Below are 206,846 nucleotides of genomic sequence, written 5' to 3'. Positions count from 1 at the left end.
AGACTGTCACTCCTTTAAATCTTCCAAATGTGGCATCAGCCATGAAGTGGAAATGTCGAAGAAAATAGGTTGGTGCTGATATTTATCCCCAGTAGGCAATATGAAGAGACAAAAAAATATGGATAAATTTGATTTGTTCACAACTTTATCCACAGCTTGTTGATAATTAAGAGAACAAACAAATCTATTCACATTCAAAAGTAATACCATCATAGCAAAACGCCCCTTGTTTTTCAATGAGCAGGGCTATTTTATCCACAAATTCAAGCACTTGTGTACAATTATTAGGAACACCACTACATATTGTTGATAATTTGTTTACGGTTCGACACTTTACGCCAAAGGTTCGATAATTTTATACACAGGTTGTGCTCAACTGTGAGTAGTCGACTTTATTTTTTGATCACAGGTGGATAACTGTCATATCTTGTGGATTACTTTTTTCCTGGGGAGAGTTGTGGATAAACACCTGAGCTTGAGGGGGAGGAACAAGCCGGTTACTAGGTTGACTTTTGCTCATAAAATATGTTTAAATATATAAAGGTGTTTTCTGTAAGGATATGTCTCGATATATAAAAATGATAATTCCTGTAGATACTGTCCCTACTATAAGGACGGCTTAGTCCGTTTCTGCTTATATGACAGTAATTAAGTTCCTGTAAGGGAGGTGCAATTATGAGACCGACATTTAGACCAAATGTGAGCAAACGTAGTAAGGTTCACGGTTTCCGTAAAAGAATGAGCACGAAAAACGGCCGTAAAGTGCTGGCAGCTCGCCGCTTGAAAGGCAGAAAAGTTTTGAGTGCGTAAGTTAGGCCACTAAGGGACCACTGCGGTGGTCTTTTTTTACTGCTTTTTATTATTATTGCTCTGCAAAAGTCTAGGATCTCGCTTAATGCGCTAGCTACACTTTGCGGGGCTATTTAACGTATATTGAGAAATATTTTGTGAGAAGTTGAAATTATTTTTCCTACTATATATAGAAGCTTAATTTCAGCACAGCAAATGTGGTCGTTTATGGCTGCTTGCAAATGCCTATACTATTAGAAGAAAAAATTCGGAGGGACACTTAAACCGGATTTTTATGAAGGAGATTCCCGTGCACAAAAAGTTACGTTTACGAAACCGTGCCGACTTCAGTCGTGTATACCGCCATGGGAAGTCATTTGCGAATCATCAATTTGTAGTGTATTGGTTTGGCAAAAAAGAGGTAGAGCGATTTAGAGTAGGTGTGTCTGTTAGTAAAAAGGTCGGAAACGCGGTTGTCCGTAACCGTATGAGAAGATTAGTTAAGGAAATCGTCCGTCACCATGAACCTGAGATTGCAGGTGGCTTAGACATGGTGTTTATCGTAAGAAAAGGAGCGCTTTCCATGGAGTATGCAGAGCTCGAAAAAAGTGTGCTGCATGTGCTTCGTAAAGCCAAGCTACTCAAGGCTTCCCGCAAATAAAGGGTGCTTAAGAGGCTTGTTTATTTGTATTCATAATTATGGTATGATTTACGGTGGAATGGAATGTTTAAGAGAGGGGTTTTGAAGTGTCTCTAATGAAGACTAGACGAGGAAAATGGTTTCTCCTCATCACGGTAATGGTGTTGTCGTTAGCTGTTCTGTCGGGATGCGCTCCGTCGACTGCTGTCACGCACACTACGGAGGATTTGAAGAATGGAGGCTTCTGGCAAAGTAATGTAGTGTATTATTTCGCCATTGCCTTGGACAAGTTTGCAGATTGGTTTAACGGAGAATATGGTTTAGCCGTACTTGTGATGGTTATTATTGTCCGCACGTTGATTCTTCCGCTTACTATTAAACAGGTGAAGAGCTCGCGTGCAATGCAAGCCATTCAACCGGAACTCCAAAAGATCCAGAAAAAATATAAAGACACACCTGAAAAGGTGCAGCAAGAAACAATGCGTTTGTTCCAAGAAAATAAGGTTAACCCAATGGCGGGTTGTTTACCGCTGATCGTACAAATGCCTATCTTTATCGCTCTCTACAACTCGATCTACTATAATCCACATCTACGGGAGCATACCTTCTTGTGGCTGGAGCTAGGTAAACCGGATCATCTGTTTATCTTGCCAGTGCTAGCAGCATTAACAACATTTATTCAAACTAGAATGATGACCAAAATGAACCCAGTGCAACAACAAGGGCCAATGCAGTTCATGATGATGATCTATCCAGTTCTGATCTTCGTTATGTCGTACAACTTCCCTGCAGCCTTGCCACTATACTGGGTGTACAGTAACCTTTACACTATTATTCAGAACTACTTCTTATACCGCAACAACGATAAACACAAATTGGCAATCGCAAGTGCTGTAAAAAGTACAGATGACTCCAGTCCTGCTCCGAAGAGCAAAGGCGGCAACAAGTCATCGAAGGGAGCCAAAAAGTCAAAATGAGCAAAGTCGTCGCAACAGGGAAAACCATTGAAGAAGCTGTAGAACGGGGACTAACCCAGCTTGGAGTTCAAAAGGACCGGGTAACGGTCAACGTACTTGAGCAGCCATCAAGAGGATTCCTGGGATTGATCGGTGCGAAAGGTGCCAAGGTTGAACTAACCTTGATAGCCGAAGCCGCACCGGCATCAGCGGCGAGTGCTCCGTCACTGCCTCAACAGTCAGCAAGAGAGAGCAAACAGGAGGCCATCGGCGGTGTGCCACGCCAAGATTCCGGACAACCGGTGGAGGAAGCTTACCAAGAAGCCGTTCATTTCATTGTGGATGTCGCTAAGAGCATGGGGCTCGAAGTGGAGGTAGAAATCGTCCACACCAAGGAATCCACGATTCTGCAAATTTCCGGTCCAGATTTGGGACTGTTAATTGGCAGAAGAGGACAAACTCTCGATGCTCTACAGTATTTGGCTAATATTGTAGCTAACCGTTATTCCGACAGTTTTATACGGCTTGTGTTAGATGCAGAGAACTTCCGTGAGCGCCGTAAAAAAACGCTTGAAGAGCTGGCTGATCGTTTAGCCGGACGTGTAATTCGCACTCGTAAAGAGGTTGTATTGGAGCCAATGTCTCCTCAGGAGCGCAAGATTATCCACTCCAGGTTACAGGATCACCGGCAAGTGAGTACCCTCAGTAAAGGCGAAGAGCCAAATCGCCGCGTCGTTATAACCTTGAAGTAAAGACTATATGGATGCAATGACTCCTTGACCAATGTAAGGGGTCATTGTTTTTTTAAAAATAAAAGAACGTTTCTATTCAAAAAATATAAGTTTTGGGGTGAAAAACAGCATGCTTAGTGACACCATTGCTGCCGTATCGACGGCATTAGGCGAGGGAGGAATTGCTATTATTCGGGTAAGTGGCCCAGAGGCTATTTCCCAAGTGGCACCATTATTTCGTAGCCGAGTTCCATTAACTGAAGCGGAATCGCATACCGTTCATTACGGACATATCGTCAGTCCTGATAACGGAGAGAAGATGGAAGAAGTGTTGGTAACCGTTATGAAAGGACCACGTTCTTTTACGACAGAGGATGTAGTAGAGATCAGTGCTCATGGCGGTGTAATTTCTGTAAGAAGAGTGATGGATTTACTTCTGCAGCAGGAGATAAGGTTAGCCGAGCCGGGGGAGTTCACCAAGCGTGCTTTCTTGGGCGGACGTATCGATTTATCGCAGGCTGAGGCTGTTATTGATTTGATTCGCTCTAAGTCTGACCGGGCTTTTTCTGTAGCTTTAAAACAGGTTAGCGGATCCTTATCGGATCGAATTCATGCTTTACGCCATACACTTATTGAGATGCTGGCTCATATTGAAGTGAATATAGATTATCCAGAACATGATGTAGAATCCATGACAGCTGAATTTATTAAAGATAAAAGCAGTGAGGTTATGGAGGGAATAACAAAGCTGCTTAAGACATCTAATGAAGGAAAAATACTTCGTGAAGGGATTACGACAGCTATTGTCGGACGTCCGAACGTTGGTAAATCATCATTGCTAAACGCATTAGCGCGTGATAACAAAGCGATTGTAACAGATATTCCAGGAACAACACGTGATGTAATAGAAGAATTTATAACGATAAATAATATACCGCTTAAGCTGCTCGATACAGCGGGAATTCGTGAAACGATGGATGTTGTTGAGAAAATTGGGGTGGAGCGCTCCAAAGCGGCAGTTAGTGACGCCGACCTGATTCTACTTGTGCTGAATGCTAATGAAGAGCTGCATGAGGATGAATTGGCATTGATGGAACAAATCCACGGTAGACAGTGCCTAGTAATCATGAATAAAATGGACTTACCGCCCAAACTGGATAAGGATAAGTTGCTCTCATTTTTTGAAGAGTCTAACATTGTACCGATGTCCGTTCTGGAAGAGGAAGGTCTAGACAAACTTGAAGATGCCATTTCGACACTCTTTTTTGGTGGAAAGCTGGAATCGGGTGACTTGACATATGTGAGTAATGTGAGACATATAGCCCTGCTCAAAAAAGCCTATAAATCACTTCAAGACGCATACGATGCTGCAGAACAGTATATACCGATTGATATGATTCAAATCGATGTACGGCTCGCATGGGAACAGCTTGGTGAAATAATTGGCGATACTGCAGCTGACTCTTTGTTAGACCAAATATTCTCACAATTTTGTTTAGGAAAATAAGATTCACGATTTAATATAATTTCAAGGGGGAAACAGGACATGAGTTATGATGGAGGCAACTATGACGTTATCGTCATTGGCGCTGGTCATGCTGGCTGTGAAGCAGCACTGGCTGCAGCCCGGATGGGTTGCAGTACGTTAATGATCACAATTAACCTGGATATGGTTGCATTCATGCCCTGCAATCCGTCCATAGGCGGACCTGCCAAAGGACATGTAGTGCGTGAAATTGATGCGCTTGGCGGAGAAATGGGCCGCAATATAGATAAGACATTCATTCAACTGCGTATGCTGAATACAGGTAAAGGACCAGCAGTACATGCTTTACGTGCACAAGCTGATAAATTCCTTTATCAACATACAATGAAGGAAACTATGGAGAAAACGCCTAATTTGACACTTCGTCAAGGGATGGTTGAGCGTTTAATCGTTGAGGATGGACGTTGTGTAGGTGTAGTTACGAAGACTGGCACTGAGTACCATAGTAAGACTGTTATCCTGACAACAGGTACTTACCTGCGTGGTAAAGTGATTATGGGTGAGCTAACATATGAAAGTGGACCTAACAATCAACAGCCATCCGTGAAGCTTTCTGAGAACTTACGGGAGCTTGGGTTTGAATTGGTTCGTTTTAAAACAGGTACTCCACCACGTGTACATCGTGATACGATCGATTTCTCTAAGACAGAAATTCAACCAGGGGACGATGAACCGAAATTCTTTTCGTTCGAAACGAAATCATCCGATAACGAACAGCTTCCTTGTTGGTTAACGTATACCTCTGAGGTTACTCATCAGATTATTAATGATAACCTTCATCGTGCGCCGATGTTCACAGGTATTATCGAAGGAACTGGCCCACGTTATTGCCCTTCTATAGAAGATAAGGTCGTAAGATTCAGTGATAAATCTAAGCATCAGATCTTTTTAGAGCCAGAGGGAAAAAATACATCGGAATACTATGTACAAGGTCTGTCCACTAGTCTTCCTGAGGATGTACAGCTAGCTATCTTACGTTCCATTCCTGGTATGGAAAAGGTAGAGATGATGCGTAACGGCTATGCTATTGAATATGATGCAATGGTTCCTACACAGCTATGGCCATCTCTTGAAACTAAACGTCTTCCAGGTCTGTTCACTGCTGGACAAATCAATGGCACTTCCGGTTATGAGGAAGCAGCAGGCCAAGGGGTTATGGCTGGAATTAATGCAGCACGCAAAGTGCAAGACAAAGAACCCGTAATCCTAGATCGTTCACAGGGATACATTGGTGTACTCATTGATGATCTCGTGACTAAGGGAACGAATGAACCTTACCGTCTGCTTACTTCACGTGCAGAATATCGTTTGTTGCTTCGCCATGACAATGCAGATCTAAGACTTACACCTATCGGTTATGACATTGGTTTGATCACACAGGAGCGTTTCGATAACTTCACAGATAAGAAAGAACGGGTGGAGCGTGAAATTGTTCGTCTGCAAGAAACAAAGGTTAAACCTGTTGATGTAAACCAAGTACTAGCGCAATATGAATCGGCACCTATTGTAGATGGCAGTAATTTGCTTGTTCTGATGCGGCGCCCAGAGCTTGTATATAGTTTTGTTGATCAAGTATCACCATCACCAGAGATGCTGGATGCAGAAATGAAGGAGCAAGTAGAAATCCAAATTAAATATGCCGGATATATAGAAAAACAACTTCAACATGTGGAGCGCCTGCAAAAGATGGAGAAGAAAAAAATTCCAGATGACATTAATTATAATGAAATCCATGGATTAGCGATGGAAGCGCGGCAGAAGCTGACTAAGATTCACCCGATCTCTATCGGGCAGGCTTCTCGGATTGCGGGAGTTACACCTGCTGATATTTCCATTCTTCTTGTATATCTTGAGCATTACAACCGGGTAACCGCGGCGAAAGGATAAGCTATGGATAATACGGAAGTTCAATTCACACAACTATTACAGGAACGAGGCATATCCCTTACAGCAGAACAGTTAGCACAATTTGATCTGTATTATAATGAACTCGTAACCTGGAATGAAAAAATGAATCTCACGGGTATAACTGAGCGAGAGCAGGTATATACGAAGCATTTCTATGATTCTATTTCATTAGCTTTTTTCCTTGATATTAACGAGATCACCAATCTCGCAGATATCGGTTCAGGAGCTGGGTTTCCAGGAATCCCACTTAAAATATGTTTTCCTCATTTGAAGCTAACGATTGTTGATTCGCTCAATAAACGAATTTCATTTCTGCAGCATGTAAGTACGACATTGGGATTAACTGATGTACAATTGATCCATGGGCGGGCAGAGGATGTTGCGCGCAAGTTCACTCATCGTGATGCCTATGATTTGGTTACAGCACGTGCGGTAGCAAGACTGTCTTTATTGAATGAATTTTGTCTTCCCTTCACACGCAAAGATGGGGTGTTCGCTGCAATGAAGGGCAGCGATCCTTCAGAGGAATTAAGCGAAGCTAAGTACAGCTTAAAAGAGCTTCGTGCTGAACTCAGCAAAGTGGAGTCGTTCAGCTTACCAGTGGAGGAGTCGGATCGACATATTGTTATGATCCGGAAGACAGGAGCAACACCAGCTAAATACCCAAGAAAAGCGGGAATTCCTGCCAAAATGCCATTGATAAAATAATGTTTCACGTGAAACATTGCCGATACTCAAAGTTCCTTTAGGAGCATTCTCTTTGAACAAAGGGAATGCTCTTTTTTTATGAAGATGATGATAACAAAAATCGATAAATATCAAATTAGATAAAAATTAGATTTATAAGCTGATTTGGTTGTTGCACCTGTAAAAATGCAGGAAAAATAGGTCTTTACGGAGAATATGATTATGTGGAGAAAAGTGATAGAATAGCATAGTAGACTTTAATTTTGTATATAACTCCTTCTCTGTACTCTTGTTCGAAAGAAGGAGAGATTATGATGCCTGTTCATTACAGGTAATTCCATAATATCAGAATGTTTTAGATTGCTGTACGATATGCTTTCCGTGAAGAAGGTCAAGAAGATCGTACTATAACGAAATTAGGTGGTTATGAACGGAATGAAAGAACAATTTACCAAGCTATTTGGGTTTAACGAGCGGAGCAGCGGAGAAGAAATCAAACAAATACCAGTTCATGAGGTCGTTAGCAGTCCTTACCAACCACGGACTATATTCGATGATGACAAAATTGATGAGTTATGTCAGACAATTAAAACTCATGGTGTCATTCAGCCTATTGTTGTACGTATGCGAGATTCCATATATGAGATCATCGCAGGTGAACGGCGCTGGCGGGCAGTTAAAAAGCTTGGTTTAGAGACGATCCCTGCTATTGTCCGTGAGTTCAATGATTCTCAGGCAGCATCTATTGCGCTCATAGAAAATCTACAGCGTGAAGGTTTGACCTCCATAGAAGAAGCTGTCGCTTATCAGAAGTTAATTGATCTTCATCAATTAACACAAGAAAGCTTAGCACAACGCTTAGGCAAGAGTCAGTCGACTATTGCGAATAAGATTCGTTTACTCCACTTACCTGAAGAGGTTAAGACAGCGTTGATGGAACGTCAGATTTCCGAAAGACATGCGCGTTCACTCTTATCACTGGATAGTGTGGAAATGCAATTAAAAGTTTTGGCAGAGATTATTGCAAAAGGATTAAATGTTAAACAGACGGAAGCTCGTATTGCTTTCTATAAACAAGTTTCGCAAACTAAAAAGTCAAAACGGGTCTCCTATACCAAGGATGTTCGTCTCGCTCTTAATACAATTCGTCAATCTATTGATATGGTGTCAGGCTCAGGTATGGAAATCAAAACGTCAGAAAATGACCGTGGTGACCATTACGAGATTGTAATCCAGATCCCCAAAAGATAAATTGTTTCAAAAGCTGAAGGCGGCCTTAAAGTGATTGGCCGCCTTTTGTGTGACTTAAACCAGGATGTATTGCTCAGTCCTGCATTTTAGAGTTTTAGCTCATATTAAGTAACATAGTTTGGCCGTTTGTACTTGCGATCTACGAGAAGATTCTTCCTAACTATTCGAGGTGAAATTAGTGTCCAAGATTATTGCCATAGCAAATCAAAAAGGCGGTGTCGGTAAAACAACATCCTCTGTGAACCTAGGTGCCGGTATGGCTACATTAGGAAAAAGAGTGCTTCTAGTTGATATCGATCCTCAAGGTAACACTACCAGCGGCGTTGGCATCAACAAGGCGGACGTAGCGAATTGTATATATGACATTCTCATTAATGAAGTAAATCCTCTAGAAACGATACTTGAAACTCAAAATGAAGGACTGCACATCATCCCGGCGACCATTCAATTAGCGGGGGCGGAGATCGAATTAGTATCAACGATTTCCAGAGAGTTGAAATTGAAAAAAGCCCTAAATGCGGTTAAAAATAATTATGACTACATCATCATTGATTGTCCTCCATCCCTTGGGATTTTGACGATCAATTCCCTTACAGCTGCTGATTCGGTAATCATTCCGATTCAATGTGAATATTATGCGCTCGAAGGGTTGAGTCAGCTTTTAAACACCGTGCGTCTAGTACAAAAAAATCTTAATCCGCATTTAAAAATAGAGGGAGTACTATTAACCATGTTGGATGCCCGTACGAATCTAGGGATCCAAGTCATCGAAGAGGTTAAAAAGTATTTTCAGGAAAAAGTTTACAGAACTATCATTCCTCGGAATGTCCGCTTAAGTGAGGCACCGTCTCATGGACAATCCATTATTACTTATGATCCTCGCTCAAAGGGAGCAGAAGTGTATTTAGAGTTGGCAAAGGAAGTGATTTCTTATGAGTAAACGTTTAGGGAAAGGTCTGGATGCTCTGATTCCTTCTTTATCTATTAATGAAGATGATAAGGTAGTAGAAATCCCATTAGCTCAATTACGGGCTAACCCTTATCAACCACGCAAGGATTTCAATGAAGAAGCAATCCAGGAATTGGCTGAGTCCATCAGACAACATGGCGTGATTCAACCGATCATTGTACGTAGTGTTTTGAAGGGGTATGAAATCATTGCCGGTGAACGCAGATTCCGGGCATCGCAATATTGTGGTAAACCTACGATTCCAGCAGTCGTAAGAAATCTAAGTGATCAACAGGTCATGGAGATCGCCCTGATTGAGAACTTGCAACGTGAAAATTTAAATGCAATGGAAATCGCAGTTGCTTATCAAGGTTTGATGGATCAATTTTCACTCACACAAGAAGAGCTATCACTTAAAGTTGGAAAGTCCAGATCCCACATCGCCAACTTTCTAAGATTGCTTACTTTACCGGAAGATGTAAAAGAATATGTTTCACGTGGAACAATGTCTATGGGACATGCACGAGCTATTGTTGCCTTGAAAGATCCGGAAGTCATTAAACAATTAGCTGAACAATGCGTGGAACAGCAATGGAGCGTAAGAGAGCTTGAAGAAACAGTGAAAAATCTGGATCGAAAGCCAACGAACGGTACGAAGATTAAAGTTGTTAAACGTGATCCCTATATTGATAATGTAGAGGAAGTATTACGTGAACGGTTTAAAACAACGGTTAAGATAAAACAAGGTAAGGAAAAAGGGAAGATTGAACTAAATTACTACAGTGCGCAGGACTTAGAAAGATTGTTAGAATTATTGGGTAACTAAATGGGTATCTATGCCAAGAACATATCCTGAGCTATCCGTAATCGGATGAGTAGGGGTATGTTTTTTCAAAATATAAGGATGTATAAAGTGCAGCTGAATATTATCCTTATATTTTCTACAGATAAGGTTATTATCAATAAAGGGCGACAACGTTGTTTCTTCTTAATGAAAAAGAGTATGAGACGAGGAGCGGGGTTATGGAAGACTTCGTATATTTGGATCATGCGGCTACGTCCTGGCCTAAACCTCCAGAGGTGGCAGCTGCTATGATGAATGCTTTGCAGTCGGGAGCAAATGCTGGCAGAGGAAATTATTCGTTGGCCATGGGAAGCGGACGGGTGTTGGTGAGAGCCCGGAGTTTGCTGGCGGAGTTGTTTGGGGTTTCTAATGCACAAGACATAGCATTTACCCAAAACACTACGATGGCATTAAATATGGCGATTAGAGGTACGCTCAAAGCAGGGGATCATGTAATCTCTACAATGACTGAACACAATTCTGTGCGGAGACCTTTGGAATATTTACGTAAGTCACTAGGGATAAGTGTTGATTATCTGAAGGTGGATCGAGCGGGTCAATTGGATTTGAACGAATTGGGCAAAACGTTTCGACCAAACACTAAAATGGTAATTTGTAATCATAGCTCCAACTTATTAGGTAGTATACTTCCCATTGGTGAAATCGGGGATCTAGCTAAAGCAAAGGGTGCTATATTTCTAGTGGATGCTGCTCAAAGTGCAGGCTCGCTTGATATTGATGTGAAAAAGATGAATATTGACTTATTAGCTTTTCCTGGGCATAAAGGATTGCTTGGACCACAAGGGACTGGTGGGCTCTATATATCACCTGAATTGGATCTCGAGCCCTTAATGCATGGAGGGACAGGCAGTCAATCTGAGAATAGTGAACAACCCTCTGTTCGCCCAGATCGGTATGAAGCGGGAACGCAAAATGCGGTAGGAATTGCTGGTTTACTAGCCGGTGTTCAAAAGGTAAAATCGATAGGGACAAACGTTATCCACGAAAGAGAGTGGAAGCTGACTCAACTGCTGATGGAGGGCTTGTCCCATATTCGAAACATTAAACTGTTAGGCCCCACATTAGGGGCTCCGAGAACTGGAATTGTGTCGTTTGTAGTGGATGGGGAAGAATCGGCGAATATAGCCCACCGTCTAGATCGTGAGTATAAAATAGCCGTCAGAGCGGGTATGCATTGTACCCCACTGGCACATAAGGCTGTTGATACACTAGAAAGTGGTGCTGTTCGGGCGAGTGTAGGCGTAGATACAACAGAGCATAATATAAGCAGAATGCTAGCTGCTATGGATGAGTTATATGGCTGATGCCCGCAGCAGATAAATAAAAAGGATGGTCCATTCATGTCTGAAATGAATCAATTAATTAATGAACAGTTGCAGTGGTTTGTGTTTGGTTTCGTAGTAATTATGCTAGTACTGATAGTGACTGTAATCGCCCAGGGAGCTAAGCTGCGGACTATACGGCGCAAATATGAGGCCATGATGGCAGGAAGCGGTGTGGAGGATCTGGAAGGCCTTCTGGTTGATCTGAAGAACCAAAGCGACATGCTGGAAGAAGAACAACGTGAGCAAAAAGCGTTGATAGAAGCTACCCAAGTCAAAATCCGCGGCATGAAGTCAAATATCGCTCTGAAGCGTTATAATGCCTTCGGTGAACGTGGTAATGATTTGAGCTTCTCGGTGGCTATTCTGGATGACAATAGCAGTGGCATTGTATTAACCAGCCTTCATAATCGTGAGAACTCATATATTTACTCCAAGCCTATGCAAAATGGGGAATCACAATACGCCTTATCGCCTGAAGAAAAAGAAGTTATAACTCTCGCGTTGCAGCAGAAGTAGCATGCAGGTTCCATTGTTTTAAAGCAGAATATAGACTTGTAGCGATAATATCAGATAATCGCATGACTAGACTTAGCCGTGTATTCTGCAATACGAAATACTCCATAAAGCCGCCGACATTAACGATTCCAGTCAAATGGATATCTCCAACCGGCGGCAATTGTTTATTTACGCCAGCTCCTGGTCTGAGGGGGCCTTCAACGACTTGGATGCAGCCAACACTAGTAGAGTGACCTAAGCAGGCATCTATTCCGATGACAAACGGGTTATTATATTTTTCATTAATTAGAGACAAAGTCTCTTCAAGATTGACGGCATGAACCGGTTCTTCAAGGGTACCGTATAAATGAAACAATGGACTATGAAAACGGGATAATGCAGTACCAACAAGAGGACCGAGAGAATCTCCGGTGGAGCGATCAGTGCCTACACAGATGACGATAATTTGAGTCTCTGGACGCGTGCGTGAAAAGTGGAAAAGTAGCCGATGAGTAATTGCGGAATAGATATCGGGATCTGTATGTGATATTTTTAAACAGGATGTTTCTTGCGCTGCTGTAGCCTTGGATGAGGAGTTCATACCATCTTCCTTTCTAAGGGTGATTCTATTTGTTGGTATCTAGTATATGGATAGAAGAGGGGTTTTATACTCCAGCTGCAAGAGATAGGACGATAAACCTATGGAGAGGCTTGACGTATATGCAGGATGAGATGTTAATAGCGTTTGACTCCACCCAGCAGGCGCTTCGTGCTGAAATGCTGCTTGAGTATGCTGAAATAGAAATTGATATATTTCCAACTCCGAAGGAGATCACCGCAGGCTGTGCAATTTCAATTCAGTTTTTTCAAAATGCGCTGGAAGAGGTAAAAAGAATTATAGTTGAGCAGGAAATAGAAATACGCGGCATCTACGGAAAACACAACGAGAACTACATACTGATTTAGGGGTAGGGAGGAGTACATGCGATGAATATGTGGATACTGGAGGCTGATACACCCGGTGCGGATACATTAAAAGATGCCATTCGCTTTAAAGATAAGGTGTGGAATTGGTTTACCGATGCTGATATGTGGGCGGATGTATTATTTGCGGGTCTACGGATTCTTGTTATTTTTCTCTTAACCCGGGTTATTATTAAAATTGTTTCTAATATTATTGATCGTTCGCTTGAGCGTAAAACCGGGGGCAGACTTCTGTCCAACACACGAAGGTTTACTACGGTTGGGGAATTGATGAAAAATGTAGTGACAGTTATCTGTAATTTTGTGATGATCATGCTCGTGCTTTCTGAGTTCCACTTCGATTTGGCACCATTGTTGGCTGGAGCGGGTGTGCTTGGTTTAGCAGTGGGTTTTGGGGCGCAAAGTTTGGTGAAGGATGTTATTACAGGTTTCTTTATTATTTTAGAGGATCAATTTGCAGTGGGTGATGTAATTCAAACGGGGACCTATAAAGGAACGGTAGAATTAATCGGACTGCGAACAACCAGACTGTTAAGCACAACTGGAGAAGTATTTATTATCCCGAATGGATTAATCACGAACGTGACCAATTATTCTCTCTCGAATGCATTGGCTGTAGTTGATGTTCCTGTAAAAATGGAGCGGAGCTTGGAGGCCACGCTAGGTTTGATTGGAGAAGCGCTAAAAGGAATAGAAGAGCGTAACTCTAATGTTCTTGCTTATCCTAATGTGCTCGGTATACAGTCCATGAGTACTTCGGAATATGTAATTCGTATAGCGGCTAGCTGTTTACCTAATGCAAAAGAGGTTGCGGAGAGACAGATTCAGAATGATATTAAGCAGGCACTAGAGAAACTAAGCAGTCTAGAGCAGGCCCAAGCTGCTCAAGCCGAAGAGGAAGCGCGTTTGAAGGCAGAAGAAGAAGAAGCAAAGGCTGAAATTGAACTGGCAAAAGCAGAAAATGAGCAGGAAGTATCGGATACGCCTGACACTGGATCAAGACGCCAAATCGCAGCTACACAAGAGGGGAAAAAGGGGGAAGGGTAGTGGAACGTAAAGTTTTTCAGCTTGGAGATATTGTACAGATGAAGAAACAGCACCCTTGCGGTTCTAATGAGATGGAGATCATTCGTATGGGGATGGATATCCGCATTAAGTGTACAGGATGTCAGCATAGTGTTCTGATTCCCCGGGCGAAATTCGAGAAGAATATGAAGAAGGTACTGCGTTCTGCAGAGGGAAATACAGACAATAATTAAGCTTGCAAATGGCATGTCTGCATGATACAATTATTTTTGCTGCGGAGAGGTACCCAAGAGGCCCAAGGGGGCTGACTCGAAATCAGTTAGGCGTGTCACAGCGTGCGTGGGTTCGAATCCCACCCTCTCCGCCACTTCAGCATAATATAACATTTTAATGAATCCTTCGTTCCTGTAACGGAGGTTTTTTTGTGTCCACTGAGCTGTTTGCAAAAGATCATAACATGCAAAAAGAAGGGCCCTTTCGGGTCCTTCTTCAAGAGGCAGTACATCAATGATGTTGGAATTTCTCTGTATATAGCGACTAAAGTGATTTAGGCGTTGCTGAGGTTACTGCTTTTTAGACAATAACCCACTACTATTCCCAGCTAACAATAGATGCTGAATCAGATATCCTGTGATTGTGTTCGTCTACGACGGCCAACGGAACCACACCTCTCTTTTGTACTGCCTGAGTATAGTATGTGTAATGTCGTTTTTTTTATACACATTTATTTTTATTTAATGTACACGTGCTTTTTCAACCTTTTTCCACTTCCGATTTTTGTTACTGGTCTCGGGGAAGGTGTCCCCTTTTTCCATTTTAATATGCTGTGGATTCTGAATTTCGGTGTGGAAGCTTCGCGCTTCACCTACCTCTGTATACATGCCTGGATTGGGGGCTTTGTCGCCTTTTTCATATTCTGTCTTTTCGCCCATCATTATCGCTCCTTCCTTAAGTGCAGATGAATTCACTGATTATTGTGCGCAGGTAGGCTTTTTTTCATGTAAAAAGAGGGTGGAGGGTTGTCCGGTATTAATATTGCTTGCACTCTGCTGCTCGTTTTGGTATATTAATCAGGTGCGAGTCTATGTTTGTGCTCGTTCCTTGCTCCTGACGTGATTAGGGGCCTCAGACCATAAGGAGGTGAAAATTATGCGCAAATATGAAGTGATGTACATTATTCGTCCTGACATTGAACAAGAAGCTGTTCAAGCAGCAGTCGATAAATTCCAAGGCATCATCTCCAATGGCGGGGAAATTACAAAGCACGAAGTGCAAGGTAAACGCCGTCTTGCGTATGAGATCAAGAAATTCCGTGATGGCGTTTATGTTTTGGTTAACTTCAATGCAGAACCTGCAGTAGTTACTGAATTAGAACGTCTTATGAAGATTTCTGACGAAGTTATTCGTTATCTCATTACGAACGACGTTGCTTAAGATCTTGACAAGCTTTGTAATGAATCGCTCTAAAGGAGGGGACCAGAATTGTTGAACCGTATCATTTTGATCGGACGGTTGACCCGTGACCCGGAACTTCGTTATACTCCCGCTGGTGTTGCCGTAACTCAATTTACGCTTGCCGTAGATCGTAACTTTACGGGCCAGAACGGTGAACGTGAGGCAGACTTCATCCCGGTTGTTACCTGGAGACAGCTAGCAGAAACCTGTGCCAATTATTTGCGCAAAGGTCGTCTGACAGCAGTGGAAGGACGCATCCAAGTGCGGAACTATGAGAATAACGAAGGTAAACGTGTATACGTAACTGAAGTTATTGCTGATAATGTTCGTTTCCTGGAATCTTCACAAAGCCGTGAAGGTGGAAATACTTCAAGTGGTGCAAGTAGTATGCCTGAAGAGCCAGCATATGGTGGCGGTGGTAACGCTGGACGCGGAAATAACAACAATAATTTCTCGCGTAACAACAATACTCAAGATCCTTTTTCGGGCGATGGTAAACCGATTGATATATCGGATGATGATTTGCCATTTTAATTAGGAAGGACTGAAAAGAATATGGCTTTTAAACCAAGAGAAGGCGCTGACAACGACAAAAGACCAGCACGTCGTGGTGGACGCAACAAGCGTAAAAAAGTTTGCTTTTTCACTGTGAACAAGATTACTCACATTGATTATAAAGATACTGAACTTCTTAAGAAGTTCATCAGCGAACGTGGAAAGATTTTGCCACGTCGTGTAACAGGTACAAGTGCAAAATACCAACGCGCTCTTACCATTGCTGTAAAACGCTCGCGTCAAATCGCGTTGCTTCCTTACACAACGGAATAGGACGTTTTATAGAAGCAGTCGGGAAACCGGCTGCTTTTTTGTTGTGAAAAACCAGCGTGTGGATTACGTTGACGTTCCATCTGGAATGTGTTAAATTTACAGCTATCCTATAACAAAAGGGGAAATATTGATGTTGGTGACCGTTCTTAACTAGCAATTTCATAACACTGGATTAGGAAGGCTTTAGCAGGCTCGTCTTTTGGCGTTTACGTGCTCTATTTGAGTTCGTTTCGCGCAGAGGTCTGTTGTTCCTAACGGTGGATGATTTAGTTAAGAACACACGAAGCGTCATATGGCCTCTTTACGGCTATTGTTCTCTTTGTAATTAACCGTGCTCTTAGAGCACGGTTTTTTTGTTTTTCGGCCACCCTGGCTTTTATGGGGACCTTAAAACGCCAGAGAACAATAGCATAAAAAGAAGGGCAAGGACTGCCATAGTGGCATTCTTTGTCCTTTTTGCGTTAGGGAGATTTAGTTCCAAAAAAAGTTAGATCAATAAGGAGGATTTGCTGTGAATTTACAAAGTCTAAACACGTTGGAATACGAAATTATTAAAACCGAGCTTAGCCGTCATGCGGTATCTTATGTAGGAAAGAAAACTGTAGAAGAGCTTATGCCTATGACCTATTTGCCTTCGATTCAAAGAGCGATGGAGGAAACGTCTGAAGCTAAAGAGCTGCTCGAGCGGGGGTCCAGTGTACCGATTCCTTCATTAGAGGGGATTGAGTGGATCATGTCACTAATGGGGACTGGATATTTGTACAGTGAGCAAGACTTCACTGCAGTGGCTACATTTCTAAAGAGCTGTGGTCAATTGCGCAAATATATGGCTTCTAAAGAGCAAAGTGCTCCCCGGATTGCTGCTTATGCTTCCTCGCTGCTGGAATTAAATCATGTGCGGGAAGCAATTGATCGTTGTATCCGCTTTGGGGCGATTGATGATGGAGCTAGTAAGGGGTTAGAGCGGGTTCGTAAACGGATTGTCGTAGCTAAAGAACGTCTTCATAAAAAAATTGACGGGATCATGACGCGCCATCAATCGATTTTGCAAGAGAATATTTATAGCCAGCGTGGTGGACGATATGTTATCCCCGTAAAGCGGGAGTATCATAAGCAAATAAAGGGATCGGTACTTGATCAATCCACAAGTGGACAGACGGTGTTCATCGAACCAGAGGAGATTGCCTCCATGCAGATTGAGCTGGATCTGTTATTAGGAGAAGAGGCGCGTGAAGAAGCTGTGATCCTCAGTATGCTGACCAGCATGGTAGAACAGGAACAAACTGCACTGCGCCTAAATATCGAGGTTACAGGTACCTATGATTTTATTTTTGCCAAAGCAAAATATGCACGAACGCTGGGAGCATCTGAGGTTACTCTAAATGATAGGGGTTTTCTAAGGATGAACGGAGGCAGACATCCCATGCTGCAGGGCATGATTCCAATTAGCCTGGAGATAGGGAAGGGATATAAATCCCTAATCATTACAGGTCCAAATACAGGCGGGAAAACGGTGGTGCTCAAGACCCTCGGGCTGCTTACCCTCATGGCTCAATCCGGGCTGTTGATTCCGGTCGAGGAGGGGAGTGAGTTTACGGTCTTTACGGATGTGATCAGTGTAATCGGAGACGGACAAAGTTTGGCCCAATCACTGAGTACATTTTCGGCACAAATGAAGAGTATTGAGGGAATGCTGAGAGATGCCTCTAAAGGGGTGCTGCTGCTCATTGACGAGCTGGCGGCAGGTACAGACCCTGGTGAAGGAATCGCCCTCTCAATCGCCATTCTGGAAGAGCTGAGCCGTAAAGGGGCCAATATTATCGTCACAACCCATTTTAATGAGCTAAAAGCCTTTGCCGCTGCGACAGCCGGTTTTCAAAATGCACGAATGGAATTCGACAAAGAAACGCTGCAGCCGTTGTATCGTCTGACTATCGGAGAAGCGGGGGAGAGTTACGCTCTGCAAATTGCCAAAAAGCTGGGTATCCAGGATAACGTTATCAAGCGATCGTGGGAGATCGTTGAGGCGCAGCAGCAAAGGCTGCTGAAAGGTGATGGGTCGGCATGGGCAAGTCTTTTTAGCAAAGAGGGAGAGAAAGGGAAGACTGCACCTGTTATAGAGGATTTTGAAAAAGAAGAAAAGTCTGCGGAATCACTGAGCGATAAGGAGAAGCAGACCCAATATGAAATTGGTGATGCTGTTCTTGTAACTTCACTGGGGCGGATAGGCATTGTTTATGAGAAAAGAGATCACTTAGGAATGGTCGGAGTGATGATCCAGAAGCAAAAAATGCGGATTAATCATAAACGTTTAAAACCATATCTATCCAAAGATGAGCTGTATCCTGAGGAATATGACTTTGATATAATTTTTGAGAGCAAGGATACCCGTAAAAAGCGGAAATTGATGCAGCGTAAGCATGTCGAAGGCCTGAGAATTACGCATAAGGATGAAGAATAATGTAATAAAAGGATCTGCCTATGAGGTAGGTCCCTCTTTTTTTATAAATACTATGAAATATGCGTAAATTCAAGCAGGAGTATAGGCCTAAAGCTTAGAAGTTATTGTAACCATTCTAAAACTTTGTTACAGTAAATATTTATTCCATAGCTTATATGTAGATATACGTTCAACTAGAGAAGGGAAGGAACACATGAAGAATAAGAAGATATGCGGGTTCTTGTTAACAATGCTCGTGATGACTACTGTATTGTCAGCATGCAGCAGAGCAGGTACCAGCAGTAATTCATTATCTTTACATCACAATGAGGTGGTCGAAAAGCCACAGACTGGCGGAGTAGTTACTTATGGATACTCATCGCCGTTTATGGGCTTCTTTGAGCCTGCTTTTTATGAAGGTGAAGATGACTTTCATGTGCTGGAGTTTATTACTGAGGCCATGTTTACGATAGATGATGATTTATCAACGGTTCCTAATATCGCCACTTGGCAGGAGTCCGAGGATCATAGAATATTTACCTTTAAAATTAAACCGGGAATCCGTTGGCATAATGGAGATGAACTGACCGTAGAGGACTGGAAATTTGCGATGGAGACTATTGCTAGTCCAGAATACACCGGATCGCGTTATTATAGTGTGGAAATGATTCAAGGTGCAGAAGCCTATCATAAGGGTGAGGCGAAGAATATAACAGGTCTTAAGGTTATAGATCCTTATACTTTGAAAATAACAATGACAGCTGCCCGCGTAAATACGATTGATAATCTATGGCCGTATCCGATGAATAAAAAATATTATACTGGAGTCGCTGTTAAGGATATGCCTGAGAGTGATCAGATGCGAAAAAATCCGATTGGGATTGGCCCCTTTGAGGTGAGCCTTATTGAACCTGGCCAGCGGGTCGAGATGAAGCGCTTTGATCAATACTATAAAGGTAAGGCTTTATTGGATGGTGTGTTGTATAAGGTATTTGATGACAAGGAAATCATCAGCCTGTTTGAACAAGGCGTAATTGATATAGAGAATGCCCCACGAGATACTTATGAAAAGCTGAGCGAACTCGATAATATTAATATTTTACAATCAAATGAGCTTGCTTATGAGTATATAGGGTTTAAATTTGGGTATTGGGATAGTGAAGCTGAAAAAATCGTAATGGATAACCCTAAATTTGCGGATAAAAGATTACGTCAGGCGATGTATTATGCACTTGATCGGGAGGGGATCATTCAATCATTTTCTCATGGGTTAGGCAAGCCTATAGAAACTCCGGTTTCCAGTGCAAGCTGGGCGAAGATCCCTGACAGTCAGATTAATACGTATCCCTATGATCCGGAAAAAGCGAAGCAGCTGCTTGATGAGGCTGGTTTTGTAGATGTTGATGGAGATGGGCTGCGTGAGGATCAAAAAGGAGAAAAGTTAGTTATTCATTATGATTCTATGCTAGGCAGTCATTCAGCGGAGTTACGAACTGCTGCTATTCTGGAGGATTGGCGAAATGTGGGACTCGATGTGCAGCTTAATGGTGGGGCGTTAAAAGAGCTCAACACCTTCTATGAAGCAGTAGAGGCTGATGATCCGTCCATTGAGTTGTTTAACGGGGTATGGGGATTAGCTAATGATCCTGATCCTTCAGGTCTCTGGAGGGAGAATGATTTGTGGAACTACCCACGTTGGTCCTCGGAGCGGAATGAAGAATTGATTCGCGATGGCACAAGTATGAAGGCATATGATAGAGATTATCGACAACAAATCTATTATGAATGGCAGAAGCTAGTGAATGAAGAGGTTCCAATGATCTTTTTTGCGGAAAGAGAAAGCATTACTGCTGTTAATAAACGTCTACAAGGTGTGCGTGTTGATTCTTTGGGCTCCATAATTGAGCCTAATAAATGGTGGATAAAGGACTAAATTAAAAAAAATAAAAAAAATTACGCAAAAAGTGAAATCAAATTGCTGTTTCATTCGTCATATATATTATGGAGGATGACAACGATGAAGAGACGGATATTGATATGGGCTGGTGCAGCTTTGATAGTCGTTGTCTTAATTACGGTGTGGAGGCCTATCGAGCTGGGCTTTAAACCGGATATTGACGCGGGTTCAGCAGTGCTGCTAGATATGGATAGTGGAGACATATGGGTCAATATCAACGGCGATGTGCCTATGCCACCGGCCAGTGTGTCTAAATTAATGACTGAAATGATTGTGCTGGATCACATAACCTCTGGAACCCTTAGGTGGGAGGATAGAGTCCCTATTAGTGCTTACGCCAGTCAAATGGGAGGTATGAGTCTCTCATTAAAACGAGGAGATTTCTATACAGTAAGGGAGCTATTCGAAGGCATCACCATCTATTCTGCTAATGATGCTGCAGTTGCATTGGCAGAATATATGGCAGGATCAGAGGATTCTTTTGTACTTATGATGAATGATAGAGCACGTAGTTTAGGTTTATCTCCTAATACGGTATTTACCAACGCCTCTGGATTGTCGAGCAAGGATCTTGGTATCATTCGTCAGCCTACGCATATCGGTGGCCAGACGATGATGACAGCGAGGGATACAGCCAAATTGGCAGCTGCGCTAATCCATAATCATCCTGATGTACTGAATATTTCCGGTCGTACTCAGATGCAATTAAAGGATAAAGGGTTATATGTTAGTAATAGCAACCTTATGCTTCCAGGTATGGGCGGCGCTTACGCATACGATGGAGCAGATGGGTTGAAGACTGGATATGATAGCCAGACGGGATATTGTATTGCGGGATCAGCCCAGCGAGAGGGGCACCGGCTTATTGCGGTCGTTATGGGGGCAGAGACCTATGGCAGCCGATTTGAGGGTGCTGCTAAATTGTTCGATTATGGGTTTTTCCGCGGTTTACATTATGGAGAACGGGTAAAACATATTATACATGCCCTTGGAATTCGAAGTTAAATTTGGAGCATCATACCAGTAATTATTACTTGGTATGGTGCTTTTTCCCTATTCATGTCGGTATTTGTTGTTTCTTTTTATCCATTTAGTGATTACAATAGAAATATTGTTTTATCCCATATTATTTTAGAAACGCAAAAAAACTTTTTTCTATAATTTAGAATGACCCGAATTTCCTGAAAGGGGGGACAATAAGATAATGGAATAAGGGACAGTAAATTCGCCGCCGAGAGAAATAAAACCATGACTGCCTGAGAACGATCAGGAGGCATTGTAAATATATGGTATGTGTAATTATTCTACAATAAAGAAGGAATCAAAGATGAAAAAAATAAAGAAAAGATACATTGCGCTAATTGTTCTCGTCGTTGTTATAGCGGGAGGCTTTCTCTTTCGGAATTCTTTGGCCGTATTAGCCTTTGATCTCTTTTTGTCCGATCGGGTAGAAAGCAAGCTGAAAGAAGAATCTTACCAGCCACTTAAGGATGAGAATAAGGTTAAGCCAGAGCCGGTTGTATACAAAAGCGATCCATTCTCGCTGATGCTGCTCGGGACTGATCAACGCGACAATGAAACCGCACGTTCAGACACTATGATGTATGCTGTTGTTCGTCCTGAGGATTACAAAATTCTGCTTATTTCTATTCCACGTGATACGTATACCGAGATTATTGGGCATAACGATAATAAAAAAGATAAGATTACCCATGCTTATGCTTTTGGTGGGCAGCAAATGGCTAAGGATACTCTGGAAGCACTGCTGGAGCATGATATTCAGTATTATGCCACCATTAACTTTCAAGGGCTCAAGGATGCCGTTGATGCTATTGGAGGCGTTCCGCTGCCAATCAAGAAGGATATTGTAAACAAGGGTAAGGACCATGAAAAGTTTACGATCGAGGGTGGAAAGTCGAATTATAACGGTCAAGAAGCACTCAACTATACACGCTACCGTGAAGATAGTGACTTTAACCGGACCAAACGCCAACAGGTTTTTATTGATGTCGTAGCTAATAAAATGTTATCGATCAGCCAAATCGGCAATATTCCTAAGCTGCTGGATATTATGGGCGATAATTTCAAGACCGATATTGAGCCTTCAATGATCATTAGTCTGGCCAAGAAATTTATGGGCGGCAAAGATATGGATATCTCAAGCTTTACGGTAATGGGCGAAGGAAAACGTATTGACGGACTTTATTATGATATCGTTGATGAAGAGGACTTGCGCGAAGCTAAGGCGCTGATTGATAATTGGATGAATGCAGGAACACCTGTAGATCAACTGATTGAGCCGGGAAAAGCAAGTAATGCACTCGAGCCCAAAGCAACAGCAGTTACACAGTAATTCTAATTGGAAAGCTAAACTCATATAAATAAATTGCAGCAGCCATAAACATTCTCATGGCTGCTGCTTACTGTCTTCATGTTATAATGAGTTGGAACTATTATTTAGCTGCTACGTATAATCACATTGACATGGCAGTAAAAGGAAGTTAAAGAACCGTAATTCCTTCGGAACTCTTTGAGGAGGATCAAGAGATGAATATTGCATTTTTTTTACTTCCGAAACAGGAGGTGGCCTGCGTAACGCTCGATTCTACGCTGCGCCAAACGCTTGAGAGGATGGAGTTTCACCGCTATACAGCAGTCCCGATTCTTAACCGTAATGGAGAGTATGCTGGCACGGTAACGGAAGGTGATCTGCTCTGGTACATGAAAGAGTCGGAGGGTAAGGTTTCGTTTGAGAACGCTTCAAAATTTTTGCTGAAGGACGTTCCATTACGTATGAATAACAAGCCGGTCTCGATTGATGCGGATATGGAAGATCTAATTAATTTGGCTAAGGTGCAGAACTTTGTACCTGTGGTCGATGATATGAACCGGTTTATTGGAATTGTTCGCCGGAGTCAAGTCATAGAATATTGCGAGAAATTTGTAACAAGACAATCACAGGAATCATTATAGTCCCAGTGTATTCGCGGTTATAGAAGCTATCGGAACAAGGCCTGTATTTCCGGCGATAACGGAATGCGGGTCTTTTTTAAAGAAAGCTCCTCTCCAAAAAGAGGCATAGACAGCATGGATTGAAGCATACTTAAGGGGCGCGGGGCGTCCAGTGTGACACCGAATTTTTTATGCTATAATGGAGAATAAAGCTTTTTGCCGGAGGTAGAGAGACGTGTCCAATGTGCCGAAGGATCTGGATGTAGCCAAGCGCGCCAAGGTAATTGAATGGCTGAAAACCGAAGTGATTGATCAAGTTTCAAGGTTATTTAAAGCGTTATGGGAAGGCAGTACTACCCGTGTCGGTGACAGTCTGGCTAGCTTGATTATGAGCTCTTATATTTTGGGCCGCAGACTAGGGATTCCTTATCGTTCTTTAGATGACTTGCTACTGGAGAAGCTTAGAAAGCACAAGCAGGAAGGGCATCAACTGGAAGATTGGTACCAAGATATATCTGCTTTAGAAGAACATATGCGTAAGAGGTGAATACTGTTGAAATTTCGCTGGTCATCTGTGGCTTGGAGCGTAGCATACTTACTTTTGCTGCTTAGTTTAACGACTCCACTCCTCATCATCACTACCCTTTTTATGATTGTTCCGGCAGTAGTGTTGTTTACTACACTGAACACGAGACAATTTGTACTGCATGTATTGCCGGTGTTGCTGATTGTAGGCTTGATTACACCAATTTATCTGTTGATAGCTGCGTATTTCTTAATACCGGCTCTGGTTATGGGGCGTTGGTATAAAAGACATGCCCCGGCCATGTCTACTGTGATCGCAGGTACGGTTACGATTCTTGCACAGTTCCTGCTGCTTTTGCTGCTGGGTACGGCATTATTTAATTTTGACCTGTCTACCTATGTGAACGATGTATTGCAAATGGTTAATTCACCTCTGTCTGAGCTCGGAACTACTAATCCTCTGCTCACTGATATTGGATTTTCAACTGAGGATGTAAACAAGATAAGTCATATGACGGTCCAAATGATCCCTATGACTCTAATCGTAAGCTCCTTCATGATTGCTGTGATTACGCATTCTATTGCCCGCCCGATTCTGAACAGTATGAATTATGCAGTGCCTAAGATGAAGCCTGCACGTGAATGGAGACTTTCGAGATCGTTTATTTGGTACTATCTGATTGGTGTTGTTCTACAGCTCTTCTTCTCAGGGTCGGAGAACAATTTCATCCTCATGATTTCTGCCAATCTTCTGCCACTGCTGCGAATTGGCTTTATGATTCAGGCCATCGGATTTTTCTTCTTCCTGGCGCATGAACGCAAATGGAACAAGATGTCTGCCGTTTTGTTAGCGATACCGGTTATTTTACTGCCGCCGCTGCGCATTATTGGTATTATTGATCTTGCGTTCCCACTGCGGGAGTATGTGACCAAATCGAAACGATAGGGTGAGAGTTCATGCCTAAATTTCTGCAAAGACGCTGGCACGGCTATCATACCGTATGGGCGTTCATGCTGCTGTTGGTCCTTATTATAATTGTCAGTGTTTATAACTGGGCGCTTGGGGTCGCCGGCCTGTTTCTCTCAGGTACTTTATGCTTCTATATGTTGAAAGCGGAGATCTCGTTCCGCCGTAATCTGGTGGAATATATTAATGGGCTATCTTTCCGCATTAAGCGGGTAGAGGGCGAAGCAGTCAGCATGCTGCCGCTTGGAATCATTCTGTTTAGCGAGGATCGAACGGTGGAATGGAATAACCGCTATGCCGGCGATATTTTCGCACGCAAGTCTTTAGTTGGGGAATCACTGCAAGAATTATTGCCTGATATGCAGTCTTTTTTCACAGGTGCTGCAGCGGGTAAACGGGAGGTCGCCAAAGAGGGTGTGCTCCATGACACCCGCCTTGAGATCACCGTGGATGAACGATTTTATCAAGCTGTCATTATTCCGAGTGAGCGTATTCTTTACTTGTATGATATCACTGAGCTTGTGGTGTTACGTGAGCGGTATGAGGATGAGAAGCTGGCAATCGGCATAGTGATGATGGATAACCTGGATGAATCCGCTCAAGGGATGGATGATCAACAGCGAACCTCGCTGATTGCTAAGGTGACGAGTGAAATCACTGAATGGAGTAAGCAGTTTGAGGTTTATCTGCGGCGGTTGTCCTCGGAACGTTATCTAATGCTGCTTAATCATCGTAGCCTGCAAGCGTTGGAAGAGAGCCGCTTCGTGATTCTAGATGAAGTCAGAGAAATGACTGCTGATCTTAAGGTACCCATGACACTGAGTATTGGTCTGGCCTTTGGCGCAGACTCAGCAAGTGAATTAGGGGCATTGGCCCAATCCAGTCTAGATATGGCGCTTGGCCGAGGTGGTGATCAGGCAGCTGTAAAAGCAGGCCAACGGTTATCCTTCTACGGCGGCAAGAGTAATGCTGCTGAGAAGCGTACCCGAGTGCGGGCGCGGGTCATTGCGCATGCTTTGCGGGATCTGATGCAGGAGAGCGATCGTGTGCTGATCCTCGGTCATCGGACACCGGATATCGACGCTGTGGGTGCTGCAATCGGCCTGTTAAGGGCTGCGCAGATGTATAATGTAGAGGCTAGCATTGTGATGGAGACTCCTAATCCATCGATAACTAACATGATGGAGCAGATTCGTAAGGATGATGAGTTGTATAAGTCATTCATCACAACGGAGCAATCCCTACAGATCATGACAGAGCATACCCTGCTTATTGTTGTGGATACACATAAGGCGTCTATGACGATGGAGCCGCGGCTAGTGCAATATGCCAGCAGAATTGTAGTGGTGGATCATCACCGAAGAGGTGAAGAGTTCATTAACGATGCTGTATTGGTGTATTTGGAGCCTTACGCTTCATCGACTTGTGAGCTGGTGACAGAGCTGCTTCAGTATATTCATGAGAAGGTAAAGATCAGTCCGCTGGATGCTACAATGTTGTTAGCGGGGATCACGGTGGATACGAAGCATTTTGCGCTTCATACGGGGTCGCGTACCTTTGAGGCCGCAGGCTTCCTGCGCCGGAATGGTGCCGATACCGTACTTATTCAGCGCATGCTCAAGGAGGATTTACAGGAGTATATTTCCAAAGCCGAAATTATCAAACATGCGCGGATGGTGTATGACCAAATCGCGCTTGTAGTTACGGCACCAGGCATGAAAATTCCGCAGCTTCTTATTGCTCAGACTGCGGACACGCTGCTTGGGATGACCAACGTAGTTGCTTCATTCGTCATCAGCGAGCGGCCTGACGGCCTGATTGGCATTAGTGCCCGATCACTAGGACGTATGAATGTACAGGTCGTGATGGAGAAATTAGGCGGCGGAGGGCATCTGTCCAATGCCGCGGTACAGCTTGAAGGAACATGTAAAGAAGCAGAAGCCAGATTACTGCAGGTGCTGGCTGAAATCGAATCGAAAGAGGGGTTATTCGAATGAAGGTCATATTCATAAAAGATGTTAAGGGTCAAGGTAAAAAAGGTCAGGTTAAAGAGGTATCCGAAGGTTATGCTTCTAACTTCTTATTGCCACGTGGATTGGTTCGTCCGGCAACGGAAGGTAACGTGAAGACGCTGGAGAATCAAGCGGCTGCTGAACAACGCCGTAAAGATAACGAAAAAGAAGAAGCACAGCAATTGGGTAAGAAGCTTGACGAGCTAACACTGACAATGAAAGCAAAATCAGGTGAAGGCGGACGTTTATTCGGTGCTATTACAAGCAAACAGATTGCTGAGACACTGGCTTCCACCAAAGGAATTACTATTGATAAGCGCAAGATTGAATTAGGTGAGCCAATTCGCCATATAGGAGTATTTCAAGTAAGCGTAAAATTGCATACTGAAGTAAAGGCCACACTTAAGGTTGAGGTAACGGAGGAGTAACATGGGTGGAGATCTCTTTTTCGATCGGGTTCCCCCGCAGAATCTTGAAGCCGAGCAGGCGGTAATTGGTGCGGTTCTGTTGCAGGATGAAGCGCTCATTACTGCAATGGAACGGGTGAATACCGAAGACTTCTACGATAAAGCGCATCAAATGATTTTTGAGGCGATGGTGCAGCTCGGAGAAGAGAGCCAGCCGATTGATCTTGTTACACTTACGTCCAGACTGCAGGACAAAGGAGAGCTTGAAGATATTGGTGGGGTTAGCTACTTAGCTAAGCTGGCGCATGCCGTGCCTACTGCTGCTAACGTAGAATACTACGCCCAGATTATCGAAGAGAAAGCCATGCTGCGCCGTTTGATTCGCACAGCCACGCAAATTGTGAGCGAAGGTTATACTGGCGGTGAAGATGTAGCCGATATGCTGAGTGATGCAGAGCGGCGCATTCTTGAAATCTCCAACCGGCGGAGCGGCAGTGGATTTATTGCGATCCGCGATGTCTTGATGGAAGTGTTCGACAAGGTTGAGTTGCTTCATCAAAATAAGGGGGGTACCTCAGGTATCCCAACCGGATTTGTGGATTTAGATCATATGACTAACGGATTCCAACGTAACGATCTGATCATTGTTGCGGCTCGTCCATCTGTTGGTAAGACTGCATTCGCCCTGAATATTGCACAGAACGTGGCAGTACGCGCTAAAGAAACTGTTGCGATATTCAGTCTGGAAATGTCAGCGCCACAGCTGGTACAGCGGATGATTTGTGCTGAAGCCAACTTAGATGCCAATATTATGCGTACCGGTGACTTCAAGAGTGATGATGATTGGTCCAAGCTGACGATGGGTATTCAGTCTCTATCTGAAGCGGAGATTTACATCGACGATACACCAGGTATCACGGTAACCGATATTCGTGCAAAGTGCCGGAGACTGAAGAAGGAAAAAGGACTTGGCATGATCGTCATCGACTACTTGCAGCTCATTCAGGGCCGCGGTAAAGGCGGAGAGAACCGTCAGCAGGAAGTATCGGATATATCTCGTACACTGAAGCAGATTGCCCGTGAGTTGGATGTGCCGGTTATTGCCCTGTCGCAGTTAAGCCGGGGTGTAGAGCAGCGCCAGGATAAACGTCCAATGATGAGTGACTTGCGTGAATCGGGTTCTATCGAGCAGGATGCCGATATTGTTGCGTTTCTGTATCGTGATGATTATTACAATGCGGATACGGAGAAGAAGAATATTATTGAGATCATTATAGCTAAACAGCGTAATGGTCCCGTAGGCACGGTAGAACTGGTCTTTCTTAAAAATTTCAACAAGTTCGTTAACTACGAGCGAGCACATGCGGAACCATTTGCTGGTTAAACCTGACATGTATAATTCCCGAACGATTGCACATTTCTTTGTGTAATCGTTCGTTTTATTTGACTTTGAAAAAAACCGCTGTTACACTGAGAATTGTCCTTTAGCGGGTTAAATCTGCTTGGCGTCCGGAGGGCCACGTACATAAGAATGACGTATAGGGTCCATATTATGAAAAATAATGGTGCTAAGTAGCACCTACGGAGGAATGAACATGTCAACGGTAGTCGTCGTGGGAACACAATGGGGAGACGAAGGTAAAGGGAAAATCACTGACTTTCTAGCGGAAAGTGCAGATGTGGTCGCCCGTTATCAAGGGGGCAATAATGCCGGTCACACGATTCTGATTGACGGTGAGAAGTTTAAGCTCAGCTTGATCCCTTCGGGTGTATTTTATAAAGAGAAAACTTGTGTAATTGGTAACGGAATGGTTATTAATCCGGCTGCCTTGATCCAAGAAATTAATTATATTCATGAGAACGGTTTTGATACTAAGAACTTAGTGATCAGTGATCGTGCTCATGTCATTATGCCATACCATATGGTGCTGGATGCTCTCGAAGAAGACCGTAAGGGTCCGAACAAGATTGGTACTACACGTAAAGGTATCGGTCCTTGTTATATGGATAAGGCAGCACGCAACGGTATCCGTATTGCTGACTTGATGGACGCTGAGGAATTCGAACTGAGACTCCGCCCCTTGATGCAAGAGAAGAACCAAGTGATTACGCAGGTCTATGGTGCCGAAGCTCTTAACGTAGAAGAGATTCTGACTCAATACCTGGAATATGCAGAAGTGCTGCGTAATTATGTAACAGACACCTCTGTTATTCTTAATGATGCCATTGATGCGGATCGCAAAGTGTTGTTTGAAGGTGCGCAAGGAGTAATGCTTGATATCGATCAAGGCACGTATCCGTTTGTTACTTCATCCAACCCATCTGCCGGTGGGGTGTGCATAGGTTCTGGTGTGGGACCGTCCAAAATCAAACAGGTTATTGGGGTTGCAAAAGCCTATACCACTCGTGTTGGAGATGGCCCGTTCCCTACAGAGCTGAATGATGCAACAGGTGATTATATCCGTGAAACAGGTCATGAATATGGCACAGTTACCGGACGTGCACGCCGTGTAGGCTGGTTCGATAGTGTAGTTGTGAGTCACGCTCGTCGTGTAAGTGGAATCACAGGGCTATCTCTTAACTCGCTGGATGTACTTAGCGGACTTGAGACTGTGAAGATCTGCACAGGCTACAAATACCGTGGTGAGGTAATTACTCATTACCCTGCTAGCCTCAAAATGCTGGCAGAATGTGAAGCGGTATATGAGGAACTTCCAGGCTGGAGCGAAGATATTACTTCTGCAAAAACGTTGGATGATCTTCCAGCAAATACACGCAGATATGTTGAACGTGTATCTGAGCTTACAGGTATTCCGATTGCTATCTTCTCAGTGGGTCGTAACCGTGAGCAGACGAATCAAGTATTGCCAATTTATATCTAAAACCTAGTTATACTAAGGAGCCTCGTTAGAGGCTCTTTTTTTTGTTCTGAGGACTATCTCTCTCTTTTGGGGCCTAGATTTATACCTAGACGTTTCCCAAGGCCGGTTCTAGTCAATACTGGATGTATAGAAGAACATGTACATGATCTACCAGATAGACTTGAACATAGGTGAGAGGAGAAATGAAGATGAAGATCGTGAAGCGTGCACTTAGCGTATGTCTGATTGTGGTACTTGCCAGCACTCTTTCAATTCTAACAACGGGCGTGGTTGTAAATGCTTATATTCAGTCGGTACTGGCTAGCTTCGATATTAAAGTGAATACTCCCGGTCCGGGATTTGGAGGAATGATTCGGAGCATCATTGGCATGGATAACAAATCTGACTCGGATACAGCCAATAAAGAAGTAACCACAGGGAGTACAGTTAGCAAGGAGACCGACAAAAGCACGGATTCGCCAGCTAAAGGCAAGGGCGAGCCCGTAGATGATAATACTCCAACTGATGCCTTACCAGTTATGGGGCAAGTTACAACCGAAAGTTCAACTGATAACGGAAGTGGAAGTGTTGGTGACCAACAATTAGTAATGACACCTGAGGCACTCAGTGACTTCAAAGATAATCTTCCATCGGAAGAGAAGGTAAATATATTCAATATTTTGATGTCCAAACTACCCCAGGATGAGATGGCAAAAATTTCAACAGCGATGGAGGATGGATTAACAGAAGATGAGGTTAAAGAGCTGCAACAGGTAATTGCAAAATATGTTGATGCAGACGAATATGAGAGCATAATGAAAATGCTTACACCAACTACAGAATCTACGCAATAGCTTTTATAATTGTCACTTTATAGACACAAGAAAAAGGTTAAAATTTCATATTTGCGCAAAAAACCCGCGTATTTGGCGGGTTTTTTGTCATGTCTAAAGTTGAAATTTTTCTCTAAGCTATGGTACAGTAAACAAGGACCTCAAGAGGTTAAATTTTTGTAACCTCCTTAACAACCTTTTTATAGGTTCATTAGAAGCAGGAATTAAGCACTAGTATACGCAGAAATTTACATGGACGTAATCTATATAATCGAGGTCGTACAATTAGCTTGGCCGCTTTTGTCGGAAGTAAAAGCGGACTGAAAGGGAGAGTTTCATGAAGGGATTTAAGTTCATGCGTCGGATGAGCAAGCTGCAGGATGGACATCCAGCAGAATCCGAGGCGAATGTTCAACAGAGCCACAATTTCGATCACGACTCCAAACACTTTCAACAAGAGAAAGGTACTCGCAGATTTCGGCGTGCTTGGATTTTGGGATCTGTCGGCCTTGTGCTTCTAGCTACGGTGTTGGTTGGAGCAGAGAAAAAGTATGTAGCCGCTAACACGGTTACCTATTATCAAGTGTTGGTGAAGGGTGAAGAAGTCGGAAGACTTACCGATCAGACGCAGCTTAACCAGCTATACGAGAAGAAACAACGAGAATATCAGGAGAAATATCCGAATTCAACCATGGTGCTGCAAACAGAGGGCATAACAATAGAAGAGCAGAAGGCATACAAGCCAGAAGTTGATAGTGAGGCGACACTTACTAAACTAGATGGAATGCTGAAAGCTTATGCGGTAGGCGTGCAATTGATGGTAGATGGCAAGGCCGTTGGCATAGTTAAGGATCAGGAAACTGCTAATGCTGTGCTCGAAGGGGTAAAAAATCATTATGTCCCACAAGCAGAAGTAGCAACGACGGCTAGTAAGCTATCGAGAACAGCTGCTTCCAGCTCATCTGCTGCAAAATCGAAGGCTCCAGAGCAAGTAGAGTCGGTAGAGATTAGTGAAGATATTTCTATCGTTCCTATCAAAGCAGATCCTAATAAAGTGTTGGATGTGGAGGCAGCGGTCCAGACACTTACTGAAGGTAAAGAGGCGCCTCTTCTTTATACCGTTCAAGAGGGTGATACGATTTCGGGGATTGCCAAACGGTTTGAAATCACCCAAAAAGAGATTTATAGTAACAACCCTAACGTGAAAGAGCTGACGTTGAAGATTGGAGATACACTAAAGCTGAAGGTACCCCAACCAGATGTTACAGTAGTAACTGTGGAAAAAGTGACTGAGCAGATAGTGACTGAGCCGGAAGTGGTTGTGCGTTCGAGCGATCAGCTAGCGGCAGGCAAAAGCAAAGTGGTTCGTCCAGGACAAACTGGACTTAAAGAAATGGAGTATCGGGTAACAAAGGAAAATGGCATGGTTGTTCAAGAAGAATGGTTAGGCCAGACCGTTATAAAAGCCTCGCTGCCAGAAGTTGTTTATCGGGGAACGAAGGTTGTTGGTGAAGGAACAGGCATGTTCAGTTGGCCGGTAAGCGGGGCAACCCTGACAAGTAGCTTCGGTGAGCGTTGGAGCCGTGCCCATAAGGGTATTGATATGGTATCTAGCAATCGGAATATAAAAGCTTCTGATGCCGGGACCGTAATCTTTGCAGGGGTGCAGAATGGATACGGGAATGTAGTTATTGTGGATCATCGCAACGGATACCAGACCTATTATGGTCATTTAAAAAGCATCTCGGTTTCTACAGGCCAACGCTTGGAGCAGGGTGGCAAGATTGGCGTAATGGGCAGCACCGGACGTTCGACGGGTACACATCTGCATTTTGAGATTCGGAAGAATGGCACTGCTGTAAATCCAATGAAGTATTTGCAATAATTCATACTTAATCCTTTAACTGCTCGATTTTAATCGGGCGGTTTTTATTTTTTTAATCTACGAGTGACGGCAAAGCCGTTTCTTTTTGCTGGGCAGGGGGATTGCTTATTTCGTAGGATGTGACGGTTAGACAGGTATGTTAAAATAAAGGAATGATCATTAAGTAAGGATAGGAAGGTGAAGCTGGGACATGCAGATGGGAACGATTCTGGTAGTAGATGATGAACAGCCTATTGCTGATATATTGAAATTTAATTTAGAAAAAGAAGGCTACGAGGTTATTTGTGCTTTTGATGGTAACAGCGCAGTGGAGCTGGCATTGTCCAAAAGGCCCGATCTTATGCTGCTTGATCTTATGCTGCCCGGCAAAGATGGCATGGACGTCTGCCGCGAGGTGCGTTCTGCGCACTTGGACATTCCTATCATTATGCTTACAGCCAAGGACGGAGAGATTGATAAGGTACTTGGCCTGGAGCTTGGTGCTGATGACTATGTGACCAAACCTTTTAGTACACGTGAATTGCTGGCCAGAGTTAAAGCCCAGATGCGGAGACAGCATAAACCGTCACCACAGGGGATGGCGAGTGAACCAGCAGAGAATAAGCAGGGCATTTATCATTTTGATCTGTTTATAGATACAGATATGTATATGGTCTATAAGGGCGGGGAGCCGCTTGACTTGACCCATCGTGAATATGAGCTGCTCTACTATATGATCAAACATGCCGGTAAGGTGATGACTCGGGAGCATTTGCTGCAGGCAGTGTGGGGATTTGAGTATTTCGGTGATGTGCGGACCGTTGATGTGACGATCCGTCGTCTAAGAGAGAAAATTGAGGAGAACCCCAGCAAGCCCGAATATATTTATACTCGGCGTGGACTTGGCTATTTGATGCATAGCCCTAAAAATGGAGGACTGTGATGAAGTGGCGGTCCTTTATCCGGACAATTCAGGCAAAACTTATTATTATTTACGTGTTGCTGATTCTGATAGCTATGCAGTTGATCGGGGTTTATTTTGTGAGCTCGATGAAGAACTCGTTAACAGATAATTTCACCAAGGACCTTAAAGCACGTGCTGAGATGTTGTCTATCCTGACTGCTGATAAATTTGGTAGTGAGGCTGGAACGGCTGATGAGGAAACGGCTGTGGAAAGTCTGCGCGGGATGGTCAATAATCTGTACATTAACGGGGCTGAAATTCAGGTACTGGATGCCAGCGGCAAAATCATCACCACTTCCGTTCCCTCGCAGAATGACTATGTCGGGCAGCGTAACACCCAGACAGTTGTGAATCGGGCCTTGCAGGGCATCAGTGATAACGAGGAATATATTATTGCGGATGATAATGCGCGGAAAAAGGTTGTGGCTAAGCCTGTGCTCTCAGGTGACAAGGTAGTGGGCGCAATCTATATTGCTGCTGACATGAAGGATCTGTACGCCACGATGGGCCGGATCAATAGTGTATTTATCTCAGGTTTGCTGTTAGCTCTAGCGTTAACGGTTGTTTTATGCGTCATTCTGGCGCACACTATCACGCAGCCTATTAAGGAAATGACGAGGCATGCTACGGCGGTCGCTGAAGGCCGATTCAATCGTAAAATGCCCGTATTGGGCAATGATGAAATTGGACAACTCAGTCAGGCGTTCAATTATATGACCGGTAGATTGCGTGAGGCACTCTCGCAGAATGAAGAAGAGAAGGAGAAGCTTACCTCTATTCTGACGAACATGAGTGATGGTGTTGTGGCTACAGATGAGAACGGAGTAGTGATTCTGATGAATCGGCGGGCAGCATTGATGCTCGGAAATGAAGGTCCGTTGCCGGAAGGTGCTCCTCTAGATAAACTGTTGGGCTTAGATTACGAACAAAGCGGATCTCTGGCTAAAGGTAATGCCCAATCTGCAATGCTTCATCTGACCCATATGGGTGGAGAAGATTCTAATATCGTAAGAGTGACGTTTACTCCGATTCATCGTCGAGAGGGTGGCATTGCCGGCACAATTGCTGTGTTGCAGGATGTCACCGAACAGGAGAATCTGGAGGAATCACGCCGGGAGTTCGTGGCGAACGTTTCGCATGAGCTAAGAACACCACTTACCACTATTAAAAGCTATGTTGAAGCACTGGATGATGGAGCACTTGAAGATCCGCAGCTGGCGGTTCGGTTTGTTGGGGTGATTCGCAACGAAACGGAACGGATGATTCGTCTGGTTACGGATTTACTGCATCTTTCCCGTCTGGATTCCAAGGAAGCTCTTCTTCGAATTCAGCAGACAGATATTACCGAGATGCTGGAGGATGTTGCGGATCGTTTTTCTTTTCAAATTCGGCAAAAGCGTATCGATATCAGTACAAGGGTCCGCAAAGATGTTACTACGGCGTGGCTTGATCGTGATCAAATCGACCAGGTCTTGGGGAATTTGGTCTCCAATGCGCTAAAATATACGCCAGAAGGCGGTACAATTGAATTGGAAGCGTTGAAGAATGAGGATGGAATGCTCTCCATTTCTGTACGTGATTCGGGGATAGGGATTCCGAAAAAAGATATCGAGCGGATCTTCGAACGATTTTATCGCGTGGATAAGGCACGTTCGCGGAACATGGGAGGCACTGGACTTGGCCTTTCCATTGCCCGGGAAATTGTGAAGGCACATGGAGGCTCCATTTCCCTGCAATCCGAGCTAAATGAAGGTTCAAAGGTAACCTTTACCCTGCCTTTGAACGAGCAAAGGGGGAGTGAGGCGTGAAGGAACGAATCAAATCATGCATTCTAGCCTTGCTCGTGCTCGGAAGCCTGGTTGAAAGCTATTATTTGATCTACCGCTTGCCTGGTGCTGATTCTGCGGTGCTTTCTGAGAACCTGTATGTGAAGACAGATAATATGGGTCCGGAAGAGAAGGTAGAGAACCTGTTATACCCTGACAAAATGATCATCCATATGGGGGAAGGCAAGCATACGCTTTTTTATCCGGACTCTACGTTCTATAGCTTGATCATGAATCGCTTAAAAGGTCGTGGCTTCGAAAGCTTTCAGCGGCACTCGGTACAGGATTATGATTGGGATAAGATCCGCAATGAGAATCCTGGGATTGAGCTTTCGTTCGGAGCGGGCATTCCGGTAACGTTATTGCAGCGGGTGATGCAGTTATCGCCAGATTCCCTTTTTGAAGGAGAAAGCATCGATCGCATTTGGATCTATAACATTAAGAACGATTCCAAGGCCCATGCTATTTTCTTCAGTACGAGAGGCGACATCATATACGAAGCGGCAAAAGCGGATTTAACGGTTCAGGATGTGCAGCAGCATGTCGATTTCGGTAAGAATTGGACGCCTTACAAGACCGTAAGCGGGGATTATTATGTGCCGGACAGTAAGATTTCTCTGGTTCAGGTAGACATGCCTTCCGGGATGTACACCATAGAGCAAATGCAGAGTAATCTTTTCTTCGATGTTGGAAGCACTAGATATATCCGGGAGAAAAACGGCTCGGAGATTTATACGGACAGCAAACGAAGCCTTCAGGTGGACCAGGGTAAGAACTGGATGAGCTATAGCGACCCTGCGGCTCTTCCAGCTGGAGAAAGTACCCCTGCCAAGGATGCTTTGGAAGCTGTAGAATTTGTGAACCAGCATGGCGGATGGAATGGGACTTACCGTTTGGAGGCTACAGAGGAAGGGAGACAGGAGAGAAAGGTCTCTTTTCAACAATATTATGGCTCCTATCCGTACGGCTCCTATCCGATAATGAGCCATTCATCATTACAGTATGGTGTAATAAATCTGGAACTGCAGCAGGGAACAGTATCCTCTTATGAACGTTCTCTAATCTATATAGATGAAAGTAAGGCCGTAAAAAAGGTAGTGGAGCTATCTGGAGGTGCGGATCTGGAGTATAGGTTGTCTCTGGTCAGTAAAACTTCGGCAGTGAAGGATTTAACGCCTGCCTATGTGCCTGAGGTGAAGGAAGATCATCTGGAGCTGATACCTGTCTGGAAAGTTACACTTAGTGATGGCAGCGTGCTTACTTTGAATTAATGGGCAAGTGGTTCATATAACATTTAGGAGGTTCGGGTATGGATTGGGGAAGAGCTAAAAATGTACTGATTTGCGCCTTTTTAGGTCTGAATCTGCTGCTATGTTACCAGCTGTGGGTCGATTTACGCGATCAGGTTAGTGCTAATCTTGATTTTACTTCCCTGTCTGCTGAGACCCAAGCCGTAATGGAGCAGAAAGGGATTCGTGTATTGTGTCCCATTCCGGCTTCTACCCCGCAGCTTCCTAACATTACTTATCGTTATTCTGCTGAAGAGCAGACTGAACCACCAATTAAATTAGATGTACCTATAGACAGCAAGCTGATCTATTCTTCCTTCTCAGAGCTTAGCAAGGCGCTTGAGGATAAGATTCCTGACATTTCCAATTATCGCTTTGATTCACAGGAAAGTGAGGTTGGGAAGTTCGTTCTTCATCCGCTGGTTCAAAATCAGTGGTCGTTGTTCCGTGTTAGGCTAGAGTTGATTAACAGTGATCAAAAAATCGTAGCTTACCGCTGGCCGAAGATTGAAATAGGGACAAGCAGCAGCGATAAAGAACAGAAGGTGCTTCCAGCATCGCAAGCACTTAGTAGTTTGATAGAGAAGTATTTCCCGGCAGATTCCGTAGTGAAGGAGATTGAGCTGGGATATTACGGTGAGCTGTTCAACTCGGAAAGTCAGGTAGCTTCGCCGATGTGGCGGTTTATGCTGGAGAACGGCAATGCCTATTATGTGGATGCTATTAGTGCGGACATCATCAGTCCTAAGACAACAGAGTAGAAGGAGTAAGGAAAATGGGGATTTCATTTACAGTACTGTCCAGTGGTTCTACCGGCAATGTAACGGTGGTACGAAACGGGGAGACAACACTTATGATTGACGCAGGTTTTAGTGCCAAGCGGATCGATGAGCTGTTGGCCATGCGTGAACTAACGGGTAATGATATAGACGGGATTCTAGTTACACACGAACATTCCGATCATATCAAGGGACTCGGGGCCATGGCCCGTAAATACGATCTTCCGATTTATGCGAACACCAATACCTGGGGAGCTATCGAGAAGGGAATTGGTAAAATACCGGAGTATAACCGTATGATCATGGAGTCTGGCCAGCACAAGGATTTCGGCAGTATGCGAGTAGAATCCTTTGCGATTTCTCATGATGCAGCGGAGCCAGTGGGTTACAATTTTTATGATGGAAAAGAGAAGTTATGTGTAGCTACAGACCTGGGCTATGTTAGTGATAAGGTAAGAGATGCAATTTCAGATGCAGATGTATTGGTGCTGGAGGCGAATCATGATATCGAATTGCTGAGAATGGGACGTTATCCGTGGAATACGAAACGGCGCATCCTAGGCGACATGGGTCACCTTTCCAATGAGGCAGCTGGAGCTGCGCTTAGCGAAATTCTTACAGGGCGGACCAAACGGACCTATTTGGCGCATTTAAGCCGGGATCACAATATGATGGATTTGGCAAAAATGTCAGTACGCGGCGCAATGGAGGATCGGGGCTGTTTTTTCAAAGATAGTGAGTTCAGACTGTGTGATACGTATTATGATCAACCTACGCCATGGGATAAGCTGAGCCAGTCATAAGCTGATCAAGTTCAGCGGTCTTGCGATCTAATTCTTGGCGGGAGATTAGACCTTTTTCAATCATCAATTCGATCATTGCGCTAAAGGCAAGGGTCATGTGGTAGTGTTCATCCTTTAAGTCACCAAGCTTACCGATAAACTCGACTAAATCCATACTTGTTGAAAAAGAACTCATAATTAATCCTCCTTTAATAGTGTGAATATATAGTGTAATTAGAACTGAAAACTGTAAAAAATTCGCAGGTGTTTTAGCTGAGGAAAATCCCGAATTGCAGGTTGCCTGTGATACAATTAAAAGCGTGATGAGCAATGCTAAAATTTTAGGGACACTTCTATTTTATTGTAGTCTTTTAAGTTGCAAAATATTCCTAATAGAGAAGATATATTAAAAGATTATCATAATCTAACGATTGATCGAAACTCTTGTGGGGTTAATGGATAAAGTGAAACTTTTTAGTGATATTTGGAGTCTAATGGTTACAGAGGTTTGGTTCGGACGTGGTTGCTATAGGTTCAGGTCTTACCAACAGTGAACGCTTGGCAATAGAAGGGGGAGATTTTCGGTGGGATTGTTTGATGATGATTTCTATTCAACTAAAGTTTCGCGGTCCAGAGGGGATGAAGCATCAAAGGGATCGTTTGCTAATCGTAGACATTCTGTACGCAGATCGCGTAAGGGTTTATCTACCTGGCAAATATCCGCCGTTTGCTCCTTAGTCAGCGCTGTGGTGGCAGTTTTGTTATTCAGTATGTTTACAGGCCAGATGAGTCATGAGACTGCTCAGAAGCCGGTTGTAGCAACTGGAAATGTTGCCCCAAGCAGTAGTGATCCATTTGACCGGATTATTCAAGCTGCTGCCACGGTTCGCCCTGCAGTAGTAAGTATTATCAATCATAAAGAAGATAATGAAGAATTAAACATTCTGGATGAGTCTGCACTAGGCTCAGGAGTGATCTATAAAAAGACAGGGAATAAAGCATTTATCATTACCAATAATCATGTCATTGAAGACTCCGGTAATCTCGAAGTAGTTACAGTGAACGGAGAGACTCGTAAGGCAACACTCGTTGGAACGGATAAAGTAAGCGACATTGCGGTACTCTCTATTGATGCCAAAGGAATCGATACCATCGCGCAGCTCGGTGATTCCTCTAAGCTTCGTCTAGGTGAAACGGTCATTGCTATCGGTAATCCGCTAGGACTTGGTGATACATTGACCTCGGGGATTGTTAGCTATACTGAACGGATGGTTCCCGTATCCCTTAATCAGGATGGAGTATATGACTGGGAACAAGAAGTGATACAGACCGATGCGGCGATTAATGAAGGAAACAGTGGCGGCGCATTAGTGGATCTGGATGGCAAGGTCATTGGAATTAACACAATGAAGATTTCAGATACGGGTGTAGAGGGTCTGGGTTTTGCAATTCCTGCGAATCATGTGATAGATATCGCTAATGAGCTGGCTGAAAAAGGACATATTGCCCGTTCGTACTTGGGTGTATATTCAGTTGATTTGAACAATCCGTACGTTCCACTAGCAGAAGATCAACGCAATGAATTGAACCTGCCGAACAGTGTTAAGGATGGAGTAGTTGTTCTAGAAGCCGTTGGCCCTGCGAAGGAAGCTGGACTGCAATTCAATGATGTCATTACCAAATTTAATGATCAATCAATCATATCTACCCTTTCTCTTCGCAAGTACTTATATAATCATACGAAGATCGGTGATGATCTGAAAATTACTTATTATCGAAACGGCGAGGCCAAACAGGCAACAGTTAAACTTCTTGAAAAACCACAGGAATAATATGCTGGAAGTCGGTATATAATGATATAGCAGTTACGACAAGTAGAGCGGACTACCCCTTCGATTCCGAGGGGGTACCTTCTTGAAAAAACGGATAAAAGTAACGTTTTTGGAAAAGCTATTTTTCTAAAACCATGATAATTATGCCAGAAAAAGGATCTATTTAGGGAATAAACACTAAGTGGCAGCCCTTACATTGGAAGGTAATACTTATTAGGGCAAAACCGGATATATTCGGATGCTTGCTTGCCTTTGCTAATCAGGTGTGGTAATATGATATCAATCATACATTTAGTCCCTAATTCTCGCATTGAAAAGGGCTGTCATATTTGGTAATACAACCTTTTTCAATGTGTGAATTTTTTCTTTGTTTGAAGATAAAAAGAACATATTAATTTAAATTTGTGGAGGTAACACACATGCAAACAGGTACAGTTAAATGGTTCAACGCAGAAAAAGGATTCGGATTTATCGAAGTTGAAGGCGGAAGCGACGTATTCGTTCACTTCAGCGCAATCACTGGCGACGGCTTCAAAACTTTGGACGAAGGCCAACGCGTTGAATTCAACGTTGTTCAAGGCAACCGTGGACCACAAGCCGAAAACGTTGTAAAACTGTAATAATAGAAGAAACCGTCCCAGCTTGTGAAAGTTGGGACGGTCTTTTTATATCTAGTTACTCACTATTGACTTACAGGATGGGAGGAACGGCAATGAACTACCGGAAGAAACCTTTGGAAGAAATACCGGAAGAAAATACCGCAATTTGGGCATGTACCAATGAGGGATGCAACGGATGGATGAGGGATAATTTCGCATTTGAACATGCGCCTTCTTGCCGTCTATGTGACTCTCCAATGGTTCGCAGCACGAAGATGCTACCCCAATTGCTTAATTCGAATGGCGATCTCAAATCGCTGAAGAAGGGTATTTCCATCTAACCAATACCTAAATGAGTCAAGCATTTAATAGAACGACGAACCACTCAAGACGGGTAAACCGTCTTATTTTTTTTGCTTTCTTTATGCTAAATTGTGATCTTTGTCACAAATCATTTGAATTTCACCGTTAAATGACTATCTTTATGTGACATTTATCACAAAAAGAAGTTTAAATTTTTGACAGAATATAATTAACGAAAAGGGGAGAAGGAAGGGACAAATATGGATACAGTAATGCTGTCGCGTATACAATTTGCGTCGACGACAATATTCCACTATTTCTTTGTACCGGTATCAATCGGACTAGCGCTCTTGATTGCAATCATGGAGACAATGTACGTTAGAAAAGGTAATGAAGAGTACAAAAAAATGGCGCAGTTCTGGGGAAAGCTATTCCTCATCAATTTTGCAGTAGGGGTAGTTACAGGAATCTTGCAGGAATTTCAGTTCGGGATGAACTGGTCCGATTATTCACGTTTTGTGGGTGATGTATTCGGGGCTCCACTTGCAGTTGAGGCATTGGCAGCCTTTTTCCTGGAGTCTACTTTTATTGGGATATGGATATTCGGCTGGGATAAGGTGTCCAAGCGAGTACATTTACTGTCCATCTGGCTGGTAGCGTTCGGTACGATGTTATCTGCATTCTGGATTCTAGCGGCTAACTCTTTTATGCAGCATCCTGTGGGTTTTGAGATAAATAATGGACGTGCAGAAATGAATGATTTCTTCGCGCTTATTACGAACGGACAATTGCTGGTTGAATTCCCACACACCGTACTGGCTGCTTATGCAACAGGTGCTTTTCTTGTAACTGGTATTAGTGCTTATAAAATATTGAAGAAACAAGAGGTTTCTTTCTTTAAGAAGTCTTTTCAGATTGCAGCCATCGTAGGGATTATTTCTTCTATTGGTGTAGCTGTTGCTGGTCACGCCCAAGCGCAATATTTGGTTGAAACTCAACCAATGAAAATGGCAGCTTCCGAAGGACTGTGGGGTAAGAGTGGTGACCCAGCACCTTGGACCGTATGGGCAAACATTGATCCAAAAAATCAAATTAGTAGTGGAGAATTTCAAATTCCTTATATGCTGAGTTTCCTTTCATACAGTAAATTTTCCGGTGAAGTTAAAGGTATGCTTGAGCTGCAAGCGGAGTATGAGCAAACCTATGGCCCCGGTGACTATATTCCACCTGTACGTACGACATTCTGGAGTTTCCGGATCATGGTTCTAGCAGGAACGTTAATGATTGTATTGGGAATGTACGCTATGTACTTAATGTGGCGCAAAAAAATGGACCGTCCGAACACTTGGTTTATGCGGTTTATGTTATGGGGCTTGTTGCTTCCTCCGATTGCGAATACAGCCGGTTGGGTTATGACCGAATTCGGGCGTCAGCCATGGACGGTATTCGGACTGATGACAACGGAAGACAGTGTGTCGCCTAATATTACAAGTGGTCAAGTTCTGTTCTCCGTGATTTCTTTTACAACGATTTATTTAATTCTAGGATTAGTGTTGGTCGGATTGTTTATTAAAGTGATTAAAAAAGGTCCTTATGCAATGGATAACGATCACGGCGATTCGAATGATCCATATAACGAGGAGGGTTCCCATGATATCTCTTAATGAATTGTGGTTTGTGCTGATTGCAGTTCTGTTTATAGGGTTCTTCTTCCTAGAGGGTTTCGATTTCGGCGTAGGGATGGAAACACAAATTCTCGCTAAAAATGATACAGAGCGCCGTGTTCTGATTAACTCGATCGGACCCTTCTGGGATGGGAATGAGGTATGGCTTATCACAGCTGCGGGTGCAATGTTTGCGGCTTTCCCGGAGTGGTATGCAACGCTGTTTAGTGGATTCTATATTCCTTTTGTATTTGCCTTATTAGCTTTGATAGCGCGTGGTGTCGCTTTTGAATTCAGAGGTAAACGTGATTCATTGGCTTGGAAAAGAACTTGGGATGCTTGTATCTTTATCGGCAGCTTCCTTCCACCATTCCTCTTGGCAGTAGTATTTGCAAGCTTTATCAAAGGATTGCCTATTGATGGGGAGATGCAAATGTATGCAGGGTTCACAGATATCGTGAATGTGTACACTGTAGTAGCAGGGCTTACTGTTGTCCTTCTGTGCCTGGTGCATGGTCTCATGTTCACAACACTGCGTACAGTGGGGGATCTACAGGCTCGCGCTCGCAAGTTGGCTCAAAAATTGCTAATCCCGCTCGCAGCTTTATTTACTGCTTTTGTGATTATGACTTATAATATGACGGATATTTTCGAGCAACGTGGAACGATTCTTATGATTATTGTAGCCCTGGGAGTTATCGCCTTTGTACTGTCCGGTTACTTCATGACGAAGAAGAAGGATGGCTACGCTTTTGGAATGACAGGAGCGGTAATGGCGCTTTCGGTAACTTCTATCTTTGTAGGATTGTTCCCGCGTGTTATGATTAGTTCAATTGATCAAGCTTTTAATTTGACGATCACTAATGCGGCTTCCGGCCATTACTCTTTGAAGGTAATGACGATTGTGGCACTGACTATCCTTCCGTTCGTATTGGGATATCAAATTTGGAGTTACTTTGTTTTTCATAAACGGGTTCACGAGAAGGAGCATCTTGAATACTAATGGATAAAAACTTGCTTGGGTATAAAGGAGTTAAGCCAGTCTTTCTGATTGTAGGCTTCCTTACCCTGGCGCAAAGCTTGTCCATACTTCTGCTGGCTAAATCGCTGGCAGAAGTCATCTCTGCGCTATTTGCGGGAGAACCTCTGAAGGAACAATGGGGCACTGCGCTATTGTTCCTTCTTGCATTTCTTGTGCGCCATGCTTGTGCTATGCTGATGAGCCGTGTCTCTTACCGCTTCGCGGAAGCAACGGGCAGCACTATGCGGAGGGAAATGATGGACAAGCTCTTCCAGCTTGGCCCTAGAATGGTGGGCGGGCGTGGAACCGGGGATCTTGTTACACTGGTGCTGGAAGGGGTAACTAAATTCCGCACGTATCTGGAAGCGATCATTCCTAGAATGGTAGGGATGTCTGTTACACCGATCTTGGTGCTTATTTACGTCTTTACGATGGACACTACGAGCGGGATTATTCTTACGGTAACTATGCCGATTATTATTGTTTTTATGATTTTGATTGGGATGACGGCCCGTAAGCAAATGGATCGGCAATTGAAATCGTATCGCACATTATCTAATCATTTTGTAGACTCATTACGTGGGCTAGAAACATTAAAATTTCTAGGACGCAGTCGTAGTCATAGCGACAGCATTGCTACTGTCAGCGATCGTTATCGCTCGGCGACCATGCGTACGCTGCGAGTGGCCTTTTTGTCATCGTTCGCCCTGGATTTCTTCACTATGCTGTCTGTAGCTTCTGTAGCGGTAAGTCTTGGTTTGCGGCTTGTAAATGAACAAATGACATTGGTTACGGGCTTAACGATTCTAATCTTGGCTCCGGAATATTTCCTGCCTGTCAGATTGGTAGGTTCAGATTTCCATGCTACTTTGGATGGGAAAGAAGCTGCTGAAGCAATGAAGAGCATTATAGATCAAGATGAGGTGAAGGCTGAAGTAATCGTCCCTAACGGTGATCTATCTGTCGGTTCTGCAGCGAAAACATCGGAACAAATATTCACTTGGCATGAGGATAGCGTGCTCACATTAAATGACGTTAGCGTGAAGTATGAGGAAGCAGGGCTTTCTTCGCTGGAAGCGCTGAACCTGCAATTTAAAGGAGCTAGCAAAATTGGGATTATCGGAGAGAGCGGGGCCGGTAAATCTACTTTAGTGGATATATTAGGGGGCTTCTTACACCCTACTTCAGGAAGTATCACGGTTAACGGTACTACGGTTAGTGCATTAACGGATGAGGCTTGGCGAAAACAGACCTCGTATATCCCGCAGCGTCCGTATATTTTTAGCGGCACGTTAGCGGATAATATACGTTTTTATTACCCTGAGGCTTCTATGGAAGCTGTTGCCGCGGCAGTGAAAGCTACTGGTTTATCGGGTTTGGTGGATACTCTTCCGCATGGCTTAGATGAGATGATTGGTGGCGGCGGCCGTTCGTTCAGCGGTGGCCAGGAGCAACGGGTGGCATTAGCCCGGGCACTGCTTAGCAGCCGTCCGATTATGCTTCTAGACGAGCCAACGGCGCATCTGGATATTGAAACGGAATATGAGCTGAAGGAGACGATGGTGCCCCTTTTTGAAGGAAAGCTGGTCTTTCTGGCTACCCATCGCCTGCACTGGATGCTCGATATGGACATTATTGTAGTAATGAAGCAAGGCCAAGTGGCAGAAATCGGTACCCATCAGGAGTTACTTGCCCGCAAGGGTGCGTATTATGAGTTGATTGGGTCGCAATTGGAGGGAATCCATTGAAACGTGAAGGATGGTTTGCTCCCTATGTATCGTCGTATTTTTGGCGTTTTGTGTTAATTATTGTGCTTGGGGCGTTGACGATTTTTACTGCCTCTTCATTGATGTATACTTCAGGATTTCTGATCTCAAAAGCGTCTACACCGGTCGAAAATATCCTGATGATCTACGTGCCGATTGTTGGTGTACGTACGTTCGGAACAAGCCGGGCAGTCATTCACTACGTAGAACGGCTGATTGGGCATGACACCATTTTACGGATTCTTTCTAAAATGCGTGTGCGCCTGTACAATATTTTGGAGCCACAGGCCTTGTTCCTGTCGTCGCGTTTCCGTACTGGGGATATTCTCGGGATGTTAGCTGATGACATCGAATATTTGCAAAATGTATATCTGAGAACCGTATTTCCAAGTGTTATTGCTTTATTGATCTACGGGGTTGCGGTGATTGCGTTGGGCACCTTTGATATCGGTTTTGCGTTATTAATGGCTTTGTATATTTTGGTGTTGGTCGTGGTATTGCCGCTTATATCTTTGTTGTTCACCCAGAAACGTCAACGTGAAGTGAAGGTAGAGCGTAATCGCCTCTATCAAAAGCTGACGGACGCCGTTCTCGGTATGGGCGATTGGGTCATTAGTGGACGGCAAAGCCAGTTCGTAGAGACCTACGAAGCAGATGAGAAAAAAGTGGCCAAAACTGATGCAGCGCTGCGCAGCTGGGCGCGTCTACGTGCGTTCATCGGGCAAGCAGTTGTTGGGGTTGGTGTACTTTCGATGTTATATTGGGCCGCCGGGGAGTATGCGGATGGTGCTATTGCAGGTACGTTGATTGCGGCGTTTGTCTTGGTTGTTTTTCCTGTAGCAGATGCTTTTTTGCCAGTATCCGAAGCGGTGGAGAAAATCCCGCAGTACCGTAACTCGCTGGAGCGGTTGTCTGGAGTGGTCGGAGAAGAGCAGAACATAGTTTCCGAACAGGCATTTGTAGTCGATGTTCTACCTCAGGCCATAAAAAGTGCTCATATCAAGCTCGAAAATGTGGGTTACCGCTATGGATCAGAGGATAATTGGTCGGTTCGTGATCTCAGCCTCGACATCCCACAAGGCAAAAAAATTGCCATCATCGGCCGTAGCGGGGCAGGGAAATCGACGTTGTTAAAGGCTATTCAAGGGGTTATCCAACCTTCTGCAGGTTCGGCTATGATTAATGGAATGGCGGCTGCTGCCTATGGCGATAACATTCCGTCTATTATAGCGGTGCTAAATCAAAGCCCACACTTATTTGATACTACGGTAGCGAACAATATTCGTATGGGTGATCCGAAGGCTTCCGAACAAGCGATTAAAGAAGCTGGCGCATTAGCCAAAATGGATACGCTGATCTCCTCGTTACCAGATGGATACAGTACCTTTGTCCGTGAAGCGGGGCAACGTTTCTCCGGTGGAGAGCGTCAGCGGATAGCGTTAGCTCGTATTTTGCTGCAAAATACACCTGTCGTCATTCTTGACGAACCGACCGTAGGGTTGGACCCAAGCACGGAGCGTGATCTTTTGCAGACGATGTTTGAAGCTATGGACGGTAAATCTCTGATCTGGGTAACGCATCATTTGGTTGGTGCGGAGCAGATGGATGAAGTGATTTTTATGGAAAATGGCTCGGTAGAAATGCGTGGAACCCATGCAGAGCTGATGGAAAAAGAACCTCGTTACCGCAGATTGTATGAGCTGGATCGTCCAGTGGAGTTTCTAGGGTAGGATGGAGAGTTTGCAGATAACATTTATAGAAATTAGAGAGATATTAGTGAAGAGATTCCTTTTGCCCGTTTGGGGTGGGAGGAATCTTTTTTTTCGGTAGGGCAAGAATATAGACAATGGATGAACAGATTGCTGGAATGGATAGATAGGAGTTCCATTTTCGTGGGAAGTATGGTAGAACAATAGAAGGAGTATTAGGCCGCAGCGGCACAGAAAGGGATGCTTGGTTGAATGTATGTAGTATGTAAAGAACATGTAGAGTTAGCCATCGACAAATTTGTGGACGAGTATGAGGATGCACCTGATATTGTGGACTTGAAGGAGACCGAGTTCTCGGACTGGGACCCGCCGGCCAAATGTGCGGAATGTGAGAAGAATGCGGAATATTTAGTGGTCTAAAGGACTGTTAAAATTTATTAAAAACACCTTGCAGTCCCGGAAATGGGCCGCAGGGTGTTTTTTTGCATGAAATAATATATGTGTTAGCCGATTAGGTCTTATGCATCTGCTGCATCTACTATGTCGGTCAGCGAGCTGCTTCGGTTGCCTCGGCGGTAGAGAATAGCTGAGATGATGGCGATCAATGCTGCAATAGAGAGTCCCCAGTAGATATTGGAGTAGGCTGCAGAAAGCGGCAGTCCGCGCTGCCATTCCAGAGCGCTTGCGGCCATAGCTACGCTGAAGGCGCCGCTAAAGAATTGCAGCAGCTGGAACAGGCCCATCCCAGAGCCGATTTGCGAAGAAGGCAGAATCCGAGAGATTTCATTGGATACACTACTGGACAGTGTCGTGAAGGCCAGACTCATAATCATATAGATGAACATGACGGCAATCCATGACCGCCCAGCAAAGAAAGCGAATAGGATGGTAGCGGTCAATACGAGCAATGGTGCAAAACGTAAAATCCCCGCATTGCCATAACGGTCAATGATTCGTCCCACGGAGCGGGAGACAAAGATGGCGAGCAGCGAACCCGGAAAGATCACAAGCCCGGCATGGCTTGCGCTGAAGCCGAAACGGTGAGTCAAAATCTGCGGCAGCAGGAATAACGTGGCAAAGCTGCACAGGTAGGAGGCAACTCCGATCAGAGCCAACACGAGATATGAGCGGTTACGGAAAAGCTCCGGCATCACGAATGGATCAGGTGTGCTGCGGATACGGCCAACAAATAAAGCAATTGCGACAATTCCGGCGATCAAGGCAATCCACAGCCCGCTGGTCAGGAACAGCAGCAGCCCGGTCGTGCCGACGCCCAAGAACAGCCCGCCAAGCACATCAAAGGAGCCACGGGTGGGTACTTCTTTGGGCAGCAGAATAAGGAACAGCGGCACTAGAAGCAGAATAGCTGCCGTTACAGAGAATAACCAAATCCAACCGAGATATTCGACGATGGCTCCGCCCGCGACCGGCCCAAGCCCTAGACCCAGCGAGACGGCTGACATAATTGTCGCCATTGCTTTGCCGCGGCGGGCTTGCGGGATATAGCGGGTAAACAGGACAAGAGATAAGGACATTACCGCGCCCGCGCCCGAGGCCTGGAGAATGCGAACGATAAGCAGGAAGATAAAGTTGGTGCTGAAAAAGCCGGCAACAGCCGCGAGGCCCAGCGTCAACAAGCCTATAACCAACAGACGGCGAATCGGCAGAAAATCAGAAAGCCGGCTGTACGTGATTGAGGCAATCGAGAACATAATGGAATACCCGGTGACAATCCAAGAAGCGGACGCAGCCGTAATCCCAAAGGCTTCGGTCACATCAGGCAGCGCCAGATTGAACATAGCCGTATTCATGATGACGAGAACCACAGCGACACTGAACAGCAGGGTCAGCAGGCCTTCTCGTGGAAGAGGCGCTTCCGGAACGGAGGCTTCATGATCCGCATTCGCGGAGAGGTTATTTACAGAAGTCATGTGCGAAGCACTCCTTTTATTATTGTTTAATAGTTCGATTACTTACGAACAATTGAAATATAGCATGCGTTGATATAAAATGCAATTAGGAACACCAATATTTTTTTCGCATTCATCGTACGACAAAAGGGGATAATCATCCGTGAAAATACTATTTCATCCGGACCGCAAGGACATTCAGCTTGCCTCCGTATTGTATGCACTCAGCGATCCGATTCGCTTACATATCGTATCGGATATTCACTTAAATGGAGAACAGGCTTGCAACTGCTTCAACGTCCCGATCGCAAAATCCACCATGTCTCACCATGCCCGTACTTTGCGCGAGTCAGGGGTTGTTTTTACACGAGTTCAAGGGACACAGCGCATGTTGTCCCTGCGGACTGAGGATCTTAATGCACGTTTCCCAGGCTTGCTGGACTCTATATTGAGTGCTTATGAAGCTGGGGAGAAACCGGATTTTGTGATGGAGGAGTAGGGGGAGAGTAAGTAGAAGTAGATTGAACCTGCTGAGGACGGGGAATACATGAAATTCTAGATTCAGGCAATCTAGGAATACGTGGGATCAGATCCAGGGATTGCATGAAAAATAGGACATTTAGGGACTGCGCAAGGTAGGCCGTTTTAATTGTCGTTTCTTTTCCACCAAATATGTGATAGAACAGAAGGTACTTACTAAAACTACAAGGGACGCCCAGTGCGCGTCCTTTTGCTATTTCTATAGAGGATTATGACAGGAGGCACTTATGCTTATTCAAATTATTGGCGTAGGAAAGTTGAAGGAAAAGTACTTGATCGATGGCATCGCGGAGTATGCAAAACGGCTGACACCATACCTGAAGTTTCAGGTCATTGAGGTGGCAGATGAAAAAGCACCCGATTCTCTAAGCGAAGCAGAGGTCGTGCAGGTGAAGGGACGCGAGGGCGAACGCATCCTCGCGCAGATTAAGAGCGAGGCGCATGTCATTGCGCTCGCGATCGACGGCAAGCTGTGGAGCTCGGAAGAGCTTGCCGCAGAAATTGACCGGCTCGGCACCTACGGGACGAGCCATGTCGTGTTCGTCATCGGAGGGAGCCACGGGCTCTCCGACGAGGTCATGCGCCGCGCGCAGCAGCGCATGAGCTTCGGGCGCATGACGCTGCCTCATCAGCTCATGCGCCTGGTGCTGGTGGAGCAGGTGTATCGCGCGGTGAAGATCAATCGGGGGGAACCGTATCATAAATAAGGGCAAGTTTTTTGCTGACTTTTTCGTGCAGAAATTGCAAGGTATTCATTTTTTATTTCCGATAAAATTGCCTTGAAGGGAGGGAATACGATGGATTGGTTGGACAGGATGAATAGTGCCATGGAATATATCGAAACAAATCTAGCGGACACTATTTCATTTGATGAAATAGCACAGAGAGCCTGTTGCTCTACCTATCATTTTCAAAGAATGTTTCCATTTATTACTGGCGTATCGTTATCGGAGTACATTCGACGTCGACGGTTGACATTGGCGGCATTCGAACTGCAGACAACAGACTCAAAGGTTATTGATGTAGCTATGAAAAATGGATATGATTCGCCGGAGGCGTTTGCACGGGCCTTTAAGAATCTTCATGGTATTATGCCGACATCTGCGCGCGATACAGGCGTTTCTCTAAAAGCCTATCCTCGAATGTCCTTTCATATTTCAATAAAAGGGGATGTCGAAATGAATTACCGTATTGAGCAAAGAGGTTCTTTTGAGATGTTTGGAGTATATGGATTTATAAATGCAGACCAGAAAACAGCGTTCTCTGAAGTTCCTCAATTCCGTATAAAATGTGATGATGATGGCAGCGTTGATCTTATGAACGACTTACTGGGACGTTTTGGTGACACCATGTTACACGCCGCCCTTTACGATCACACTAAAGAATCTTTCAAATACATGGTCTGTTATCATTTACCTAAGGGTCTTGAAATTCCGGAGAGATTTACAAAACTTTCTGTCCCAACATTAACGTGGGCGATTTTCCCGGAGCCGCAATGTGATATGCAAAAACTATGGCAACGAATCTATTCTGAGTGGTTTCCGACATCTGAATACGAACAGGTTGAGGGCCCTAGTTTCGAAATGTATTATGGAATGGCACGGCATGGGAATGTTTCAGGAGAAATCTGGATACCGGTGAAGAAAAAATAACGCTCTTATGCGAGCGAAATGTAGGCGTTAACGAAGATGACAACTGAACAAATCTAGATTAATAAAGGGTCATCCCCACAAAGGATGGCCCTATAACTTGCCGTTACAGACAGCGCGGTGAACCGTATCATAAGTAGTGGTAAAGCGGAGAACAGAACTCAATATTAGTTTAAATGACTTGAACTGCACGGCATAACGGTTGAAAGCCAATACAATTGAAATAACAAAAATGTAAAAAGAGCCTCCACTTCGATTTTAGTGGAGGCTCTTTTAAGGCTGCTAATCAATGCGCCAGATGCTCGCTCATACTTATGTAAAATTAAATGTTTGCTACTTGGCAATGCTAGGCACCCATAATTCCTGCTCAATTTTGGCTCCAGGAGCCAAATAATTCTCTATACATGAGGAGTGAAGAGTTTATGGTTACCTCAGCTGAGAGCGATATTCAGGATATTGTAGGTATGCTTCGTGACGCTAATGATGAGAAGATACGCGTGGCGAAAAATGTACTTAAAGAATTATTATGAGATACGTCCCTCAGAGCAAATGAGGTCATTTAAAACAAGCGCACAAGCCATTGGCTTGTGCGTTTTGCTGCAGCTTAAGTATAGTTCTTATTTTATGATTAATGGTAATAGTCTGAAATTTGATTTTCTAATAATCTTATTAATTTAAACGGGAGCGGCCATGTCGTCATTTATCGGATTTATAGTAGTTATTATCGTATTATCCATCTTAACTGGGATGAAGCAGGGGACTAAGAAGAAGAGATGACGCAGTACGGCAAGCGGAAACCTGCTGTTAAGAAAAGCAATAACAAAAGCAATAACAAAAGCGTGAAAACGACCTTTAACCGTTCTTCAATACCATGCAGTCCTGACGATGTACTTTTAAGAACACCTTTGGACAAACTAGCATGCAAAACTTGCCGTTACAGACAAAGCGCTGAACCGTATCACAAGTAACTACAAATTTTATTAATTTTTGGGTCATAAGGAGGAAGAAATGACTGAATTACTAGCTCCAGCAGGAAATATGGAAGCTTTAAAAGCTGCAATTTCTAATGGTTGTGATGCAATATACTTAGGAATGCAAAAATTTGGTGCACGTGCATACTCATCTAATTTTGATTTAGAAACGTTAAAAGAGGCTGTTACGTATGCGCACCTGAGGAACGTTAAAATCTATGTTGCAATGAATACCATCGTTTTTGAAAATGAAGTTGAAGAGATGAAAGAGCAGATACACGAATTAAATGAAATCGGTGTTGATGGCATTATCGTCCAGGATCTGACTGCGTTCGATTATATCGTTAAAAACTTTCTTGATATGGAAGCACATTGTTCAACTCAAATGGGAATAGACGATTTAGACGGAACTTTATTATTAAAAGAACTTGGTGCCAAAAGAGTTGTTCTGTCCCGTGAGGTTGAGATTGAAAAAGTAAAAGAGATCAAAAGAAAAGCTGAGATACCTTTAGAAATTTTCGTTCACGGTGCTTTATGTGTATCTTACTCGGGAAACTGTCTAATGTCAGGATTAATGGGTAATCGAAGCGCAAATCGCGGAAGATGTGTGGGTTCATGCCGTAAGGAGTATGAACTCATGGATAAGACAACAGGTACATCTTTAGGGAAAAACCATATTCTATCTACCAAGGACTTAAACACAATCGACTATATCGAGGATTTAAAAGAAATCGATTCTTTAAAAATAGAAGGCCGAATGAAAGTGCCTACGTATGTTGCTAATGTTGTATCCAAATATCGCATGGCCTTAGATCATAAAATAACCGAAGAAGATAAAGAAAATCTGAAGAAAACATTCAATCGAACATTTACTAAAGGATATTTGTTTCACGAAGATAGGAGAAATATTACAAACATTTTAAGACCTAATCACTTTGGTTATGAAATTGGAACAATCAGCAAGATTGTTAAAGATAGGTATGAAATAACACTTACACGTCCTTTAAATCAGAACGATACCATTCGAATCAGTCACAACAATGAAGATGTTAATTTAACGGTTGCAAAACTGTACGATAAAGAGGGCGAATTAATCAACAAAGCAGATGATGTCTGCTATATCAAAATCAAAGAAAAGATGTCTACGGGAGATTTAGTATATAAAACGAAGGATTATTTCTATAACAAAGAATTAGAATCATCACTGGAAAAAGAATTTAAGCGGTTTAACCTCGATATTAGAGTATATGCACGTCCAGATTCAAAGCTTGTCATAGATGCGGAGGGCTTAGGCTGTCATTATTCATATGAAAGCGAGGAAATACTAGGCGAAGCCATTAATAATCCAACAACAAAAGACCAGGTAATCAAGCAATTTTCAAGATTAAATGATACGATATTCGAACTTAATCATGTGGATTTTGAGGAATGCAATGCTTTTATTCCAGCTAAACTGTTAAATGCAGCAAGAAGAGATATTGTACTGGGCTTATATGACTTAAAGCTTAACAGCCAGAAGAAAAGAACCAAGGCTTTGGAAGCAAAAGAAAAAATAAGCTTTGCCCCTGAAAAACCATACTTTACGGCCTCTGTAACGACTAAGGAGCAGTATGATGCTTGCGTGAGCTGTGGAATTAAGGAAATCTATTATGAAAATGTTGTTAGAAGAAATCAGAATCGTTATAAGGAAAAAGAAGGGCAGCTACTAATCGGAGGATATGGCGGAATTTATCACTACAGAGAAACGAATCCGTTTGTTACGGACTATTCTCTAAATGTTGTTAATGCTACTAGTTGCTATGAATTATATAAATTAGGTGCAAAACGAGTCACTTTATCTTATGAATTGAATAAGAGCCAAATTGAAGATTTAAGGAATGCCTATTATGAAGAAAATGACGGCTATCCTGCACTGGAAATGATTGTATATGGCAAGGTTCCTTTGATGTTTACAAAATATTGCCCGATGAAAAAAATGAATCAATGCAGAATTTGCAAAACGAAGAGCTATGAGTTAAAAGATGAGCACGGAACGTTCCCTATCATTTCCCATAATGATTGTACAACGACTCTCCTTAATGGGAAGACGCTTAATCTTTTAGATGAGCTACAAATCATCAAAGGAATCGAGGCGCTCAGATTAAACTTCACAGTTGAATCAAAAGAGCAGGTTGTGAAAGTCATTAATATGGCGTCAGGCAAATTAAATGGCTCTATGAATAATGCTGTCTTTAATCAGGAAACAGACACAAGAGGACATTTTAATAAAGAGATTGTGTAGTCGTGGAATTCATTAAATGTTCTAAAATCTTGGGGAATACTATAAGTAAATCCGAGACAGGTGCAATTCAATCCAATCATAAGGATGAACTTCAGATGAAAATATTATTAGTTGAAGATGATAAGACGATCGCGTCGGGACTGGAATATTCGCTGCAGCAAGAGGGTTATTGGACTGTTCTCTGCGATAATGCCGCTTCAGCCCGAAAGGTGCTCGCCGAAGACATCGATCAGTTCACTATTACGAGCTAGAGAAGCTGTCCATCTATTTACGGGAGATTAGCAGCGGCCAGGCCTCCCTTGACCCTCGCGATAATCAAGAAGGTGAGCTTAGCATCTTAAAGAATGATATTTACAAGGTGACACGCATGCTCTCCGAGCATCGTTCTCTATTGCAGCAGGATAAGCTTCAACTGACCGATGCCATCTCCGATATTTCACATCAACTCAAAACACCGATCACCTCTATGACAGTCATGGCAGATCTGTTAAGCGCCCCTGATCTGCCTCCACTCAAAAGAACGGAGTTCACCCATCATATTCGCATTCAACTTGAACGGATCGATTGGCTTGTTTCATCTTTATTAAAGCTAGCGAAAATGGATGGGGGACTATCCCGTTCAAAAAAGATCGAATACACATGAAAACCCTAATCCTAAATGCACTGGAGCCGGTTATGATTCCGATGGATATTAAGGGACAGACCGTTTCCATCACAGGGGATGACAACGTCTCTTTTGACGGCGATTTCCATTGGACTGCTGAAGCGGTTATCAATATTTTGAAGAATGGAGTGGAGCATACACCTGAGGGCGGTGCGATTACCATCACATTTTCCGACAACGTGCTATTTACGGAAATCGTTATTGCTGACAACGGAGAGGGCATTCCGAAAGAGGATTTGCCTTATATATTCAAACGTTTTTATAAAGGAAAGAATGCTAATGAAGGAAGCATCGGTATAGGGCTTGCGATGGCTCACAGCATCATTGCAAGCCAGAACGGCGTGATTGATGTAACGAGCGACAGCGGGACTGGTACAGAGTTTCGGATCAAATTTTATAAGCATGTGATTTAACAGCACTCCATAAGTGACTAAACTGTCACCTCCAATGTCACTGTAAAGTCATTTTGGACAGATAAAATGATATTCATCAGATGAACGATGGAGGTACAACCATGCAAATGAAGCAGCATCGCAAGATTACTTTTTTTATCACGATAGGCTACACCCTGATTATTCTTTATTTTATGTTTTTTGCTTTCGGCAGAGCGGATAAGGTAGATCTAACCAGTCAGTACACCTTTATTTTTTTGCCGGACGATTTTTTTAGGGTGCCGGGTCTTTCCGATCTTCTACATCCGACACTGATGGACTTGGTGGGTATTGGAAACATTGCAGCCTTCATACCTTTTGGCATACTGTTTCCGTTGTTATACCGCACCAGCTTTGTTCGCTTCATGACAGGGTTTATCCTGTCCATTCTTGTGGTGGAGACCATCCAGGCACTAACATTCCTCGGCAGCTTTGACACGAACGACGTCATAAAGAACTCATTGGGCGCTGCTATTGGATTCGGGGCCTACAAGATTGGCTTCCGTACAAAAAACTACTGGAGAAATATCACTGCTACGGGAATTGCCAGTGCTGTCTTAATGCTCGGCGTGTGGGGGGTCTTAGGAGTAGTTGATCAAGTGTTCACCAAAGAGTTGGCCCCTTTTGTAGCGATAAACGAATGGGAAGATAGTACCGGAAATCGATTAACGGGAACCAAACAGAACAGTCTTAAGATTGGCGGTCAAGACGTGACACCCCAATATAATGTGTATGGCATCGAAGGTAAAAAGAAGGAAACATATACGTATTCGCTAGACAATAAGGGAGATCTGTATCTTAGCTTGAATTATGGAATTCCTGATCATAAGGATTTTCAGGGCAGCATTAAGGTTACCGTTGACGGGCATGAGCTCCTGTCTGTATCTACAGAAGATCAGCTCCATGAGCCGGATATGAGGATCCTTTATCTCACCGGGGCTAAGGAGCTTAAGATAACCATTGAGGGGAATGAAACCCTTTGGGATGTTGGATATAGAGAGATGGTATATACCTGGAATTGAGCATCTAGGGAAGGAGGGATGGCAATGGAGATTTTAACAATTGAAAATTTGTCCGAAATATACGGCACAGGCGAATCGGCGGTGAAGGCGCTTGATGATGTTTCCTTTTCGGTCCAAAAAGGTGAATTCGTCGCAATTATCGGACCTTCCGGATCGGGGAAATCGACACTCCTTCATATGCTGGGCGGTGTGGATCGACCGACTGGCGGGAAAGTGTATGTACAGGATACGGATATGTATACCTTGGACGAAACGCAGCTGGCCATCTTCAGACGCAGGCAAATCGGGCTGATCTTGTGAATACGTTGAATTTGCAGCATCGATTAAACCATCTGCCGAATCAGCTATCCGGTGGACAGCAGCAGCGTGTCTCGATTGGCAGGGCGATCATCGGCAATCCTGCGATCATGCTGGCCGACGAACCCACCGGGAATCTGGACAGCAGGAATAGCAGCGAGATCGTCGTTTTATTGAAAATACTGAATAAGACCTATCATCAGACACTGATCGTAATCACGCATGACGAACGGATCGCCCTGCAAGCCGACAGAATCATTTCGATTGAAGATGGGAGGATTGCCAAAAACGAGGTGATAAGGCGATGAATATTGTCAATACATTAACCATCCGGCATCTGAAGCAGAACAAGAGACGAACACTTGTGACTATTTTTGGCGTAATTATTTCGGTATCCATGATGACCGCTGTCATTACGCTTGTTTTTTCCTTTGCGGATTTAATGATCAGACAAACTATCACAGATACAGGGGAGTGGCATATTCAGTATCAAGATATAACCAAGAAACAGCTTGCGGCGATACAGGGCGATGATGCAACCAAAACGGTTGCAATCACAAGAGACCTTGGGTATGCCCCATTAGAAGGGGGACAAAATTCCAATAAGCCGTACTTGTTCATTAAGGAATATGATGTGCAAGGGTTCACACAATTTCAGATTGAAATAAGCAAGGGACGTCTTCCGCACACGGACAAGGAGGTTGTGATCTCCGAGTCTGTTGCAACAAATGGCAAAGTGAAGTACGAAATCGGCGACCGTCTAACGCTTCGCGTCGGCGACCGATTCGAACAAGGGGGCGATCATCCCCTGGATCAGACGGAACCGCTGCGCAGGAAAGACGGCACATTGACCGAGACATTACAGCATAGCATAATTAGGGATTATACGGTGGTAGGCTTCATTAAACGTCCGGTGTCGGAAACGGCTTGGGCCCCGGCTTATACGATCATTAGCTATGTCGATGATCATATCATCGGGGGGGACGATCGGGTCGATGCGTCGGTGGTCTTGCAGCGGGTCAATCCGTTCTTGTTCGCACATGCGGAGAAGCTGGCTGAGAAAAACCAAATTGACACTGTCCAATATAATAACGATTTGCTTCGTTATTATGGCTTGTCCAGCAGCGGGGCCTCATCCAGCATGATGTTCTCATTATCGGCAATCATTATAGGGACTATTATAATTGGCTCGGTTGGACTCATCTATAACGCTTTTGCGATATCCGTCTCGGAACGTTCCCGCCATTTAGGGATGCTCGCGAGCGTGGGGGCGACGAAAAGGCAGAAGCGAAATTCCGTATTTTTTGAAGGTATCGTCATTGGTTTGATCAGCATTCCCATTGGTATCTTATGCGGTCTTGCCGGAATCGGAATCGCCTTTTCGTTCATGAACACAATGATTGAAGGGGCATTATGGACTAGTGAAAAGCTGAGGCTTATCGTCACGCCGTTATTGCTCTTGATTACTTGTCTTGTTTCGATGCTGACGATTTTCGTTTCGGCGTATCTCCCGGCGGTTAAAGCATCCAGGGCATCTCCCGTGGACGCGATTCGCCAAACCACTGACGTAAAGCTTACGGCCAAAGCAGTGAAGACGTCGAAGATCATTCGTAAGCTCTTCGGAATCGAAGCAGAAATCGGGCTGAAAAACTTAAAAAGGAACAAACGAAGACATCATGTTATTCTTTTTTCGCTTGTCATCAGCATCGTTTTGTTTTTGACGATATCGTTTTTCACGACTGGCCTGACACAATCTCTGGCATTGTCGCTGGAAGGCATCAATTACGATATTGAAGTGTCGTCCAGTAATGGCGAAAGACTAGATGACCGGTTGATGCAATCGCTTGTATCTCTGGATGGCGTCACGGAATACAACGTGAGTCATGAGTTAGTCGGGAACGCTTGGGTCGATGCAGCAAGCATCGCCGACGAGTTGCAAGAGAAGGTTAAGCAGGATAAGAGTATGCTGCAAGACGGGAAATACCCTTACGAAATTAAGCTCTATGCAATGAATGATTCGAGCCTGCAAGCCTATGCCAGAGCGGTTGGCGCAGATTACGAACAGCTTACGGATCTGGATCATCCCGCCGCAATCGTGATGGATACGATTCATTACAAAGATATAGATACGGGTAAATATATTCAGACGAAGTCCATATATGCGAATATCGGACAACATATCGAGCTAACGAGTTTTATTAAAGCGAGCGGGGAAGAAACGAAGGCAAATAAAGTGATATTTGCCGCATTGACGGATAAGGCACCGATGGGGATGAGCCCGGTAGGCGTAGGCGGGTTAAATATGATCGTGTCGGAACGCGTCATGAATCGGCTGGCAGACGGCGAGGAGCTGGCTAACGCTTCGATGTACCTCCATTTGAAAAGCACGGAACCGGTGAAAACGCAGCAGGAAATTGAAGCGATGAATGAGACCAATCTGAATGTCTACAATGTATATCAATTCAGAATAAGAGAAGAACAACAGATTCTGCTGATGAACGTCTTTTCTTACGGTTTTATCGTATTAATCTCTGCGATTTCTGTTGCGAACATCTTTAATACGATCTCAACAGGGCTGGCTCTTCGCAAACGGGAATTCGCGATGCTGAAATCCGTAGGCGCGACGCCAAAGGGGTTTGCAAAAATGCTGAACTATGAGAGTGTTTTTTATGGGGTCAAGTCGCTCTTGTATGGGCTTCCTGTCAGTTTCGCCGTGATGTTTCTGATCTATAAAGCATTTGCGAACAAATTCAGCTATGGGTTCACCCTGCCCTGGATGAGCATTCTGTCTGTCATTGTGTGTGTATTTGTCATTGTCAGCTCTGCGGTTGTTTATTCCGGAGCTAAAGTAAAAAAGGAGAATATTATTGATGCATTAAAGCAAGAGAATATATGATTCACTTACTTCACCCAGAGGAGGAGACGTTACCCGACGTCACACACAATCATGCGAGTCGACCGATTGCTCTCCATGCTGCTGATCATCTCCGGTAAAGGTACGGTAACGGGCAAGGAGCTTGCCGAGCATTTCGAGGTATCCTTGCGGACGATCTACCGGGATATCGAAAAAATAAGTGAAGCTGGCATACCGATTGCCTCGTTCAGCGGCAAGGGCGAAGGATACTATATTATGGACTGATCCCTTTATGGGCGTCATTCCACAGGCCCTTTGTCAGGCGAATGCGCAGCAGGCATGTGTTAGGATCTTCGTCGTTATTGGCTTCGTTATACCACCCGGCGAATATTGTGCGCAGCTTTGTCATCATCTCCGCGTTTTTCTCGTCACATACCCAGCCCAGGTTTTCAACGATACCATCGGCCGTAAAGTTTTCGACGATGATACAAACAGCAACTTCGGGGTTTTGGGCGATCTGCTGCATCTTGCCTGAGGTCGCGTAAGTAACGGTGTAGAACGCACCGTCCTCATAATAGGCGTCTACAATGCGGGCGGAGGGATGGCTTTTGCCATTAGCCCCCGGTTCCAGTGCGATGGTGGATAGTGAGATCAGGCCGTCCTTGTTACCCGCTTGTTCTTCCAGCAGCTTCATGGCTTCGTCGTACTTGCCCATTATATTACCTCCTAAAGTGTCATAAGGCATACATTATTAAGCTTATCATTGTAAAATCTTAGTGCATGTGAAGAATAATACGATAAAATATTAAATCGCCATCAATCCAAGCTTATACTCGATGGTCTTTTTTTTATGCCATTTAATCTCCAGTCTACAAATATATCTATTTTTTTTATGTAATAGACATTGTAAATTACCCTGGTCCTATTGTAGAATCAAGAAGTTGTCGAATAATGGTGTAAAATGCCATCCTTGGAACTCACTAGGACGACAGACTCATTGATATTTTTAGAGTAAGAAGGGGGAAGAAACAATGTTATTCCAAGCAGCACGCCGTAAACTCAGTCTGATGATTGTGTTTGCCCTATTATTAAGCACTCTTACGCCACATATGGTGTTTGGTGAGGCCGCGCAGTTCAAAGACATCACAGGCTCTTATGCGCAAAAGGAGATTCAATCATTAACTGAAGCAGGAATAATCTCAGGTTATGAAGATAACTCTTTTAAACCGAAAAAGGCTATGTCACGTGCCGAACTGGCGAAAATCATAGTCCTGTCGTTGGGGCTAGAAGCAAATGCTGATCAAGCCGCACCGTTTAAAGACGTTGCCGCGAACAGTTGGTATCGCGGTTATGTAGGTGCATTGGTAAAGGCAGGCATTACGGAGGGGACATCGGCCACCACCTTCAGTCCTAATGCAAATGTCACCCGTGAGGAGCTGGTCGTGTTTTTCATCCGAGCTTTCGAATTGGATGAAACAGCGAAGAAGCTTCCGGTTGATAGCAAGCTGTCGGATATCTCAGAGGTGTCCGAATGGGCAAAAGCGCAAGTATCCCTTGCCTTCAAAAATGGTTTCATCAACGGGGTCCAAGGCAGTGACGGCACTCTGAAATTCAAACCGAAAGAGCATGCGGAGCGCCAGGCTCTGGCTCGTCTGGCTTATGAGTTCAAAACCAATAAGTCAGTATATGTCGAGAAATCCAAACAGCTTCTGGCTGAAGAGGTTAATAAGGGCAAGAGTCCTGAGGTAACACCGACTGCCACCCCGGCAACAACTGACCGCGGGACATCTGTGACAGCACCGGCGCCGGGAGCTTCAGGTCCGGGAACGGCAGCACCGGCAACCCCAGCACCAGTGACACCAACACCGACACCAACACCGACACCGACACCAACACCAACATCGGCAAATGCTCTCCAGGTTGTGGTGAAGGGGGAGAGTTCAGATGCCATTTATGTGGAAGAGCCAACAGAAGTTATATTCCGCTCATCGATTAATGCGCCAGGAACGGTAATTGCTAGTGTCTATCAAGTAGATGACAGCGGCAAAGTGATTTCGCAAATCATTTCGTTGTACGATGACGGTTTGGAAGCCCATGGAGACAGTCTTGAGGCAGACGGACTGTACAGTGGGAAAGCAGTATTGACTGAAAGTACGGAGGGTTACATAAATCTGCAGGCGTTTGTGGGAGATGTGCCAAGCAGCACAGTTTTTAAATTATCTGTAATGAAGCATCTTACGGATGAACAGCTTGCACAAACGGAAATCATTGAAAATAATACACAGAGTAAGCTTGATCAACTGGCTACTTCATATGGTAATTTGCAAAAAGCAAAGGAAGAAACTGTGGCTTGGCTCCAAACCCAAGCAGAAGTAGAGCATGCTGGGATTTCGGGTGAAGGAGGAAGCATCTGGTATTTGCTGGACAACGGGATTCTAGGGGGGATCTCCGCAGCTCCTGAGAATACAAAAGGGTTAAGCAGCACCGTAGAAGAGGCTGCGTCCAGTGCTGCATTGGCGGCTGAGGCGCTAACGCAAAATGTGGAACAAACCGTAGCCACCATAGGAAGCCAGCGGGTTGCTGTAATTTCTCCGTTCTCCGGCACACTTCCATCTTCGACTGTATATGACGCTGTATATGACAGCTTCGACCAGTCGAGTTACCCTTTCCTTGTGGAAAGAGTAAAGGACACCGCAGCGGGCGTTAATTTCTTTAAAGGGCTGAATCAGTATGGCGTCGTGGTCTTGGATACCCACGGAGATACTTATTATGATGAAATAGTGCTACAGAAGCTCCATAATAAATACGGCATTGATTTCAAATACGCTGGACCGCAAGTTATGTTCCTGACAGGAGAAAAGGCAACGACAGAGAGCAAAAAGACCTATGAGTTGGACTTGAAAAAGGGAAGACTGGCTATTATATCCGGTTATTATGCTATTACACCGTCTTTTATTACACGGTACAACGATATGCTTCCTGATACCATCGTATATAATGGCAGCTGCCGCAGCGCGTACAACGATTCCATGGCAGATGCCTTCATCAACAATGGTGCTGGCACTTATTATGGATATACCGATTATGTAAAGCTTGCATATGATCAAGCTATTGCTAAATCCGTATTTACCGCTTTAAACGATGACAACATGACAACCGAAAAAGCCTTTCAAGCAGCAGTGGCTGCCCATGGAGCAAACGATGGGTTGGCAGCATTCTTCATGAAAGGAAGCAGCATTGGCACTAAGACCGAAGGGGTCATCAACGGAACCTTTGAAAACGGAACTTGGACCGGCTGGAATGGAAACGGCGATGTTCGGGTGATCTCCAAGCTGGGACCGCTTAAACCGACAGAGGGGAACTACATGGCTATTATCAGCACTGGCCTTGGGTATGAAAACAATGATCAAGGAGGATATGACTACAATTCAGACAGTTATATCGAGCAAAGTTTCATTGTTCCGGCGGGTGCAACAACCCTATCGTTCGATTACAATTTCATTTCTGAGGAGCCTAAGGAATTCGTTGGAAGCAAATTCAATGACACGTTCCGCGCAACGGTAACTTCCAGTGTATACATTAATACGGCTTCCCTCATTACTTCTCACATAAATGGCGGCAATACAGTGACGTCCAGTGTCTATGGTAATGATTCTGTTATTATCGGGGCTGAATCGATTAATGAATCCACGGCCTATTGGATTGAAGAGAACAAAGTAGCGATTGATTTCTACGGCGGGGATCATACAACATACATGACGAATTGGAAGCATGTACAATTTGATGTAAGCCAATTTGCCGGCAAGGGCTCCATTGTCCTTCGGTTCCATGTTTGGGATCAAGGAGACAGTATCTACGATACGGCAATACTAATCGATAATGTAATATTAAAGTAATCAAAAAACGGCTGGATCAGGGGAACCTGACCAGCCGTTTCTTTTGGAAATAAGCTAATGGGCGTGCGTTTGGATATGGATTCCAAATAAAGTGTGCATATTGCACATAATTCGTGGTATACTTTATTATGTGCAATATGCACATAATATGGGGTGGAAGAAGGGTGTAAATATGAAGGCAGCAATCGTAAAGGTTAAGGGGACGATTCCCGTAATGGGTCATTTTGATTCCCCCGTTGGGACAGAGGGGCTAGTTATAATTAACGTTACGGCCACAGCCTTGAGTCGAGTTAGCAAGTTCCGTTCAATGGGTATGCACTATTCTTCTGAAGATAACTTTCCAATTGTAGCCGGTATCGACGGTGTAGGAACTTTAAAAGATGGGTCTCGTGTTTACTTTGCGCTGCCTACTGCACCATATGGTAGTTTCGCTGAGCAAACAATCGTCAACGAAAAGCTGACTGTCCGTTTACCAGATGGTATTGATGATCTCACTGCTGCCGCTATCGCCAACCCTGCTATGTCGTCATGGGCTGCATTGGTATTTCGAGCTGGTTTTAAATCCGGTCAAACTGTATTGATTAATGGCGCTACTGGTGCATCCGGTAGTTTAGCAGTTCAGATTGCTAAGGGTCTGGGGGCCAAGAAGGTCATTGTAACAGGACGCAACGAATCAAAGTTGCAAGCACTTGAAGCTGATGAGGCCATTGCATTTGATATGACAGCCGACAACGGTCAAAAAATGTTTGAAAACGCCCTAATGCCAGTTATTGCTGAAGGTGTTGATGTTATATTGGATTATCTTTGGGGCGACAGCGCACTCGCCATCATGTCAGCTCTTGCTAAGGCGAAAACGGATCGTTCAACCCGTTTTGTAAGCATTGGAACTTCATCTGGCCAAGAAAGCATTCATTTACCTTCATCTCTTTTACGCTCATCAACAATCGAACTCGTAGGTAGCGGAGATAAGAGTATTTCCAAAGCTGATATGCTATCCGCTGTTAGAGGTGTCTTTGAAATGGCCGCCGAGGGGAAGATAAAAATTAACACAAAAGAGTTCGCTCTAGAAGATATTGAAGAGGCCTGGAATGCCCCGCTAATGCCTCGTCCTGTTGTAAGGGTGAAATAAAATGGAAAACGATATTTTTAAAGCGCTGATCGATTTAGTTTCCATTATCAATAGGCCAGACCGCGATAAGAAGATGATTGCTAATGCTGGCGTAAATTTGGAGGCAGCAACCTTTCGTGTCTTTGTGGGCATCGTGCATCTCCAACCGACTAGTGTTGGTGATTTGGCCGCCATGATGGGAAAAAACTATTCGAGTGTTAGCCGGCAAATCGATAAGTTAGAAAACGCGGGGTTGGTTCATACGTATCCATCAAGTGCAGATTCCCGCATTCGTGTGTCTGAATTGACGAAAAGCGGGGAGAAAATCAATGCAATGATTAGCCTCACCCGTGAACGAATTTTGCATGAAGCTTTGGATGACTGGACTCTGGAGGAAAAAAACAGCTTATTGAATAACTTAAGGCGTTTATTTGAATCGCTGCAAAGATTCGACTAGTTGCAGATTATGACTGTTCACACACAGTTCGATGTTTATTGCCATGGTGGATATTCGGGTAAAAGGAATTACGGATTCAATGGGGAACCATTCTGAAATCGGATTTACGAGGAAGCCGCAAAAATGCTAAAACGCTACTGACACAACGTTGTCAGTAGCGTTTTTGTATATTAGGTGTATAGCGAGTAGCGCATTGTTTTGGAGATAGGTGACCTTGCTCATAATCTTATTATAGAGGTGGAATTTATTCATGAGTAATATCAAATGGGAAGTGGATCCGGACCACAGCTCCGTCGAGTTTTCGGTGACGCATTTAATGATTAATAAAATCAAAGGAGTATTTGAGCGTTTCCAGGCGATTTTAAGTTTTGATCCCAACGAGTTAACGACCATGGGTATTCAGGCTTCCATAGACGCAAATAGCATCACAACTCGCCAAGCGCAACGAGATGAACATTTGAGGGGCGACGATTTCCTTCATGCTGCCAAGTATCCAACCATTGCATTTCAAAGCACCAACTGTGTCTTTGCTGGTGAGCGGCAATATGAACTTACAGGCAATCTAACTCTGCATGGAGTAACCCAATCTGTTACTTTTCATACTGTTTTTGAAGGACTAAACAAGGACCCCCGCGGACGGGAACGTGTAGGATTTCATTCAACAGCCAGTATTGATCGTAATGAATTTGGATTGAAATTCAACTCGCCTCTGGAAACGGGTGGAATTATAGTCGGAAATGAAGTGAGGATCGAGCTTTGTATTGAGGCAATTAAAATAAATTAGTGACCCTAAAGACTATCCTTTTATCGGGATGGTCTTTATTCAAAACTTGCTGTTACAGAAATTGCGCTGAACCGTATTACTAATTAATGTACTCTTGCACCGAGCGGAGAAGCTGCTTGGGCTTTTTTTATGTGCAGAAATGACTAGAAGATGCCTTGACTTATATTTGCATTAAATATTACCTAAATCGTATTTATCGAGCAGGAAATAACAGGAACTAAATTGAAAAAGTATACCCTATAGCAGCACTGACCGGGAGGATGGCATGCAATTTCAACCAATTTATTATAATGGGGAATTATTTCTACCGAAGATCGAATTAAATATGACACCGAATCAATCGGTTGGCATCATAACGGACTTGAAGCGAAAGCAGCTTTTAATGAATCAATTAGGTGATCATTCCCAATATTATTTATTTCGGGCTGGGCAAAACGAGTATATGCGTTTATCGGTGGAGGAACTAATCACTTTTCTAATCAGAATAACGGAGAGGAATGAGCGTGCCGCTTCGTTGATAGATTATTTTGCTTTAAAGGAAGAACGGAAGGTAAAGATCAAGGATCTAAGCTCATCGAAAAGAATGTATGTGACATTGCTGCGTGTGTTTTTTGCGCATCAGCCTACACTTGTACTGGAGGAACCCTATTTTTACTTGGAAGAGCAAGATTGTCGTCAACTCAAACGGATTCTTGATGATCTTTCACAAGAAAAGCAGATTTTAATTTTAACTTCGAATTTAGAGGATGCCCTTATTTCCTGTGATGCCATTTATCGGTTGAACGAATCGGGATTTCATCCATTGGATATTCGGGACTTCGACGAGGATAAGCAGGAAGTACAGAAACAAGACGAGGCCAATATAACCTTGCAGAAGATCTCTACCAAAAGAAATGATAAAGTGATTTTATTTAATCCGCCTGAAATTGATTTTATAGAGAGTGTAGAGGGGTCAATCCTTGTTCATGTGGGCGGTGAAAATTATGACTGTGCGCTGACGCTGACCGAGCTCGAGCAGAGATTATTAAATTTCGGTTTTTTTAGGTGCCACCGATCCTATATTGTTAATCTGCAAAAAGTAAGAGAGATTATTACATGGACGAAAAATAGCTACAGCTTGCGATTAAATACAGGTCAAGATGCCGTGGTTCCGTTATCCCGTTCAAAATTGTCTGAATTAAAAGCTCTTCTTAACATTTAAAGGGTACCATTCAGGCGCTTACAGCTACATTTCGGCGCGTTTTGATGGCAGGAAGCATGTAATCTGTATATGTTTAAGCCATCAACACTAAGGATGTGGAGTTAATGAATGTTATCCGGGTAGAACGTATCCGTAAGAGATTTGGAGAAAAGGATGCGTTAGCAGATGTTTCTTTTTCAATTCCTAAGGGTGAAATTTTTGGTTTCCTTGGCCCGAGTGGCTCAGGCAAAACAACATTAATCAAGATTCTAACGGCACAGTTAAATCCGACAAGTGGACAGGCAAGTGTATTTGACCAGCCGGCGGAAATGATGCAGCAGTCTGCTCAGAAGATGCGTTTTGGCATTTTGACGGATAACAGTGGTCTATATGAGAGGTTAAGTATTGAGGAAAATCTGGAGCTGTATCGTAAGCTATATGATCTTCCCAAATCTGCGGTCGACAAGGTGCTGCAGTTTGTAAACTTAAGCGGAGAGCGCAAAAAGAAAGCCAACCTCTTATCCAAAGGGATGCGTCAGCGTGTCATGCTGGCATGCGCGATTATCCATGAGCCGGAATTATTATTTCTGGATGAACCAACTTCGGCTTTAGATCCGGTAAACACAGCACATATTTATAAAGGCTTACGCTACTTAAATGAGAAAGGAACAACGATTTTTCTGACTACGCATGATATGTCTGAAGCAGAATTGATATGCAACCGTGTAGCGATTCTGTATCAGGGACAAATCCAAACCATAGGCTCTCCAAAGGAACTTAAACGACAGCACCGGGAGAACGTAATTTGTGTGGACTTAATCAATGGGGAAACCTACGAGCTCCCGATCGATGAGGGGGCGGCTGATCAAATCGCGGATTGGATGAAGCGGGGGCTAATTGACCGGTTAGAGATGAAAGAACCAAGTCTAGGTGATATCTTTATTAAAATGACAGGAAGTGAGCTACTATGAGTATCTCATACAAACGTGCCCGGGCGATATTTGTGAAGGATTACAAAGAGTTTTCACGTAACTACGCGCTGTCCATTATGCTGATTTTTCCTATTATTATCGCTCTGATTTTCAAGAGGGCAGGTGCGTCTTTACCTGGAGCCAGCGGTTTTCTTTTTAATAGTTCGTTTGTATTGCTAACATGTTTCGCACAAGCCTGCTTGATTGCGGAAGAGAAGGAGCGTAACACTTTACGGTCATTAATGATGACACCGGCTACGACCATGGATGTACTAATCGGTAAAAGCAGTTTGGTCTTTGTCATGTCCACTGTTGTTCTCGCTATTTCTACATTATTATTTGGCTATGAGCCAGCTAATATATGGGCGTTTGTGGCAGTAATCATTCTTTCGATTATTCTGTATACTGCAGCCGGGACGATCTGCGGTTTATTCTCTAAGACGTTGCTTGAAGCCTCATTATCTATACTCCCTGTGGCGTTCATATTTATGGGGGCACCGTGGGGAGAAGTACTAGTGAAGGATTATCCGGTCTTCAAAGTGCTGGATTACATGCCAAGCAGTCAGCTTGTGCATCTGCTGGGTCTAAGCAATACAGGTTATACGACGGGCGATGTATTGAAACCTCTCCTCATTAATTTGGTATGGACGGTTGTGCTAACAGTAGTGTCTGTCATTTTGTATCAGCGGCGGTTGAAGGACGAGTAAGGGAGCTCTGAAGGGACTTTAGCCAGCCTTTGGTGGGTCTTTGGTAGGGTTGAAACACGCGGCCGACTGAGACTATACGACGATTATTTTCCAATTGAGGCTGTGATGTTGTCATGACGGGGCCTGCCGGGTAATAAAGATGATTAGAACTTTCAAATTTGGCTGATTTTGGATTGGGAGCCAAGGAAACGGGGGAAAGATCATGGCGGCACAGACAGTATCAGGCATCAGCTCCGTACAGACCATTGCGGCCTACGGCGGTACACAGAGTGATGTCAGTTCTCTGGAGAAACAGCGAAACCGGCTGATGATGGAACTGGATAAAGTGAATGCGGCACAAGGAAGTGAGATGCAGACGCCTTATCGCCGGGAGCAGCTGCAGCGGCAAATCCGGCTGCTGGAGTCCCAACTGGTACAGAAAAGCGGGAGCAGCACCTCCGTAAATTTTGTGCCGGCTTCTCCGCTTCAGGATCACCTCCCCCTTTGGGGAATTGAAGGAAAGGGAGGCCTCAAGGGCATCGGCCTGACTGATCCCCGGACGGCGACGGTGGACGCGGAGGGTCATTTCGACGCGTTAATTTAGGCAAGCGAGCGAAGGTCCGGAAAGCGTCAAGTGATGAACCGACGGCCCATAATCATGAGGCTAGCTAGCCGAGCTTCCACCGAGAAGACCTGCAGCACGGTAGAAACAACAAAATAGGCGAGAGGGAAGCTTCAACACTTCCTACTCGCCTATTTGTGTTCATGCAGTTGCTTAGGGTTCAACTACTTTATTCTGGTGTTCCTTGGGTTACCCCATGGATATACGAGAGCGTTGGGGAATCGACGGCCCCTTGTCCCGGATTATAGGTGAAGGAGTACTCGATGGTATCCCCGTGTTGCAGGTGATTTACAGGGTAGGTGTAGTTACCGTTCCCTGCCGGGGTCATGGCTACGTTTAGCTGCCCACCATTATTTATCTTATAGTGTAAGTCGGCAAAGGTTGCGCCGTTCACATAGAACAGCAGGTCGTCGCCTATTTTCTTCAGACCCCGCACCTCATCGCCGACGATGATAACACCGGATGATGATGCCGGTACAACAGTGATGGTGGAGAGGGCTGTTTTATTGCCGTCGGCTGTTGTAGCCGTTACGGTTGTTGTGCCTGGAGTGAGTCCCGTCACGAGACCGTTCGGATTCACGGAAGCGACGCTGGTACCTGATACGGTCCAAGTGACCTGCTTATTGGTTGCATTAGTCGGGGCAATATTGGCGTTCAACTGCACAGTCTGTCCGACCTCCACCTGCGCAGTAGTTTGATTCAGAGAAATACCGGTAACCGGTACGTTTACCGGATTCTCGCTGTTGCCTTCTTTATAGACACGAACATAATCCACTTGCATTGCTGCAGGAATATCGGACGGATCTGGGGTTTGGCCGCTGTCGAAGTGCCCGCCGATCGCCAGATTCATAATGATGTAGAAGGGTTGATCGAATGGGGCATTCGGATTGTTAGGTGCAGCTACGGAATACCATTGATCTCTACTGACTTTAAAGAAGAACTTGCCGTCCACATACCATTTCATATTATCTTCTTCCCAGATCATGGAGTACACATGATAATCATTGGCGAAGGTCTGGCCTTCAGGGAAGTGATATTCACCAGCAATATATCTGTTTACAGGCCATTGTCCGCCAAAGTGTATGGCCCCGCTGGTCGTGCCGGGCAAGCGTCCTTTGGCTTCCATAATATCAATTTCTCCGGATGCGGCCCACGCTCCATAAGCGGCATCTTCCGGAAGCATCCAAAGTGCTGGCCAAACGCCGTTACCTGTAGGCAGCTTAGCACGAATATCTACTCTGCCGTACTGGAAGGACAAGTGATCTTTGGTGTTAATCTTGCCGGATGAGTACTGGGCATACCGGCTTGGGTCCTGTGGAAAGGATTTTGAATCGTTCAAAGCTCTGATATTCAGCTTTCCGTCCTGTACAAATACATTTTGTGTACTGTCTGTATAGTGCTGCAGTTCCGCGTTGCCCCAGCCCCAGCTATTCGGATCGTCAGTAATATAATAACCTTGTTCGTAGCTCCATTTGCTTGTATCGAGTGCTGTTCCGTTAAATTCATCCTGCCAAATGAGATTCATGCCCTCTATCGCCGGGTCGTTTGGTGTTCCGATGGCAACGTCATCATGATCGGATACATCCGGACGTGGGGCATCTGGATTACCGATAAAGGTATAGTTGACGTAATTGTTGCCGACACTTCCGCCCGCCTGTCCATTTAATGGATAGCCAATACGGATTTGCACATCCTCTTGGACGGGCTGGAACCAAAGCCCATAGATATAGTCAGCCCAATAGCCCCACTGGTTGGCATCGGACATGTTGTTATAGCCATTGCCGGCGTATACAAATCCGCTTTGGCTGGAATCACTCATAGCAACCCATTGTCCGTTGATGTTAATTTGGTAAACGTAATTTCCTAGCTCAGTGCCTATTGGAGCGCCCCCATCAATTTTGGGTAGCGGGACACCTATTACACCTTTTGCATCTGCGGTAAAGGTCGTTCCCTCATAAGGTGTTAAGACATATGAATTTCTTACAGGTTTATTAAAGGTGAGGGTATAAACGACGTTAGCCGTTGAGGTTTTCGATTCTAACTTGACGTTGATAGACTCTGTTACGGTGAACCAGTAGCCACCGCCGCCTTCGGTGAATTGTCCGAAGTTGTTATCATAGATCCAGCCGCTGGCTGCATTATTGTCAATATCAATCCATGTATTGCTGCTTACAGGTTTTACATATACCTTCAGATCTTCAGCTACGGCTTCATAGGTAACGGCCGGATCATTGTTGAAGGTAGGATAAGTAAAGCCTGCACTTCCTGTAAATCCTGCTGTAATCTGCGGCCCTTGTGTAGGGGCCATAGCAGTAATGGTTGTTTTGTTTATGTTTTGAAATACCAGGGTGTACTCAAGTGTAACTCCATTAGCCTTGGAGAATAGCTGAATCTCCGTTGTTGTGGAGAGAGTGAACCAATAGCCATTCAAGCCACCGTCGCTCCAGTGTCCCCAGTTTTGGTTGTAGGTATAGCCGCCTGCATTGTCAATATCCACCCAGTTTCCAGCAACTTTTACTTTTACACCGACGTCATCGGAAACATCATTCCAGGTGGCAGAGCCCCCATTAAATGTAGGCATGACGAAACCATAGCTAGCTTGCCCAACCCCTGATTTTGAGATGACAGGACCGTCTGCTGCTGAAAAGTAAGACATAGAGGTAACTGTGGTTCCTGCTGCCTGCACCTTTGAAGTCGGCAATAGGCCAACCCCAGCTAACAGTACTACTGCTAAGAACAAACTAAATACCTTCTGCTTAAAACCACTCTCCGTATTGTAAAGTCGTTTCATACTTGCCCTCCTTTAATAAAATAATGAAGAAACGAAACCGCTTACATTTAGGGACATCTCTATTCTATCGAATATAATAATCAGCTAAAAGGTACAATTATTTTTGTTCTAACCCAATTTTTTGGCTTTTGATTATTTATAGCGCTGTGTCACGGTACTTTTCCCCGCTGTCGTGCTTCCGGCGCATCATTTGCCGATATTCTGTGGGCTGCATATCCATGACATCCCGAAAGGATCGTGTAAAACTTTTGTAGCTTTCATACCCTACCATGGTGGCTACCTCTACAATTTTATGATCGGTTTCGGCCAGTAGCCGCCGGGCTTTATCCAGGCGCACATCGCGCAAGTATTCTGCAAAGCCTTTGCCGATATTTTTTTTGAACAGGTTAGAAAAATAGGCATAATTAAGCGACACGTGATTCGATACCATCGCGAGATCCAGGGGTTTATGATAGCTTTCGTGTATAAAGCGTATGGCTTCATTTAAATCTTGCGAGTTGCGATAGCTGCACTTATATTCATAATAAAATTGGTTTAGCCGAAGTAGCTGTTGTTGCAGCGCCTGAATATAATCGCGAATACCCGGATAATCGAATAGATTTCGTAAACATTCGATGTCCAGCGCTTCTTCCCCCATGTACGGGCGGATCACACGTACAGATTCCTCCAGCATCTGTACAATGGCACGGCATAGCTGCTGTGTGTATTGGATGTGATAGCGTTGCAATGTATCTTTGTGAAATATCATAGAAATGCCTTGGGTGATTGTACCGCTGTTTTTGGTGCCGATTAACTGGAACAGGGCATATAACTCTTCATAGGGAAGCTCCCACTGCTGCTCCAGTCGCTCAATATGTGTTGGCAAGATGCAGCTCTTCTCTGGAAACAGGTAACTGTGGCGATAGAGCTCCAACACTTGTGTATAGCTGCGGGGCAACTCCTTCAATCCTTGCTGCGGGCTGGTCATAGCAGTAATGGCATCTATTTGTCCTGCTTTGAGGGCGGCCGGGAAGGCTCCCGTATCTACGGCCGCATCAACCGCGAGAATCAGGTACGGGCGGTGTTGCAGGCATATACACCCTCGTCTGCCATACACTCGGTAGGCAAGGGATTCCATGCTGTGGCTACTGTCGGCCCCCGGTTGGTTAATCCATAATTCCTCCCGCAGCAGACACAGGCGGTAATTACTCCACAACTCTGGATTCTGTTGCTGGGTCTGGATAACCCACGCCTCATCAATCATTGCACCCTGCATGAACATACTCAGTTCCTTGCGGTCTGTCTCCCGGGCGCGGCGCGAGATATGCTCCATATTACGCGAGAGCGTCTGCCGTGTTTTTATCTCATTCGCTACATGTTCTACTGCGGTTTGCAGATCTTCACGTTTCACAGGTTTGAGCAGGTAGCCCTTTGCTCCAAGTTCGATGGCCTTTTGAGCATAGGCAAAATCACTATAACCGCTAATAATCAGATAATCTACCTCGATGTGCGTCTGTTTGCTCTGCGCCATCAGCGTCAGTCCATCCATATCGGGCATCCTGATATCAGTAATCACCAGTTGGATGTTGTGCTGACTCAATATATCCAAGGCCTCAATTCCGTTTACGGCACAGTAAATATTGTCCAGCTGCAGCGCAAATTGGCGCAGCATAGCCTGCAGCCCATCACGAATGTGCTTTTGATCGTCCACAATTAGAATATTGATCATGCCCTACCATCCTCCAAGATTCACATTTTCCCAAGGCAAACGTATGGTTACACAAGTATAGGCGCCCTGCACACTGTCAATCCAAAGACCGCAGTCCTTACCATAATGAAGCTGTATGCGCTTATGCACGTTCTCCAAGCCCAGTCCGTTTTTGCTGGTAACAATCGGTGAATCTGAGTCGCCCCGCAGCACAGCCTGTAGACTGGACAGCATTTCCGGGTCAATACCTGCGCCATCATCTCGTATCTCAATTAGCAGAAGGCTGCCATTTTCTACCGATACGGTAATTTGGATACGTACGCTGCCGCCCGAGGGCGCTGCATGATGAACGGCATTTTCGACGATGGGCTGCATGCACATTTTAGGAATTGTATAACGCAGTACCTCCTGCGGGAGATCGGCCGTCAACTCAATGCTGCCATCCTCCATAAAGTTTATGAATCGGACATAGCTGTGTATGTTGGCAAGTTCTTCGCTAAGCGCAACCGTATCGCTGCGCCATTGCATGCTGTATCGCAGTTGTGAGCCTAAAGACACCAACGCTTCCGCGATAGCCGGCTGTCGCTGAACCTCCGCGAGCATACGGATGGATTCCAGCGCGTTATATAAAAAGTGTGAATTGATCTGCGAATGCAGCGAGTGCAGCTGTGCATTTTTGGCGATCAGCTGCTTATCTACCACTTGGGTCATCAAATGTTTGATTTCGTCCAACATATTATTGTAGCTGACGGCCACCTCGTCGATTTCGTCACCGGTTTCGTTTTTATCCAGGCCGGTATCAATTTTCGCATCCAGTTGGCCTTGCCGCACCTTGCGCATAGAAGCCAGCACCCTGTCGAGCCGGCGGAAAATGCGCCGAGTGGTATGTGAAACGAGCAGTAACATCAGCAGCAATACACATAATGTGATCGCTACTACGAGCAAATACCAGCTTCGTGGGCCTTTCATCAGCGCTTGATGAGAGGCAATATCCACTACATAGGCGTTCAGTGGGGCGATGTAGCGATACAACGCGTAGTAAGTATGGTCGCCTACCTTTACCTTAATGGGGCTACTCTGCTGCAGCACATCCAGCTGCTGGTGAATGCTGCCTAGAATTTTATCCAATTCTTCACCGGCATTTTGAGAAAAAGTATGCTCAGGATTGTATACAGATCGGGAAGAGTCGGCTCCATCCATCACTACAGAAAAGAAATCCCCCCCGCTATCCTCAAGCAGGTCACTGAAAAAGACGCTATGCTGGGCGCGGATTTCCATAATGGTAGGGAGTTTCTGCTGTTGCCCCTGAAGACGTACCAACCGGTAATAGGATAGCGTATGCTCTCCATCTTTAAAAGCAAATAAGCGGTATGCCGCACCACCTTCCTCACGAAGAGTCACCCAGTAGTCCTTCGGCCAGAACTTGTCATAATGGTAGATTTCAGGCCAAATCTCAAATAGGTTTGGATTATCGACATAGAAACTGAGCTCGCTGATCATCTCGTAGCTTTGAATGATATTATGCATTTGCTCAAATTGATTTTGTCTAAATTTTACGAGACGCAGGCCATCCCCGCGCATATTGGAGTGAATAAAATCTACAAAAGCCTTTTGATTCAGCGCAGTAGAGGAAGCGTTCTCAATAATACCCATTTTGCTGCGCAGCTGTTCGTTAATTCTTGAGACATGACTGCTGCCGGTAGCCATAGCGTCCTTGTATAGCTGACTTTCCTGTGTGCGGATAAATAAAAAGGATACCACAATCGCAGGGATGGCAATCATCATGCTAAAGGCCAAAAACAATTTTTGGGAGATGCGGGAATTACGGTACAGCTTCTTCATTTTAGTCAGCAGATACTTCATTTAAGTAGCCTCCTACCCTTGTAATATACCATATATTACAAACTGCCCGGTAGGTAACTAGGCTGTTTTGTTAAATGGTTAAAAGAAGCGAAAAAGGGAATACCGGCCAACCTTTCGGTGGCCGGCAGTAATCTTTATACGGGCATTATTACTCTGCCATTTTGGATTTTCGCACATCCAGTTCAGCCTGGCGGTATTCCATCACCTTGCCAAAGTTGTAATTCTCGCGGCGGTCAAGGAAATTGTCGAAGATTTTATCAAATTCAGCCTCATTCTTGGCCGTAATTAGCTCAGGGAGTACTTCCTCCCAATTTTGCGAAATACGGGACCAGGCTACCGACACATCAGAATCGCCCTGTGGATCTAAGCCCTTATAGATACCGCTATCAATATCGGCCTGCTTATTGGCGAAGTCTTCCATTTGCTTAATGACAGGAGATTTCTCCGGTCTCCACTGGTTGACGATTACAGGGTTTCGCATCATCCAATAGGTATCCATGATGCCGTATTCTTTCTCCAGCTTCTCAATATCAGTGTCGAGTAATTTTACCATTTCAGGCTTCAGTTGCGGCTTGCCATCCACCATCTCCCATGTTTCGCCTTCCTTGCCAAGGAACAAATCTCGCTGGCCTTCTTCGCTGGCCAGATAGGTCAAAAAGCGGATGGCTCGTTCAGGGTTTTCGGTTGATTTGCTAATCATCGTCACCATCCAGCCGTCCATGTTGCCAGGGAATAACTTAGGGTTATCGCCCTTGCTGTTCTTTGGCCCATCGACTGCGATGTAGTAAGAGTCCGGGTTGCCGCTAGCAGCCAGCATAGGATTGACAGCCGACATACCGGTCCACTCGCGGACCATCATGAAATAGCGGGCGTTGTTTGTTTTTTCCTCTACTTGAGTATCGGAATCTACCAGGAAATCCACATTAATCAACCCGCGCTCGTAAGCCGTACGGAAGGTTTTTAGCCAGGCAATATAATCGGGATCGGTAATGCGGTCGTATACTTTTCCATCTTTCTCATGCGGAACGGCCAGTAGGTTCTGCAGATATTCGGTCATCCCGTAAGGGACGTTCCCTTGTGCAAAAAAGGGACTGATGGGCTGGCCTTTATATTGGGAGTACTTATCCTTTACCAGTTGCAGTGCGTTCAGAAAGCCCTCTGGAGTGCTAAGGTCCGGGCTGCCCATCTCCTCATACAAATCTTTTCGCACCAGGAAAGTCTGGTTGGCGGCCGTCATGCCAGTTTCATGCATCAGGTTGGGGCTATATGAATCATTCGGAACGCCATAGGTATTGCCATTTTCTTGACGATACCACTTCAGTGTACCGTCCCCGGCCACCTTGAAGAAGTAAGGGTCATACTTGTCAGCTAATTCATTTAAGGCGTAGACATGATCGCCTTCCCACAGCTTTTTGACAGCGGTTTCCCACGAACCCATTGATATCAAGTCTGGCAGCTTGCCCGAGGTCATCATTAGGGTAATATGCTCATTCGCTTCACCGGAAGGTACCTCAAGCTTGATGTTTACGCCTGTTTTTTCCGTTACGTACTTGGAGGTCAAGCTGTCTCCCCAAGTGTGGGCATACCAGTTAGCACCTACGAACCAGGTCAAATCAACAGGGCTGGTATCCAGCTTCCATGCCGGATCATCGGAATTGAGCTTTGCTTCACTCTGCGGCGGCTGTGTACTATCTGTAGGCTGTGGTGTTGGCTTATTTTCACTATTCGCTGAATTGGAACACGCGGCTATGCCTAGCATCAGGCTTGCGGCCAGAACGAGGGTCAACCCCGGCTTAATCAGATTGCGTTTCATGACATTATCATCCTTTCTTTGCTGCTTCTGAATTTTGTATACCAGTTTCTAGACACTCACACTCTTATCCCTTAATGGCGCCAATCATCACGCCTTTGACCAGATAGCGTTGAATGAAAGGATAGACTATCAGAATAGGCAGTGTGGCCACCATCATGGATGCAAATTTAATAGAGTTGCCGGGAAGTCTTGCGCCGAATTGCGCCATAGCTTGCTGCTGCATGAAGGACATAGAGTTCTCCGCAATGATTTTGTACAGCATGGTCTGCAGTGGCAGTAATTCCTGCGAACGGATGTAGATGACCCCCTGGTAATAATCATTCCAATGATAAACGGCTGAAAAAAGCGATATAGTCGCAATGACAGCCATGCTATTGGGCAATACGATTCTGAACAGGACACCATAGTCTGAAGCACCGTCTACTTTCGCAGATTCCTCCAGGCTGTCAGGTATGGTGCGGAAGAAGCTCATGAAAATGACCATATTAAAAAAAGTGTACATGGAGGGAATGATGAATATCCAAAAATTATCATATAATCCCAGCTTCGTCATCAGAATAAATGTAGGGATCAGCCCGCCTGAGAACAGCATCGTAACCAATGCGATTTTAAGATACAGCTTGCGTCCGATTAGATTAGACTTGCTCATTCCGTAAGCAATAATGGCGGTAAACAACACATGCGTTGCTGTCCCGATCACTGTGCGCAGAGTGGTAATGTAAAAACCGTTCATCATTGTCTTATCATTGAACACAACGCTATAGCTGGCCAGCGATAATTCTTTGGGAAACCAGTTGACGGTGCCCAGGGATGCCTGCTGCGGCGCGTTAAGCGAGTTAATGAATACAAACCACATCGGGTACAGTGTTAAAAAGCAAACCGCCAGCATCAGCAGGGTGTTGCAGACCTCAAATACTCCAATTTGCCGAAATCTTTTGCGTCTTTCCATACCTCTGTCCTCTCCTTTCTAAAAAATGCTGTCGCCGGTTAGTTTTTTGGATGTGTGATTTGCCAAAAACAACAAACCTAGCGCCACAATAGAGCGGGCGAACAGGACGGCTGTTGAGAAGGAATGGCGCCCGGAGACCAACCCCATGTTGTAGATATACAAGTCTAGGCTTTCCGCCATCCTCATGTTCATATTGTTCTTCAACATAAAGATCTGCTCAAAGTTACTGCCAAGTATCCCGCTGACAGCGAGGATGAACAAAATAGCGATGGTGGGGCGTATACTCTGAATGGTGATATGCCACATCCGCTGCCGCCGGTTTGCGCCATCCAGCTCAGCCGCTTCGTACAGCCCCGGATCAATGCCGGATATTGCCGCTATGTAGATAATGGCGCTCCAGCCGGTTTCTTTTAACGTATCGGTGAAAAAGGTGATCCACCAAAAGTACTTAGGGTCGCTGTTAAACAGGATTTCGCGTTCCTGGAGCCCGATCGCCATCATCAACTGATTGATCACACCGCCCTCGCCCAGCCAATTGAGCGCAATGCCGCCAAAAATCGTCCAGGCAATAAAGTGCGGCAGGTACGAAATGGTTTGTACCGTTCGCTTAAAACGAAGACTCCGTATTTCATTCAGCATCAAGGCAAACAAGATAGGAATGGGAAAACCCAAGACCAGCTTGATGCTGCTCATCCCCAGAGTATTGCGAATCGAACGCCAAAAACGCTCATCCGTCAAAAAATCCTGAAAATGCTTCAGCCCGACAAACGGTGATTCTAGTAAGGGTTTGGCGATGCTGTAGTCCATAAATGCAATAATGAGCCAAAACATAGGGATATAACAAAAGATAAACATCCAGATGATTCCCGGGATAACCATGCTTTGCAATTGCCACTGCTTAAAAAGCGCTTTCATTTGTTCCGTTCTGTATTGGAACATTTTCCGTGCCCCCTTTCTATTTCATCGTATGAAAAAGCGTATAGGAAAAAAAGCCCATGATTATCGACCCTATCCCATTTTTTTAGATTTGTTTGACCAGCCGCAAAAATTAAGTATGCTGTGATTAAATGAAGGGAGTGTGCAAAGGATGAATAAACCTGTATGGGAACAGAATTTCTTAGATAGAAATGCCGATTTAAAGCTATGGAATATCCGCCTTGGCAACGACTTATTAGATAATGAAGGTAATCCCATAGACCCAGGTTGGGGCAACGGAGAGCAGCAGTATTACACGGATCATTCCAGCAATCTGTATATCGATGAATTTGGCTTAAATCTGTGCGCACGCAGTGAATCCATTGGAAAGGATGGGCGCAATTTTGCATATACCTCGGCTCGTTTGGATACAAAGGACCATTTTTCCTTTTGCTATGGGAAGTTAGTTGTGCGTGCAAAGCTGCCGGTGGGGCAAGGGGTTTGGCCTGCCATCTGGTTGCTTCCGCAGGAACAGGCTTACGGACCTTGGCCAGCTTCCGGCGAGATTGATATCATGGAAGCCAAAGGCCGCTTGCCTCAGCAAATATCCGGAACACTGCACTACGGAAAGGATTGGGAACATCAAATCGTCGAGGAGTTCTCGCACCATTTTGAAAGCGGAACCATTAATGAATTCCATGATTATGCACTGGAATGGACCGCCAGTTCGATTCGATGGCTGGTAGACGGACATTGCTTTGCCGAGCGCTGCTTGGAGCCAGGGGTTATGCCCTTTAACGAGTCATTTTATGTGGTGCTGAACCTTGCAGTGGGCGGCTGGTATGACAATGTAGCGGTTGACGAGGCTGCACTGCCAGCGGTGATGACGGTTTCAGGGATATGGCTGTACCCATAATTAAGAATCTTTGTGAGGCTCTATTATCGATTTTCAATACCTACATCCCATCTGGTAGAATAGGGAAAACCATATTTCTCTATATTCTAGTAACTTGATTATAAGCTTGGGGAGGTAGACCATGGACAAAGAACTAATCGCACAGCTGACACAGTGGCATGAAGATGATGAACACCAGAAGATTGTAGACACTCTGATGGAGATTCCTCCAGCGGACAGAGATTACGAGATGGTCAGCAGTCTGGCAAGAGCGTATAACAATTTGGAACGTTATGAAGAAGCCCTTGAACACTTCGCGAAGATTGCGGAACAAGGGCAGAATGATTATCTGTGGCATTTTCGTGTGGGATATTCCTACTATTATTTGAATCGATATGAGGAAGCGGTGAGAGTGCTGGGTATTGCCCATGACCTCGATCCGGATGATGAGAATACGGCCATGTTTCTGAAATTCAGCCAGCGCAAGCTACGCAAAGAACAACACGCCGCAGCCAGACAGGCAATCAGAGAGCAACATAATGATTCGGGGACGACTGCAACTCTTTTTGAAGGGATGGACCTCTCCGAATTTTGGAAAGATAGCGATTATGCGCTAAAAGAATATGTTTCGGCCCCGCCTACGGATGAGCTGATTGCTTCTGTAGAAGAAGAACTGGGTTACAAGCTTCCTGCCTCTTATATCAGTCTGATGAAGCAGCACAATGGGGGAGTGCCTTATAATACTTGTTTTCCTACGGAGGATGCGACCTCATGGGCTGAGGATCATATTGCGATTACGGGCATTATGGGCATCGGACGTGAGAAAAGCTATTCACTCTGCGGCGATCTCGGCAGTCCGTTTATGATTGAGGAGTGGGGATACCCTGACATTGGCGTGGTAATTTGTGATTGCCCTTCGGCAGGTCATGATGTCGTGATGCTGGATTACCGGAATTGCGGGAAGGACGGTGAACCCGAGGTGATTCATGTGGATCAGGAAGATAATTATGAGATTACATTTCTGGCCCCAGACTTCGAGACGTTTATACGCGGCCTGGTGAGTGATGAAGAATACGACACCTCTGAAGAAGATAAAGAGGAGGATTTGCGCAAAGTAGCCGTAGGCCAATTCTCACCATTGCTTGCGAAGCTGTGCAGCCATGTGTCTGAAGTAGATCAGCTTGAGCATAAGATCCGTAAAGTATGTACCCGAATCGTTGAAGAGAAGGGACACTTCTCCTTTCATGCGGATGAGCTTTCTACTCTGATGTATGATGTGCAGTTCTGGCTATACACAAGCTCTTATCCAAATACGAGCCGTCAACAATATCTGGATGTATATGAAGAAATGATTGCTTTTGGCGGCGAGTTCGGCCAAGGCGGGTATGCTCCCGGCTGGATCAGCGATTGGCTGGATGGCCGAATACGGGAAGGACTGATCGTTCAGGAAAACGGGGTGCTTAGCTTCACAGATCAAGCCGGCTCAGAGGTCATTGCACGGCTGGAAGCGGAAGCTGCAAAATAGGAGACGTTGATTCGGGATTTATTCCCGTGCGGTGCTCGATTGATCACGATAGTATTCAAGGGTCATCCCACAAGGGATGGCCCTTAAACTTGCCGTTTCAGACAGTGCAATCCGCATAATAAGCGAAAGAAAATTAAAGCGCTTACTCGTGAGAGTTTATATAAAAATGTAATTATTAACATTTTTCGACAACATTCACCTTACTTTTACATGGTAGTTATGATATATTCTGGGCGAATATGGATAACAAAAAAGAGAAAGGGGAATGAGTATGGAAGCGTTGGTGTGGACATCTAATCATAAGCTGGAGCTCTGCGAATGGGAAGAGCCGCAGATTGCAGCACCGGATGAAGTCAAGATCCGGATTGAGATGACAGGTGTATGTGGAACAGATTTAGCAGTCATAACTGGGAAAGAGGAGGGGGTTCCAGGCGTCATTCGTGGTCATGAGGCAGTAGGGACTGTAATCCAAATCGGCAGCAACGTTGACCGTGTTAAGGTAGGCGACCGCGTAGTTATCGATCCGAATCAAAGCTGTGATGAATGCTATTTTTGCTTGAAGAAACAGCCGCACCTCTGTACGGGCATCGATGGAAATGGGATGCCTATTGCGGGTTTGAATCGAAATGGGACATTCACTTTTTTTTACTCAACTGCACAAACGTTTGCACACCGTCTTCCCGATCATATGAGCTGGGAGACGGGGGTTTTGATTGAGCCGCTTGCCTGTGTACTGCACAATTTCAAAGAAGCCAATGTCACAGCAGACGACAAGGTACTTATTCTTGGATCGGGTCCAATGGGATTGTTAAGCCAAATTGTGAGCAAGTCGAAATCTGCGCTCACGGTAGCGACTGAAGTTAATCCCTATCGGTTAGCTTTTGCCAAAGAGATCTCAGATTTTGCTCTAACCCCTGCCCAATTAAATCAAGCTACCGTAGACAAAATCTGTGCGGGACATAAGTTTGATGTGATTATCGATACGGTGGGCACTCAACTCGAAATGGCGGAAAAGTGGATTGAACGTGGAGGCCGCATCGTTCCTTTTGGTATTAATGCGAAGTATCGCTACACCTTTTCCCCTACCAAATTCGTGCAGCATGCAATAAAAATTATAGCAGCAGGTGAATACCGCTACATGTTCGAGGAAGCTTTGCGGTTTGCCGCTGAAACTCCTGAAATGGAGAAACTAGTAACTAGAAAAGTTAAGCTCAGTCAGCATGAAGCAGCGATAGATGAGTTAATCGGCTATGAATTGAACTCTTTGAAGGTGGTTGGGAGTGAAACCGTAAAGACGGTTTTTGTTCCCTAAATGTAAGACTACAATCAATGAGAGGTGGCACTGTTGATGAGCAATGATAGCAAATTCAGATTAATTCAAGATTACTTGTCTACACAAAAGGCCAAAGAGGTAGAGCCAATTTGGATACCCGCAGTGTGGAATGAGTGCCAATATGAACGTGTTCTTTTAGAAAAAGAGGGTGAAATTTGTGTACACCCGTATGATTTTTTGACTGATCATTTGAAATATGTGGACAGGCTTTCGTGGAGATATCTGCTTAAGGAACGCATAAATCTGGACGATAGCGCGATCTATTCTTCGCTTATTCGCTATTCTACGGCTTGGGATTACAACCATGACGGAAAAATTGAATCGGGTACTTTTTTAAGATTCTTTATTCTTCTGCCTCTGCTAAAGAAAATGGGCATCAATATTCTGTACATGCTTCCAGTTAACCAGTACAGCAAGTTGAATCTGAAGGGGGATATTGGGTCCCCTTACGCAGTGCAATCGTTATTCCATTTGGACGAGAACTTGCACGATAGCCTATTGGATGATATGGAGGAGTTTACGATCCACGATGAGCTCAGCGCTTTGGTAGAGGCTTGTCATTTACTTGATATTAAGACTGTTGTTGATTTCATTCCCCGTGTGACGGCGAAAAACAGTGTGTTCATTACCGAGCATCCTGAATGGGTATATTGGATCAAAATGGACGAATTAGAAGGCTTTGCGCCGCCCGCAATTCCCCAGCTTGGATTTTTTGAGGAGTGTACGCCGGACAAATTGGAGACGGTCTACCGCAGCCAGGAGACAGCAGTATTTCTGCGGAAGTTCACGCCACCGCCCAATGAACTCCATCCAATTCTTTGGCAGCACTTAAAGGAGAAAGCTGCTAAAACTGGAGATGAGCTATTAACTTTGGTGGAGCAAGAGATGGGGATAACGACTGCTCCAGCGCATTCGGATTGGATAAATGATGTGCAGCCGATTTGGACAGACATTACGTTCTTACGCCTCTACAAGGATTTCTCTCCGCAAGTGAGACATCTTATAAGTCCGGATCAGGCGCCATATGTCCTTTTTGATACGATTAAATGTAATGACTACCCGGGAGAGGAGCCGAATCTGGAGCTGTGGGATGTTCTGGAGGAGGCAGTACGGGTTAATCTCGAAAAATATGGGATTGACGGCTTCCGCATCGACATCGGACACGTGCTTCCTATTCCGTTGTTGACTCGTATTTTTGACACGATTAAAGAGATGAATCCAAATGCGATCTTAATCAGCGAAGATTTGTTCAATCGCAACCACAAGAAGGCGGCAAACACCGGCTATAACATTATGCTTGGCAGTGGGTGGAACGTCATGACACAAATTACTAAAGACAATCTCGTTTCATTCTTAGAAGAGCTGCCTGAGTTGAATATTCATGTATTTGCTTGTGCAGAAACAGCAGATACTCCTCGGATCACCAGCCGTGGCGGTGTTGAGGTTGCTCGGATGATTGCGGTATTTAATCAATTTCTTCCGAACGCAATTCCATACGTGACGACGGGTTATGAAATGAATGAGGAGCAGCCGCTCAACTGTGGTCTTGGAGACAACACGAACGGAGAGGAGATTTCCCGAGCTTTTTTTAACGTCATGCAAATTAATTGGACCAATCCTACACCGATGCTGCCGCTGTTGGCGGAGCTAAGTGAAATCAAGAGAGATTGGCGCCACCTAGTGAAGCCGGAAAACTTTTTCGTGGCTCAATCCCCGGAAGGTATTGTTCTGTATGGGTATATGCAAGGGGGTGAAACGCTGCTGTGCTGCTTTAACTTGAGTGCTGCTGCTTTCTGTCAAGTTGATTTGAAGGTAGCCGTACCTGGCCGATGCCCAATGACGGTAACACTGGATAGTTCCTTAACGGGTAGCAGCGTAGGTCAGGCGTTCGAATGCTTGCTGCTTGCGCCTAATCAGGCTCTAGTGCTCGTAAACAATCATAGACAATTTAGGTAAGGGAGAGAGGCTGCAATGGAAAAGAACAATAAGGAAGTCGTGATATGGCATGAGTTTGATGGTCCGGGAGATACCTCGATTGAGGTGCTGGAGGGAATTTGTAAGCTGTATACTGAGCGCTTTGGGGTACAAATTACGCCACAAGTCATGAATATTACGGAGCTGACTGCGCGTCTGAACCAAATTAAGGACACCCAGCAAGGTCCGCATCTGGCGATGGTTCCTGCCGACATGTCCTCCTATGTTGAGAACGGTCTTTACTCCGAAGTGCCGGGCGGGCTATTTGACGATACGCTGACTGAGGGTGCTCTTTCAACGATGCAAATGAATGGTGTTCAGTATGGTATCCCGGTATTGCGGGGCAATCATCTGGTTGTGTATTACAACCCGTCGATTTACCCTAGTGCGCCGACGACATGGGACGTGTTCGAAGAGGCAGCAGAAAGGTTATCCGCCCAAGGTATCGTACCGATTGGAGCAGACTTACAGCAAGGCTATTGGTTTATTCCGTTCCTTACAGCTTTCGGCGGCTGGCCTGTACAGAATGGAAAGCCGAATATCGTCACCTCTGAAATGAAGCAGGCGCTTCAGTTTATTCGCGACAAGATGGATCAAGGCGTGCTCGTTAGTCTCGACGGCTCGACAGGACTGCTTGAGCAGTTCATTGACGGTAAGATCGGCGCCATTATTTGTGGCGAGTGGATTTATAACCATCTAGATAAGCATATGAACAATAGGCTTGCGGTTTGCCAGCTTCCGAGCATCGAAGGGCGGCAATCGTTATCCATGTCTTCTTCTATTGGCCTGATCTACCCTAATCATTCATTAACGTCCGAGGAGCGGGAAGATATTTTATCATTCACGCGCTTTATGCTGAGTGACGAATGCCAAACGATGTGGACGCTGGGTGTACAGCGGATTCCGGCTCAGGAAGAGGTACTGAACCGTCTAGCTGCCTCTGCTGCGCCTAACAAAAAGATGATTTTATCGCTTCTAGATCACTCACGGCCGATGCCGACTTATCCCTTCATGATCCATGTATGGGAGGCGTTAAATGCGGGTCTTATCGAGCTGCCCTTGAGCAATCCTGAACAAGCATTGAACAAAATAGAACAGACTATTCAAGCCTCTTGGGGCGCATTTAAAAGCTAATTAGAGATGGGGAGAGCCAAATGAAAACAACGATATTCAGCCAAATTTCTATTGATGGAAAGCTCACTATGGGCGCTGGTAATTCGAGTAAAGAGCTTTTTTCTTTGTTTTCCAGTGAGGATATGGAATTTATTCATCTGTTCCGGGGGAAGGTGCAGGGAATTATGGTCGGCAAAAATACAATTTTGACGGACAATCCCTTCCTTACTAATCGGTATGAGGAAAATAAAAATCCAATTCGTATCATTCCGACAACTACCTTGGATATTCCGCTAGATTGTAATGTACTCTCGGACCAAGGGAAGACGATTATTGTCACGACCGAGAAAGGACGGGATGAAGAAAAAATCAAACAGATCCGGCAAAGAGGGAAGGAGTGCCTTATCTGCGGCGAGGATAAAGTAGATTTTGTGGAGCTTGAACGTCAGTTGGAGGAGAACTATGGGATTACCAGTCTGCTGGTCGAAGGCGGCGGATTCTTAAACTGGCATATTTTCAATCAGGATATCGTCGATGAGATTATTCTAATGCAGCTTCCAATCATCATAGGCGGCTCCACAAACATTACTTTAGTGGATGGAGACGGTTATCAGCAATTGAACTTTGCGAAAAAGTTCAAGGTTGTAGAAATTCAACCAAAAGATAACTACACGCTCATGCGCTACAAAAAGGTGATCTAACCTCACACTAAGTCATAGACTGCGAATGGCAATGAGTTCTGGAAAAATCGAGAATATGGGGGTTGTGAACGATACATGTCAGAGAAAGAAGATTTCTACAAAAGTGTGTATAAAATCGCTGTGCCCGTTACGCTTCAAAGCTTGCTGATGGCGTTGCTTAATTTGACGGATCAATTGATGGTTGGGCAGCTGGGAGATGTGGCAATTGCCTCGGTGGGGATGTCGACCAAAATATACGGGATCATCGCGGTTGTCTTGGCCGGTTTATCGACGGGTGTATCCATATATGCAGCCCAGTTTTGGGGAAATAAAGATTCCAAAAGCGTCTCTCAAGTACTGGGTCTCGGACTGATCACCGGCTTTGCGTTCTCGTTCCTGTTCTCTGCGGCTGTCTTTATCGACTCGCCGCTCTTTCTGAGCCTATTCACTACAGACGTGAATGTAATAGATGAGGGTTATATCTTTCTCCAGATAATGTCGATCGGTTTTGTGCCTGTCATGCTCACGATGATGTATTCCGCGATTTTACGCAGTACTGGCCATGCCAAATGGCCGATGTATGTAAGTCTAATTGCAGTTGGCTTGAATATTATACTGAATTACGTACTTATTTACGGTCATTTCGGTGCTCCTGCGCTTGGTCTGAAGGGCGCTGCCATTGCTACTCTTATCTCTAGGGTCTTCGAATGCTTGTTGATCATTGGTGCCGTGTACCGGTATCGTTTACCGGGAGCTGTCGGGTTAAAGAACTTATTCAGCGTTCCTAAACCGCTCATTCGCAAGTTTTTTGGAACGACCTATCCGCTGCTACTGACTGAATTGATTTGGGTATTGGGTGAAACGGCATATGCGGTCATTTATAGCCGTATGGGGACGATGGAAATGACTGCAATGACCATTACCTTCCCACTTCAGGGTCTTTGCATTGGTTTATTATCGGGTCTGGCTAGTGCAGCAGGGGTAATGGTTGGCAACCGTTTGGGTGCGAATGAATCTGATATCGCACTCGATCATGCGAAAAGGTTCATTCGTCTAGGCATCATTATCTCTCTGATCGTCGGGGTTATCATTGCGGCAGGCTCGAAGCTGTATGTCTCTGCGTTCAATATCTCCGAGGACGCTAAGCAAATGAGCATGTATATCGTTATCGTGTTTGCTGGATTTCTTTGGGTCAAAGTATCCAATATGATTATAGCCGGCGGTATTCTAAACAGCGGAGGAGACAGCAAGTTCGTATTTGGCATGGAGTCTACCGCAACGTGGCTGATAGGTGTCCCATCCGGGCTGTTGCTGTCATACATTTGGAAGCAACCAGTCTACCTTGTGTATCTCGTCATCTCGCTGGAGGAGGTTGTCCGCTTTGGTTTCGGCTACGCCCGGATTTACTCCCGTAAGTGGATGAGAAATTTAGTTAGTGATTTGGCTGAAAAAGCTATGTAATGTAGGACCTGATTGGGTCGATGTGGAGTATTACCCCCCCTAAATTGGAGATCTCTTCACTTAACAATGCAAAAGGTACTGCCTCAAGGTAGTGCCTTTTTCATTGATTTTTAAATATCCAGTTGGGTGGTTTACGATCCATATAGTATTATTTCAATTCAATCTGTCCTTGTTCGGTTCTCCAGAACCCAGTTTGGACATTCAAAAGAAAGCCAGTCATATCTTCTGGGATTTCAAATACTACATTGCCTGTTTGAGCCAATCCAGGATTGATTCCTTCATATAAAAAATAGTCTCCGGAAGTAGTAATCAACATGCCTTTTAGTAGTTTCTTGGTAAGTTTTTAATAGTATTAGAGTGCAGTGTTTGAATATTTCTCGGGAGCCGTAGATGAGAGAAAAATAGGCCGCACTCCATGAAAAGAGCGGCCTATTTCTTTTTACATTTACTTAGGTTGCTTACGTCTTCTGAGATAGGCCCAGATCATAAATACCGCTGCTAGAGCAATAATGGCGCTAATGGTAATAGACCTTGTTAGGTGATTATTATCGTCCGGATAATACGCGGAAGCAAGGGTTTCATAGATCTAAAATAGTCTATGGACTGTTCAACAAATTTTGTGAGTGCTGCGGAGATGATTTTATAGGATCAGCTCCGCAAGACGATGAATGCCCTGCTCAATCGCTGCCTCATTTATTTTTGCAAACCCCAATACCCATCCTTTTCTTTTGCTATCCAAACAATAGGGTCCAAGAGGGTACACACGTATTCCATGTTGTAGGGCTAACTTTGTCACAGCTTCTTCGTCGAATGTTTCCTCAGCTTCTAATAACATATGTAATCCAGTTTCTACTCCACTGAGCGTGAAGCGCTCCCCTAAACCGGTAGCCATAATAGCTTTTGCCATGACCTCGTGTCTTCGCCGGTATACGTTTCTGACTCTTCGCATATGGCGCATAAAATGACCATTTTTAATGAAGTGGGTTAGTGTTAGCTGATCCATAATCGGAAGATGACGGTAAGTCAGCTCCTGCACCTTCGCTAGCTGAGCAATTGCCTCGACTGATCCAACAATAGCCGAAATACGAATGCCTGGTGCAATCATTTTAGAGAAACTCATGAGATACAAAGTATTATTAGATGCCTGACTAAACAGCGTTGGCAGCGGCTCCCCGCGATATCGAAATTCACTATCATAATCGTCTTCAATGATCCAAAATCGTTCTTGAACGGCCTTATGCAGCAGTTGTTGCCGGCGGGGCTCCGACATAACGACCCCTACTGCGCACTGGTGGGAAGGGGTGGCAAAGACCAGTTTGGATTGCGGGTGAATATGCTCAACCACTAGACCATACTCATCAACAGGAACGGGTACCACATTCATACGGCGGTATTTCATTGCCATCCAAGCAGCTGGGAAACCTGGATCTTCTACTGAGACAGTGTCCTCATCAGCTAAAAGTGACTGTGCGATTAAGTCAATACTATGCTGAGCTCCTGAGGTCAACAGAATCTGATTGGTTTGGACATGTATGCCCCGTTCAAGTGATAAATAACGCTGTATTTGCTCACGTAATGGTGTGTACCCGTAGCAGTTACCGTAAGCCCAGCTTGATAAATCCATTTCAGCGGATGCCTGGAGCAGCGATTGCCGCCAGTTTTTTTGGAATTGTTCGTCCAAATAGGGTTCATGGGGACTGAAATCAATATCCACTTCTAGCGGCTCTTTACCTCTGAACCAGTCATGTAATTGATCAACAGCTGAGTCTAGCAAGGAGAGTGAAGGAGGTGTGGGGCCCTCTGTTTCTATTTCCTTCGTTGATATAGCGACTTGCTTCCATGTACTAACTCGCGTCCCTCCCCGGCGGGAGGTAACTGTATAACCCCGACTTAACAATTCCTCATAGACGATCTGTATAGTTGAGCGGGAGACACCTACGATGTGCGCAAGTTCGCGGGTAGGAATCAGTAGTTCTCCTGGTGCCCAGACTCCGCTAGTAATATTATGGATCGCTTGATCAAGCAATTGCTGCCAGATCGGTCTCTTATCATTACGAATTACTTTCATCATCGTACATACCTCCAAATAGAAACTCCAATCATAAAAAGCTGATTATGGATTGCTCTAAACAGCGAATTATGGATATTTTAATGCAATCCATTCATTGATATACTACCGTAACAACGCAGGTATCCGCAATTTAAATAAAAGGAGAGATTCGATATGAATTCGGTTCGTTACAAGACCAGGGAATGCCTAGATCAAGAGAAGATTGAAAGGTTCCTTCACCAAACGAGATTAGGTTATCTGGGGTTGGTTGATGGGAACCTCCCTTATGTTGTGCCACTTAATTATGTATGGACTGAAGGGAAACTGTATATTCATGGGGCTGGAGATGGAAGACGTAATCAGGTCATGCGTGATAATCCGGAGGTGTGTTTTACGGTATGTGAGGAATACGGAACTATTACAGATCCGGTACCAGCCAAAACGGATACAGCTTATATGAGCGTAATGATTTTTGGACAAGCAGAACCGATTTCAGATTTGGATGAAGCCACACACGTACTTCAGGAATTGATCAATAAATACGTACCGGGTTATTATAATCGCCCCTTGTCCAAGCAGCATGTGGAAAAGTATAGATCGGCTGTATTTGGCGGTCCGGTTCAAGTTTATCGGGTAATTCCGTATCATATCACGGCAAAAGAAAGTCCTATTGAAGCAGAAAAAATGTATAAAAGGGGCATGGGTACTGGACGAGATGTTTAGCCGCAAGATACCATTACAAATGGTGTTATGCTAACGAGGTCTTTGGCAGCCTTTATGTCCTAATCATATGGGGAGAGGGAGGCTTTTTAGAGGTACTATCTATCAAAGTAGGCCGCAATCCAATGAAGGAGGGCGGCCTACTTATTTTTACATTTATTTAGGTTGTTTACGTCTTCTGAGATAGGCCCAGAACACAAATACCGCTACTAGAGCAATAATGGCGCTAATGGTGATAGACCTTGTTAGATGATTATTATCGTCCGCATAATATGCGGAAGCAATGGTTCCCGACCCATCCTGCTCGTCATCGGAAGAATCGTTCTGCATCGTTTGTAACACATCAATTAAATGCCCGGGTGCTTGAGGCTCCGAAATATTGCTTAGTCCTTTTGTTTCTGCTGATGAGGCTTGTTGTGGGGCGATGATTAGTTCCTGATTGTCTTTCTTGAAGGCAGCTATATATTCGTCCCGCTCACGGATAAGTGTAGGCTCACTCACTTCACCCTCAGCTTCTAGTGAATGAATAGCATAGGCCAAAGTATTAGGATTTCCTCCAAACTCAGTAACTTGATAGGACCCGTTTGAATCCTTTTGAATGATCATTTTAGATTTGGGTATTCCGCCCGATAAAATAAGAAACTCCCAGTTGTCTTGGGGTGTGACCGTTTCAATCAGACTATCGGAAGCCGCCCTAAGCTTAGCGCCATCAATAAAATGAATCTGCATTCCTTGACCTACGGTAATTTCACTAATCTCTGCTTCATTGTTGTAACCATACCCTTCAGGATCTTTAGATAGCCCTTCTTTAATCAATGTTAATCCTTCTGTATTTGCAAAAGAAACAACATCTTCAGTTACGGTCTGAGCCCATACAGGTGAGAAAAAAGTCAGAAATAAAACGAATGAAGTTACAGTTAACAGCAGCGTTTTCTTAATGGGAAGCCCTCCTTAAATATATTTGTTGAAGCCATGAAGTCCCCATCTCCAGGTTCTATCGTAGCTGGAGCCACCTTTAACGTTGGTGTATAACATGGAGGTTTTTGTGCCCCCACTCGGGTTCATGTGTTGAATCCAATCATTTCCACTATATGTGTCGTACCCATAGATAACTACTGCGTGCCCGCCACCGGTAGCACTATTCCATTTCCAGCTTACATATATAGGACTGCCAACATTATCAATCTGGTTTTTTACATCGCTGTAAGATAGTGCTCCTGTATGATTCCAACTGGAGACACCATAATCATGAATGCCTTCTTGAACAGTTCCATAAGATTCACTCTCGTCTGTTGTACAGCCGGAGGTTCCCTTCACATGATCATAAAAAGAACATTGGCTTACAGAGATTCCGTAATATTGAAGTATGGTAACGCTAGTCGCAGCCCAGCACCAATTATTCTTAGCTTGTGTAGCTGTAGGGTAGCCAATTAAATTAGTCGCATATGCTTGGGAAACAAAAGAAAAAAGAAAGACTGAAACAAAGGTTCCAACAAGCATCAATCTCTTTTTTAAAGATAGTTTCATGAATGGAATCAGCTCCTTATTATGGATTAATATTCCTTTTAATAACACTATTAAAATACCATATATTAACTTATGTGTAAAGTTTAAATATTTTTCCGTTTTTATAATAGAGTCTACACATTTGATACGGAGAGGGGGATACTGATATGGATAAGAAAATATTGATGCTCGTAGGAATACGTGCTCCAATGATCCAAAGCAAGCCATTCATAACAAAAGCCACTCCGCTAAGGAATGGCTTTTCTTCATTTACTCTGCAATTACTAGTTACAACTGAGGTTCTTCCTTGCTAACTAGGTTTGCTTTCTTTTCAATCATGAGCTTGTTTTTCGTGGGCATAAATAAGGTTATAACAAATGCGGCAATGGATAAAATCATCATGAAGTAGTAGGCGTCACTTGCCCCAAGAATTGATGTAAGGGATTTAAGAATGTCAGGAGTAGTGGAGGGATTGTTCAGCATCACTGTAGTTGCATGACTTGTTGCCTGCACTGTATAAATTGTAATTACGACAGCAGTACCAATGGCCCCGGCAATTTGGCGAACGGTATTGTTCACAGCTGTACCATGAGTGCCAAGTTGTTTGGGCAACGCATTTAGTCCGGCTGTATTGAGTGGCATAGTAATGAAGCTTAATCCAATTCGCAGGCCAATGGTACGAATCATTAGATACGTATACGTAGTTGATTCAGATAAATCTGTTACCGCCCACATAGATGGAATAATAAACAATAGACCAATGATGAACAGCGGCTTCGCACCGAAACGGTCGTATAGTTTACCGGTTACGGGTGACATGAACGCATTTACGAGTGCGCCCGGCAACAATAGTAGTCCTGCATCAAATGCTGTAAACCCGCGGCCATTCTGCAGATAAATAGGCAATAAGATCATATCTGCGTACATCATCATCGTGATTAATACGTTAATAAGAGACGTCATCGTAAACACTTTATTTTTGAAGACCGACAGGTTTAGCAGCGGATCATCCGATTTGATTTGTCGAAGACAGAATACGGCTGTTACCACAACCCCAATCCCTAAGGTCAGGATCACGATTACATCATCCCAGCCTTTACTGCCTGCACTACTGAAGCCGTATAAAATTAAGCCAAATCCGACGGTTGATAAAAGAACACTTATGACATCAAGCTTCGACTTAGACGTCTCAGATACATTCACTAAATACTTGAGTGCCAACGCTATAACAATGAGGACAAGTGGAATAAGCCCGATAAATAACCAGCGCCAAGAGTGGTATTCGACAACAAATCCCGCCAGCGTTGGCCCAATAGCAGGAGCGAATATCATCGCCAGTCCAAGCAGTCCCATAGCGCTGCCACGTTTTTCAACGGGGAAGATCGCCAGCACAACACTCATCATGAGCGGCATTATAATGCCAGCACCGGCAGCTTGGATCATTCGTCCGATTAAGAGTAGACTAAAGCTCGGCGCTGCTGCACAAATTATAGAACCGATTAATAAAAATGACATGGCACTTATAAATAATTGCCGTGTTGTAAAACGTTTCATTAAATAGGCCGTAATCGGAATCAAAATCCCGTTGATCAGCATAAATCCTGTTGAAATCCATTGTACGGTTGTTGCCGTGACATCAAATACATCCATCAGACTACTTAAGGCGACATTTAAAAGCGTCTGATTGAGTGTGGATAAGAAACAACCAAAGATTAAGATGGTTAGTAAGATCCCTTTATTTATTTTCTTAATGTCTTCTTGCATGTTGCAGTCCTCTCTTCATTGCTTTTTCGACATAGTGTCAATAAAATAAATCATATCAGGATTTAAATAGTATTCCTATTTGCAATTTTATTGAAAATGTCGACTAATCGACAGAATAGGCAAATTAGTTGATGAAAGGCCATTTAAACGATAATAGAGGGATGAAATGACTGAACATAAAAGAGTTGACCCACGAGCTATTCGCTCAAAAAAGATGCTTAAGAACGCCGTTTTTTCATTATTGGCCGACAATGTGGAGATTTCGCAATTGACCGTCCAAAAAATCGCCAACCGCGCGGAACTAAATCGTGCAACGTTTTATTTGCATTATGAGGATATTAACGATTTATTGCGCCAGATCGTACATGAAATCTTCGATGACCTGTCCATGAAGGTTGAACCGCTATTACAAATGAAGAGCAACAACGAACAGGAGCAGCTGGTCACCTTTTTAAATTATTTTTTTGAATACCGGAAAGTTTTTGCTGTATTGATTGAGCATAAAGGCTTCAAAAAACACTTGACCAACCTGTTAAAAAGTACTGTCGAAAAACGAAGAAACGCGAGGAACATTGACCTTACTAAGGAGGTAGTCTCCGTTGATATTATTGCAGCCTCACTACTGGGGATTATTATGTGGTGGATTAAGGATGGCAACCAATATAGCGCTGAATACATAGCGGGGCAAATTACCTTGATGTATAAAAGAAGGTATTTATAAGAGCTTTTATGATATATTCAAGTAAAGTTTGAGTCCCTAGCCAATAATCTAAAAAGGAAGTGCGAACAATGGATTTAGAAACGGTCATGCAAGAGCTTGAAGCTCTCGGCAAGGAACGCACCAAGAAAATATATCTATCCAATGGCGCGCACGAACCGCTTTTTGGTGTGGCCACAGGCCAGATGAAGCCCATCTTCAGAAAAATAAAACATAATCAACCCTTGGCCGAGCAGCTTTATGCTACGGGAAATTACGACGCTATGTATTTTGCCGGGGTGATCGCGGAGCCTAAAGCAATGACCGAGTCGGATTTTGAGCGGTGGATTGCTGGCGCTTATTTCTATATGCTATCGGACTTTGTGGTGGCAGTAACGTTGGCGGAGACGGATATTGCGCAAGAGGTTTCTGATAAATGGATTGCCAGTGAGATAGAGCTGAAAATGTCGGCGGGCTGGAACTGTTACTGCTGGCTGCTCGGAAATCGCCCGGACAGTGAATTTTCCGCAGAAAAATTGGCCGCTATGTTGGAGCTTGCTAAAAATACGATTCATGATGCTCCTGAGCGAACGAAATACGCAATGAACAATTTCATCTACACTGTGGGCGTATCCTATCTGCCGCTTCATGATAAAGCGGTTGAGATTGCAAAGGAAGTTGGCCCGGTGGAAGTCCATACCGGTAGTGCAAAAAGCAAGATTTTGAATGCTTCAATTAATATTCAAAAGGCAGTTGATAAATCGCAGCTCGGCTTCAAACGAAAACATGTAAGGTGTTAGTCAATCATGGACATCAATGACCTTATTGCTGTATGGAATCACGCGAATTGCAAAGTAGTTGATATTCGTCGGATGACCCTTAGACCTGGCGAATCTATACCTTCCTATTACGTCCCCTCAAGGCTGTTTCTTATGTCGATTCACGGTAATGCTACAGTTAACCTGGGAAGCCAAGTTCACCGTTTACAGCGCTTTACAGTGCTTCATGTAGGCAAAGGAACTGTGCTCAACATTGACGCAGGCAGCGAGGGGCTGGATTACTATAGCATTTATTATAAAGTGAGTATGCATCCCTCACTACCCTTAGAGATTGCTACGCTATACGAGGGCGCTAAATCCTTTGATCATTCGTACAGCATGACGCCTGACAATTCGGTAGCGCTGTATCGCATAGTGAGCGAGATGTTTAAGGAGTGGGGGAAGCCGCAGCCGCTTGCGCGGTTGCATGTTCGCACTTTACTCCATCAGTTTGTGTATGAGCTATTTCATCAAATGTCGGTGCAAGGGGTTAATACGACTAAGCGTGATCTGGCTGCCCGGATTGCCGACATTATCCATGAACATTATACGGATAACATTACGCTGGAATCATTATCGGAAAGCCTGAACTATAGCGTCCCCCATTTATCTTCCTACTTCAAAATCCGTACTGGACTTAGCCCGATTGATTACTTAATTAAGGTGCGCATCGAAAAAGCGGTGGCACTTCTGCTGGAAACAGATGCTACGCTGAAGGAAATTGCAGTGGGCGTCGGTTATCAAGACCCTAGTTATTTGGGCAGGCTGTTCAAAAAGTATAAGGGTGTTTCCCCGATTAGCTATAGAGAATTGCATTCCAGAAAGAACAAACTAGAAGATAGTCCTGCCACAAACATAGAATCCTCCATTGTTGCCCTTGAATCATTTGACTATACTGATTATATTGATAACGATTATCAGTATCATTTTGATCAAGAGGGAGATTCATTCATGTTTAAACATTCAAGGCCTACGCTGGCATCGGTATTGCTGTTAAGCTTCATTTTGGTACTGAGCGCATGTGGTACAAACGGTGCTACGGAGAATGCTGCCTCACAGCAGCCGAAGACCAAAATCGTTAAAACGGTTAACGGTGAGGTGGAGATCCCCCTTCATCCCAAAAGAATTGTTGCAGGTGAATATCTCGGCAGCTTAATTGCGCTTGGCATTACACCTATCGGAACCTCCGAACATCATATTAAAAATCCATATTTTCAGGAGTATTTGAAAGACGTTGAGAATATAGGGGACGGAAATGGAAATGTAGAGAAAATTCTGTCGCTTAATCCCGATTTGATTATTATGGATGATTTCTATCCTGAGCTAAATGAGCAGATGTCAAAAATCGCACCTACGGTCGTTATTCCATACGCTTCCTTAAAAACGGTACATGAGGAAGTGGGTTATTTCGGTGAGCTGCTTAGTGAAGAAGATAAGGCCAAAACCTGGCTTGCAGACTATGACAGCCGTATGGCCAATGCCAAGGAGAGCGTATTGAAGGTTGTGCCTGCAGATAGCACATTTTCCATTATTGAATGGTCTGAAAACAGCTTGATGGCCGTCGGAACAGACTTCGGCAAAGGTGGACAACCAATCTATAATGGATTGGGATTTAAGCCTCCTGCGGATATCGCCGCCGAAATGGCCGATCCGGGCTGGGCTTCATTCTCTGCTGAGGTCTTACCAAAGTATGCCGGTGACTATATTATTCTTACCTCCGACTCGAAAAAGCTGGATGAACTTAAAGCCGACCCGATCTGGGGCGCACTGCCAGCAGTCAAAAATGATCACGTATTTCTTTGGACAAGCGATCGCTCCGGCTACTGGGACCCAATAGCTATTCTGAGTCAGACAGAAGAGTTGGCGGCTTGGCTGACAAGCCACTAATACAACGTGTATTCCAAACCTAAAAGGCCCCCTTCGGGTGCCTTTTTAGGTTTTTTTGGAGATGGTTCGCCGCCATGTTCTATGTGTCATTCTCCAGCTGATTCTGCAGTAACATCAAGATAATTGATCCTGTATTGCGACGGTGACAGCCCATATTTCTTCTTAAAGGCAGCAGCAAAATAAGAACTACTATTAAAGCCAACTTCGCTGGCAATGTCGTTAATATTGAAATCTTTCTTCTCCACCAGTAGAGCTGCGGCTCTTTGCAGTCTTAATTGATTTATATAATCTGGAAAGGTCTTCTGCGTATAGCTGTTGAACAGTTTGCTAAAGTACGAGGAGCTCATATTGTATTTTTCAGCAAGGGCATCAATGGATAGCGTATTATCGTTAATATGCTCATGGATATACTCGATCGCCTTCATAATGTTGTTTTGCACCGTTAATGAACGGGAAGTTTTTAACTCTAAACAAGCACTGTCGAGCATTGTTTTTAGCAGGGTACTAAGCTCATCAATATTATTGCAGCTTTGCAGCTTCACATAGACATCCAGATAGATGCTACGGTATTCCTTATTTTCTACTATGGAGTTATGCGCTAGCATAGCAGCATCAGCAAGCAAATTGGCTAAATAACTTAAACCTGCTTCATATTCAATATTTTTCACAAGCTCAAGTAAAGCTTCTATATTTTCAAGAGGGATCGTTTGCAATTGGTTGCTTTTAATTAGCTCCAAAATCTTCTGTGTCAACTCATTCGCTTGCCCTTTGGATAGACTACTTGGTGTAAAGGTGTCAAAGATAAAGTACGACTGCTTGTAGCAAAACAATTTATTTCTTATCAAATGTTGGACTTGTTCATAGGAATCCGGTAATTGCTGCAAGTTATATGCTATTTGTGAAATGCCTATAGTGATATGAACTTTATAGTTCTCGGCAAGCTTATGAATCATTTGTTCAGCGTATTGCGCCACAACTTGCAGATCGTTTAGTAAAATACCCGACCGTCCTTCGCTGACAATTAGAATGAACTGATTGCTGCTTATCGGATAGGCTTTATAATCTATTTCCCGGCTCCATATTTGTTGCCCGACATTTTGCAAAAGAAGTAAGAGATTATAATCGAGATCTAGAGCAGAAGGTGCAGTAACTTCTACACTGATAACGCGATAATGTCCTTGATCTCCTAGCTTTTCTTGCAGGCTTTTCAGTTCTCGCGGCAGTTGCGGGTCTGCATTTTGTTGACTATAGTTACGCTTTTGAAGAAAATCTATAAATTCATTGCTGCTGTGCCGTGATTCCAAGGCACTCATTTTAGAAAGCGCTTTCGAGATTGTCAGTGATGCTGTTTGTATCTCATCATAATGATTTCCATGTTCTTGCTCCTCTTCATCATCCTGCTCCGAGTTTCTGAAGGCTGTGTAAATATTGAGCAGCATATGATTAACTGGTTTGTAAACTTTATTAGTGAACACATAACTTAATAATAGCGCAATGAAAATAATGAAGATGGAGAAGATAATAATCGCATTTCTAGCCTTAAGTAATTGTTCAATACTGCTTTGATAGTCCATGACGGAAACGATACTGTATCCTTCATGCCCATTATTTACATAGGAAATTACTATATCTTCATCTTTACCCTTATTTTTCGATGAATAGCTGTTATAGCCATCTGTGGCATGCGCTATTTCATTTAGTGTAGTTGGTGCTATGGGATAATTATTGTTTTGTTCAGTTATAATTTGGCTTGTTTGATTATCTACGATTAATATACTGTCAGACTGATCTTCATAGCTGGAAAGAATGCTCTTACGTAATGTTTCCGTATTGGAGACTATGATAATACCACTTTGACTAGTGCCGTATAAGGCTGTGCGCGAGGTTTGAAAAAATACGAGTCGCTGGCTGCCATCTGCTAATGTAATCGGAATAGGATAACGATCCGTCTTAGATTGCAGTACTTGCTTTAAAATATTTTGTTTTTCATTTCGATTAAGATAGTAGTCATCCAGTTCATAAATGATGTCATCCTGATTAAAAAAGAAAATGGAGTTGACGGATTCGTTCGCATTCAAAATCGGGTGTAAGTTATTGCTTATCTCTATCGCGTCCAATACGCTGGTGTTTTCATAGTCATAAATGTAAGAAATAGATTTGGGCATTTTATTAATAAGCTCTGTCAGGCGACGGTATTGATCTAGTTTGCTGTTGTATACGGTACTGATATTTTCCAGCTTATTTCGCAACATGTCATTAATTTGATTTTTCATATAAACATTAAAATATTGGAAGGCCGCAACATTGATAATAATTACAGTAATAATAGAAATGGATAAAAAGTTCATATAGACTTTGAACTTAAAGCTTTTGCGCCATCTATTGGCATATTTACTTACAAATTGTTTGCCTGGATTCAACAGCTTCAATAGCTTCATTCCCTCCTTATATGAAATTATGAAGGAATAGCCTAATTGTGAGTTGATGAATCAGGCTATTCCGATAGTCATATAAGCTTAATTAGTTGCTTTTTTGCTGGAAATGAACTCACTAAATTGTTTTTGATATTCAGCAATAAATTTTTCTAAACCGGCATCACGCAGCTTTTTCAAGGCAGTGTCAATATTGGAGTCATAGTCTTTAAAACCTTGTGATATGGGTTGTATATATTCTTGTTCTACGGCTTGCATTTGAGCGTATTCCGTTTTTACGGGCTCCATGTTGAAGGAGAAGCCAATATCTTTTTGTAGTATCGAGCCTTCGTTCCAATTTTGATACGTACTGATTTGTTCTTCAGTAATATAATCTCTAAATCTTGTAAAATGAATGTTATCAGGCAACCAAGTGTCGAACAATGTATCTTGATTAATAAACTCAATCTGTCCATCAGCAGTTAGGTTATAATCTTTGCCTTCAACGCCATACAGAATAAAGTCTGTCCATTCTTGACTGCTTTGCAGTAAGTTAATTAACTTCACGTAACCCTCGAGTTCAGCACCCTTTACATTAGCCCCAACTGCAAACGCTGTAGAATATGTGCCGCGTGACATTAGTGGTTTTTTCGCAGGATCACCTAAATAGTAGTTTTTGAACACCGCATTAGGGTTAGCTTTGCGTATGGCATCCATATACTCAAATACGCGATAGCTTGCACCCATGCCGAATAATGCTTTGCCTGCAAAAAACGATGAATCTGCTTGTGCAGGATTTGACAAGGCGTAGCTTGGGATAAGACCTTCTTTATTCCATCTGCGGGCGATATCCGCCATTTGTTTGTATTCGTCCGATTCATAAAAGCTGTAGACAGTCGGATCTTCCGGCTTGTTGCCATCGGTCATAATAAAGCTATACGGCTGATAAATATTAATGTTTGAATTAATCGAGCCATTGAAGATATTCAAGCTCCAGCCGCGTCCTGAGCCAATCATATCAGGATATTTTTGCTTTGCCAATTTGTAAAATTGCTCAACATCCTCAACGGTTTTCAAATCGGTCATACCGACTTCTTGCAGCAGATCCTCTCGTGCAATAATCACATAATTTTCTCCAGCATTTGGTTTATTGCCGAAAGGTAATGCATATTGCTTTCCGTTGACCTTCCAGATGTCAAACGCTTCATCGCCGCCCGTATTCTTTTTTAAATCGCCAGCATATTTTTCAGCAGCTTCAGTCAAATCAGCGTAATAGCCCTTGGCAACGGATTTTGCCATAAATGCAGTATCGGTATATGTGGCGAATTTTTCGCCGGATGATAGCATTAGCTCGGTTTTACCAGTTGCATACTCGGTCCACGGTAAATATTGAATACTTACATCGACGTTAATCGCTTGCAGAACCTTGTCATGAAACTCATTTTTCGCAAAATCAGCCATACGTTTTGACTGCTCCCCGTAAAGCACTAACGTTGCTTTGGTCGGCTGATCGCCACTGCCATTATTGTTATTGTTGCTACCAGCTTCGTCCCCTTGCGACTTGCCGCCGCATCCGCTTAAAAGTCCCGCCAGCAGTAAAGATGCAAGCAGTAAGGTGAACCCTTTTCTCGATTTGCCCATAAGAACACTCTCCCAAATTTATATTTAGCCTACTAAATTCAAATAGGCCTAACTACTATTGTTTTTTCTTATTATCCTTTTACAGCGCCAACAGTAACGCCCTTAACAAAGTACTTTTGTACAAAGGGATACAGCAAGATAATCGGACCAATCGCAATACAGGTAATTGCCATCTTAATCGTTTGCGAGGGCAGAATAACATGGCCTGCCATGGTGCCACTTGGATTGGCTGCAAGGTATTGAATATTGGCCATCATTTTGTACAAGATGTATTGCATCGTATATAGCTCGGGATTATTATTGAGCATTAATGGTAAATAGAAGTCATTCCAATATTGCAGTGCATAAAATAATGAGATCGTAACAAGCCCCGGTTTGGCTAACGGCAGCATCATTTGCATAAAAATCCGCCCATGACCAGCGCCGTCAATTTGTGCACTTTCCAGCAATTCATGTGGGATGGACTTGAAGAAATTACGTAGCAGATACATATTGAATACATTTATTGAATAAGGCAAAATCAATGCTGCCAACGAATCCTTCAGGCCGAAAAATTGTGTGGTCACTAAATACCACGGCAACATACCGCTGTTAAACAGCAGAGTAAAGTAAGCGAAGAACGCCAGTTTATTACGGTGCTTAAAATCTTTTACGGAAATGACGTAGGCAAAGCATGCTGTTATCGACACCGATAGTAGTGTGCCAAATATTGTCGTAAACAATGTTATCTTGTAGGCTTTTAAGATCATAAAATCAAGATTGGAAAATACATAACGGTAAGTATCCAATGAGAAATGACGTGGAATAATCGAAAAACCTTGCATAGTGATCGCCATTTCATCAGACAGTGAACCGGAAATCGCTAAAACAATCGGGAACAAGCAGAATAGTGCAAATATTGCTGAGCAGACATAAAAGGCTATATTAGTTAACTTATCAGCATTTGATCGTTTCAAATAGACACCCCCTTAAAATAATGTAGAATCTTTGTCGTACCAGCTTGTAATCTTGTTAGCGATAATAACAAGGAAGAAGCCAAAAACAGATTGATATAACGAAATCGCCGACGCAAACGCCATCTCACCATTTCTTACGCCGCTGCGATAAACAAATACATCGATCAGATCCGTGAAGGGTAACAAAATCGGGTTCATATTCGTCAAGCCGATAATCATATTTAGGTTACCGCGCAGCATATTGCCGACCGATAATAGAAACAAAATAATGATGGTCGGTTTAAGCATAGGAATTGTAATTTTAAAAATTTGCTGAAGTTTACTGGCGCCATCTACCTCGGCGGCTTCATACATGGAGGAATCAAAGCCAGTCAACACACCAAAATAAATAATGGAGTTATAACCTGTACTTTGCCAAATCACCACAATGACCAGAATCGGAATCCAAATCCACGGCGTAGCATAAAAATCATAAGTTGAACCGGTGATGCTTTTAATAATCTGATTTAGAAAGCCTGTTTCATTATTCAAAATTGCATTTAGAATGGAGCCAATAACCATCCAAGACATAAAAAACGGAAAAAACATAATGCTTTGATTAACTTTGACGAATCGGCGACTAGAAATTTCATTGAGCATAATAGCAATCGCTACCGCGAAGATGGTGCCAAATACAAAAAATAAAATATTGAACATTATCGTATTAAATGTCGCCCGCATTGCAGTATCAAAATTGTTAAAGAAAAATTGAAAGTTTTTAAAGATGGGATCTGCCCATGGGCTGTTAAAAATACCTCCGTCAAAGCGATATTCCTTAAACACTAAAATCGACCCTGCCATTGGCAAGTAGGAAAAGGCCAACAGCGCTAATATGCCGGGCAGTGCCATCATATAAAGAAGCCCGTCTTTTTTGAGTGCGCTCATAAACCTATTGCTTGTTTTTTGTCTCAAATAAATTCCCCCTCACTTAGTTGCCATGCATAACAAGCTGCCTGTACTCCTCTAATAAAACGCTTTCAAAAGCTAAATGAAATACGTACTCCAAATAGTAATCTTTTGGGTCTTAAAGTAAATCGCAATTAGAGGAGAAGCTTTTAAAAACGAGCATTTTACCCTCGTTTAGGCTATTAATTTCTCGCATTTTTATTAAAAATCCGTATTATGTGTTTAAATCCAGCGGTAATTAATGTTATTGACAAAATATTTGACAATGATTAGTATTGAAAAATATTAAAAATGAAGTTAGCGGCATAACAATTAAATAATTCGCAAGCTATGATTGCTATGGATCACACTATAGCAGGAGCAGCTTCTGGAGAGACCGTGGGGGATTCCCCCGGCGCCGAAGGGTTCACAATCTCAGGCAAAAGGACAGAAGAGTACTAGATAATTCATTTGTTATTCTGATCATCGTCAGAGTAAAGGAATGTATTTTATTTATTATTCTTAGACCTAAGAGATTGGAGCGTATCCAATCTCTTTTTTGTTATCATTTTTACTTGTACATTTTTTCACATAAGGGGGAGTTTGAAATGGCAGCACAAGAATTAAAGAGAGATTTAGAGAATCGGCATGTTCAGCTCATTGCGATTGGTGGAACCATCGGTACCGGATTATTTTTAGGATCAGGTAAAGCTATACAACTGGCAGGACCATCCATCATTTTTGCTTATTTAATCGTGGGTATCGCTATTTTTTTTGTGATGAGGGCATTAGGAGAACTTCTGTTGTCTAAAGCAGGTTATCAATCTTTTACAGACATTGCCGAAGACTATCTTGGACCGCGGGCGGCGTTTGTAACTGGATGGACCTATTGGTTTTGTTGGATCATGACGGCTATGGCCGATATTATAGCTGTTGGGGTCTATGTACAATATTGGTTTGATATCCCGCAATGGATACCCGCAGTCATTTGTTTGATTATTTTATTAGGGCTCAATTTATTAACGGTAAAAAGCTTTGGCGAATTGGAATTTTGGTTTGCTTTAATTAAGGTAATCACTATTCTCGCATTGATTGCTATCGGGGTAGTCTTACTGGTGATTGGATTCAAAACAACTACCGGAACGGTTGCGCTCAGTAATATTTGGGCACATGGGGGAGTATTTCCAAACGGGATTTCAGGGTTCCTGCTTTCATTTCAAATGGTTGTGTTTGCTTTTGTGGGTGTGGAATTGGTAGGCGTATCGGCAGCAGAGACCTCCAATCCAGAAAAAACTATCCCATCGGCGATTAATAAAATACCTTTACGAATTCTATTTTTCTACGTGGGTGCTATTATTGCCTTATTATGCATCAACGCTTGGACAGAACTAAACCCGGCAGAAAGTCCTTTTGTTAAAACATTTAGTTTAGTGGGGATTCCGATTGCCGCGGGGGTTATTAACTTCGTTGTATTAACTTCAGCTGCGTCCGCTTGTAATAGCGGGATGTTCTCAACAAGCCGGATTCTATACAATCTAAGCAGAAATGACCAGGCTCCAGCCAACTTTGCAAAGCTTAATAAAAATCATGTACCAAGTAATGCTTTATTCATATCCACGCTTGTCTTATCTGTAGGCGCTTTGTTGAGTAAGCTGATTCCGGAGACGGCTTTTGGCATCGTGACAACAATTAGTGCCATTTGTTTCATCTGGGTTTGGGGCGTCGTTCTAATTTGCCATTTGCGATATAAAAAGACGAAGCCGGAATTGCAGGCCAAATCAAAATTCAAAGCACCGTTTACACCCTTTGTGAATTATGTTGTTCTAGCTTTGTTTGCAATCATACTCATAATTATGCTATTTGCTGATGAAACTCGTCCGGCCTTATTGTTGACGCCTTTATGGTTTATATTATTATTTGTTTTGTATTCGATAAATAGAAGAAAGAGGGAAAGAATAACGCCTGATCCAAGAGCACGTCTCGAAGGTATTCGGACTAACACGGAGATCCGGCATGATTAGTCGATGAGGGTGCTTGCTGATATTACAGTTGGATAGGCAGACATAGAAATCCACCACCGCATACGGTGGTGGATTTTCTCATTAATGTGGTCGATGCTCTTTTTCGAACTTGTGTATGCTATCGGGATATTCTTCCATGTTTTTTAATCAGTCTAAAATTATCGTCTATTTAAAATCAACTTTGATTTGTGCTATCTCACTATTCGTGCCAATTCGTAATGGCGGTCCCCAAGTCCCTGCACCAGATGTAACGATGACGTGAGGGCTGTTAGGATTCTTCTGATAGTGGCCATAATCTACTGTAAACATAGCATTGGTGATCAGATTTGCAGGGAATACTTGTCCTTGATGCGTATGTCCGCTAAGTATCAAATCAACGTCATCTGCGTATTCAATCCTATTGGTTGGTTGATGATCCATTACGATAACGGGCATATTTGTATCAATGTCACTCATCACTTCTGAAGTAATTGCTCGAGGGTTCCCTTGATTACCAATCGGTGATGAATCCCTTCTGCCAACAACAACGAATTGATTATCAATAACGACATGCTCATCATTTAGAAGTTTGATATTACTCTTATCTATAAAGTTCACGATCTCATCGTATGAGCGTCCTGCATCATGGTTACCTAAACAAGCATAAACTCCATAGGTTGACTGAATAGTACTTAATAACTCTATTCCTTTGGAAGGGTTAGAGAGCGCATAGTAGTTACCATTAAATATATCTCCTGTCATCAACACTATATCCGGCTGTAGTCCATTAATACGATCAACAACGTCTTCAATAAACTTTACATCATTTACGTAGCCTAAATGTAAGTCGCTGATCAGGACGATATTTAACTGATCTAATGAAGTGTTTTTATGTATTTGGAGCGGATAGGTGACTTCTTTTAAATGATTTGCATTATAAATCCCATAGGACACCAATCCTATGACTAGAATTAATACTATGGACCTTGTATGAAAAATAACACGTGCTGGTATAGGAGAAGGGAGGACCTTGATCCATTTACTAATTAGTAAGATTACATCTGAAAGGATCAAAAGCAAGAACAAATAGAAGTAGATACCCATCCAATAGTCCCCGAATTGACCAATAAAATTAACAATATTTGAATTGGTCGTCATAGCTGAAGAAGACAATAGTAAATTAATAATGATTGATAACGCACATAAGCTGTAGATGACTCCATATATGATCCCGTTTATATGTGAAAATATATGTTGTAACCATTTAAAAATCTTTCTCGCAATGTAATAGTTAGTTGCCGCGTACATAGCGAATATAAATAAAAATGCAAATACCATAGGGTACACCATCCTAATGCTTTAGATATCAGAACTAAAGTGAATACATTAATTATAGCAATAATTACTAGTTTCAGAAATTAAATGGGGTATTGAGTTTACTGGTTTTTTCAGTTATTGTTTATTACTATTTCAGCTGATATAATTCTTATTTCGACAATCAATTTAAAAGTGGTGAATTCATGAGAGAGTTCTACAGTCGGGTGAATCGAAAAACCTATTACATATTAATGTTAATGATCATCGTTCTTATGATGTCTGGATTAATACTATCTACTCTAGAGTTAGATGGAATTGATTTTGGTTATATCATTCATTTTTTATGTGTGGCGTTTCTAACGGTTTGTTTATGGATTTACCCTAAGCATGAGACACATACTTTTAGAAAGATTATCATTCTATTTGGATTTGCGTATTTTTATACGCTATTCTTTTTATATCCTCAAACTTGGACTACCTATATCCTCATTTGTCTTATTCCTGCACTCTCTATTCTATTTTTTGATTTAAAATTGTTTTATTTTTCCTTCATTATAAATGGAATACTGATGGTAATTACATTTGGCTATATCCTCTTGATTGATAGAGGGGATCTATATACATATTTACATTATGATATTCTAGGGAATTTCATTAATATAATAGCGGTTCAAGTGTTATTATTTTTCATTTTTCAAATATCATTTAAACGGATGAAAAAACAGCAGCTTTATTATGAACAATTACAGCAATCTGAGCGTTTAAAGATGGTTGGACAATTAACAGCTGCCGTTGCGCATGAAATTAGAAATCCAGTGACAGTGGTTAGAGGTTTTTTGCAGTTTTTTGATGAGGATCCTTCATTTGATGATCCTATGAAAAGAAAATTTAAATTAATGATTGATGAATTGAACACAGTAGAACAGATTATCTCGCAATTTCTAACCCTTTCAAAGCCAAATGGAGAACAAAAACTAGAAAAAGTAGATGTGAAGGATGTTATTGAAAGTGTCACAGGATTGCTCCATTCCTACGCAATGTTATCTGATAATCAAATTGTTACCTATGTAGAAGAAGACTGCATGATCTCTATTAATAAAATTGAATTTAAGCAGCTGCTTATTAATATAATAAAAAATGCTTTAGAGGCTTCGGATGTTGGTAAATCTGTCTCTATTATGGCGAATAGGAACAATAATTTTATTGAGATAACAATCATTGATGAAGGAAGCGGGATGTCGGAAGCTGAGGTTAAGTCGCTAGGGACTCCTTTTTATTCATTAAAAAGTAATGGAACAGGTCTAGGATTAATGATTTGCTTTAATATCGTAGAAAAGTACGGCGGCGAAATTTATTATAGTAGTTCTGTAGGTAAGGGGACAACAGCTACTATCCGCTTTTTAGCTATAAATGACCAGTAAAACGGAACATTCTTTCCATTGAAAGAAGGGGATTACCTCAAGCCTTCGGCCGGAGAGGTAATCCCCTTTCCTAGTAAATATGTTTATATTTGCTGCGCTAAAGGTTACTTCAGAGGGATTTTAATCTCCAATTGCTTGTTGTAATTTTTAACTACATTGCCTTTGGCATCTACTTTATAAGCCCCGGTGTTGCCTTTTTCAAATACGGCTTGATACGGTCTGATAATCAGATATTCTGCCGCTGAGCTAGGTGCTTCGAACAATAAATCTTCAGAAACCGTATTTTGAGTTGCTGCAACAGAATCCCTTGCAATAAATTCTAATTCATTTCCCAGATTATCATAAATGTCATATCCTAAAGCCTGTGCTTGGGTGGCAACCCCTTTAACCGCTAAAGCGATACGCACAGAAGTCTCTCCTGCAGCAACACGGGTGGTTTTGATTTTAAATTGGTTGTCTTTCTTTATAGCAGGCAGCTGAATGTTACGCACTAATCCTGCTTGCTTGAGAGAAAATTTAAGTACATACGGTTCATCGATTCCGTTAAGCTTCACATGGATACTCAATTCAGAGGAAGCCAGGTTTGCCTTTTGTTGCTCAGTTAACCATCCGGTCTGCAATACAACAACCGCCTTGTTGGCATCACCGTCACTGATCCAGCGTGGTGTTTTTAAATCAATGCCTCCTGGTTGAGTGAGCTTAGCGTCAATTCCCACAATAGTACCTTCTGCAAGATAGGGCTCACCTTTATCATTTAAAGTTACTCCTGCGAGCATTCCTGAAAATAGCGATCCCTCACGGCTCAGGTCGATCTTAATATAGTTACCATCAAACTGCGCACTGCCCTTTAAAGTAAGCTGATCGTGTGAATCGGCCACTTTTGTTGTATTCAGGGAAGCTTCAACAGCGGGTTGAGCACTGGATGCTTGGGTTAAAGCTGGCATTCCCAACGCTCCTAGGCATACAGCAGCACTTAAAATTACAGACATCTTCTTAGTCATTTTTTTCATGATATTATCAAGCTCCTTAATTTTTATTTAACTAGCACGTTTATCTCTAGACCGTCAATATAATGCTTCACTGGGTTTCCAGAACTGTCTGTTTTAAATGCTCCATTCTTACTTTGTGGGTTCTCAAACTCATAAAGATAGCCACGGATTGTGAGCATATTAGGGTGTTTCTCAAATGGCTCAGTAAGCAAATCGACATTAAGTGACCTATTGGAAGTCGAGAGGACTTTCTGTGAAATATCTTTCAGCACCTGTCCTTGTTGATCCTTTACTTCAAAGCCCACTAAACTCAATGCTGTATGATCTTCGTCTGTATCCTGTTCCAGCATGAGCGACAGGCGTGTCGTTAATGGACTATATTCCAGCTTTTTCAGGATCAAACTCCATCCTCCAACTTGTGCGCGTATGTCAGGTGTGGAAATTTTATTAATCGTAGCCTTCCGCGCAGGAATTTGGAGAACAAACGGTTCATCCATACCGTTTAAGCCAAGGGTTACAGTCAATACAAATCGATCAGGAAAAGGTTTGTTGGAGATTCCGGAATTCGAGGAATCCACTAGTCTAAAAATAGCTGTGTTGCTTTCCGCACCTTCTATCCAGCTTAGAAACGGCATAGCTTTCCAGAGACCATCAGAAAATTGCTCCAGGGAAGCGCCGTCGATCAATACTTCTGCAGAGGTTATTGCACCTTTCGCTAAAAAAGGCTTCCCATCCGCTCCAATCGTTACTCCGGCTAGCTTACCTTCCAGTTTTTCTCCCTCACGCTTCACCGAGAATGCCAACCGGCTGCCATCAAATACAGCCTCTTCGGCAGACAAGGTGATCCCTTCATGGGTATCACTGCTGTTTAGACGGGAAGTCAGTCCCAGACGCTGGGCCGCTTGTAACCCTATATCATCTGCCCGTTCAAAAATACCGCCTATCAAGGGAAGCTGCTTGAGCGCATTGGCCAACGTAGGCGGATAGATAGCCGTTAGCATAACACTTAACAATATCGCCGCAGTCACAGCAGCTGTGATTTTTGGATATATCCGCTTTTTCTTTTCCTTTTCCACAGGATCCTGGACAATGGTGGCCAGCGATGCATAAATCGAATCCTGCCGTGATCGTAGTAAAGGAGGAAGCTCCTGTATATTAGCTTTCCCTAGCTCCCTGATCTGCTTTTCTAAATTGTTATTATTCATTAGCAAGACCCTCCTCCCGCACAGGATGTATCTGTTTGGACAACAATCTCCGTGCGCGATGAAGTCGTGCCCTGACCGCTCCCTCGGAGATGTCGAGCACATCTGCAATCTGCTTAATGGATAAATCGTCATAATAAAAAAGCACGATAGCAAGCCGCAGGGATTCGTCCAACTGATTAATGAAGCTTTGCAGGTCTACGTTGCCTGAATCTTCAAAATGCACATAGGAAACGACCGGTTCCTCGGGAATTTCCGCCACAGCTATAGTTCGTTCTCGCATACGAAGTAACTGATTGCATTCATTAATCAGGATGCGTATAACCCAGGTTTTAAAAAACTTAGGCTGTTTAAGGTTGGCCAACCCTTTATACACCTTCAGTGTTGTTTCCTGAAGAGCATCCGCGCAATCTTCATCTTTTAGCAGAATGGTTTTGGCTAATCTGTACAACTGGGATTCCAGTTGCCTGAAAAGACGGGTAAACGCCTCGTGGTCGCCTTTCTGCGCTTTTTTGATATCCAGTTCGTTTTCCAGCAAATGATTTTTCCTCCTTGAGGGCCCTCTGTATAATTAGATGGAGAAGACATCCAAAAAGTTATATTTAGGATAAAATTCATTCTCCTACACAAATCACTTACCTCGGTAGTAGTATAAAATCCATGCAATTCATTGTTTTTGGCAAAGATGGAGAGGTTAATAGAAAGGGGGGGACTTCAAGTGGATAAACTGAAATAAATTCAGGAATTACCACCTTATCAGAAGAGAAGTAGTGGGGTAATCCTGAATTAAAAAGTGTATACATATACCTTGGTACGCAGTGTGTCCGTGCATGTTATGGTACGGACAGGCTGCATGCCTGGAAGGGCAAAACAAATGCTAATGACCACTGCGCCCGGCAGTAGCTCACGCTTGAACTTGTCCCCCAGCCGTTTCATCGCTCCGGGAAATAAGTAACAAAGAACTATATCCGCATGCTCGTAAGAGCTGCTATAGATATCCCCACGTACATAACGAAGCCTTCCGTGGAGCAGATTCTGGCCTTCGTCTGCTCGCAGCATACGTGTGCCGAACCTAGCAAGCAGCTGGGATGTCCACAAGGGAATAATGGAATTTTCAATGCCTGTCAGCCTTTTGCCTGGACATTGGCGAATAACATCCATGCCAAGTGTTCCCCAACCCGATCCCGCCTCCACAATGCTGCTATATCCCGGAATCCGATTCACCTCAACGGCAACAGCCGAGCGTACAGATTTTGACGTAGGCATCGGCGATATCCCGTTCCTCCAGCTCACCAGCACAATCGACACCATGGATAACAAGGCTGCGAAGGCGATGAACCAAGCGATGACTTGAATCACGATCAATACTATCATTCCTTCTTCATCTGCTAGAAGCAGGATTCAATTCTCTTACTTTCTCCCAGCATTTCGTTTATTAACTTCATATGGATAAAGATCCTGAATTTCCTTGCTTTCAATATCTTGACCTACATAAAAAATCAGAGTGGGATCATTTGCTGGATGGGCATAAGAAAGATAAGTGCGATGTATAAAATCAAAGTCCATCTTACCCAGCTGGAAATCGATTTGATATTTATCTTCTAAATAGACTTCAAATTGCTTTTTTAAAGCCAGAGACTTCCACGGAAGTCCAAAGAATAAAAAGTAGGTTCCTATAAGAAATATCAAAAAAATTAAGAGGAAAAGCGACCTTTTACTGAGAATGGTATGTTTTATAATTCATAACCCTCCCTAGCGTTTATTCTACATGAACTTTGCTGGACATATCAAAATCAACCTCTTCAAGAAATTCGATAACTTCTCCATTGGGACTGTGAATGATCGCGTTTTTTATTAGAAGAGGCGGTTCGCCCAGAGACAGAGAATCCGGTGCTATAAAAGCCTTTGCCCCATGTGCAAGGGCTTTTTGATATATCTCCTCTACATTATCCACATAGAAGGCAAGATGTAATAACGCTCCGTGTGCTATATCTTCATCAGACAAGGCTTTTTTTCCTTGAGCGGCGATGACTGCATCATTATCAAAAATCTCAATGCAGGTTCTGCGGTCAGGTGAAATCAGCATGGAGGCTTCTTTGATCTGAAAGGATGGCAGACTCCAATGATGACCTAGCTTGAATCCTAAGACGTCAATATAGAATGAAATAGTTGCTTTATAGTCTTTGGCTTGAATTGCTACATGTGCAAGGCCTTTTACACTCATTTATAATCGCTCCCAACTTTAATATATACTTATTATAGTTGTATTAAAATATGAGATATATATATAAGATAAGTGTTTTGTAGTAATATGGTTATTAAATTTAAGGTATTTTAGTGGAATAAGTTTATTTTATAAAATGGGTTTAGGAGGCGCTTGCTATGGAACAACTTGTGGATGACATTGATAAAAAGATTATGCAATTACTTCAGTACAATGCCCGAATGTCCATTTCACAAATCAGTAAAGAGGTTTCGATGTCACAACCCTCTGTTAAAGAACGAATGATCAAGCTGGAGGAAAGGAATATCATTTCTGGGTATCATACAGCTTTTAATTTACGAGATCTGGATCGGGGCACAACTACGTTTATTCTATTAAAAACAGAACATTGCCAAGAGATTACGGATTTTTGCAAAAATGCTAAGGAAGTTACCGATTTATATCGGATTAGCGGAGAATATAATTACCTCATAAAGGTGCAAACCGCGTCGATTGAGGAGTTAGCTGAATTCCAAGACAACCTTATAAAGTTTGGACCTTCAAAATCTCATATCAGTCTGAAAAATATATTGGAAAACAGGGTGTTGCTCTAAAGCCCATTTTCCAAACACAATATCTAGTAACCGCTTTCATTTCATTGTAGAATGGATGAAAACAACGTTAGCATTAACTCGGATACAAGGGAGCATGGGTATGGAGAGGTTTTTATTCAGTAAAAAGTATATTCCGTTCACCTATAAGATGATGATACCGTACCTCATTCTAGTATTGCTGACAGATGTATTGGTGGGTTATATAGCTTATACGATGCTCGTAGAGTCCAGAACGGAAATGGCGGAAACGAATGTCCGGACAGCTTTGAAGCAGACGAGAAACAATATCGAATATCAGACAGATGAAATCAAACGAATGACTAACTCGCTGTTTCTCAATACGAATTTTCAGAATGCTCTGCAGTTTAGGGGAGATGCATTGGAAAACATGCTCAAAATGAGGGATGATATCGTTCCTTATATGAAAGCCCCTCTGCAATTGTATGGGAACAATCTGAGACTTGTGCTCTATACCGCAAATGAGACGATGCTTGAAATCCCCGGTGATGATATGTCTGTACCTATCGGTAGAAGCGATTATTATATTCTTTCTGATCAGGTTATTGAAGATAAGGAATGGTTCAAGTCGATTGTTGCTAATAACAAAGACAGCTTGTGGCTTCAGGCGGACAGCGACAGTGAACTAAGCAATATTTCGTATTTCCGCAAGCTGGTTTCTTCTAAGGGAGGCCCATCGATTATTGGTTATATTCGCGTCACGGCGAGAATTGACGAGCTTTTTGGCAATTTCGATACCTTTCCGATTGAACAGGGTATAGACCTTCGTCTAGTGGATCGGGTTAGTGGATTAACGCTTTATGAACAAGGTATTGTCGATGAACATGCGAAGCAAGACGCTTATCTGATCATTAGTGAAGATATTCCGTTGTCTGACTATGCTATCGAGGTACGGGTGCCGCATGCCTATTTGAATAAAGATGCTAGCCGAATGCAGAAGGTGATCACCACGGTTTGTTTGATCAGCTTTTTAGTCATGGCGGTGATCGGCTTCCTCGTTGCCCGCATATCAGGCAAAAAAATTAAACGGATCGTATATTTGGTCCGGTCCTTTCAGGAAGGGAATTTTTATAAAAGAATTGGGTTTGCCGGGAATGATGAATTTGTCTACATTGCTAATAGTTTTAATCAGATGGCGACTAGTATCCAGGACCTGATCCAGAACGTCTATGAGCAAGGGATTCAGAAAAAGCAAGCAGAACTGGATGTGCTTCAAGCTCAGATCAGTCCGCATTTTTTGTACAATACATTGTCGACCATTGGCAGCTTGGCCAATTTGGGCGAAGTTGAGAAGGTTACACAGATGGTACAAGGTCTTTCTAAATTCTATCGCCTCACCTTGAATGAAGGACATGTCTATATCTCTCTTGAAAAAGAGCTGGAGCAGGTAAGGATGTACCTTGAAATTCAGAGGGTAAAGTATGCCGATGCGTTTGAGGTTTATTATGATATTGATCCTGATATTTTACAGGTTCCCATCATCAAGCTGATTTTGCAGCCATTTGTAGAAAATATATTCAAGCATGCTTGGTTTGGGGAGACGATTGCGATCCGGATTACCGGAAAACGGCTGGGTGAACGCATTGAGCTCAAGGTCATCGATAACGGAATTGGTATGCGGGCGGATACACTGCGAAATATGCGTTCGAGCTCATTCCATTCGAGCAGCTATGGACTGAGAAACGTGGAGGAACGAATCAAGCTGAGATACGGCCATGATTTCGGCATTCATATCGGCAGTTACTTTGGGGCAGGAACGACCGTTCAAATTATCTTACCGGTGGATAATGCGGAAATCCGGGAAGTTATGGGGGAGTAAATAGTATGGCGATGGAGATCAACGTTCTGCTGGTGGATGATGAAGTGATCGATTTGGAATGGCTTAGACGGCGGGTGGCGGGCAGTGATCATTTGCCTTTGCATAGCGTGAGAACGGCAACGAGCGGTTTTGCCGCTTTAAAAATGATGGAGCAGCACCGCATTGATATCATTCTCTCCGATATCCGCATGCCGATTATGTCGGGCGTGGAATTTGCCCGGAAAGCGAAGGAGATTAACCCTGAGGTCCATCTGCTTTTTATTAGCGGACATCAGGATTTCAACTATGCCAAAGAGGCCATTCAATTAAATGCCTCCGGTTATTTGCTTAAACCCGTCGATGATGACGAGTTAAATAAGACACTGACTGAACTCTGCGCCAAGATTGAGAAGGAGAGGAAGCAGCATATTTCCTTATCGGAAACACTGACGCTTGTGAATCAGGAGCTGCTGCTGCGCTGGTTTAATGAGACTGCCCCGGGGCAGGTGGAGACGCATATTCACAACGTTCTTACGTCTTACTTACAAGGCGCGTCGGCGGTCGCCATCGTCGAGATTGACGATATGGCACGGAAAATCCAAACTTGGACGGAAGAAGAGCGGAGTTTATGGAGCAGCACAGCCAATCATTTTATCCGGAAGTTCGCGCAAGATCAAAATTTAGGCATGGTCATCACAACCTATGACTATCATTTTGTGATCCTTGCTGCGGTTCAGGAACAATATTTTACCGCTTTGATGGAAGAGCTCATTCGGTCATTCTATCAGGAATTTTCCTGTTCAATTACGATTGGAAGAGGGATGTACACAACAGAACTGGGTAAGCTGCATGATTCCTATCGGCAGGCTCAGGCTGCTTTAAGTATTAAATGGATTGTTGGGAAAAATAGAATCATCCAAGATGCCTCGGAATGGAGCCCGAAGGAAAAAATCGCCTCAGATTTAGAGGTTATTGTGGACCGGATGCTTAAAGCGATGCTCGATTACGACCTTACCACCATTGATGATTGTTTGCTGCAGCTGTTTGCCGGGGACAGTCCGCTCTCCCAGAAAAACGACATCTACGATATCATTATTCGAATTACCTCCAAGCTTCATGCCGATCTGCAGCAAATGAACGAGCATCTATACGAGATTTTGAATTGGGATTCACATCATCCCTTTGTGCTGTTTCAGTTTGAAACGGTGCATGATATTCTCTCTTGGCTGAGAAGAAGATTTTTTGAGTTGTCGGAGCTGCTTTATTTGAAACGGCAAAGACAAAAGCGGAAGTTAATTGATGAAATCACGGAATATGTGAAAGAAAGATTAGATCAAAAAATAACGCTGAACGAAGTGGCCGCCCATTTCGATTTTACGCCTAACTATCTCGGTCATTTATTTAAGGTTGAAACCAACAGTTTATTCAGCGATTTTTTAAGTGAATTACGGATGAAACGGGTATGCGAGCTGCTCGAAGATCCGACTAAGAAAGTTTATGAGATTGCAGAACAAGCCGGATATAAAAATATTATTTATTTCAACAGACAGTTCAAGCAATACATGGGCATGTCACCCGGTGAGTACCGGAAGAAAAATAAAATCTAACAAAAAAGCGGTGAAAATGAAAACCCGGCGATGATTTTTCGGTTATTGGAGAATCGCTGCCGGGTGTTTTTGGTCTGCCGGCTAACCTTTTTTTGTCGAATCGTTGAATTAGTATTATGTTTAGTTGTTTCGCTGAATTATCTAAGCGCCTTCGCCCTTTTATAATAAGAGATATAGAGAAGAGAGGGGTGCAAAGATGAAAGGGCATACATTTTGGAGCGATTTAAAGAATTATAGGGTTCTCTTGCTGATGCTGGCTCCGGCGGTTGCTTTTTTCCTTCTGTTTGCCTATGTCCCGATGGCGGGCATTATTATTGCCTTCAAGCATTATGATTATGCGGGCGGTATTTTTGGAAGTGCCTGGAACGGGCTCGACAACTTCCGCTTTTTCTTTGAATCAGGCGATGCTTGGCGGGTAACACGAAATACAGCACTATATAACATTGCGTTTATCGTCGTCAATAACAGTTTGCAAATTTTTGCAGCGATTATGTTGTTTGAGGTCGGTGGTAAATGGTTCCGCAAAATCACACAATCGGCGTTGTTCCTGCCTTACTTTATCTCATGGGTCGTTGTCGGAGCGATTGCTTATAACCTGCTCAATTATGATATTGGCACCGTGAATGCTTTGCTCAGAGGTATCGGACTCCAGCCTGTCGATATTTATAATACACCTTCCTATTGGCCGTATATTCTGGTTATAGTTTCTGCATGGAAAAGTCTCGGATACGGAACGGTGATGTACTTGGCCGCGATTACGGGGATAGATACAGAAATGTATGAAGCAGCCGAAATCGATGGGGCTAATATTTTTCAGCGAATTATGAAAGTAACCATTCCGAATTTGTATCCAACGATTATTATTCTGGTGCTGCTGGCAGTCGGGAACATTTTCCGTGGTGATTTCGGGATGTTCTATAACATGATCGGCAACAACGGCTTGTTGTTCTCCTCGACAGACGTTATCGACACTTTCGTATTTAGGTCACTGATTACTTCGAATGATATCGGCATGTCAGCTGCAGCTGGTGTTTTCCAGTCCGTTCTTGGCTTCGCGACGATCATGTCAGTGAACTATGCTGTCCGTAAATACGACAAAGACCGCGCTCTGTTCTAATCGTATCAGGAGTTAAGTCTTTCATAATGGAGGTAACGATATGAAGCAGCTTGATCGTAAAATATTTTCAGGTATTGGTTATGTATCCCTGATTTTTCTCTCAGTTTTATGTATTTTTCCTTTTATACTTGTCGTATCTTCATCCTTTACGGAAGAATCCAAAATCCTAACGGATGGTTATCAATTTATACCGACTGCCTTCTCAACTGAGGCCTACAGCATTTTGTTTAAGTATCCCGAACAGATGATTCAAGCCTATATAGTGACAATAGGAGTTACTATACTCGGCACGGTGCTTGGCTTGTTTCTGACTTCGATGACTGCTTATGCGCTATCCCGAAAAGATTTTAAGTGGCGCAATAAATTTTCGTTCTTCTTTTTCTTTACGACTTTGTTCAGCGGCGGTTTGGTTCCGTGGTATCTGCTTATGGTCAACTACCTTCATATGAAGGATACGCTGATGGCCTTAGTGGTTCCGATGATGCTCAATGTCTTTTATATCATTGTTATGAAGTCTTTTATGGGCAGCATTCCGGAAGCTATTGTAGAATCAGCAAAAATTGACGGCGCAGGCGACTTTAAGATCTATGCTCGTCTAATCCTGCCGCTGTCCAAGCCGGCGTTAGCTACCATTGGATTGTTTCTAGCGCTGGCCTACTGGAATGACTGGTACAATGCATTGCTGTTTGTATCGAATGAAAACTTGATGCCGCTCCAATATTATTTGTATAAAATGCTAGGCAATATGGATGGCATGCGCAAAGCGATGATGGGTGCAGGGGCAGTCGTAACGACATCGATCCCAACCGAGAGCTTGAAAATGGCGATGACAGTTGTGGCCACTGGCCCGATTTTGCTGGCTTATCCATTCGTGCAGAGGTATTTTGTCCAAGGTTTGACGATTGGTGCTGTGAAAGGATGAACCCGGGGAAACTCGGTTTATCAATATAATTAAACACAAGGGGGAAGGCTTGAGATGCTGAAGAGAAATAGATTGATGATGCTAGCGCTCGTTTTAACCTTCGTAATGATTCTAAGTGCATGTGGTGGTGGCAATAACAATGCTAATACGTCTGCACAGGCTACAAATAATGCGTCAGAGGGAGGAAGCGACACTACGAACAACTCAGAACCTGCAACTACCTCAGACACCCTTGATACCTCTAAAGAAGTGAAGCTGAAAATGATTTTTGTTGGCCCTAAACCGATAGACTATGATAGCGTTTTTGCTGAGATTAATAAAAAGCTGAAAGAAAAAATTAATGCTACTGTAGAGGGCGAGTTTCTGGATTGGTCGGACTGGGCACAAAAATATCCGCTGAAGCTGGCAGCTAATGAGGATTTTGACCTCATCTATTCGGCAAACTGGGCTGGTTACAATGACCAGGCGCTGAAAGGCGGATTCCTGGAATTGACCGATGAGCTGCTTACCAAATATATGCCGCAGACTTTAGCAGCTATGTCTGATGTGAGCTGGGATCAAGCTAAGGTAAACGGCAAACTGTATATGGTTCCGCAAAACAGAGGGGAATCCGTTGAAAAACTGATTTTGTACCGCGAGGATTTGCGTAAGAAATACAATCTTCCGGAGATCAACAGCCCAGAAGCGTATGCCACTTACTTGAAAACCATAGCACAAAACGAAAAAGGAATTACACCGTTCACCCCGGAAACAGGAGACTGGAAATATCATAATTTGGACCGTGTATTGCTGAAGCAACAAAACGAATGGAATATGTTTGATCTCGACCTTCCGTTTGCTTTCAAATTGACGGATGAAAAAGGGCAAGTATTTAACGTATATGAAACGCAAGAGTTTAAAGATCTACTCGTATATTACAAAGATCTCGCTGATAACAATGCATGGTCGAAAAACGTTCTAAACAGTAAAAATGATCATCAGGCCGATTTTAAAGCAGGCAAAACAGCATCGATTACGCACAACAACGGAACACTTGGAGCACTTATGGCTTTGATGCGCCAAGAGAATTCCCCTTATGAAGTAGCATTGGCTGACATCAACCAAGGCAAGAAGAAATCAGTGGCGATTTCCACCCAAAACGGTACTTCGATCCACGCTACTTCCAGAAATGTGGAACGTTCCTTGATGTTCCTCGATCTGATGCAAAATGATAAAGAACTGCACGACCTGATGATGTACGGCCTTAGCGGTGTACATTACGAAGCGGTTGGCGATGACAAATATAAAGCCCTTGAAAAGAATCCGAACTATACTGGCTTCTCTAACTGGAACTTCAACTCGCCACTTAACCGTGACAATGAAGCATTCCCGCAAGAAGCAAACGATCTGGCTAAAGGCTGGGAAGCAAATGTCTATCACTACGCGCTTGAAACCTTCGTATTCGATAACAGCAAAGTGAAAACGGAAATTGCCAACGTTGGTAACGTAATGCTCCGTTATGCGATTCCGCTCGAATACGGCGTAATCAAAGATATCGACAAAGGTCTTGAAGATCTGAACAAGCAACTGAAATCCGCGGGCATTGATAAAATCCAAACCGAACTGCAAACTCAAATCGATGCTTTCTTGGCAAACAAATAAGCTACAGAATAAGGGAGACCTAACAGTCATCAAATGGCTGTTAGGTCTCCCTGTTTAATTGGGCTCATCCGCGGGTGAAGCCGCTATCGGACACAGTTGACCCTAATAGCAGCATTATCGCACTTTTGGAATACTAACGGACCTCATAGTCGCTATTAGCCTAAAACACGCCTAGAATGAGGCTCAGGATAAAGAATAGCTGCACTGGAGTCCGAAAGTCTGCTTTAAAGGCTGAAAATCAGTAAATAAAGTCACCTCGGTCCGTTAGGCAGACCAGAAACAAAAGGCAGCAACCCTTTTGCTAGGGAAATGGATACTTAGGGAGAACGGCTACTCTTTGCAGAAAGGAATAAAAAAGAAGAACCGGCATGAGCTGCCGGTTCTTCTTAATATATAATTTGCGCGCAATGAAATAACGTGATATTATGAGAAGACCACTGTTAATCTGCGTATTTTAGACAGATTTATTACATCTTATTTATACATTAATAATACCACGCGGATTGGCAGTTTGTCAAATTTGTATTTTTGCTTCTTGATAACAACCTTGAAAAGGAGCGTGTTAGTAAAAATGTTAAACGAAAAAGATTGGCAGGGAGAACAGAAACGGCTAGATTCGGTCACGGAAGAATTGCAATCAAAGATTGGCGAGCTGGAACCGGAAGTGACAGGATTACGTGAACAGGTGACGGACATCCGCAAGCAGTTTTGGGAGGAAGTTACGGTCAATACGAGCACACATGAGGATTTCGAGGAGACCTTTTACAGTATAAAACAGCAAGAAGCGTTGTTGTCTGAACGGGAACGTAGCCACCGCCAACGGCTGCTGCGTTATAAAAACATGAAACGGCTGCTGCCGTCACCCTATTTTGGACGAATGGACTTTCAAGAAGATGGGTTGAACTCCAGTGAGCAAATCTATATCGGGGTGGCGTCTTTCATCGATGCAGAAGGTGTAAACTTTCTGGTATATGACTGGCGGACACCTATTGCAAGTATGTATTATGACCATTCGCCAGGCCCCGCCACTTACGATACACCGGGAGGACAAATCTCAGGAACGATGATGCTGAAGCGGCAATACCAGATCCGTCAGGGTCAGCTTCAGAACGTGTTCGATACGAGTTTAACGATCGGTGATGAATTACTTCAGCAGGTGCTTGGTAAGGGTGCGGATTCACAAATGAAGAGCATCGTGGCGACTATTCAGAAGGAACAGAACGCTATTATCCGCAACGATAGTAGCCGTATGCTCATTGTGCAGGGGGCGGCGGGCAGCGGAAAAACATCCGCAGCGCTGCAACGGGTAGCCTATTTGCTATATAAACACCGCGATAGGCTCAAAGCGGATCAGATTGTTCTTTTTTCGCCTAATCCGATGTTTAACAGTTATGTATCTACGGTGCTTCCCGAGCTTGGCGAGGAGAATATGCAGCAAACAACCTTTCAGGAGTATATTGATTATTGGCTTGGATCTACGCTTAGTCTAGAGGATCCGTTCGAGCAGATTGAATATGTACTGACGTCCAAAGCTTCTCCAGAGTATGAAGCACGGCTAACTGGAATGCAGTATAAAGCTTCAGAAGCTTTTCTGCATGCTTTGCAAAACTATGCGTTGTGGTTAGGGAAGGAAGGGATGTTGTTTCATAGTATCCGTTTTCGGGATCGCGAGTTGATTACTGCGGAGCAGATGAAATCGCAATTTTATAGCTATGATAGCTCCATTCGCTTGGCTAATCGCATCGTTTTATTGCGTGAATGGCTACTGCGTCAGTTGGCTTCGCTGGAGCGTCAGGAACAGGAGGCATTCTGGGTTCAAGATGAACTCGATTACCTCGATACCGATCAGTATGCCGAAGCCTACAGTGAGATACTTAAGAAATATCGGCGGGAGGAAGCCGTCTTTGATTTTACGACTCAGTATCTTGAGAACTATGGGGATTTTCCTAATCAGGATCAAGGGGAAGAGAATGTTTTTGACTTTGGTCTGCAGGAAGAAGAACTGCTGCGCCGCATGATTGTGAAGGAGCACTTTAAACCGCTGAGACGCGATGTCAAACGGTTCAAGTTCATAGATACGATTGGGTTATACGATCAGTTATTTAGTGCCGACGCCAGTTATCGGCAAATGACGAACGAGACTGAGGTGCCTGCTCAGTGGCAGGAAATTTGTAAGCAAACAAAGGAAAAGCTGAGCCGCGATGAACTCTTTTGCGAGGATGCCACTCCATTCCTGTATTTAAAAGAACTTGTCGAGGGCACTCGTGTGAACACTGAGGTGCGGCATCTGTTTATCGATGAAGGCCAGGATTATTCGCCGTTCCAATACGCGTTTCTCAAACAGCTGTTTCCCCGCGCGCGCATGACTGTGCTCGGCGATTTCGGCCAAGCGATTTTCCCTCAAGCAACGAATTTGCACGAGGTGGATTCACCTTTGATCCGGCTTTATGGTGAAGATGAAACGAGCCTGATCCGTCTAATTCGAAGTTATCGTTCAACTCGTCAGATTGTGGAGTTTACGAAGGCGTTGCTGCCTAATGAGGAGATCGTACCTTTTGAAAGAGAGGGTAAGAAGCCGTTCCTAGTGAACGCTAGTAGCGATGTAGAGCGGGCGAAAAGAATTAAAGAAGATCTCGCGGCGTTGATGGCTGAAGGGCTCGACTCTATTGCTGTGATTACCAAGACTGCAGCTGAAAGCCGTGCGGCCTATGAAGAATTAAAGTCACAAGGATGCGAAGCTCTGCGGCTCATTACGAAGGAGACGCTCACTTTTGAGAAGGGCATTTTAGTAATTCCCGCTTATCTCGCAAAAGGGGTTGAATTCGACGCCGTACTGATTTATGATGCTTCCACACAGACGTATGATCGGGAAAGCGAACGCAAGCTTTTTTATACAGCCTGTACGCGTGCGATGCATCGGCTTCTGCTGTACACAACAGGTGATTGGTCACACTTTATTCAGCCGTTAGAGGGATCTTTATATGAGGTCGTGCAATGAGATTGGAGAGATAAATGAAAAGCATATTGTATAAGTATATGAGTAAATTTACATCTCTTAACGAAGTGGAACAGCAGGATATTGTTGAAGGTATTCCTATTGAGGAATACAAGAAGGGAACGGTACTCCTTAGACAAGGAGACGTTCCCTCAAAATGTTTTTTTGTGTTAAAGGGATGTGTGAGGCAGTCCTCGGTAGATGAATCGGGCAAAGAAGTCACATCTAATTTTTATACGGAAGAGCAAGCGGTTTCGATTTTTAATCGGCATCAGGAGAGTAGACCCTCAGCGTACACCTTAACCTGCCTAGAAGACAGCATATTGGTGGTTGGTGATCTTAATGCGGAACAGGATATGCTCCATAAACACGCTCAGCTGGAAACCATGATACGCAAAATGGTAGAGGAGAACTTGGGTGAGGTTCAGGATGAGTTGACTTCCTTTATTGCTTCCAATCCTGAAGAACGTTACAAAGCCTTGTTACAAAAAAGACCTCATTTACTTACCCGTGTCCCCCAACATCAATTAGCCAGTTATTTGGGGATTACGCCAGAGTCATTAAGTAGAATTAAGAAGCGGGTTCATTCCGGTGATGAATAACAAAATCGTTATACACTTTTGGGGATTTTTCCACCTCTAAGCAGTAGCCATATCCCAAAGCCTAGTTCTCCTACAATCATAGGAATAGTAAAAACAAAATTAAGTGTTGTAATGACCGCCTCATATTGTGGGAGAAACATTTTGCTTAGATGAATGATAATATAGCCTATTGAAGCAAGCAGCAGCAAGATGCTGATTACTTTAGGAATGACATCGGATTTTAAAGCCACATAGCCCACTATTAACAGATGCCCGCCAAAAACGACCAGCCCTATAGACCAAATGAATTGAAATGCATCCAGTAATAACATCATAAATGCTTGAGTTTGTTCGATTGTTAATGAGGAAAAGCCATTTGTGTTTCCCGTGAGCAGCAGCACAAATATCAAGGTTAATATAGAGATTGCCAATATAGCGGAATAGGTTAGACGGAGCCATGCGCCGAGTAATGAAAGATTTTGGTTGACGGGTTCTAGAAACACATAAAACGCCCAGGCGACCAGAATGTCAGTAATCATAATGATGATCCAGCCCAAGATTTCCCCTTTGAAAAGGTTGTTGGAAGATACAATGTTAATAAATGTGGCACTGGCATCGCCTTGCACAACAAGAGTCCCATGGACAAAGCCATATGAAAAAAATGAGGCGAGGGTCATGATGATCAGTGATATTCCAGCTGTTAAAGCGGACTTACGCTGGTTCGATAGGTCTTTTTCTGAGATAGCCATAAGATAGCCTCCTAAAGGACTTTTATTTCATTGTAATTAGGAGTACTATGGCGGGCATTGACTTAAATCAAGACTCTGAATTTAATCAAGCGAAGTAAGTATCACTGTTATTGCGTTATCAACAAAGGATCGCTCCGGGCGGGATTTCAAGAGTACAGTAAGCCCTATTAGCGATACGATTAGTGCCTGTGCCAAGGCCTTCGCATTTACACCACCCTTAAGCTCACCTGATTGTATACCACGTTCAATAGTTTCTTGAAATATAACCGATAGATACATTTGGTGTTCTCTTGTAAGAATCTCGAACTTCTCATCATGAGGTGCCAGCTCGACCATTGTATTGATGCAAAAACATCCTCGGTTCACACTGCCTGCATACTCCTCCGCCACCACATCTTCAAAAAAACTACGAAAGGCTTTTTTTGCGGATGGATTGCTTTGAAGTTGGGCTCGGACACGGGAAGCATGGGACATCGTGTATTTACGTAGCGCAGCTTCGAATAATTCTTTTTTGTCTCCAAAAGCTGAGTATATACTGGGGCGTTGAATGCCCATTCTGGAAGTTAAATCGCTTAATGAAGTAGCCTCATATCCCTTCTCCCAAAATAGCTCCATAGCTGATTCTAATGCTTTTTCCTCGTCAAATTCGCGGGTCCGAGCCATTTTTAACACCCCTCGTTATATTTGATTTCAATAATTTATTACCGAACAGTATTTTATAATACTAGAACTAGTCGTCTATATTGTCAAATCAAAGTCGGTAGCATCAAATATTTATGTTGACACACACCATTTTGTAAGATAAATTTACTGAGCATAATAACATACTGATCAGTATGAAATATGTTTGCGATTTAAATTTAACAGAGAAAGGGTGTGTCCAAAATGCAGGGGACTAAAGAGAAGCTTTCGTCACAAGAGACGCATACGCCATCTGATTCTATTCATGCTTCCTCGATGCCTCGGTATATGACACTTTTGTTTGCCGTTGTCTGCGGGATGTCGGTTGCAAACATCTACTTTGCACAACCGTTGCTTGATCATTTGTCGAAAGAATTTGGTATTGATTATTCAACCATTGGTATTCTTATTACTATCACGCAGATTTTTTATGCAGTGGGGCTGTTACTACTCGTGCCACTAGGAGATTTACTGAATCAGCGGCGCCTGATTATCGGCCAGATGTTATTATCTGTGGTGGCTTTGATTATCGTGGGTACTGCCTCTTCCAGCACGGTACTATTCGTAGGTATGGCCTCAGTGGGACTACTCGCTGTTGTAACGCAGACGCTTGTTGCGTTCGCGGCGACAATGGCTGCCCCTGCCGAACGCGGGCGAGTCGTAGGCATGGTCACAAGTGGAATTGTGATTGGAATACTTCTTGCGCGATCCATTTCAGGAATACTTACAGATCTTGCAGGTTGGCGTTCCGTATACCTTTTTTCTGCTGCTTTAATGCTTTGTATGGTGTGTACATTATTTAGGGTGTTGCCAAATGTGAAACGTGAGGTAAAAACACTGTCATACGCTCAGCTGCTTAGCTCAGTGTTTATGTTGTTTGTACAAGAGAGAGTATTGCGTATCCGCGCTATTCTGGCTTTGCTGATTTTTACTGCTTTCAGTATTCTGTGGACTTCTGTGGTCTTGCCTCTTAGTGCTCCGCCGTTATCACTTTCACATACTGCAATTGGGGCATTTGGTCTGGCGGGAATTGTGGGAGCATTAGCTGCTGCGCGGGCGGGAAAGCTAGCTGATCAGGGTCATGGACAGAGAACGACAGGCATAGCTTTACTTCTATTGTTGATTTCATGGTGGTTTATCAGTTTTACCGAGCAGTCGCTGTTGGCATTGGTCATTGGTATTGTTCTGCTTGATTTGGCTGTGCAGGCGGTGCATGTCACCAATCAAAGTATAATACTTACCTTGCGCATGGAGGCACGTAGTCGGCTCACCGCAGGGTATATGGTTTTTTACTCCATTGGAAGTGCTACCGGATCGATTGCTTCCACTCAAATCTATTCTCACTATGGCTGGAACGGGGTATGTTGGCTTGGGGCTTCTGTTAGTGCTGTGGCTTTTTTATTTTGGGCTTTAACCTTGCGTGCTACGAATGCCGCGTTGCAACGGCGCCCTGCTTGGAAATAATCGGGGCAAGTCCATAAGGGTGGAGGTTCCGTTTTCCGGGCATGTTATTTAAAACAGGTTTGGGAGGGGATAAGGATGTCTAGAAGAAACAGGAAATATGCAGTGCCGGGAGCCAGCCGCGGAATGCAAATTTTTAAAGCGGAAGTGATGCGGCGCGAGGGGTATGATGTAGATCCAGAGCGGCCTGATGATGTGAAATACGAAGTTGCAAAAGAACTGGGTGTCCCTTTGGAGCACGGTCAAAATGGTCATTTGAGCACAGAATCGGTGGGCCAGATCGGCGGTAAAATTGGTGGATCGATGGTCCGCGAAATGATTCGTCTCGCACAGCAACAATTAGTGGATCAGGAAAGGCAGTAGCATTTTTCTCATATATGTTGCAGAGATCGCGGGAGGCGGTTTTCGTCCTATATTGTATGGGACTGAGACCGTCCTTTCGGTGTTTGCGTTATTTTATATTTGTATAGTAAAAAAATTCCTGGAATTCCCTAAAACAACCTGATTCATGGTAGAATTTTACCGATGTTCCACGGTATAGTGGAGAAGGATATATCATCATTCAAGTCTGTAGTGGGAGAGGAATTATCAGATGAATCAGAGATATCGCAAACGCAACACGGCTGCTTTTACGGGGGCATCGTATTTTGCATTGGGGGCAGGACTTTTTCTATTCTGTTTGGGAGTGTACAACGACACTTGGGAGCTAAACGTAAAAGGGTATTATTTGCTCTGTATGGTGTTAATTACGATTTCCTGTATCGTTGTGCAAAAGGTGGTTAGGGACAATACAGAGGATAAAGAATTTCGTTTGGATAACCCTAAACACAGGATGAGAAACACAGGGGCCTTCACAATTATGGCTTTTGTGGGTTTGATTATCGGGTATGCGATGTTTTTTATTGGCCTTTACAATGCTCCATTTGAATTAAATGTAAAGGGGTATTACATAGCTGTTATTCTCTTGATTTCTTATAGCGCTATTGGCGTTCAGAAAGTGACGCGGGATAACGCGGAAGATAACGAGATTCTTGCCGAGCAAGAGGCGAGACGGGACATCCAAGGGTAAAGAGGAATATAGCCAGCTTTCTCGCTGGCAACAGCAGGCTGCTTCAACTTTACTTACCATCATAAATTGTAAACAGGAGCTTCGTGAATTTACGGAGCTTCTTTTTATTTTTTGAAATAGCAGCAATAATCTCACCGATCTGAACATTATGAGGACTATTTGTTAGAACAACATCCTTAGTTTGGATTGTTTTTTACTATACGGTTCTCTATACTCTTCATAATACTTGAAGTAGGAGTGGATAATAGATGATCCGTCTGAAGGATATAGGGAAGTTCGAGGAACTGCCGCAAATGGCCATGCATATTTACAAAGGAAATATTCCGGAATTAGAGGCTGCCATTAGAGCAGGCTGGGATATTGAAGAGGGCATCGTACTTAGCAAATATACCACGTTAACCCCGTTAGATTTGGCGCTTATATCAGAGAGAATGGATGTCATAAAGCTGCTGGTACAACACGGGGTAAATCTGAATGTGAAGAATAATCCGGCTTTTTTGCTCGCGGTCCGCTATTGCAAAGAAGATATCGTCCGCTATATTGCAGCACAAGGGGCCAAACTGGACAAGCTTAATCAGGTCAAGTCAGGTGCATATTCGCAGGCCTACTACGGCAACAAAAACAATATCCCGCTCATACATGAGCTAGGATTAGATATTAAGCAGCATGGTGGGGCTGTATTACGCAAAGCGGTGTCAGATCACGACCTTAAGACCGTTGCTTATTTACTGGATCATGGGGTGGACATTAATTACAACAATTCTGATATGGTCTATCCTTATCAAGCCACTCCGTTAACAGTTGCCACAAGAATGGGTAATCAAGCGATGGTACAATATTTGATTGAACGTGGCGCAGACGTTACCTTGGCGGAAAAAGATGGCGATCGCCCTTACACCATTGCTGTGAGCAATAAGAATACAGCTTTGGCTGACTTTTTGAAATCGTTAGAGCCGGCTGAATTTCATGATATCGAGAATAAGAAGTTTGAGCTGAGAAAATATAAATTGTCTGATGAATTGGTTAGCTTTCTTACTGGAACAAAACTGCGTCTTGAGCTAACACAAAATGAATATGAAATTAGATATATCGACTTTTTCACATTAACTGATACCATTGAAATAAAAATCGGCCGGCAAAAGCTGCTCCGTCTGTCAGCCGACATAGATAATTACTCTGATCTGCTGCTTATGTGGAATCCGAAGAAAAAAGGCCTGATAGGCTGTTACGACGTGGAACATCAGACGTACGCGGATTTATGTAGTTTTGCAGATTTTCTCACGCAACCGGAGATATACCTCATTAATTTTCTTGAAGGAACATAGTTGTTAATATCTCATGATCTGTCTATTTCTTTTGCAGGAATCATTCTATTCGTCGTTGAATATATCCCGGTAACCGTATTACGTATTCAAAATACGTAGCCACAGGAGGAGAACAACATTGAAATCGATTACCGTTCAAAGCCTTACGGAAACGTTTAAGCTGGAAGTACTTGCGGGTGCTAGCTGCATGGACCGCGAGATCACTCGCTCTAAGACACATAGACCTGGTCTGGAGTTCGTGGGTTACTTCGACTTTTTCCCCATGAAGCGAGTACAAGTGTTGGGTCGTAAAGAAATCAATTATCTGCTAAAGCTAAGCGTTGAGCAACGCAAGTTACATATTGGCAATATCGTTAAGTATCATCCCCCATGCTTTATTGTGACGACGGGTCAGCAGGAGATTCCCTATTTGACTTTATTCTGCGACCAAGAAGGTATACCACTACTTCGGACGGAAGAGACGACGTCAGAGTTCATCGCAAAGATTGATACTTATCTGGTGAAGGCGCTGGCGCCAGAACTTTCAATTCATGGAGTGTGTGTGAACGTGTCTGGTATAGGTGTCCTATTGAGAGGCAAGTCCGGGATCGGAAAAAGCGAAACCGCTCACACGCTCATTAGAAGAGGCCATCGGTTTGTGGCCGATGATGTAGTTGTGCTTAAGAAGCTGGGACCGGCGACGCTTCTCGGCACGCATAATGAAACGACCCGTGAATTCCTAGCGCTGCGCAGTATTGGTCTGATCAATGTTGTACGGCAGTACGGGCGTAGAGCTTTTCAGGAAGAGACACGAATTGTACTCGACATCGAGTTGTCACCATGGCGGGAGAATTCCTTGAATAATGAGCTCGAAATCGAACCCCAGTTCACAGAATATCTTGGCGTGCAAATTCCGCATATTGAAATTCAGCTTCAGCCTGGCCGCGACGTGGCTGGCCTGATCGAGGCAGCTGCGAACAATTGGTACCTTAAACAGCTTGGCTATAGTGCCGTTGAAGAGTTCCTGCAGAGGATCGAAAACGGGATGCAGTCGTAAAGGCAGGATAGAAAGCAGCAATTATAGTTACCATAATTAAAATGGTTTTCTGTATACGAAAAACAGACCGCAGATAAACGCTGCGGTCTGTTTTTCACAGCAAAAAGGGAAGTTGCTTTTTGATTGATAGGGCTAGGACATGCGTTATTGGCTGGGCATAGGTTAGAAATGGTATAATTTCTAATAGGTATTTTGATTGATCGTTAATAGGAGGTATTAATGATGAGTGATGAGTTATTGGCAAAATTGGATGAATGGCATGAGGAAGATGAATTTCAAGAAATCGTGGATGCAATCACGGAAATTCCTGAAGAGGAAAGAGATTATGTTCTAACTAGTCATTTGGGCAGGGCGCTTAATAATCTCGGGCAATATGAAGAGGCTTTAGAGCAGTATTTGAGCATTGAAGATGAGGGTGAAGGTGACCCGCTCTGGCATTACCGTATCGGGGTTTCTTATTATTATCTGAAAAGATATGACGAAGCTTTAAAAGCGTTTACGATTGCCGATCAGCTGGAACCTGATGATGAAGACACATTGGAGTTTCTGGGCTGGATCAAACGTAAATTGGCTAAAAAAGCTGCGAAAAAGCCTGTAAACAAACCTGCTAAGAAGCCTGTAATAGCGTTGGATACCACTAATTTCTGGGATGACAGCGAGTATGCGTTCTCAGAATATATTTCTGACCCGCCTTCAGATGCATTGATTACTTCAGTACAAGAAGAGCTGGTCTTTAAGCTGCCTGCTTCCTATGTGGATATGATGAAGTTACATAATGGGGGAATTCCTCATAACAATCGTTATCCGATTCCGGGAACAGGAGAATTTATTACGATTTCTGGTATCCTCGGAATTGGACGAGATAAGAATAAGTCGCTGTGTGGAGCTTCAGGAAGCCGGACTGTGATTGAAAATGGACGTTATCCTGAAGTTGGTGTGGTGATCTGTGATTGTCCTTCTGAGAATGAAGTGGTGATGCTGGATTACCGTGAATTCGGGAATGATGGCGAACCTGAGGTTATTCATGTAGATCGGGATAACAAATACAAAATCACACGTTTGGCTGACAATTTTGAGACTTTTATCAGCGGACTGGTGAAATAGTCTATTTCGCTGGCTAAGAATACTTATAATCCAATCAAGGCATTCCTTAAGAGGAGTGCCTATTTCTATTAGGTGATTATTAGGGAAGCGTCTTTCGGACTCAGCTGACCTTAAATGTAGCTTTTTCGCATATTTGGAATGCCAACGGACCGCATAGCAGCTATTGGCATAAAAAACACCCAATATGAACCCGATTCATAGGAATAGCGTCGCTGGAGTCCGAAACTACGCACAAAAGGCTAAAAACATGCCTATAACGTCATCTGGGTCCGAAAGCCTCAGTGGACGAATACGATTCGGCGATTTAGCTGAAGGTGAGGCTGATTCGAAGTCGTCAGGCTTTAACTAGCCAATAATCGGTCTTGAGTCAGCTAACCAACGACCCAAAACACAGAGCAGCGGTGCTCCCATTAATGGGGGAACCGCTGCTGCTCTGCTGTCTTTTTCTCGGATCATTGCTGGGTGTTAAACACCTTAGATTGCAGGATATCGAGGGCATGGTTAATCTCGGCTAATTCCTCTGGGGGAACCTCTTTAATCCGGTTCAGAAAACGTTCACCGATCCGCTCAAAAGCCTCGTTCATCATCGCTTGTCCAGCATCAGACAACCGGATCATTTGCTTACGCCGGTCCTCGGCGACATCAAGCTTCTCACACAGGTTTTTTTCTGTTAATTTCTTGAGCTCACGGCTGGTATTCGGCATAGAGATATTTTTACAATCGCTGATTTGGCTGAGGGTAACAGGCTGGCTAACCGCAATATATTCCAGAATACTATATTGAACGGGCGTAATGCCTTCCGGTCTTACATCTTTGGTAAAGTCAAATGTTACTTCATGGACTGCTGTCGTAAAGGTAACAATTTTCTGAAAAAACGCTTGTTTGTCCATAAGGATCACCTCTTATTGTAAACCTTAACAAAATAATTATCATAATACAATTATCATTTGACAACTAAATGAGGGTTGTGATACCATTTTGTTATCAAATGATAATTAAAGAGGTGGAGCAATGAACGTTTTAGTCATCTATACACATCCGAATCATAAAAGTTTAAGTTATGCTTTTTTCAATAAAGTCATTCAGGGAAGTAATGAGAATCAAAAGATCACGAAGATAGAGGTCCTTGATCTTTACGAAGAGCAATTTGATCCTGTGCTGGTCTTTAATGAGAATAAACGTAGAAGAGACATGCATATCGATCCCAAGCTCGAGAAGTATCGGGAGCAGATTCGTCAGGCCGATAAAATTGTGTTTGTGTATCCAATCTGGTGGGGACGTCCTCCCGCGATGTTGCTCGGTTATATTGACCAAATGTTTGCTTCTAATTTCGCTTACAGAGAAAAGGGTGGCCTCATCCCCGAAGGGCTGCTGAAAGGAAAGTCTGTGGTTTGCATTTCCAGCATGAAGGGGCCGACCCTTTATCCTTTATATTGGCTGAATAATTCCCATAAAGTGCTGATGAGAAAAGCATTATTTCAATTTTGTGGCATCAAGAAAGTGAAGTTTTTCGAGTTTGGGAATATGGAGAGTCCGAAAGGGAAACATGATAAGAAGTTAAATCAGGTTTACCAATATTTTAAAGCTGTGGCTAATTAATACCTCGAAAATATCTGCCTATGATTATTCGAGATAACCCCGGGAATGGATGTCTCAAGCGATCCCATAGTTGGATGGTCCAAAACAATGGTGGGATCTTTATCTTTTTGACTAGCCAGAACGATTTTATTTTTGCTGGCTAGCTCATGATAGAGGACAGCCATTTCTTTAATATCTTTTGCGGCTAATAAGGGCACTAGTTGTGCTGCTGATGTTATAGCTTCGTTCCTCGTTCGTCTTGAAATCAAATCAAACCAAATGTTCTCCACGATATAAATACGCGCATACATTGTTGTCATACATTTCTTCCACCGGATGCTTTTTCATTTTTTTATAATACCTAGATTAATCTAAAGGAGCTTGTGAGCTCAGATGAAGATGGGGAAATAGCTCTCACACCGGTGTAAGGTATGGTGTTGCTGGCTAATTTTTTTTGTTGGCTTTTGAAATAAGGGCTGTTATATTTGAAAATACTATGTAACTTAAGGTTCAGCAACTGGGTATCGACACAATGGAGAGGCGGATTCACATGCAACAAATGTTAGACAGTATGATTAGTACAACAAATGACTTTCTTTGGTCGAAAATTTTGGTGGTTCTGCTTATTGTTTGTGGAATTTATTTCACCATTCGATCAAAGTTTGTTCAGTTTGGCATGTTTAAAGAAATGTTTAGGGTTCTTAAAGAGTCCAATGAAAGGTCAAAAGATTCCATTTCGTCGTTTCAGGCTTTCTGTATCAGTATGGCAGCAAGGGTTGGGACAGGGAATATTACAGGGATCGCAATTGCTATCGCAATAGGTGGACCAGGGGCTGTTTTTTGGATGTGGGTCATAGCTATTATTGGATCAGCGTCCGGATTTATTGAAAGTACTCTGGCACAGGTGTATAAAGTGAAGGACAAGACTGGATTTCGTGGGGGGCCCGCCTATTATATGGAGCAAGGCCTGAAAAAACGTTGGATGGGCGCGGTATTTGCGGTTCTGATCACGTTATCCTTTGGTCTTGTATTTAATGCAGTTCAATCCAATACGATTACAGTGGCCTTTGAGAATTCATTTGGCACTAATCGGGTGATTCTTGGACTTGTAGTCGCTGCTGCTTTTGCGGCTGTTATCTTTGGTGGGGTTAAACGTATAGCTAGAATGTCCGAATATATTGTAGTGGTTATGGCAGGGATCTATATTGGGGCTGCTGTTATTATTATGTTAATTAATATTACGGAAATACCGGCGATTCTGGCGCTTATTGTGAAAAGTGCTTTCGGATTTGAACAAATCGCGGGGGGATCTTTTGGGGCAGTTATTCTGCAAGGGGTGAAACGGGGACTATTCTCCAATGAAGCGGGAATGGGTAGTGCTCCGAATGCTGCGGCAACTGCAACAACTAGTCATCCGGTGAAACAAGGGCTGATGCAAGCGCTGGGTGTACTTACAGACACGTTACTTATTTGTTCGAGTACTGCTTTTATTATCTTGTTATCCGATGCGTATAAACAGCCAGGGCTGGATGGAATTAAGCTGACACAAGCGGCATTAAGCGAACATATTGGTTCGTGGGCTTCTGGATCCCTAGCGATCATGATTTTGTTGTTTGCTTTCAGTACGTTAATCGGAAATTATTATTATGGTGAGACCAATATAGAATTCTTGAACTCCAATAAAAAAGTATTACTATTCTATAGATACAGCGTCTTGGCGATGATTATTTTTGGCTCCGTAGCTAAGGTTCAATTGGTATGGGACTTGGCTGATTTATTTATGGGCTTCATGGTCATCGTGAATTTGATCGCTATCCTTTTGTTATCTAAAGTGGCCTTTGCCGCCCTGCAGGATTATAAGCGCCAGAAGCGCGCAGGGAAGGACCCTGTCTTTTATAAAGATAGCATAGAGGGTTTGGAGAACGTGGAGTGTTGGGACAATTCTTCAGACATAAAAACATAGTAGGGTAAGTATTTGCGGGCTCAGGAAACTGAGCCCTTTTTGCTGTAGGCACTTAAATATCTATGCATTATTTGTTGAGAATTTCTTCTATGATTTGTTTTGACTCTGTTTTAAACTGCTCAATATTTTCGCTTATAAGCAGCACTTTTTTATTGTCCAATAGGATATATGAAGGGTAAGTGTTGATCTTCAAATCCTCTTTTAAGCGGTCGCCCTCTTTCGAATCTTTTTTGATAACACCTGCTTTGCTGATACAAGTCATATTTTCCTTGTAAATATCCTCAAGCTCTTTAGTTTGCTCAAAAAAACGATCGTTCTCCGATAAAATTAGGATTGAAAAAGATTTATTTTCTTGAGTAAGGTATGGCGTCAAAAAGTCATCTTTTTTCTGATTACCATTACAAGCTGCGATAAAGATTAAAGTAATCAAGCTTATCAGCATAATTACTAAGGCGTTTTTTTTCATATATACACCCTATTCTTTTGTATTCATAACGACAATTATGTTTTGAACTCCACATTAACTTCTAGACTTACTAGATCATATCCTGTTTTCAGTTATAAATGAAAATAATGAAATATTTTTTGAAAAAAAGCAAAAAAAGACTTACATTAATCATTTTTATATTGCTATAATAACAAACAGACCGGTTGGTATGTTAGGGGGAGTACGTTACTGTGGATACAAAATCGCTAATGATTGAGACGGCGACACTTCTTTTTCAGCAAAAAGGATATAAAAATGTAGGCGTGAATGAAATTTTAAAAGCCTGTAATGTGACCAAAGGAGCGCTTTATCATCATTTTCCAAATGGAAAAGAAGAACTATTAATTGCTTGTTTAAAGGGCTTAAATGAAGCAATTACGATAGATATTGAGGATATTTTTAAAAAGCATCCATCGACGTTAGAAGCTATACAATCCATGATCGACAAGTTGATTCACAACTTAGAAACCGAGGGCACGATTACCGGATATACCTTTAGCAGTATTGTCAGTGAAATGGCTACGGTGAGTGAACCTGTTCGCCAGGCATGTAGCTTGCTCTATGAGAACATGGAACGAATTTACTGCGATAAGCTTGTAACTGAAGGTTATTCGCAGGAATCAGCCTCCGAGATGGCATTGTGGATGACGGCTTCGATCGAAGGCGCGATGATGTTGTGCCTAACGCAAAAATCTACAACTCCCTTAAAAACTATCGCCAAACTATTACCGACAATATTGAAAGGAAGAACATCATGAATCAAGAAGCAAGATTACCAAGAAACGCTAAGGAGGGGGCATTATATGGTGCAATCATTTCTACACTGACGGTACTGTTTATGTCCTCAATAAATATCATTTTAGGGGTTGGAGAATTTAATGGTGAGGTTGCCTTAACGATTCTTAAGGTGTTTCCGATCATTTGGGTAATTGTCATGATTATTGAGCCTGTTGTTATTGGCCGTATTGCCGAAAAGCTGACAGCTATATTCACACAACCTACAGATAGCTTCAACGCCAAAATCCTATTCCGTATCTTATTCACCGTACTAGGAATGTCATTTTGTATGACGTTTATTGGAGACATTATCGGAAACGGGTTGAGTTCTCAAACGTTTAATCACTTCTTAGCCAATTGGCCAAGAAATTTCCTAATTGCACTGTTCGCTGAAAGTATATTGATACAGCCGTTTGCAAGATTTGTGATGGTAAAGCTACATGCTTCTCAGGACAAAAAGAAATCCAGCGCTGTTGGCGTAACTATACATGGATTATCAGAACAAAATTCCTAACCTAAATAAGCTCTCAGGCGAAGCGATTCGTTTGAGAGCTTTTCTATTACCGTGTATAATGATGTTTTGGTTGAATAATTGAAACTCAAATCTTTGCCCGATATCTTTCGGGTAAGCCCTCCTATAAAAAAATGAAAGCATAACAATGAAAGGTGATTTTCTAACATGATGATCTATAGTCGTCTTGCCATAATGATGCCCCCATTTCCCTAGCTAGGCTCATATTCTTGTAGTTGTTCGAGGATATAAGCTTGTAGGAGGGCGAAAATAAGATGAAAAAATATGCAGCACCATCGTTACTTTTAATGATTGTTCTTGTGGCTTTTCCGCAAATTAGTGAGACGATTTACACTCCATCGTTACCGGATATCGCAGTAGCACTTGGGGCCGCCAATAGTTCTGTACAGTTAACGTTAAGTATATATTTTATTGGATTTGCTTTAGGAGTTTTTAGCTGGGGTTGGTTGTCTGACTTCATCGGGCGGAGATCTTCCATGCTGGCTGGACTTCTTGTATACGGTATGGGAAGCTTGATGTGTTTTTACTCAGAATCCATTCATCTGCTGTTAGTCAGCCGGTTTATACAAGCGTTTGGAGCAGCAACAGGTTCGATTATTACCCAAACCATTCTTCGTGAGAGTGTCTCCGGGAATAAACGGCATGTTATGTTTGCCCAAATCTCGGCGGTCATTGCTTTTACTCCCGCAGTAGGTCCGTTAATTGGCGGATGGGTGGATCAAGCTTTTGGTTTTCGAGCGGTTTTCTTTACATTAGTAATGATGAGTGTGTTGTTATTTATGTATGCTTTTTGGAAGCTGCCAGAAACCACTGATGTTTCCATGAGAAAAAAGGTGGCTATTCTGCCTATAGTCAAAAAAATGCTCGCATTGCCACGTGTATTGGTGTTTGGATTACTAATTGGAGGCATTAACGGAATCTTGTTCAGCTATTATGCTGAAGCTCCTTTTATATTTATTGAACACTTTCAGATTTCACCAGGAGTCTATGGTTTTCTCGGCATTATTGTGGCTTTGGCGTCGATTGTAGGCGCAATGATCTCCAAAAGATTATTAACCCTCTATGCCCCAGAAAAAATAATCCATATCGGCTGTCTAGTAATGGCGAGCGGAGCCTTGCTATTAACAATCGCAAGCAGTCTTGACTCGCTGCCGGATATGATAGTGATCGTATGTATTCTAATAACACTGTTTGTCCTATTAATGGGTGCAGGGATTGCTTTACCTAATTGTCTAAGTCTTGCTCTTGTTCAATTTCAGGATGTTGTAGGAACAGCAGGTGCGATATTCAGCTTGGGTTATTATTTGCTTGTTAGCTTGGCGACGTGGGGAATGAGCGCTCTCCATAATGGTTCATTACTGACGATGCCTATTTATTTCTTAGGGATTAGCGGCGGAATGTGGTTATTAGGCAAAAAATTTATTGTAGTGGAATAGAAATAACTTCTTAGTCATTGGATTAGTAAGATATGGATCGGGGCGTCCATAAATTAAGGGCAGTCTGGAACTTTTTGAGTTCCGGACTGCTTTTTGTTTGTTAGTCCACTTCTGGCACAATGACTTGGATATGACGAGGGAGAACACTTAGCGTAATAGGCAAAGTTGGACCTTCTTCGCCATCTACATTGGTTCTTACGGTTTCTGGAGAGCTTACACTTACATTGTGGGCTGTGAAATAGACAACATCTTTATGATCCTTGAGGGTACCCAGCAGTAAAGATATACTGGCTGTAATGGTATTGAATATACTGAGGTCCAAAATAATAAAACAATGAAGCAGACCGTCGTCAACCGCAGCATCCGGTACTAGATTCTCGAACCCGCCGACTGAGTTGGTTAATACGGCGAGAAAGAGTAAGGAGTCTCCTTGCCACATTTGTCCATCATGGTGAATGATAAGGGGGTGGGCTGTAGGGCTTGTAAGTTGTTTAAGACCTTCTTTTAAGTATGCCAATGAGCCGAGTTTGGTTTTATCTTCGGAGGATACAGAGGATAATGCTCCGGCAATTGAACCTACAGCAACCACGTTGCCGAATAGGCGGTCATTTAAGCGACCGATATCTACTGTTTTTAAATTTGAGGAGGCAAGGGTTTGAATGGCTATTTCGGGATTCAGTGGAATTTGTAATGCACGGGCGAAATCATTAGCCGTTCCTAAAGGAACCACACCTAACTTTGGGTGGTGTTCCTGATCGATAAGACCATTAATGGTCTCGTGAAGCGTGCCATCCCCGCCGATGGAGACCACCAGATCATAACCTTCCTCACAAGCAGCGATGGAATAACGAGTGGCGTCTAGTTCTTTTGCCGTCTCCTTGATCGTAACGGAGTAGTCTTTATCACTTAGAACTCTTGTTGCATATCTGACATATTGGCTGGCTTCTTCTTTGCCGGAGGAGGGGTTAATAATAATCATAGCTTGCCGCATAAGGATAATCCTCTCTATTGTGATCTAGTAGGAGTTTATTCTTACCATTACCCCAAAGTAGACCGGCAGAACTCGTTCTCATAAAAAAAGATGAGCAAGATTGACCTAAGTCATCCTGCTCACCTGTTTGTTCAATTAATAGACTTTATCTCCATTAAAAATGGAGTTCTTAACGATAACGTAATCCACATTACGGATAGCCTCTAATTTATTGCCACCTGCATAAGAGATGGAGGATTGAAGATCCTGCTCCATTTCTCTTAGGGTTTCTGCTAAAGCCCCTTTATGCTCAACCGCAATTTTTTTACCTTCGACGTTCTTCTTTTCACCTTTTTGGTATTCTGAAGCGGAGCCAAAGTATTCTTTATAGAGCTTCCCAGCGATTTCAATGGTTTCACCCGGAGATTCTTCATGACCGGCAAATAGTGAACCAATCATGACCATAGAAGCGCCGAATCGTACGGATTTAGCAATATCACCGTGTGTGCGAATGCCTCCATCGGCAATAATTGGCTTGCTTGCAGCCTTGGCACACAAGCGTAGTGCAGCTAACTGCCAGCCGCCTGTACCGAATCCAGTTTTGATCTTAGTGATACATACTTTCCCTGGTCCAATCCCAACTTTAGTAGCATCAGCTCCAGCGTTTTCTAATTCTCTAACGCCTTCAGGTGTTCCTACATTTCCTGCAATAACAAAACTGGCAGGCAGGTATTGTTTAATATGTTTGATCATCCGAATAACTGCTTCGGAATGGCCGTGTGCAATATCAATTGTAATGAATTCCGGAACCAGCTGTTCTTTGGATAATTGTTCGACGAAATCATACTCTTCTTCTTTAACTCCGACGCTGATGGATGCGATTAATTCACGGGAGTGCATGTCTTTGATGAAAGACGTACGTTTCTCCGGTTCAAAACGATGCATAATGTAGAAATAGCCATTTTGCGCCAAGGAGATAGCGATCTTCTCATCAATGATGGTTTGCATGTTGGCAGGTACCACCGGCAATCTAAATTTATGCCCACCGAGGGTGACTGATGTATCACACTCCGAACGGCTGTTTACGATACATTTTGCAGGAATTAATTGAATATCTTCATAATCGAATACTTCTTTCATAATTTACACCTCTAAATGCGAACATTATAGTATTTTGGTTTGTTAATTGTTCGTCCAAATTGTAATGTACCTCATTCTGCGCCGTAAGTCAAAATTCTAGTACATTATGGTGTGAATTGGACATAATTATACGGCAAATTGGTGTACAGCATTCTTTTTCCTCCATTTAAAAAAGCTTGAAGGCAATATAAGCAGCAACGATCCAAATAATGATCGCCGAAATCTTATTAATGATCCGCATGATTTTGCCGCTGGAGTCGATTTGTCCTACGGTTTTTCCGGCTACAGCCAGCCCAAAGAACCAAATCCATGACACTAGGATAGTCGCGCCAGCAAATACAACTTTGTCTACGCCTGTGTAACTAAGTGAGCTAGTGCCGATGACGCCAATAGTATCCAAAATCGCATGTGGATTTAATAAAGAAACGGACAGCGCGAACAGGATTTGTTTTTTGGAGGATAGAGGCGTTGCGTCTTGCGCTGACGATGTAGGTGTACTTTTCCAGATAGACCACCCCATATACAAAAGAAATAAAAGTCCTACAGCAAATAAAGCGGTCTGCAGAACGGGAATGGCAAACACAAGGACTGAAACACCTAATACGGCTAATAAAATAAGCAGGGTATCGCATAAAGCGGCTGTAACAATAACGGGAATGGCTTTTTTAAAATGTGGCTGCGAGGCCCCTTGGTTAAATACAAAGACATTTTGTGCGCCAAGTGGAAGAATTAATCCAAAGGCCAGTGCAATGCCATGAAGTAGTGCGGCTAACATAGTTTATTATTCCTCCGATAGTGTTCATACTTTATAGAATTTGCTGTCCTATTGGTTTAATTGGTCTACTACAATTTTATGGACAAATAATATGTACTATCATACAGTCTGTGTTTTGATTTAAAAAGCTGCTTATTCAGAGGGACATTGAATGATTAATTACACTAATTACACCATTAGTAAAAATGTCATCTCAACTCATGACTTTTTGTAACTAGTGAGCCCTTAAGGGGTTACACTATAATAAAGATTAAGTCAGCAGAGTATATAGGGGGAAATGCCTTGTTTAATCTGGTCAAACAGTGGTTCTGGTACGATTGGCTCGTCCTCCTGTTTCGGATTTGTTTTTCTACTTCTTTTTTGGTCACCATGTGTTATCTTTCGGAGGATTTTACGATTCCTTTCTGGATCGCGTTTGTTTGGGGCGTGGTCTCTTTTTCTGTGCCTTGGTTTTGTTTGCAGCTGCATTACAAGTATTATCTGATCGCGGAGATCCTTTTTTCGGGTGGGCTTTGTTTATATTTGGCTGCTTTGTTTCCTGAATCGTACGTAACTTTTCTGCCTATCGCTTTTATGATCGCCAGCAATAGTGCACAGAAGTCCTATCGTTGGACAGCTCCGATCACGGTCATTTTGATTCCAATTATGTTATCTAGATTGTCACAACAAATGGATGCTGTATCGATGATTGTTAACATGGGTTTGGTGTATACGCTTGGGTTCGCTTTTCATTTACTGGTGGTGAATCACAAGCAGGGCAGAATTATTAAGGAGCAAAATGCTGTTTTAGAGCAGTACATCTCGCAAGTTGAACGTATGACACTTCTGGAAGAACGAGATCGTTTATCCAAAGATCTGCATGATACGGTGGGGCATTCTTATACTTCAATTATTATGGGGCTAGAGACTTTACGTTCGGAGGTGAATACTTCTGAAGGGGAGCACAAAATAGATGCCTTGTTAAAGTTAACCCGCAATGGCTTGGATGATGTTCGGCGATATTTGCACCATGTGGGCGCTTCGGAGGATTCATTGACGCTAATGCAGTCCCTGCAGAAATTAGTGGATGATTTCCAGACCTTCTCCAAGGTTAAGATTCGCTTAAGAACATTCGGAGAGCCGTATACAGTATCTAAGCAGGCCCAAATGACATTATACAGATGTTTGCAGGAGTCGATAACCAACGCTGTACGTCATGGTCAGGCCAGTGAAATTGTCATCAGCTTACATTATGAAGAGAAGCTGATTCGGCTGGATGTGCAGGATAATGGATTAGGCACTGGAGATTTAAAAGCAGGATTTGGTGTGAATGCGATGAAGGAGCGTGCCTCCAACTTGCAAGGACAAGTGTATTTCTACTCTAAGCCAGGGGAAGGGACCTTAGTGACCTGCAGTTTACCAAGGCTTGAAGAGATACAGGAGGAAACGATTCGTTTATTGCTGGTAGATGATCAACCCTATATCCGGGATAGTCTGCGAATTATTCTAGAGCAGGAGCCGGATTTTGTGATCAATGGGTTAGCTGAGAATGGTGAACAAGCGATAAGCTTCTGCGAGCAGGAACAACCTCACGTGGTGCTGATGGACTTAAATATGCCGGGCATGGACGGTGCGGAAGCGACCAAGCTTATTAAGAAAAAGTGGCCAGGGGTACGAGTGTTGATCCTGACTACTTTTCAAGAAGCAGATATGGCAGTCGAAGCACTGCAAAACGGGGCAGATGGCTACTTGTTAAAGTCTACCGAGCCGCAGGAGCTGTTCGAAGGAATACGTCTTGTACATCGGGGCGTAAAGATGATTACACCCGATATTACGAATGTATTAATTGATCACTATGAGATGCATCCAGCTTCAGAGGCACCACCGACAGAGAAGAGTAATGAATATGGACTGACCCCGCGTGAGCTGGAGATTCTAGAATGCCTCTCGAAGGGAATGCGTTATAAATCTATTGCCGCTAAACTATATCTGTCCGATGGAACGGTGAGAAATTACGCGTCCACCATCTATGCCAAGCTCGGGGTACGAAACCGTGAGGAGGCAGTCGAGAAGGCTTTTAGCATTTCGGATTAATCCTGACCGAAGTATTTGAAATTGATAAGCACCTTATTGTTTGCTTTCCCTTGTGGGAGTAGGCAGTAGGGTGTTTTTTTTGTCATATGACATTATGGCACTGGTCGATTTTACACCAAAAGCACTAGCATAGGAGTTGCTTAGTTATGAACAATTTTTTATTGCAGAGAGGGAGAGAAAAGCATGAATCAAATAATCCGGAAACATGTGAGAAATTTTTGTTTCTTATTAATTACTTTTGCCACAGGGCTATTTTACTTTTGTTTTTATTTGGTGGGCATTACCTTTGGAGTTTCGATGTCCTTCACCTTAGTGGGGATCCCGATCCTTTATTATGTTTTGCGTTCTACCGAGACTTTTTTACAGCATGAGCGAATTCGAACTAAAGTCTATACGGATATCTCGGTTCGCACGCTCCCAACCCGATCTCAAGAAGAAGGCAGCTTGTGGGAAAGGGTTAAGGCAGAGTTTCTGGATGAACATAACTGGAGAGCGATTTTAGGGTTGATGTTGCAGTTTGGAATCGGCATGGTCAGTCTCATTTGTGCCACTCTTTTTTACTTGACCCCTATTATTCTCTTGTTGTCACCTGTCCTGTATTTATTAGATGTGTCCTCTATATCGCTATTTGGGATTGAAAATAAAACATTTAACATCTCACTTTTCTTCATGTTGTTAGGTGCAGTGTCTCTATGGATAGGTGCTTATCTCGGAAACAGTCTGGTAAAGATGATCGGCAGGTATACGCGGCGTTTAGTGAAGGATTTTGCTAGAAGATAAACTTAAACAGGAAGAAGGAAAAATGATGGTAACCTCAGTTCCATTTATAAAATTATTCTCACAATCCCTTTGGATGATGTGGGAGAACATATTTGCTGTCATCACCAAATTTCGTAGTCAGTCCGTGCGTAGATATGGGATATGTAAGTTGGTAGTGTTGAAATATCACGGAGAAAGTTTGGTCTGCCAAGATGGGCAACGGATACTTCCGGGAGATTGGGTGGGTGAGCTTCATTTGGACAATCGCCAGATTGTGCAGCTGACACGTACGCTTGGCGCAGATCGGGCCGGAATTCGTACGGCACGCATGCTTCGCGAGGCTATGAAGGAGATCAGTCGCGATCTAGACAGCAATCCGGAACTAAGCAAAGTAAACGCGCTAACCGGGATTACACTGCTTCACCGGGGGATTATTCATGGAATAGGGTTTGAGCAGCGTCCTATCAAGTCCAAATGGCAGCGGCACTGGTTCGGGATATACCTTCGTTTTTTACTTCGCATGCTGCATCCGGAAGGGAAACATCGTGTAGAGGACAGCACAGAGAAGTTATCTCCCATGATGCTTGTGCTTAGCAAGCAGTCCTTGAAAGCGCGGTTTGCCCCGCGTAAGACAGAGGCGGCTTCCTAATGTGGGCCTTCATAATTTTAGCAGTGGATGTGATTGTTCTTTATATGATCGTTCCTTTTGCGCTTACCCGAATATTGGGATGGGGGGTTCACTCGGAGGTAGGTGCAGAGAAAGAAATTGCGTTTACGTTCGATGACGGTCCGGATCCTTGTTATACACCTGAACTTCTAGATCTATTAAAAGAGCATGGCATAAAAGCGACCTTCTTCGTATTGGGCAAAAAGGCGCAGCAATATCCGGAACTGATCGAGCGTATGCACAGAGAAGGGCACCAAATCGGCATTCATAATTATACTCATACACCCAACTGGATCCAGTTCCCCTGGACCAATAGACGGAAGCAAGTAGATCGCACCGCAGACATTGTTGAGCGAATTACAGGAGAGCGGCCTATCTTTTACCGCCCACCTTGGGGGCTTCTTAATCTAGGGGATTTCTTTTTGCTGAGAGAATCTTATCGAATCGTATTGTGGTCTGTCATGGTCGGAGATTGGAAAGCGTCACTGAGTGCAGAGCAATTAAAGGATGCCTTAATAAAAAAAATAAAACCAGGCTCAATCATTGTTCTACACGACAGCGGAGATACACCGTGGGCAGATGAAGAAGCGCCCTTGAATATGATCACTGGATTAGAAGAAGTCTTAAAAGAAATGGATAAAAAGGGTCTGAAGTGTCTGCGGATAGATGAACTGCTGAACAAGGAAGTTAATTATAGTAGAGAAGCTAGATCCAGAGTCAAACATCGGGGTCAGATTGATCTGTAGCTATTGAAATTTCTCAATCATTTTTTATATGGCAAGGGCTATGGTAACATTTAGAGTAAAGCGGTCCGTACCTATATAAATTGTTGAGAAAAGGATGGGGTAGCATGTTGAATGCTTCTTACTGGTTAACCAATATAAGATTAGAACAAGGTTATGTTATTGAGGATGGGCAAGTAGCGGGTACGAATACGAAGGTTTGTCATCTCCGCATTGACGGGGATAAGATTTCAGAAGTTGTTGGAGCAGACATCGAGCTTCAGAGCCAGCTCCCGAAATATGACTGTAAAGAGTTGTTGATGCTGCCTTCTTTCGAAGAAGCACATATCCATTTAGATAAAACATATTTCGATGGACCTTGGAGAGCGGTAAAGCCTGCGTCCAGTGTTTTCGAACGGATTGAGGAAGAGAAGGTATTATTGCCTAAGCTGCTGCCCATGGCGAGACAACAAGCAGAGAGCATCCTGACGCTTATTCAGGGGTTTGGTGCCACACATGTGCGCAGCCATTGCAATATTGAGCCTGTCAGCGGCTTGCAACGATTAGAAGCGACTGTACAAGCATTAAATGCATTCGCGGGTAAAATTTCATCTGAAATTGTGGCGTTTCCGCAACATGGCCTGCTGCGCTCGGATTCTGTGCAGCTGGTAAAACAATCTCTGGCAGAGGGAGCAACCTTTGTAGGCGGAGTAGATCCTTATACGGTGGATGGAGATATCGAGAAGTCACTTCAGACGATGGTGGAATTAGCAGTGATGAGTAATGCCGGCATTGATATTCATTTACATGATGGAAAAGAAGCGGGAAAGAAAACACTGACGCGGTTAGCTGATCTGACGGAAGAAGCTGGCTTGCAAGGAAAGGTCACGGTCAGTCATGCGTTCTGGTTCGCAGGAGCTCAGCAGCAAGAGGCAGAAGAGGTAGCTAAACGGATGGCATCACTGGGTATGACTATTGCATCCACAGTGCCTATTGGAAGAATGATGATGCCACTTCCGATGCTGCACAGCCAAGGGGTAAAAGTGAAGCTGGCAACAGATAGCCTTACCGATCACTGGTCCCCTTTTGGAAATGGAGATCAACTGGAGAAGGCAGGGCGTTACGCGGAGTTGTACGGCTGCAATGATGAATTGGCATTATCTCAATCCCTCAGATTTATAACAGGAGGATTAACACCCCTTGATCCAAAAGGCGAGCAGGTATGGCCAAAGGTTGGCGACACTGCTAGCTTTGTGCTGCTGCATGCCAGCTGTTCGGCTGAAGCAGTTGCCCGAAGAGCGCAGCGCCAAGCGGTCTGGTACGAAGGCCGACTGGTGAGTGGTTCGATAACAAATAGAGACCTGTGAGGCAGATGATATGCTCCTCTCTACCTATCTGCAACAGTATAAATCGGCGATCCTCTCACTCCCGAAGGGTACAGTGCTAACTAAAGAGGATCTGCAGGTGGAAAAGCTTCTAATGGAGCGTAATGGCAAGGTGGAAATGTATTATGCCCCCCATAATGAGTACATTAATCCTTCTGCTAAGGTGATCATTATAGGGTTAACGCCCGGGTTCACACAAATGGGCATAGCGATACAAGAAGCGATCATAGGTCTGGAGGCTGGTTTGTCAGATGAAGAGGTATGTAGGACAGCGAAGGAAGCGGCGAGATTCGCAGGCTCCATGCGGAACACGTTAATTCATATGTTAGATACACTTAAACTGCATCAACACTTGAACCTAACCTCTTGTGAAGAACTATTTCAGCAGCAGCAGACGATCCTGCACACCAGCTCTTTATTGCATTTTCCTGTGTTCGTGGATAAGAAAAATTATAGTGGGGCCCAGCCCAAGCTACTCTCAAATTCATTCCTCAGGGCGCAGGCATTATCTTCCTTGCGTGAGGAGCTGAACATCCTGAGCCGGGCCTTAATTATTCCCTTAGGAAAAACAGTGGAAAGTATACTTCAACTCCTTGTGTCCGCAGGTGAGCTTGATAAACAACGCTGCTTATGGGGATTTCCCCACCCCTCGGGCGCCAACGGACATCGATATAAGCAGTTCGCCAGCCAGCAAGAACAAATGGTGAAGATACTGCATAATCATTCATGGAAGGGCTGATTCAACCTCCCCATCAGATGATCTACATGAAGTCGAAAAAATAACGAATGACATGAAAAAAGACCGGTGAAGTGTAGGTTAAGCTATCGATCCGGCTTAAATGGCTTTGCTTCAATGCCACGAATTTATCGCCATCGCCGATTAGCAGATCCCGCTTTAACACGGAAACCGTTAAACTGCCAAAGAAGCCGCTCAAGCTGATCAACATGCCTGACAGTAACCCGAAGATTGGGTTGAGCGGCGTCAGGTAGGGATAGATTAGATAGGAAACTCCTGTCGTGATGACAAATGCGAAAGCGAAACCCTCCCAAGTTAAATACGGATTGGCGGTGGGAACTATTTTCCGCTTTCCTACATAAAGTGACGCCAGATAGTGGACCACATCATTGAGCTGCGTTAGCACTACTAGAAAAAGTACAAGCCCCGCTCCATACTCCGGTGTAGCAAATTGAAAGTAGGCCAAGTGACTAAGTCCGAATACCATCAGCATAAGCCCCCATTGGGTGGAGCTGACACTACGCATAAAACCAACCGTGCCTTTATTAATCATTCTGGGCAGCGGTAGGAGCAAGAATACATATACCGGGATGAAGACAATAAACATTCCGTACCACTCGATATAAATCCAGTAGAACTGCAACGGAATGGATAAGTACGCCCACAGAAATAGCCTGCGGTCGGATTTTCGTGATTTCATCATAGAGAAATACTCTTTCAGTGCAAAGAAGCAGAGCACCATGAGAGACAGCAGAGAGACGACGGGATTAAATAGGGTAGCTAGGCAAAAGATAAAAAGCATTCCCCACCACGTCTTGATACGAAAGCCAATGCCCGTATAATCCTTATTTGGCTGTAGCTTCCCTATAACTACATACATCAAGTGAATGGCCGATAAGGCCGCAAAGATAAGAATTATAGTTAATAAAGAGCGGTCGATAATTGATCACCAACTTGTCCTAGAGTAGATTCCATTAATGGATTCATATGTTATTATGAAGGAAACGCTCAAACTTGATAAGGGGAAAATTGTAAATGGCAGCAGATCCATCGGTCTTTATATTACTGACGAATACCGGGACGCTTTTTACGAAGCTCATTCAAGGCTATACAAAAGCACCCTATAATCATGCCTCGATCTCCTTTAATCGGGAGCTTTCCGAGCTGTATAGCTTTGGCAGAAAGCATCCGAGCAACCCCCTGAATGGAGGGTTTGTGAAGGAGGATATTAAGACAGGTACGTTCAGCAAATACCCTAATACAACATGTGTCCTATATGAACTTCAAGTTACAGCCCGCGAAGTGGAGAAAATGGAGCGGGTCTTGCAAGTCTTTATCCGAAGCCGTCAAAAGTATCTCTATAATATTCTCGGCGTAATTGGCATTGCCCTGAAGGAGCCTGTCGAATTCAGCAACTCTTATTTTTGTTCGCAATTTGTAGCGGAAATTCTAGAGCGGTCGGGCATTAAGTTATGGGATAAGCTGCCCGCACTCGTTACTCCGGATGATTTTCGCCAAAGTGATCGGCTGCGTTTGGTTTACCAAGGTAAATTAAGTGATTATGAACCTGAGCGCTTAGGAGGAGACGAAGGATGAATAGCAAAGAAATATTTTCTAATCGGGTGGATTCGTATGTAAAATATCGGCCGAGCTATCCTGGAGAAGCCATTGATTATTTGTACAATACTATTGGGCTCCAACCCAATTCTGATATTGCTGATATTGGTGCAGGAACAGGAATCTTCTCAGCATTACTTCTGGAGCGCGGGAGTCGTGTGACTGCCGTTGAACCCAATCCGGAAATGCGTAGAGCTGCGGAAGAGAATTTCGCAAAGGATAACCATTTCTCTGTATCGCCGGGGTCTGCTGAACATACAGAATTATCCGATCAGTCCATGGACTTTATCGTATGCGCCCAAGCGTTTCACTGGTTTGATAGGGACGCAACGCAATTGGAATTCAAGCGGATTCTAAAACCGGGTGGAAAAGTTATTCTGATATGGAACTCCCGGCTTACTTACGGTACCCCATTTCTGGAGGAATATGAGCAGCTGCTGCAGACCTTCGGGACGAACTACACTCAAGTTAATCATAAGAACATTACCCCTGAGATCCTTAGTTCCTTTTTCAAGAAAGGACAGATGCAAGTAGCGCATTTTAGCAATCAGCAGGTATTTGATTTGGAGGGATTAAGCGGGCGGCTTCGATCGTCTTCCTACACTCCGGTCCCCGGAGATCCAAGCTATGAGAATATGATGGCTGAGCTGCGGAATATTTTTGAACGAAATAACCAGGGTGGGCAAGTGTTTTTTGATTATAAGACCGAAATTTATTGGGGCGAAGTGTAAAGTAAATAAAAAGACTCAAACCTTAGAGATAACAGGGTTTGAGTCTTTTTTACTTGTAGTTATGAAAGATGTACGTAAAACGTGGTGGACTCGCCGACAAAACTTTTGGCATAAATTTTTCCCTTATGCTGTTCAATAATCGATTTGGCAATCGCCAGCCCTAGGCCATATCCCCCTTGTTTACGCGCCCGGGAAGCATTTGTACGGTAGAATCGGTCAAAGATGCTCGCTAAGTGCTCCGGCGCAATGCCCTCCCCCGTATTGGTGACCGCTAACACCATGTCATTATGTTGTTTTTTAAGGGATAAGGTGACTGAACCTTTAGGGTTCGAATATTTTACAGCATTGTCCAAGAGGATCATAATCACTTGTTTGATCTGTTCACTATTGCCTAGCACTGTCAGATCAGGCTCGATGTCATATTCAAGGGAGATATGCTTCTCAAAGATTACAGCTTCCATCGTTAAAATGATATTTTCAACCACGTCGCTCAGATTGAATTTCGAATAAATCATTCTCGATCTGGAATCGTCCATCTCGGTCAGGTACAACAGATCATTGGTCAGGCTGGTCATTCTTTCTGTTTCCGACTTGATATAGTGCAGCCACTTGGACTGATTGTGAATGGTGTCATCACTGTTGGACAGGAGAACATCCGCATTGGTGTTAATAATAGTCAACGGCGTCTTTAACTCATGGGAAGCATCCGCAATAAATTGTTTCTGTTTCTCAAAAGCCTCCTTTACCGGCGCAATTGAACGATTAGCAAAAAAGCGGCTAGCGAAGTACAAGATAATCAGCATCACTGAGCCAACTACAGAGAAGGTATAGATTAGATTGGTGAGGATTTTTTGCTCTGCAGTGATGTCCAGAAATACAAGCATCGCCCCATCATTCGTATGCTGGATGTTGAAGATCCATTTGCTGCTATCCAAGGTGAACCTTCCGGTATCTTTACCGGTGCTTAGTGCTTCTTGCAGAGCCGTATTATAAAATTCATCGTCCATAGTAAATTTGGAATCTTTCCCCGTAAGGTTGGACGCTGTATCTATTTTCAGCATAAATGAGATTGAGCGTTCTGGAGGAGGTGTTCCGTTATCCGTACGTTTATTATCCACACGTGGTAACGTGGCTCCCCCTTTGGTATTGCCTAATCGTCCTGTGTCACCACCGGGAGACTTGTAGTTTTCCATGATTCTGTGAAGATCCATCTGAATATCGTTTTGGACATCCCGGTACGTAATTACATATATGGAGATGAAGGCCACAAGCATGATCACCGAGATGGTGACTAAGTTAACAATAAGAAACCGATTTCTGAGCTTCGTGAACATCAGGTCGTCACCTCTAATACATACCCTACGTTTCTGATCGTACTAATGCGTACGGTCGAATTTAAGAAGGTCAGTTTTTTTCTCAAAAAAGAAATATACACCTCTACATTATTGTGCTCAGCATCTGAATCAAAGCCCCACAGCTTCTCAATAATTTGTTCTTTGGAGGTTACAGCTTGTTTCCTCAAGATCAGAAGCTCCAATAGCTCGCATTCCTTTAGATTGAGCTTGATCTCTTTGCCACCCACGGTAAGCTTCAGATTGGATGTATTCAGTTCAATATCCCCGAACTTTAAAGCATCATCCGGTATCACCTCGCCTTTACGTCTTAGTACAGCCCTTATTCTTGCCAATAAGATCTCCGAGGAAAAAGGTTTGGCGATATAATCGTCAGCCCCATAGTCCAGCCCAGTGACCATATCTGTAATTTCACCCTTTGCGGTAAGCAGGATAACGGGAGTGGGTATCCCCTTTTTCCGCAGCGTCTTGAGGACGCTGACCCCATCCATCTCAGGCAGCATGATGTCGAGCAGCAGCAAATCATAGATTCCACTTAGTGCGTAATCCAGACCCGACCTGCCGTCATGGACTGCATCCACCGAATAATTATGTTTTTTTAATATTTGAGTTAAGGCTTCAGCGAGATGAAGCTCGTCTTCTACTATTAATATTCTCATGGTTTTGCCATCCCCTACATAGAACCAGTATTTGTTATTGAGGTCATTATATCAGGATTACCTTTATTGAACCTTAATGAAGGTTGAGATAGAAGTGACTGCGAACAGCAGTTTGAAATCAAGAAATCTGCAGACAACAGCGGCCGGAAGAACAACATTCACCGCAGTTACGACTTACACCTGTGTTAAGGGAATGTAAAAGATAATCAATAATTTGTAAAACCATTTAAGATTCATTAAAGGTTTGGGATCTAAGATACATTCATAAGCACACGAGACAACGATAAACAGAAAGGATTGATCACATATGGCGATTGAGGTATTCAACCGTTATGAGAACAAATATTTGTTGGACAACGAAGCCTACTATAAATTTTATAACCAATTGCTTGAATACATGGAACTAGACGATTTCAACAAGCAACATGAGTTTTACTCCATAACCAACTTATATTATGACACGGAGCACAACACCCTGATTCGTAACAGTCTTGCGAAGCCCAAGTACAAAGAGAAGCTTCGTTTAAGAGCTTACGGTGTTCCAAATCAAGATACGAAGGTGTATCTGGAAATCAAGAAGAAGGTATTTGGTCTTGTTAATAAAAGAAGAACGTCGCTCAAATTAAACGAGGCTTATGATTTTGTCGCCACCGGCATGGAACCGGAATTCAAGGATTACATGAATAAACAGGTGATTGAAGAGATCAAATATTTTCTGACACGCTATGATTTGCAGCCCAAGGTGTATCTGTCTTATGACCGAAAAGCGTTGTTCTGTAAAAACAATCGCGATCTAAGAATTACATTCGATACAAATATTCGCAGCCGCCGGTACGATCTGAAGATGGAGCACGGTGTTCATGGCGAACCCTTGCTGGAGCCGGGGCAGTGGCTTATGGAAGTAAAGGCTGAGAACACGATTCCGGTCTGGCTGGCCAAAATGCTTTCAGAGCATCAAATGTACCGTACAAGCTTCTCCAAGTACGGCAACGAATATAAAAAAATGCTGAAGAACAGTAAAACAGAACGGGAGAGTGCCCTCTATGCTTGATTCATTATTTACCGTAGCAACTAGTACAGAGTTAACGTTTACCAACGCACTACTAACTATTTTTATAGCTATTGCTCTTGGCGGGATCATTAGCTACACCTATATGAAGACCAATGCCAGCGGCTATTCGCAAAGCTTCACACTAACAATGGTACTGCTGCCCGTAATTGTGGCCATCATCATTTTGCTTATCGGAAGTAATGTTGCCAGAGCTTTCAGTCTTGCCGGGGCGTTCTCCATCATTCGGTTTAGAAGTGCGCCGGGCGATCCGAAGGATATCACATTTGTTCTGTTCACCATGGCTTCTGGACTTGCCTGTGGAGTGGGTTCCTTTGGATATGCAGTTTTTTTCACCCTTATCCTATGCGCCCTTATGTTTATCCTTAACCGGACTAACTTTGGTGTAAGAACAACGTCGCAAAAAACATTAAAGGTAACCATCCCGGAGAGTCTGGGATATGAGGAAGCCTTCGCTGAAGTATTCAATAAATATAACGTTGGGTATGAGCTTAAAAAGATTAGAACGACTGAGCTTGGCAGTTTATATGAACTGGTCTACGCTGTAACGCTGGGTGAGGCTGTAAACCAGAAGGAATTTTTGGATGCGATTCGTACCCGGAACGGTAATTTAGACCTGTCTCTGACCATGACTCCAACTGCTAATGACTATTAAGATAACGAAAGGATGGATGAAAAATGGATAAATATATAACCGGAAGTAAAGTAGGAATCTTGCTATTGTGTGCATTACTTATGTCGGCTTGCAGTACCAATGCCACAACAACACAGTCTGAAGCGGCGGCGGGTACAGTAGCAGCCTCGGGAACAACGATAACTCAGAATGGGGCTGCTACGGGAGTACAACTGGCAAGCGCCAAATTGTCCGATCTGGTGACGTTCGATGAAGAGGATTCTAATACAACTTGGACGGCTGACCAATCGACGGAAATTGCTTTGGCTGGAACAAGTGCGCTTGTTGACGGCACCGGGGCTGAGTCCAAGGATGGCTCAGTGACAATTACTGCAGCAGGAACTTATGTGCTGTCTGGTAAGCTGAGTGATGGACAGATTGTAGTTAATAATCAGGATGAAGGTACTGTGCACTTGGTACTGAACGGTGTGAACATCACGAACAGCGATAGTGCAGCAATTGATATTAAAGAAGCGGGGAAAGTGATCATTACCTTGGAAGACGGGACGGAGAACTCCGTATCTGATGGAGCAACTTACGTGTATGCCGATGAAACTACAGATGAACCGAGTGCGGCTATCTTCAGTAAAGCGGATTTAACGATTAATGGGACCGGGAAGCTGTCTGTTTCCGCTAACTATAATGACGGAATTACGAGCAAGGACGATCTAAAAATTATGGGTGGCACTATTGAAATTAAGGCTGCCGATGACGGGATTGTAGGTAAAGATCTTGTCGCTGTACAAGACGGAAATATCAGCATAACGGCAGAAGGCGATGGAATGAAATCAACCAACGATACTGAGACGGACAAAGGCTTCATAGCAATAGCAGCAGGAACATTTGATATTACGGCTGGTAATGATGGAATTCAAGCTGAGACTTTACTTGTAATAGATGGCGGAACATACACCTTAGTTACGGGTGGGGGCAACGAGAAGGGTGAAGTGAAAACAGGTGATCAAGGGCAAGGTATGGGCATGAGAGGTGGCCGAGGTCAGGGAACAGGGGATCAAGCACCAGGAACAACAGGAACAACAGGAACCTCAACATCTGAAACCAAACCAGAGACGATGCCAGAAACAAAACCGGAGATACCAACAACGGAAGCATCAACAACGACAACAACGGCAACAACTACAGAATCGGAAATACCAAGTACTAAAGGTTTGAAGGCTGGAGGAGATATTAGCGTAAACAACGGAACCTTTACCATCGATTCTGCTGATGATGCAGTGCACAGCAACAGTAACATTGCTATAGCTGATGGAGAATTCAACATCAAAACTGGCGACGATGGAATCCATGCGGATGCTTTGGTGGCGATATCTGGTGGTAAAATTGATATTACGAAGAGCTACGAAGGGATTGAAGGAGCAAACATCGAGATTTCCGGTGGCGAAGCTCATGTGGTTGCTTCTGATGATGGAGTGAATGTAGCAGGAGGTAACGATGAGGCGACTGTAGGCGGCGGGCCTCAGGAGCAGGATCAATTCAGCGATTCTGCTAGCAATATGCTAACGATTAGTGGAGGAACACTAACGGTCGATGCTTCAGGTGACGGGCTGGATTCGAACGGCTCCATCACAATGTCGGGTGGCACGGTTATTGTTAATGGACCTACCAATAGCGGTAACGGTGCACTTGATTTCGACGGTAGCTTTGAACAGAGTGGAGGAACTTTGGTGGCTGCGGGAAGTTCGGGCATGGCACAAGCACCGTCTGACACCTCTAGCCAACATGCAGTCAGCATGACTTTCCCTCAGACCCAGGAGGCTGGAACATTGGTTCATCTAGAGGACAGCGAAGGTAACTCGATCCTGACCTTTGCTCCTTCGAAGAGCTATCAAACGGTGGTGATTAGTTCACCGGATCTGAAGGACGGCGGTTCTTACACCCTCTACTCGGGAGGTACCTCGACTGGTAGTGAAGCGAACGGACTGTATACGGATGGTGAATATACAGGAGGAACAAAAGTAGTAGCGTTCGAAATTACAAGCAGCGTAACTTGGCTAAATGAATCCGGAGTAACAACCGCAAACACTAATCAAGGTCCAGGTGGCGGTGGTGGTGGAAACAGAAGACCTTAGGTTATAAATTGCATTCAAAAGCCACTCCAGCATTTTGGAGTGGCTTTTTTTAGTTTGAGATAAATTAGTCGCCGTTAACAGGGATGGAATTCTGTTTAATCGGTTGATTTGAAGTGTTGATGATCACATTATGTGAATTAAAAGACAGAATTTCAATCAGCTGCTCTGCCATATGGTTAGCTGTATATTTAAATCCGCCTTTTACCCACTCTATGATTAATCCAAATAGAGCATAGGCGGTATAACTGGAAAACAATTCGATATTTACATTGGTATTAGTGTTATTAACTGCGACTAAGTCCCGCTTGGTGAGCTCCTTTAAGAGGTCGCAAATCCTATTTTGGAACCCTGGCAGAACATTGGAATTTATAATGATGGTATAAAAATTAGAGTAAGAGACCACATGTTCAAAAATCTTGATGCTCGAGGTGGTCAGCTCACTAACTATAAATTTATCGGTATGAAGATAGGGTTCTTTATAAGCCTTAATTAAATCCTCCAACACATCATCAATTAGCTCATTTAGAAGTTCTTCTTTGGTTTGATAATGTTTATAGAAGGTTCCGCGGTTTAAATCGGCAAGAGTAACGATATCGGTTATCGTAATGGTGCGGAAATTCTTTTTTTCCATGAGTAATATCAATGCGTTTTTAAGCTCTTTACGCGATTTGCTAGTTCTCCGATTATTTTTAAGCAACAGAAGACCACCTAACTGTCTATTTTCTAATCCTATTTGAACAGAATCCCACGTTATATATATTTATGAACATTTGGTGTCCCATTTGTATATTGATAGTTAAATTTTAGAGGATTAAACTTGAGTAGTATAAATTTTAAGCGTTAAAGAGATTTTATATATTGATATTTACATTATAGATAAACGTAAAGGAGACTTCCAACATGAAACTTCAAGACAGAGTTGCAGTGGTTACTGGGGCGGCATCGGGTATGGGGAAATCTATCGCAGAGTTGTACGCTAAAGAAGGGGCAAAAGTGATTGTAGCCGATCTGAACCTAGAAGGTGCTGAACAAGTAGCCGCAGGCATCAATAGTAACGGTGGAGTAGCTAAGGCACTGAAAGTAAATGTTGCCCTGGTTGGAGATATTGATAGCATGATTGATACCGCTGTAAAAGAATATGGCACGCTAGATATTTTAGTGAATAACGCAGGGATTATGGATGGCTTTGAGCCAGTTGGTGATATTACAGATGAACGATGGGATCTTATCTTTGATATCAATACCAAAAGTGTAATGCGGTCCACTCGTAAAGCACTGCCTATTTTTCTGGAAAAAGGAAAAGGGGTTATCGTTAATACCGCTTCTACAGGTGGGGTAAGTGGTGCCCATGCGGGAGCAACTTATACTGCCTCTAAACATGCTGTAGTAGGCTTGACGAAAAACACAGCTTTTATGTATGCCAACAAAGGGATTCGTTGTAATGCTATCGCACCAGGAGCTACTGCCACAAACATCAGTGCTTCAATGAAAAATATAAATGAATTCGGCGTGAGCCGTACGCAATTAACACAGGCTGTGATCCCTCGTGTAGGTACACCTGAAGAAATCGCACAAGTTGCGTTATTCCTGGCTTCGGATGATTCCAGTTTTGTAAACGGAGCTATCATCGCTGCTGATGCGGGTTGGACTTCCGCATTCTAAATGTTGGTTGTCTACCTCTGCCTCAACAGTTTATCCACGGAGTCTTACGGACCCAGATGATGTTATTCGCAAATTTTCAGCCTTTTGAGAAGGAATTCGGACTCCAGAGACGCTATTTCATATAAATCGGCCCATATTTTGTGTTTTCGCGCCAATAGCTGCAGTGGAGTCCGATAGCAATTCAAATGTGGAATAATGGCGCATTTAAGGTCTACTCGGTCCGCTAACCAATTTTTTCGGACAAAATGTGATCGGATTAAACGCAGAGGTACCCCAGCACGCTACCATTTTGCCAAATGATGACCCAAACGGGAGGCTACATAAAACTCCGCTAGAGATTAATCTAGCGGAGTTTTTTCTACGCTTGATATTTCCAGGGGAACCCTGCAAAATAGAGAGAATGCTAACTATAGAGGAGTTATATGAAATGAACGATGTTATGGTGCGGAATCATGTAAAAGTCATTGGAGCAGGAGAAAAAACTATCCTTTTTGCGCATGGATTTGGGTGTGATCAAAGCATGTGGCAGTTTATCACGCCATCATTTGAGAAAAAGTATCGAATCGTTCTATTTGATTATGTAGGCTCAGGCCATTCAGATTTAAGCGCATATACATCGGATAAATATCATACTCTCCATGGTTATGTACAGGATGTACTAGATGTTATCGAAACATTTGAACTCAAGGATCTTATTTTTATAGGCCATTCTATTAGCTCTATGATCGGTTTGCTTGCTTCAATCGAGCGGCCGGATTATTTTAATAAAATGATTATGATCGGACCTTCCCCACGTTATTTAAATGAGGGAGATGCTTATTTCGGGGGCTTCGAAAAAAGTGATATTACTGAGCTTCTGGATATGATGGAGATGAATTTCGCGGGCTGGGCTAGCTTTATGGCTCCACTTGCGATGAATAATCCTGACCCAATGTTGACTAAACAGCTGGAACGAAGCTTTATTTCGGCCGACCCTATTATCGCTAGAGAATTTGCGGAAGTTACATTTTTTTCGGATCATCGAGAAGATCTGCCTAAAGCGACAGTGCCTACACTCATATTGCAATGCTCGGATGATAGTATCGTTCCTATAGAAGTAGGAGAATATTTACATAGACATATGAATAATAGTACGTTCCGGTTAATGGAGGCCAAGGGCCATTATCCACATATTAGCCATCCCCAGGAGACCATTACTTTGATTAATGAGTATCTTGGGTGAGATGGAGAAGATTATGGTGTTGAAAGGATATTTAGACAATGGATGACCGGTTAAAATATGCGCCATGCGGATATGTTTCCATTACCCATGAAGGAATGATCCTCGATGTGAATCAAACCTTTTTGGATGGGATGGGATATCAACAGGTTGATTTGGTAAATAAACACTTTGAATCTATCATGTCTACAGCCAACAAGCTTATTTTTCATTCATACTTCTATCCTTTTATCAATCTGAATGGACATGTAGAAGAGCTATTTATCAATTTGAAGGACAGCAAGGGGCAAGCCGTGCCTTACTTGTTAAATGGTAGACGCCTTGAATGTGAAGGTGTAGAGGTCATTGATTGTATTCTCGTACAGATGGGCAAACGTATTGATTATGAGCTAGAGTTACGATCTGCGAAGAAGCAAATAGAAGAGGCATATTGGGAAAAAGATCAGGCGCTGGCAAAGCTCAAACAAATCCACCTGGAAATCGAGCAAAAGCAAGCTGAATTACTGGAGATGAATGCCGTTTTAGTAGAGCTATCTACTACAGACAAGCTTACTGGATTAAAGAATAGAAGGTTCCTGCAAGAAAAGCTGGAAGAACAGATTGCAGCGTATCACCGTGATCAGGCGCCTTTTTCGTTATGTATTCTAGATATTGATCACTTTAAAAATGTGAATGACACCTACGGTCATCAGATGGGTGATTATGTCCTGGAGAAATTGGCGAGTATCCTGAAGTCCCAATCTCGTAAAGAAGATATCGTAGCTAGGTATGGTGGTGAGGAGTTTATCCTTCTGCTGCCTAATACAGATTCATCGGATGCCACGGCTATAGCTGAGAGTCTACGACAATTCATAGCCAGCTCCACTTGGGAGATTGGCAGCATTACGGTAAGCATTGGCATAGCTACCTTTGAAGCAACCGATACAGACATCACTCTTCTGGAAAAAGCTGATCAAGCGCTTTACGTTTCTAAAGAACAGGGGAGAAATCGCGTTACGCATATTATGGATTTGAGTGAAAAGCTTCTTTAATTGGAGGCTTTTTTTGTTATTTATAAACGATACATCCTCTTTGCTCTAATTGCTCTAAAATGTCTGTTCCCTTCAAGCTGTGATTCCATCTGAGATCCAGTTTCTCTAATCGTTCAAGCTGTAAAAGGGAATTCGGAATTTCATTTGTAATTCGTATTGGCATCAAGCCTATGTGACAACGTTACGATAGAATATAACAGGATGATGATTTATTATCAGTATGTTGGCATACAAAACTATGGAATGTGGATCATACCTACATTATCTATTCGGGGATTATGGCGATCTGGAAGTGATCCATCCCTCCAATATAAGAGTGCTGTCTGCGGTGGCTATGAATGATACTGTATTATTTGAGATTAAACATGAGCCTTTTAAGCAGATGTTTGCCGATTACCCGTTGATTAAGAAGCAATTGATGCTGCTGCAAATGGACCGTTTATTTTTATCGAATTGGTTATTATATGAAATGAAATTTCATGATGCGAGAGCGCGTGATATGATCGGAACGTTAAGGGAGACGGCTACCCTTGTGCTTAAAGATCTGCAAGAACAAAAGATTATTGAGATTCAACATCAGCAGATCACCGTGTTAGACCCGGCGTATTTACTGGAGTATACGGATTTCGATTGAGAAGAGCCGTTCCGGGATTCAGAGAATCGATTATTAAAGGGGTTATGAATGTGGCTTGTAATCATTGTGTAGTAAGAGATCTGAATTTTGAAATCAAGGCTCATGGTGAGCTTAATCTTAGGGTTTTACCTGAGGTTATTCATCACTTGAGTAGAAGTAATACGATACATAAGGTGGAAGAAAATGTGATTACAATTAAGGAGGCTGGGGTGCGGGATTTTCTGGATTTCTGTAATGACCATATGGAGTCGGAGCAGGTTGAATTCCGTATAGATGACCAAACATGGAGACCTCTATCCGAATTACCCACTGTACTTGATATGGAGTGGATTGATGAGGTTATCACTAAGGGTCTTGTTACTTGCTACTTCCAACCGATTGTGAACGTAAGGGAAGAGATTTTTGCATACGAGCTCCTATCCAGATTTAAAAAAGAAGACGGATCTCTTATCTATCCTAATGAGATTTTTGCGGCGGCACGGAATCGTGGGCGTTTATATGCTTTAGACCGGTTATGTAGAATGACGGCTGTAAAATATGCTGCACCCTTAAATAAAAAAACGTTTATTAATTTTATCCCAACGTCGATCTACGCTCCAGAGTTCTGCTTAAGATCAACCGTTGAACTGGCCAATCAATTAGGCGTCGATCCTTCTCTTTTTGTCTTTGAAGTTGTTGAGACGGAGAAAGTGGATGATCTCGCTCATTTGAAAGCTATTTTGACATATTACAAGGACCGGGGATTTGAATACGCTTTAGATGATGTTGGTGAGGGCTTCAGCACGATCGAGATGTTATTGGAGCTTAAACCCCATTACATGAAGCTGGATATGAAATATGTTCAGGGTGTGTCCAGCGATCTGAACAAACAGAAAATAGCAAAGCAATTTTTAGAAAAAGCTTTAGAAATCCAATCCGTTCCTTTAGCAGAAGGTGTGGAGTTTAGAGAGGACTTTGAATGGCTTAAGCAGAGTGGTTATCAGTTGTTTCAGGGCTATTTATTTGGAAAGCCTGATCCTATTCCCAAACAGTAATCCTAATGAGTATATATCCGTCCAGAGGATGAGATGAATTTCAGGTCAGAGTCTGAGTACAGCCAACCCCCGGGGTTGTATAATTTAGGTAATTTGAAAAGGGGGACGGGATAGATATGAAATGGCATCAATTTGTAACGCGCTGGGCGGATTCTAGGGGCTTTGATGGACGAGAGATTGATTATCAATGGCCTTCTCCCTCATTTCCGGTCATCAGTATTCGCAGTAATCTAGGGCGATACTCAGGTCAGGCGTATGGCCGTGGAGGTAAACCCCGTGTGAAGACAGCCGTTGGATTAATCGCTATTGGAGATGTAGCTGTTGGCTTGATTTCCATAGGTGCGATAAGCGTGGGCGTATTATCCTTAGGAGCAATATCACTGGGAATGTGGTTAGCGATCGGAGCAATAGCACTTAGCTGGCTTGGCTTCGCAGTGGGAGCGATTGCGATTGCAGGCGTGGCTGTAGGAGCGATCGCAATCGCGGAAAAAGCGTTGGGGGCCATCGCCATAGGGGATACGGCATTTGGTGCGATAGCGATAGGCAGGATCGCTGGGGGTGCCATAGCTATCGGACAATGGGCATATGGTGTAATCGCAGTTGGCGAACATGGTTTCGGATTAATTCCCGTCACGGGCGATGTGTGGAATTGGTTCCGGCGTTTGTTTGGATCGGGGAGTTAAGTAGACCTACAGTCCTAAAGGATGCCCTTCTCTTCCGGGATAGTCGATAAATAATATCTATCACATAAGAAAAACTAATTGCAATTACCTATACTCATTTCATACCAATTAATCATGCGATCAGATCTAGGCTTATGTTACTCTTTGAATGTATTCGAAACTTCATAGGCAAACCTATGGAAATGTAGGGACGCAAAGCTATAGGGACTAAGGTTATCATAACTATTGTCAGCCAGCTGCCAAAGAGTGTGTAACGCTTTTTGTTAAAATATAAGAAAGTATAAGTTATAAAACTATACTTAATATCTTATATTTCTCGCTTAAACGCTTACCGTCCTTATAAGGACGCCGAAGGCGTTTATGCTTGTTAAGGTTTAATAAAAATTAAGTCTTAATTTTTAGGCGACTTTATACGCAATCAAGCTACTCTTTTGGGGTAGTTTTTTTTGTGCCCATTTTTGGGCACTGGAGAGATTCATATGACATCTGGGGGTAAGAAGAGATGAAGAAAATGATTGCGATCGCTACATCGGCGGCCATGTTGGCCAGTTTTTCGAGTGAGGCAGGTTATGCTTTAGCAAGTGAGGCAAGCAAGGTAAATGTAACAAAAACAGTGGCGCAAAGTAAGGTTAACTTATTAAGCAACGCCTCGGTTATTCCGTTTGAGCTGTACGGCAAGGATGCTCTAAATGCCTATAATGAGGTTTTTAGAATGAATCCAGCAAATATTAAATCCATCACAAATAACGGTGGCAACTACTCAGGCTCGCCTATAGCTAAGGCTATGGATGGGGATATGAGCACGCATTGGGAGACTGGCAAACCGAATAGTTCAACGTTTACGAATGAGGTTGTGTTTGTTTTCAATGAGTCCACTGAATTAAATAGAATGGTATACGCGGCTAGGCAATCCGGTGCGAAAGGTAAAGGTTTTGCTCAAGAATTTGATATCTACGGCTCCACTACCGATGCGGGTGATTTTACGCTCGTGTCTTCTGGAGAATATACAGGCTCAACCGGTGATGTAGTGGAGATTCAGTTCGCACCTACGGCTTTTAAGAGACTTAAATTTGTCTTCAAAAAAGCGAACCAAGATTGGGCGAGTGCGGCTGAGTTTTCTTTTTATAAAGAGGATAGTGTCTCTGCTAAAATGAAAAAATTATTTACAGATGATACCTTGAGCCAAGTTAGTGCTGCCTTTAATACGACAGAGAAATTAACAGCTTTAGAGAATGAAGTGCAGGCACATCCACTGTATGCGCAGTTTAAAGAAGAGATAGAGAATGCAAAGATCCTTTTGAAGAACCATCAGGTAGAGGCAACGGCAGCCAAGGTTTCGAAGCTAAAAGGGTATGGAACAGCCTATGAAAATGCCTATAGCCAAGCTTATAGAATGCCGAATGCAAACGTATCAAAAGTAACGGTGAACGGTGGAAGCTACCCAGGTACGAAGCCTGAATATATGCTGGATGACCAGCCCACTACGCATTGGGAAACGAACAAAAACAATGATGCAAGCTTCACGAATGAAGTCGTGTTTGAACTAGCGCAAGCGGAAGTGCTGGACAGAGTGGCTTTTTTGGCTAGAGATAACCGCAAAGGATTCCCAGAGGCTTTTGAAATCTATGCATCAGAGACGAGTAAAGGAGAGACCTTCCAACTTGTATCTAGCGGAACCGCGATTAGTACCAATGACTTTCTGGAATTTAAATTCGAACCGACGAAGTTTAAAAGATTAAAATTTAAGTTCACAAAAGCTAATATCAACAGACCTTTTGCGGCTGAATTTAGATTTTATACAGAAGATAAAGTAAGCGAAGCTGTAAATGGTATTTTCACAGATGGAACGATGAGTGCGGTTGTGCCTGCTTATAATAGCGTCGAAGCAATCAACGAATTAGAAGAAGCGGCAAAAGTACATCCGCTCTATCCAATCCTGAAAGATTCTTTGGATTTAGCTAAGAGGCTAGTGAATGGTGAAGTTCAAACCGAAGGCACCATCATTGAGGCGGAACAACGTGGAGATATGAAAAAGCATGCGCAGGAAAACCTGAGAATTGGTTTTGGTACGAACAACCAGCCTACAGGTCTCGTTGCAATGCCTGGAGATACGATCAACGTTTATGTGGATGCAGCTTCTAACGATAAGCTACCTTCTTTAGTCTTTTCTCAACAAGAGGCCGCTTGGAATGTTTGGGCTAGAGGTGTGCAATTGCGTCCAGGTAAGAACATTATAACCGTTCCTGAATTTGCTATGAATAGTTATTATGCACATGAAGTGACTAAGGGCGGCACCGTTTATATCGTAAATCCCTATACAGCAGAGGAACAAGGGAAAGCGCCATTGATCCGCTTCGAAGGTTTAGAAAAGATTCCTTTTATGACCAAGACCACGGATCCAGAACAATTCAAAACCTTCTTAATCACATACAAACAAAGACTAGACGAAGATAAAGCGGCTCATCCAAATGTTCAAGATCGTAAACTCATAGATGTGGTAGAAATGGCCAGCGATCATGTTATATTCACAGGAACGGCGACGGAGGCGTACAACAAATATATTACGCAAAGAAATAACCCGCTGGACACCGTAACTGGGTATGACACCTGGATGAAGAGCATTTTTGCCTTCTATGGCTTGGATGGCAGTAGCGAGATTCATGATGCCAAGCTAATTCGTGAGAATATTCGCTTGATGCAGCCTTATGGTGCGATGTATGCAGCGGGAGATCATACAGGGATCCAACTTGGAACAGTAGGAACCATGTTAGGTGATTTTAATAAAGCCTATCCGGGCTGGGGACTGAATCACGAAATTGGGCATCGCTTGGCTATGGGTGAACGGGAATATGGCGAAGTAACTAATAATATGGTGTCTATGTTTATGTCTGTCGCAGCGAATTCGATAGATAATCGTATACCGTATGAATCAGATATCTATAAATATGTCCTCGAAGAAAATAAAGTGGTTATGAATCAGCAGGGCTTATTTGCACAACTCGGAGCCTATTGGCAGCTGGAGCTGGCACATCCGGGATACTGGACAGAGCTAACCAAGCTATATCGGGAGCGGAAGGTCACCCTTACCAACGGTGACAATTCCAAGCAGCAGTATTTGGTGGAGTTCTCCTCCGAAGTACTGGGATTAGATTTAAGCAGCTATTTTGCCAGACATGGCTTCACTGTGAATCCTGAGACAAAAGCGAAAGTAGCCAAGTATCCGGCACCGCAAAAGTTATGGTATTTAAATAACTCGGTGATTAATTATGAGGGAACTGGAATAGCGGATAAAAATCTGGCCATTAAGGTTAATATCACACCTAACACCACGGCTAGAACGAACACGTTAAGTTTCAGTATAGATAAAGAGCTTAAGCAAGACTTTTTAGGATATGAAGTGTATAGAAATGATGTGTTAGTTGGTTTTACAGGAACTGAGCAATTTGTGGATCAGAATGTAGATGTGAGTATCAACTATACGTACAAGATCGTCGGTTATGATAAAAAGCTGAACCCACTGAAGCCCGTACAGGTTAAAGCCTTTAAGCCAGCCTTGTCTGTTGAAGATCAGCTCACTTTAAAGCTTAATCAAACCTTTGATCCGATGAGCTATGTAAAAGCGGCTAACTATCTAGGAAACGATATTACTGCAGATGTCTCTCTGAAAGCCAATAACGTTGATGTAACGCAAAAAGGCAACTACGAAATTGTATATGAAGTGAAAAGCGAAGGGGTTACGGAAACGAAAACCACACAGGTTACGGTAACGAGCGACTACGCCTATATTTCCGATCTCAATGCCAATTCAGTCGTTGTAGGCTGGGGTGAATTAAAGAAAGATAAAGCCGTTTCCGGAGGAATCATAACCCTTGTTCGCCAAGGATTGGCTGCGACGTACGCGAAAGGGATTGGTGTTCATGCCAACTCTGAGGTAGTTTACGATATTGAAGGTAAGGGTTACGACTTTTTTGAAAGCTACATTGGGATTGATCAAGCCATGAAAGGGAAACCTTCCTCGGCTACTTTTGCAGTGTATGTGGATGGAGAACGGAAATTTGAGAGTGATGTTTTCCGGGCAGGAACAGAACATCAATTTGTGAAAATCCCTGTGACTGGCGCAAGAGAGGTGAAGCTGGTTACAACAGATGCTAAGGATGGCAATGCTTCAGACCATACGGTATGGGCGGATGCGAAGTTCTCGAATAATTCAAGCAAACCTACCATTACAGTACCGGAAGAGACAACCTTCGTTAAGCTGAACAGCGTATTTGATGTGTTGAGCGATGTAACAGCTTTTGATACGGAAGATGGTAACTTAATTGGAGCCGTTGAAGTGCATTCAAATGGATTCACATCAAGCAAAACAGGGACTTACAACGTCGAGTTTTCAGTTACAGACTCAGATGGGAACTCCGCTGTGCAGGCCAGAAAGATTGTTGTATACAGCGCTAGTAAAGACCTGAGTGATATAGATTGGCAATCGGCAAAAACGGATTATAATGTGGTTCGAAAAGATAAGGCTAGCTCTAACAATCCGATTAAGCTGCTGGTAAATGGCGAGGTCAAAGAGTTCGCTAAGGGCTTAGGAACCCATGCCAGCTCTGAAATCGTGTATAATCTGGCGGGTGCAAACTATGAATATTTTGAAACGTATGTAGGGGTTGATAGAAATATCCCTGAGCAAAGCAACTCCAGTGTAATTTTCAAAATCTTTGCCGATGGGGCAGAGGTTTATAACAGCGGACTGATGAAATTTGGTACAGAAGCCAAGCTTGCGCGGATACCTGTTAAGGATGTAAGTGAATTGAAGCTGGTGTTAGATAATGCAGGTAACGGAAATGCTTCAGATCACGGTGATTTTGCTGATGCGAAGTTTATGATCTTGAACAATACACCAGAGCTTACCATACCTAAATCTGTCTCAACCAAAGTGGGCCAAGCGATTGATATCAGTGAAAGCTATACGGCAATGGATTCGGAAGACGGTGACTTGACGTCTCAAGTGAAGGTCACAGGCCAAGAGCAAGTTAAATTCAACCGGGCCGGAAAGTATCCAATCACTTACACAGTAACAGATAGTGATGGAAATACGACCACGAAGATTAGAACTATAGCCGTAGTAGACATGACGGACTTTACGTACCTGACGGATTACGACTGGAATTCTACTCAGAACAGCTATACTACACCTTTGAAGGATAAATCTATTAGTGCAAATACGCTGAGATTAACAGATGAGAACAATCAGGTAGTGTCCTATGAAAGAGGAATTGGAGCGCACTCTAACTCGACGATTGTATACAATCTAAGCGACAAAAACGCGGACTATTTCACTTCCTATGTAGGTGTAGATAGACAAATGTACGGTTCTGTTGGTTCGGTGAGCTTTGAGGTGTTTGTCGATGGAGAGAAGAAATTCGATAGTGGGGTCATGGGTTCGAGAGATCCGCAGAAATTCATCGAATTGGATATTAATGAAGCAAAAGAACTGAAATTAGTCGTCACAGACGGGGGAAATGGCAACGGATCTGACCATGCTACATGGGGTGGAGCCAAACTACATTTCGCGAATGGAGATCACTTATTCACTAGAGATCTCGAACAGGCGATTGCAGCGGCTAAAGCAATTTCTCTAGAAGGCTTCACACCTGAGAGCATCGCGGCATTTACGTCCAGCCTCTCGATAGCAGAGACAGTGTTGGCTAACTCTTCTGTTACGCAAAGTGAAGTAGACGAAGCTGTAGCAGCGTTGCAACAAGCAACCGAAGGTTTGGTCCAAATAGATCTTACGCAACTGATTACTGTGGCGGACCCGTATTTAAGTGCTTCGATCAAGACTACATTGGGCGTAACTGGAGAATTAACATTAGGTGATATGTATAATCTTACAACGTTAACTAGCGAAACCAGAAGAGCCGGATCCTTGGAAGGTTTGCAGTACGCGAAGAACCTAGAGACACTTGATATTACTGGAAATGAAATTACAGATTTCTCCCCATTACAAGGATTAACTAAACTAACGAGCTTATTGGCCGACCCACAAATGGTAGAGGTAGGAGAATTTAAGGGACCTGTAGTTGAAGTGGCCAATCTGGTGAAAGGGCTCGATGGCAGCAAAGTGATCCCTAATTCGGCTGGGGTAAGAAACACTAGAACATCTAAAGAAATTGTGTTTGATATGAAGGAATGGGCTGCTAATCCGGATGTGTTCACTATTGACCTATCAAACGAGGAGAAAGGAACTTACATGCTGGGGTTAACTTACCAAGTCGCAGGTAATCTCGTGCAAATCATTTCTTTTATTGATAATAATTAAATTCCCAAGAAAGCAGGCGGATTGTGGTCTCTATAACCATGGTTCGCCAGTTTTTAAATGAAGGCGTTTTATGTAAAAATATCCATTTTGTCATATGACAAAAGAAATGACAACGCTCACTATAAGCGGTGTAGTCTTTTAACTATACTTAATCAGAAATGCGCCAAATTTAAATGAATACTCCAATTGAAGCTTTTTATACAAAGAAGTAAATAATGTATGCGGTTTAGAGGGAGCTGTTTCTGTGAAAATCATCATTGTAGATGATCATCCTTTAGTTAGAAGAGGGCTGGCATCTGTCATTGCAATGCAATCGGATATGCAATTTGCCGGTGAAGCTACGAATGGTCCGGAAGCACTTGATGTGATTGAAGAGACAAAGCCAGACATTGTCCTCATTGATCTTAAGCTTGCTGATGAATCAGGACTGGATGTCATTAAGATAGCACGTACCCGCGGCATTGTTAGTAAATTCATACTGTTGACTTCCTCTGCGAGCAGAGAGGATTTTTTGAGGGCTGAAGAAGTATTGGTAGACGGATATGTTCTGAAAGAGGCACTGCCGGAGGAATTACTGTTTGCTATCCAGTTGGTGTACAAAGGGAGAAAATACTATGATCCTGGTCTAATGGAAGAAAAGATGCGAATGAGCGCCAGCAGTCCAACAGATGAATTGACACCAAAAGAGAAGGAAGTCCTGATTCAGCTTGGACAAGGTGCTTGCAATAGAGTGATTGCCACACGTCTTTTTATCAGTGAATTTACGGTGAAGAAGCATGTCAGTCAGATTTTAGCGAAGCTGCAGGTTACTGACCGGACACAGGCGGCATTGTGCGCGAACGCGATAGGATTAACGAAATATGAAATGTCTTATGAGTAGAACGGCAAGATCAGATGTTATAATGGCTTTAACTACTTTGTGAGATTGAGTATTCTGTCTAATTGTAATTAGGGAGTGCTGTTGATGTTTGAATTGCCAGGATACCAAACCTTAGATCTGATAGATAATACCGCAGATATCAGGTTATACAGACTCCTACGTCAAGAGGACGGCCTAAGAGTTATCGCTAAGACAACAATAGGAGAATATCCGGGAGCTGCCATGGTCGATGCTTTTCGTCATGAGTATGACATGCTTAAGCGACTTTGCGGTCGTGGTGCAATAGAGCCGTACAGTTTGGAAATTATGGCGGACCGACCAGTCCTTCTCTTAAAAGATATAGAGGGGAGTACCCTTGGGCAGATCCTGCGTATGCCTGTTAATTCACTGGGTCTTCCAGCGCTAATTCGAATCGCTACAGCTATTGCTGATTGTCTTATGCAAATTCATCGTGAAAAAATAACACTAAATGAACTAACCCCCGCTCATCTAATCGTCAATCCCATTACTTTTGAAGTGAAATTTATTGATATAAGAATGTGTTCTACCGAAAACACCACGAGTCCTTTGTCACCGTTAGGCGGCCGGCCCGATGTTCTGCTTCCTTATATCGCTCCAGAACAAACGGGACGAACCGGAGTTAAACCGGATTACCGTTCTGACTTTTATTCGCTGGGGATCATCCTGTATGAATGTCTCTCGGGCAGCCGCCCCTTTGAGCTGCAAGATGTTGTTGATATTGTATATCGTCATCTTGCAGATACACCTGAGCCTCTGCACCGCAGGTTCCCCACTATCCCTCTATCGGTCTCTGATATTGTTGGTAAATGCATGGAGAAAATGCCTGAAGCGAGGTATGCCAGCGCGTTTGGCATTAAATCGGATCTTGAGGAATGTCTATCCCGTCTAGAAGAATCCGGACATATTGAGCCTTTTCCACTAGGAAGCTGGGATATCCCAGAGCGCTGGATGGTATCAGGACGCTTCTATGGAAGACATCTTGAGCAACAAAGCTTAAGAGAAGCACTGCAACGAGCATCACAAGGTGCCGTAGAGACGGTTTGGATTAGCGGGGAGAGTGGTATCGGCAAAACAACCTTTCTGAAGGAGACCCTTACAAATACAGTCTCTTTGGATGGTTTCTTCGCCAGAGGCAAATTCGAATCCCGACATACCTCACTCCCTTATGGCATCTGGCATCAAGTCATAGAAGAGTTGGTTAGTCAGCTGCTGATGGAAACAAAGCTGCAGGTGGAGGTTTGGAGGCTGCGTATTCTACAAGCAGTGGACAATTACGGTCAGTTGCTGATCGATTTTGTTCCTAAGCTTGAACTCTTGATTGGCCCTCAACCCTCCGTGCCTCCACTGCCACCGCTGGAAGCTCAGCATCGCTTTCAATTAATCATGAGCCGATTTATTCAACTCTTTCCTCATGAGGATCATCCTTTGATCTTGGTATTGGATAATTTGCAATGGGCTGATGATACGTCGCTGCAATATCTCACTTCGCTTATAGAGAATACAGCAACGACTCATCTGCTAATCGTGCTTTCCTATCGCAATCGGGAGATTACAAGGCTGCACCCGCTCAGTAGGCTGGAAAAACATCTGATTGACCGCAACGTAGCGATGAGCAGAATTTCTTTACAAGCGCTTGAACTCACCGATTTAAAACAACTGCTACTTGATGTTATGCGTTACGAGGCAGCTGACTTGGACGAGCTGTCGCGCGTGCTGCTTCATAAGACAGATGGAAACCCGTTATTTATTAAGCAATTCCTTCAAGATTTGATAGATGATCAGCGAGTGGAATTTGATGAGAATATTCGAAGCTGGAAATGGGATCTCCAGCGTATTACTGAATTGAATGTACCCGATAACGTAGCTTCATACCTTTCAAGTAAATTGCAGCAATTTCCTGAACAGACGGTATATGCACTTAGCAGAGCCGCATTTATAGGCAGCCTATTTGATTTACGTACACTTGCTGATATTACGGAGACACCGATAGAGACATTGAACGATGCGTTGGCGGTTGCTGTACATGGGCGCTTGTTGCAGCCCGTTAACGGGGAGGAATATCCGCATTATAAGTTCCAGCACAACCGCATTCATCAGGCAGCATATACTTTTATTTCCGAAGAGGAGCGTTCCGAGCTGCATTGGAGGATTGGTCTGTTATTGCTAGGCCGAGGCCCGCTTAGTGAAGGAACGACTCTATTCGAAGCTGTCCATCATTTGAATCAGGCACTTACATGGTTAGACCGCCCTGAAGAGAGGCTTCAACTAGTAGAGCTGAACTTACAGGCAGGGATAAAAGCGAAGCAAACAACCGCACATGAGACAGCCTTGCAATATATGCTTCAGGCAACGTCATTATTAGAGGAGCAGAGCTGGGAGGCGCATTATGGGCTGACCTTCCGGGTATTCCGTGAGAGGGCGGAGCTCGAATATTTATGTTCCCATTTTGATACGGCTAATGAATTATTCCATCTGTTGATTGATAAAGCTACGACAAATATGGATAAGGCTTACGTCTACGTAATGAAGGTGCAGTTGGAAGCAAGTAATGATAACCATGAAGAGGTGATCTCCTTAGGCCAGCATACCTTATCGTTACTGAAAGTGAAGCATCAATTTGATCCTGGTTATGCTCAATTGACGCTTCAATGGTTACGATTGCGGCATAGACTCAAGAAGGTCTCACTCGAATCGCTTACTCTTTTACCTCCAATGACTGATGAAGCACGTAGAATCGCAATGTCTACTTTAGATCATTCAAGCAATGCTTGCTTTTACGTCAATCGAGAAGGGTGGCTTGCTTCTTCCTTCACCATGATTGAATTAACGCTTGATTATGGGATGACTCCGGAGGCTTCCATTGGATTCATAGGTTATGCAATGTTTCAATATTATTACTTCCGTAATGATGAAGAGACATTCAAATGGGCCATGCTGGCGTTCAGCTTATCCGAACCCTATCCGAAACAGCACATGACAACCTTAGCCGCGTTCGCCATGTGCTACGATAGCTGGCGGCATTATGATCCTGCTATGCTCCATACGTTTACCGAGAAAGCTGGTAAAGTAGGACTGGAATCAGGTGACTTATGGAAGGGAAACCAGAATGTGTTGATCAACTGTGCCTCCCTTTTGCAATTTGGTCATCCTCTCGGCGATATCTATGAGCGATTAATTACTCATTCCGGTGATTTGCTGCGCCATAACAACAGTCTTCATTGTAAGCAGGCTATTGTAGCAGCGGCCATTCTTGTTCGCTTGACAGGTTATCGCTCTATAGATGATCCCTTTCCCATCGCGGAGATTAGCGAGCCTGCTTTTGCACAGTCGGTTCATGGGGACACCTTTGATTTTATACAAGAAATGGTCTGGATCTATCAATATTTGACGGGCTATGTATTTGGGGAATACCGAGAAGCCAGTGAGGCATTAGCCAAATCAGCGGCCATTATAAAATCACGCGAAGATGGCCTAGACAGTCCCATGCAGATCATGTATGAATGTTTAGTCTGGGCTCAGTTGTATGAGGAATATAACGCTGAAGAGCAACGTACATATCGGGCAAAAATGCGTAAATGCTTGAAGAAAATGAAAAAGCTTGCCAGGCGTTGTCCGGGGAATTATCAGCATAAATATCTCTTAATGAAGGCTGAGTTAACTCGTCTATCGCGAGATCCCCGCCAAGCTGAAGCATTGTATGAGCAATCCATTGAGAACGCTCGGATCCACGGTCATATTCACGATTTAGCGATGGCAGCGGAATGTTATGGTAAATACGGGCTTCGTCATGGCAAAATGCATCTGGCAAGAATCTATATGACTGAGGCCTATGAGGCTTATCTGCAATGGGGCGCAAAGGCTAAAGCGGCTGACCTGGAGCAGCAGCATCGCCATTTGCTGCATATTAAACGAGAGCCCGGGCTCGATCGTGTGGATTCCCTTTCTGTGGTAATGTCTGCCCAAGCATTATCCGGCGAAATGGAGATGAGCCGATTATTGGCCACGCTGATGCGAATCATGCTCCACAATGCTGGGGCAGAATATGGGGCTGTTATTTTTGATCATGACGGCAAATGGATGGTGGAAGCTTATGGGACCTCAGAAGCCCAGCATATCGAATCTGTTCCACTTGGGGAAGAATCGGGGTTGGTCCCGGCAGCGATTATAGCTTACGCGGCAAGAACACAAGAACAGGTTGTATTACATGATGCACTCAGTGAAGGAATATTTACACGTAATACTTACGTTAGGAATAATAGACTGAAATCGGTTCTATGTCTCCCCATCATGAATCAGAATAAATTGGTTTGCCTGCTCTATTTGGAGAATAATCTATCGCCGGGTGTATTTACTCCAAGCAGACTCGATGTGCTCAAGCTGCTTGGTTCACAATGCGCAATCTCAATCGCTAATGCCAAGCTGTATTCGGGAATCCAATATCTCAAAAAAAATCTGGAGGATCAGGTGGTAGAAAGAACTCGTAGCCTGGAGCGTTCGATGCGTGAAACATCTGCGGCTTTGGCCGAAGCTACTGTTTTTGAGGAACGCAATCGTATTGCCCAAGAGATTCATGATATTGTCGGGCATACCCTGACATCGACGATTCTGCAGATTGAAGCTGGCAAGCGGCTGCTTCAGAAGAAGGAGATAGACAGCGGCTTTCAGCGTCTGGCTGAGGCCCAGGATCTTGTGCGGCATAGCTTGAATGAAATCCGCGGCTCTGTCCATATGCTGAAAGAGGACAGGTATTCTGATCTAACCGTGATGCTGAAGCAGTTGATTCGAGATACAGAACGCAATGCAGGCGTTGTTGTTCATGCAGTTATTTATGATCTGCCGGAAGCCATGTCAACAGCCTATAAAAAGGCAATCTATCATGCTTTGCAGGAGGGCTTAACTAATGGGATCAGACATGGGAAGAGTGTGGAGTTCCATTTTAGTCTGGAGTCTGTTGGAGCGAACTTGCAGTTTAGACTCAAGGATTGTGGGCTAGGGATGAGTCCAATCGTGATGGGATTTGGACTTAGGACGATGAAGGAACGGGTTGAGCAGCTGGGAGGCAGCTTATCCATCGATTCAGAAATGGATGAAGGCTGTTTACTGGAGATTGATCTGCCCATGCGAAGGGTTGTGGATAGAACATGAGTAAAATAAAAATTGTAATTGCCGATGATCAATTGTTGACGCGGGAAGGACTTCGCACCATTTTGGATCTGGAAGATGATATGGAAGTGGTTGGTGCTGCCAAGAATGGAGAAGAAGCTTGCGAGATGGTTGAGGCACTCCAGCCTGATCTGGTGCTGCTCGATATTCAAATGCCAGTTATGGATGGCCTTAGCGCCTTGAAACGAATAAAGCAGATTCGCCCGAACATCTTCATTCTGATTCTGACTACTTTTATAGAGACTGATTATATTGTAGAGGGAATGGCCTACGGAGCAAGCGGTTATATGCTGAAGGACATGGATGCAGATAAAATGATCGCTTCGATTCATGATACGTTATCCGGGCAATTTATTCTGCCAGCTCCGGTAGCAGCCAAACTGGCATCGAGGATGAACAGGTTAACAGAGGACTATGAACACTGGCAAAGATCGGGTCTGGATCGTATCAGTCTGACAGAACGGGAAGAGGAGCTGGCACAGCTCATTATCCGGGGACTGAACAACCGTGAAATCGCCGATACATTACATATTGCGGAAGGTACGGCGCGCAATTATATTAGCAATCTTTACAGCAAATTAGAAGTGGTTGATCGGGCCCAAGCAATTGTGCGACTGCAGGCTATTTTGTAATAATTGTTGCTGTTAACGAATTACTGTCGGGGCCAAATATTCAAACAGCGGGAGATTCCTCAGTATTCCAAATGTAACGGTCAGAATCAACATTATAGCCATAATTGCCTGGCTAAGAGGTCGGATTTGCTTCTTATTAGTAATCCAATACAACATATACAGAGGTGCTAAAATAAACAGCAACGGGTTAAATCTAAACGCTTGAATAACGTCGAACTTCAGCAAGGAAAGAATAACTCTTGTGACTCCACATCCGGGACAATACAATCCAGTCCATTCATGAAATGGACAAGGGATACTAATATTGGTTAAGGGTATCCATGCTTTGAGATAAACTACGCCGACGAGACTTAAGGACACACCCCAAAATAGTTTAGGATGTGTCCTTTTATAAATCGTAAACTTATACCAGTTTATTAACATCGGATTGTACCAAGGCATACGTGACAATACCCAGGCCAAAGAGTGTCAGGATCACATAAAGCACTGAATTATCTGACGGGTATTGGCCGCGCTGTCTTTGAGCTTCAGCAATATGTTTACCTACCTGATAGGCCCAAATGAAGCTCCAGATCCCGCACGTAACCAACGTTAGAAGGAAATGTTTTCCTCCTGTAAATGTATAGTCTCCACTCAGTTCGCCTACCTCATTGGTTAGAACAATAAACCAATAGATTGTATAGAGCCCACATGTAATTAATGACAAAATAATGGCGAATGCAACACTTCTGCGACTAATCATTACTCACTCTCCTATGTATTTACATAAAAATTCGACATTTCCATCTTATTGAATTAGGAAAAAATATACAAGACAATATTTGAGAATTACTGTCCGCTGTCGAAATCTAGACAAACTTACTGCTGATATCTAGTGGAAACCTTACCAAATATGAAATATACTTTTGAGGCTATGCACTGGAACCACAACTAGATTTACATTAACGAATGGAGGACACTTTGATGTCAACTTTGCCAAATTGCCCGAAATGTAATTCAGAATACACTTATGAAGATGGTAGTTTGCTCGTCTGCCCGGAATGTGCGCATGAGTGGAGCCTCGACACAGAGGCTGAAAGCAGTGAAGAGAACAAGGTTGTCAGAGATGCCAACGGAAATATTTTAAATGATGGAGATGCTATAACTATTATTAAAGACCTTAAAGTAAAAGGAAGCTCATCCGTTCTGAAGATAGGAACGAAGGTGAAAAACATCCGTTTAGTGGACGGAGATCATGATATTGATTGCAAAATCGATGGTTTTGGAGCTATGAAATTAAAGTCCGAGTTTGTTAAAAAGATCTAAAAAATAAGAATCAGCTTAACTTCAACAGAAGTAGGCTGATTCTTTATTTTAAACGTTATCTATTAATCTCAACAATCTGATTTCGTCCGGCATTTTTTGCTTGATATAAGGCTTTGTCCACTGATTCGAATAAATCATTTAGTTGATTGGTCAGGCTTTCTGTATATTGTGCTGCAAAATTACTAATGGACAGCAGTCCCATACTAACAGTAATCGAGAGGGAATGAGCAACATCCTCTACATGTACTTTATTAGCTTCTATTATAGATTTGATATGTTTTGCTAAGTGGTTTGCTTGTGTTTGATCTGTATTTGGTAAGTAAATGATAAATTCTTCTCCGCCATAACGCGCCAGAACATCCGTCTCCCTCAACGTTTTTTTAATTACCTCTACCGTGCTGCAAATGACGACATCACCGATTAAATGGCCGTAATTATCATTCACTGTTTTGAAAAAGTCGATATCCAGAAGGATGATAGCAAAAGGCTGCTTGAGTTTCATATTTTCTATGATCTCATGCTCTAAGTGCAGCGTTAAGTAATGACGATTATAACAACCGGTTAGGCTGTCCGTTATGGCCATCTGCTTAAGTTTTTGGTTAGTCTGCGATAATTCATCCTGGATTTCAGTTAATGCAGCATTACGCTCTTGCAGGGTCTCGTTCTGGTGATTGGTCTCGGCTATGAGGCGATGCAGCTCGCTTCTGTCCTGAAAAGTGAGAATGCGTCCAACCCTGATTCCACCTACCACAATCGGCGCCGCAGTAATGTTAATGTATGCATCGAGTGAGGTGTAGAATAGTTCAACCTCAGTCCTCTCCATGGGCTGGTTCAAGTATGTATGAAGGAATAAATCGAAAGCTCCGGAAGTTTGCTCTATGGGTGCGATGGTCGACACGTCAAAGTGAGCACCGATTTGCAGATGGATTTTTGGAAAAAGCGAGCGATTGATTTCTACTACAGTCTCACTATCATCCAGTACAAGAATTCCTTCTGTAATGGTGTCAATGATATCCTGATGGGCGATGGTTACGAGATCAAATATTTTATCCCGATGGATAGCAATTACGAAAAAGATTGCCGAGATTAAGATCCCCAGAGAGGTCAGCCCTGGAATAACTGGATCAGATTTAAGCAATACCACATTAAGAAAAACATCCAATAAAATAAATACCGTTAGCACCAGCACCCCTTTGAGCACATGAGCAACCTGTTTTTTGATCCGCTGTGTAGTGTTTGAGACTAGCGCTGAATAGATGATATACAGAGAAATTATTACGCTGGTGGTTAAGAAGATAATAAGCAGCCAAAAAATCGGACCATAATATCTTTCGATATATCCGCCGTTCATAGGGAGAACAAAACTTCCGTTTGGATTGGCGATCACCCCTACTAAGATCAAAGCTGCGAGAATGTATAGGATCAATGTGTTCTTTTTTCGAAGAAGATGTGAATTCCCGGTGAGTAGTACCGTGAACAGAAGCCAGCCAATCGTTAACAGAACCGAGTCGATAAAAGCGAGCTTTACATAAAACAATTGAAACTTGGGATCGTCGGTCGTTTTGATAGCGAATTGGCAGAAGGGCCATAACATCATAGTAAAATGAAAAACTAAGTATGCTTTATGTAGGTTAGTGATAGTTACAGACGCAAATATGTAGATGAACAAAGCGAACAAAACAAAAAATAATAACAAATCAATCCATGTCATGATATTCATTTCAGTGACACCTTCTCCCACCCGGTTAACAGTTCTTTCATGTTACCTTGAATTTTATTCGTTTGCCATATGATTATTTGTTCTACGACAACCGCTATTTGTTTAAGAGTCTTTCAACATATTCCTTCAAAATCCTCTATTTGTAAGCGTGGTTTTGCAAATTTTAAGGATGAGTTTCCCGGGAAACTAGGGTTGGACAGAATGACTAGCTTTTTTAACCTTAACTTGTGTTATAATCAAACAAACAATTTAAAGAGGAAATTATAGTTAAGGGGGATTTGTAAGTGGAAATAGGAATAAGCACGTTCGTAGAAACAACACCGGATGTTCAGACGGGTGAAGTGATAAGTCATGCGCAGCGATTGCACGAGGTTGTAGAGGAGATTGTGCTTGCAGATCAGGTGGGTTTAGATATATTTGGCGTGGGCGAACATCATCGCAAAGATTATGCGGCGTCTTCTCCAGCAGTTTTACTGGCTGCGGCGGCCTCACAGACGACACGGATTCGGCTAACCAGTGCGGTTACAGTACTTTCCTCTGATGACCCCGTACGTGTGTTTCAGGATTTCGCTACCCTGGATGGAATCTCGAATGGACGCGCAGAGATCATGGCAGGCCGGGGTTCTTTTATTGAATCGTTCCCGCTGTTTGGGTATGATTTGAATCATTATGATGAGCTGTTCGATGAGAAGCTGGACTTGCTGCTCAAAATACGGGAATCCGAAAAAATAACCTGGAGCGGCGTGCACCGTCCTGCCATTAATAATCTGGGGATTTATCCGCGTCCCGTGCAGAATCCATTGCCAGTATGGATTGGCAGCGGAGGAAATACAGAATCCGTAATTCGTGCAGGTCTACTAGGGTTACCGCTTGTGCTGGCTATCATTGGCGGCAGTCCGCTACAGTTTGCTCCGCTCGTGAAGCTCTATAAGAAGGCTGCAGCGCAAGCGGGACATGATGTATCGAAGCTGCCCGTTGCTTCGCACTCGCACGGCTTCATTGCAGAGGACAATCAGCAGGCTGCCGATATGTTCTTCCCTTCTACACAAGCTAGTATGAATGTTATTGGCCGGGAACGCGGATGGGGTCAATACACCCGTGCAAGCTATGATGCGGCGCGTAGATTTGAAGGTGCCTTGTATGTAGGTGACCCAGAGACCGTTGCTGAGAAAATCATTCACCTGCGCAAGCAAGTAGGCATCACACGTTTTATGCTGCATGTGCCGCTTGGCACAATGCCTCATAAGGATGTAATGAGAGCCATTGAGCTATTGGGTACTCAAGTAGCACCCATTGTTCGCGCTGAGATATCGAGATGGGAAGCAGAGGTTGAAGCTAAGTAGTAACTATGATCTTACTTAATTATTGAAGCTGTTGATAATGGAGGAGGAGATGGATATGACAGAGCACACTATAGCGAGCAGACTCGAAGCATTAGGGGTTGTCCTGCCCGAGGCTAGTGAACCGGCGGCAAAATACGCTAACTACGTAATTGTTAATGGTTTATGTTTTGTGTCGGGAAAAGGACCAGCGGGCCATCCCAAAGGAAAGCTGGGACAAGATTACACTACCGAGGAAGGCTACCATTTTGCACGTTTAACGGGTATAGAAATCCTTGCCGTCCTGAAGACAGCTTTAGGTTCTTTGGACAAAGTGAAAAGAGTAGTCAAAATTCAAGGCTTCGTTAATGCAGATCCCCTTTTTGAAGAACATCATAAAGTGCTTAATGGTTGTTCAGATTTAATGCTTGAGGTGTTCGGAGACAAGGGTGCTCATGCTCGTTCTGTATTGGGTGCTGTTTCTGTAAGGGATAATCTTCCGATCATTATTGATTCCATTTTTGAAGTTGAGGAACCTGTCTAGCCGGCTCCATGAGGCATATTTAAAAAGAGGACTATGATACCGAAATGTGATCGTAGTCCTCTTTTTTTAGGTGCTTATGCCGTAGGTAGATGCTTACCCCAAAATTTGTAACAAAACTAATCACCCTTTTTTTAGTAACAATAGGTGTACATATCAATCAACGAGGTGATGACATCATGAAATTTCAAAAGAAAGCTATGTTACTTTTACTACTTACATCTATGCTCTATACTGCTCCGGCCTATGCGGCGACAACGCCTCAGACTCCGGTTACAGCCGTCTATCTGGATGATCAACAGCTACAATTGGGGGCTCAGCCCTTGTTAGTAAACGATACAGTACTAGTCCCTATGCGCAAGTTATTTGAAGCTCAGGGGGCAAAGATTACTTGGAATAATGATACCAAGACCGTTAAGGCAACCAAGGGAGACCTGGTGCTGACCTATCATATTGGTGATCAGGCAGCGAATAAAAATGGCCAGTCCTTAAGTGTAACGGTTCCCGGCCAGATTGCCGGCGGTTATACGATGATGCCACTGCGTTTTGTCAGCGAAGCTTTGGGCAGCACTGTGAAGTGGGATACCACTACTCGTGCCGTTCGTATCTACTCGGCAGTGGATTACGATACGACAATTCTATATGGGGTTAACCTGCGAAGTTTGCCAGACTCGTCAGCCCAATCAACAGTGCAGCAAATGTTGTCAGCAGGAGATAAGGTGCATGTGGTTAGAGAAGTAGATGCTTTATGGTTAGAAGTGCGAACACAAGATAACAAGAGTGGCTATATATCTGCTAAACCCAAATATAGCAATTATACTAGTACGGCTCTTGTAGAGCGGCAGGGAAGCGAGCTGCTTGCTTACGGAGAAAAATATCTGGGAACACCTTATGAATTTGGTGCTGCTACTGACCAGACGTCTACCTTTGACTGTTCTTCTTTTGTAGGACATGTATTTAAGGATGTGTTGGCAATTGACCTGCCACGTGTCTCTTACAATCAGGCCAAAGAGGGCAAAGAGGTTGGAATTAACGAGCTGCGCAAGGGGGACCTGTTATTCTTCAGTGCACGAGGACTCGATATTGGGCATGTGGCGATTTACGCGGGAAATAATCAGATCCTACATACGTACTCCAAGGAGCTTGGCGTTCATTATGAAGCCTTAAGTGACAAGTGGAAGAAACGTTTGGTCACGGCTCGCAGATTGTTTTAGCTAGGTAATAATTAGGCTATAATTATCACGGTGAAGAAAAGTTGAAATCCCCTCTCCATTAAAAATTATTTGCAGGCATAAAGACGGTTTTTGAGTCTCTTTTCCGTCTATGTTATGAGCTTGATGTTAAGGAGGAAAATAGTGACTTGTACGGACGCAGAATTGGTAGATAAGGTGTGTAAAGGTGACATGGATGCATTCAGTGTACTTATCGGCAAATATTCCAATGCAGTATACGGGGTTGCTTATGGTAAATTGGGTGATTTTCATACCGCACAAGACATTGCCCAAGAGGTTTTTGTTAAAACCTATCGCAAATTACCTAACTTAAAGGAGCCTGAGAAACTCGCCAGTTGGTTATATGCGGTTACTGCACGGGAATGCATGGATTGGTTTAGGTCAAATAAAAAGAAAACTGCTTACGAATTCATGCAAAAAATGGAGGTTCCGCAGCCAGAATCTACCGAAGATCAGCTGCTCAGAAAAGAACTCCAGCAAGATGTGTGGAAAGCCTTAAACACCCTATCAGAAGCTAACCGTATAGTCACAATTCTCTACTATATCGACAATTACAAGGTTAGGGAAATCGCCGATTTCCTTGATTTATCCAGCGAAGCTGTTGAGAGTAGACTCCGCAGATCAAGAGCGATCTTAAAAAGGGAGATGTTGAGTACAGTGAATAATAATCTTAGTGAAAACAAATTACAGGACGAATTTAAGAAGAGAGTCTTTCAGGATGAAAGAATGACTGAAACGAATTTTCGTCGTGTGGCTATGGGCCAGAGTGAATTTGATGATATTGATATGCATAAAACAAACTTCTCCAATGTAAATATGGAGGGGACCGGATTCGATAATATTAATATGAGCAGTACTACCTTTAATGACATCAATATGCATTCTGTTAAGTTTAATGAAGTGGGGTTGTGGGAAATAGAGGTTAGTAATAGTGAACTAGGGGAGGCTTATTTCCACGATATTCATTTGTACGGTAAAGGCAATAAGTTTGAGCGATGCCAGCTGAACGGGACATCCTTTGTAGATTGTGATCTTTCGAATGTGGATATAAGAGACTGCAATCTTTCAGGCGTCACAGTAAATGGGATTTCATTAGAGCTATTGTTAGACAGCTATAATAAAAGGAAATAGACTATATAAATCATAGATTTAATCGGAAACCACTTCTTTCTAGGAGTGGTTTTTGAGTTTAGGGTATAATGGATGAAGAGTGTACAGCACAACCTATAGGAGTGAAAAATAGATGAAGCGCATCACCATTTTAATTGCGGATGATGAGGCGGAAATTGCCGACTTGGTGGCCTTGCATTTGCAAAAAGAGGGGTATCATATCCTCAAAGTGTCCGATGGAAGGGCAGCGGTACAAGCCATTGAGTCGCAAACGATAGATTTGGCGATTCTGGATATAATGATGCCGGGGCTGGATGGTTACGAGGTCACCCGCCATATTCGGGAGCATCATCATCTGCCGATTATTTTTCTGAGTGCTAAAACTTCCGATCTTGATAAAATCACCGGACTGGTTATGGGCGCAGATGATTATATGACCAAACCGTTTAACCCAATGGAGCTGGTCGCCCGGGTCAATTCCCAGTTGCGGCGCTCCATACAATTCAGTCAGCCCGCAGCCATACCTAAATCGGTGCTAGAGGTTCGGGGATTGATGATTTCACCGGATGAGCATACGGTTACTCTTTATGGTGAGGTTATTGAGCTAACTCCAAAAGAGTTTGATATTTTGCACTTATTGGTCAGCCATCCTAAGCAGGTGTTTAGTGCGGAGAACATTTTTCAACAGGTGTGGGGCGATGCTTATTATGAGAGTGGGAACACGGTCATGGTGCATATCCGTACCTTGCGCAAAAAGCTCGGTGAAGACATCAATAAGAATAAATTCATTAAGACGATCTGGGGCGTTGGATATACTTTTAATGGGTAAAGCCAGTGAGATTTATTTATTTTAAGAAAAACTTTATATTTGTCCTGCTTTTTCTTTAAAGTGTCTTCGTTATTCTATTCCTATCAAGGAAATGGGAGGACATTGCTGATGAAGAAGTGGGGCTTTTTGGCGTTGGTTGTGTTGTTGCTTGGGTATGCAGCGGTTCGTTATTTACCGAATACGGGTAATTTAGGATACGATGATAAGATTCGCAAAGAATCTATTAGAAATAACAATAGCTTAGAGGTAGTAACACAAGATCAAGTGTATCAAGGGGATTTGTTGCTGGTGAACAAACAATACCCGGTACATGAGGATAGTGTGAAGTCTGATATCGTGACCTTATATGAGCAGGCGGATCTGGTGCAGGGTTATGGGCTGCTGGATACCTCGATTCGTTTGTCTGAAAGTGTAGCGCATAAATTCAATAAGATGGTCAAAGCTGCCGAAAAAGAGGGTGTGAATCATTTTTTAATTAGCAGCGGGTACAGGGACTTTGAAGAGCAAGAGAAATTATATCAGGAAAAAGGTTCGGACTATGCTTTACCGGCGCAATATAGTGAACATAATTTAGGATTATCTCTGGATATCGGGTCGTCCCAATCAGAAATGAGTAAAGCGCCTGAAGGAAAATGGCTGCAAAAAAATGCCTGGAAATACGGCTTTATTCTCCGCTATCCGAAAGACAAAACCGAGATTACGGGGATAAAATATGAACCCTGGCATTTCCGTTATGTAGGGTTGCCGCACAGCGCCATTATTCATGAGAAGGGGCTTGTGCTAGAACAATATTTGGATTTCTTGAAAGAGAACAAAGAGATTTCAACAACAGTAGACGGCAAAGCTTATACAGTAAGTTATTTTCCGGTATCCAAATACACTACGATCAAAATTCCACAGGAAGGGCAATATATGACGTCAGGCGATAACATGGATGGCATAATTGTTACTACATATTAATGACTAAAGAGCCGAAAAAAAAGTCTGCTATAAACCTTTTGCTGGCAGCGATATTTATCGTCTATATGTATTTTTTAATCCGAATTATTTTATTTAAAGGTGCACCGGTGAACTTATTATCGCTTTGGGAGCAAGCGGGACGTATGTTTGAACATCCAGACCGGATTTTTAATCGGCGAGGCAACTATATCCCTTTTAAGGAGATCTCCCGGGGGATGGACGAGCTGTCGCTTTCAGATCCTTTTTCATCGATTAATTTAGTAGGGAATTTGTTAGCCTTTATTCCGTTTGGGATCTTGGTGCCCATGCTGTTATCGCAAAAAGTAAGGCTGTTTCGAAGAGTTTTCTTCCTCTCGCTGGCGCTGAGCTTCTGTTTTGAATTCACACAATTAGTATTGTATATCGGCACCTTTGATGTGGATGATCTTATTTTGAACACTGGCGGCGGGGTGGCTGGTTACTGTATCTATAGACTGTTGACTTCTTTCGGATGGATTGCATCTATATCAAAGCGGTGTTAGTATTTGTGGATATAGATCTAGGGTAGAAGGGGCATGGTATGAAAAAGCGTATTTCGGATATTGTTTCCATCATTGTAGGAGCTTTGTTATTCTCCTTGGCCGTTAATTTGTTTGTGATTCCGAACGAGTTCGGTGAAGGCGGGGTCACGGGACTGACTATGATTACTTACTATTTGTATCAGTGGTCACCCGGTATTGTTAGCTTGATTCTTAACGCTTTATTATTAATTGTGGGGTACAAATTTCTAGACAAAACTACGACGGTATACACGATTATTGCGGTGTTTTTCAATTCGTTATTCCTGATTCTTACGAAAAATTGGAATATTGGCAGCGATGAGTTGATAATTAATGCAATATTCGGGGGTATCTTCTCAGGTGTGGGTATCGGGCTAATTATACGAGTGGGTGGAACGACTGCAGGGTCAACCATCATCGCCAGAATCCTACATAAATATTTGGACTGGAATGTTAGTTACGCGCTACTGCTCGTTGATTTAATTGTGGTGTTCGCTTCGTATTTCATCATTGGAGTACAAAGTCTGATGTTTACGATCGTGATGCTCTATGTAGCCACTAAGATAATGGACTTCATTATTGAGGGAGTGAACCCTAAGAAGGCTGTTACGATTGTATCCCAAGAGCAGGACAAAATTGCTGAACAGGTTAATGGAATTATGGATAGAGGCGTCACAGTAATATATGGCCGTGGGTACTATACCAAGACACCTAAAGAGCTGCTGTATATTGTGATTAGCAAGCAGGAAGTGACTATGCTTAAGAAAATCGTCAAATCCATTGATAAAGAGGCGTTTATTACCATCCACGATGTACGAGATGTATTCGGAGAAGGTTTTGTGGAGCTGTCAAAATAATAAGATAAAAAGCTATCCCGGAAGCTATAATGGCTGCTTGGATAGTTTTTTTGATTTCGGGTACGTTATTGTGATGGATATCATTGCAATTATTGAATCGTTCACATTTTTTCAATTTCCCGTGTGATTGAACGCACACTATGGGATGTTCAGCTTCTATATGCTTTTTATAGAGGAATTAATTTATTGCAGGAAAGAGGGTATTTAGATGTTAGATCAACAAACCATTGAAATCATAAAATCAACGGTGCCCGTATTGCAGGTTCATGGGAAGACCATCACAACTACTTTCTATGGCATGTTATTTGAAAATCATCCGGAGTTACTAAATATATTTAATCATGCCAACCAACGGGAAGGTAAACAGCAGACTGCACTTGCTAACGCCGTACTCGCGGCGGCAATGAATATTGATCAGCTGGGAAATATTTTGCCTGTGGTAAAACAGATTGCGGAGAAACATCGGGCATTGGGAGTATTACCTGAACATTATCCCATCGTAGGTGAGACTTTGTTAGCTGCTATTGGGCAAGTACTTGGCGATGCGGCGACGCCGGAAATTATTGATGCTTGGGCAAAGGCGTATGGCGTGATTGCAGATGCCTTTATTGGTGTCGAAGCAGAGAAGTATCGTGAAGCTGCCGAAATTCCCGGGGGTTGGAGTGGATTTAGAAACTTTGTGGTTACTAAGAAGGTTAAAGAAAGTGAACTTATTACTTCCTTCTACCTTTCTCCTGAGGATGGAGGGGCTATAGCTTCTTACTTGCCGGGTCAATACATCACGGTTCGTGTTCAGCCTGAGGGAGAGGAATACACCCATGTTCGCCACTATAGTTTGTCCAGTGCGCCGGGACAGTCGTATTACCGCATCACAGTTAAACGGGAAGGTGAAGGGCCGGATAAACCGGCTGGAGTCGTATCTACTTTCCTTCATGATGTCGTACAAGTGGGAGCTATATTGGAAGTAAGCTCGCCAGCAGGTGATTTCGTACTAAATAAAGATAGTGATCGTCCAGTGGTTCTTATCAGTGGTGGGGTTGGACTAACCCCTATGGTAAGTATGCTGGAGACATTAATTGCTACGCAGCCAGAACGAGAGGTAACGTACATTCATGCAGCCATCAATGGAAGCTTGCATGCTATGAAAGAAATGGTGGCGGATTTGGAGCAGTCCCATCCTACCCTACGATCCTATGCATGTTATGAAACTCCAAGTGAAGGAGATACGTTCCATAAAACAGGTTATATTGATCTAGCTTGGCTGCAAGAAGTAACAGACGTAAACTCTGAATTCTATTTCTGCGGACCGACTCCTTTTATGAAGGCGATATATAAGGCTCTTAAGGAATGGAAGGTGGCTGAAGACAGAATTCATTATGAATTCTTCGGCCCGGCGGGAAGTTTGGAAGCCTAAGCTGTAAAACCAAAAGAGCGTCCCAGTCCTAATGACTGGGACGCTCTTTTTTACAATAGAAGTTTATTTGAAGGCAGCGAATGGGTTAGTTCCCTTTGGTAATATTGAACTGAAATTAAAGGTGTACGTAGGAATTCCAGCCGCATAAGGGGCAATTTCATACTGTTGGTAGAAGATTGCAAGGCCACTCTCGGAAACGTAGAAGTTTGGTTTTTCTGTTAGTCCGCCAGGTGTATCTGGAAAAGCTAGCTCCTTGGTGCTTTCCTTCAACATTTTATCTAATTTTTGTTTGTAGTTTGGCTCTGCCTTCAGCAGGTCCTTAAGTTCAATTGGTTTGCCGTCTTTCAGCGAGAAGGTAAATCCTTCACGAAGGGCTCCACCATGAGCTCCACCAGTATAGCCATATTGATCAGTCACGATGCTCAGAACCCCTTCACGGTTAAAGGAGACGACAAAAGTTTGAGAGAAGTCATATTTATTCTCTATAGTACCATCTCTACGGCTAGCCTGTTCTTCACTCTCTGCGACGAATTGTTCAGCTTGTTTTTTGAAGATTGCATTAATCTTAGTCTGCACTTCATCCGTTAAGCCACTGATTTTGGGATATTGCACTTTGATACTGGCATTTTTATTGCTCTTATCTAAGGTTTCAGAGGTAATTTTGATGTTATTCATTACTTTTTTACTTAGATCAAGTGATTTCAATGAAGGATTATAAACGCCTTGCACTCCTAAATAGTCAGACAACAGTTTGAACGGAACATAAATCCGGTCGTTGATGACCTTCACATCATGACTGCCGGTCATGCTATAAATGTAATAGCCATTCAGGGTTGTAATAACACCGTAATCTGAGACCTCCATGTCCAGCTTCATGGAATCGCTGCCTACACTATAAGTTTTGGTGCTTGCATTATAGTTAATGGAGAGGCCAAAAGCATCCCGTAGTACAGTTAAAGGGATCATGGTGTTGCCGTTTACTATTTTCGCTTGCTGCGATAAGGTCTGGCCTTTATATTTAAGCACTACAGAGGGTTGCTGTGCGGCTTGTTTTACCGTATTTCCTCCGGTAGTTGCGGCTTGAACTGAAGTTCCTCCTACTAGTCCCGACCCTCCAAGCAATACTCCAGCAGCCAAGATGGCTGAGGTCCATTTCATACTTTTATTCATAACTTAATCTCTCCTTCCCAAGGATGGGCTTATGTAGTTGCAATATGATATTTTTTCCTCTATCACTCCTACAATTATACCTAGGTCCCAAATAGATTTGATTACAAAGACGGTTACAGTGTTGTTGCATAGATATGCAAAAGGTATATACTTTTTAACCATTTTGTACGATTAAGACACTAGCATTAAGAATGTAAAGTAATTACGGTGAGCTCGGGACGACAATTAAAACGAACAGGCATACGAGTTACTCCTATCCCGCGAGTGGTATAGACCTGAAGTTGGCTGTTGGGCAGTTGATATAACCCACTTGAATATTTACTTCCGTGAGGCGGGGTATATAAAGCTCCGACAAATGGAAACCGCACTTGGCCTCCGTGGCTATGGCCAGACAATTGCAGATCTATAGGCAGCTTACAAAAGTCATCGGCGAAATCAGGTTCATGGGCCAGGAGAATTGTGCAAGCCTCTTCCGGGATATGAAGCAGCGCTTGGGCGATGTCTGCTTTTCCGACCCAAGGATCATCTATTCCGGCAATATAGAGCTTGTCCGTACCTTGGGTTAGGACGATATGTTCATTATGGAGCACGTGGAAGCCCGATTGTGTTAGCCCTTTCGTTACAACCTTTCTGGTCCCAAAAGCATCATGATTGCCTAATACTGCAAATTGTCCAAAAGGAGCCCGCAACTGAGAGCACAAGGCTACGGCTTCTGCAATATAATCGGCTGAATGATCTAATAAATCGCCGGTGAAGCAGATCAGATCTGGCTTTACATGTTGAATTTGCTGCGCTAGCTCCGTTAAAGCTTGCGGCTTGGAATATACCCCCTGATGTAAATCACTAAAATGAACGATACGAAATTTATCGAAGGCTGGAGAAAGTCTAGGGAGTGTAATATCTACGTATTTGATTTCCAGCCAGTAGGGTTCGATCCAATGTGAATAGATACCGGATGCACCAGCTGTTCCAAGAAGGCCTAGAGTTACTTGAGCGCTTTTCTGTAGAAATTGTCGTCTGCTAATAGTATTCATAAACAAATCATACGCGGGGATTGTTACTCTACTATGACAATATTCATTTAATAACCCATTGTGACGATAAAACTACATATACATTTTTTTTATATGGGAGATGAAGAGATGAGTATTATCGATGCCTTAGTCCTCGCAGCACCTTATTTCAAAAAGATTCACTCGCAGGATATTATGATTGGAATCACGGACAGGGAGATCTTCCATTATTACGCACCAAGTAAAGTTATTGATCTCGGATTGGTTAAGGGTAACCCTATCCCGCCTGAAGATCTGTCGCTTTCAAATGGACTGAAAGGTATAGCAAGCTCTAACCGAATCCCAGCAGAAATTTATGGAGCTCCTGTAATCTCAACATGTGTACCTATCTACGGAACGGATGATGATGTAATCGGGGTTTTTGCCATTGCCTATACACTAGAGAACGAGAATAAGCTTGAAGGATTCACAGATGAGATTAATGAGATAAGCAGTCATCTAATGGAGATGGTGCAGAGCGTAGCTGCCCAATCTCAGGAGTTATCAGCTACTTCGCAGCAAATATTAGATAATACGCGTAGAGCCGTAACGGAATCACAAGAAGTGAATAAGGTTGCCGGCTTCATTCGTGAGATTTCTGAGCAGACGAACCTGCTTGGGCTGAATGCGGCAATTGAAGCCGCTCGTGTAGGAGAGCAAGGGGCTGGTTTTGGGGTGGTTGCTACGGAAGTACGCAAACTGTCCGTTAACACTAAAGAAGCAACCCATAATATTGAAAAATCACTGAGTGATGTTCAAAAGTCCATTAAGCAAATGGAGCAAGAAATTGAAGCGATCTCTGCTTCTTCACACTCACAAGCAGAATTGGTCACTGAATTCAGCGGAGTCATTGAGCGCCTGAATAAAGCGAGTAATGAAATGACGTCCTTTATGCAATCCATTATCCAGTAGATAGTGAATGCATAAGATGACTTCACCCAAACCATGCTAGAAGAGAACAGGCGCATTTCAGAAGGGAGCGTATTTCATTTATGAAACAACCCGATTCCAGTCTGCAAGCGAATGACAATGTAACTCAAGCCAAAAATTCTTTGGGCAAGCTTCATTTCTCTGTCTCTCAGGCACTTAGTCATCCAACAGAACAGACTTTGGCACAGGCTGAGAACCGCCTGGCACATACTGAGCAGGCGATTCAGCAAGCTCAGGACTGGCTAGGTCCTCAAGGTGTGGAGTTGGCTGAAGAACTGTTGACCGAGGATAAGAGCAGACTTGCCTCATTGAATAAGCAAGGGAAACGTTCAGAGCGCTAAATGTTCCTGCCACAACCTGTGAAGCTCCAAGCTTCACGGGTTGTTCTTATGCGCTTTTCCCTGAAAGATGTGGCATAGGAAGAGGGATGTTATACTGGATTGAGAGTTTAAGCAAGGGTTTAGATGGGGGATAAGGGATATGAATGGCAAGCACATCGAAGAATTAACCCGGCAGGCGGAAGCTTTCATTCGACAATGTTACGCTGAACTAGACAAGTCTGAAGCCGAGACGGATCATCGCATCCTAGCCGTACATGAGGAAATTAACCAATCAGGCAGTTACACACATACAACGGAAGAATTAGCGCATGGTGCAAGAATGGCCTGGCGCCATAATAGCCGCTGCATTGGGCGTCTTTTTTGGCAATCCATTGAGCTAATCGATGAACGCCAAGCAGAGACTGAGGAACAAGTTGCTGAAGCGTTGCTGCGACATCTGGAAAAGGCGAACAACGGAGGACGTATTCGTTCACTCATCACGGTCTTCCGCAGCGGAGAAGATCCGAATCAGCGGATTCGGATCTGGAACCACCAATTGATTCGTTATGCCGGTTATCCTGGCGATGAAGAACACGGACGTGCAGGCGATCCGGCATCGGATGAATTCACAAAAATGTGCCAGCAACTAGGTTGGCAAGGAACGGGTGGCGATTATGATGTGTTGCCGTTAGTGATAAGTATTGGCAACGGGCATCCCTACGTTTTCCCTATTCCTGATCACTTCATTCAGGAGGTACCGTTAACACATCCTGAAATTGAACGTTTTGCTGAACTTCAGCTTCGTTGGTATTCTGTACCCATCATCGCGGACATGCAGTTGGAAATTGGCGGTATTCTGTACACGGCTGCTCCTTTTAACGGTTGGTACATGGAGACTGAAATCGGCTCGCGTAACTTGGGGGATACCGGACGATACAACACTTTGCCAGCTATAGCTGATGTGATGGGACTGGATCGCTCCAGCAACACAACGCTTTGGAAGGATAGGGCGCTTCTTGAGCTGAATCGCGCAGTGCTGCATTCCTTCAAGCAAGCAGGTGTCAGCATCGTGGATCACCATACAGCAGCAGATCAATTTGTTCGATTCCAGCAACAGGAGAACGAGCAGGGGCGCCAAGTCTCAGGGCGCTGGTCCTGGTTGATTCCGCCTATGTCACCCTCGTCTACACCGATTTGGCATGATCGTACGTTAAAAGAATATGATTTCAGCCCTCGTTTTCTTTATCAACAATCACCCGTCGCAACCTGCCCATTTCACTAGCTAACGAAGGCAGTATATAGGTCGCAACTTGAATCTGGATAGAGGCAATTTCCTTGGAAATGTCTCTTTTTGTTTTGACTATAGAAAAAGCGCCAAGTTCCCCTCCTAAGGAAACTGGCGCTTTTTAGGCTTTTAAATGATCCAGAAAAATTTGTTTAAGCAGCTCAAGCTGATCGTCGGAGTCTAGATCCGATTCCAGCAGGAGAATGTTTTTTTTCATCGTTAGTTTTCTGGAAAAGAGGGCAAAGCTATTCATGAGCGTAATTAAGGTTTCTTTTACGGGGAGACCCGCACGAATAGAGCCGTCTTCTACCCCATTTTGAATGATCCTGGAGTATTCATGCCAAATTTTGCGGTTGAGTGCATTGAAGCTCAGAACATCCTCAATAGGTTCACTTGAGTGTGAGGCGTAGCTTTCGAAATTGACCATAAAAATAATACTTAGATGATTTTGATCCTGAATAAAGAAATCAAATAATTTCTCGATTTGTTCAAGACAAGTAAGGGGCAAGTCCGCTACGTATTTAAAATGATCGAGCATAGGCTCCAGCATTCGGGTGGCTACAGCCACTACGAGTTTTTCTTTTCTGGGAAAATAGCGAAATAACGTCGCAATCCCGATATTGGCTTCGCTTGCGACATCTTGCATCGTCGACTTTTCGATTCCTTTTTGTGATAATACTCGTTCTGCGGATTCGAGGATCGTAATTAATCGTTGCTGCTTACCATCGGATCTTTCTTTTTCGTATCGTGTTTTAGGATTCATGAGGGCTAGACCCTTCCATTTTTTGATTGGGGTTTTCAATTATTAGTATTATATCCACCGTTTATTGGATTAAGCAAGGAGTGGTTGTAGTTCTTTTGTAAAAATGATATGATGTATATCACAGTGATAGTGTGACTATCATCACTCAAATATTATATCACAATACGATTATAGAGGAGACCTAATTATGAATCGTCTAACTAATAAAGTAGCAATTATTACAGGTGCAGGCAGCGGCATGGGCCGTGAAGAAGCCCTTTTATTGTCCAAAGAAGGTGCTACAGTTGTAGCCACTGATATTAACGAGGCTGCCGTACAAGCAGTTGTGAAGGAAATTGAAGCAAATGGTGGTCAAGCAGCAGCTTATGCACATAATGTGGCTTCCGAAGAAGACTGGATCAAGGTTGTAGAAGATGTGATTAGCAAGTTCGGGAAAATCGACATTTTGGTAAACAATGCAGGGATCTCATTCCCGGTTCAATTGCTCGAATCCACTGTTGATCAATGGAACAAAGTAATGAACATCAACGTGAGCAGCGTATTCCTTGGCATGAAGCATGTTGTTCCTCAAATGAAGAATAATAAAGGTGGTTCCATCGTTAATATTTCATCCATCGCAGGTTTGACTGGCAGCAGCGGTGCTGGTGCTTATACAGCTTCAAAAGGTGCAGTTCGTATGCTTAGTAAAGCAGCGGCTGTAGACTTTGGTAAAGATAACATTCGTGTGAACTCTGTTCACCCAGGATTTATCGAAACCCCAATGAGTGCTGAATTTGTAAATAACGAAAAAATGCATAGCTTCTTTATGTCTCAGACTGCGCTGCCACGTGTTGGACGTGCTTCTGAAGTAGCTGAAGCTGTATTGTTCTTGGCTTCTGATGAAGCTTCTTACATTACAGGTGTTGAGCTGCCGGTTGATGGCGGAGTTGTAGCTAAATAATAATCTCTAATTAAGAAACATTAAGAAGCCGTCCCATACGTAGATTTTCTCTACGCGCGGGACGGCTTCTTTTGCTGTTTTAGGCCCATTTCTACTGAACATTAGCCTACACCCCTGCATACCATATAGCACTCGGATAGTAGGAGAAGGGTGTGGTGCAGAGATGGGCATCCAGTTAACAGCGCTCCATTATGTATATCTGGCATTTATCGTATTTATAATGGCACTTCTGATCAAGAGACGGGACACAACGATGATCTGTATTGCGGGCATCTTTGTACTTGGGTGGTTAGCCACGGAAACCGTCAGTGGTTCAGTCACAGGTGTATTCAACTCTTTTGTATATGCAACCAAGGAGCTAATGGGTACAATCATGATTATTTCGATCATAGTAGCCATGAGCCGGGTATTAACACGCACGGGGATTAACGAGATCATGGTTGCTCCACTTACCCGCTTTTTGCGCACACCGTTCATAGCCTTTTGGGGAATCGGTCTGATTATGATGGTCACCTCATGGTTCTTCTGGCCTTCACCCGCAGTGGCCTTGATCGGGGTTGTGCTGCTGCCGGTTGCCATTCGAGTGGGACTGCCGGCTCTTGGAGCGGCGATGGCAATGAATTTATTTGGCCACGGGATTGCGCTCTCAGGTGATTACATTATCCAAGGTGCACCTAAACTAACAGCAGATGCGGCCGGACTTCCAGTGACCAGTGTCATGGAGGCGAGTGTTCCGCTTGTAATTGTTATGGGCGTGGTGACTACGATAACGGCGTACTGGATGATGCGCAGAGATCAGAAGAAGGGAACTTGGCGAGACGGGCTTATTGCCGGGAAAAGTGCCGTGAGTGCGTTATCTGCAGAGAATGATACGGCAGAAGATCCAGCGGTGATTCATCCAGCATTGAAAAAATTGCTGGCAATCGCCATTCCCATCCTGTTTTTAGCCGATGTAGCAGGCATGTTCCTGCTCGATTTGCAGGGTGGAGACGCAACTGCCTTAGTTGGTGGTACTGCGGTATTCATTCTGGTTGTAGTAACCTTGTTGGCACATCGTAATAAAGGATTGGAGCAAGTAACCTCTTATCTGATTGATGGACTTACGTTTGGCTTCAAAGTATTTGGTCCTGTGATACCGATTGCCGCTTTTTTTTATCTGGGGGATTCGGCGTTTGCCGAATTATTCGGCAAAGTGCTGCCTGCCGCATCTCAGGGGATTGTAAATGATCTAGGGGTCGCTCTAGCTCATAACGTTCCTCTGAACGGCGCAGTGGGTGCTGTGACCGCAACTATAACCGGAGCCATTACAGGCCTAGATGGTTCAGGGTTCTCGGGCATTTCACTTGCCGGGTCTATTGGGAAATTGTTTGCGGTGGCCACACATTCCGATGCGGCGACTTTAACTGCGCTGGGTCAGGTAGCTGCAATTTGGGTAGGTGGAGGCACGCTGATTCCGTGGGCATTGATTCCGGCGGCCGCTATTTGCGGAGTAAGCCCCTTTGAGCTGGCGAGACGGAATGTTAAGCCTGTACTCATTGGGCTGGTAGTCACGACGATTGTCGCCATGTTTCTGGTGTAGAGGCTGGATAACTATAGGAAACCAAAAAAAGGCTGCCGAGAAGATCTCGGGCAGCCTTTGGATGTGTTTAATGTATCCCTTTCATGAAATTCTGAATTTTGGAAGAGAATAGGAAGAGGATAAGCGCAAGGATAAGGGCCACTCCACCAATTACTCCAAAGTACATCATTTCGGTATCCGGGGTATAGAACTTCACAATCTGAGCATTAATTGCTTGGGCAGCGGCATTCGATAAGAACCACATACTCATCATTTGAGCGGTAAAAGCCGCCGGTGCCAGTTTGGTCGTTGCTGATAAGCCCACAGGGGACAAGCATAACTCCCCGATTACAATGATAAAATAGCTGAGTACCAGCCATAATGGATTCACAAGTGAATTAGCTCCACCGAAATAAGCAGGTACTAGAATCACCAGGAAGGATAAACCGGCAAACAATAAACCAAGCGAGAACTTTTGCGGAATCGAGGGTTGACGGTTACCAAGCTTTAACCACAACCAGGCAAATATAGGTGCAAGAGTGATAATAAACAGCGGGTTAAGCGATTGGAACCAAGCAGGAGAAATGTGTAAGCCTGCAAAATCCAATTGGGTCCGTTTATCAGCAAAACTAGCTAGAACTGTGGAAGTCTGCTCTTGAATCGCCCAGAACATAATCGATGCGATAAATAAAGGAATGTATGCGAGAATTCTTGACCGTTCAACGGCTGTTGTTTTGGGACTGCGGTACATCATAATGAAATACATCGTAGGAATAAGTAAGCCTAATACCCCTACTATTTTTATTAATGTTTCAAAGGTAAGCACTCCGGTAAGAATGCCGATCGTAATCAAAATCGCAAGTACAACTAATCCTACACCAATCCAAGTAAAGATTTTTTTCTTCTGATCTGCAGGAATAGGGTTGTGTACAATCGTACCGGCCAAACCCAGATTTTTTGTGCGAGTCATAATATAAACGACTAGTCCAACAAACATTCCGACTGCGGCAATCGAGAAACCTAGATGGAAATTATTCATGCCTACTGCGCCAACAATTAGTGGGGAGAGAAATCCTCCCAGGTTGATGCCCATATAAAAAATGCTGAAGGCAGCGTCACGGCGGTTATCCTGCTCGCTATAAATTTCGCCGACAATACTTGAAACATTGGGTTTCAGTAGACCCGTTCCGAGTACGATTAAAACCATCGAAGCAAAAAACAATGTGGTATTGCCTGGAATAGCCAGTAGTATATGCCCGAACATGATTAAAACGCCGCCGTAGAAAACAGCCCTCGAAGTCCCGAGGAGCCGATCCGCAAGCCAGCCTCCGATGATCCCTGACATATATACAAGCGATCCATAGATAGACATAATAGAAAGTGCCATATCTTCAGGTAATCCGAGACCGCCTTGGCTCACTTCATAATACATGTAGTAGACAAGGATAGCTCGCATGCCATAATAAGAGAAACGCTCCCAAAATTCTGTGAAGAAAAGGGTGAAAAGTCCCTTAGGATGTCCGAAGAAACCCTTTTGCGGGACGCTATCTACTATTTTTTGCCGGTCTGTTACTGCCATGAATCAAATCCTCCTAGATGACAAATATCTATATATCATGATGCAAACGCCTCTATTTTATTTATAATCCTCTACTGTCTAAGACCGCAACCCTTGGGCAGGAAGGTTTTGAATAATGCCATAATTTTTAGTGATATTTCCATTAGATCAATCGAACTTGCTTTTATTGTATTTATTTGACTGCGCCAGATTGAATGGTCTTACTTAGCGATTTATGATACTATTTACTCCTATATAGAAAGAGGACGTGAGCTAATGATCAACATAACGATTCCAAAAGCGGATGTTAGTATTACTAAACAAATTAACCCGCAGTTAAGCAATATTTACGGATTTACGGACTTTCACCTGATTCCGAGAGATTACGGCGGTATCTTTATGTTCTACAATGATCAGGATGAGTTGTTGTTTGTAGGTAAAGCGAGAAAGCTAAGACCAAGAATTAAAAAACATTTTGAAGACACCGTATCTGACATCAAGCAACATCGGGACGAGGTCACCAGAATTGATGTGTGTTTGATCGAAAGTCCAGTTCATAGAGAGATCTATGAAACCTATATCATTAATGAACTGAAATCTAAATACAACGTAGATAAAGTGATGTTTAGATAAAAGTAAGACCCAGGCACCGTCCACGTGATGGTGCTTTTTTGTGTTCTGAGAATAGTTGCGAATGAAATGGAAGTAAAGGTGCACAATATACAAGATATTCAAATCCATCACTGTTCACAAGGAGATAGGTCATATTGAAAAATAAGTATTTGATGTTGAAGCTAACCTTATTGTGTATGTTTCTGGTTGTAAGTGTTACACCTACAATTGCCGATGCTGCAGCAGCTAAAGAGAAAAAGAGCTCCCACAAGCAATGCTTAACCCCCTCCGTAATTGAGCTTAAGGATAATCTTAGGAAGTTATGGATCGATCATGTGGTATGGACAAAGAACTACATTGTTAGCGCCTTTGCAGATTCTGAGGACAAGGATAAGGTACTGGCAAGGCTGTTACAGAATCAGCAGGACATAGGGGATGTCTTTAAACCGTATTACGGTGAGGCAGTTGGAGATAAGCTGGCTCAATTATTGCGGGAGCATATTCTTATTGCCGGAAAAGTTCTAGGTGCTGTAAAGGCTGAAAATCAGGCCGATGTGGAAAAATACAATAAAGAGTGGTATGCCAACGCTGATGACATTGCCAAGTTTCTTAGTAGCCAGAACCCCAAATATTCTTATGAACAATTAAAGGAAATGCTTCATGAACATCTGGAATTGATTACTGATGACGTGACAGCTAGAGTTAAAAAGGATTGGGATGCCGAAATTGCCGCATTTGATAAAGGGCTGGAGCATATGATCATGTTCGCAGATATCTTAACCGAGGGATTGATCAAACAATTTCCCGATAAATTCAATTGAAATCAAAGCACCCGAAGGGGTGCTTTTTTTATTTTGCAGAAGAGAATAGGTCTTTAGGTGCATTTCAGAAAGTTAGATATAAAGGCTCACTTACATACAAGATAAGTAAACTATAATAGACTCGTGGGCACTCGACATTTTTTGACATTTTTTTATAATTGAGGTGATAAAATCGATGATTTCCCCCTTTTTTAAAAAGAAAGATTCAGTGGATAAGCAATCCAAGTCGGATATGGTTCAAAAGGTACAATTATTAGATGAACAGGTCGAAGAAATAGAAGAAAAGACCTCAGACGAGACTATAGCTGGATTGGTTACTACAGGCAAAGCTCAGCTTGATAAAAAATCACTCGATTTGATCTTCTCCGTGGAGCAGATTATTCAGGCCAGACAACATGCGGAGACCAATATTAATGAGCTTCAGGATCGGTTAACCCATTCCAGCAGTCATGTGGAGCGCTTAAACCGGGATATGAAGAACCTCAATAAGGTTATTGAGGAAAGAGAAAAGAATGTCCGCGAGCTTGAGCATAAGTTGATTGAGAGAAATTTGAAGGTCGATCAAGTGCTGGAGGATTACCGGGAGCTTCAAACTACGCTCACAGCTGAGATTGAGGAATTGAAGAGTACCATTGAGCTGGAGCAGCAAAAATATGTAAATCTGATTCAAAAACATAACGAAGCCCATGCAGAGAAACTCAAAAAGATGAATGATCTGGAAGAGAAAATCGGACGGGTTGAGATTGAGAATGCACATCTAAAACAAAAGTACGATACGATTCGCCAAGAAAAGGCGTATCTCTCGGGTATGATCAGCGATTTCACCAATCGGATGACGGTTCCTTTTGGGAGTGGCAGTAGTCTGACGGATCGAAACGATGGAAACGGAGATACATAGGATTCATGGCATTTAAGGAACCGGACACCATTCTAATGATTGAGTTACTGTCGCTTGAGCATGAACAGGCCGGTTATCAGATTGAGGTAGGTCTAACCCGTAATGTTGGGTACACAAGAAGCAAGCTCACCATAGATGAATTTACATACGAACAATTGAAGGCGCTAGGTCCCTTTTCCGGAGGGAGAATGAGATTGTCGCTGTATCCGAAGTGGGATCCGTTTCGGAATAGTTACTACAGCACGCTGATTATAATGAACAGAGCTTACAGCGAAACATTGTATTTTGCCTGTTCTGAAAATTATGTAACCCAACTTCTTCAATTAAAGCAGCAGGACTATCCTCAAGCAGAAGAGGAGAGGGTAGTTCAGACCATGCTTCCCTCTACAGAACCAGGGCATAGGATAAGCAGAAAGAAGACCAAACGAATTGGACTGGTTGCACTGCTGTGTCTTATGTTCGCTTGTTTGATATTTGTGTTACCTCTGCGAATGGATGGACAACTCGTAGATAGTGCTGAAGCGCTGGAGGAACCCGTATTAGGGGCCGACTCTGAGCCATTACTTTCGGTACCGTTCGTTACCCTTGCGCAGACGATATCGGTTCATAATCAGCAAGCCGAGCCTACACCAGAACCTTCAGTCCCTCCTCAAGAACAGACATTACCGTACGAAAAGTATGAATTAACCGAGAATGAATTTTTGTATAGTTTGCCAAAGGGTTATGTTGCCTTGTCATTTGATGATGGACCGTCAAAGTATACGAAAGAGATCGTAGATATTCTAGTAGAACATAAGGTGGCTGCCACCTTTTTATTCATTGGGAATAAGGTAGCTCATAATGCGGAAGCCGTTAGGTATGCTAATGAGCATAAGATGTCGGTTGGGAGTCATTCGTGGGATCATAGCAAAATGACTGCTAATGGCGTTGAGGAGAACCGGAATAACTTGGCGAAGACTAATCAGGCGCTGGAGGAAATTACACAATCACCGATTACTATTTTTCGGCCGCCATATGGGGCGATCAATGACAAGTTAACCGCCAAGGTGACGGAACAGCAGATGAAGGTATTATTGTGGAATCGTGATCCCGAGGATTGGAACGTCAAGAACCCAGAGGATATTCTTCAATATGTTCATCATGCCGATCCGTCCGGCGGAGTCTATCTATTTCACGAAAAGAAGATTACTGTAGAAGCTTTGCCCGCTATCATTAAGTATTTCCAAGAGAAAAACCTAAAATTTGTTGTTTTTAAATAGAATCAGAGAATCCATGTTATTGCAGAATAAAAGTGGCTGTTACAGGGTTGTGATCACTGTGTTCGAAGGATAACTCATGACCCTGTACGCCGCTTATGCTGACGTTTGGTGAGACTAGAAAGCCATCAATCACTGCGCGGAAATTCACACCTTCTGAATAGGCAACATCGAGCGTCCGGACGGAGGGTACCTTGGCATCTACAGCCCACTGAAAGCCCTGTTGAAAATGTTCAGGGAATTCTTGCAGCCATTGCGGCCAATCCTGCGTTGTCTCGAAAGCATCAGGAGCTGTACCCGGAAGGGAATGGTTCCAATCTCCCCCTAAGATGAGGTAGTTCCCTTTGTCATTCTCCTTCTTGATATAAGCCGATAAATACTCCAATTGCTGTTTGCGAATCGTTCCGCCTTGGTCAAAGGCTGATAAATGAAGATTGACTAGAATCAGTTCTTTTCCATTATCAACGGGGAATCTGCTCTCCACAAAAGCACGGTCGAGATCAAACTGTTGGCGAGGCCAGGTTTCTTTGCCCGGGAGATCATATCTAATATTACTTGTGCTGTTAAAACGGGATAAAGTTAATAAACCGCTGTTCACCGAGCCCATCGGATCAAGAACAGGAAGCGGTACCCAAGGTACCTTGTAGTTGGTCGCGAAAACATTGCTGTAATCAGCGAACTTATTCGACAAGTAAGAGACTTCATCTATACCGTTGCTACGGGAAGAATCGATGTCGACCTCCTGCAGCATGAACAGGTCCGAGTCTGTAACTGTCATAAGGGACGCTACGGCCTCAAGGTTTATCTTCGTTTGTTCCCTACTGCTTGAGCGTGACTTTGTTCCGCCATCCATAAAGAAATCTTGGCCTTTATCCAACCCGGCGTAGCCAATATTAAAGGTAGTTACAGAAAAGGACTCTCCCTGCTTCATTACTTGCTGCGGATTATTGTTTACAGTAAGTGTAGTAATCTCCTGTGGTTTATAGTCAGTGAGAGTAATATACACTAAAAAACCGCCAAGGATTAGAACGGCAGCTAGAAGGGTGAGGCTGATTGCTTTTATTCTTGTTGAACCCATATGATTCCATCGCTCCTTAGATACATGTTCATAGAACAGACTTTAATGGTGTAAACTTCGACACAACCCAATAACTCCCCTTGTTTTAATAAAAAAAATTTGAGACAATGGGTAGTGATGTTCTGAACTTTAACGTTTTGAAAAGAGGATAACGAATGAATATAGAATCCATTTATGGATTAACTTTTGATCAACTGGCGGCATGGCTGTTAGAACGTGGACATAAAAAGTTTCGGGCTACGCAGGTCTGGGATTGGCTTTATCGGAAGCGGATTACAGACTTTTCGGAAATGCTCGATGTAAATAAAGATTGTGTAGAATTATTAGAGCAGAATTTTGTCATTCATACCTTGGAAGAACATGTGAAGCAGGAATCTGCGGATGGGACGATTAAGTTCCTGTTCCGCCTAAAGGATGGCAACCTGATCGAGACCGTGCTTATGAGACAGAAATACGGCTTGTCTGTATGTGTAACCACGCAAGTGGGCTGCAATATCGGCTGCAGCTTCTGTGCAAGTGGGCTATTGGCGAAGAGCCGGGATCTCTCCAGCGGAGAGATTGTGGAGCAGATTATGAAGGTCCAGCAGCATCTGGATACGGCGAACCTGGATCAAAAGGTCAGTCACGTCGTAGTGATGGGCATTGGCGAGCCATTCGATAACTTCAAGAACCTGCTCGATTTCCTGGCGATTGTCAAAGATCACAAGGGACTAGCAATTGCGGGTAGAGGGATTACCGTATCAACGAGCGGATTGGCTAACAAAATCGTTGAATTTGCGGATGCGAATACGCAGGTGAACCTGGCGGTTTCTTTGCATGCCCCTAATAATGAACTGCGGACACAGATCATGAAGATTAACAAGGCCATTCCAATAGAGAAGCTAATGGAGTCTATAGATTATTATTTGGAGAAAACCAAGCGGAGAATTACTCTGGAATACATTCTGATGAAGGATGTAAACGACGGCAGAGAGCATGCGCTTGAACTGGCCGAGCTGATTGGCGATCGACGCCCGCTCGTCAATGTGAATTTGATTCCTTATAACCCGGTGGATGAACACAGCCAATATCAAAGAAGCGAGCGGGAGACGGTGCGGGCCTTTTTTGATACCTTGAAGAAGCAGGGTGTCAGCGTAAGCACTCGTCTGGAGCATGGTGTGGATATTGATGCTGCCTGCGGACAGCTGCGAAGCAAACAAATCAAGAAATCCAAAGCCATGGCTTGACGGACTACCTCGACAACAATATGTTACTTTTTGTGATACAATGACGTGGCAGGTATTAGGAAAAGAGGTTGATTGAGTTATGTTGACATTTACGGGCTACAATGTGGAGAATGTAAAAGATCCTTTCGGTATACTAACCGGTAAACGGTATGAATTTGTCGTTCAACTGGACGTTCCAGAGGATGATGAGCTGTATGTAGAGAACGGAGTATCCGCTAGAGCGATTATTAAGGTGGATGAAGATCAAGTCAGCATCGTAAGTTATGATCTACAGGAGACAACTTCAGGTCAACTGCTCGATTTCGATATGGAAGAGGACGAGGAAGAAGCGTTACTCCTTTTTTGTAAAGAGCATTTGCCAGAATAATTAAGCAGCATTGACCTCCTTGCCCAATGTCCAATTGTGGCAGGGATTTTTTTAAAATATAAGCATTTATATGTTTTGTACTTTAAAGTATCTTTATATTTCTATGAGAAACGGTTGTCGTCCTTTAAGGACGACAATGTTGTTTCTTCTTGTAAGATCTTTCGCAAGTTTGGGATATATCGGTTAAAATATTATAAAGCATCCAAAATAGGAGTTGTATACATGTCTAATGAAGAAGTGTTCTTGACCAAAGAAGGGTTGGCTCAATTAGAGGAAGAGCTGAAGGAATTGAAAGGCGCAGGGCGTAAGGAATTGGCCGCACGGCTTAAATTGGCGATCAGCTATGGAGACTTGAAGGAAAATAGTGAGTACCATTCGGCCAAGGACGATCAATCGTTCATGGAGACTCGTATTATGATTCTGGAGAAAATGTTGACCAAAGCCAAGATCGTGGATGAGAGCCAAATGGATCTGTCAAAGGTTAGTATGGGTTGTATTGTTATTCTGAATGACATCGAATATTCGGAGAAGATCGAATATAGAATTGTTGGAGCTGCTGAGGCAGATGTTCTTAATAACAAGATTTCCTATGAAAGCCCGCTAGGCAAGGAATTGCTGGGTAAAAAGGTCGGCGATATTGTTAGTGTAAATGCACCGATGGGCATCATTAAATATGAGTTGCTTGAGATCAAAATGATGTAACAATATACCGAAAAGCTCCCAACCCTTTGTAAGGGTTGGGAGCTTTTTTGCTGGTATGATAGGTTTTGGCTATGAGGTATATTGATTTCATATCTTAGACGTTCTGTGCTGTTGCGCTTATAGTTTGAAGTAACCTACAGCAGAGGAGTTCTATTCATGATCCAAAGTGTGTTATCGACGTTATACCAAGTCATCGTGCCTTTGTCCATTCCTGTGATCGTGGGTGCGCTACTTGGGCGGTTTAAGAATCTGGATACGAAGCCGTTATTGACGCTTTATCTATACTTTTTAACGCCGGCAATTATTTTAAATACATTGGCTACTGCCGAGATATCCATGAATGATATTTATAAGACGCTCGCCTTTTCGCTTCTAAATCTAATCTTCTTATGGGCGATTGCGAATATAGTCGGCAAATTATTGAAGCTAGATCCATCCGAAGTATCCGGTCTGACCTTGATTTCAACGTTTACGAATAGCGTGAATTATGGACTTCCGCTGGTGTTGCTAGCTTTCGGACAGCTTGGTCTCGATAAGGCCTCTGTATATGTGATCGGACAGATGATTATCGTGAATACGATAGGTGTTTATTTTGCAGCAAGATCTCAGTTCTCGGTAAAAAATGCAGTAAAATCGGTCTTTTCACTTCCTGCCATTTACGCAGCTCTGTTGGCCCTTCTTCTCCGTATCTTTGGCCTGCATTTGCCTGCAGAGGTGGCTACAGGGGTTGCCTTGGTAGCTGGAGGATATTCACCGGTGGTACTGGCGATCCTTGGCGCACAGATGGTTAAAGTGAGAAACATGCCATCCGCACGCAAGGGTCAGTCTACTTTTTGGACTGGGCTGTGGATTCGATTAATCTTAGCGCCGCTAGTGGCTTACCTCGGATTATCGATCCTGCAAATTACCGGAACCTTGTTCTCTGTGCTGCTGATTTTGGCTTCTATGCCAGTTGCCGTCAACGCCGTCGTGCTAGCCGAGCGTTTTAATGCCTCACCGGAGCTGGTATCCAAATGTATTTTGTGGACGACGCTTGCTTCGTTTCTCGTGTTGCCGGTGCTTATAGTGTTAGTGCAAGGTGCGTAATCCCTTAGAAATCAAAATGATCTGGGTCTGGACCTACCCGCTGATCTTGGTTGAGAGAGTTAATTAGAGTCATATCCTCGTCAGATAATTTGAAATCAAACACGTCTACATTTTCGATGATCCGGTGTTCTTTAGTAGACTTAGGAATGGTGATAATCCCCCGTTGCAGGTCCCAACGGACAATAACCTGAGCGACGGATTTGTCATGTTTGACGGCAATTTGTTTCAGTACAGGCTGATCGAACAATTGACCTTGCATTAACGGAGACCAAGCTTCTAATTGGATTCCTTGCTCTTTGCAGAAGTCGAGCAGCTCTTGCTGATTCAAATAAGGATGTAATTCAACTTGATTGACCATCGGCTTAATTTCAGCATCCTTCAGTACATCTTCAAGATGGTGAATCTGGAAGTTGCTGACCCCAATGGCTTTTACCCGGCCCTCTTTATACAACATTTCAAGCGCTCTCCAAGACTCTTTATATTTTCCTTTTACAGGCCAGTGAATAAGGTACAGATCCAGGTATTCAAGTCCGAGTTTAGCTAAGCTAGTCTCGTAGGCGGCAATGGTTTCTTCGTAGCCCATATCTGCGGTCCAGACCTTTGAGGTTACGAAAAGCTCTTCTCTGGACAAGCTGTTCTCTTGCAGAGCCTCTTGGATGGCTTGTCCCACGCCTGTTTCATTCTCATAAATTGCGGCAGTGTCAATGCTGCGGTAACCGTGTCTAATAGCGGATTTGATCGCTTGTATCAGTTCTGCGCCTTCTTCCACTTTAAATACGCCAAGCCCTAGCCAAGGCATATTTATACCGTTGTGTAATGTAGTTGTATCCTGTAGATGTTGAGCCATAATAAAGTAACCTCCTAAGATATTTAAAAGTTTGTTTGGGTTGTTAATGGACTGCTCTTTAAGCAGCTTTAGTCTGGAGAGGAGCCTCATCTTTCTTCTCCAGAGCACGGCTCCATGCCGTTAGTAATACAGCGGACAGAACCATGATGGCACCTACCCAAGTGGTATGAATCAGTCCCATATGATCTGTGACGATGCCGCCAAGGTACGCACCAATGGCAATACCAGCGTTAAAAGCAGCAATATTTAATGCAGAAGCTACATCTCGTGCACTTGGCGCATATCGATCTGCAAGCGTAACGACATGTACTTGCAAGCCGGGCACGTTCATGAAAGCTAACAGTCCCATAAAGAAGATCGTAATCAGTGCGGCAACCTTGTAAGGTGCGGTAAAAGCTAAGACAAATAAGACGACAGCTTGGACTGCAAACATATAGAATAGAGCATTCATCGGTTTGCGGTTGGCGGCTTTACCTCCAATCACGTTCCCGATGGCAATCGCAATGCCGTATACAAGCAAGATTACGGCGACTGTATTCTCTTTGAAGCCGCTGATCTCATGCAGAAGGGGCGATAAATAAGTAAAGACTACAAATGTGCCCCCATAGCCCAAAGCCGTAATCGCGAAGGCAAGCAGTAAACGCCCATTGGTGACCAGCTTAACTTGCTCACGAAGGGGTGTATGGGTACCTTTGCGCAGCCCGGATGAAGGAACAAGGATCAGATTGCCGATGAGTGCTATAAGCCCGATA

The 206,846-nt window shown here is 43.5% G+C and carries 182 protein-coding genes, 1 tRNA gene, 4 pseudogenes and 2 riboswitches (1 of these 189 cut by a window edge); of the genes and pseudogenes, 140 read left to right on the top strand and 47 right to left on the bottom strand.

Annotated elements, in window-relative coordinates:
• Window positions 1–675 precede the first annotated feature (675 nt).
• The 12 genes from rpmH (at window position 676) to NST25_RS30775 (ending at window position 12,163) form a co-directional block, all read left to right on the top strand.
• Window positions 676–810 carry a 50S ribosomal protein L34 gene (rpmH, locus tag NST25_RS30830; RefSeq protein ID WP_036677745.1) on the top strand — a complete coding sequence of 45 codons (135 nt, stop codon included), beginning with the start codon at window positions 676–678 and terminating at the stop codon, window positions 808–810.
• A 289-nt stretch (window positions 811–1,099) separates the two neighbouring features.
• Complete coding sequence (gene rnpA, locus NST25_RS30825) at window positions 1,100–1,450, top strand: ribonuclease P protein component (protein ID WP_036677842.1); 351 nt, start codon at window positions 1,100–1,102, stop codon at window positions 1,448–1,450.
• A gap of 86 nt (window positions 1,451–1,536) precedes the next feature.
• The gene (locus NST25_RS30820) at window positions 1,537–2,406 is read left to right on the top strand and encodes a YidC/Oxa1 family membrane protein insertase (protein WP_036677747.1); all 870 of its coding nucleotides are present in this window, start codon (window positions 1,537–1,539) and stop codon (window positions 2,404–2,406) included.
• Entirely contained in the window at window positions 2,403–3,137 is a 735-nt protein-coding gene (gene jag, locus NST25_RS30815; protein ID WP_036677749.1) for an RNA-binding cell elongation regulator Jag/EloR, read from the top strand. The genes NST25_RS30820 and jag overlap by 4 nt, the downstream gene beginning before the upstream one ends.
• A 109-nt stretch (window positions 3,138–3,246) precedes the next feature.
• Window positions 3,247–4,623, top strand: coding sequence for a tRNA uridine-5-carboxymethylaminomethyl(34) synthesis GTPase MnmE (gene mnmE, locus NST25_RS30810; protein ID WP_339191321.1), 1,377 nt, complete (start codon window positions 3,247–3,249; stop codon window positions 4,621–4,623).
• Between the two features lie 39 nt (window positions 4,624–4,662).
• Entirely contained in the window at window positions 4,663–6,549 is a 1,887-nt protein-coding gene (gene mnmG / locus NST25_RS30805; RefSeq protein ID WP_036677754.1) for a tRNA uridine-5-carboxymethylaminomethyl(34) synthesis enzyme MnmG, read from the top strand.
• A gap of 3 nt (window positions 6,550–6,552) precedes the next feature.
• The gene (gene rsmG, locus NST25_RS30800) at window positions 6,553–7,278 is read left to right on the top strand and encodes a 16S rRNA (guanine(527)-N(7))-methyltransferase RsmG (protein ID WP_339189054.1); all 726 of its coding nucleotides are present in this window, start codon (window positions 6,553–6,555) and stop codon (window positions 7,276–7,278) included.
• A gap of 414 nt (window positions 7,279–7,692) precedes the next feature.
• Window positions 7,693–8,508 carry a nucleoid occlusion protein gene (gene noc, locus NST25_RS30795; protein ID WP_036677760.1) on the top strand — a complete coding sequence of 272 codons (816 nt, stop codon included), beginning with the start codon at window positions 7,693–7,695 and terminating at the stop codon, window positions 8,506–8,508.
• A gap of 178 nt (window positions 8,509–8,686) precedes the next feature.
• A complete protein-coding gene (locus tag NST25_RS30790) occupies window positions 8,687–9,448 on the top strand; it encodes an AAA family ATPase (RefSeq protein WP_036677762.1) in 762 nt (253 codons plus the stop codon).
• Window positions 9,441–10,283 carry a ParB/RepB/Spo0J family partition protein gene (locus NST25_RS30785; RefSeq protein WP_248548868.1) on the top strand — a complete coding sequence of 281 codons (843 nt, stop codon included), beginning with the start codon at window positions 9,441–9,443 and terminating at the stop codon, window positions 10,281–10,283. Before NST25_RS30790 ends, NST25_RS30785 begins: the two co-directional genes overlap by 8 nt.
• Window positions 10,284–10,480: 197 nt before the next feature.
• Window positions 10,481–11,626, top strand: a complete 1,146-nt coding sequence (locus NST25_RS30780; RefSeq protein ID WP_339189053.1) for an aminotransferase class V-fold PLP-dependent enzyme — start codon at window positions 10,481–10,483, stop codon at window positions 11,624–11,626.
• Window positions 11,627–11,662: 36 nt separating this feature from the next.
• Window positions 11,663–12,163 (top strand): DUF4446 family protein, encoded by a 501-nt coding sequence (locus tag NST25_RS30775; protein ID WP_036677768.1) that lies wholly within the window; start codon window positions 11,663–11,665, stop codon window positions 12,161–12,163.
• Here the strand turns inward: NST25_RS30775 and yyaC are convergent.
• Window positions 12,135–12,743 (bottom strand): spore protease YyaC, encoded by a 609-nt coding sequence (gene yyaC / locus NST25_RS30770; protein ID WP_036677770.1) that lies wholly within the window; start codon window positions 12,741–12,743, stop codon window positions 12,135–12,137. The two genes, NST25_RS30775 and yyaC, sit on opposite strands and share 29 nt — an antisense overlap.
• Window positions 12,744–12,862: 119 nt before the next feature.
• Between yyaC and NST25_RS30765 the strand changes: the two genes are divergently transcribed.
• From NST25_RS30765 to NST25_RS30750, 4 genes are all read left to right on the top strand, one after another.
• Entirely contained in the window at window positions 12,863–13,108 is a 246-nt protein-coding gene (locus tag NST25_RS30765; protein WP_076124321.1) for a DUF3343 domain-containing protein, read from the top strand.
• A 21-nt stretch (window positions 13,109–13,129) separates the two neighbouring features.
• Entirely contained in the window at window positions 13,130–14,173 is a 1,044-nt protein-coding gene (locus NST25_RS30760; protein WP_076181708.1) for a mechanosensitive ion channel family protein, read from the top strand.
• On the top strand, window positions 14,173–14,385 hold the full coding sequence (locus NST25_RS30755; RefSeq protein WP_036677772.1) for a DUF951 domain-containing protein: 213 nt from the start codon (window positions 14,173–14,175) through the stop codon (window positions 14,383–14,385). The genes NST25_RS30760 and NST25_RS30755 overlap by 1 nt, the downstream gene beginning before the upstream one ends.
• A 43-nt stretch (window positions 14,386–14,428) precedes the next feature.
• Window positions 14,429–14,519 (top strand) — tRNA-Ser (locus NST25_RS30750).
• A 367-nt stretch (window positions 14,520–14,886) separates the two neighbouring features.
• On the opposite strand, the gene NST25_RS30745 is transcribed toward NST25_RS30750, so the two are convergent.
• On the bottom strand, window positions 14,887–15,084 hold the full coding sequence (locus NST25_RS30745) for a YjzC family protein (RefSeq protein ID WP_036677774.1): 198 nt from the start codon (window positions 15,082–15,084) through the stop codon (window positions 14,887–14,889).
• A gap of 217 nt (window positions 15,085–15,301) precedes the next feature.
• Between NST25_RS30745 and rpsF the strand changes: the two genes are divergently transcribed.
• The 21 genes from rpsF (at window position 15,302) to NST25_RS30640 (ending at window position 38,914) form a co-directional block, all read left to right on the top strand.
• Window positions 15,302–15,586, top strand: coding sequence for a 30S ribosomal protein S6 (gene rpsF / locus NST25_RS30740; protein ID WP_036677776.1), 285 nt, complete (start codon window positions 15,302–15,304; stop codon window positions 15,584–15,586).
• A gap of 48 nt (window positions 15,587–15,634) precedes the next feature.
• Window positions 15,635–16,141, top strand: a complete 507-nt coding sequence (gene ssb / locus NST25_RS30735; RefSeq protein WP_036677780.1) for a single-stranded DNA-binding protein — start codon at window positions 15,635–15,637, stop codon at window positions 16,139–16,141.
• Window positions 16,142–16,162: 21 nt separating this feature from the next.
• Entirely contained in the window at window positions 16,163–16,435 is a 273-nt protein-coding gene (gene rpsR, locus NST25_RS30730; RefSeq protein WP_036651767.1) for a 30S ribosomal protein S18, read from the top strand.
• 511 nt (window positions 16,436–16,946) lie between these two features.
• A complete protein-coding gene (locus NST25_RS30725; protein ID WP_339189051.1) occupies window positions 16,947–18,896 on the top strand; it encodes a DNA mismatch repair protein MutS in 1,950 nt (649 codons plus the stop codon).
• Between the two features lie 193 nt (window positions 18,897–19,089).
• Entirely contained in the window at window positions 19,090–20,808 is a 1,719-nt protein-coding gene (opp4A, locus tag NST25_RS30720) for an oligopeptide ABC transporter substrate-binding protein (RefSeq protein WP_076278205.1), read from the top strand.
• Between the two features lie 84 nt (window positions 20,809–20,892).
• Window positions 20,893–21,837, top strand: a complete 945-nt coding sequence (locus tag NST25_RS30715) for a D-alanyl-D-alanine carboxypeptidase family protein (RefSeq protein WP_036677789.1) — start codon at window positions 20,893–20,895, stop codon at window positions 21,835–21,837.
• Between the two features lie 322 nt (window positions 21,838–22,159).
• A complete protein-coding gene (locus NST25_RS30710) occupies window positions 22,160–23,185 on the top strand; it encodes an LCP family protein (RefSeq protein ID WP_076099795.1) in 1,026 nt (341 codons plus the stop codon).
• A gap of 194 nt (window positions 23,186–23,379) precedes the next feature.
• Window positions 23,380–23,805, top strand: coding sequence for a CBS domain-containing protein (locus NST25_RS30705; protein ID WP_036677795.1), 426 nt, complete (start codon window positions 23,380–23,382; stop codon window positions 23,803–23,805).
• 223 nt (window positions 23,806–24,028) lie between these two features.
• Complete coding sequence (locus NST25_RS30700) at window positions 24,029–24,331, top strand: MazG-like family protein (protein WP_170914153.1); 303 nt, start codon at window positions 24,029–24,031, stop codon at window positions 24,329–24,331.
• A gap of 6 nt (window positions 24,332–24,337) precedes the next feature.
• Entirely contained in the window at window positions 24,338–25,255 is a 918-nt protein-coding gene (locus tag NST25_RS30695) for a DUF2232 domain-containing protein (RefSeq protein WP_076124314.1), read from the top strand.
• 11 nt (window positions 25,256–25,266) lie between these two features.
• Window positions 25,267–27,273, top strand: coding sequence for a DHH family phosphoesterase (locus tag NST25_RS30690; protein ID WP_076124313.1), 2,007 nt, complete (start codon window positions 25,267–25,269; stop codon window positions 27,271–27,273).
• Window positions 27,270–27,716: a 50S ribosomal protein L9 gene (gene rplI / locus NST25_RS30685; RefSeq protein WP_036677804.1), complete on the top strand. Its 447-nt coding sequence runs from the start codon at window positions 27,270–27,272 to the stop codon at window positions 27,714–27,716. Before NST25_RS30690 ends, rplI begins: the two co-directional genes overlap by 4 nt.
• Before the next feature lies 1 nt (window position 27,717).
• On the top strand, window positions 27,718–29,079 hold the full coding sequence (gene dnaB, locus NST25_RS30680; RefSeq protein WP_036677807.1) for a replicative DNA helicase: 1,362 nt from the start codon (window positions 27,718–27,720) through the stop codon (window positions 29,077–29,079).
• A 211-nt stretch (window positions 29,080–29,290) separates the two neighbouring features.
• Window positions 29,291–30,577, top strand: a complete 1,287-nt coding sequence (locus NST25_RS30675; RefSeq protein WP_076105178.1) for an adenylosuccinate synthase — start codon at window positions 29,291–29,293, stop codon at window positions 30,575–30,577.
• A gap of 188 nt (window positions 30,578–30,765) precedes the next feature.
• A complete protein-coding gene (locus NST25_RS30670; RefSeq protein ID WP_339189048.1) occupies window positions 30,766–31,410 on the top strand; it encodes a hypothetical protein in 645 nt (214 codons plus the stop codon).
• A 316-nt stretch (window positions 31,411–31,726) separates the two neighbouring features.
• Window positions 31,727–33,274, top strand: a complete 1,548-nt coding sequence (locus NST25_RS30665; RefSeq protein ID WP_339189046.1) for a M23 family metallopeptidase — start codon at window positions 31,727–31,729, stop codon at window positions 33,272–33,274.
• Window positions 33,275–33,464: 190 nt separating this feature from the next.
• A complete protein-coding gene (gene yycF, locus NST25_RS30660; protein WP_076124308.1) occupies window positions 33,465–34,196 on the top strand; it encodes a response regulator YycF in 732 nt (243 codons plus the stop codon).
• On the top strand, window positions 34,196–36,025 hold the full coding sequence (gene walK / locus NST25_RS30655; RefSeq protein WP_340393152.1) for a cell wall metabolism sensor histidine kinase WalK: 1,830 nt from the start codon (window positions 34,196–34,198) through the stop codon (window positions 36,023–36,025). Before yycF ends, walK begins: the two co-directional genes overlap by 1 nt.
• The gene (gene yycH, locus NST25_RS30650) at window positions 36,022–37,314 is read left to right on the top strand and encodes a two-component system activity regulator YycH (protein ID WP_076124306.1); all 1,293 of its coding nucleotides are present in this window, start codon (window positions 36,022–36,024) and stop codon (window positions 37,312–37,314) included. Before walK ends, yycH begins: the two co-directional genes overlap by 4 nt.
• Window positions 37,315–37,352: 38 nt before the next feature.
• Window positions 37,353–38,093 carry a two-component system regulatory protein YycI gene (gene yycI, locus NST25_RS30645; protein ID WP_036677823.1) on the top strand — a complete coding sequence of 247 codons (741 nt, stop codon included), beginning with the start codon at window positions 37,353–37,355 and terminating at the stop codon, window positions 38,091–38,093.
• Between the two features lie 14 nt (window positions 38,094–38,107).
• Window positions 38,108–38,914 (top strand): MBL fold metallo-hydrolase, encoded by an 807-nt coding sequence (locus NST25_RS30640; RefSeq protein WP_036677825.1) that lies wholly within the window; start codon window positions 38,108–38,110, stop codon window positions 38,912–38,914.
• Here NST25_RS30640 and NST25_RS30635 read toward each other — a convergent pair.
• Entirely contained in the window at window positions 38,883–39,089 is a 207-nt protein-coding gene (locus NST25_RS30635; protein WP_036677826.1) for a hypothetical protein, read from the bottom strand. The genes NST25_RS30640 and NST25_RS30635 overlap by 32 nt on opposite strands.
• Before the next feature lie 388 nt (window positions 39,090–39,477).
• Here NST25_RS30635 and NST25_RS30630 point away from each other — a divergent pair, with 388 nt between their 5' ends.
• The 8 genes from NST25_RS30630 (at window position 39,478) to NST25_RS30595 (ending at window position 48,207) form a co-directional block, all read left to right on the top strand.
• Window positions 39,478–40,725 carry a trypsin-like peptidase domain-containing protein gene (locus NST25_RS30630; RefSeq protein ID WP_076124305.1) on the top strand — a complete coding sequence of 416 codons (1,248 nt, stop codon included), beginning with the start codon at window positions 39,478–39,480 and terminating at the stop codon, window positions 40,723–40,725.
• 419 nt (window positions 40,726–41,144) lie between these two features.
• Window positions 41,145–41,345: a cold-shock protein gene (locus NST25_RS30625; protein ID WP_019914582.1), complete on the top strand. Its 201-nt coding sequence runs from the start codon at window positions 41,145–41,147 to the stop codon at window positions 41,343–41,345.
• A 92-nt stretch (window positions 41,346–41,437) separates the two neighbouring features.
• Complete coding sequence (locus NST25_RS30620; RefSeq protein WP_036677829.1) at window positions 41,438–41,665, top strand: cold-shock protein; 228 nt, start codon at window positions 41,438–41,440, stop codon at window positions 41,663–41,665.
• 222 nt (window positions 41,666–41,887) lie between these two features.
• On the top strand, window positions 41,888–43,291 hold the full coding sequence (locus NST25_RS30615; RefSeq protein WP_076181720.1) for a cytochrome ubiquinol oxidase subunit I: 1,404 nt from the start codon (window positions 41,888–41,890) through the stop codon (window positions 43,289–43,291).
• Window positions 43,278–44,294, top strand: coding sequence for a cytochrome d ubiquinol oxidase subunit II (gene cydB / locus NST25_RS30610; protein WP_076124301.1), 1,017 nt, complete (start codon window positions 43,278–43,280; stop codon window positions 44,292–44,294). The genes NST25_RS30615 and cydB overlap by 14 nt, the downstream gene beginning before the upstream one ends.
• The gene (gene cydD / locus NST25_RS30605) at window positions 44,294–46,060 is read left to right on the top strand and encodes a thiol reductant ABC exporter subunit CydD (RefSeq protein WP_076181722.1); all 1,767 of its coding nucleotides are present in this window, start codon (window positions 44,294–44,296) and stop codon (window positions 46,058–46,060) included. The genes cydB and cydD overlap by 1 nt, the downstream gene beginning before the upstream one ends.
• Window positions 46,057–47,808, top strand: coding sequence for a thiol reductant ABC exporter subunit CydC (cydC, locus tag NST25_RS30600; RefSeq protein ID WP_076181725.1), 1,752 nt, complete (start codon window positions 46,057–46,059; stop codon window positions 47,806–47,808). The genes cydD and cydC overlap by 4 nt, the downstream gene beginning before the upstream one ends.
• 231 nt (window positions 47,809–48,039) lie before the next feature.
• A complete protein-coding gene (locus NST25_RS30595; protein WP_063829780.1) occupies window positions 48,040–48,207 on the top strand; it encodes a CxxH/CxxC protein in 168 nt (55 codons plus the stop codon).
• Window positions 48,208–48,305: 98 nt separating this feature from the next.
• Here NST25_RS30595 and NST25_RS30590 read toward each other — a convergent pair whose 3' ends face one another.
• Window positions 48,306–49,718, bottom strand: coding sequence for an MFS transporter (locus NST25_RS30590; protein ID WP_038573941.1), 1,413 nt, complete (start codon window positions 49,716–49,718; stop codon window positions 48,306–48,308).
• Window positions 49,719–49,860: 142 nt separating this feature from the next.
• Here NST25_RS30590 and NST25_RS30585 point away from each other — a divergent pair, with 142 nt between their 5' ends.
• From NST25_RS30585 to NST25_RS30540, 10 genes and pseudogenes are all read left to right on the top strand, one after another.
• Window positions 49,861–50,196, top strand: a complete 336-nt coding sequence (locus tag NST25_RS30585; RefSeq protein ID WP_339189029.1) for a helix-turn-helix transcriptional regulator — start codon at window positions 49,861–49,863, stop codon at window positions 50,194–50,196.
• Window positions 50,197–50,464: 268 nt separating this feature from the next.
• Entirely contained in the window at window positions 50,465–50,944 is a 480-nt protein-coding gene (gene rlmH / locus NST25_RS30580) for a 23S rRNA (pseudouridine(1915)-N(3))-methyltransferase RlmH (protein ID WP_036677839.1), read from the top strand.
• Between the two features lie 90 nt (window positions 50,945–51,034).
• Window positions 51,035–51,889, top strand: coding sequence for an AraC family transcriptional regulator (locus NST25_RS30575; RefSeq protein WP_340393146.1), 855 nt, complete (start codon window positions 51,035–51,037; stop codon window positions 51,887–51,889).
• Between the two features lie 1,005 nt (window positions 51,890–52,894).
• On the top strand, window positions 52,895–55,138 hold the full coding sequence (locus tag NST25_RS30570; RefSeq protein ID WP_339189027.1) for a DUF3656 domain-containing protein: 2,244 nt from the start codon (window positions 52,895–52,897) through the stop codon (window positions 55,136–55,138).
• Between the two features lie 95 nt (window positions 55,139–55,233).
• Window positions 55,234–55,380 (top strand): annotated as a pseudogene (locus NST25_RS30565) (DNA-binding response regulator); the annotation flags it as partial.
• A pseudogene (locus tag NST25_RS30560) lies at window positions 55,377–56,215 on the top strand (HAMP domain-containing sensor histidine kinase); the annotation flags it as partial. The pseudogenes NST25_RS30565 and NST25_RS30560, both read left to right, overlap by 4 nt.
• A 101-nt stretch (window positions 56,216–56,316) precedes the next feature.
• Complete coding sequence (locus NST25_RS30555) at window positions 56,317–57,255, top strand: VanZ family protein (RefSeq protein ID WP_339189025.1); 939 nt, start codon at window positions 56,317–56,319, stop codon at window positions 57,253–57,255.
• A 24-nt stretch (window positions 57,256–57,279) separates the two neighbouring features.
• Window positions 57,280–57,860, top strand: a pseudogene (locus tag NST25_RS30550) (ABC transporter ATP-binding protein).
• On the top strand, window positions 57,857–60,448 hold the full coding sequence (locus tag NST25_RS30545) for an FtsX-like permease family protein (RefSeq protein ID WP_076181744.1): 2,592 nt from the start codon (window positions 57,857–57,859) through the stop codon (window positions 60,446–60,448). The pseudogene NST25_RS30550 and the gene NST25_RS30545 overlap by 4 nt, the downstream one beginning before the upstream one ends.
• 51 nt (window positions 60,449–60,499) lie before the next feature.
• Complete coding sequence (locus tag NST25_RS30540) at window positions 60,500–60,691, top strand: HTH domain-containing protein (RefSeq protein WP_339189023.1); 192 nt, start codon at window positions 60,500–60,502, stop codon at window positions 60,689–60,691.
• Here NST25_RS30540 and NST25_RS30535 read toward each other — a convergent pair.
• Entirely contained in the window at window positions 60,681–61,121 is a 441-nt protein-coding gene (locus NST25_RS30535) for a pyridoxamine 5'-phosphate oxidase family protein (protein WP_076181746.1), read from the bottom strand. The genes NST25_RS30540 and NST25_RS30535 overlap by 11 nt on opposite strands.
• A 316-nt stretch (window positions 61,122–61,437) precedes the next feature.
• Between NST25_RS30535 and NST25_RS30530 the strand changes: the two genes are divergently transcribed.
• The 8 genes from NST25_RS30530 to NST25_RS30495 all read left to right on the top strand — a co-directional run bounded on the left by NST25_RS30530 (window position 61,438) and on the right by NST25_RS30495 (window position 70,092).
• Window positions 61,438–64,302 (top strand): S-layer homology domain-containing protein, encoded by a 2,865-nt coding sequence (locus tag NST25_RS30530; RefSeq protein ID WP_339189019.1) that lies wholly within the window; start codon window positions 61,438–61,440, stop codon window positions 64,300–64,302.
• Window positions 64,303–64,474: 172 nt separating this feature from the next.
• Window positions 64,475–65,431: a zinc-binding alcohol dehydrogenase family protein gene (locus NST25_RS30525; RefSeq protein WP_076305865.1), complete on the top strand. Its 957-nt coding sequence runs from the start codon at window positions 64,475–64,477 to the stop codon at window positions 65,429–65,431.
• 1 nt (window position 65,432) lies between these two features.
• Window positions 65,433–65,867: a MarR family winged helix-turn-helix transcriptional regulator gene (locus NST25_RS30520; protein WP_076124286.1), complete on the top strand. Its 435-nt coding sequence runs from the start codon at window positions 65,433–65,435 to the stop codon at window positions 65,865–65,867.
• A 250-nt stretch (window positions 65,868–66,117) separates the two neighbouring features.
• Window positions 66,118–66,651 (top strand): YceI family protein, encoded by a 534-nt coding sequence (locus NST25_RS30515; RefSeq protein WP_076278212.1) that lies wholly within the window; start codon window positions 66,118–66,120, stop codon window positions 66,649–66,651.
• 265 nt (window positions 66,652–66,916) lie between these two features.
• Entirely contained in the window at window positions 66,917–67,852 is a 936-nt protein-coding gene (locus NST25_RS30510; protein ID WP_076181756.1) for a LytTR family transcriptional regulator DNA-binding domain-containing protein, read from the top strand.
• Between the two features lie 104 nt (window positions 67,853–67,956).
• Window positions 67,957–68,802 carry an ABC transporter ATP-binding protein gene (locus NST25_RS30505; RefSeq protein ID WP_076278213.1) on the top strand — a complete coding sequence of 282 codons (846 nt, stop codon included), beginning with the start codon at window positions 67,957–67,959 and terminating at the stop codon, window positions 68,800–68,802.
• Complete coding sequence (locus tag NST25_RS30500) at window positions 68,799–69,509, top strand: ABC transporter permease (protein WP_339189016.1); 711 nt, start codon at window positions 68,799–68,801, stop codon at window positions 69,507–69,509. Before NST25_RS30505 ends, NST25_RS30500 begins: the two co-directional genes overlap by 4 nt.
• 202 nt (window positions 69,510–69,711) lie before the next feature.
• The gene (locus tag NST25_RS30495; protein ID WP_076124277.1) at window positions 69,712–70,092 is read left to right on the top strand and encodes a FlxA-like family protein; all 381 of its coding nucleotides are present in this window, start codon (window positions 69,712–69,714) and stop codon (window positions 70,090–70,092) included.
• A gap of 187 nt (window positions 70,093–70,279) precedes the next feature.
• Here NST25_RS30495 and NST25_RS30490 read toward each other — a convergent pair whose 3' ends face one another.
• The 6 genes from NST25_RS30490 to NST25_RS30465 form a co-directional block, all read right to left on the bottom strand.
• On the bottom strand, window positions 70,280–72,901 hold the full coding sequence (locus NST25_RS30490) for a family 16 glycosylhydrolase (RefSeq protein ID WP_340393142.1): 2,622 nt from the start codon (window positions 72,899–72,901) through the stop codon (window positions 70,280–70,282).
• 136 nt (window positions 72,902–73,037) lie between these two features.
• Window positions 73,038–74,609 (bottom strand): response regulator, encoded by a 1,572-nt coding sequence (locus NST25_RS30485; RefSeq protein ID WP_340393140.1) that lies wholly within the window; start codon window positions 74,607–74,609, stop codon window positions 73,038–73,040.
• Between the two features lie 3 nt (window positions 74,610–74,612).
• Window positions 74,613–76,451: a histidine kinase gene (locus NST25_RS30480; RefSeq protein ID WP_340393138.1), complete on the bottom strand. Its 1,839-nt coding sequence runs from the start codon at window positions 76,449–76,451 to the stop codon at window positions 74,613–74,615.
• A 148-nt stretch (window positions 76,452–76,599) separates the two neighbouring features.
• Complete coding sequence (locus NST25_RS30475) at window positions 76,600–78,264, bottom strand: extracellular solute-binding protein (RefSeq protein WP_076278217.1); 1,665 nt, start codon at window positions 78,262–78,264, stop codon at window positions 76,600–76,602.
• A gap of 64 nt (window positions 78,265–78,328) precedes the next feature.
• The gene (locus NST25_RS30470) at window positions 78,329–79,213 is read right to left on the bottom strand and encodes a carbohydrate ABC transporter permease (protein WP_038573901.1); all 885 of its coding nucleotides are present in this window, start codon (window positions 79,211–79,213) and stop codon (window positions 78,329–78,331) included.
• An 18-nt stretch (window positions 79,214–79,231) separates the two neighbouring features.
• Complete coding sequence (locus NST25_RS30465; protein WP_340393135.1) at window positions 79,232–80,152, bottom strand: ABC transporter permease subunit; 921 nt, start codon at window positions 80,150–80,152, stop codon at window positions 79,232–79,234.
• A gap of 148 nt (window positions 80,153–80,300) precedes the next feature.
• Between NST25_RS30465 and NST25_RS30460 the strand changes: the two genes are divergently transcribed.
• From NST25_RS30460 to NST25_RS30430, 7 genes are all read left to right on the top strand, one after another.
• The gene (locus tag NST25_RS30460; RefSeq protein WP_340393133.1) at window positions 80,301–81,044 is read left to right on the top strand and encodes a glycoside hydrolase family 16 protein; all 744 of its coding nucleotides are present in this window, start codon (window positions 80,301–80,303) and stop codon (window positions 81,042–81,044) included.
• A gap of 121 nt (window positions 81,045–81,165) precedes the next feature.
• Complete coding sequence (locus tag NST25_RS30455; RefSeq protein ID WP_340393132.1) at window positions 81,166–82,548, top strand: SMI1/KNR4 family protein; 1,383 nt, start codon at window positions 81,166–81,168, stop codon at window positions 82,546–82,548.
• A gap of 265 nt (window positions 82,549–82,813) precedes the next feature.
• The gene (locus tag NST25_RS30450; protein WP_340393130.1) at window positions 82,814–83,860 is read left to right on the top strand and encodes an alcohol dehydrogenase catalytic domain-containing protein; all 1,047 of its coding nucleotides are present in this window, start codon (window positions 82,814–82,816) and stop codon (window positions 83,858–83,860) included.
• Window positions 83,861–83,896: 36 nt separating this feature from the next.
• Window positions 83,897–85,837, top strand: coding sequence for an alpha-amylase (locus NST25_RS30445; protein WP_340393129.1), 1,941 nt, complete (start codon window positions 83,897–83,899; stop codon window positions 85,835–85,837).
• A 15-nt stretch (window positions 85,838–85,852) separates the two neighbouring features.
• Window positions 85,853–86,989, top strand: a complete 1,137-nt coding sequence (locus tag NST25_RS30440; protein WP_076181776.1) for an extracellular solute-binding protein — start codon at window positions 85,853–85,855, stop codon at window positions 86,987–86,989.
• Window positions 86,990–87,009: 20 nt separating this feature from the next.
• A complete protein-coding gene (locus NST25_RS30435) occupies window positions 87,010–87,669 on the top strand; it encodes a dihydrofolate reductase family protein (RefSeq protein ID WP_076191531.1) in 660 nt (219 codons plus the stop codon).
• 75 nt (window positions 87,670–87,744) lie between these two features.
• Window positions 87,745–89,109: an MATE family efflux transporter gene (locus NST25_RS30430; RefSeq protein WP_076124257.1), complete on the top strand. Its 1,365-nt coding sequence runs from the start codon at window positions 87,745–87,747 to the stop codon at window positions 89,107–89,109.
• Window positions 89,110–89,749: 640 nt separating this feature from the next.
• Here the strand turns inward: NST25_RS30430 and NST25_RS30425 are convergent.
• Window positions 89,750–91,180, bottom strand: a complete 1,431-nt coding sequence (locus NST25_RS30425) for a PLP-dependent aminotransferase family protein (protein ID WP_339188998.1) — start codon at window positions 91,178–91,180, stop codon at window positions 89,750–89,752.
• A gap of 153 nt (window positions 91,181–91,333) precedes the next feature.
• Here NST25_RS30425 and NST25_RS30420 point away from each other — a divergent pair, with 153 nt between their 5' ends.
• Complete coding sequence (locus tag NST25_RS30420; protein WP_036682364.1) at window positions 91,334–91,882, top strand: pyridoxamine 5'-phosphate oxidase family protein; 549 nt, start codon at window positions 91,334–91,336, stop codon at window positions 91,880–91,882.
• A 153-nt stretch (window positions 91,883–92,035) separates the two neighbouring features.
• Here NST25_RS30420 and NST25_RS30415 read toward each other — a convergent pair whose 3' ends face one another.
• The 3 genes from NST25_RS30415 to NST25_RS30405 all read right to left on the bottom strand — a co-directional run bounded on the left by NST25_RS30415 (window position 92,036) and on the right by NST25_RS30405 (window position 95,149).
• Window positions 92,036–92,695: a hypothetical protein gene (locus tag NST25_RS30415; RefSeq protein ID WP_076124251.1), complete on the bottom strand. Its 660-nt coding sequence runs from the start codon at window positions 92,693–92,695 to the stop codon at window positions 92,036–92,038.
• Between the two features lie 135 nt (window positions 92,696–92,830).
• Window positions 92,831–93,406, bottom strand: a complete 576-nt coding sequence (locus NST25_RS30410) for a C39 family peptidase (protein WP_076124249.1) — start codon at window positions 93,404–93,406, stop codon at window positions 92,831–92,833.
• Window positions 93,407–93,673: 267 nt separating this feature from the next.
• Window positions 93,674–95,149 carry a DHA2 family efflux MFS transporter permease subunit gene (locus NST25_RS30405; protein WP_076124247.1) on the bottom strand — a complete coding sequence of 492 codons (1,476 nt, stop codon included), beginning with the start codon at window positions 95,147–95,149 and terminating at the stop codon, window positions 93,674–93,676.
• Window positions 95,150–95,315: 166 nt separating this feature from the next.
• On the opposite strand from NST25_RS30405, the gene NST25_RS30400 reads away from it, so the two are divergent.
• The 3 genes from NST25_RS30400 (at window position 95,316) to NST25_RS30390 (ending at window position 98,551) form a co-directional block, all read left to right on the top strand.
• Window positions 95,316–95,870 (top strand): TetR-like C-terminal domain-containing protein, encoded by a 555-nt coding sequence (locus NST25_RS30400; protein ID WP_076124245.1) that lies wholly within the window; start codon window positions 95,316–95,318, stop codon window positions 95,868–95,870.
• A 68-nt stretch (window positions 95,871–95,938) separates the two neighbouring features.
• Entirely contained in the window at window positions 95,939–96,646 is a 708-nt protein-coding gene (locus tag NST25_RS30395) for a DNA alkylation repair protein (protein WP_038573880.1), read from the top strand.
• Between the two features lie 6 nt (window positions 96,647–96,652).
• Window positions 96,653–98,551, top strand: a complete 1,899-nt coding sequence (locus NST25_RS30390) for an ABC transporter substrate-binding protein (RefSeq protein ID WP_340393127.1) — start codon at window positions 96,653–96,655, stop codon at window positions 98,549–98,551.
• A gap of 86 nt (window positions 98,552–98,637) precedes the next feature.
• On the opposite strand, the gene NST25_RS30385 is transcribed toward NST25_RS30390, so the two are convergent.
• The 4 genes from NST25_RS30385 to NST25_RS30370 form a co-directional block, all read right to left on the bottom strand.
• A complete protein-coding gene (locus NST25_RS30385) occupies window positions 98,638–100,989 on the bottom strand; it encodes an AraC family transcriptional regulator (RefSeq protein WP_076309952.1) in 2,352 nt (783 codons plus the stop codon).
• 78 nt (window positions 100,990–101,067) lie between these two features.
• Window positions 101,068–102,603 (bottom strand): DUF3502 domain-containing protein, encoded by a 1,536-nt coding sequence (locus tag NST25_RS30380; RefSeq protein WP_076276309.1) that lies wholly within the window; start codon window positions 102,601–102,603, stop codon window positions 101,068–101,070.
• Window positions 102,604–102,674: 71 nt separating this feature from the next.
• Window positions 102,675–103,559: a carbohydrate ABC transporter permease gene (locus NST25_RS30375; RefSeq protein WP_076278228.1), complete on the bottom strand. Its 885-nt coding sequence runs from the start codon at window positions 103,557–103,559 to the stop codon at window positions 102,675–102,677.
• A 12-nt stretch (window positions 103,560–103,571) separates the two neighbouring features.
• Complete coding sequence (locus NST25_RS30370; RefSeq protein ID WP_139331004.1) at window positions 103,572–104,510, bottom strand: ABC transporter permease subunit; 939 nt, start codon at window positions 104,508–104,510, stop codon at window positions 103,572–103,574.
• A 351-nt stretch (window positions 104,511–104,861) separates the two neighbouring features.
• Window positions 104,862–104,944, top strand: a riboswitch (glycine riboswitch).
• Window positions 104,945–105,091: 147 nt separating this feature from the next.
• Here NST25_RS30370 and NST25_RS30365 point away from each other — a divergent pair.
• Window positions 105,092–106,504, top strand: a complete 1,413-nt coding sequence (locus NST25_RS30365) for an amino acid permease (RefSeq protein WP_076191542.1) — start codon at window positions 105,092–105,094, stop codon at window positions 106,502–106,504.
• A 165-nt stretch (window positions 106,505–106,669) separates the two neighbouring features.
• On the opposite strand, the gene NST25_RS30360 is transcribed toward NST25_RS30365, so the two are convergent.
• Window positions 106,670–107,821: a metallophosphoesterase gene (locus NST25_RS30360; RefSeq protein ID WP_076191544.1), complete on the bottom strand. Its 1,152-nt coding sequence runs from the start codon at window positions 107,819–107,821 to the stop codon at window positions 106,670–106,672.
• Between the two features lie 182 nt (window positions 107,822–108,003).
• On the opposite strand from NST25_RS30360, the gene NST25_RS30355 reads away from it, so the two are divergent.
• Entirely contained in the window at window positions 108,004–109,221 is a 1,218-nt protein-coding gene (locus NST25_RS30355; RefSeq protein WP_076124239.1) for a HAMP domain-containing sensor histidine kinase, read from the top strand.
• 104 nt (window positions 109,222–109,325) lie between these two features.
• On the opposite strand, the gene NST25_RS30350 is transcribed toward NST25_RS30355, so the two are convergent.
• The 5 genes from NST25_RS30350 to NST25_RS30330 all read right to left on the bottom strand — a co-directional run bounded on the left by NST25_RS30350 (window position 109,326) and on the right by NST25_RS30330 (window position 113,636).
• Window positions 109,326–110,231, bottom strand: a complete 906-nt coding sequence (locus NST25_RS30350) for a DUF5643 domain-containing protein (RefSeq protein WP_340393126.1) — start codon at window positions 110,229–110,231, stop codon at window positions 109,326–109,328.
• 23 nt (window positions 110,232–110,254) lie between these two features.
• Window positions 110,255–111,415 carry a DUF4179 domain-containing protein gene (locus NST25_RS30345; protein ID WP_076124235.1) on the bottom strand — a complete coding sequence of 387 codons (1,161 nt, stop codon included), beginning with the start codon at window positions 111,413–111,415 and terminating at the stop codon, window positions 110,255–110,257.
• Window positions 111,408–111,950, bottom strand: a complete 543-nt coding sequence (locus NST25_RS30340) for a sigma-70 family RNA polymerase sigma factor (RefSeq protein ID WP_232061486.1) — start codon at window positions 111,948–111,950, stop codon at window positions 111,408–111,410. The genes NST25_RS30345 and NST25_RS30340 overlap by 8 nt, the downstream gene beginning before the upstream one ends.
• Window positions 111,951–112,198: 248 nt before the next feature.
• Window positions 112,199–112,786: a class I SAM-dependent methyltransferase gene (locus NST25_RS30335; protein WP_076181795.1), complete on the bottom strand. Its 588-nt coding sequence runs from the start codon at window positions 112,784–112,786 to the stop codon at window positions 112,199–112,201.
• Between the two features lie 385 nt (window positions 112,787–113,171).
• Entirely contained in the window at window positions 113,172–113,636 is a 465-nt protein-coding gene (locus NST25_RS30330; protein ID WP_076181797.1) for a VOC family protein, read from the bottom strand.
• A 158-nt stretch (window positions 113,637–113,794) separates the two neighbouring features.
• On the opposite strand from NST25_RS30330, the gene NST25_RS30325 reads away from it, so the two are divergent.
• The 8 genes from NST25_RS30325 to NST25_RS30290 all read left to right on the top strand — a co-directional run bounded on the left by NST25_RS30325 (window position 113,795) and on the right by NST25_RS30290 (window position 124,929).
• Complete coding sequence (locus NST25_RS30325) at window positions 113,795–114,229, top strand: Lrp/AsnC family transcriptional regulator (RefSeq protein ID WP_076124228.1); 435 nt, start codon at window positions 113,795–113,797, stop codon at window positions 114,227–114,229.
• Window positions 114,230–114,329: 100 nt separating this feature from the next.
• Window positions 114,330–116,066, top strand: a complete 1,737-nt coding sequence (locus NST25_RS30320; RefSeq protein WP_076181799.1) for a histidine kinase — start codon at window positions 114,330–114,332, stop codon at window positions 116,064–116,066.
• Window positions 116,067–116,071: 5 nt separating this feature from the next.
• A complete protein-coding gene (locus NST25_RS30315) occupies window positions 116,072–117,652 on the top strand; it encodes a response regulator (RefSeq protein ID WP_339245499.1) in 1,581 nt (526 codons plus the stop codon).
• Window positions 117,653–117,848: 196 nt separating this feature from the next.
• Window positions 117,849–118,769, top strand: a complete 921-nt coding sequence (locus tag NST25_RS30310; RefSeq protein ID WP_036682339.1) for an ABC transporter permease subunit — start codon at window positions 117,849–117,851, stop codon at window positions 118,767–118,769.
• 40 nt (window positions 118,770–118,809) lie between these two features.
• Window positions 118,810–119,691 carry a carbohydrate ABC transporter permease gene (locus tag NST25_RS30305; RefSeq protein ID WP_076124225.1) on the top strand — a complete coding sequence of 294 codons (882 nt, stop codon included), beginning with the start codon at window positions 118,810–118,812 and terminating at the stop codon, window positions 119,689–119,691.
• Between the two features lie 54 nt (window positions 119,692–119,745).
• Complete coding sequence (locus NST25_RS30300; protein ID WP_076124223.1) at window positions 119,746–121,332, top strand: ABC transporter substrate-binding protein; 1,587 nt, start codon at window positions 119,746–119,748, stop codon at window positions 121,330–121,332.
• Between the two features lie 571 nt (window positions 121,333–121,903).
• A complete protein-coding gene (helD, locus tag NST25_RS30295; RefSeq protein ID WP_339170529.1) occupies window positions 121,904–124,330 on the top strand; it encodes an RNA polymerase recycling motor HelD in 2,427 nt (808 codons plus the stop codon).
• A gap of 14 nt (window positions 124,331–124,344) precedes the next feature.
• Window positions 124,345–124,929 (top strand): Crp/Fnr family transcriptional regulator, encoded by a 585-nt coding sequence (locus NST25_RS30290; protein WP_076301525.1) that lies wholly within the window; start codon window positions 124,345–124,347, stop codon window positions 124,927–124,929.
• An 8-nt stretch (window positions 124,930–124,937) separates the two neighbouring features.
• Here NST25_RS30290 and NST25_RS30285 read toward each other — a convergent pair whose 3' ends face one another.
• On the bottom strand, window positions 124,938–125,657 hold the full coding sequence (locus NST25_RS30285) for a DUF4386 domain-containing protein (RefSeq protein WP_339170526.1): 720 nt from the start codon (window positions 125,655–125,657) through the stop codon (window positions 124,938–124,940).
• Between the two features lie 81 nt (window positions 125,658–125,738).
• Entirely contained in the window at window positions 125,739–126,320 is a 582-nt protein-coding gene (locus NST25_RS30280) for a TetR/AcrR family transcriptional regulator (protein WP_076124215.1), read from the bottom strand.
• A gap of 294 nt (window positions 126,321–126,614) precedes the next feature.
• Between NST25_RS30280 and NST25_RS30275 the strand changes: the two genes are divergently transcribed.
• From NST25_RS30275 to NST25_RS30245, 7 genes and pseudogenes are all read left to right on the top strand, one after another.
• Complete coding sequence (locus tag NST25_RS30275) at window positions 126,615–127,802, top strand: MFS transporter (RefSeq protein ID WP_076124378.1); 1,188 nt, start codon at window positions 126,615–126,617, stop codon at window positions 127,800–127,802.
• A 75-nt stretch (window positions 127,803–127,877) separates the two neighbouring features.
• Entirely contained in the window at window positions 127,878–128,162 is a 285-nt protein-coding gene (locus NST25_RS30270) for an alpha/beta-type small acid-soluble spore protein (RefSeq protein ID WP_036682328.1), read from the top strand.
• Window positions 128,163–128,391: 229 nt separating this feature from the next.
• Window positions 128,392–128,604, top strand: a pseudogene (locus tag NST25_RS30265) (YiaA/YiaB family inner membrane protein); the annotation flags it as partial.
• Window positions 128,605–128,631: 27 nt separating this feature from the next.
• Entirely contained in the window at window positions 128,632–128,868 is a 237-nt protein-coding gene (locus NST25_RS30260) for a YiaA/YiaB family inner membrane protein (RefSeq protein ID WP_305953524.1), read from the top strand.
• 248 nt (window positions 128,869–129,116) lie between these two features.
• Window positions 129,117–130,193: an ankyrin repeat domain-containing protein gene (locus NST25_RS30255; RefSeq protein ID WP_076124213.1), complete on the top strand. Its 1,077-nt coding sequence runs from the start codon at window positions 129,117–129,119 to the stop codon at window positions 130,191–130,193.
• A gap of 118 nt (window positions 130,194–130,311) precedes the next feature.
• On the top strand, window positions 130,312–131,229 hold the full coding sequence (hprK, locus tag NST25_RS30250) for an HPr(Ser) kinase/phosphatase (protein WP_076124211.1): 918 nt from the start codon (window positions 130,312–130,314) through the stop codon (window positions 131,227–131,229).
• Between the two features lie 222 nt (window positions 131,230–131,451).
• Window positions 131,452–132,333, top strand: a complete 882-nt coding sequence (locus tag NST25_RS30245) for an SMI1/KNR4 family protein (RefSeq protein ID WP_076124209.1) — start codon at window positions 131,452–131,454, stop codon at window positions 132,331–132,333.
• Window positions 132,334–132,785: 452 nt separating this feature from the next.
• On the opposite strand, the gene NST25_RS30240 is transcribed toward NST25_RS30245, so the two are convergent.
• Window positions 132,786–133,223 (bottom strand): MarR family transcriptional regulator, encoded by a 438-nt coding sequence (locus tag NST25_RS30240; RefSeq protein ID WP_076124207.1) that lies wholly within the window; start codon window positions 133,221–133,223, stop codon window positions 132,786–132,788.
• A gap of 121 nt (window positions 133,224–133,344) precedes the next feature.
• Here NST25_RS30240 and NST25_RS30235 point away from each other — a divergent pair, with 121 nt between their 5' ends.
• The gene (locus tag NST25_RS30235) at window positions 133,345–133,932 is read left to right on the top strand and encodes an NAD(P)H-dependent oxidoreductase (RefSeq protein ID WP_076124205.1); all 588 of its coding nucleotides are present in this window, start codon (window positions 133,345–133,347) and stop codon (window positions 133,930–133,932) included.
• On the opposite strand, the gene NST25_RS30230 is transcribed toward NST25_RS30235, so the two are convergent.
• Window positions 133,929–134,231 (bottom strand): hypothetical protein, encoded by a 303-nt coding sequence (locus NST25_RS30230; protein ID WP_339188964.1) that lies wholly within the window; start codon window positions 134,229–134,231, stop codon window positions 133,929–133,931. The two genes, NST25_RS30235 and NST25_RS30230, sit on opposite strands and share 4 nt — an antisense overlap.
• 230 nt (window positions 134,232–134,461) lie before the next feature.
• On the opposite strand from NST25_RS30230, the gene NST25_RS30225 reads away from it, so the two are divergent.
• Window positions 134,462–135,874, top strand: a complete 1,413-nt coding sequence (locus tag NST25_RS30225; RefSeq protein ID WP_339188962.1) for an alanine/glycine:cation symporter family protein — start codon at window positions 134,462–134,464, stop codon at window positions 135,872–135,874.
• Window positions 135,875–135,941: 67 nt separating this feature from the next.
• Here the strand turns inward: NST25_RS30225 and NST25_RS30220 are convergent, their stop codons facing one another.
• Window positions 135,942–136,340, bottom strand: coding sequence for a hypothetical protein (locus tag NST25_RS30220; protein ID WP_076124201.1), 399 nt, complete (start codon window positions 136,338–136,340; stop codon window positions 135,942–135,944).
• A gap of 212 nt (window positions 136,341–136,552) precedes the next feature.
• On the opposite strand from NST25_RS30220, the gene NST25_RS30215 reads away from it, so the two are divergent.
• From NST25_RS30215 to NST25_RS30205, 3 genes are all read left to right on the top strand, one after another.
• Entirely contained in the window at window positions 136,553–137,119 is a 567-nt protein-coding gene (locus tag NST25_RS30215) for a TetR/AcrR family transcriptional regulator (RefSeq protein WP_076124199.1), read from the top strand.
• Window positions 137,116–137,652 (top strand): DUF2798 domain-containing protein, encoded by a 537-nt coding sequence (locus tag NST25_RS30210; protein ID WP_076124197.1) that lies wholly within the window; start codon window positions 137,116–137,118, stop codon window positions 137,650–137,652. The genes NST25_RS30215 and NST25_RS30210 overlap by 4 nt, the downstream gene beginning before the upstream one ends.
• 272 nt (window positions 137,653–137,924) lie before the next feature.
• Entirely contained in the window at window positions 137,925–139,106 is a 1,182-nt protein-coding gene (locus tag NST25_RS30205; RefSeq protein ID WP_326046186.1) for a multidrug effflux MFS transporter, read from the top strand.
• Window positions 139,107–139,206: 100 nt separating this feature from the next.
• Here the strand turns inward: NST25_RS30205 and NST25_RS30200 are convergent, their stop codons facing one another.
• The 3 genes from NST25_RS30200 to NST25_RS30190 all read right to left on the bottom strand — a co-directional run bounded on the left by NST25_RS30200 (window position 139,207) and on the right by NST25_RS30190 (window position 141,991).
• Window positions 139,207–140,097, bottom strand: coding sequence for a diacylglycerol kinase family protein (locus NST25_RS30200; protein WP_340393122.1), 891 nt, complete (start codon window positions 140,095–140,097; stop codon window positions 139,207–139,209).
• Window positions 140,098–140,232: 135 nt separating this feature from the next.
• The gene (gene guaC / locus NST25_RS30195) at window positions 140,233–141,216 is read right to left on the bottom strand and encodes a GMP reductase (protein WP_036682307.1); all 984 of its coding nucleotides are present in this window, start codon (window positions 141,214–141,216) and stop codon (window positions 140,233–140,235) included.
• Between the two features lie 166 nt (window positions 141,217–141,382).
• Window positions 141,383–141,991 (bottom strand): LysE/ArgO family amino acid transporter, encoded by a 609-nt coding sequence (locus NST25_RS30190; protein WP_076124191.1) that lies wholly within the window; start codon window positions 141,989–141,991, stop codon window positions 141,383–141,385.
• A gap of 282 nt (window positions 141,992–142,273) precedes the next feature.
• Between NST25_RS30190 and NST25_RS30185 the strand changes: the two genes are divergently transcribed.
• From NST25_RS30185 to NST25_RS30160, 6 genes are all read left to right on the top strand, one after another.
• A complete protein-coding gene (locus tag NST25_RS30185; RefSeq protein ID WP_339188954.1) occupies window positions 142,274–144,064 on the top strand; it encodes a hybrid sensor histidine kinase/response regulator transcription factor in 1,791 nt (596 codons plus the stop codon).
• Window positions 144,065–144,247: 183 nt separating this feature from the next.
• The gene (locus NST25_RS30180) at window positions 144,248–144,844 is read left to right on the top strand and encodes a sensor domain-containing protein (RefSeq protein ID WP_076124185.1); all 597 of its coding nucleotides are present in this window, start codon (window positions 144,248–144,250) and stop codon (window positions 144,842–144,844) included.
• 22 nt (window positions 144,845–144,866) lie between these two features.
• Complete coding sequence (locus tag NST25_RS30175; protein ID WP_254847726.1) at window positions 144,867–145,472, top strand: polysaccharide deacetylase; 606 nt, start codon at window positions 144,867–144,869, stop codon at window positions 145,470–145,472.
• Window positions 145,472–146,236, top strand: a complete 765-nt coding sequence (locus NST25_RS30170) for a polysaccharide deacetylase family protein (protein WP_076220092.1) — start codon at window positions 145,472–145,474, stop codon at window positions 146,234–146,236. The genes NST25_RS30175 and NST25_RS30170 overlap by 1 nt, the downstream gene beginning before the upstream one ends.
• 104 nt (window positions 146,237–146,340) lie before the next feature.
• Window positions 146,341–147,579 (top strand): amidohydrolase, encoded by a 1,239-nt coding sequence (locus NST25_RS30165; RefSeq protein WP_076191571.1) that lies wholly within the window; start codon window positions 146,341–146,343, stop codon window positions 147,577–147,579.
• Between the two features lie 97 nt (window positions 147,580–147,676).
• Complete coding sequence (locus tag NST25_RS30160) at window positions 147,677–148,336, top strand: uracil-DNA glycosylase family protein (protein WP_339188950.1); 660 nt, start codon at window positions 147,677–147,679, stop codon at window positions 148,334–148,336.
• A 22-nt stretch (window positions 148,337–148,358) separates the two neighbouring features.
• Here the strand turns inward: NST25_RS30160 and NST25_RS30155 are convergent, their stop codons facing one another.
• Entirely contained in the window at window positions 148,359–149,273 is a 915-nt protein-coding gene (locus tag NST25_RS30155) for a phosphatidate cytidylyltransferase (RefSeq protein ID WP_076132799.1), read from the bottom strand.
• Window positions 149,274–149,368: 95 nt separating this feature from the next.
• On the opposite strand from NST25_RS30155, the gene NST25_RS30150 reads away from it, so the two are divergent.
• Window positions 149,369–149,929 (top strand): hypothetical protein, encoded by a 561-nt coding sequence (locus NST25_RS30150; protein ID WP_076124175.1) that lies wholly within the window; start codon window positions 149,369–149,371, stop codon window positions 149,927–149,929.
• The gene (locus NST25_RS30145; protein WP_340393117.1) at window positions 149,926–150,681 is read left to right on the top strand and encodes a class I SAM-dependent methyltransferase; all 756 of its coding nucleotides are present in this window, start codon (window positions 149,926–149,928) and stop codon (window positions 150,679–150,681) included. The genes NST25_RS30150 and NST25_RS30145 overlap by 4 nt, the downstream gene beginning before the upstream one ends.
• Before the next feature lie 59 nt (window positions 150,682–150,740).
• Here NST25_RS30145 and NST25_RS30140 read toward each other — a convergent pair whose 3' ends face one another.
• Both NST25_RS30140 and NST25_RS30135 read right to left on the bottom strand, forming a co-directional pair.
• Window positions 150,741–152,015, bottom strand: coding sequence for a HAMP domain-containing sensor histidine kinase (locus tag NST25_RS30140; RefSeq protein ID WP_340393114.1), 1,275 nt, complete (start codon window positions 152,013–152,015; stop codon window positions 150,741–150,743).
• Entirely contained in the window at window positions 152,015–152,692 is a 678-nt protein-coding gene (locus NST25_RS30135; RefSeq protein WP_076099753.1) for a response regulator transcription factor, read from the bottom strand. The genes NST25_RS30140 and NST25_RS30135 overlap by 1 nt, the downstream gene beginning before the upstream one ends.
• Window positions 152,693–152,999: 307 nt before the next feature.
• On the opposite strand from NST25_RS30135, the gene NST25_RS30130 reads away from it, so the two are divergent.
• The 3 genes from NST25_RS30130 to NST25_RS30120 are packed head-to-tail and all read left to right on the top strand — an operon-like array spanning window position 153,000 to window position 156,524.
• Window positions 153,000–153,743 carry a polyphosphate polymerase domain-containing protein gene (locus NST25_RS30130; protein ID WP_076105108.1) on the top strand — a complete coding sequence of 248 codons (744 nt, stop codon included), beginning with the start codon at window positions 153,000–153,002 and terminating at the stop codon, window positions 153,741–153,743.
• Window positions 153,736–154,416: a DUF4956 domain-containing protein gene (locus NST25_RS30125; protein WP_076124168.1), complete on the top strand. Its 681-nt coding sequence runs from the start codon at window positions 153,736–153,738 to the stop codon at window positions 154,414–154,416. The genes NST25_RS30130 and NST25_RS30125 overlap by 8 nt, the downstream gene beginning before the upstream one ends.
• A gap of 23 nt (window positions 154,417–154,439) precedes the next feature.
• Window positions 154,440–156,524, top strand: coding sequence for a carbohydrate-binding domain-containing protein (locus tag NST25_RS30120; RefSeq protein ID WP_340393111.1), 2,085 nt, complete (start codon window positions 154,440–154,442; stop codon window positions 156,522–156,524).
• 64 nt (window positions 156,525–156,588) lie between these two features.
• Here NST25_RS30120 and NST25_RS30115 read toward each other — a convergent pair whose 3' ends face one another.
• Window positions 156,589–157,221, bottom strand: a complete 633-nt coding sequence (locus NST25_RS30115; protein ID WP_254847725.1) for a TetR/AcrR family transcriptional regulator — start codon at window positions 157,219–157,221, stop codon at window positions 156,589–156,591.
• A 203-nt stretch (window positions 157,222–157,424) separates the two neighbouring features.
• Here NST25_RS30115 and NST25_RS30110 point away from each other — a divergent pair, with 203 nt between their 5' ends.
• The 10 genes from NST25_RS30110 (at window position 157,425) to NST25_RS30065 (ending at window position 175,799) form a co-directional block, all read left to right on the top strand.
• Window positions 157,425–158,186 (top strand): SDR family oxidoreductase, encoded by a 762-nt coding sequence (locus NST25_RS30110; protein WP_076124164.1) that lies wholly within the window; start codon window positions 157,425–157,427, stop codon window positions 158,184–158,186.
• A 427-nt stretch (window positions 158,187–158,613) separates the two neighbouring features.
• Window positions 158,614–159,408 carry an alpha/beta hydrolase gene (locus NST25_RS30105; RefSeq protein ID WP_076181841.1) on the top strand — a complete coding sequence of 265 codons (795 nt, stop codon included), beginning with the start codon at window positions 158,614–158,616 and terminating at the stop codon, window positions 159,406–159,408.
• Window positions 159,409–159,446: 38 nt separating this feature from the next.
• Window positions 159,447–160,436 carry a sensor domain-containing diguanylate cyclase gene (locus NST25_RS30100; RefSeq protein ID WP_076124160.1) on the top strand — a complete coding sequence of 330 codons (990 nt, stop codon included), beginning with the start codon at window positions 159,447–159,449 and terminating at the stop codon, window positions 160,434–160,436.
• A gap of 238 nt (window positions 160,437–160,674) precedes the next feature.
• Window positions 160,675–161,070 (top strand): helix-turn-helix domain-containing protein, encoded by a 396-nt coding sequence (locus NST25_RS30095; protein ID WP_340393108.1) that lies wholly within the window; start codon window positions 160,675–160,677, stop codon window positions 161,068–161,070.
• The gene (locus tag NST25_RS30090; RefSeq protein WP_305953986.1) at window positions 161,067–162,104 is read left to right on the top strand and encodes an EAL domain-containing protein; all 1,038 of its coding nucleotides are present in this window, start codon (window positions 161,067–161,069) and stop codon (window positions 162,102–162,104) included. The genes NST25_RS30095 and NST25_RS30090 overlap by 4 nt, the downstream gene beginning before the upstream one ends.
• A gap of 116 nt (window positions 162,105–162,220) precedes the next feature.
• On the top strand, window positions 162,221–162,787 hold the full coding sequence (locus NST25_RS30085; RefSeq protein WP_076276340.1) for a hypothetical protein: 567 nt from the start codon (window positions 162,221–162,223) through the stop codon (window positions 162,785–162,787).
• Window positions 162,788–162,944: 157 nt separating this feature from the next.
• A riboswitch (cyclic di-GMP riboswitch) is annotated at window positions 162,945–163,031 on the top strand.
• Between the two features lie 258 nt (window positions 163,032–163,289).
• Window positions 163,290–169,103 carry an NPCBM/NEW2 domain-containing protein gene (locus NST25_RS30080; protein WP_340393107.1) on the top strand — a complete coding sequence of 1,938 codons (5,814 nt, stop codon included), beginning with the start codon at window positions 163,290–163,292 and terminating at the stop codon, window positions 169,101–169,103.
• 244 nt (window positions 169,104–169,347) lie between these two features.
• A complete protein-coding gene (locus NST25_RS30075) occupies window positions 169,348–169,983 on the top strand; it encodes a response regulator transcription factor (RefSeq protein WP_076124152.1) in 636 nt (211 codons plus the stop codon).
• An 84-nt stretch (window positions 169,984–170,067) separates the two neighbouring features.
• The gene (locus NST25_RS30070; protein ID WP_340393105.1) at window positions 170,068–175,149 is read left to right on the top strand and encodes an AAA family ATPase; all 5,082 of its coding nucleotides are present in this window, start codon (window positions 170,068–170,070) and stop codon (window positions 175,147–175,149) included.
• Window positions 175,146–175,799 carry a response regulator transcription factor gene (locus tag NST25_RS30065; RefSeq protein WP_036682266.1) on the top strand — a complete coding sequence of 218 codons (654 nt, stop codon included), beginning with the start codon at window positions 175,146–175,148 and terminating at the stop codon, window positions 175,797–175,799. The genes NST25_RS30070 and NST25_RS30065 overlap by 4 nt, the downstream gene beginning before the upstream one ends.
• Before the next feature lie 12 nt (window positions 175,800–175,811).
• On the opposite strand, the gene NST25_RS30060 is transcribed toward NST25_RS30065, so the two are convergent.
• Window positions 175,812–176,222: a DUF2752 domain-containing protein gene (locus NST25_RS30060; RefSeq protein ID WP_076124149.1), complete on the bottom strand. Its 411-nt coding sequence runs from the start codon at window positions 176,220–176,222 to the stop codon at window positions 175,812–175,814.
• Window positions 176,203–176,541 carry a DUF4234 domain-containing protein gene (locus tag NST25_RS30055; protein WP_051491231.1) on the bottom strand — a complete coding sequence of 113 codons (339 nt, stop codon included), beginning with the start codon at window positions 176,539–176,541 and terminating at the stop codon, window positions 176,203–176,205. The genes NST25_RS30060 and NST25_RS30055 overlap by 20 nt, the downstream gene beginning before the upstream one ends.
• A gap of 221 nt (window positions 176,542–176,762) precedes the next feature.
• Between NST25_RS30055 and NST25_RS30050 the strand changes: the two genes are divergently transcribed.
• Window positions 176,763–177,104 carry a zinc ribbon domain-containing protein YjdM gene (locus NST25_RS30050; protein WP_036682263.1) on the top strand — a complete coding sequence of 114 codons (342 nt, stop codon included), beginning with the start codon at window positions 176,763–176,765 and terminating at the stop codon, window positions 177,102–177,104.
• A gap of 55 nt (window positions 177,105–177,159) precedes the next feature.
• Here NST25_RS30050 and NST25_RS30045 read toward each other — a convergent pair whose 3' ends face one another.
• Window positions 177,160–178,824, bottom strand: a complete 1,665-nt coding sequence (locus NST25_RS30045) for a diguanylate cyclase (RefSeq protein ID WP_076181852.1) — start codon at window positions 178,822–178,824, stop codon at window positions 177,160–177,162.
• Between the two features lie 284 nt (window positions 178,825–179,108).
• Between NST25_RS30045 and NST25_RS30040 the strand changes: the two genes are divergently transcribed.
• The 9 genes from NST25_RS30040 (at window position 179,109) to hmpA (ending at window position 187,625) form a co-directional block, all read left to right on the top strand.
• On the top strand, window positions 179,109–180,167 hold the full coding sequence (locus NST25_RS30040) for an LLM class flavin-dependent oxidoreductase (protein ID WP_076181854.1): 1,059 nt from the start codon (window positions 179,109–179,111) through the stop codon (window positions 180,165–180,167).
• A gap of 55 nt (window positions 180,168–180,222) precedes the next feature.
• Window positions 180,223–180,687, top strand: coding sequence for a RidA family protein (locus NST25_RS30035; RefSeq protein ID WP_340393101.1), 465 nt, complete (start codon window positions 180,223–180,225; stop codon window positions 180,685–180,687).
• 176 nt (window positions 180,688–180,863) lie between these two features.
• Window positions 180,864–181,898, top strand: a complete 1,035-nt coding sequence (locus tag NST25_RS30030) for a stalk domain-containing protein (RefSeq protein ID WP_339188926.1) — start codon at window positions 180,864–180,866, stop codon at window positions 181,896–181,898.
• Window positions 181,899–182,039: 141 nt separating this feature from the next.
• Window positions 182,040–183,047, top strand: a complete 1,008-nt coding sequence (locus tag NST25_RS30025; protein WP_076124138.1) for a sigma-70 family RNA polymerase sigma factor — start codon at window positions 182,040–182,042, stop codon at window positions 183,045–183,047.
• 112 nt (window positions 183,048–183,159) lie between these two features.
• Complete coding sequence (locus NST25_RS30020) at window positions 183,160–183,855, top strand: response regulator transcription factor (RefSeq protein WP_076124136.1); 696 nt, start codon at window positions 183,160–183,162, stop codon at window positions 183,853–183,855.
• A 108-nt stretch (window positions 183,856–183,963) separates the two neighbouring features.
• Entirely contained in the window at window positions 183,964–184,815 is an 852-nt protein-coding gene (locus tag NST25_RS30015; RefSeq protein WP_339188923.1) for a M15 family metallopeptidase, read from the top strand.
• Window positions 184,815–185,336, top strand: coding sequence for a VanZ family protein (locus NST25_RS30010; RefSeq protein ID WP_076181860.1), 522 nt, complete (start codon window positions 184,815–184,817; stop codon window positions 185,334–185,336). Before NST25_RS30015 ends, NST25_RS30010 begins: the two co-directional genes overlap by 1 nt.
• A 38-nt stretch (window positions 185,337–185,374) precedes the next feature.
• Complete coding sequence (locus tag NST25_RS30005) at window positions 185,375–186,211, top strand: YitT family protein (RefSeq protein WP_036682251.1); 837 nt, start codon at window positions 185,375–185,377, stop codon at window positions 186,209–186,211.
• A gap of 208 nt (window positions 186,212–186,419) precedes the next feature.
• Window positions 186,420–187,625, top strand: a complete 1,206-nt coding sequence (hmpA, locus tag NST25_RS30000; RefSeq protein ID WP_339188921.1) for an NO-inducible flavohemoprotein — start codon at window positions 186,420–186,422, stop codon at window positions 187,623–187,625.
• 63 nt (window positions 187,626–187,688) lie between these two features.
• Here the strand turns inward: hmpA and NST25_RS29995 are convergent, their stop codons facing one another.
• Complete coding sequence (locus NST25_RS29995; RefSeq protein ID WP_076181864.1) at window positions 187,689–188,795, bottom strand: DUF4163 domain-containing protein; 1,107 nt, start codon at window positions 188,793–188,795, stop codon at window positions 187,689–187,691.
• A 185-nt stretch (window positions 188,796–188,980) separates the two neighbouring features.
• On the bottom strand, window positions 188,981–189,829 hold the full coding sequence (locus NST25_RS29990; protein WP_076301503.1) for a metallophosphoesterase: 849 nt from the start codon (window positions 189,827–189,829) through the stop codon (window positions 188,981–188,983).
• A gap of 108 nt (window positions 189,830–189,937) precedes the next feature.
• Between NST25_RS29990 and NST25_RS29985 the strand changes: the two genes are divergently transcribed.
• The 3 genes from NST25_RS29985 to NST25_RS29975 all read left to right on the top strand — a co-directional run bounded on the left by NST25_RS29985 (window position 189,938) and on the right by NST25_RS29975 (window position 192,379).
• The gene (locus NST25_RS29985) at window positions 189,938–190,759 is read left to right on the top strand and encodes a methyl-accepting chemotaxis protein (protein WP_036682244.1); all 822 of its coding nucleotides are present in this window, start codon (window positions 189,938–189,940) and stop codon (window positions 190,757–190,759) included.
• Window positions 190,760–190,839: 80 nt separating this feature from the next.
• Window positions 190,840–191,118, top strand: coding sequence for a hypothetical protein (locus NST25_RS29980; protein ID WP_038573810.1), 279 nt, complete (start codon window positions 190,840–190,842; stop codon window positions 191,116–191,118).
• A gap of 139 nt (window positions 191,119–191,257) precedes the next feature.
• On the top strand, window positions 191,258–192,379 hold the full coding sequence (locus NST25_RS29975) for a nitric oxide synthase oxygenase (RefSeq protein WP_076307563.1): 1,122 nt from the start codon (window positions 191,258–191,260) through the stop codon (window positions 192,377–192,379).
• A gap of 124 nt (window positions 192,380–192,503) precedes the next feature.
• On the opposite strand, the gene NST25_RS29970 is transcribed toward NST25_RS29975, so the two are convergent.
• Window positions 192,504–193,145, bottom strand: a complete 642-nt coding sequence (locus NST25_RS29970; RefSeq protein ID WP_076181870.1) for a helix-turn-helix domain-containing protein — start codon at window positions 193,143–193,145, stop codon at window positions 192,504–192,506.
• A 187-nt stretch (window positions 193,146–193,332) separates the two neighbouring features.
• Between NST25_RS29970 and NST25_RS29965 the strand changes: the two genes are divergently transcribed.
• Window positions 193,333–194,085 (top strand): SDR family NAD(P)-dependent oxidoreductase, encoded by a 753-nt coding sequence (locus NST25_RS29965; RefSeq protein WP_038573803.1) that lies wholly within the window; start codon window positions 193,333–193,335, stop codon window positions 194,083–194,085.
• Between the two features lie 163 nt (window positions 194,086–194,248).
• Complete coding sequence (locus tag NST25_RS29960; protein ID WP_248548920.1) at window positions 194,249–195,664, top strand: hypothetical protein; 1,416 nt, start codon at window positions 194,249–194,251, stop codon at window positions 195,662–195,664.
• 67 nt (window positions 195,665–195,731) lie between these two features.
• Here the strand turns inward: NST25_RS29960 and NST25_RS29955 are convergent, their stop codons facing one another.
• Window positions 195,732–197,222: a peptide MFS transporter gene (locus NST25_RS29955; RefSeq protein WP_076124120.1), complete on the bottom strand. Its 1,491-nt coding sequence runs from the start codon at window positions 197,220–197,222 to the stop codon at window positions 195,732–195,734.
• Window positions 197,223–197,477: 255 nt separating this feature from the next.
• Here NST25_RS29955 and NST25_RS29950 point away from each other — a divergent pair, with 255 nt between their 5' ends.
• From NST25_RS29950 to NST25_RS29935, 4 genes are all read left to right on the top strand, one after another.
• Complete coding sequence (locus tag NST25_RS29950) at window positions 197,478–197,834, top strand: nucleotide excision repair endonuclease (protein ID WP_036682230.1); 357 nt, start codon at window positions 197,478–197,480, stop codon at window positions 197,832–197,834.
• A gap of 134 nt (window positions 197,835–197,968) precedes the next feature.
• A complete protein-coding gene (locus NST25_RS29945; protein ID WP_339188918.1) occupies window positions 197,969–198,634 on the top strand; it encodes a glycosyltransferase in 666 nt (221 codons plus the stop codon).
• A 175-nt stretch (window positions 198,635–198,809) separates the two neighbouring features.
• Complete coding sequence (locus NST25_RS29940) at window positions 198,810–199,532, top strand: hypothetical protein (RefSeq protein ID WP_076181874.1); 723 nt, start codon at window positions 198,810–198,812, stop codon at window positions 199,530–199,532.
• Between the two features lie 5 nt (window positions 199,533–199,537).
• Complete coding sequence (locus tag NST25_RS29935) at window positions 199,538–200,791, top strand: polysaccharide deacetylase family protein (RefSeq protein WP_339188916.1); 1,254 nt, start codon at window positions 199,538–199,540, stop codon at window positions 200,789–200,791.
• Between the two features lie 16 nt (window positions 200,792–200,807).
• Here the strand turns inward: NST25_RS29935 and NST25_RS29930 are convergent, their stop codons facing one another.
• Window positions 200,808–201,866: an endonuclease/exonuclease/phosphatase family protein gene (locus NST25_RS29930; protein ID WP_076191625.1), complete on the bottom strand. Its 1,059-nt coding sequence runs from the start codon at window positions 201,864–201,866 to the stop codon at window positions 200,808–200,810.
• Between the two features lie 155 nt (window positions 201,867–202,021).
• On the opposite strand from NST25_RS29930, the gene rlmN reads away from it, so the two are divergent.
• The 4 genes from rlmN to NST25_RS29910 all read left to right on the top strand — a co-directional run bounded on the left by rlmN (window position 202,022) and on the right by NST25_RS29910 (window position 205,247).
• Window positions 202,022–203,092, top strand: a complete 1,071-nt coding sequence (gene rlmN / locus NST25_RS29925; protein WP_076181880.1) for a 23S rRNA (adenine(2503)-C(2))-methyltransferase RlmN — start codon at window positions 202,022–202,024, stop codon at window positions 203,090–203,092.
• A 79-nt stretch (window positions 203,093–203,171) separates the two neighbouring features.
• Entirely contained in the window at window positions 203,172–203,459 is a 288-nt protein-coding gene (locus tag NST25_RS29920) for a DUF6509 family protein (RefSeq protein ID WP_036682221.1), read from the top strand.
• A 222-nt stretch (window positions 203,460–203,681) separates the two neighbouring features.
• Window positions 203,682–204,161, top strand: a complete 480-nt coding sequence (greA, locus tag NST25_RS29915; RefSeq protein ID WP_036682220.1) for a transcription elongation factor GreA — start codon at window positions 203,682–203,684, stop codon at window positions 204,159–204,161.
• A gap of 156 nt (window positions 204,162–204,317) precedes the next feature.
• Complete coding sequence (locus NST25_RS29910) at window positions 204,318–205,247, top strand: AEC family transporter (protein ID WP_339188912.1); 930 nt, start codon at window positions 204,318–204,320, stop codon at window positions 205,245–205,247.
• Window positions 205,248–205,251: 4 nt separating this feature from the next.
• On the opposite strand, the gene NST25_RS29905 is transcribed toward NST25_RS29910, so the two are convergent.
• The gene (locus NST25_RS29905) at window positions 205,252–206,094 is read right to left on the bottom strand and encodes an aldo/keto reductase (RefSeq protein ID WP_340393097.1); all 843 of its coding nucleotides are present in this window, start codon (window positions 206,092–206,094) and stop codon (window positions 205,252–205,254) included.
• A 58-nt stretch (window positions 206,095–206,152) separates the two neighbouring features.
• Window positions 206,153–206,846, bottom strand: partial view of an MFS transporter gene (locus tag NST25_RS29900; RefSeq protein ID WP_076105088.1) — the 3' portion only. It continues 515 nt past the right edge of the window; the window shows 694 of its 1,209 coding nt (coding positions 516–1,209); its start codon lies off the right edge, out of view; it ends in the stop codon at window positions 206,153–206,155.

Origin of the sequence: Paenibacillus sp. FSL E2-0190 (assembly GCF_037992965.1) — a bacterium.
In the GTDB taxonomy this organism is placed as follows: Bacteria; Bacillota; Bacilli; order Paenibacillales; family Paenibacillaceae; genus Paenibacillus_AQ; species Paenibacillus_AQ odorifer.
The sequence above is the reverse complement of the archived record's forward strand: the minus strand, read 5'-3'. Positions and strand labels throughout refer to the sequence as shown.

Coding starts and splice junctions, on each gene's coding strand:
- NST25_RS30405 (WP_076124247.1), bottom strand. CDS start 95,149: ATGCAAGAAGACATTAAGAAAATAAATAAAGGGATCTTACTAACCATC.
- NST25_RS30335 (WP_076181795.1), bottom strand. CDS start 112,786: ATGATAGTATTGATCGTGATTCAAGTCATCGCTTGGTTCATCGCCTTC.
- NST25_RS30020 (WP_076124136.1), top strand. CDS start 183,160: ATGAAGCGCATCACCATTTTAATTGCGGATGATGAGGCGGAAATTGCC.
- NST25_RS30390 (WP_340393127.1), top strand. CDS start 96,653: ATGGACATCAATGACCTTATTGCTGTATGGAATCACGCGAATTGCAAA.
- NST25_RS30465 (WP_340393135.1), bottom strand. CDS start 80,152: ATGTTCCAATACAGAACGGAACAAATGAAAGCGCTTTTTAAGCAGTGG.
- NST25_RS30310 (WP_036682339.1), top strand. CDS start 117,849: ATGAAAGGGCATACATTTTGGAGCGATTTAAAGAATTATAGGGTTCTC.
- NST25_RS30125 (WP_076124168.1), top strand. CDS start 153,736: ATGCTTGATTCATTATTTACCGTAGCAACTAGTACAGAGTTAACGTTT.
- hmpA (WP_339188921.1), top strand. CDS start 186,420: ATGTTAGATCAACAAACCATTGAAATCATAAAATCAACGGTGCCCGTA.
- NST25_RS30235 (WP_076124205.1), top strand. CDS start 133,345: ATGAACGTTTTAGTCATCTATACACATCCGAATCATAAAAGTTTAAGT.
- NST25_RS30540 (WP_339189023.1), top strand. CDS start 60,500: ATGCGAGTCGACCGATTGCTCTCCATGCTGCTGATCATCTCCGGTAAA.
- NST25_RS30665 (WP_339189046.1), top strand. CDS start 31,727: ATGAAGGGATTTAAGTTCATGCGTCGGATGAGCAAGCTGCAGGATGGA.
- NST25_RS29970 (WP_076181870.1), bottom strand. CDS start 193,145: ATGAATCCTAAAACACGATACGAAAAAGAAAGATCCGATGGTAAGCAG.
- rpsF (WP_036677776.1), top strand. CDS start 15,302: ATGCGCAAATATGAAGTGATGTACATTATTCGTCCTGACATTGAACAA.
- NST25_RS30190 (WP_076124191.1), bottom strand. CDS start 141,991: ATGTTAGCCGCACTACTTCATGGCATTGCACTGGCCTTTGGATTAATT.
- NST25_RS30105 (WP_076181841.1), top strand. CDS start 158,614: ATGAACGATGTTATGGTGCGGAATCATGTAAAAGTCATTGGAGCAGGA.
- NST25_RS30300 (WP_076124223.1), top strand. CDS start 119,746: ATGCTGAAGAGAAATAGATTGATGATGCTAGCGCTCGTTTTAACCTTC.
- NST25_RS30165 (WP_076191571.1), top strand. CDS start 146,341: ATGTTGAATGCTTCTTACTGGTTAACCAATATAAGATTAGAACAAGGT.
- NST25_RS29905 (WP_340393097.1), bottom strand. CDS start 206,094: ATGGCTCAACATCTACAGGATACAACTACATTACACAACGGTATAAAT.
- NST25_RS30045 (WP_076181852.1), bottom strand. CDS start 178,824: ATGAATATCATGACATGGATTGATTTGTTATTATTTTTTGTTTTGTTC.
- NST25_RS30130 (WP_076105108.1), top strand. CDS start 153,000: ATGGCGATTGAGGTATTCAACCGTTATGAGAACAAATATTTGTTGGAC.
- NST25_RS30220 (WP_076124201.1), bottom strand. CDS start 136,340: ATGAAAAAAAACGCCTTAGTAATTATGCTGATAAGCTTGATTACTTTA.
- NST25_RS30505 (WP_076278213.1), top strand. CDS start 67,957: ATGAATGTTATCCGGGTAGAACGTATCCGTAAGAGATTTGGAGAAAAG.
- NST25_RS30060 (WP_076124149.1), bottom strand. CDS start 176,222: ATGTTAATAAACTGGTATAAGTTTACGATTTATAAAAGGACACATCCT.
- NST25_RS30670 (WP_339189048.1), top strand. CDS start 30,766: ATGAAGATCGTGAAGCGTGCACTTAGCGTATGTCTGATTGTGGTACTT.
- NST25_RS30355 (WP_076124239.1), top strand. CDS start 108,004: ATGAGAGAGTTCTACAGTCGGGTGAATCGAAAAACCTATTACATATTA.
- rlmN (WP_076181880.1), top strand. CDS start 202,022: ATGAATATAGAATCCATTTATGGATTAACTTTTGATCAACTGGCGGCA.
- NST25_RS30210 (WP_076124197.1), top strand. CDS start 137,116: ATGAATCAAGAAGCAAGATTACCAAGAAACGCTAAGGAGGGGGCATTA.
- greA (WP_036682220.1), top strand. CDS start 203,682: ATGTCTAATGAAGAAGTGTTCTTGACCAAAGAAGGGTTGGCTCAATTA.
- NST25_RS30055 (WP_051491231.1), bottom strand. CDS start 176,541: ATGATTAGTCGCAGAAGTGTTGCATTCGCCATTATTTTGTCATTAATT.
- NST25_RS30675 (WP_076105178.1), top strand. CDS start 29,291: ATGTCAACGGTAGTCGTCGTGGGAACACAATGGGGAGACGAAGGTAAA.
- NST25_RS30140 (WP_340393114.1), bottom strand. CDS start 152,015: ATGTTCACGAAGCTCAGAAATCGGTTTCTTATTGTTAACTTAGTCACC.
- NST25_RS30360 (WP_076191544.1), bottom strand. CDS start 107,821: ATGGTATTTGCATTTTTATTTATATTCGCTATGTACGCGGCAACTAAC.
- NST25_RS29920 (WP_036682221.1), top strand. CDS start 203,172: ATGTTGACATTTACGGGCTACAATGTGGAGAATGTAAAAGATCCTTTC.
- NST25_RS30595 (WP_063829780.1), top strand. CDS start 48,040: ATGTATGTAGTATGTAAAGAACATGTAGAGTTAGCCATCGACAAATTT.
- NST25_RS30175 (WP_254847726.1), top strand. CDS start 144,867: ATGATGGTAACCTCAGTTCCATTTATAAAATTATTCTCACAATCCCTT.
- NST25_RS30500 (WP_339189016.1), top strand. CDS start 68,799: ATGAGTATCTCATACAAACGTGCCCGGGCGATATTTGTGAAGGATTAC.
- NST25_RS30690 (WP_076124313.1), top strand. CDS start 25,267: ATGCCTAAATTTCTGCAAAGACGCTGGCACGGCTATCATACCGTATGG.
- NST25_RS30460 (WP_340393133.1), top strand. CDS start 80,301: ATGAATAAACCTGTATGGGAACAGAATTTCTTAGATAGAAATGCCGAT.
- NST25_RS30200 (WP_340393122.1), bottom strand. CDS start 140,097: ATGCGGCAAGCTATGATTATTATTAACCCCTCCTCCGGCAAAGAAGAA.
- walK (WP_340393152.1), top strand. CDS start 34,196: ATGAAGTGGCGGTCCTTTATCCGGACAATTCAGGCAAAACTTATTATT.
- NST25_RS30635 (WP_036677826.1), bottom strand. CDS start 39,089: ATGAGTTCTTTTTCAACAAGTATGGATTTAGTCGAGTTTATCGGTAAG.
- cydB (WP_076124301.1), top strand. CDS start 43,278: ATGATATCTCTTAATGAATTGTGGTTTGTGCTGATTGCAGTTCTGTTT.
- yyaC (WP_036677770.1), bottom strand. CDS start 12,743: ATGAACTCCTCATCCAAGGCTACAGCAGCGCAAGAAACATCCTGTTTA.
- NST25_RS29910 (WP_339188912.1), top strand. CDS start 204,318: ATGATCCAAAGTGTGTTATCGACGTTATACCAAGTCATCGTGCCTTTG.
- NST25_RS30100 (WP_076124160.1), top strand. CDS start 159,447: ATGGATGACCGGTTAAAATATGCGCCATGCGGATATGTTTCCATTACC.
- NST25_RS30515 (WP_076278212.1), top strand. CDS start 66,118: ATGAGTAATATCAAATGGGAAGTGGATCCGGACCACAGCTCCGTCGAG.
- rpsR (WP_036651767.1), top strand. CDS start 16,163: ATGGCTTTTAAACCAAGAGAAGGCGCTGACAACGACAAAAGACCAGCA.
- NST25_RS30525 (WP_076305865.1), top strand. CDS start 64,475: ATGAAGGCAGCAATCGTAAAGGTTAAGGGGACGATTCCCGTAATGGGT.
- NST25_RS30085 (WP_076276340.1), top strand. CDS start 162,221: ATGAAATGGCATCAATTTGTAACGCGCTGGGCGGATTCTAGGGGCTTT.
- NST25_RS30230 (WP_339188964.1), bottom strand. CDS start 134,231: ATGACAACAATGTATGCGCGTATTTATATCGTGGAGAACATTTGGTTT.
- NST25_RS30590 (WP_038573941.1), bottom strand. CDS start 49,718: ATGACTTCTGTAAATAACCTCTCCGCGAATGCGGATCATGAAGCCTCC.
- NST25_RS30035 (WP_340393101.1), top strand. CDS start 180,223: ATGACAGAGCACACTATAGCGAGCAGACTCGAAGCATTAGGGGTTGTC.
- NST25_RS30490 (WP_340393142.1), bottom strand. CDS start 72,901: ATGAAACGACTTTACAATACGGAGAGTGGTTTTAAGCAGAAGGTATTT.
- NST25_RS30520 (WP_076124286.1), top strand. CDS start 65,433: ATGGAAAACGATATTTTTAAAGCGCTGATCGATTTAGTTTCCATTATC.
- NST25_RS30305 (WP_076124225.1), top strand. CDS start 118,810: ATGAAGCAGCTTGATCGTAAAATATTTTCAGGTATTGGTTATGTATCC.
- rplI (WP_036677804.1), top strand. CDS start 27,270: ATGAAGGTCATATTCATAAAAGATGTTAAGGGTCAAGGTAAAAAAGGT.
- NST25_RS30760 (WP_076181708.1), top strand. CDS start 13,130: ATGAATATGTGGATACTGGAGGCTGATACACCCGGTGCGGATACATTA.
- NST25_RS30030 (WP_339188926.1), top strand. CDS start 180,864: ATGAAATTTCAAAAGAAAGCTATGTTACTTTTACTACTTACATCTATG.
- NST25_RS29950 (WP_036682230.1), top strand. CDS start 197,478: ATGATCAACATAACGATTCCAAAAGCGGATGTTAGTATTACTAAACAA.
- NST25_RS30110 (WP_076124164.1), top strand. CDS start 157,425: ATGAAACTTCAAGACAGAGTTGCAGTGGTTACTGGGGCGGCATCGGGT.
- NST25_RS29935 (WP_339188916.1), top strand. CDS start 199,538: ATGGCATTTAAGGAACCGGACACCATTCTAATGATTGAGTTACTGTCG.
- NST25_RS29940 (WP_076181874.1), top strand. CDS start 198,810: ATGATTTCCCCCTTTTTTAAAAAGAAAGATTCAGTGGATAAGCAATCC.
- dnaB (WP_036677807.1), top strand. CDS start 27,718: ATGGGTGGAGATCTCTTTTTCGATCGGGTTCCCCCGCAGAATCTTGAA.
- NST25_RS30095 (WP_340393108.1), top strand. CDS start 160,675: ATGGAATGTGGATCATACCTACATTATCTATTCGGGGATTATGGCGAT.
- NST25_RS30380 (WP_076276309.1), bottom strand. CDS start 102,603: ATGGGCAAATCGAGAAAAGGGTTCACCTTACTGCTTGCATCTTTACTG.
- NST25_RS30270 (WP_036682328.1), top strand. CDS start 127,878: ATGTCTAGAAGAAACAGGAAATATGCAGTGCCGGGAGCCAGCCGCGGA.
- rlmH (WP_036677839.1), top strand. CDS start 50,465: ATGCTTATTCAAATTATTGGCGTAGGAAAGTTGAAGGAAAAGTACTTG.
- rsmG (WP_339189054.1), top strand. CDS start 6,553: ATGGATAATACGGAAGTTCAATTCACACAACTATTACAGGAACGAGGC.
- NST25_RS30555 (WP_339189025.1), top strand. CDS start 56,317: ATGCAAATGAAGCAGCATCGCAAGATTACTTTTTTTATCACGATAGGC.
- NST25_RS30450 (WP_340393130.1), top strand. CDS start 82,814: ATGAGTATGGAAGCGTTGGTGTGGACATCTAATCATAAGCTGGAGCTC.
- NST25_RS30780 (WP_339189053.1), top strand. CDS start 10,481: ATGGAAGACTTCGTATATTTGGATCATGCGGCTACGTCCTGGCCTAAA.
- NST25_RS30365 (WP_076191542.1), top strand. CDS start 105,092: ATGGCAGCACAAGAATTAAAGAGAGATTTAGAGAATCGGCATGTTCAG.
- NST25_RS30480 (WP_340393138.1), bottom strand. CDS start 76,451: ATGAAGTATCTGCTGACTAAAATGAAGAAGCTGTACCGTAATTCCCGC.
- NST25_RS30785 (WP_248548868.1), top strand. CDS start 9,441: ATGAGTAAACGTTTAGGGAAAGGTCTGGATGCTCTGATTCCTTCTTTA.
- NST25_RS30575 (WP_340393146.1), top strand. CDS start 51,035: ATGGATTGGTTGGACAGGATGAATAGTGCCATGGAATATATCGAAACA.
- NST25_RS30495 (WP_076124277.1), top strand. CDS start 69,712: ATGGCGGCACAGACAGTATCAGGCATCAGCTCCGTACAGACCATTGCG.
- noc (WP_036677760.1), top strand. CDS start 7,693: ATGAAAGAACAATTTACCAAGCTATTTGGGTTTAACGAGCGGAGCAGC.
- NST25_RS30255 (WP_076124213.1), top strand. CDS start 129,117: ATGATCCGTCTGAAGGATATAGGGAAGTTCGAGGAACTGCCGCAAATG.
- NST25_RS30010 (WP_076181860.1), top strand. CDS start 184,815: ATGACTAAAGAGCCGAAAAAAAAGTCTGCTATAAACCTTTTGCTGGCA.
- NST25_RS30080 (WP_340393107.1), top strand. CDS start 163,290: ATGAAGAAAATGATTGCGATCGCTACATCGGCGGCCATGTTGGCCAGT.
- NST25_RS30765 (WP_076124321.1), top strand. CDS start 12,863: ATGCAGGATGAGATGTTAATAGCGTTTGACTCCACCCAGCAGGCGCTT.
- NST25_RS30455 (WP_340393132.1), top strand. CDS start 81,166: ATGGACAAAGAACTAATCGCACAGCTGACACAGTGGCATGAAGATGAT.
- NST25_RS30475 (WP_076278217.1), bottom strand. CDS start 78,264: ATGAAACGCAATCTGATTAAGCCGGGGTTGACCCTCGTTCTGGCCGCA.
- NST25_RS30350 (WP_340393126.1), bottom strand. CDS start 110,231: ATGAAAAAAATGACTAAGAAGATGTCTGTAATTTTAAGTGCTGCTGTA.
- NST25_RS30135 (WP_076099753.1), bottom strand. CDS start 152,692: ATGAGAATATTAATAGTAGAAGACGAGCTTCATCTCGCTGAAGCCTTA.
- NST25_RS30050 (WP_036682263.1), top strand. CDS start 176,763: ATGTCAACTTTGCCAAATTGCCCGAAATGTAATTCAGAATACACTTAT.
- NST25_RS30205 (WP_326046186.1), top strand. CDS start 137,925: ATGAAAAAATATGCAGCACCATCGTTACTTTTAATGATTGTTCTTGTG.
- NST25_RS30710 (WP_076099795.1), top strand. CDS start 22,160: ATGAAAAAAATAAAGAAAAGATACATTGCGCTAATTGTTCTCGTCGTT.
- NST25_RS30445 (WP_340393129.1), top strand. CDS start 83,897: ATGAGCAATGATAGCAAATTCAGATTAATTCAAGATTACTTGTCTACA.
- NST25_RS30395 (WP_038573880.1), top strand. CDS start 95,939: ATGGATTTAGAAACGGTCATGCAAGAGCTTGAAGCTCTCGGCAAGGAA.
- NST25_RS30290 (WP_076301525.1), top strand. CDS start 124,345: ATGAAAAGCATATTGTATAAGTATATGAGTAAATTTACATCTCTTAAC.
- NST25_RS29965 (WP_038573803.1), top strand. CDS start 193,333: ATGAATCGTCTAACTAATAAAGTAGCAATTATTACAGGTGCAGGCAGC.
- NST25_RS30570 (WP_339189027.1), top strand. CDS start 52,895: ATGACTGAATTACTAGCTCCAGCAGGAAATATGGAAGCTTTAAAAGCT.
- NST25_RS30545 (WP_076181744.1), top strand. CDS start 57,857: ATGAATATTGTCAATACATTAACCATCCGGCATCTGAAGCAGAACAAG.
- NST25_RS30330 (WP_076181797.1), bottom strand. CDS start 113,636: ATGAGTGTAAAAGGCCTTGCACATGTAGCAATTCAAGCCAAAGACTAT.
- NST25_RS30320 (WP_076181799.1), top strand. CDS start 114,330: ATGGAGAGGTTTTTATTCAGTAAAAAGTATATTCCGTTCACCTATAAG.
- NST25_RS30470 (WP_038573901.1), bottom strand. CDS start 79,213: ATGGAAAGACGCAAAAGATTTCGGCAAATTGGAGTATTTGAGGTCTGC.
- mnmE (WP_339191321.1), top strand. CDS start 3,247: ATGCTTAGTGACACCATTGCTGCCGTATCGACGGCATTAGGCGAGGGA.
- NST25_RS30120 (WP_340393111.1), top strand. CDS start 154,440: ATGGATAAATATATAACCGGAAGTAAAGTAGGAATCTTGCTATTGTGT.
- NST25_RS30745 (WP_036677774.1), bottom strand. CDS start 15,084: ATGGGCGAAAAGACAGAATATGAAAAAGGCGACAAAGCCCCCAATCCA.
- NST25_RS30625 (WP_019914582.1), top strand. CDS start 41,145: ATGCAAACAGGTACAGTTAAATGGTTCAACGCAGAAAAAGGATTCGGA.
- NST25_RS30170 (WP_076220092.1), top strand. CDS start 145,472: ATGTGGGCCTTCATAATTTTAGCAGTGGATGTGATTGTTCTTTATATG.
- NST25_RS29990 (WP_076301503.1), bottom strand. CDS start 189,829: ATGAATACTATTAGCAGACGACAATTTCTACAGAAAAGCGCTCAAGTA.
- NST25_RS30775 (WP_036677768.1), top strand. CDS start 11,663: ATGTCTGAAATGAATCAATTAATTAATGAACAGTTGCAGTGGTTTGTG.
- NST25_RS30440 (WP_076181776.1), top strand. CDS start 85,853: ATGGAAAAGAACAATAAGGAAGTCGTGATATGGCATGAGTTTGATGGT.
- NST25_RS30640 (WP_036677825.1), top strand. CDS start 38,108: ATGGGGATTTCATTTACAGTACTGTCCAGTGGTTCTACCGGCAATGTA.
- NST25_RS30615 (WP_076181720.1), top strand. CDS start 41,888: ATGGATACAGTAATGCTGTCGCGTATACAATTTGCGTCGACGACAATA.
- NST25_RS30065 (WP_036682266.1), top strand. CDS start 175,146: ATGAGTAAAATAAAAATTGTAATTGCCGATGATCAATTGTTGACGCGG.
- NST25_RS29985 (WP_036682244.1), top strand. CDS start 189,938: ATGAGTATTATCGATGCCTTAGTCCTCGCAGCACCTTATTTCAAAAAG.
- rpmH (WP_036677745.1), top strand. CDS start 676: ATGAGACCGACATTTAGACCAAATGTGAGCAAACGTAGTAAGGTTCAC.
- NST25_RS30275 (WP_076124378.1), top strand. CDS start 126,615: ATGCCTCGGTATATGACACTTTTGTTTGCCGTTGTCTGCGGGATGTCG.
- NST25_RS30245 (WP_076124209.1), top strand. CDS start 131,452: ATGAGTGATGAGTTATTGGCAAAATTGGATGAATGGCATGAGGAAGAT.
- NST25_RS30150 (WP_076124175.1), top strand. CDS start 149,369: ATGGCAGCAGATCCATCGGTCTTTATATTACTGACGAATACCGGGACG.
- NST25_RS30420 (WP_036682364.1), top strand. CDS start 91,334: ATGAATTCGGTTCGTTACAAGACCAGGGAATGCCTAGATCAAGAGAAG.
- guaC (WP_036682307.1), bottom strand. CDS start 141,216: ATGAAAGAAGTATTCGATTATGAAGATATTCAATTAATTCCTGCAAAA.
- yycF (WP_076124308.1), top strand. CDS start 33,465: ATGCAGATGGGAACGATTCTGGTAGTAGATGATGAACAGCCTATTGCT.
- NST25_RS30225 (WP_339188962.1), top strand. CDS start 134,462: ATGCAACAAATGTTAGACAGTATGATTAGTACAACAAATGACTTTCTT.
- NST25_RS30620 (WP_036677829.1), top strand. CDS start 41,438: ATGAACTACCGGAAGAAACCTTTGGAAGAAATACCGGAAGAAAATACC.
- cydD (WP_076181722.1), top strand. CDS start 44,294: ATGGATAAAAACTTGCTTGGGTATAAAGGAGTTAAGCCAGTCTTTCTG.
- NST25_RS30705 (WP_036677795.1), top strand. CDS start 23,380: ATGAATATTGCATTTTTTTTACTTCCGAAACAGGAGGTGGCCTGCGTA.
- helD (WP_339170529.1), top strand. CDS start 121,904: ATGTTAAACGAAAAAGATTGGCAGGGAGAACAGAAACGGCTAGATTCG.
- yycI (WP_036677823.1), top strand. CDS start 37,353: ATGGATTGGGGAAGAGCTAAAAATGTACTGATTTGCGCCTTTTTAGGT.
- NST25_RS29980 (WP_038573810.1), top strand. CDS start 190,840: ATGAAACAACCCGATTCCAGTCTGCAAGCGAATGACAATGTAACTCAA.
- NST25_RS30430 (WP_076124257.1), top strand. CDS start 87,745: ATGTCAGAGAAAGAAGATTTCTACAAAAGTGTGTATAAAATCGCTGTG.
- NST25_RS30325 (WP_076124228.1), top strand. CDS start 113,795: ATGGAACAACTTGTGGATGACATTGATAAAAAGATTATGCAATTACTT.
- jag (WP_036677749.1), top strand. CDS start 2,403: ATGAGCAAAGTCGTCGCAACAGGGAAAACCATTGAAGAAGCTGTAGAA.
- NST25_RS30005 (WP_036682251.1), top strand. CDS start 185,375: ATGAAAAAGCGTATTTCGGATATTGTTTCCATCATTGTAGGAGCTTTG.
- NST25_RS30180 (WP_076124185.1), top strand. CDS start 144,248: ATGAATCAAATAATCCGGAAACATGTGAGAAATTTTTGTTTCTTATTA.
- NST25_RS30510 (WP_076181756.1), top strand. CDS start 66,917: ATGCAATTTCAACCAATTTATTATAATGGGGAATTATTTCTACCGAAG.
- NST25_RS30485 (WP_340393140.1), bottom strand. CDS start 74,609: ATGATCAATATTCTAATTGTGGACGATCAAAAGCACATTCGTGATGGG.
- NST25_RS30070 (WP_340393105.1), top strand. CDS start 170,068: ATGTTTGAATTGCCAGGATACCAAACCTTAGATCTGATAGATAATACC.
- NST25_RS29930 (WP_076191625.1), bottom strand. CDS start 201,866: ATGGGTTCAACAAGAATAAAAGCAATCAGCCTCACCCTTCTAGCTGCC.
- NST25_RS29955 (WP_076124120.1), bottom strand. CDS start 197,222: ATGGCAGTAACAGACCGGCAAAAAATAGTAGATAGCGTCCCGCAAAAG.
- NST25_RS30280 (WP_076124215.1), bottom strand. CDS start 126,320: ATGGCTCGGACCCGCGAATTTGACGAGGAAAAAGCATTAGAATCAGCT.
- NST25_RS30260 (WP_305953524.1), top strand. CDS start 128,632: ATGAGAAACACAGGGGCCTTCACAATTATGGCTTTTGTGGGTTTGATT.
- NST25_RS30015 (WP_339188923.1), top strand. CDS start 183,964: ATGAAGAAGTGGGGCTTTTTGGCGTTGGTTGTGTTGTTGCTTGGGTAT.
- NST25_RS30400 (WP_076124245.1), top strand. CDS start 95,316: ATGACTGAACATAAAAGAGTTGACCCACGAGCTATTCGCTCAAAAAAG.
- NST25_RS29960 (WP_248548920.1), top strand. CDS start 194,249: ATGGGCATCCAGTTAACAGCGCTCCATTATGTATATCTGGCATTTATC.
- NST25_RS30285 (WP_339170526.1), bottom strand. CDS start 125,657: ATGGCTATCTCAGAAAAAGACCTATCGAACCAGCGTAAGTCCGCTTTA.
- NST25_RS30410 (WP_076124249.1), bottom strand. CDS start 93,406: ATGAAACTATCTTTAAAAAAGAGATTGATGCTTGTTGGAACCTTTGTT.
- NST25_RS30535 (WP_076181746.1), bottom strand. CDS start 61,121: ATGGGCAAGTACGACGAAGCCATGAAGCTGCTGGAAGAACAAGCGGGT.
- mnmG (WP_036677754.1), top strand. CDS start 4,663: ATGAGTTATGATGGAGGCAACTATGACGTTATCGTCATTGGCGCTGGT.
- NST25_RS30435 (WP_076191531.1), top strand. CDS start 87,010: ATGAAAACAACGATATTCAGCCAAATTTCTATTGATGGAAAGCTCACT.
- NST25_RS30345 (WP_076124235.1), bottom strand. CDS start 111,415: ATGAATAATAACAATTTAGAAAAGCAGATCAGGGAGCTAGGGAAAGCT.
- NST25_RS30715 (WP_036677789.1), top strand. CDS start 20,893: ATGAAGAGACGGATATTGATATGGGCTGGTGCAGCTTTGATAGTCGTT.
- NST25_RS29975 (WP_076307563.1), top strand. CDS start 191,258: ATGAATGGCAAGCACATCGAAGAATTAACCCGGCAGGCGGAAGCTTTC.
- NST25_RS30145 (WP_340393117.1), top strand. CDS start 149,926: ATGAATAGCAAAGAAATATTTTCTAATCGGGTGGATTCGTATGTAAAA.
- NST25_RS30425 (WP_339188998.1), bottom strand. CDS start 91,180: ATGATGAAAGTAATTCGTAATGATAAGAGACCGATCTGGCAGCAATTG.
- NST25_RS30385 (WP_076309952.1), bottom strand. CDS start 100,989: ATGAAGCTATTGAAGCTGTTGAATCCAGGCAAACAATTTGTAAGTAAA.
- NST25_RS30315 (WP_339245499.1), top strand. CDS start 116,072: ATGGCGATGGAGATCAACGTTCTGCTGGTGGATGATGAAGTGATCGAT.
- NST25_RS30240 (WP_076124207.1), bottom strand. CDS start 133,223: ATGGACAAACAAGCGTTTTTTCAGAAAATTGTTACCTTTACGACAGCA.
- opp4A (WP_076278205.1), top strand. CDS start 19,090: ATGAAGAATAAGAAGATATGCGGGTTCTTGTTAACAATGCTCGTGATG.
- NST25_RS29995 (WP_076181864.1), bottom strand. CDS start 188,795: ATGAATAAAAGTATGAAATGGACCTCAGCCATCTTGGCTGCTGGAGTA.
- NST25_RS30530 (WP_339189019.1), top strand. CDS start 61,438: ATGTTATTCCAAGCAGCACGCCGTAAACTCAGTCTGATGATTGTGTTT.